This window comes from Nonomuraea gerenzanensis (assembly GCF_020215645.1).
GTDB classification, from domain to species: Bacteria; Actinomycetota; Actinomycetes; order Streptosporangiales; family Streptosporangiaceae; genus Nonomuraea; species Nonomuraea gerenzanensis.
The window spans coordinates 5433845-5661367 of sequence record NZ_CP084058.1; the positions used below are offsets into that span (position 1 = coordinate 5433845).

A 227523-nucleotide genomic window follows, 5' to 3' on the forward strand; every position below is an offset into this window, starting at 1 on the left:
CTGAAGCCCGAGTGGTGGCGCGCCTACGCCGCTTACCTGATCCAGTACACGAGGTTCTACCAGCGCGAAGGCATCCGGATCACCGACCTCGCCTTCGCCAACGAGCCCGACTGGACCGCCCCGCACCCGTCCATGCGCTTCACCCCCAAGGAGGCGGCCGAGTTCGTCAAGGTGCTCGGCCCGCTCGCCTCGGGCATGCGGCTGGTGTGCTGCGAGTCGCTCGGCTGGGACGAGGCCAAGGCGTACATCGCCGCGGTCGCCGCCGAACCCGGCGCCCGCCGCTGGGTGCAGGTCTACAGCGGCCACGGCTACGGCACCCCGGTGGACTTCCCGCTGCCGACCAAGCGGCCCACCTGGATGTCGGAGTGGAACCCGAACGGCGCCGTCTGGAACGAGAGCTGGTACGACGGCAGCGGCTCCGACGGCTACACGATCGCCTCGGCCGTGCACGACGCGCTCGCCCACGCCAACGTCTCCGGCTACCTGTACTGGCTGGGCGCCTCCAGGGGGAACACCCGCGCGCTGCTGCAAGTGGACGAGGAGGCCAAGACGTACCGGGTCTCCAAGCGGCTGTGGGCGCTGGCCGCGTTCAGCAGGTTCATCAGGCCGGGCGCGGTGCGGATCGGTGCTGCGGGCGCGATCCCGTCGCTGAAGGTGTGCGCGTTCCGCAACCCCGACGGCTCCCGCGTGATCGAGGTGCTCAACACCGGCGTGGCCCCCCGGACGTGGGTGGGGGTGAGTGAGACGGCCGAGGTCTACCTGACCGACGCGAACGCCTCGCTCGACCCGGTCCCCGTCCGGGACGGGGCGGTGACGTTCCCGCCGCGCGGCCTGACGACGATCGTCCTGCGCTGAGCTTCCGGCGCCGCCCGGACAAGAGCTAGCCGCCCGGACAAAAAGCTAGCCGCCCGGACAAAGCGATGGGAGCCGACGGCGCGGAAGCGTTAAAGTCGGCTCTCAGCCTGAAAGGCGCACGTCCATGCAGATTCGCCCGTTCGCCCAGCACGATCTCGCCCGGCTCGTCGAGCTGACGATCGAGACGTTCCGGCCGTTCTACGAGGATCACTTCCGCCCCGTGGTCGGCGAGGTGGTCTTCGCCAACCAGCACGGCGCCTGGCGCGACGACTACCGCGAGCAGGTCGCCGGGCTGCACGACCCGGCCGCGCACAAGTACGTCGCGGTCGCCGAGTCGGGCCACGCCATCGCCGGCTACGTCGCCTGGAGCGTCGACCCGGCACGCAGGAACGGCGTCATCTCGCACCTCGCCGTGGTGGTGGACCACCGCCGCCACGGCACCGGCGCGGCGCTGTGCGAGCACGCCTTCGCGGACATGCGAGCCCTCGGGGCCGAAGTCGTCGAGATCGGCACCGGAGGCGACCCCTTCCACGCACCCGCCAGGGCCCTGTACGAGAAGCTCGGCTGCACGGCGGTGCCGGTCACCTACTACTACCGGCAGCTCTGACCCCGGGTGCCGGGCGGCAGGAGAGTGAGCAAGCGCACGCGTGGATTCGGCTGGCGCGGCACAGTCGCCGTGATCGCCTTCTTCGTCGTGGCCGTGCTCGTGCTGTTGGTGTGGCGGTCTTATTCGCCGGAAGAGGCAGTCAACCTCGCGGACTTCGCCGCGGTGGCGTTGGCCGGGGCTACCGCGGTGACTGCGGTCCTGGCCTGGGCGCTGCGCTGGAGTGGTGCGCCCGCTTCCTTACCCGCCGACGCCGGCAAGGCCGCCGATGTGCTCGCCGGGCTGGTGGAGCGTCAATGGCGCGAGGAGGCCCGCAACCGCCTGCTCGATGACCCGGTGCCCATCTCCGTGGGCTGGAAGCTGACCAGTGACCCGACCGTAACGAGCAGTCCTCGTCTGATCGGCGGCGAACAGAAGTCTGACCTCGAGGTGAGCAGCGGCGACATCACCCGCTTGGGCGCTGCCTTCCGCTCTCTCGCTCGCCGGCGGATCGTCATGACGGGCGGCGCGGGAATGGGGAAGACGACGCTCGCCGTCCAGCTGTTGCTGCATCTTCTCGCCACCCGTCCGACGGACCGAACAGCTGCCGGGCAGGGGCAGGTCGTGCCGGTGCCGGTGCTGTTCCCGGTCTCCGGCTGGGACGTCGAAGCCTATCCCCGGCTCCAGAGCTGGCTCGCTGCCCGGCTGGATCTGGACTATCCGGCGCTTCGCGTGCCGGAACTCGGTACGAGCACCGCCGCGCTCGTCCAGGGCGGGCACATCCTGCCTGTCTTGGATGGCCTTGATGAGGTGTCGGCGCCGATGCGAGCCCGGATCTTCGAGGCAGTCAACAGCTCACTCGGTGAGGGCGACGGGATGATTCTCACCAGCCGCCGTGCCGAGTTCACGGCCGCGGTCCGTGAGGCGGGGCGCCCGCTCACCGGTGCCGCGGTCATCGTCGCCAGGCCGCTGTCGCGAGCTGCCGCCGCCGATTACCTGGCGGCCTGCCTGCCTGCTCATCCACCGTCCGCCTGGACTGAAGTGCTTGCCGCGCTGCGCTCGGGCTCCGCGCCCGCCTTGGCTGAGCTGTCCGGCATCCCGATGTGGTTGTGGTTGATCCGTACGGTGTTCATGGCTCCCGGCGCGGATCCCCGGCCGCTGGCCGGCCCTCTGGGGCAGGACGCCACGGCGTTGCGCACCCAGCTGCTCGACCGGCTCATCCCGGCGCTCATCAAGACGCGCCCGCCGGACGCCGCCGGCTCCGACCGGTTTCGGCCCCGCCGCCGGTGGGACCCTGATCGCACTCGCGATCACCTGTCCTATCTCGCCGGCGTGCTGCACGGCCGCAGTACCTACGACCTGGCCTGGTGGCGGTTGTCCTCTGATGCCACGCCTGAGGACGAGCGACGCCGTGTGGCCGGTCGCATCAAGCTCGTCGCCGGGTTCGCGGTCGGCCTCCCGATGGGGCTGGCGTTCGGGCTGCCGGCCGGCCTGGCGGTGGGGCTGGTGGCGGGGCTGGTGGCGGCAATCGCGCTCGCCCGCCGGCTCCCGGCCAGGTTCGCTTCAGGGCGTCGCCGCAAGCTCACTGCCACGATCACGGCAGGGATCACCGTGGGGATCACCTTTCTCCTGCCGGTCGGTCTGCCGGTCGGGCTTGCGCTCGGCCTGGAAGCCGGCCTCCCGGTGGGGCTCATGGGGGGATTGCCCATCGGGCTCACGGTGGGGTTCGCCGGCGCGCTGGCGATCAGGCTCGTCTCGGTGGCATGGGTCAAGATCGCCGCGGCGATCGCCACCTGGCTCGCGTTGTCGTCTGGCGCGATCTTCGCAGGTGACGCTGGGGGCGTTGTGCTGGCCGGGCTCGTGGGCGGGCTCGTGACCTGGGCCGCCCCGCACGTGCAACGATGGTTCGACCAGCCACCCGGGTACGCCGACCTCCGGCTTTCCGGTCGGATGGCCGCCCTCGCCCGGCGGCTGAGCATGGCGCTCGTGTTCATCGTCGCCTTCCCCTTCACGATCGCACTCGCGTTCAAGATCGCTTACGCGCTTACCGGCGGGCGGCTGCTCACGGCCCAGGACGGGATCGTCTTCGCGGCAACGGGCTCGTTCGCGGCGGTGGTGTGGGTGGGTGTGGGGATCGCCCTGCTCGCCAAGGGGGCGATCGAGTGGCTGGAACAGCCGGCGTCTTTTGCGAAGGCCACCTCCCCGTTGGCGCTGTGGAAGTCCGACCGCAGTCTCACCTTGCTGCGGACAACAGCCGCGACGCTCCTGGGCGGGCTGGGGTTCGGGCTCCTGGAGGCCGCTGTCGGAGGGGTCCAGGAGGGCATCACGGAGGGGCTTGCGCCCGGGCTCGTCGTGGGGCTGGTGCTCGGACTCAGGCAGGGCCGGCACCATGCCTGGATGATCTGCAAGATCACCAATTGGCGGCTGGCCTGGGCGGGGCACCTTCCTCGCAACCTGATGGCGTTCCTGGACGACGCCCACCGTCTCGGCCTGTTGCGCACCGCCGGGCCGGTGTACCAGTTTCGGCACGCCGTGCTGCACGACCACCTCGCTGCCGCTGCGGTGAGGTCGTCGCGGTGACTGACCCGCGCCGCCGAACGCCGTCGCCCAGACGGAGAGATCCCTCTTGCTCGTACCGGTTCCTCCAGGCATATCGGATGAGCGGCCGGGCGTAGTGTTGCGCGACAGGAGTGTCAGCGGCCCGCGACGCCACTGTCAGTGGCAGGTCGTCATCAGACGGACGGAGCCAGACTGACAGCGGTAAGCGCGAGGATGCGTCTTTCGTCACGCATGGGGCTCGGGCGCCCGCGCCCGATCGCCGCAGCTACGCCTTCGCATCGATCATCTAGAGCCTGCGCGGACCCGGGCCGGTCTCGGCGAGCACGTCGCCCGGGTTCAGCAACGAGCACGCCTTCATCGACAGGCAGCCGCAGCCGATGCAGCCGTTGATCTCGTGGATCAGCCGGTCCAGGGCCCGGCGGCGCTCCTCCAGGAGCTCCTTCCAGACGCGCGAGGCCCGCTTCCAGTCCTCGGCGGTCGGCGCGCCGTCGGACGGCAGCGCGGCCAGCGCCGTCCTGACGTCCGACAGAGGCAGCCCGAAACGCTTGGCCGCGCTGATGAGGGAGACCCGCCGCAGCACGTGGCGGGGGTAGCGGCGCTGGTTGCCCGCGGTGCGGATCGAGGTGAGCAGCCCCTGGTCCTCGTAGAAGCGCAACGCCGACACGGCGACCCCGCTGCGCCGGCCGACCTCGCCGATCGTCAGCAGCTCCTCTCCGCCCGGTGCCGGTGGCGTCGCTCCCACGTCCTGCTCCTCTCAAGCGAACTCGAAGTATAGGTCGCCGCAGCTCTGGCGATGGGCCTGGGCGGCCAGACGTTCGTGGTGTGTCAAAGGTCACGCCCGCAGGGCTGGACCTCAAGTGCACTTGAGGGCATACGGTCGAGTTCGTCGAAGGGAGCATCATGACCTACGCCGTCGCCCCGTGGTGTGCGGAGGTGCGGAACCGCGCGGACGCGCGGCTCCTCAGCGCCATCGGCTTCCTGGGCGGCGTAGGGTGACCAGCTCTTTCGCCGAGCGTTTCAAGGCGGGGTTCCGGCGGCACGCCGCCGGGGTCGCGATCGTCGCCGCCTCGACGGAGAGCGGGCCCGTCGGGGCGACCGTCTCCAGCGTGACGTCGGTCAGCGCGAGCCCGCCGATGTTGTCCTTCTCGATGTCCCGCTCGGGCAGGTCGGGCCCGAGGCTGGTCGAGAGCTCGCAGCTGGTGGTCCACGTGCTGGCGGCGTCGCAGGCGAAGGTGGCGGCGGCCTTCGCCGACCGGTCGGCGCCGCGCTTCACCGCCGAGCAGGGCTGGACCCTGCGGAAGGGCCGGCCGCCGGTGCTCGACGGCGCCGTGGCCGCCTTCTACGGGCGGGCCGTGCGGGTGCTGCCGGCCGGGGAGGCGTGGCTGGTGCTGGTCGAGGTCGACGACGTCAGCCTCGGCGAGGGCGCCGCACCTCTCCTGCACCACGACCGCCGTTTCTGGTCGCTCGGCGAGGCGCTGGGCCCCTCCGCCGCCACCGCCCCTTCGACTCACCGCGTGTAACCATCATCGAAAGGAATGTTCGTCATGCGCCTCTTCGCGCCCACCTTGACGGTCTCCGCGCACTGTGACCTGCCCTGCGGCGTCTACGACCCCGCGCAGGCGCGCATCGAGGCCGAGTCGGTCAAGGCCATCATCGCCAAGGCCGAGGCCAGCGACGATCCCGACTTCCGCACCCGCGCCATCGTGATCAAGGAGCAGCGCTCCGAGCTGGTCAAGCATCACCTGTGGGTGTTGTGGACCGACTACTTCAAGCAGCCGCACTTCGAGAAGTACCCGCAGCTGCACACCCTGTTCAACGAGGCGACCAAGCTCGCCGGCGCCGCCGGGACCAAGGGCACGCTCGACGCCGAGGTCGCCGACCGGTTGCTGGCCAAGATCGACGAGATCTCGAAGATCTTCTGGGAGACCAAGAACGCCTGACCGGCGGGGAGGCCCGCCACCTGTGAACGCGGCGCAGGACCTCGGCTGGTCCTGCGCCGCGTCGCCGTCAGATCAGCGGGCAGCTGTTGCGGTACCGCGCGATGCCGCTCTGCTCCGTCAGGGGACACAGGAACCGGCTGTGCCGGGTGTCGTTCCGCACCAAGGTGTACGGCGTCCCGGCGACGTGTCCGCAGATGGCGACCGGCGTCGGCCTGTCCGGCATCCCGGCGGCGATCCGGCCAAGAAGTTCCTGGCAGGCCGGTGACCCGGCCGACGCGTCCTGCGGTGGTCCTTGGGCCCTCGCCATCGGGACCTCCGGCCCTGCGCACCGGCTCCCCGAATGCGGTCCGATGGTGTGCCGACCTAGGAGGACGCCATGATCGTCGCAGGAGTCGACGGGTCCATCCCCTCGCGGGCCGCGGTCGATTGGGCCGCCGCCGACGCTCTTCGCATGCACGAGCCGCTGCTGCTCGTCCACGCGCTGGATCGGTCCCCGTACCAGATCTCGAAATTTCCGGACGCCGGCCATTCTGACAGCGTGCTGCGCGCAGGCCAGCGGGCCCTCAACGAGGCGGTGGCGCTCGTCCACGAGCGCCAGCCGAGCGTCGAGGTGACGACCCAGGTGGTGGAGGGGACACCCGCGCCGGTCCTGTGCGATCAGGGGCGCACCGCCGCCGAGCTGGTCATCGGCAGCCGGGGGCACGGGGCGCTCACGGGCGTCCTGCTCGGCTCGGTCAGCACGCACGTCGCCGGGCAGGCTGCCTGCCCCGTCGTCGTGGTCCGCGGTGACCGGCGGCCCAGGCACGGGCAGGTCGTGGTGGGCGTGGACGACTCGCCCGCCTCCCGGCCCGCGCTCGCCTACGCCTTCGCGCAGGCGTCCCTGCGGGGGAGCGGCCTGCTGGCCGTGCACGACCGGCAGCGTGGCGTCATCGAGCTGCTGGAGACGTGCAAGAAGGAGTACCCGCAGGTCACGGTCATCGAGCAGCTGGGCGGTGCCCACCCGGCGGAGACGCTCGCCGAGATGTCGGAGCGGGCCGACCTGCTGGTGGTGGGCTCGCACGGGCGCGGCGCGGTGGGCTCCGCGCTCGCCGGGTCGGTCAGCCGGGATGTCCTGCACCGGGCGCGCTGCGCGGTGGCCGTCGTGCGCGGGACCTGAGCACCCCGCGGTTCGGCGTCGGGCGTGGGACCCAAGACCCTGCGGTTCGGGACGTTGGCCGCTGCCGGGCGCGGGCCCCCGGCACCGAGCATGAGGGTGCGGAGGAGGTGCGCATGGACGTGGCTTGGCGCATCGAGGTGTACGGCACCGTGCAGGAGCGAGATCTCCGAGCCGCAGCACTCCGGGCGCGGATAGCCTCGCGCGGGTGGGCGGCGGGCGCCGTCTCGACGGCGCCCGCCCCGGGTCGCGCCTGCCGCCACCGCGGCGGGGCCGGGCGCTGGAGGCGCATCGCGACGTGGAGACGGCGGTGCGGATGCTCCTCGGGGTGCACGCGTTCTCCGGCCCCTGAGAGCCGGCGTCGGAGGCAGGTAGGGGCGGAAGCCCCGACGGTCAGGGCGTGGGGCCGGAGCAGGCGGCGTTCACCGGCTCAGCGGGGGAAGCTCGGCCAGGGACTGGCACAGCACGAGCCGCCCGCCCCGGGCCAGCACCGGCAGACACAGGCGGGCGGCCTCGGCTTTCGGGCTGACGACGGCGAACGCGTGACGGCATGCGCGCGCCCGGCGCTCAGCCTCCAGAAGGACGGCCATCCAGCGGGTGCCCGTCAACCGGCCGCCGCTCAGATCGACGGCGACGGCCCGATGCGCGGCGACGGCCTCGTTGAGCCAGGTGCGCAGTGCGGTGACACGGCTGTCGTCCAGGACCCCGGTGATGGCCACGATGGTCCACAGACCCCGCGTCTGAATCCGGGCGAGCGCATTCATGATCTACCTCACCGTTGAGGATGATCGGTGACGGCCGCGCCTCCGGACCTCCCGGCGGTAAGAGTACCTCGGGGGCCCGTCCGCATCACGGGCCCGGACGCGGATGCGGCCGGTGCCCCCGCTCGTCGGCCCTCGGCCAGCCGGCGGCCTCGGCGCTTCCGACGCCCACGCTCTCGACGCCTCCGACGCCTCTGACACTGGTGAGGCGCCGCCCCGCGCCGCCGCCGTCGCGATGGCGATGAGCCGCCTGCGCGCCGCCGCCGGCTACCGGCGCCACTTCTGACGGCGGTGGCTCCGACCGGCAACGCAGCGGCCAGGCGACGCCGACGCGCCGGCAACGCAGACGGACCGTGCCCCAACGGTCACGGTCCGTCTGGCGGCGTGCGCACCGGCAGGCGCGGGGGCCGCGTTCAGGCCGCAGGGACCTTGTCCTCGTCGTTGTCCTCGTCGTTGTCCTCGTCGTTCTGAACCGCGGTGATGTCCACGGAGTCCTCCACCTCGGTCACGTCCTCGACCTTCCGCTCGATCCGGATGGTCCGCTCCGTGGCGACGGCGGCCAGCGTGGCGGCCGCGGTGAGGAACGGGGCGGCGACGAGCGCCACCGCCCCCACCGTCACCGGGACCTCCATCACGGTACGCCCGTGCGAGTCCTTGACGATGATCCGGCGGACGTTGCCCTCGTGCAGGAGCCGCCTGACCTTGCCGGCGAGCTCGGTGCCACGGACCTTGACGTCTCTCTTGGCGACGGTCATGGTGACGCCCCCTTCATGCTGTCCTGCCTCCAGGCTCCTCCCCGTGCGCCGCTCGCAGGAGGGCCGAAGGTCCCGCTGAGCTGGGAATTGGTACCTGACGCGACGGACGTGCGGTCGGCGATCCCGGCGGTGAGACACTCGGCGGCCACCCGCACGTCAAGCCCGAGCTCATGCGCCACCAGGTGGAGACGGTCACCGGCGTGTGCCCGGGCCTGGAGCAGCTGAGGCAGGAGCCGACCCGGCACAGGCGGATCACCGCCGAGCTGGCCGGCTGCCACGCTCGGCCGGCGCGACATCCCGCTTCCCGTGCACATAAAGGCATAAAACGCCTACGAACGGTTACCAACAAGGCGTCGGACCCGAAGCGCACGCAGGAAGAGAGCCCAGGATGCCCACCTCGATCGTCGTCGGGTTCGACGGCTCCCGGACGGCCTGGTCGGCGCTCGACTGGGCGGCCGCGGACGCCGGCCGCAGAAGGCTGCCGCTGCGGATCGTGCACGTCCGCGAGCCCTGGTGCGCGGAGCATCCCCTGGACGCCACCACACAGGACGACACCTTGACCGCGCGCTGCGAGCGGCTGCTCGCCGAGGCGGCGCAGCGGGCCCGCGACTCGGCGCCGGAGGCGTCGGTCTCGACGGCCCTGGTGACGGGGGCGGTGACCGAACGGCTGCGCACCGAGTCGGAGACGGCGGACACCGTGGTGGTGGGCAGCAGAGGGCTGGGCGGGTTCGCCGGGCTGGTGCTGGGCTCGGTCGGGCTGGGCTTGGCAGGGTGCGCCGGGTGCCCGGTGGTCGTGGTCAGGCGCCTGCCCCGCGCGCCCAGCGGCGAGATCGTGGTGGGCTACGACGGCTCACCCGCGGCTGACCAGGCACTGGAGTACGCGGCGGAGCAGGCCGCCGCCCGCCGGGGCCGCCTGCACGTCCTGCACGGCCTGCGCCGCCCGCCCGCCGCGCCGCATCCCGCCGGCTTCGGGCCGGTGCCCATGGATGACGGCGACGGCATCGAGCAGCGGCTGGCCGAGTGGCACGCAAGGAGTCCCGGTGCCGAGCTGACCGTGACGATGAGCTTCGATCACCCCATCGCGGCGCTGGCGGCGGCCTCCCGCACCGCCGACCTCGTCGTCGTGGGCGCGGTGGGGCTCAGCGGCGTGTCGTGCACGCGGCTGGGCTCGGTCGGTCACAGCGTCCTGCACCGGGCACACTGCCCGGTCGCCGTGGTCAGCGCGCCGACGACACCGGCCTAGGAGGGGGCGCCGCCACCGCCGGGCCGTCCGGGCGGCGGTGCGCGGGACAGAGCCGGACGGCCCGGCGGCCAGGGCCGCAGAGCCGGACGGCCCGGCGGCCAGGGCCGGAAGTCCCTGTCGGCGGGTCCGCCGGAGAGCGAGCCTGGAGACAGGAGGCGACGTCATGACCCACATCGTGCTCGGCTACGACGGCTCGGACTTCTCCATGCAGGCCCTGGACTGGGCGCTGGACGAGGCGGAGCTGAGGAAGCTGCCCCTGCTCGTCGCGCACGCCTGGCAGTGGCCCTACGGCGAGGCGGACGAGGAGGCCAAGTCCCACCTGCGCAAGGCCGCCGAGCACGTGATGTGGCACGGGGCCGACTGCGCCCGGCAGAGCAGCGCGGGCGTGCGCGTCGAGACGGATCTGTACGAGGGCCCCGCGGCCGGACGCCTGGTCGAGCTCTCCCACGGGGCCGCGCTGATCGTGGTCGGCTCCCGGGGGCTCAGCGCGCTGCCGAGAGCGGTCGTCGGCTCGGTGGCCGGGTACGTCGCCGCCCACGCCGCCTGCCCCGTCATCGTCGTCCGCGGGGCGGGACCGCTGCCCGCCACCGCGAAGCCCGGCCCGGTCGTCGTGCCGGAGAGGGAGCCGGAGGCCCCCGTCCTGCGGTTCGCGTTCCAGGAGGCGGCCATGCGCCGGCTCGCCCTCGCCGCGCACGCGGACCTCACCGCCTGGGCGGCCGGCCATCCGGGGGTACGGATCCAGCCGATAGCCGGCCACCCCGCCGCCGGCCTCATGGTCGTCGGCCGTGAGAGCGCCGCCCGGGGCGGTGCGGCCGGTCAGCTGCTGCAGCACGCTCCCTGCCCGGTGGCGGTGGTGGGCACCGTCAGCTGATCTCGGGGACCAGCTCGATGGCCCCCGCCGGGCACTCCGCCACGCACAGCCCGCAGCCCTTGCAGAAGTCCAGGTCGATCTCGTACCGCAGCCCGGGCCCGAGCTTGAGCACGGCGTTGTCGGGGCAGACGCCGTAGCAGTTGTCGCACTCGAAGCAGTTGCCGCACGACAGGCAGCGGCGCGCCTCGAACAGCGCCGTCGACTCCTCCAGGCCCTGCTCCACCTCGTCGAAGGTGCTCATGTCGAAGGTGCTCATACGGCGTGCCAGGCCATGTAGAGCAGGCCCTGGCCGGCGGTCGCTGTGTAGGTGCGCGCGCCGGCCGCGGACGCGCCGATGCACGCCGGCAGCGCGGCGGACTCGGACTCGACGTTGACGTACTCGCACGAGCCCAGCCGCCCGGCCCGCGTGATCCTGCTGAGCGCCTCGACGATGTGCGTCTGCGGCGAGATCGGATAGGCGCAGATCACCTCGGGCCTGCACAGCGCGACCGTCTCGGCGACGGCCGCGGAGCCTACAATCTGCCTGAGCACGGACGGCCTCCTTCACCTGGGCGTAGGTCTCCGCCGCCGCGGCCGCGTCGGCCTCGGCCACCGGGCCGTGGACACATGAGGTGGATCGCCTCCCGCAGCGAGGGCAGCGACACCGCGCCGGTCAGCGCGCAGAACGCGCCGAGCAGCGCCACGTTGGGCACCGGCCTGCCGAGGTGCCGCAGCGCGATCTCCGAGGCGGGCACGGCGTGGCCGGCGAGGCCCAGGGACTCCGCCGGCCGGCTGGAGTTGATCAGTACGAGGCCGCGCGGGCGCAGCCCGGCCAGCACGCCGGCCTGCCGGAGCAGGGCGACGTCCTGGATGATGACGGCGTCCGGAGCGCTGATCGGCTCGCGACGCGGATCGGCCTGTCGGAGATCCGGCAGAACGCGACCACGGGCGCGCCCGTCCGTTCCGACCCGAAGGTCGGGAACGCCTGCGCCCACGCGCCCTCCTGGAACGCGGCCATCGACAGCAGCTCGGCCGCGGTGACGACGCCTTGGCTGCCCCGGCCGTGCATGCGCGTCTGGTACTCCATGCTCCGGAGGTAACCCGGCCACGGTGGCCGGCTGGAGGGCCGAACGTCCCGGCCGCGGGGACTTTCGGCCCTCATCGCGCCGCACTCCCCGGCAGGACGCTCGAAGGCAGGCAACCACGAGAGAGGGGCGGCTCATGCTCAGCATCGGGATCGTCAAGGAGAGCGCCTCGGGAGAACGCAGGGTCGCGATCACGCCGGAGCTGGTGCCGCGCCTGCTCGCCGCGGGTCTCACCGTGTCGGTGGAGGCCGGGGCGGGAGCCGCCGCCCGATTCCCCGACGGCGCCTACGGCGACGCGGGCGCCCGGATCGTCAGCGCCGGCGAGCTGTACGACACGGCGGACATCATCGCCTGCGTGCACCGCCCGCCCGTCTCCCGGCTGCGCAGGGGACAGCTCGTCGTCGGGCTGCTGCACCCGACCCCGCCTACACCGGGGAGCTGGCGGCACGGGGCCCCAACCGGCTGCTGCTGCACCGGTTCGTCGAGCGGGTCACCGGTCCGCCGGTCATTCTCATGGGCAACTCGATGGGCGGCATGATCTCGTTGCTGGAGGCGGCGGCACATCCCGAGGCGGTGGCGGGCCTGGTGCTGCTCGACGCGGCGGCCCCCTTCGTGCCCGCGCTGCCCGATCCGGCGGTCGCCGCCCTGTTCACGGCCTACGCCCTGCCCTGGGCCGGCCGGATCGCGCGGGCCCGCCGCAGTGCGATGCCGGCCGAGACCCTGGTCGGGCTCATGCTGAGACTGTGCTGCGTGGATCCGGCGCGGGTGCCGCCCGAGGTCGTCGCCGAGCACGTCCGCATGGCCCGGCACCGGGGCGAGAGGGACGCCGCCGGTGAAGACCTGGTGCGGGCCGCACGGTCCGTCCTGCGGACCGCGGCCGGACCGGCGTACCGGGCGGCGGTCGGCGCCGTCCGCGCGCCCGCGCTGCTCGTGCACGGGCAGCGCGACCGGCTGGTGCCCGTCGCGGCCTCCGGCGCGCTGGCCCGGCGGCACCCCACTTGGCCCCTTGAGGTGCTGCTCGGCGTGGGGCACCTCCCTCAGCTGGAGGCGCCGCACGAGACGGCCGAGGCCGTCCTGCGCTGGCTCCGCGCGACCCGCCACGCCACGTCGGCCGCCGCGCACCCGCTCGCCGACCACGCGTGACGGGCCCGTGCCAGGGGTGAGGGACGAACGTCCCACGCCTTACGGACCTGTGGCACTGCCACGGCCGGAACAGCGGCCGGAGGCTGGAAACGGGATGAGACCGTCCCGCTCGCGACACGGACGAGGAGCCCGTCATGAAGGCGACCATCGGCGATCGGCTGGTCTTGGAGTGCGCGGACAGTGCCGCCGGGCGAAGGGAGGGCCTCGTCGTGCGCGTGGAGCACGCCGACGGCTCGCCGCCGTACCTGGTGCGCTGGCTGGACACCGGGCGGGAGTCCCTCGTCTTCCCCGGGCGCGACGCCCGCGTCGTGGCGGGCGTGCGATGAACGGCTCCCGCCACCCGCGCGTGGACCGCGCCAGCCCTTCGGACCTGGCCCTGCTGGCCATGGGCACGAACACCTCGCTGCCGCAGCGGGCGGGCGCCGTCCTGGTGCTGGATCCGGGACCGGCGTTCGACGTGGCGGCGGCCACGGCGCTGCTGGCGGACTGGGCCCGGTCCGTGCCGCGGCTGAGGCAGCGGCTGACGCGCGTGCCCTTCGGCTGCGGCCGTCCTGTGTGGGTGGACGATCCGCGCTTCGACCTCCACCTGCACGTACGGGAGCGCCGGTGCCCCGCCCCCGGTGACGAACGGGCGCTGCTGGACGTGGCCGCCGCCGTGCTGACCGGCCCGTTACCGCCCTCCCGGTGGACCGCGGTGTTCGTCACGGGGCTGAGCGACGGAGCCGTGGCCCTGATCGTCGCCCTCGACCACGTGCTCGCCGACGGGATCGGCGGGCTGGCCCTGCTCGCCGGGCTCGCCGGCCGGCCGTCCCATGCCCCTCGAAGGTTCCCGCAGCCCCCGCCGTCCCTGAGCCGCCTGGCCGCCGAGGCCCTCGCCGGACGGGTCCATGCGCTCGGCCGCACGCGCGCCTGCTGGCGGGACGCCAGGAAGGCGATGGCCGCGGCCGGCGGGATGCGGCCCGAGCCCGTCGCTCCCTGCTCGCTGCTGCGGCCGACCGGCCCCCGCCGCACGTTCGCCGTCGTGCGGACGGAGCTGGCCGCCGTGCGCGCCGCCGCCCACCGTCACGGCTGCACCGTCAACGACGCCCTGCTGGCGGCGGTCACCGGCGCCCTGCGCAGGACGCTGGAACGGCGCGGCGAGAAGGTGGCGGAGCTGTCGGTCTCGGTGCCGGTCTCGGCCCGCCGCAGCACCACCGCCGGTGACCTCGGCAACCGCTTCGGCGTGCTGATCGCCGCCCTGCCCGTCACCGGCCCTGCCGGGCGGCGGATGCGGATCATCGGCTCCTTGCTGGCGGAGCGCAAGGCAGCCGCCGCGCAGGCCTCCGCGGCGGGCCTGTTCGGCCCGCTGTTCCGGGTGCTGGCCGCAGTCCGGCTCTACGGCCGGTACCTGCGCCGCCAGCGCCGCATCCACACCCTGGTCAGCAACGTACGCGGCCCCGACCATCTGCTGGCCTTCGCGGGGGCCGCCATCCGCCGGGTGATCCCCGTGGCGGTCGCCGAGAACGGCAACGTGACGGTGAGCTTCGAGATCCTCTCCTACGCGGGCACGCTCACCATCACCCTCATCGCCGACCCTGAAGGCGTTCCCGACCTGGACGACCTGGTGGCCGACCTGCGCGAGGAGCTCGCCATGGTCACGGCAGGGGAGCCGGCGCGCGGCACCGCCACCAGCCACGGGCGAACGGCGGCGGACCCGAGGACCAAAGGCACTGCCCGCGCCGGTCCCCGGTGAGGACGCTCGAGGGGAAAGGAGATGGCACGATGAGACTGACTTGGAAAGACGCCCTCGCGACAGCGGTCGCCGGCGCGAACGTCGCCATCTACGCCGCCTTCACCACGGGCACGGACCTGGCGATCATCGACAGCGTGCGCGGCGCCAGCGGCGCCATCCTGCTGCTGGGGCTGGCGGGCGGCTGCGCGCTGAGCGCGCCCCCTGAGGAGTACCGGCACCTGAGCTGGTACGCGGGCGTCATGAGCACGCTCGGCGGCCTCGCGCTCCTCGCGGGCGCGCTCGGGCTCATCATGGCGAGCGAACTCGCCCTCACGGTGTTGTTCTCCAGCACCATCGCGCTGTGGCTCATCGCCACCCTGCGCCACGCCCTGGCTCCGGCGAAGACGGAGGTGCTCAGGTGAAGGACGGCCTCCGGGCCGTCCAGGCGCGCACGAAGCGAACACCCGCCGAGGCGCGAGAGCAGCCTCACCCCGCTCCGGCGGCTACGCGGTGGCCGTGACCGGCAGTCACGAAAGGCGAGGGCGGCCACCATGGCGAGCCCCGCCGGCCGGGAAGAGGCCACTCACTCGGCGGGTGTTCCACACGGCTGTATCTCCGGTGCCTGACAGGGCCTCCCGGGACGAGAACCAACGGGCCCGCCGTTCGGGACATTCGGCGCTGCCGCCGTCGTTCGCGGACGTCGTGCGGCCGCGACGACCGCACCGCCGTCCCGCCGCGGTGACGTGCCCCGGCGCCCCAGACCCTAGGGTCTTCACCTAGACGTTCCCCGAGGCGGGTACCGGTCCACCGGGCAACAATCGGTGGCGCAGCGGGGGACCCGTGAGAACTCCGGCACGCCGCTGCGTTCCACAGCGTCTTCAGGAGGGGAACCACGCCATGGAACGTCACCAGCGCACCGAGTACTACATCGTGAACGAGGGGGTGTATTACTACGACCAGGGCAAGCCCATCTGCGAGATTCCGTCCACCCGGGACGAGATGAGGCGCTTCCGCTTCTCCCGCCTGTTTCCGCGCAACCTCTCGGCGACCGATCGCAGCGTGCCCGAGGTGTCACCGGAGCTCGCGGCGAAACTCGCGGACGCGATGACCCTGCCGCCCGCCGAACAGAGCATCCCCGACCAGCCCGACAGCGATATCCCTGCCGGTTACACCTACGTGGGCCAGTTCGTGGACCACGACCTGACCGCCGACCGTACCCGGGTGTCACTGGGCACGCAGATCAACATCGAGGATCTCCTGCAGGGCCGTTCCCCGGCGCTCGATCTGGACTGCCTCTACGGGCTCGGCCCCGACCACCCCGACAGCGCCATGTTCTACCAGCGGGACCGGGCACGGTTGCTCATGGGCAGGACGTCGGCCGTGCCGGGCCTGGACGCGCAGGACGGCTTCGACCTGCCTCGCCTGCCGTTCCTGACCGCACTGCCGGGCACCGCGCTCATCCCGGACCACCGCAACGACGAGAACCTCGCGGTCGCGCAGGTGCACCTGGCCTTCATCCGCTTCCACAACAAGGTCATCGCCGATCTCGGCGAGGTGGGCACGCCCAGCGTCACGCTCTTCGAGAAGGCGCGCGAACTGGTGGTGAAGCACTACCAGTGGATGTTGCGCCACGACTTCCTGCCGAGGATCGTCAAGCGCTCGATCGTCGACGACGTCTTCACCAACGGCCGCCGGTTCTTCGAGGCGCCCGGCTACATCAAGCCCGGCGACACGCCCACCATGCCCGTGGAGTTCTCGGTGGCGGCCTTCCGCCTGGGGCACAGCATGATCAGAGGCGGGTACGAGTGGAACGCGTTCTTCAACTTCAGGGGTGCCCGCCCGCCCGAGGGCAAGCGCATAGGGCCGGGAAGCCTGGAGCTCCTGTTCGACTTCTCCGGTACCAGCGGCTCCCGCATCGGGCCGCTCACCTCGACCAACCCGCTTCCGTCCAACTGGATCGCCGACTTCCGCCGGCTGTTCAGGCTCACTGACGTGCCCGGCGGCGACCCCGGACTGGCAGCGCCCGCCGACGGGTTCAACGTCGCCAAGCGCATCGACACCCGGCTCGTCGAGCCGCTCAGGGAGCTGCCGGAAGGCGCCATCGGCGCGCCTCCGGGCGAGAGCGTCGAGCCCATCGCCCGCAACCTGGCCTTCCGCAACTTCATGCGGGCCGGCATGGTCAGCCTGGCGAGCGGCCAGCAGGCGGCGAAGTTCCTGCAGGTGCCCCAGCTGGCGGACAAGGACATCCTGGACGGGAACGGCGCCGGCGCGAACTTCCGCACGCTCTCGGCCGAGGAGCAGGACGTCCTGGTCAAGAACACCCCGCTGTGGCTCTACGTCCTGCGTGAGGCGGAGCTCCATGGAGGCATCCTGGACGAGGTCGGCGGCCGGATCGTGGCCGAGGTGTTCCACCGCGCCATGGAGGGCAGCCGCTACTCCATCGTCACGGACCCGTCCTTCAGACCCACCCTGGGCCCCGAGCCCGGCTCCTTCGGCATGCCGCACCTCCTGCTGTACGCCTTCGAGGGCAGAGCAGACCGGCTGGCACCGGCGCAGTAGGCGCCGGCCCGGCCACCGGGGTCCGTACCGGCCGGCGGCAGGACGTGCTCCCCGGCTCTCCGCCGTCAGCCGGCGCTGCGCTTCGCCGTCCAGGTGAGGCGCAGCGTGCTCGTCCCCGGGCCCGCACGGCGCTTCACCGCGAAGCTGACCGATGTTCACCAGGTCAGTAGAGCGTTACTTTTCTGGCGCGTGATGCGGGAAGAGGCTGGGGTCGCACGCATCGACGCCGGTGAGAATCCCGCAGGAGGATGGCGTGGCGACACCCGCAGCCCCGAACGTCCCGTTCCTCGACGTCCTGGACCCCGCGTTCGACTTCGAGGCCCCGGAGGTCTACGCAGCGCAGGCGGAGAGCTGGTACGCCGACAGCCCCTTCGGCCTGCTCGTGCTCCGCTACGAAGAGGCCAGCGACCTGCTGCGCGACCGCAGGCTGAACCACGACGGCCGGCGCTACATGGAGACGCACGGCATCACCGAAGGCCCGATCTACGACTGGTTCGTGCCGATGATCGTCAACCACGAGGGCGAGGAGCACCGCCGGTTGCGCGGCCTGATGAACAAGGCGTTCACCGCCCGCCGGATGGCCCGGCTGCGGCCGTTCATCAGGGAGCAGGCCGAGCAGCTCACCGACGGCCTGGACGACGGCGGCACGCACGACTTCGTCGCCGACTTCGGCATCCGGCTGCCGCTGGCGGTCATGTGCCGGCTGCTCGGCGTGCGGCCCGAGGACTACGGCCACTTCGGCACCTGGACGGCCGACCTTGGCCTGGTCTTCGGCCTGTCGGGCGGCGAGGACATCGTGGCCCGGCTGGAGAACGCGGTCGTCGGCCTGAACGACTACGCCGACTACCTGATCGACGACAAGATCGCCCGGCCGTCCGACGACCTCAGCTCCGACCTGGTCGCGGCCTACCAGTCCGGCGACGGCCAGGTCAGCCGGGACGAGCTGCGCAACCTCCTGGTCACCCTCGTGTTCGCCGCCCACGACACGACCCGCCACCAGCTCGCCAACGCCATGGTGGTCTTCTCGCAGCACCCCGGGCAGTGGACGCTCCTCAGCCGGCAGCCGGACCTGGCGACCCGGGCCGTGGAGGAGGTGATGCGCTGGCAGCCCTCGACGGGCACCATCTACCGCTTCGCCGCCGAGGACTTCGACTACAAGGGGCTCGCGATCGAGCGGGGGAGGTACCTCACCATGTGCGTGAAGGCCGCGCAGCGCGATCCCCGGGCGTACAAGAACGCCGATCGGTTCGACATCACCGCGGTCCGGGACGTGTCGCCGCTGCAGTTCGGCGCGGGGCCGCACCACTGCCTGGGGGCCGCCCTGGCGCGCGTCGAGGTCAGCGAGGCGCTGTCCGTGCTCGCGACGCGGCTGGGCCCGCCGTCCGTGGTGGAGCCGGTGACCTGGCCGGGGCCGCTCGGGATCCAGGGCCCGGAGGTGCTGCTGCTGCGCTTCGGCTGACCTGCGGGGACGTATCGGCGCATCTGACGCGGGTGGCTAGGATGCCTGCATGAGCGCACGATATCGGGCCGTACTCGGCGAGGATCAACCCATCGTGCGCGAGGGTGTCACCGCCATGCTCTCCCGGGCCGGCGTCGAGGTCGTCGCGTCCGTGGGCGACGCCGTCGAGCTGGTGCAGGTGGCCGCCGCCGAGCAGCCGGACGTGGTGATCACCGACATCCGGATGCCGCCGCAGCTCACCGACGACGGCCTGCGGGCGGCACTCAAGATCAGGGCCGATCGGCCGCAGACGGCGGTGATCGTGCTCTCGCAGTTCCTCGACCCGTCCTACGCCCTCGACCTCGTGGGAGACGACCCGGTCGGCGTCGGTTACCTGCTGAAGGAGAAGGTGGCCGGCGCGCAGGTGCTCACCGACGCGATCGAACGCGTGGTGAGCGGCGGCTCCGCGCTCGATCCCGACGTCATCTCCAGCCTGGTGACGCGCAGGCGCAAGGCCGATCCGCTGGACGAGCTCACCCCACGGGAGAAGGAGGTCCTCGCCCTGATGGCCGAGGGCCACTCGAACGGGGGGATCGCGGCGAAGCTCTTCGTCACCGTCCCCGCCGTGGAGCGGCACGTCACCGGCATCTTCATGAAGCTCGGGCTCCAGCAGACGGACTCCACGCAGCACCGCCGGGTCCTGGCGGTGCTGCGGTACCTGCAGCGCTGAGGGCCGCCCCGTACGCGGAGGTGTCGGGCGCCGACGGCGGTACGTCGAGGCGCACCCGGTAGGGGCGCCGGCCGGCGGGAAGCGCGACGATACGCGCGATCTCGCCGCAGAGGCGGCCGGAACGGCCGGCGGGCGAGCCGGGAGCCACGATCGAGGTCTCCACTCCCCAGCGGGCGAGCTCGGCGGAGTAGCTCACGGCCAGGTAGTCCATCGCGGCCTCCACCGCGAAGTACGGCGCCGAAGCAGGCTCGGGGCCGAAGACCCAGATCACCAGGCCCCTGCCGCCCGCCCGCAGGTACGGCAGCGCGGCCCGGTTGATCCGCTGGGCCGACAGCACGTTCACCTCGTTCAGCTCGGCGAGCTGCTCGGGCGTCAGCGCCCCGGCCGGGCCGGTGCCCAGGTGACCGGCATGGTGGATCAGGACGTCGATGCGGCCGTGCGCGGCGACGAGCCGGTGGATCGCGGCGTTGACGGATTCCGGTAAGTTGACGTCCAGCTCGATCACGCGCAGGTCCACGCCCCGCTGGGCGGCGTAGCCGGCGGCGGCCTCGGCCTGGGCCGCGTCGCGGCCGGCGGTCTGCCGCATGCCGGCGTAGACGGTGTCGCCGGCGTCGGCCAGAGCGCGGGCGGTGCGGGCGCCGGAGCGGCTGGAGGCCCCGGTGATCAGGACGATGTTACGCAAGACATTCCTCTTCGTACGGATGACCGGGCGCCCTGCCCGCCGCCCGCCGCCGTGCCGGTCGTGCCCCACGCGACGACCGGACCGGAGGCGAGCGGCGGTGAGACGCGCCGGAGGGGACGGGATCCCGCCTGAACAGCGGCTCGCCGTTCAGCCGGCCAGCGCCTGGCGCAGCGCGGCGACCGCCTGGCCGATCGCCGCCTCGGCCGCGTGGGTGCCGCGCAGCGCGTTCAGCATGACGAAGTCGTGGATGATCCCCTGGTAGCGGACGGCGGTCACGGGCACGCCCGCCTGGCGCAGCTTGTTCGCGTACGCCTCGCCCTCGTCGCGCAGGACGTCCGCCTCACCGGTGATGACGAGCGCCGGCGGCAGCCCGGCGAGCTGGTCGGCGGTGGCGCGCAGCGGCGACGCCGTGATCTGGGCGCGCTCCTTCTCGTCGGTCGTGTACTGGTCCCAGAACCACCGCATCCCCTCGCGGGTCAGGAAGTACCCCTCGGCGAACTGGCGGTAGGAGCCGGTGTCGAAGCTCGCGTCCGTGACCGGGTAGAACAGCACCTGGAACACCAGCGGCACGTCCCCGCGCTCCTTGGCCATCAACGTCAGCGCGGCCGTCATGTTCCCGCCGACCGAGTCGCCCGCCACGGCCAGGCGGGAGGCGTCCAGGCCCTGGCCGGCGCCCTCGGTGACGATCCAGCGGGCCACCGCGTAGTTCTGCTCGATGGCGACCGGGTAACGCGCCTCGGGCGACAGGTCGTACTCGGGGAAGACCACGGCGGCGCCGGCGCCCACGGCGAGCTCGCGGACGAGCCGGTCGTGGGTGCGGGCGTTGCCGAACACCCAGCCGGCGCCGTGGATGTAGAGCACGACCGGCAGTGTGCCGGTCGTGCCTGCGGGCCGGACGACGCGGGCGCGCACGCTGCCCGTCGGCCCGCCCTGTACGGTGATCCACTCCTCGTCCACGGCGGGCTCGGCGATCTCGCCCGACTGCACCTCCTCGACCGTCCTGCGGCCTTCGGCAGGGGGAAGCTGGTACAGGAACGGCGGCTGCGACGTGGCCTCGGCGAACGCCGCCGCGGCCGGCTCCAGCACGGGCGTGACCGGGGTGAACGTCTCGGACATGATGCTCCTCCAGGAGGGGGCGGACGGGGGACTCTGTTCGGACCCCCTCGGACGTTCTCCAGTCTGGTCACAGGTGGCCCTGGCGGCTGTAGAGCCGCCCGCAGCCCCCGGGTCGGCCGTCCCGAGGCCGCATGTCGGGAAAACCCCACACCGCGCCGCGGGGTCACCTCAACCCTCGGGCGAGAACAGGGCCTTCAGATCGGTGTCGAACAGCCGGTCCTTGGCCACGAAGCGCAGGATCCCGGCGTCGGCGAGCTCCTCCTGCGACCACGCCCAGGGATCGGTGGAGGTCAGCACGACGCGCGGCGGGTGTCCCTCCCTGGCCAGCGCCCGGGCGACGGCGAGGCCGTCCTCGCCGGGCAGGTGCAGATCGAGCAGCACGCCGTCGGGGCGGTGCTCCCGGACCGCCGCGATCGCCGCCGCCCCGTCCGGCGACTCGGCGACGACGTGCAGCCCGCGTACGGTCAGCAGGGTCCTCGCGATGCGACGGAATCCGGGATCGTCATCGACGACCACCACGTTGACTGACACGGAACCAGCCTCTCCGACGGAACAACGCCCAGGCCATGGGGCCAACCCCACGTTACGGGACCGGGATCCGGGCCAGGATCGTCGTGCCGCCGCCCGGGGGCGACTCGATGGTCAGCGTGCCGTCGAAGGCCGCCACGCGGTCGGCCAGCCCGGTGAGGCCACTGCCCGCCGCGCCGGCGCCCACCCCGCCGACCCCGTCGTCGGCGACCCGGATCCGCAGGGCCTCCCCGAGTTCGAGCGAGATGTCGATCTGGGACGCCTGGGCGTGCTTGACCGCGTTCGTCACCGCCTCGGCCACGACGAAGTAGGCGTTGGACTCGACGGCCCCGCCGATCCTGCGGTCGAGGTCGCTGTCCACCACGGTCGGCACCGGGCAGCGGGACGCCAGCTCCCGCACCGCCGCCTCCAGGCCCTTGACCGTCAGCACCAGCGGGTAGATGCCCCTGGCCAGCTCCCTCAGCTCGTCGATGGCCTCCTGCGCGTGGGCGATCGACTGGTCCATCAGCTCGGTGGCGGCCGGCTCGGTCTCGGGGACCAGCTCGCGCGCCAGCCTGAGCCCGATCATCAGGCTGACCAGCCGTTGCTGCGCCCCGTCGTGCAGGTCGCGGGCCGTACGCCGGTGCACCGCCTCGACGCTCTCCATGATGCGCCTGCGGCTGTCCTGCAACGAGGCGGCCATGGTGTTGAAGGAGGTGCCCAGCGCGCCGATCTCCGCCACCTTGCTGGGGGCGATCCGCACGCCGAGGTCACCGCCGGCCAGCCGTCCCGCCGCGGCGGCCACCCCGCGCACCGGCCGCACGACGGCGCGGTGCTGGAGCACCGTGAACCCCGCCACCAGCGCGGTCGTCGCCGCCAGCCCCGCGCCCGCCGCGATCACCGCCCGCCGTGCGTTGCTCCCCGCGGCGTCCTCGCGCGCGGCCAGCTCGGCACGCTCGTCCGCCGTGTACTGGTCGAACCGGGCGCGCAGGGCGTCCACGCGCCGCTTGCCCTCGGCCGTCGCCGCCAGGCCGGACGCGGTGGCGTCACGCCGCCGCACGGCCTCCACCAGCGGCACCGAGTAGTCGTTCACCAGCGAGTCGACGCCCTGCCTGATCTGCTCGGCGATGCGCCGCTGACTGGGGGAGGTGGCCGTCTCGGTGAACCTGCGCTCCTGCTCGGGGAACTCCCTGCGCGCCCGCTGCCACGGCTCCAGGAACTCCTCCCGCTTGGTGATCACGAAGCCGCGCTGCCCCGTCTCCAGATCGAGGACGAGTTGTTCCAGGTTGCCGGCCTCGACCAGGGCGGACCGGGAGGCCCGCCTGGCCGAGGTGGAGCTGTTGGCGTCGGCGATCGCCCACATCAGGACGGCGAACGCGACCCCGATCAGCAGCGCGAGCAGGCCGCTCGCCGCGATCGTGAGACGGGTGAGGCCCAGCCGCGGGACGGGTCCGGAGTCAGGGGCTCTCGGGGAGAGACGGATCATGGGTGTCGGCCGCCTGTTCACCGCGCTGGGACCGGATGCTTACCGCATCATTCTGCCTTGTTCCGGACAGGCCTGATACCGCCTTCGCGGCGTCCCATAACCACGGCGGGGAGCAGCGGTGGACCGCCGCGCGGCATCAGGCGGGCGCGGGGCGCCTCGGGGAAGAGGTCCTCTCCCTCACGTAGCGGAAGGTCCAGTTGGTGTCGCGTGACAGGTCGTACCAGTCGCTGCGGGACAGCCGCGGCATGTGCCCTCCTCCCCGCACCGCCGTGATGGCGGCGTCTCGACCTCGATGACGCGCGCCGACGGGGACATCCGCCGGCGTCATCTCGCGGCCGAGCCGGTGATCACTAGGTGGCGCGCCCGCCATGGCCGGTCCGGGACCGCCCGCTGACAGGAGCGCCAAGCATCATCCCTGGTCAAATGGGGTAAGCCAGCCCCGACGGGGGGAGAGGGATGCATGCGGTTCCGGATGGGCGGCCGGCGTGACGCGCCTCGCCGCCGGCCTCCGCGGCCCGCTGAACGCGCCACGGGAGATCACCGCCGGAGTCACGCTGGCCGCGCTGGCCATCCCGCTCAACATCGGCTACGCCCAGATCGCCGGGCTGCCACCGGTGGCCGGCCTGTACGCGGCCATCGCGCCGATGCTGGTGTTCGCGCTGTTCTGCTCCTCGCGCCAGCTCGTCGCCAGCCCGGACGCGCCGATCGCCGCGCTCATCGCCTCCCTGCTCGTCGCGATCGCCGCTCGCCCCGGCAGCCCGCAGTACGTCGAGCTGGCCTACGCGCAGGCGCTGGTCTGCGCGGTGGTGTTCCTGCTCTTCTACGCCTTCAAGCTGGGTTTCCTGGCGAACTTCCTGTCCGAGCCCGTCCTGGTCGGCTTCATCGCCGGGCTGGCCGTCGAGATCCTCACCAGCCAGGTCAAGAAGATCCTCGGCATCGGCACCACCGCCGAGCGGTTCTTCCCCGAGCTGTGGGAGATCGTCACCAAGCTCCCGCAGGCCCACCCGTGGAGCGTCGTCGTCGGCGTCGCCACCATGGCCGTGATCATCGCTTTGCGCCGGTACGCCCCGGCGCTGCCGGGCCCGCTGATCGCGCTGGTGGCCGCCACGGCGGTGGTGGCCTGGGCGGGGCTCGACCGGCACGGCGTGTCGGTGCTCGGCCACGTCCCGTCCGGGCTGCCGGTGCCGCACTGGCCGTCGATCACGCTGGGCCAGTGGGCGGCGCTGATCCCCGGCGCCCTCGCCATCTGCGCCGTCACCCTGGCCGACGGGCTGCTCACCGCCCGCCGCTACGCCGAGCAGCACGGCTACCGGCTCGACGCCGACACCGAGTTGCGCGCCTTCGGCCTGGCCAACGTGGCCGGCGGGCTCACCCAGTCGATGACCGTCGGCTCCAGCGCCTCGCGCACCGCGGCCATGGACGCCACCGGCTCCCGCTCCCAGCTGCCCAGCGTCGTCTGCGCGCTCGTGGTCGCCGTGCTGGTCGCGTTCTGCTCCGGCGTGCTCGCCTACCTGCCCAACACCGCGCTGGCGGGCATCGTGGCGGTCGCCGTCGTCCGGCTCATCGACGCCGGCAAGCTGGCCGAGCTGTGGCGGCTGCGCCGATCGGAGTTCTGGATCGCGGTGGTGTGCCTGCTCGGCGTGCCCGTGCTCGGCTCGCTCACCGCCGTCGTCATCGCCTTCCTGCTGTCGGCCGTGGACGTCGTGCGCCGCGCCTCCCGGCCCGGCACCGCCACCCTGCGCCCGGGCGAGCACGGCCGCTACGTCCGCGGGCCCGTCCAGGGCCCGCTCGTGGTGTACCGCTTCGAGAGCCGGCTCTTCTTCGCCAACGCCGGCACGTTCAAGAGCGAGATCACCCGCCTCGCCGAGGCGGGCGCCCGGTGGATCGTCCTGGACGCCGAGGCCATCACCGACGTCGACACCACCGGCGCGGCGGCCCTGCGCGAGACCATCGCCGCGCTGCGGGAGCGCGGCGTCACCCTCGTCGTCGCCCGCGCCACCTCCGGCCTGCGCCGCCTGCTGGACCACTACGGCCTGACCGGGCTCACCTACTACGACTCCAACGAGGCCGCGGCCGCCGCCCACCGGGAGAGTGATCATGGGTAAGGCGTTCGCCGACATGCTGCCCTACACGCTGGGGCTGATCGTCTCGCCGTTCCCCGTCGTGGCCGTCATCGCCCTGCTGATCAGCGCCAACGGCCGCGCCAAGGCCCTGCTGTTCGAGGTCACCTGGCTGGTCATGAGCTGGGTCGTGCTGCTCGCCCTGATCACGTTCCTGGGCGCCACCGGGCACGCCAAGCCCGCCTGGGTCTCCTGGGTCGCCCTGGCCGCCGGGATCCTCCTGCTGCTCATGGCGCTCTCCGGGATCCGCCGGGCCGCCCGGCGCAGGCAGCGCGCGGCCCCCGAGGTGCCGCGCTGGATCGCCGCCATGGACACCCTGACCCCGCCCAGGATCGTCGGCGTGGCGGCGCTGCTCATCATCGCCAACCCGGTCAACCTCGCCTCCCTGGCCGGCGGCGCCATCGCCGCCGCCCGCGAGCCTCTGCCCCTCGGCCGGCAGCTCGTGCTCGCCGCCGTCTTCGTCGTCATCGGCAGCCTCGGCGTGCTCGCCCCCTACGCCACCGCGCTCACCGGAGGCGGCGAACGGCGGCTCCAGTGGATGCGCGGCTGGCTGATCCGGCACAACGGCGCCCTCAGCCTGCTGCTGCTCCTGGTCTTCGCCCTGCTGTTCCTGTCGAGAGGTCTGCGCGGCCTGGCCGGCTGACGCCGGTGACCGCCTCCAGGCGCTCGAACGGGCCAGGGCCGTCGTGCGGCTTCGGCGGGGCGCCGAGGTGGCGGACGCGCAGCTCGTCCATCAGCTCTTCGAGGAACGCCGGGCCCGCGTCGCGCAGGAACCGCTGCCGGCCCCGCAGCTCGTCGCCGCCCTCGCGCCAGTCGAGACCCCAGTCGCCGAGGGCCTGGATGATCGGCAGGGTCCGGATGCCGGCTTCGGTGAGGCTGTAGCGGGCGCGCTGGCCCCGCGCGGCGGTGCCGCGGGTGAGCAGCCCCGCCTCGACGAGCCGGACGAGCCGGTCGGCGAGGATGTTCGACGCGATGCCCTCAGCCGATCCGGTGAGCAGCGCCCGGAAGTAGCGGCGGTCGCCGAAGATGACGTCGCGCAGCACGAGCAGCGACCAGCGATCGCCGAGCACCTCGACGGCGGCGTTGACCGGACACCCGGACCGTGGTTCCACGATGCCTCCTTGACAGCTGTTTCGTCCTCCCCAATAGTACTTGCAGAATGCAATCACTTGGGAGAGGAGGAGCTTGATGGGCCGCTTCGTCTATGCGATGCAGGTCTCCCTCGACCTGCGGATCGAGCAGGTTCCCGGGGACAACGGCGCCGGTGAGTGGCTGCGCCTCGACGAGGAGCTGCACCGCGCGGCCAACGCGCTGACGCGAGAGCTCGCTCTCATGGTCCACGGCCGGGTCTACTACGAGGTCATGGAGGAGTTCTGGCCACGGTCGGGCCAGGACACGACGCTGCCCGACTTCATGCGGGAGTACGGCGAGATCTGGACGGCCAAGCCCAAGGTGCTCGTCTCCCGCACCCGCCGCAGCGCCGATCACAACACCCGCATCATCGGCGGCGACGACGCGATCGAGCAGCTCGCCGCCCTGCGGGCCGGGACCGACGGCGCCATCAGCGTGGGCGGCGCGGCGCTCGCCACGCAGCTGCTCAAGGTGGGGCTGCTCGACGAGCTGCTGCTCTTCACCCATCCCGCGATCCTCGGCTTCGGCAGGCCGCTGTTCGACGACTACGACCTCCCGATCGATCTCGACCTGCTCGAACAACGATCGTTCCGGCAGGGCGTCACGATGCACCGCTACGCCGTCCTGGACGCCAAGGAGGCGGGCTCGTGCTGAGGCAGGTCGCGGAGGGGGTGCTGGTCCACGAGAGCGCGTTCGTGCGGAGCAACGCCGTCGTGGTGCGGGGCCGGGACGGGGTGCTGCTCATCGACCCCGGGGTGACCGGCGCCGAGCTCGGCTGCCTCGCCGACGACCTGCGCGCGCTGGGGCAGCCGGTGGTGGCGGGCTTCTCCACGCATCCGGACTGGGATCACCTGCTCTGGCATCCCCGGCTCGGCGAGGCGCCCCGCTACGGCACGGCGCGCTGCGCGGCCACCGTCCGCGACCAGCTCGCGGACGCCGACGCGAAGCAGCGCATCGCCGACCACCTGCTCGAGACCGAGATCGCCGGGCAGGTGCCGCTGGACCTGCTCGGCCTCGTCACCGGCCTGCCCGCCGGCACCGGACAGGTCCCGTGGGACGGCCCGCGAGTGCGGATCATCGAGCACCAGGCGCACGCCCCGGGCCACGCGGCGCTGCTGATCGAGGAACGCGGCGTGCTCGTCGCCGGCGACCTGCTCTCCGACGTCCTGGTCCCGATGCTCGACCTGGACGGCACGGACCCGATCGAGGACTACCTCGCCGCGCTGCGGCTGCTGGAGGGCGTGGCGGGCGAGGTCGAGGTCGTCGTCCCCGGCCACGGCTCCGTCGGCGGCTCCGGCCAGGCGCGGGAGCGGATCGCGCGGGACCGGGCGTACGTGCTGGCGCTGCGTGACGGCCGGGACCCCGACGACCCGCGGATCGGCCCCTCGGCCGAGCCCGGCTGGGAGTGGGTGAGCGACGTGCACGAAGGGCAGCTCCACCGCCTCACCCGGTGAAGCGGGGCCCTGTCACGACGGCCGGGGCTGACGCTCCGGCACGGCTCGGTGGGCCCGGATGAGCGCGATCACCGTGCCGGTGGTGCGGTCGAGGTGGCTGCGGCCGTCGGGCAGCAGCGCCTCGGGGTTGATGTAGCTGCGCTGCCCGACGTGGGTGGCCGGGTCGAGCCGGTGCACGACGACCTTTCCCGCGCGTACGGCCCGGTTCCAGCCGCTGCCCCGCAACAGCGGCCAGCGTTGCGGGAAGATCCAGGTGGAGAGCCGTTCGATCCGGTCATGAGGGCTGGTGAGCCGGTGCAGGCGGCAGGCGTGGGTGAGGTCGTTGGCGCCGTTGTGGAAGCCGCCGATGGTGATCAGCAGCAGCGGCGCGCGCAGCCGGGCGTGCAGCTCGGTGACCGCGCCGGTGGCGACCTGGGCGCCCCCGCTGTAGCTGAGCAGCACGACCGGGATGCCGCTGCCGGCCCGGTAGCCGGCCCGGTGCAGCTGCTCGGCGATCTGGGCGCCGACGGCGCGGTTGTAGAGCGGACGGTAGCGGTGGTCGGCGGCGACGAAGATCTGCATGACGTTGTGCAGGAACAGCATGATGCCGAGGTGGTGGCGCAGCCACTCCCACACGGGCCGGTCGGTCAGCGGGTCGGCCAGCGGCGAGTAGGGCTGCACCTGGCCGAGCACGCGTAGCTCCGGTGCCGCCGCGATCAGGGCGCTGACGAGCTGGCCGCCGTCGCGGGTGTCGCGGAAGCGGCGCTTGCCGATCCCGTCCAGATAGACGAGGTACGCGGCCGGCGGGCGGCCGGGGTCCGCGCCACGGGCGTAGGGCATGCCCTGCGGCAGCTCGGTCGTGGGCCGCCGCCAGCCGGCGGTGTACACGAGCACCTCGTAGCGGGCCAGCAGGGCCTCGGCGAGCAGCACGGGGCCGAGCACCAGGGCCAGGAGCGGAAAGTCGATCATGCGGGCAGCCCCCTCCACCGGATGGCGCTGATCGTGACGACCAGGCGGCGCACGGCCTCGACGGCGAGCCCCAGCCCGATCCCGGCGATGCTCACACAGGCCGCCGCGGGCCACCAGTCCAGCCCCGTCGCCGCGGCGAGCGGGCTGACCAGACCGGCCCCGACCCCCGCCAGGAGCAGCAGGTGCAGCAGCGGCCCGAGCAGCGGGAAGGCCAGGACGGCGGCGAGCAGCAGCGGGGCCGCCAGGCCGGGGGTCCAGGTCAGCGCGGCGACGCCGGTCACCGGAGCGGACAGGGCCAGCTCGGCGAGCGTCCACGCGGCCGGCGGCCACAACGCGAACACCGAGCCCTCGACCACGGCACCGGTCAGCAGCAGCCGGATCGCGTGGGACCGCGACACGCCGGGCCGGCGGGCGATCAGGGGCAGCAGCCGCCCGGCGGACTCGGACAGCCCCGCCAGCAGCAGGACGACGGCGACGAAGGGCGACATCGCTCAGCACCCCTGCGGCACTGCCGCCCGCCCGGCCCGGCGCAGGTAGCTCTCCAGCTCGTCGGCGGCGCGCAGGTAGCCGCCCGCGTCGCGCTGGGCCCGCCGCACGGCGGCCGCCGCGCTCCGGAAGCGGGGCTCGCCGAGCAGACGCCCGGCCAGGGCCCGCACCGCTTCTGCGGTGACGTCCTGGGGAGGCAGGGCCAGGCCGGCGCCGAGCTCGACGACCCGCCCGGCCACCATCGGCTGGTCGGCGCCCTGCGGCAGCACCAGCATCGGCACCCCGGCGTACAGGGCCTCGTTCACGCTGTTCATCCCCCCGTGCGTGACGAACAGCGCCGCACGCGCCAGCACCTCCGGCTGCGGTACGCGGCGCCGCGCCAGGACGTCGGCCGGCAACGGCTCCAGCGCGGCGGGGTCGGTGCGCCCGGTGGAGACGACCACGGTGCCGCCCAGCGGGGCGAGCGCGGCGGCCAGGGTGCGCAGCAGCTCAGGACCGGCGTCGAAGACGGTGCCCAGCGAGGCGTACACCACCGGATCGCGCAGGCGATCAGCCGGGAACGACGGGTCGGGCGGGCGCGCGCCCAGGCTCGGGCCGACGAACCGGTAGGACCCGTCGAAGGCGCCGGCCCCCGGCTGGAACATCCGCGAGGTGAAGACCAGGTTGAGCGGCTCGCGCACGTTCGCCAGGTCGATCAGCGGCAACCCGCGGGTGTCGTAGCGGCGCGAGAGCCCCCACCGCGCCCGCAGGTAGCCCCGGACGGTGCGGGGCCGGGCCGCCGCCGCGCCCAGCAGCTCCCACGAGGCGCGGGTGGGGCTCGGCGCGTGCCGGTCGAACGCGAACGTGGTGTACGCCGCAGCAGCCGGCACCCCCAGCTCGCGGGCGGCGACCGCGCCCCACGGGCAGGCGGAGCCGTGCACGATCAGGTCGGGCCGGATCCGCCGCAGGTCCGCCAGCACGGCGGGCAGCAGGTCCGCGGCGGTGCGCGCGAGCCCGTCCAGCATCGTCACCGGCAGCGGCGGGTCGGGCAGCGGCCGGTCGCCGCCGGGATGGCGGTGCACGATCGCGCCGGCGGCCTCGATCTCCCGGGCGAAGGCGGGCGAGGTGTGATAGGTGACGGTGTGGCCACGGCGGACCAGCTCGGCCACGACCGGCAGCGTCGGGTTGACGTGCCCGTGCAGGGCGAGGTTGAGGAAGGCGACGGTGCTCATCGGGCGGCCTCCTCCACGACGGCGCGGGCCTCGTCCGGGGCGGCCGGTGGGCTCTGGGCCCGGTACAGGCCCGGCCCGCTGACGCGCAGCCCGTCGAGGAAGCGGCCCGCCGTGTGGCAGGCGGTGCGGATCAGCCGCCGGGAATGGCGGAAGTCCCACGGGGCGGGCCAGCTGTCCACGCCGGTGGGCAGCACGACGGTCGGGATCCGCCCGGACACCTCGTCCAGGTCCCGCTCGATCTGGTGCCGCAACAGCAGCAGCCCGGCCCGGGCGGCGACCCCGCCGGCCCACCTGGGCGGGCCCGCCGGGCGCGGCGCCGAGCTGGTCTGCCCGGTCGAGAGCACGACCACGCTGGCCGCGCCCGCCTGCAGCGCCGCCCGTACCGGGACGAAGGCGATCACGCCGCCGTCGACGAGTGTCCGGCCCTCCCGACGTACCGGAGGCAGGATGCCGGGGATGGCCGCGCTGGCCAGCAGCGCCGACGCGAGGTCCCCGCGGTCGAGCAGCACCTGGGCGCCGGTCGTCAGGTCCATGGCCACGGCGGTGAAGGGCACCGCCAGCTCCTCGACCCGCGACGGCAGCGCGGCCCCGTCGATCAGCCGGCGCAGGCCCCGGTCGGCGCAGACGCCGCCCCGGGAGGGCAGGCAGCCGAACGGGAACACCTCGCGGCGCCGCGCGCGCGTCCAGACGAGATCCAGCCAGGGCGCGGCGCTGCCGGGGTGGGCGGCCGCGATCGCGCCGTTGAGCGCGCCCACCGACGTCCCGACGATCAGGTCCGGGACGAATCCCCGCTGCTCCAGTGCGTACCCGACGCCGACCTGCGCGGCCCCGAGCACTCCGCCGCCCCCCGCCACCACCGCCACGGGACGGGGCAGGGAGCACAAGCCCGCCGGCAGGCGGCTCGACGGTGCGGAGTGCGCCCGCTCGCGGCCGTCGACGGCCGGGCAGGCCGATCTGCGATGGTTGGTAACCCTCATGGTGTCCGTCCTCTCACTACGGCGCCTCATGTGGATCGGTTGCTCAGGAGCGGCGGGGGACTTGCTCGTGCGGTCAGGCGAGGTCGGCGAGGTCCTCCTCGGTGAGCACGACCGACCGGGTGGCCAGGTTCTCCTCCAGGTGGGCCACCGAACCGGTGCCAGGGATGGCCAGCACCACCGGCGACAGGGCCAGCAGCCAGGCCAGGGCGATCTGGCGGGCGGTGGCGCCGTGCCGTCCGGCGACCTTGGCCAGGCCGGGGTCGTCCAGGGCGGCCCGGCCGCCGCCGAGCGGGAAGAAGGGCACGAAGGCGATGCCGGCCCGCGTGCAGGCGTCCAGGACGGCCGTCTCGGCGCGGCCGGCCAGGTGAAAGTGGTTCTGCACGGCCGCGACGGGGGCGATCGCCCGGGCTTCGGCCAGGTGGGCGGCATCGACGTTGCTGATGCCCAGATGCCGGATCAGGCCCTCCTCGCGCAGCGCGGCGAGCGCCTCGAAGCGCTCGGCGAGCGACTGGCCGTGCGGCGGCTCCGACTTGCCGATGCGCAGATAGACCAGGTCCAGGCGGTCGAGGCCGAGGCTCTCCAGGTTGGCTTCGACCTGGGGCCGCAGCTCGGCGGCGGTGGCCTGGCGCGGGCCGCCCGGCCCGAAGACCGGGCCGACCTTGGTGGCGATCACCAGGCCGCCGGGGTACGGGGACAGGGCTTCGCGGATCACCGCGTTGGCGCTGACCGAGCCGTCCTGGTCGCGGTAGAAGTGGGCGGTGTCGAGGTGGTCGACCCCGAGCTCGACGGCGCGGCGCAGGACGGCGCCCGCGGGCGCGGGGCCGCGCCCGGGGCCGCCCTGGAGCAGGCGCATGGCGCCGAAGCCGAGCCGGTCGATCGTCAGGTCGCCGCCGAGGCGGAACTGGCTGGTCATGTCTCTCCCCGTGAGGTGGTGTGCTGTCGCAGGCGCCTGCCGTCCGCGTGGATCCACCGCACCGGCGCGCGGGAGCCGCGCGGCGCGCGGCGGCAGCCGCTCCGGGGCGGCGCCGCGGTGTCCCCGACGAACGTGACCGTCTCATGGAGCGGCGCGCGGCCCGTGCGGACGTACGTGACCGAGACGTCCTCGAACCCGATCGACAGCCCGCAGAAGAGGATCAGCTCCTCCGGCGGACGCAGCACCTCCGCGACCGTCCTGCGGAACACCGACCAGGACATCTGCGGGCAGCTGTGCAGCCCCTCGGCGCGCAGCAGCAGCATGACGGTCTGCAGGTACATGCCGAGGTCGGCCCACTGGGGCGGCCCCATGTCGCGGTCGATGTAGCAGAACAGGGCGGCCGGCGCGCCGAAGCAGTCCCAGTTGCCGGCCGCGGCCCGCTGGCGCGCCTCCCAGTCCTCGCGCGCGATCCCCAGCGCCCCGTAGCGCTCCCGCCCGAAGGCGGAGCGGCGCTCACGGTACGGGGACTTCAGCGCGGCGGGGTACATCTCGTACTCGCGCTCGTCCCAGGGGTCGTTCGCGGCCAGGCGCTCGCCGGCGCGCCTCTTGATCTCGGCCAGCGGCTCGCCGGTCACCGCGTAGACGTGCCACGGCTGGAGGTTCGACCCGGACGGCGCCCAGGCCGCGGCCGACAGCACGCGCTCCAGCACCTCCCTCGGGACGGGCCGGCCGGTGAACCCGCGCACCGCGCGGCGGCTCGTGACGGCCTCGTAGACCTCCATGATCATGACCTCCTCGCCTGCTCGGCGGGTCTTTTCGTTTCACTCATTATCGTATCAGACGATATAGTATCATTCAATACGATTTCGAGACCTGGGTATCCCAAGACAGAGGGGAGGATGAGGCCTTACGCCTCGCCGGCCGGGGGATAGGCGATCCGGGTCAGCAGCTCCTTCAGCCGCTCGGCCTCCTCCGGCTCCAGGCCGGCGACCAGGTGCCTGGCCGGCGACTCCGCCGCCACGTGGGCCGCGTCGAACAGCTCCACGCCCGCGGGCGTGATCTCCACCATCCGCACCCGGCGGTCACCCGGGACGGTCCTGCGTACGGCCAGCCCCTTGCGCTCCAGGTCGTCCACGGCCCGCATGACCCCGGCCTTGTCCGAGCCCGTCGTCGCCGCCAGGTCCCGCTGCACCGTGGGCCCCCGGTCCATCAGCACGATCAGCACGGCGAAGTGCCGCAGCTCGATGCCGAGCGGCCGCAGCGCCTCCGTCATCACCGCCGCCGCGCGCCAGTGCGCCTGGCGCAGCAGCAGGCCGAGGGCGAAGGGCGAGGTGTCCCCGGGGCGGTCGGTCGCGCGCGAAGAAGGAACGTCTGCGGTCATGGTGACATGTTACCGAATGTCATTTCATCCGCGACGGTATCACGTGAGATGAAATGTCGGCGGGTGGACCCGGCGTGCCGGGTCCACCCGGGTGGATCAGGTGAGCTGGATGTAGTCCAGCTCGGCGTAGCCGGTGCCCCCCGCGAAGTACGGCGAGCCCTTGGCCAGGCGGATCACGTTGTACCCGGCACGCAGGTTCACGGTGGTGCTGACGGTGGCGCCGAACTGGCCCCACCCGGCGGTCGGCGGGTAGCTGACCGTGCTCCAGGCGCCGCCGTTGTAGGCCAGGCCCTGCGTGGCCGTGGCACCGGTGCCGTTGGCGTAGCCGATCGTCATGGTGTACGCGCGGGCGGCGGGCACGTTGACGACGAAGTCGACGTAGCTGTCGGTGCGCGGGGTGCCGGAGTTGTCGATGCGGCCGACGTAACCGCCGCCGGACGCGCTCGCGGACGTCAGCCGCTGGGCGCGGAAGACCGAGGCGTTCTCGGCCTCGTAGCGCTGCTGATAGGCGGGCACGCCGGTGGCCGGCTCGACGACGAGCTGGTAGGCGCTGGTGGCGACCATGTTCGGCACGGAGACGCTGAGCTGGCCGCCCGAGATGGTGCGGGTGGTGGTGGAGACGGTGGTGGGGGCGGCCACGGCGGTGAAGCGCCCGCTGGAGGGGGTGGACAGGAGGGTGACGCGGACGCTGGAGCCCAGCGCGCCGAGGCCGGTCAGGTTGACCGTGTTGGTGCCCGCCTCGTCACCGAACACGACGTTGACGATCCTGCGGGTGGGGTCGTAGGCGGCGAAGCCGTCCAGGCCGCTCTGGCCGCCCGGCGTCGTGGTGACCATGTTGCCGGCCATGTCGCCGTACCACTTGTACAGCCACCACGTGCCGGTCGGCTGGTTGCCGTTGACGACCAGGCCGTTCATGGTGCCGTACTCGTACCAGAAGGCGCGGTGCGCGGACTCGACGCCGCCGCGCTCGAGCTTGGCGACGTAGCTGGCTACCCGGCCGGGCACGTCCACCTCGGTGGGGGCGGCGTACTCGTTGATGGAGACGCGGCGCGGGCTGATGCCCAGCGACGCCTCCAGGTTGCGGTAGTCGGCGAGGTCGGCGGCGATCCTGGCGGGGTTCTGCAGCTCGTGCCAGCAGATGATGTCGGGCAGCGTGCCGGTGTCCCTGGCGCGGGTCAGGAACGCCTGCATCCAGGAGCGGTTGTAGACGGCGGTGCTGGGGCCGACGATCGGCGTCTGCGGGTCCAGGGCCCGCACGGCCCGGTACGTACGCACCCAGCCGTCGTTGAAGTTGCCCGCGGCGGCGGTGTTCCAGGTGTAGTCGGGCTCGTTCCAGAGCTCCCAGCCGATGACGTTGGTGACGGTGGTGGCGTTGAGCCGGGCCCTGACCATGGTGTCGACCTTGGCCAGCCAGTCGTCCCAGCTCACCCACCGGTAGGGGAAGTCGGGATAGATGTCCGGCATCCGGATGAACTGGCCGGCCCCCACGCGGGTGGCCTGCGGGGCGATGAGCAGCGAGTCGCCGCCGGGAGGCTGGCCGTTGGGCCGCTGCCCGACGCCGGGGGCGGGCTGCGTCAGCGAGTTCACCTTGATCGGCAGCAGGGTGGAGTCGGCCGGGCGGGAGTTCTCGGCCAGGCCGTACAGGCCGCCGGAGGCGGCGTGGGTGACGGGGCGGAACGGCTGGGCGACGTTGACGGTGAGCGTGGCGCCGGCCGCGGCGGCGGGGGAGGCGGCGACCGTCATGGAGGCGGCGGCGGTTGTGAGCGCTAACAGCAGTGCTCTGACGCGTGGACGCATGTCACTCTCCTTCGGGGTGGGGGGTGGAGACGGGCAGCCAGACGCGCATGCCCGCAGGGCCCCGCTGGGCCCAGGTGCGGTAGGGCCGCAGCGGGAGGTCGATCCACCGGGCGTCACCCGTGAGGGCCGCCTGGTGGGTGAGATAGGGCCAGCCCCCGCCGGGGTGGGCGGGCAGCAGGGCGCGGGCCAGCGCCGCGCCGTCGCCTGCCTTGAGCCCGGCGCCCGTGTCGATCACGAGGGCGTCGAGGGCGTCCGGGCCGGGCAGGTCGCGGGACTCGGCGCAGAGCACCTCGGGGCCGCGCTCGACGGCCACGCAGCCGCGCACCGCGTCGATGCGCGGATCGGGCCAGGTGAAGCGGGGCTCCACCGGCAGGTCGAGCGTGATGACGTCGCTCGCGCGGAAGGCCCGCCGCAGCTGGGCCACGCCGGGGGCGACCTCGCGGGTGCGGCCAGCGTCGGTCAGCGTCGCTCCGGCCGCCCAGGCGGGCACGCGCAGGGCGAGCGTCCACGGCGCGGCGGCGTCGGCGGTGATCCGCACCCGGACGGTCCCCGTGCGCGGGTAGCCGGTCTCGACCTCCACGGCCGCCCGCCGGCCGTCCGGCAGCTCGGCGCTGATCGAGCAGGGGGCGTACTGGTGCAGCTGCAGGCCGTCGTCGTCGCTGGTGGCGAGATAGCCGTGCAGGCTGGCCAGGGTGCGGGCGACGTTGGTGGGGCAGCAGGAGACGTCGAACCAGGCGGCCCTGGTGCCGCCCTCGGCGCGCGGGCTCACCTCGTCCGGGTCGGCGGACCTGCCGGGCGTGCGCTGGTGGAGGGGGTTGGCGTAGAAGAAGGCCCGGCCGTCGGGGCTCGGCGAGGCGGCTACGACGTTGTACAGCGTGCGCTCGATCAGGTCGGCGTAGCGCGCGTCGCCGGTGGCCAGCAGGAGCCGCCACGACACCATGACCGAGGCGACGCCCGCGCAGGTCTCGCAGTAGGCGCGGTCCGGCGGCAGCTCCCAGTCCTCGCCGAAGCCCTCGTCCTGGTGGCGCGAGCCCATGCCGCCGGTGATGTACGTGCGGCGCGCCACCGAGCGCTCCCACTGCCGCTCCACCGCCTGCAGCAGCTCGTCGTCGCGGCGCTCGACCGCCACGTCCACGGCCGCCGCGGTGAGATAGAGGGCCCGGACGGCGTGGCCGCGCCAGACGCCGGCCTCCCGGATGGGCAGGTCGTCCTGGAAGTAGGCGCGGCCGAGCGGGATGTCGCGCAGCGTGCCGTGGCCGCGCCGGTCGAGGAACAGGCGGGCCTGCTCGACGTAGCGGTCCTCGCCGGTGGCGCGGCCGAACTCGGCCAGGCCGACCTCGATCTCCGGGTGCCCGCAGATCCCGGCCAGGCCGAACGTGCGGCACACGTGGTCGGCGGCCCGGCGCGCGAGGCGTACCAGGTCGTCCTCGCCGTGCGTGCGCAGCCGCGCGACGGCGGCCTGCAGCAGGTGGCCGGTGTTGTACAGCTCGTGGCCGCCTTCGAGGTCGCTGTAGCGGGGCGGCTGGTCCCCGTGGCCGAAGCAGGTGTTGAGGTAGCCGTCGGGGTCCTGGGCGCGGGCGATCCGGGCGGTGAGCCGTTCGATCGCGGCCTCGGCCTCCGGGGCGCCCGTCCGCGCGGCCTCCCAGGCCAGGGCCTCCAGCAGCTTGTAGACCTCGGAGTCGGAGAACGGCCAGCCGGGCCGGTCGGGGCCGGTCGTCCCGTCCGCCACCCGGTCGAAGTTGGCCAGCCAGCCGAGGCGCTCCATCCACGCCTCGCAGTGGGCGAGCGTGGCCGAGGCGTTCACGGCCTGCCGCTCGTGCCAGAAGCCGCCGGTGAGGCGGACCTGGGCGAGCCCGAGCGGGCGCACCCGGCCGTGGGAGGGCAGCACGGGGCTGCTCATAGGGCGCATACCTTTCTTGTCAGTCCTTCACGGCGCCCGCGGTGACCCCGGCGGCGATGTAGCGCTGCGCGAGGATCAGCAGGAAGGCCGCGGGGATGGACGCGATCACGGCGGTCGCCATGATCGAGTTCCACTGCGTGGTGTTGTTGCCGATGTAGCGGAAGATGCCGAGCGTGATGGGGATGACGTCGCTGTTGCGGTTGAGCGTGGAGGCGAAGATGAAGTCCGACCACGCCCACAGGAACGTGAACAGCGACACGGTGATCACCGAGTTGCGGCTCAGCGGCAGGATGATCGAGCGGAACGTCCGCCAGGTGCTCGCCCCGTCGATCTGCGCCGCCGACAGCAGCTCGCCGGGGATGCCCGCCATGAACGCCCGGAACAGCAGCACCCCGAACGGCACGGCGAGCGTCGAGTCGGCCACGATCAGCCCCGGGACGGTGTTGAGCAGGCCGAGCCTGATGTAGATCGCGTAGAAGCCCATGGCCATGACGACCGCGGGGATCATCTGGGCGACCAGCAGCAGGAAGTCGATCGCCCGGCCGCCGCGCGGGCGCAGCTTGGCCAGCGCGTAGCCGGCCGGCAGCGACACCGCGAGCGTGAGCACGACCGTGCCCAGGCCGATGAACAGGCTGGTGGCCAGGGCCGGCAGCTGCTGCCCGAAGGCCGCGGCGTACCCCTCGAACGTGGGGTTCCACGGGAACCAGTGCGGCGGGTCGGCCCGCATGTCGCTCGTCTTCGTGAGCGAGACGTTGACCATCCAGTAGACCGGGAAGAGCATCACCGCCACCAGGACGACGCCCACGGCCGTCTTCCACGCTCTCATGGGGCCTCCCTCTGCAGCCGCACGTGCACCAGCCCGGCGGCGAAGGCGATGAGGATGAGCAGGTTGCCGACCGCCGCCGCGGGGGAGAAGTCGGGCTGCCCGGTGCCGAACGCCTCCCGGTAGGACCAGATGGCCAGCGTCGTCGAGGCGTCCGCCGGCCCGCCCCTGGTCATGATCCAGATGATGTCGACGACCTTGAGCGTGTAGATCAGGCCGAGCAGCAGCGTGATCGCCGACACCGGGCGCAGCAGCGGGAACGTGATGCGCCGGAACTGCTGCCACCCGTTCGCGCCGTCGAGCCCGGCGGCCTCGTACAGGGTGGCCGGGATGTTCTGCAGCCCCGCGTACAGGATGACCAGGTTGAACGGGACGCCGAGCCAGATGTTGGCGATCGTGACCGCCAGCAGCGAGGTGTCGGGCGAGGTCAGCCAGTTGATCTGGCCGATCCCGAACGCCTGCAGGGCCGCGTTGACGATCCCGTTCTCGCTGTTGAGCATCCACGACCACGTCGAGGCGGACACGATCAGCGGCAGCAGCCACGGCACCAGGAACATCGCGCGCAGCACCGCCGACAGCCGGAAGCCGCGGTGGAAGAAGACCGCCAGGGCCAGGCCGAGCGCGTACTGCGCGGCGATGGAGCCCAGGGTGAACAGCGCCGTGTTGCCCAGCGCGCGCAGGAACGCCTCGTCGGACAGGATCGTGACGTAGTTCGCCAGGCCGGTGAACTCCGGGTTGCCCTGGATGAAGGCGCGGGGCGTGTAGTCGTGCAGGCTGAGCTCGATGTTGCGGTAGAGCGGGTAGGCGTAGAACAGCAGCAGGTAGACGATCAGCGGCGCGAGGAAGGCCAGGGTCGTCCACCGCAGGGGCCGCCGCGCCGCCCGGTGCGCGGGGCGGGCGAGCGCCCCGGCGGTGCGGGTCGATGCCATGGGGTCTCCGATCAGTCGCCGGTGGCCTGCTGGGCCTGCGCCTGGGCGTCCTTGAGCGCGTCAGCCGGGCTCGCCGCGCCGCTCAGCGCCTTCTGCACGCCGGTCCACAGGGCCTCGGAGATCTTGGGGTACTTGGTGCCGAGGTTGTCGCTGGTGCGGCCCTTGGCCGACTGGACGGCCGCCACCCACGGCTTCAGGCCCGGCTCCTCGGCGAGGATGGCCTGCTGGCCGTCGGCGGTGGAGGGGATGTAGTACGCGAAGGTGGTGCCGGTCTCGACCAGGCCCTCCGGCGTGGTCATGCATTCGAGGATCTTCTTGGTGACGTCGTAGCGCTTGGTGTCCTTCTGCACCGGGACCGTGATGAACTCGCCGCCCGTGGGCGTGGCGGCGGTTCCGCCGTCCTTGCCGGGGATCTGCACGATGCCGGTCGGGAAGCCCGCCTCGGCGGCGCTGTTGATCTGCCAGGTGCCGTTCTCGGCGAAGGCGAACTCGCCGGTCAGGAACTCCTCCCAGGTGGTGTTCTGGGAGTTGCTGATCACCGAGTTGGGGGCCAGGCCGTCCTTGAGCCAGGAGCTCCACAGCTGCAGGGCCTCGACGGCCTGCGGCGAGTCGAGCTGCGTGAGCTGGGCGCCGGCGCCCCAGAACCAGGGCAGGAACTGGAAGGAGCCCTCCTCGGTGCCGATGGCGGCGAACGTGATCGGCTTCTTGCCCGCGGCCTTGACCTTCTTCAGCGCCGCGTTCAGCGACGCCCAGTCCTTGATCGTCGCGGGGTCCACCCCGGCGTCGTCGAGGATCTTCTTGTTGTAGTAGAGGGCGAGCGTGTTGGCGCCGATGGGGATGCCGTACGTCTTGCCGTTCAGCTCGCCGGCCGCGATGAGGTTCTTGTCGAACCGGTTCACCTCCAGGCCGAAATCAGACATCGCGGTCAGCATGCCGGCGTCCGCCAGGGTCGAGACGGCCGGGTTGTCCAGCAGGATGACGTCGGGCGCGTTGCCCTCCTGGCCTGCGAGCAGGGCCTGGTTGGTCAGGGCGGTGGTGTCGTAGGCGGTGCGCTCGATGGTGACGCCGGCCTGCTGCCCGCAGGCGCCGACCCGCTTGGCCCACGCGGAGCCCGCGTCGTGCTGGGGGTAGGGGTCCCACCAGGTGTACGCGCCGCCCTCTGTCTCGGCGGCGGTCGTGGTGCCGCCCTGCGGCGGCGTGGAGGCACAGGCGGCCAGGGTCAGAACGGCGGCGCCGATCACGGCGGCCTTCGCGGACGTTCGGTTCATCCGGATTCTCCAGTGTTAGCGCTCACATTGAGCGCCGTAGAACGGGTAGGGCTGTGTTCCCGTGGTCAGCGGGGAAGCGGGGGTGCGGTGCTGCCGAGCGAGACCAGCTCGGGGGAGATGAAGCGCACGACGAACGGCTCCGCGCGCGCCGCCTCGGACTCCACGCGGCGCACGAGCTGGCGCACCGCCATGGCGCCCAGGCGGTCGGGTGCGCTCTCGATGTGGGAGTAGGGCAGGGAGAAGGTCGCGGCGAACTCGGCGGAGTAGCGCCCGATGACCGACAGGTCCTCGGGCACCCGCAGCCCCCGCGCGTGGGTGACGGAGGGCAGCGCCGCCGCGGCCGCCTCGTTGTTGATCAGCAGGCCGGTGGCTTCGGGGTGGGCGTCGAGCAGCTGGTTGAGCAGGCGCCCCACGGCCGGTTGCCGGGACTCGCCGTACACGGCGTGCAGGGTGACGCCGCGCTGGCGGGCGCGTTCGAGTGCGGCGTCGCGCAGGCGCCACACGTACGCGCCGCCCCGCTCCACCACGTGCTCGGGCTGCGAGACGAGGATGAGCTCGCGGTGGCCGAGCCGGTGCAGGTGATCGACCATCACCCGGCCCGCCTCCTCGAAGTCGAGGTCGAAGACGTCCAGCCCCGAGCAGTCACCCGGCAGGCCCACCAGCGCGCCCGGCTGCGGGGCGGCCCGCAGGATGGGCAGGCGGGCGTCGTCCTGCGCGATGTTCAGGAGCACCACGCCGTCCACCATCCGCGAGTCGGTGACGCGCCGCAGCGCCCGCACGCCGTCGGCCTCGGTGACCATCAGCGTGTCGTAGCCGAGGTCGCGGGCGGTGTTCGTGACGCCCAGGATGTACTGCATCATCGCGGGCGCGAACTCGTCCTCGTGGAACTGGGCGAGCAGGCCGAGGACCTTGGTCTGGGCGGTGGCCAGCGCGCGGGCGCCCGCGTTCGGCGTGTACGCCAGCGCCTCGGCCGCCGCCAGCACCCGCTGCCGGACCTCGTCCGAGATGCGGCGCTTGCCTGACAGCGCGTACGACGCCGTGCTGCGGCTCACGCCGGCCTCCCGGGCCACGTCCCCGATGGTCGCCACTCTTACCTCCATGTCTTCGAACCGGTTCGACGCCGAGTCGCGGAAGATTGCTGAGTTGTGGAAGGGAGGGCATGCTCAGCAGGGGTTCGCCCTGTCACGCGTCGGTGCCCGTCACGGACGGGTGTCGCGTTGGCCGCGAACCGGTTCAACGATGTTCTAGACGATCGCTCCTCCGGAAGGAGGTCGTCAAGCCCGGCGCTCGGCGGCGATATCGAATCGTAACCTGCCGGAAACGTCAGCCGGGACCATCGCCTCCCCTCGGTGACCTTCGGCCCCTACCGGACACGCGGCCGGCGCCGGACGCTGAGGGTGCCGGGGCACGCGCGCCGGGCCGGTGCGCGGGCCGGCGTTCTCGCTCGGAAGGGGGCGGTCGTGGTGCGGGATCAGGTGGCTGCCGGCGGGCCGGTCATCGAGGTGTCCGGGCTGGTCAAGCGCTTCGGCGAGCTGGTGGCGGTGGACGGGCTGTCGTTCGGGGTCGGGGAGGGGGAGGTGTTCGGCTTCGTGGGGCCGAACGGCGCGGGCAAGACCACCACGGTCGAATGCGTGGCCGGGCTGCGCGTGCCCGACGCGGGGACGGTGCGCGTGCACGGCCTGGACCCGGTGGCCGATCGTGGCCGGCTCAGGCAACTGCTCGGGATGCAGTTGCAGAGCTCGACGCTGCCGGACCGGCTCAAGGTGTGGGAGGCCGTACGGCTGTACGCCTCCTTCTATCCCCACCCCGCCGACGAGGACGCCCTCCTGGCAGAGGTCGGCCTGGACGGCAGGCGGGAGCGCCGCTTCGGCAAGCTGTCGGGCGGGGAGAAGCAGCGTCTGTCGCTCGCGCTGGCCCTGGTCGGCAACCCGCGGATCGCCATCCTGGACGAGCTGACCACCGGCCTGGACCCGCAGGCCCGCCGCGACACCTGGGCCCTGATCGAACGCATCAGGGACCGGGGCACCACGATCGTCCTGGTCACCCACTACATGGAGGAGGCCGAGCGGTTGTGCGACCGGGTGGCGGTCGTCGCCGCCGGCCGCCTGATCGCCCTGGACGACCCGGCGGGCCTGGTCGGGCAGGCCGGCGACACCGAGCGGGTCACCTTCCGGCCCTCGGCCGACGTGGACCGGAGCCTGCTGGCCGTGCTGCCCGGCGTGACCGGTGTCGTGCGCGAGGGCCGGCGGCTGGTCGGCCGCCACCGTGGAGGCCGACATCGTCAAGCAGAAGCAGCCCGAGTCGAACGGCGGCTTCCGGGCGCTGAACTTCGGCAAGACCTCCGACAAGGTCTACAGCGCGCTGGCCGCCGAGCTGACCCGCTGGCAGGTGGCCAACTGCTACCTGGGACGCGTCGGGCTGATCAACTCCGGCGGGGCCTCCGGCGGGCAGGGCGACCTGGCGCAGGCGGTGCGGACCGCGGTGATCAACAAGCGGCCCGGGGGGATGGGGCTGATCGTGGGCCGCAAGTCCTTCCAGCGGCCGATGGCCGATGGGATCGCGCTGCTGCACGCCGTACAGGACGTCTACCTCGACCCGGACGTCACGCTCGCCTGACAAGTGACGGCGGCGCCGTGCGGGCCCTTCGCCCGCGCGGTGAGGACCAAGGACCCTACGCCCGTCAGGTGGGCGTCACGAGTATGGAGGAAGACACCCGCCGAGGCGAGAGACCCCATCCCCGGCGGCCGTCCGTCCGGCGACAGTGGCAGTCACGATGCTCTGGCCGCGATTCGCGGCAGGTCCGGCCGGGCGGCACGCTCCCATCGTCCGGCGGGTGTCTTCATGTGCCGCGTGCTTGCGGACGGCTGTCCAGCCCTCTGGAGCGTCGACCGGCTCGAAGGTGCAGCCGCCGAAGACGTGCAGGTCGTGCTCGCGGGGCTGGGCCCCACAGGGCGCGGCCGACCCAGGGGATGCCTCGAAGCGGTCGCCAGTTCGCCGGCCGCGCCGCGCGCACCATCGCCACCGTGGCGGCCGGCCTGGCGGACTTCTGCAACCCCGGCACGCTCGTGCTCGGCGGCGGCGTCCTGCGGACCGGCGGCCACCTCCTCATGGAGGGCGTCACGGGCACGGCGCTGCTCGCCATCGAGCATGTCTTCAGCCCCGCGACGCCGCCGCGATGGGTCGAGGACGGCTCGCCGCTCGGCCACGCCGCCGACCTGCAGCGGCTGTCGAGCTCCTTCGCCTGAGCGACGCGGCGGCCGAAGGACACCCGCGGCAGGGACCAAGGTCCCCCCTGGCCGGGCCACACGACCCTGTGGGACGCGACGGCCGTTGTAGGAGCCTGACCGGCATGGACGTCCTGGATCTCTCCCGCTGGCAGTTCGGTGTCACCACCGTCTACCACTTCCTGTTCGTGCCCCTCACCATCGGCCTGTCGATCATCGTGGCCGGCCTGCAGACCGCCTGGTACCGGACGAAGAAGCCGGAGTACCTCCGCCTGACCCGCTTCTGGGGCCGGCTCTTCCTGATCAACTTCGCGATGGGCGTGGTGACCGGCATCGTCCAGGAGTTCCAGTTCGGGATGAACTGGAGCGCCTACTCCCGCTTCGTCGGAGACGTGTTCGGGGCGCCGCTGGCCATGGAGGGACTGATGGCGTTCTTCCTGGAGTCCACCTTCCTCGGCCTGTGGATCTTCGGCTGGGACAAGCTGCCGCCCCGGCTGCACCTGGCCACGATCTGGCTGGCCGCCATCGGCACCAACCTCTCGGCCTACTTCATCCTCGCGGCCAACTCCTGGATGCAGCACCCGGTCGGCTACCGGATCAACAACGGCCGCGCCGAGCTGACCGACATCTGGGCGGTGCTCACCAACTCCACCACCCTGGTCACCTTCCCCCACGTCCTCTTCGGCGCCTTCCTGACCGCCGCGGCCTTCGTGCTCGGCGTCAGCGCCTGGTTCCTGCTCAAGAAGCGGGACACGCCGCTGTTCCGCACCTCCGCGCGGCTGGCCCTGGTCGTCGCACTCGTCTCGGCCGTGGGCGTGTCGTTCTCCGGGCACTGGCAGGCGCAGATCATGACCGAGCAGCAGCCGATGAAGATGGCCGCCGCCGAGGCCCTGTGGGAGGACGAGAGCTCCGCAGGCTTCTCCCTGTTCGCCGTCGGCGACGTCGAGAACGGCCGCAACCACCTCAACCTGCAGATCCCGTACGGCCTGAGCCTGCTGTCCACCAACACCCTGGACGGCAAGGTCGAGGGCATCAACGACATCCAGGCCCGCTACGAGGCCCAGTACGGCCCGGGCGACTACCGGCCCGTCGTCGGCCTGGCGTACTGGTCGTTCCGCCTGATGATCGGCTTCGGCGCGCTGTCGGCGCTGCTCGCCGCCGCCGGGCTCTGGCTGACCAGGCGCGGCAGGCTCCCCGCCGGCCGCTGGGCCTACCGGCTGGCCATCGCCGGGATCGGCCTGCCCTTCCTGGCCAACAGCCTGGGCTGGATCTTCACCGAGCTGGGCCGCCAGCCGTGGACCGTCTTCGGCATCATGCGCACCGCCGCCGCCGTCTCGCCCACCGCGGACGTCACCTCCGTGGCCATCACGCTCACCGGCTTCACCCTCGTCTACGCCGTGCTGGCGGTCATCGAGGTGCGCCTGCTGCTGAAGTTCATCCGCGTCGGGCCGCACGAGCAGGCCGAGCCGGAAGCCCCCGTCCCCGCCCTGAGCTACTAGAAGGACATCCGCGTCATGGAACTGACCACCGTCTGGTTCGTGCTGATCGCCGTGCTGTGGACCGGATACTTCCTGCTGGAGGGCTTCGACTTCGGCGTCGGCATCCTGCTGCCGTTCCTCGGCCGGAACGAGGCCGACCGGCGCGTCATCGTGCGCTCGATCGGCCCCGTGTGGGACGGCAACGAGGTGTGGCTGCTGGTGGCCGGCGGGGCGACGTTCGCCGCCTTCCCCGAGTGGTACGCCACCTTGTTCAGCGGCTTCTACCTGCCGCTGTTCCTCATCCTGCTGGCGCTGATCGCCCGGGGCGTGGCCCTGGAGTACCGCAACAAGTCCGACAGCACCCGCGGCTGGGACCGGGCCTTCTTCTGGGGGTCCCTCGGCCCCGCCTTCCTGTGGGGCGTGGCGTTCGCCAACATCGTGCGCGGCGTGCCGCTGGACGCCGGCCACGAGTACACCGGCACCCTGCTCACCCTGCTCAACCCGTTCGCGCTGCTCGGCGGCATGGCCACGCTGCTGCTGTTCACCCTGCACGGCGCGGTCTTCCTCGCCGTGCGCACCACGGGCGACCTGCGCCAGGCCGCCACCCGGACGGCCAGGCGCCTGGCCCCGGTCACGATCCTGGTGGTGCCGGCGTTCCTGCTGGCCTCAGGCGGCTCGCGGCCGGCCTGGTGGGCGGCGGTGGCGCTGGTCGCGCTCGGCCTGCTCGGCGCCCTCGCCGCGACCCTGCGCGAGCGCGACGGCTGGGCCTTCACCGCGAGCGCGGTGGCGGTGGTGGCGCTGGTGGCGGCCCTGTTCATCGGGCTGTTCCCGAACGTGCTGCCCGCGCTCGACCCGGCCAACAGCCTGACCGTGACCAACGCCGCGTCCACGCCGTACACGCTGACGGTGATGACCTGGGTGGCGGGCATCTTCACGCCGGTGGTGCTGGCCTACCAGGCCTGGACGTACTGGGTCTTCCGCCGCCGGCTCACCGGGGCGCCCGCCGCTCCGCGCACCCCCCGGCCCTCGTCCCCGGTCGTCGACGGGTGAGCCGCCGGACACCGGAGAAGGGGCCGAAGGTCCCTCGCACGCGTGACCGTGGCCTCTGACCGGTGAGCCGGGGGCGCCGGACGATGAGGTCATGAGAATCGGCATCAACGGATTCGGCAGGATCGGCAGGGCCGTCCTGCGCCGCGCGCTGCGCACCGACCTGGAGATCGTCGCCGTCAACGACATCACCGACGAGGCCACCCTGGCCCATCTGCTCAAGCACGACTCCACCTACGGGCCGCTCGACGTGCCCGTCACCGCCGCCCCCGGCCTGCTGGAGGTCGACGGCCGCACGATCGCCGTAGCTTCGGCCTGGTGCGCAGCTTCATGACCACCATCCACGCCTACACCGGCGACCAGGTCCTGCTGGACGCCCCGCCCAAGGACCCGCGCCGGGCCCGCTCGGCCGCCGTGAACATCGTGCCGACCACCACCGGCGCGGCCCGCATGGTCGGCCAGGTGCCGCCCGAGCTGAACGGCCGCCTGGACGGCATCGCCATCCGGGTGCCGGTCGAGGACGGCTCCATCACCGACCTGTCCGCCCAGCTGGCCCGCCCGGTCACCGTTCAGGAGGTCGGCGACGCCGCCTCCTGCGTGTTCGACTCCGCTCTCACCCAAGCCAGCGGCGACCTGGTCAAGGTGTTCGGCTGGTACGACAACGAGTGGGGCTACGCCAACCGGCTCGTCGAGATGGCCCAGCGGATGGCGCACTGACCGTACGCGCGCCCCCGGGCGCCGTTACAGCTTCCCGTCAGGGGGTGTCCCGATGGATGGAACGCGAGTTTCCCCCACCCCGCCGCACACCCGTCCCGGCCCGCGCCTGCGGTCAGCCTGGTGGCTGAGCGGCCTCGTCGCGGCCCTCACCGTCGTGGCCGCCACTGCCGGGCTGCTCGACGACGGGCTGTACTCCGGCCCCGCGGCACTCGTCGCCAGAATCCGCGGCAACGACCTGGCCACCCTGGTCGCGGGCGTGCCCCTCCTGGTGGTGGCGCTCGTCGCAGCGGTGCGGGGCTCCAGCAGGGGGAGCCTGGTCTGGGTGGGCATGCTGGCGTACTCGATCTACAACTACGCCTACTACGTCTACGATCCCGCCTTCAACGACCTGTTCCTGGTGCATGTCGTCATCGTCGTCCTGTCGGCGGCGGCGCTCGGGCTGGCGCTCACCGACCTGGACGTCGCCGTCCGGGCACGGGTGGCGATGCGCTGGGTCGGCGGCCTGCTGCTCCTGCTCGCCGCCACGCTGGCCGGCATGTACGGTGCCTCGCTCGTCCGCCAGGCCGTCAGCGGCGTGCCGCCGGCCGACGTGCTGCCGCTGCCCCAGGCGCAGGTCCACCTGGGCATGGCCCTCGACCTGACCATGGTCGTGCCGACGTCGGTGCTGGCGGGCGTGCTGCTGTGGCGGCGCTCCGCCTGGGGGCACGCGCTGGGCGTCGCGACGTGTGTCTACGTCGGGATGTACCAGCTCAACTACCTGGTGGCGCGGTACTTCGTCGCGCAGGCTGGAGTCCAGGGAGTGGCGTACGCCGAACCGCTCGACCTGCTGATCCCGGCCCTGCTGCTCGCCGCGGTGCTCGCTCTCGTCGTCCCCCGCCGCGAAGGCCGGCCGCGTGCCGTCCGGCTTCCTCAAGTGCCCCGGCGAGTCCGGCCGGCGGCCCATGAGGGCCGGACGGCCCGCACGCCGGGGCCGAAGGTCCCTGACCGGAGGCGGACCGGGCGCCCAGAGTGAAGTCATGACCACTGTGTCGCAGCTCGGGCGAGGACTCACGGCCGCCGAGGCGGCGTCGCGGCTCACCCGGGACGGGCCGAACCTCCTGCCGCCCGCCCGCCGCACACCCGCGGTCGTGTTGTTGCTGCACCAGCTGGTGCACTTCTTCGCGCTGCTGCTGTGGGGCGCTTCAGTGCTCGCGCTGCTGGCCGGGATGCCGCAGCTCGCCGTGGCGATCGTCATCGTCGTGCTGCTGAACGGCGCCTTCGCCTTCGCCCAGGAGTACCGGGCCGGCCGGGCCTCCCAGCGGCTGCGCGAGCTCATCCCGGCCAACGTGGTCGTGCGCCGCGACGGCAGGCGGCTGTCGATCGAGGCCGCCGGGCTGGTCGCCGGCGACGTGGTCCTCCTGGAGGCCGGCGACCGGATCTCGGCCGACCTCGAGCTCGCGCAGGTGCACGCGCTCGGGATCGACGCCTCGATGCTCACCGGGGAGAGCCGCCTGGTGCACCCGGCCGCGGGTGAGCGGGCCTTCGCGGGCACGTTCGTGGTGGAGGGGCAGGCCGAGGCCGTGGTGGTCGCCACCGGCGGGCGCACCCGGCTGGCCGGCATCGCCAGGCTCACCCAGGAGGCGACCCGGCCGCCCAGCCCGCTGTCGGTGCAGATCGGCAAGGTCGTCAGGATCGTCGCCGGCATCGCGCTGGCGGTCGGGGCCGTGTTCTTCGGGCTGGCCCAGCTGCTCGGCATGCAGCCGGGGGAGAGCTTCCTGTTCGCGCTCGGCGTCACCGTGGCGCTGGTCCCCGAAGGGCTGCTGCCGACGGTCACGCTGTCGCTGGCGCGGGCCGCCCAACGGATGACCGCCCGCAACGCCCTGGTACGCCACCTGGAGGCGGTCGAGACGCTCGGCTCGGCCACGTTCATCTGCACCGACAAGACCGGCACGCTCACCCGCAACGAGATGACGGTGGCCGGCCTGTGGTCACCCGCCGCCTCGCCCGCCGAGGTGCTGCGCTCGGCCGTCCTCAGCTCGACCGGGCGGATGAGCGGTGGCAAGGCGGTCGGCGACCCCATGGAGGCGGCCCTGCACGTCGAAGCGCTGCGCCTGCACGCCGCCGTGGACGACGACGAGGTCACCGCACGCTTCCCCTTCGACCCGGTACGGCGCCGCGCCTCCGTCGTGGCCGGCGGCCGGCTGCATCTCAAGGGCGCCCCGGACGCCGTGCTGCCGCTCTGCCGGCCCGTGCCCGGGGTGGAGCAGGCGCTGGCCAGGATGAGCGACCGGGGCCTGCGCGTGCTGGCGGTCGCCCGCGGCGACACGGCCGAGGAGCGGGACCTGGAGTTCCTCGGCCTCATCGGCCTGCACGACCCGCCCCGTGACGACGTCGCCGAGGCGATCTGGAAGTGCCGGATCGCCGGGATCAAGCTGGCCATGGTCACCGGTGACCATCCGCGCACGGCTCGCGCCATCGCCGCCGAGGTCGGCCTGCTCGGCGCGCAGGAGCTCGTGGTGACAGGCGCCGACCTGCCGGTCGACGACGCGGCCCTGGGCGAGCTGCTGGACCGGGACGGCGTCGTGGTCGCCCGCGTGACCCCCGAGGACAAGCTGCGCATCGCCCGCGCGCTGCGCTCACGCGGCCACGTGGTCGCCATGACGGGCGACGGGGTCAACGACGGGCCCGCCCTGCGCGAGGCCGACATCGGCATCGCCATGGGCGCCTCCGGCACCGACGTCGCCCGCGAGGCCGCCGACCTCGTCCTGCTCGACGACCACTTCGCCACCATCGTCGCCGCGATCGAGCTGGGCCGCGCCACCCATGCCAACGTGCGCCGCTTCCTCACCTACCACCTGACCGACAACGTCGCCGAGCTGACCCCGTTCGCCGTGTGGGCGCTGTCCGGCGGCACGATCCCGCCGGCGCTGAGTGTGCTGCAGGTGCTGGCCCTGGACATCGGCACCGACCTGCTGCCCGCCCTCGCGCTGGGCGCGGAACCGGCCAACCCGCGCACCATGCACGGCCCGGCCCGCACCGGCAACCTCATCGACCGGCGCCTGCTCGTCCGCGTGTTCGGGGTGCTCGGCCCGGCGCAGGCGCTGGCGGAGATGGGCGCGTTCCTCGGCGTGCTGCTGCTCGGCGGCTGGGAGTTCGGCACCGCACCCAGCCTCGGTCTGCTCGCCGCCGCCTCGGGCGCCGCGTTCGCCGCGGTCGTGCTCGGCCAGTTCGCCAACGCCTTCGCCTGCCGCAGCGAGTCCCGCTGGATCGGCAGGATCCGCTGGCGCACCAACCGCCTGCTGCTGGGCGCGATCGCCGTCGAAGCGGTCCTGCTCCTCGTCTTCCTCGGTGTGCCCGCCGTGGCCGCGCTGCTCGGCGGGACCTTCCCGCCCGTGGTGGGATGGCTGCTGGCGGCGCTGGCCATCCCCGTCATGATCGCGGCCGACGCCGGGCACAAGGCTTGGCGGGCCAGGCGGCGGCGGGCTGCGCACGGTGATGCGTAGAAGCGGCTCGGAGAGGAGGCTTCCTGGTCAAGGCGCGGCGGAAGAGGCCCGCCCCCGGGCCGGAGCCGATGCGAGCGGCTCGCGCTGACGCCGCCCTTCCTGAGGAGACCCGGCCACGGCCTCCCGAGCCGGCGGGCCGCCCCTGAGGTGCTCACCTCGTCCGCGCCGCCTCAGTGGCGCCGACGCCGGACGCGCCGGTTCCCGGCTGAGGGCGCTCAGCTTGCCGGCCAGGTCGGCGAGCGCACGTGAGGCGGCCAGCTCGTCGCCGACCTCGGGAACGGAGGGGTCGGCCGGATGACGGCGCGCCCGCCCCAGCCCGTCCACCCGGCCTCCGCCTCGGGTGATCAGCACCGCCAGCGCCGTGGTGTCGTCACCATCCTCGGTGAGGTGAATCCGCACGGTCCACTGCTTGGCTTCCATCATCGGTCCTTCCCTCGCGATGGGTTCAGGTGCCTCCATCGCACTCCCCGGCTCGGTCGCGGGGCAGAGGCGAACGTCCCGACTCCGCCGCGAAAGGGAGTGACGCAGGAGCAGCGTGGGCTCGGCATCCTCTGCGCGGAGAACGCCGAACACTGCCGGCCGCTGATCAGGCAGGGACGTTGTGCCCTGCCGGCGAGGGACCAGCGTCCCTGCCGCAACGGTCGCGCCGGGAGCACGCTGGTGTCACGCGAAGGCGATGCGGACGAGAGACGAGTGACGGCGCCTGCCGTACCGGCGCCACCTGCCGTTCACGGCGGACCGGCGTCATCGTGCTCGACGACAAGGAGGAAGCCGATGACGGTGAGACGGACGACGGCCGCGCTCGTCGCGGGCGCGGCGGCCTACCTGCTGCTCATCCGCCCCTGGCAGCTGCGCTGGGGCGCCACCCGGGAGGAGGCGCGGGCCCCGATGCCCGGTGACGAGATCGCGCCGCGCGCCCACCTCCAGGCCACCCGGGCCATCACCATCGACGCGCCGCCCAAGGAGGTCTGGCCGTGGCTGGTGCAGATGGGCGGCTACACGCGAGCCGGCTGGTACAGCTACGACCGCATCGACAACGCCGGGCGGCCCAGCGCCGGCCGCATCGTCCCGGAGCTGCAGGACTTGCAGGTCGGTGACGTCATGCCGACCGCGCCGGACGGTTCCGGCTTCACGGTGGAGCGGATCGACCCGCCGTCCACGCTGGTGCTGTCCATCCACGCCTACGAGGGCACGGTGAGCTGCTGCGTCACGCTGCGCGAGAGCGGCGACGGCAGCCGGCTGGTCCTCCGGCTGCGGGTGCGCGCCCGGCCCACGCTGCGCGGGCTGGCCTTCCTGGCGCTCATGGAGACCGGCGACTTCGTGATGATGCGCAAGCAGCTGCTCACCATCAGGGCGCGGGCCGAGGGGGCGGCGTCATGACGGCCACGTCCGGCCGCCTCGACGGCGAGCGGGTCCTGCTGTGCGGGCGGTGAGTCATGTCGGCCGTCGCCGGCGGTGAGGCCCGGCAGGAGCAGTACGCGTGCGTCAGCGACTACCTCGCCCGCATCGCCCGGACACCGCTGCTCACCGCCGGACAGGAGGTGGAGCTGGCCCGTCGGATCGAGGCGGGCGTGTACGCCGCGCACCTGATCGGCCAGGGCAGCCGCAGGGGCGGGCTGGAGGAGGTGGCCGCCGACGGCCGGGCCGCCAGGGAGCAGCTCATCGTGGCGAACCTGCGGCTGGTGGTGTCGATCGCCAAGCGTTACGCCCATCACGGCGTGCCGCTGGCAGATCTCATCCAGGACGGCAACCTGGGGCTGATCGAGGCCGTCGAGCGCTTCGACCACGCCCGGGGCAACCGGTTCTCCACCTGCGCCACGTGGTGGATCCGTAAGGCGATCCTGTGCGGGCTGGAGCACGCGCAGCCGGTCCGGCTGCCACCGCGCGTACGCGACCGGCTGCGTGACCTCGCGCGCGCCGAGGCGGCGGCGACGCACCGGCTCGGCCGTCCGCCCACCGAGCGGGAGCTGGCGGCGGAGGCGGGTGCGAGATCCGCGCGGTACGTGCCGCTCAGGAGGTTCCTCCAGCAGTTCACCAGTCTCGACGCCCCGATCGGGCAAGGACGGCAGCAGAGCATGCCCGGTGAGCTGGTGCGGGACGAGCAGAGCCGCTCCACCGAGACGCTGGTGGAGCAGCGGGCGCTGCGGAACGTGGTCACCACGCTGGTCGGCGGCCTGACCCGACGTCACGCGAGGGTGCTGCGGCTGCGGTACGGCCTGGACGGGGGCGGCGTGCGCCGGCCCCGGGAGGTCGCCGACCAGGTCGGGCTCCCCCCGCGCCAGGTAAGCGTCCTGGAACAGCAGGCACTGACCCGGCTGCGCCAGGACGGCGTCCGGCACGGGCTGCGTGCCTGGACCCGCTGACGTGCCGGCCCCGAGGCGAGGTCCCGACCGGCGGGCCAGGGCCGCCTGCGCCGGCCCGTCCCCGGCCCGAGGGCGCGGGCCCTCCGGCGGCCCGCTTCGGGGCGAACGGCCCTGTGGCTCTGGTGCGAGGCAATGATGCGGTGGACCCACCGGCACGTGCCGAGGACCTGCTCGTCGAGCTGCGGGAGGTGCGTCGTGAACGGTGCAGGCCTGCCCCGGATCATCCAGGGCGGTATGGGGGTGGCTGTCTCAGACTGGCGACTGGCGCGGGCCGTGTCCCGGCGGGGTCAGCTCGGTGGGGTCTCCGGTACGGCCATCGATCTGGTGTGCGCGCGCCGGTTGCAGCTCGGTGACCCGGGTGGCCACCTGCGGCGCGCGCTGGCGCACTTCCCCATCCCGGAGATGGCGCAGCAGGTGCTGCGCACCTTCCACGTCCCCGGGGGCAAGGCGCCCGGGACGCCGTTCCGGCCGGTGCCGCGTCATTCGCTGCGGCCTGGCCGCGCCCTGGTGGCGCTGACGATCGTGGCCAACTTCGCCGAGGTGTACCTGGCCAAGGAGGGGCACGAGGGGCGGGTCGGCGTCAACTACCTGCGCAAGATCGAGTTGCCCATCCCGTTCGCCTGCTACGGCGCCCTGCTGGCCGGGGCCGACCACATCCTGATGGGCGCGGGCAACCCGGCCGAGCTGCCCGCGTTGCTCGACCGGCTCGCCGCCCACCGGCCGGTGACGCTGCCCGTACGCGTGCAGGGGGCGACCTCCGCCGACGGCGACACCCGCGTCGCGTTCGACCCGGCGAGCCTGTGGCCGACGCCGCCGCCGGCGCTGCGCCGGCCCCGGTTCGAGGCGATCGTGACCGGCGGCACCGACCTGGCCGCCGTCCGCCACCTGACCGCCGCCCACCCCGCCGGCTACACCGCCGGCTACACCGCCGCCGACATCCTGGCCTACCTCCTGGCCTACCTCCTGCGATGAACAGGCCCGCGGCGCCGTCTGACGAGCGGCGGCCGATCGGCCTGGCGTCAGGAGCGGAGCGGCCTGCGCGCATGGCCGGTGTGGCGAAGGTGGCGCACCAGGCGATGTTCCACCCCGCCCGCTCTCAGGCCGTGCGACGGTGGCCTGGGGCGGACAGAAAATCTATCGTCACCACAGTAGATATTCGCGCCAGGAGGAGCTAGTATCTCTCACATCGAAAGAGATGGATCCACGAGGGCAGCGCAGTACGAGCACCACGACGAACTGCCCGGACGGACGTGGACAGCAACACGAAAACGCAGGAAGGCAAGAAGAAGGCAGCAAGTCGGACTGTCGTGGCCGCCGCAGAGCAACAAGGGTCGCGACGGTGGACACGCTGCCGTTGCACGACGTCGACGCGTTTCGTCGACGTAGGGGAAAAACCGGAAAGGAGTGTTGAACGCCATCAGGATCGCCCGTCGCCGGCTGGATGTCATCGCCGCACGGGTGCCGCAGCTCCACGAACAGGACGGTGGTCTACGGTCACGCTTACGCGATCCCCGCACTCCGCCCCAGCAGGCGGGCAGATGCGGAACAAGTGAACCGGCCAGCAGGCCGGTCGATGGTGTTAACCTCATTCGGGCCCCGGCGCATCCACGCGCCGGGGCCCCTGTTTGCCTTGGGAAAGGTTGAATGGATCAAACAGACCAGGTGTCGCGCTCCAGGCGAGACCCGCACCGCCGCACTCATCACCAGCCGGACGACACGGCGACCGGCGAGACCGCAGCCTCCAGCAGCGCCGAGCAACGGCTCGACGACGAGGACTACCCGGCCTACAGCATGGGACGGGCCGCCGAGATCCTCGGCGTCAGCCCGGCCTTCCTGCGCAGCCTCGGCGCTGCCAAGCTGATCGAGCCGCTGCGCTCCGAGGGCGGCCACCGCCGTTTCTCCCGCTACCAGCTCCGCCTGGCCGCCCGCGCCCGCGAACTCGTCGACGCCGGCAACCCGCTCGAGGCGGCCTGCCGCATCATCATCCTGGAGGATCAGCTCGCCGAGGCGCTGCGCATCAACGAAGAACTGCGCCGCCAGCACGACTGATCCACGGTCTCAGGCGCGAAGACTTCCTGATCGTCGGCGCCCACGGCGCACACTCCCGGCACTCGACGCCTGCCTGCCATCCTGCGGATGTGCGCGGAGATGGGGTGGAGTCCTTCGCTCCTGCCGTTCCGGCCTTCCCGTACATGACCGGCCGAGGGGCCCCGCCAGGGTGTTGTGGGGCCGGGAGGAGCTCAAAACGGAAGACGACGTCCGGATGGGGTGCGCAGGTCCAGCTCCGGGCGAGGCCGAGCCGGTCGCGGGCGCAGGCTCATCTGGGTGGTGCGCATCTCGATCAGCTCCTCCTGCAGCGGTGCCTGTCCTTGCTCGTCACTCTCTCCCGCGGCCAGGGAGGCGAGCAGGTGCGGAGGTCACCGCCGGACGGCCCCGAAGGACCCGGGCCGCGGGTGCCCTTGGCACCTCCCGGGCCAGGACCTTGGGACCGAACCGGACGCCCGCGTTCGCGGCCGGGCGGTCAACGGAGGCGACGGCCCCGACGGGTGCGTCCGTCATCACGGCACGCTGCTCAGGCCGCCGGCGTCCTGCTCCCGTCGTCCGCAACGACCCCGGCAGCCACGGGAACATCGGCGTCCGCCACGTCCTGGACCGGCCGCTCGATGGTGATGGTCCAGTCCGCGGCGACGGCGGCCAGCCCGGCGACCACGGTCAGGAACGGCGCGGCGACGAACGCCACGGCTCCCGCCGTCAGCGGGACGTTCATCACGGTGCGGCCGTGCGCGGTCTTGACGATGACGCGGCGCACGTGGCCCTCGTGCAGGACATACCTCACTTTGTCGGCGAACTCGGTGCCGCCGGCCTCGACACTTTCCCTGGTGGCGGTCATGGTGACGCTCCTTCCTCCGCTGTACTGACTTCAGCCTCACGCGGCGGGCAGTCACCGGGCAGGGCCGAAAGGCACGATCTTCCGGGACGTTCGCGATCTCGCGTAAGAAGCATGCGGGGACGGGCCCGCACCCCCGGCCACACGACACGTCATCGCCGTCAGCACCGTCGAACGCTTCGAGACCCGGGACTTTCGGCCCAGGAAGAAGCTCGGCGACGTTGTCAAGCTGGTGATGGAGGGTGCTGGGAAGGAGCGGGCTGATGCGATGGGAAGAGCTGTCCAAGCGGCAGCAGGGCTTACTGCTGGCCCTGGTGTCGGTCGAGATGGCGCTCACGGCGGCGGCGGCCGTGGACCTGGCGTTCAGTCCCGGGGACACGGTGCGGGGGCGCAGGGGCTTGTGGTGGCTGGGCCTGTTCGTGCAGCCGGTCGGCCCGACCGCCTACCTGCTGTGGGGACGGCGACGGCCCTGGTCACGGCCTGGACCCTGTGCGGCGCGGTCACCGTAGGAGCGGCAGGCTGGTACGTCCTGCGGCGCAGCGTCACCCGCCGGGGTGCGACCGACCCGATACCGGAGCCGTCCAACCCCGCGGGCTGACCCGCACTTCCGTCCGGCGCCGGCCCGGGCAAGGTAGACCAGCACCGGGACGGGCTCAACCGCCCGTTCTGGAGCCGCGCAGCCGGGTGAGCGCGGCTTCGACGTCCACGCCGCCGGCGCGGTTGTAGGGCAGCCTGGCCAGCAGCAGGCCCATGGCGCAGGTGTCGGTGAGCGCCGCGAACGTCAGGCCCGCGCCGACGAGCCCGGCCACGGCCAGCGCGACGGGGATCCAGAGGCTCGCCACGACCGCGGCCAGCACGAGCCCGCCGGCGACGAGCCGGACCTGGCGCTCCAGCGGCCAGCGCGCCCGGCCGCGGTTGACCGGGGCTCCGGACGCGATCCAGGCGTTCATGCCGCCGTCCAGGACCGCGACGTCGGAGAGGCCGGCGTCGCTGAGCGCCGCCCTGGCGCGTTCGGCGCGGTTGCCGGACTGGCAGATGAGCAGCAGGAGGCCGCCCGCGTCGGTGACGATCCGCCGCAGGTGGGCGTCGACCTGGTCGAGGGGCAGGTTGACGGCGCCGTCGATGTGCGCCGTGCCGAACTCGGCCGGGGTGCGCACGTCCACGACGAGGACGTCCGGGTTCGCGGCGATCAGCGAGCGGGCGGAGGCGGCGTCGATGGAGGACAAGGGGGTGGGCTCCTTCAGTTGCGCTGGTCGAGGGCGGCGGCGACGTCGGGGACGCCTGCTCCGGTGAGCACGATCGGCCGGTAGCCCTCGCGGGCGAGCAGGCCGGCGGCGATGGCGGCGCGGCGGCCGGAGGCGCACGCGACGAGCACCGGCCGCTCCGGGTCGAGCTCGGCGGGGACGCCCTGGGTGAACAGGTCGGGCAGGAACCGCTCGACGGCGCCCGCCAGCCGGAGCTGCTCCCGTTCGCCGGGCATCCGCACGTCCAGGAGCTGCGCGCCGGTCCGGAAGAGCTCGACGAAGGCGGGGAGGTCCGTGAGCCGGTAGGTCTGCGTGGCGGCCTCGCCGAGGTCGCGGACGACGCCCTGGACGGTGTCGACGCCGATCTGGGCGAGCTGGGTCACGGCCTCGGTGACGTCCTGACCCGGTTCGGCGACCAGGGTGATCGGCTCGCCGCGGGGGACCAGCCAGCCGGTCCAGCTGCCGAAGTCGTCGTCCAGCTCGATGCCGTACGAACCGGGCAGCATGCCGCGCGCCTGCACGTGCCGGGGTCGCAGGTCCACCGCCTGACCGATGGGCTCGTCGAGGTCGGGCACGACGACGGGCGGCATGGGCGGCACGCCGAGGGTGTTGGCCGGGCCCAGGTGCCGGTAGAAGGCGGGGATGGGCATCGCGGCGGCCAGTAGTGTGTCGGCGAACTGCTCCGGGTCGTCGACGGCCAGCAGCGGGTTGTCCCGCAGCTCCGTGCCGATGGTGGAGGTCAGGCGGCCCGCGCCGGTGGCGGTGCAGAACGAGCCCTCGCCATGGGTGGGGTAGAGGGCGAGGCCGGGCGGCAGCGCGGCCAGCCGGCGCAGCGACCGGTGCTGCAGGCGGGCCAGGGACCGGGCGCGTTCGGGCCCGAGCAGGTCGGGACGGCCGGCCGAGGCGACGAGCAGGCTGCCGCCGGAGAACAGGGCGACCGGCTCGCCGTCGATGAGCACCAGGTAGCTGGTGTGCTCGGGGGTGTGGCCTGGCGTGTGGACGGGCCGCAGGGTCAGGCCGCCGCCGCCGTCGAGGTCCTCCAGATGGAAGGCGGGCGTGTGCCGGTAGGCGGGTGCCGCGGCGGCGGGCAGCACCAGCTCGGCGCCGGTGCGCAGGGCAGCCTGCTCGGCGCCGGAGACGTAGTCGTTGTGCAGGTGTGTCTCCAGCACGAACCGCAGCTCGACGTCCCGCTCGGCGGCGGCGTCCAGGAAGCGGCCGATGTCGCGCTGGGGATCGACGAGCACTCCGCGGCCGTCGTGGGTCAGCAGGTACGTCTGGTCGCCCAGGCCGGGCGTCCGGAAGGAGATGACATCCATATATTTATACCCCCCGGGGTATATGTGGGTCAAAAATATGCGGCCACGGACGTCCCGCGGCCGCCGGGGTGTCAGGCGAGCGCCAGGAACAGCTTCTCCAGCTCCGAGACGCTCATGGGTGGCTCGTCGCCGCGCCTGTCGGCGTCCTGGCAGTGCCGCAGGCCGGTGGCGACGATCTTGAAGCCGGCCCGGTCGAGCGCCTTGGAGACGGCTGCGAGCTGGGTGAGGACCTTGGTGCAGTCTTCGCCTGCCTCGATCATCGCGATGACTCCGGCCAGCTGGCCGTGGGCCCGCTTGAGCCGGGTCAAGGCGTCGCCCACCATGCTCTCGTTCAGTTCCATGCCTGCACTATACCCCTAGGGGTATGGTCGGGCTGCACGCGGCGTCCAGCTCAGCGTGCGCGGCGCCGTCCGCGGGCCCTGACCACCGCGATCACGGCCAGGACCGCGAGCGCGACCACGACCCACACCACGCCCAGGGAGTCCAGCCATCGCGCCACGGCGCCCTGCACCTCGGTCGCGACGTCGATGATCGCGTCGCTGGGGGAGGCGCCCGCGTAGACGCGCAGCTCGTACCAGCCGTAGTAGGCGACGTACAGGCCGGCCAGGACCAGCAGCGCACCGCTGACGCGCGACACGTAGGGGAGAACCGCCCGGGTACGGGCGACGACCGCCGAGCGGGCCAGCGCCACCGTGAGCGACAGCGCGGCCACGACCAGGCCCATGCCGACGCCGTAGGCGACGAAGACGAACAGGCCGCCCGTGAAGCCGCCGGCGGCCAGCGCGGCGGAGGTCACCGCCAGGAACGGGCCGACGGTGCACGACAGCGAGGCCACGGCGTAGCTCAGGCCGTAGCCGTACAGCGAGGCGAACGAAGCGGCGGGCCTGCCGGTGCCCAGCCGGGGCGCGCGGATCAGCAGCTCACGGCCGGTCAGCAGCCACACCCCCAGCCCGGTCAGAGCCAGCCCGATCAGGATCGTCGCCCACGGCAGGTACCGGCCGGCCGAGATCGCCAGCGGCGTCACCACCAGCCCGAACACGCCGAAGACCGTGACGAACCCCGCCGTCATGGCCACCGCGAGCAGCAGCGCCCGCCGCACCGGGCCGCCGCCCGCCGCCTGGCCGTCGGTGACCAGCATCGTCAGGTACGCCGGGAGCAGCGCGAACCCGCAGGGGTTGAACGCGGCCACCAGGCCCGCGCTCAGGGCCAGCGCCAGCGGCAGCTCACCGATCACGGGACGGCCGGGGTGCGACTGCGACGTGGCGCGCAGGGTTCCGACAGGGCGTGATGCGGTGCGCGAGGCTCCGACAGGGCGTGATGCGGTGCGCGAGGCTCCGACAGGGCGTTACGCGGTGCGCGGGGTTCCGTCATGGCGTTACGCGGTGCACGGGGTTCCGTCATGGCGTCATGCGGCGCGCAGGTCGGCGACATGGCGCTCCAAGTCCTCGGAGCCGAGCGGCCCCGAGGCCTTCGTGGTGGACCCGTCCGGCTTCATGAACACGAACGTGGACTGCTGACTGACCTCGAGCCGCGTCCACACCGCGCCCTTCTCGTCCGACAACTGCACGAAGCCGCCGGTCCCGGTACGCCGCACGAAGTCCTTCATCGCCGCCGGGCTGTCCAGCCCGGCGACGCCCACGAAGGCGACATCCGCGTGCTTCTTGGCGGCCGCCTTGACGGCCGGGGCCTCCGACTGGCACTTGGGGCACCACGGCGCCCAGAACCAGAACACGACCGGCTTGCCCGCCAGGCTCGCACCGTCGAACTTCTGCCCGTCCAGCGTGGTGGCGCTGAACCGTAGGACGTCTGGGACGTTTGCCTCGCTCGGCGCCGCCGCTTCGGAAGCGGGGGAGGGGGTGGTCGGCGCCACGGACGCCTGTGACGGCGCACCGCCGCCATCCGCCTCACCGGAGGTGCCGCACGCAGCCAATGACAGGGCCGCCGCGACAGCGGCCATCACTCGAATCGCTACCACGTCGTGAGAATAGGCCGACGCGGCCGGGCCAAACCTTACGAGCCGATGACACGCCTCCGGCGCCTGAGCCCCAGGTGGCCGCGCACGTGCGCGTGCCCGGCCAGGAGGAGCGCCACCACTTCCCGCGCTCACACGCGCGAGGCATGCCGGCCAGAGTGCCGGCGCGCTGCTCCACCGCGGCCACCGCCTGCGGCGATCGGCCGGACGGCGGAGACGGCGAGCAGGCGCGTCGCCTTTCCCCAGGTGAAGCCGGCTCCTCGGTGCGCAAGGCAGGTTCGTCGGCCATGGCCGATAAGCCATCACGCACGGCTCGCCCGTTATGTCGCTCTTATGTGTTCTGATACGTTTTTGATGGGTGTGCCGGGAAGTCTGGTCGGCGAGTAGCTGACCCGACCCCTGACCCAGGAGCAGACACTTCATGCCCGGCACCACCGGCGAGCGCGCCTTCCGCCTGTTCAACCGCAGTACCTGGCCCGAAGCACGCCGAATCGCCGACATCCTGCGCAAGGAGACCATCGGCGGGGTGTTGCTGCTGGTAGCCGCCGTCGCCGCGCTGATCTGGGCCAACTCGCCCTGGGCGACGGCCTACCAGGACCTGCGCGCGATCGAGGTCGGACCCGCCGCACTCCACCTGAACCTGGACCTGGCCACCTGGGCCGCCGACGGGCTGCTGGCGATCTTCTTCTTCGTGGCCGGCCTGGAGCTCAAGCGGGAGTTCGTCGCCGGTGACCTGCGTGACGTGCGCCGGGCCGTGGTGCCGGTGGCCGCGGCCGTCGGTGGCGTGGTGGCGCCGGCGCTGGTGTACCTGGCGATCGCCGGTCCGGCGGCGGCCGAAGGGTGGGCGATCCCCACGGCCACCGACATCGCCTTCGCGCTGGCGGTGCTCGCCGTGATCGGCCGTTCCCTGCCGGACGCGCTGCGGACGTTCCTGCTGACCCTGGCCGTGGTGGACGACCTGATCGCCATTCTCATCATCGCCACCTTCTACACCTCGCAGCTGGCCCTGCTGCCGCTCGTCGGGGCACTGGTGCCGCTGGTGGTGTTCGCCGTTCTGGTGCGGCGCGGGGTGCGGGCGTGGTGGTCGCTGCTGCCGCTCGCGTTCGCCTGCTGGGCGCTGGTGCACGCCTCGGGAGTGCACGCCACCGTGGCCGGGGTGATGCTGGCGCTGACCGTCCCCGTCCTGTCCAGGAGCACGTCGGACGGCCCCGGGCCGGCCGAGCACTTCGAGCACCGGTTCAGGCCGCTCTCCGCCGGGGTGGCGGTGCCCGTCTTCGCGTTCTTCTCCGCCGGTGTCGGCCTCGGTGGTCTGGCGGGGCTGGCGGACTCGCTGAGCGACCCCGTGGCCATGGGGGTCGTGGCGGGGCTGCTGGTGGGCAAGCCGGTCGGGATCCTGGCGGCGACCTGGCTGGTGGCCCGCTTCACCCGGGCCGACCTGGACGAAGGGCTGGCCTGGATCGACATGGTCGGGCTGGCCATCCTGGCCGGCATCGGGTTCACCGTCTCGCTGCTCATCGGGGAGCTGGCGTTCGGCGCGGGGGAGGGCGACGCGCGCGTCAAGATCGCGGTGCTGGCCGGTTCCCTGTCCGCGGCCCTGGTGGCCACGGTCATCCTCCGGCTGCGTGCGCGCGTCTACCGGCGCATCCACCTGTCCGAGACGGCGGACTCGGACCACGACGGCATCCCGGACCTCTACCAGCGTCCCTGATCCCGCCCGCTCACCAGGGTGCGGCGAACGTGGGTGCCCGCCGTCACCTCCTGCGCCGCCGTGCGGTTGGACCTCGGCTCATCCCGCCGCACTGCGGCGCATCAGGCACACCTCGTCGCTCAACGACCTTTGCGCACGAGAGACGTGAGCTCCGCACCCTCGGCGAGGCTGATCGGATCGCTGCATGACGGAACTCTCGCGATCCCCGAGATCAGCAGGCTCCGGCTCGACCGCCCCGAGCACGCCTACCTGTCCGCCTGCTCCACGGCGCACCGCGGCAGGCGGCTCGCCGACGAGGTGATCCAGCTCGCCTCCGCCTTCCAGCTCGCGCCCGCCACCCCGACCGGGCCGATCTATGGGCTCCGCTGATCCACAGCGGGCCGTGAGGGACCTGGCCGTTCTCGCGCTCACCACCGGGTCGATGCTGAGACGCGCCTGTACGGAGTTGTACGGGTAGTCCGCGACCACCGTGCCGGACGCCGGATGCGAGGTTCAATTTCGCCATGAAGACAGGGACGAGGCTGCTGTCCGGCGAATGACGGCGCTACCAGGCGACGCCCTTTCCTGCTTTTCCGGAGATTTCCGTAAAAGCGGTTATTTGCCGCTTGCAATAAGTGGGGTGGCGATGGATGCGGAGTTGCTGACCCTCGCCGGGGCGACGGCGGAGGCGCTCGTGCAGGCGATGGTCTCGGACGGCTGGACGAGCGCGCGGGCCCGGATCGCCCGGGTCCTCGGCGGCGGCGATCCGGGGCGCGTACCGGTGGAGGAGGCCGCTCTGGAACGGTCCGGCCTGGCCCTCCGCCGCAACGAGGTCCCCGCCTTCGTCATGACGGGCCACTGGCAGGGACGGATCGTCGAGCTGCTCACAAGGCGGCCGGAGGACACGGAGGAGATCGCCGGACTGCTCCGCGAACTACGCGACCGCGCCACGGGCGGGACGAACGTGCGCGTCGGCGGTGACAACAACGGCAACCTGATCGTCGGCGATCACAATGTCGCCCGCGTTCGGCGATCGGAGCCGCGATGACGTCGTCCGGCCGCCGCCAGTAAATCGCAGAGAAAATGGGAGGGGAAATGTCAGATTCTGACGCCATCCACGTGAACGTCGGCGGCGACAACAACGGAACCGTGCTCGTGGGGGACAACAACATCGTCCATTACACCGATGAACGGACGATCGTCAGCGAGCGGGAGGGCGGTCCGGTGCCGGTGCGCAAGCGGGAGCATCCCGACCCGCGCTTCCTGCCGGCGAGCGCCGGCGAGCTGGTCGGCCGCGACCGGGAGCTGGCGCGGATCCGCGGCTGGCTCGCCGAGCGCGGCGCTCCCGTGCTGGTCCACGGGCCGCCGGGCATCGGCAAGTCGGCCGTGCTGCGCCGGATCGCCTGCGACGCCGCGGACGCCGGTGAGGACGTCGTGTTCCTGTCGGCTGCCGGGCTGGAGACCGAGGACATCGTCCAGGAGCTGTTCGAGGCCTGCTACGACAGCCCTGATCACCTGCCGGGGCCCAAGCGGTTGCGCCGGCTCATGGGCAAGGTGCGGGCGCTCGTCGTGATCGACGGTTACGAGGGGTCGGCCGAGTCGCTGGAGCAACTGCTCGACGCCACTCCCGGTGCCGCGTTGCTCATCGCCTCGACGCGGCGGCTGCTGGGGGCGGAGGGCCACGTCCTGCCGCTCGGGGGGCTGGCGGAGGCCGACGCCGTGGCCCTGACCACGGCCGAGGCGACCGCGGACCCGGCCGGTGCCCTGAGCGGGGAGGAGGCCGCCGCCATCCGCGGGTTGTGCCGGGCCGCGGACGGTCATCCGCGGACGCTGCTCCAGGCCGCCGCCTTGATGCGCACGTCCGGTGTGCTGCCTGTGGCGGGCGATCCCGATCTCGCAGCCCGCGCCGCGGTCGCGTCCCTGGACGGCGACAGCTCCGCGGCGGTGCGCGCGCTGGCCGCGCTGCCCGGCGTGCCGGTTTCCGCGCCGGCGCTGGCCGCGCTGGCCTGCCTGCCCTCCCCGCAGGACGCGGACGCCGCGCTCGCCGAGCTGCGGCGGCTGCGCCTGGCCGAGCCCGCCGGTCCCGGCCACGTCCTGCCCGACGGCACCCCGGTCCCGGACGGCAGGCGGGACGCCGCCGGTTACGCCACCCGGCTCGCCGCCTGGGTGCGGGCCGCGGGTCGGGCCGAGGTGGCGGCGAGCGCCGCCGTCATCGTCGCCGTGCTGCGGGCGGCGCTGCGTGAGGAGGCGCACGATCCCGCGCGGGCCCTGGCCAGGGCCGCCGCGCCGCTGCTCGGCCGCTCCCTGCGCTGGGGCGCCTGGGGCCAGGTCCTGTCACTCGGCCTCACGGCAGCGACGAACGCCGTCGGCAGCCTCGGTGCGGGTGACGGCGCGATCGGCGGCGCGATCGGTGGCGCGATCGGCGGTGCGGCCAGCGGTGCGGCCGGTAGCGCGGCCGACGACGTGGCCTACTTCGAGCGCGAGGAGAAGACCCGCGAACGCGCCCTCGGCCTGCTCCTGGGCCTGGGCGGAGGCGGGCTCGGCGCCGCAGGCGCGATCGCGTTCCTCGGCAAGGGCGGATCCCTCTTCAGCGCGCCGACGATGGCGATCGCGGCCACCACCACGGTGCTGGTGACGGCCGCCGCCGTCATCGGTGTCCGCCTGGCCACCCCAAGCGCGGCGGAACCACCGGTGGCGGCCGCCACCCCGGCCGCCGCCGGACCCCAGCTCCCCGCCACCGTCCGCCCAACGGTCAGCACCGTCCTCCCACCGGCCGGCACCGATCTACCGCCGGTCGACAGCGTCCGCTCGCCGGTCGGCACCGTCCGCAGGAACCAGCCCGACCCGGGCACGGGCACCACGCCGGACGGGGGCCGCGACCCCATCACCCCGCGTCCGGGAACCCCCCGGCTGGCCCTCTCGGACGACGACATCGAGAGCGGCGGCTCGATCGACGTGCGTGCCACGGGGTTCGAGCCCGGCGAGCGCATCACGTTCTCCTGGACGGGACCGAACGGAAGCGGCGAACTCGGCGCCCGCACCGCCGACCGCCAGGGCGCAGCGCTGCTGTCCGACGCCGCCATCCCCGCAGCCGGCGCGTACTCGATCACGGCCCAGGGCAGGAGCCAGGACCGGCGTGCCGGCGCCGCCCTCAACGTCCGCGAGCGTCCAGCACCGCAGATCAGGCTCGCCAGAGTGCCGTCCTCGGTCCAGGCCGAGGCGACGTTCGAGGTGGTGGCCACGGGCTTCGACGCGAACGAGCCCGTACGCCTCACCCTCGGCGACACTCTCGTCGCCACGGCCCAGGCCGCCCGGAACGGCCAGGTGACGCTGCGCGGCGACGCGCCCGCCGGCCCGGCCACGTACCGCCTGACCGTCACGGGCCGCTCCGGCGACCGCTCCGCCACCACCCAGCTGACCGTCACCCCGAAGCCGCCCCCCGACCTGTCCGGCCGCTGGGCCGGGTACCTGGACTTCCGGGACCTGGGGGGCGGTTACTACGAGGGCAGCCGGTACGGGTCCGACTGGGTGGAGCCGAACAGCGGATGCACCTACCCCGCGGGCAGCGCCGAGGTGCACCTGTCCGGCCAGGGGCCGGTCTACGAGGGTGAGATCCGCTGGATCTACGGCGCCAACGGGCAGAACTGCGAGTTCCAGTGGGGTGCGGCCACCTTCACGCTGGGTCCGGACGGCGACAGCCTGCAGGTGCGCGCGACGGACCCGCGCGATCCGGGCAACACCATGACCCGGACGCTGCGGAAAAGCTGACCGCTTTCTTGATCTACAACGTAAAGGCGTTCAGCCGGTCGGGTGGAACGGCAGCCCGATGTTCTCCCCCTGCATCAGCCTGTCGATCGACTGCTGCATCACCTTGCTGTCGTTCAGGTGCGGGAACGGCTCCCCGGCGGGCACGTCCACGCCCAGGAACCGGCAGAGCGGCTCCCATCCCTCCCGCACGTCGAACACCAGCAACCGCTCGGCCGGCAGGCTCTCCCGCACGGTGGCCGTGTGCCGCTCGAACGCCGCGATGCTGTCCTTCTCGTCAGGCACCTCGCCGAAGGGCCGGTCGCTGCCGAGCCCCTCCCGGATCATGCGCTCCAGCAGCGGGCGGGTGATCGTCATGTTGTCCACCAGCCCGGTCATCTCGGGGGCGAGCCTGTCGGCCTGTAAGCGGGCCGGGCCGTTGGCGATGAGCGTCCGCATGCTGGCGAACCAGGCGTCCGGGTCGCGTACGGTGAGGACCACCTTGGCCTCCGGGTACGCGGCCGCCAGCTCCCGCCAGAAGAACGAGGCGGGCCAGTCCACAGCGGAGCGGAACCCCTCGAACACGTGGTCCCACTGCGGCGTCGTGCCGCTGTGGGCCAGGGGCGCCCATCGCCTGGCGCGGTCGGGGTCGGACCCGACGTCGAACATGTGGTGGCAGGGCCCGAAGCCGAGCCGTTCCAGTGCGGCCTTCATCGAGCTCGTACCGGTGCGCGGGAAACCCGCGCCGATCACAGTCAGCATGTCGTTCCTCCATGCGGTGTCGGCTAGCCCCTGATCATGGTGGCGCGATCATGGTCCTGGCAATGCCCGGCGGCCGATGGGGGCTCGTTCAGCGCGGCGTCCGTTCGCGGGGCCGCGAAGGCCGCGGCTCGTCGGAAACCTCCCGCGGCGCGACCGGCGATCGTTAGGCTGCGACGATGGAGAACGAGACCGGCACACCCGAGCGTCCCGTCGACGTGCAGCGTCCTGACTGGATCGCGACCGCGACCGAGCCCCTCGACCCGGCGACTCCGGTCAACGACTACGACAGCTTCGCCGAGGAGTACTCGGCGGAGAACGAGAGCAGTCTTCTCAACGCCTACATCGAGCGGCCGGCGATGGTGGCCCTCGCCGGGGACGTGGCCGGCCGCCGCATCCTCGACGCCGGCTGCGGCTCGGGGGCCCTGGCCGCCGAGTTGCGCGGGCGCGGTGCCGTCGTCACCGGCATCGACTTCAGTGCCGGGATGCTGGCGGTGGCCAGGCGGCGGCTCGGTGACGACGCGGACCTGCGGGTGGCCGACCTGCGGGAGCCGCTGCCGTTCGACGACGGCACGTTCGACGACGTGATGGCGTCGCTGGTGCTGCACTACCTGAAGGACTGGGGGCCGACCCTGGCCGAGATGCGGCGCGTGCTCAGGCCCGGCGGGCGGCTGATCGCGTCGGTGAACCACCCGTTCGTGGACTGGCTGGCCGAGGATCCCCGGCCCGTCTACCGCGAGACCACCAGCTGCACCGACCTGTGGACGTTCGGCGGGAAGTCCTATCCGCTGGTGTTCTGGCGGCGGCCGTTGCACGCGATGACCGAGGCCTTCACCGGCGCGGGCTTCCGCCTCTGCGCGATCAGCGAGCCGAAGACCGCGCCGGACGCTCCTGAGCCGTTCTCCGGGATCAGCTTCATGTGCTTCGTCGTCGAGGTGCCGCCCGCCGGCTGACCACCACATCGATGATCACGTGGTGGTGGTTCGACGGTCCGCGGGAGCCAGCGGCGTCACGCCGGAGGTTCGATCGAGCCGCCGGCCGGGTGCGGCCGGATGGACTGAGCCGCGCCCGCGCGCCCTCCGGCGCGGGCCGGGCTGGACGGATTTCCGCCCGTTGACAGAACGCCCTCACCATATGTCCAGCCGCATGCTGATATTTCGGAAATGTTAGGGACCATGGGGGCGTGAATCTCAACGGTCGTACCTTCGTGATGGTCAGCTCGACGGCGAGCGCGGTGAACCCCGACAGTCCCACCCGGTTCCAGTACTGGGAGGCCGACGAGGTCGTGTGGGGCGAGTACACCGGCGACACGGTGACCCACGGGCGCTTCGTCGGCACCCGCGACGGCGACCAGGTGTCGATCGCGTACGCGCACGCGCTGAAGGCCGGCGGCAAGGCGGGCGGGCAGAGCAGCAGCCGCATCGAGACCGGCGACGACGGGCTGCTGCGCCTGGTGGAGGAGTTCAGCTTCGACGGGGACGACACGCTGCACGTGAGCGTGTGCACCGAGGTCGCCTGACCGGCGCCTAGTCGTCCTTGCGCAGGGCGGCCCGGCCCTCGGCGGCGCCGACGAAGCGCATCTTGCCGAGCGGCACGTCGCCCTGCGCCTCCTGCACGGGCCGCCGCTGCTGCCGGGGCCGGTCACGGGCCGGGTCGCGGTCGCTGGGCAGCACGTACGGCCGCCTGAGCACCTCGTCCAGGATGAACACGGTTTCGGTCGCCTTGACCGCCGGGATGTTGGCCAGCCGGTCGGTCACCATGGTGTGCACGGCGGCCACGTCGGAGACCCGTACCTGGATCATCGCGTCGTGCTGGCCGGTGGTGATCGCGCAGTACTCCACCTCCGGCATCCGCGCCAGTTCGGCCCTGAACTGCTTCCACATCTGCTGGCGCACGGTCACGAAGATCAGCGCCGTGATGCCGAGCCCCGTCCTGACGTGGTCGATCTCCGCCGTGAACCGTTTGATCGCGCCGTCGGCACGCAACGCCTCGAAGCGGGTGTAGGCGTTGGCCCGGGAGATGCCCACCCGCTCGGCCAGCGCCGCGACGGAGATCCTGCCGTTCTCGCGCAGGACCTCAAGGATCTTCAAGTGGATGTCGTCCAGCTCGAGACCGATGCCGATCCGTCCAGGCTGACCGCCACCGCTGACACCATTTCTGGAAATTTCACTCATCATTACCTCACTGACCTTTATATACGTCTTGCCGACCGCACAGTCCCTGGACGATCTGCCGGACAATCCTCGACATCCTTCTGCTGAACGTCCAATTTTGGAGGACTCTCATGGCGACCCGCTCGCAGACGGCGGCCGTGCTGCTCGCCGGTGCACTCGCCCTGGCCGCCTGCGGCGGCGGCGGCAACTCACAGGCCCCCGCGGCCTCCGGCGGCGGTGGTAAGACCCTCGTCATCGACACGTCCTTCGACCTCAAGACCGCCGACCCCGGCCGCACGTACGAGCCCACGGGCCTCATCGTCGGCAAGGCCGTCTACGAGACGCTGCTCACCTTCGACGGCGCCGACGTGACCAAGCCGGTGCCGGCGCTGGCCGAGTCGTACGAGCTGTCGGAGGACGGCAAGACGCTGACCCTCAAGCTCAAGCAGGGCGCCACCTTCGCCGACGGCACTCCGGTGACGGCCGACGACGTGGTGTTCTCGCTGACCCGCGTGCGCGACATGAAGGGCACGCCGTCGTTCCTGCTGGACGGCGTCGAGGTGGCCAAGACCGACGACACCACGATCACGCTGACGTCGAAGACGGCCAACCCGGCGCTGCCGTTCATCCTGCCGAACCCGGCACTCGGCATCCTCAACAGCAAGCTCGCCAAGCAGAACGGCGCGACCACCGACGCCCAGGACAAGGCTGAGCAGTACCTGAACGCCAACTCCGCCGGCTCGGGCCCGTACACCATCGAGTCCTTCAACGTGAGCAGCCAGGTCACGCTCAAGGCGAACCCGAAGTACTACGGCACCAAGCCCGCCTACGACAAGGTCGTCCTCCGCAACGTCGAGGCCGCCACGCAGAAGCTGAACGTCCAGCGCGGCGACAGCCAGGTGGCCCTGAACCTGTCGGGCGACCAGGTCACCGGCATGCCCGCGACCCTCCAGGTCAAGAAGACCGCCTCGGCGAACGTCATCTTCCTGCTGGCCAACCAGGACTCCGCGATCAGCAAGACCACGCCGAACGCCAAGTTCGTCGAGGCCGTGCGCAAGGGCGTGGACTACGCGGGCCTGCTGGAGCTGGCCGGCGAGGGCTCGACCCAGGCGCCGGGCGTGATCCCGTCCCAGATCCTCGGCGCGCTGCCCGCCGACCAGGGCGCCAAGCGCGACGTCGAGGGCGCCAAGGCGGCGCTGGCCGCCAGCGGGCTGACGAACCCGACCGTGAAGCTGGAGTACCCGAGCGAGCTGACCGTCAACGGGCTGTCGTTCCAGCCGCTGGCCGAGCGCATCCAGGCCAACCTCAAGGAGGTCGGCATCACGGTGGACCTGCAGCCCGCGCCGGTCACCACGGCGCTGGACAACTACCGCAACGGCAAGGAGGAGATGGGCCTGTGGTACTGGGGCCCCGACTATCCGGACCCCAGCGACTACCTCGCCTTCCTGCCCGGTAAGACCGTCGGCCTGCGGGCCGGCTGGAAGCCGGGCGCGGCCAAGGAGATCGAGGAGGCGGGCGCCAAGGCCGCCGAGACGATCGGCGACGACGCGCGCAAGACCGCCTACGCCGACGTCCAGACCAAGCTCAACGCCGCCGGGCCGTTCATCCCGCTGATCCAGCCGAGCCAGAACATCGTTTCGGCCGCCTCGGTGACCGGCCTGGAGTACCACCCGGTGTGGACCGTGGACGTCGCCGACCTCGGCGCGAAGTAGGGGCGGTCCGAGGTGCCTCCGCTCGCGCGGTTCCTCGTCCGCCGCGTCCTGCTGGCCGTGCTGATGGCCTGGGGCATCACGCTGGTGACGTTCGTCCTGACGAACCTCGTCCCCGGCGACCCCGTGGCGGCCAACCTCGGCCAGCGGGCGCTGGGCGACCCGGCCATCGTCGCCCAGTGGCGGGCCGAGCACGGCCTGGACAAGCCGCTCTGGCAGCAGTACCTGATCCACCTGCAGGGCCTGGTCCAGGGCGACCTGGGCATGAGCCAGCAGAGCCACCGGCCCGTCAGCCAGGACCTGGCCGAGTTCGTGCCGGCGACGCTGGAGCTGGCGGGCGCGGCGATCCTGGTCTCGCTGGTGCTGGGCGTGGCGTTCGGCGTGGTGGCCGCGCTGCGCCGCGACCGGCTCTCCGACCACGTGCTGCGGGTGCTGAGCCTGATCGGCATCTCGGTGCCGACGTTCTGGCTGGCGCTGCTCGCGTTCTACGTGTTCTTCTACCGCCTGCAGATCACCCCGGGCAGCGGCCGGGTGGACGCCGCCCTCGGCGGCGCCCCCGCCGTCACCGGGCTGCAGACGGTGGACGCCGTGCTGGCCGGCCGCTGGGACATCTTCTCCTCAGCCGTCGGCCACCTCATCACGCCCGCGCTGGTGCTGGCCCTCTACACGATCGGCCTGCTGACCCGCTTCACCCGCTCGGCGGTGCTGGAGGTGCTCGGGCAGGACTACGTGCGCGCCGCCCGCGCCAAGGGCCTGCCCGGCAGGACCATCCTGTTCCGGTACGTGCTGCGCTCGGCGCTGGTGCCCATCATCACCGTGGCGGGCCTGGCCTTCGGCAGCCTGCTGTCGGGCACCGTCCTGGTCGAGGCGATCTTCGCCTGGCCCGGCATCGGCCAGTACGCCTACAAGAGCGCCACCACCCTCGACCTGCCCGCCGTCATGGGCGTCGGCCTGGTCGTGGGCATCGTCTATCTCGTCATCAACCTGGTCGTGGACGTCCTGTACGGCGTCATCGACCCCCGAGTGAGGCTGCAATGACCCGCGTGAGTCTCCTGGGGCGGCTGCCCGAGGCGTGGCGGCAGCCGCTGGCCGTCGCCGGCGCCGTGCTCGCGCTGCTGTGGGTGGTCGTGGCGCTGGCCGCGCCCTGGCTCGCCCCGCACGACCCGCTGGCCCAGGAGCTGCCCCGGCTCGCGCCGCCAGGCCCCGGCCACTGGTTCGGCACCGACCAGCTCGGCCGCGACATCCTGAGCCGCGTCATGTACGGGGCCCGGGTGTCGATCCCGCTGACGCTGCTGCTGGTGGCCCTGTCGGTGCTGATCGGCGGCCTGCTCGGCGCGTGCGCCGGGTACTTCGGCCGCTGGCTGGACGAGACGATCATGCGGGTGGCGGACCTGGTGTTCGCGTTCCCGACCGTGATCCTGGCCATGGTGGTGGCCGCCGCGCTGGGCGCCAGCCTCACCAACGCGGTGCTGGCCGTGCTGGTGGTGGCCTGGCCCGCCTACGCCCGCGTCACGCGCGGGCTGGTGCTCGGGGTGCGCGAGCGGGAGTTCGTGCTGAGCGGCCGGCTGCTGGGCTTCTCCGTGTGGCGCTCGCTGCGCGTGGACGTGCTGCCGAACATCACCGGCCCGGTCCTCGTGCTGGCCACGCTCGACATCGGCACCGCGCTGCTGCTGCTGTCCGGGCTGTCGTTCCTGGGGCTGGGGGCCAAGCCGCCGTCCCCCGAGTGGGGGGCGATGGTGGCCTCCGGCGTGGAGGTGTTCGACAGCTGGTGGGTGGCGACGTTCCCGGGGCTGGCCATCCTGACCGTCGTGCTGGCGTTCAACTTCCTGGGCGACACGCTGCGCGACGCCCTCGACCCCCGCACGGCCCGCGCGATCAAGGAGCGTGCCCTGTGACGCTGGACATCACCGATTTGCGCGTCTCGATCGGCGGCAAGGAGATCCTGCGCGGTGTGGACCTGCGGCTGCAGGCCGGGCGCGTGCACGGCCTGGCCGGGGAGAGCGGGTCGGGCAAGACGATGACCGGCCTGGCCGCGCTCGGCCTGCTGCCGCACGGCGGCCGGGCGACCGGCTCCATCCGGCTCGGCGAGCGCGAGCTGCTGACGCTGCCGCCCAAGGAGCTGAACCGGGTGCGCGGCGGCCAGATCGCCATGGTCTTCCAGGACCCCGCCACCAGCCTGCACCCGATGCTGACCATCGGCAGGCAGCTCACCGAGCACATGCGCCACCACCTCGGGCTGGGCAAGGCCGAGGCGAAGGCGCGGGCCGTGGAGCTGCTGGCCAAGGTCCGCATCCCGGGGCCGGAGGAGGCGTACGGGCGCTACCCGCACCAGTTCTCCGGCGGCATGCGGCAGCGGATCGCCATCGCCATCGCGCTGGCCTGCTCGCCGCAGGTGCTCATCGCCGACGAGCCCACGACCGCGCTGGACGTGACCGTGCAGGCCGGCGTGCTGCGGCTGCTGCGCGGCCTCTGCGACGAGCTGGGGCTCGCGGTGCTGCTGGTCACCCACGACCTGGGCGTCATGTCGGCGGTGGCCGACGAGGTGAGCGTGATGAAGGACGGCCTGGTGGTCGAGTCCGGGCCGCGCGGCCGGGTGCTGCGCGAGCCTGAGCACGCCTACACGCGTGCCCTGCTGGACTCCCTGCCCGATGCGGAGCTGCGATGAACGACCTGCTCACCATCGACGACCTGGTCGTCGAGCACCGCTCCCCGGGGCGCCCCGTCGTGCGGGCCGTGGCCGGGGCCAGTCTTACCGTACGGCCCGGCGAGGTCGTCGGGCTCGTGGGCGAGTCCGGCTGCGGCAAGTCGACGCTGGCCCGCGCGGTCTGCGGGCTGAACCCGATCACCGCCGGCTCGATCGGCTTCGACGGGCAGCCCGTCACGCCGCTGGGGCTGCGCCGCCGCAGGCTGACCGGGATCCAGATGGTGTTCCAGGACCCCTACGCGTCGCTGAACCCGCGTCGGCGCGTGGGCGACCAGATCGCCGACGGCCTGCGCGCCGGCGGCGACAGCGCCGCGTCCCCCGCCGACCTGCTGGAACGTGTCGGCCTGCCGCGCGACTTCGCCGGGCGGCACCCGCACGAGTTCTCCGGCGGGCAGCGGCAGCGCATCGCCATCGCGCGGGCGCTGGCGGCGCGGCCCCGGCTGCTGATCGGCGACGAGCCGATCTCCGCGCTGGACGCCTCCGCACAGGCGCAGGTGGCCCGGCTGATGCGGGACCTGGCGGTCGAGTCGGGGGCCGGGCTGCTGTTCATCAGCCACGACCTGTCGGTGGTGCGGCTGATCGCGGACCGGATCGCGGTCATGTACCTCGGCAAGATCGTCGAGGTCGGCGACACGGCGGAGGTGTGGGCGAACCCCCGGCACCCGTACACCAGGGCGCTGCTGGCGGCCATCCCGCAGCCGGACGGGCTCGGCGTGCTGCCGGCGGAGCTGCCCGGCGACGTGCCGGACCCGGCCAGCCCGCCGTCCGGATGCCGGTTCAGCCCGCGGTGCCCGCTGGTGATGGACGTGTGCCGCGACAAGGAGCCGGACTTCGGGCCGGTCGCCTGCTGGCTGCACGAGCCGAAGTGAACCCCCGGCCGGACGCCGCCCCCGACCCGGCGGCCACACCCCCGGCGGTCGCACCGGACGCGGCGGCCACGCTCCCGGCGGCGGTGGCCGTGCCCGAGGCAGTGGTCGCGGCGCGGGTCGCCGGGGCGCGGCGGGCCATGGCGGGGGCCGGGATCGACGCGCTCGTGCTGCGGCCGTCCCCCGACTTCCGCTTCCTCGGCGGCGGCCCGGGCCCGTTCCTCGTCCTCACCCAGGACGACCTGGCCGAGACCGGCGACCCGGCCGCGCTGGTGCCCCAGGGGGCGCGGCGGGTCGGGGTCGATCCTGAGATGCGGGTGCGCGAGCTGTTCGGGCTGGCGATCGAGGCCGAGCTGGTCCACGCCGGCCCGGTGCTCGCGCCGCTGCGCCTGCGCAAGGAGCCGTACGAGATCGACGCGTTGCGGCGCGCGGTGGCGGCGGCGGAAGGCGTGCTGGAGCGGGTGCGGGAGCTGGCCTGGTTCGGCGAGACCGAGTGGGCGATGGCCGCGCGGCTGCGCACGCTGCTGCTGGAGTCCGGGTGCGAGGAGCCGCTGTCGCTGCGGGTGTCCGCCGGCGAGCACACGGCGCGGCCCGCGCACCGGCCCTCGCGACGGGTGATCAACCCGGGGGACGTGCTGGGAGTGTCGGTGTGCGGCCGGTGGGACGGCTACTGCGCGGAGTCGGCCCGGGTCTTCGTGGTGGCCGAGCCGCCGGAGGACTTCGAGGCGATGTACTCGGTGGTGCTCGCCGCCCACCGCGCGGGCCTGGCGGCCCTGCGGCCCGGCGTCCCGGCCGGCGAGATCGCCCGGGCGGTGACCGAGATGATCGACGGCAGCGGGTACGGGCGCTTCGCCTCGCCGCACGCCGGCCGGGGCATCGGCCTCAGCCTCTTCGAGGGACCGGGTGAGGACACGGTCCTGGAGGCCGGGATGACGTTCTGCCTGGAGCCTGCCATCCAGGTGCCGGACCTGTTCGGGGCCAGGGTGGCGGACGTGGTGCTCTGCTCGGAGGTCGGCGCGGTCCCGCTCGGCACGCTCCCGCACACGCTGCACGCCCTCGACCGTTAGCGTTCCGCCCGGTGTGCCGGCTCGATCCGGGCCGTGACCCGCCCAGAACACGATCCGGCAGCACGGTGGGCAGGGCTCGGGCCGGCACGGCCGGAAGGGCACCGAGCCGTCCATCGAACACATCTGACGCGCGTCCCCCGCCCGCCGTCGCGGCGCGCGGGGGACACGCTGGGCGGCGGTCAGCTCCGGCCGAGCAGCTCCGCGGTCAGGACGTTCCCACCCAGACCCCAGCCCCCGTCCGGAACCTCCTCCAGCAGAACCAGGGTGGTGGCACGGGCGCGTTCCCCGTAGACGGCGGCGTAGGCGTCGGTGACGGCGTCGATGAGCTTCTTCTTGGACTCGGGGGTCAGGGTGTCGGCGGGCACCTTGAGGTTGGCGAACGGCATATCGGTTGGCCCTTCCATCTGTGCGGGATCGCTCACGAAACTCCATAACGCCGATACGCATCGCTCGTATCAACGTTACGCCACGACGGTAGCACAGCTCCGTATCACCGCTAGCCACAGCCGATATCATCGATCGCATGACAGAGACGGACCCGCTCCGCACGGCGATGATCGAAGCCGCGGAGCGGCAACTGGCCACCTCCACCGACCACGAGATCGCCACCCGCGCGGTCTGCGAGGCGGTCGGCGTCAGCCAGCCCGTCCTCTACCGCCTCTTCGGCGACAAACGCGGCCTCCTCGACGCCGTCGCCGACCACGGCTACGAGCGCTACGCCGCACTCAAAGCCGCTCAGGAACAGACCGACGACCCGATCGCCGACCTCCACGCCGGCTGGGACGGCCACCTGGCCTTCGCCCACGCGAACCCGGCCCTGTACCAGCTCATGTTCACCCCACGCCCGTGGTCCCGCTCCACGGCGCGAGAGCGCGTGATGGACCTCCTGGTGGCGGCGCTCACCCGCTGCGCGGCGGCAGGCGCCTTGAAACTCGAACCCCGGACCGCCGCCCAGCTCATCCTCGCGGCCAACGTCGGCACCGCCCTCGACCACATCGCCAGACCGGCCCTGTTCGACGACCCAGCCCTGTCCCACCGCATGCGCGACGCCGTGTTCTCGTACGTACTCACCGACCCGGCCACCCGCGACGACGCCGACCCCCTGCACGCCACCGCGCTACGCCTGCACGCGCAACTCGACCTCGCGGGAACCGACGCCCTCGAACCAGCCGAGATCGCGCTTCTGCGGCGATGGCTCGAACGCATCACCCACCCTGGCCGAGGCTGATCAGCACATGAGCCCCCAGGATCCTCCACCCCGGGTTCGGGCGTTGCCTTGCCGGTGACGCGTTCGTCACCATGGGTGCCACCGCGGGTGGACGCCCCGGAGCAGGCCGGGGTGTCGCAGACAGGGCGGTGACCAGTCGAGGGAGGCCGGTCCAGCGATGGACGCACCAGACGAGGTGGCTCCGGATGTGCCGGCTGACCGAGAAGGTGTCCACCTGCACGCGCAGGCCAGTGGGCAGGGACGGGTGTTCCAGGCCGGGAGAGATCAACATTTCCACTACCGGGAGGGCACCCGCGCCCGCACGCACACGGAGCCCGGAGAGGTCCTGGATGAGTGCCCCTACCCGGGACTGGCCGCCTTCGATCAGGCACACGCTCGCTGGTTCTTCGGCCGGGACCGCCTCACCGCCGACTTGATCGACCGCCTCGATCGACGACTGCGATCGGGCGGGCCGCAGCTGGTGGTGGCCTCCTCGGGCGCGGGGAAATCGTCGCTGCTGCGGGCGGGCCTGCTGCCGAAGCTGGCCGACGGCGCGTTACCCGGCTCGGCCCGCTGGACGAAGCTGCTCTTCACCCCCACCGCCAGCCCCATGCACGCGCTGGCCACGCAGCTCTCCGCGATCGCGGCGGAGCCTTCGCCCGCGCCATCGCCGGAACTCCTGGCCGAAGCGCCGGCGGCGGAGGAACTGGCCGCCGACCCCCAGGCGTGCCGCGCCCTTCTGGAGGGCCTCTCGGCCGGTCGTGACGGTCTGCTCCTGGTGGTGGATCAGTTCGAAGAGGTCTTCACGCTCTGCGGCGACGTCGAGCAGCGGCGCACGTTCATCGACCTGCTCGGTGGCTTCGCCGCCCACCGCGACGGCGGATCGGCGCTGCTGGTGATCGGCGTGCGCGCCGACTTCTACGCCGCGTGCGCCGACTTCCCCGCCCTCAAGGCGGCGCTGCAGGACGCCCCCGTGGTGGTGGGGGCGATGTCGGACGAGGAGCTGAGGGAGGCCATCACCTTTCCCGCCCAGGACGTCGGCCTCGACATCGAGCCGGGCCTGCTGCACGTGCTGCTGCGCGACCTGGGCACGGACGGCGACGGGCGCACCGGATACCAGGCGGGCAAGCTCCCTCTCCTGGCCCACGCGCTGCGTGCCTGTTGGCAGCAGCGCAGCGGCGGCACCCTCACGGTCGAGGGATACGAGAGCGCGGGCGGCATCCAGCACGCCATTTCCACCACGGCTGACCAGGCCTACGACAGCCTCGACGCCGCAGGCAGACGGATGGCACGCTCCTTGTTCCTGCGGCTGATCAGAATCGGCGACGGAACCGGCGAGTCGAGGCGGCGGCTGTCCCGCGCGGACCTGATCGACGCGAGCGCCGACCCCGTGTTGGCCGCGACCGTCGTCAACGTGTTCACCGAGGTCCGCCTGCTCACGCAGCACCTTGAGACTGTCGAGATCACGCACGAGGCGCTGCTGCGAAGCTGGCCGCAGTTGCGGCGCTGGATCGACGACGACCGTGCGGGCCGACTCGTCCAGCAGGAGCTGGACGAGTCCGCGACCGCCTGGGACCGCGAGTCGCGCGACCCCTCGCTGCTCTACCGGGGCAGCCGCTTGGGTGTCGCCACCGATTGGGCGGCGAAGGCGTCCGCCGACGATCTGTCCCCCGTCGTCAAGGCGTTCCTGGAGTCCTCGGTGACGCGGCAGAGGCGAGCCGCCAGGCGGCGTACCGCCACCATCGTCTTCCTCACGGTGCTCGCGCTGCTGGCCAGCACCGCCGCCGTCGTGGCGGCCGACCAGTGGAACACGGCGGTGGCCCGTGATCGGATCAATCTGGCCCGGCAGCTGGCCGCCAAGGCCGAGGCGTTGCTGGCGACGCGCCTGGACACGGCCCAGCTCCTCGCGGTGGCCGCCTACGAACTGGACCAGAACCCGCAGACCCGGGACGCGATCTTTCAGGCCACGACCGTCAGCCCGCATCTCGCCAAGTTCCTCTACGCCTCCTCGCGGGTGACGGCACTCGGCTCCTCGGCCGACGGCCGTTTCCTGGTGACCGGCGCCCACGACGGTGACGTACGGCTCTGGGATCTCAGCACGTTCGCCGGCCAGTCGCTCTCCAGGCTGCGCGGGCCGATCATCGACGTCGCCGTGGACGCCGGCGGCGAGGCGATCGCCTACACCGACGGAGAGAGCGTGCAGGTGTGGCGGAGGGAGACGGGTGCCAGGACCGTCACCGGACCGTCCGGGCTCGTCCCCGACGCGGTCGGCCTCAGCCCGACGCATCGGTATGTCGTCGTTTCGTACTCCGGCGATCCCACCTCCACCCACCGGTCCCTGATAGCCGTGCACGAGGAGACGACCGGCCGGACGCGGACGGCCAGATCCGCACTGAACCTGTCGAAGTCGGGCGAGATCGTCTTCACGGGGGAGAACGAGGCAATCATCTACAACCGGTTCAATGCGTGGGAGCGCTGGTCGGTACCGGAGCTGACCGGACGGCCGCCGGCTGCGGCGTTCGTGCCCGTCGACCTGCCGGCCGTGGCGGCGATCTCGCCCAAGGGCCGGTTCTTCGCGGCGGCGTGGGGCGAGACCAGGGTGCCGATCTGGCGGACGGACTCCGTGCCGCGAACCTCGCCGACGAGGGGCCTGACCGGAGCCGCGTCGGGTTACAACCCCACTGCCATCGCCGTCAGCGCCGACGGCGACCGGTTGGCCGTGGCGGACACCGGAAGGATCCAGGTCTCGACCACGGCCAAGAACGAGCCCACCGACTCGAAGGTCCTGACGGGAAACAACGCGATCAACCCCCATGGTCTGGCCTTCCTCGGGGACAGCGCGGATCGGCTGGTCTCCGCTTCAGGGCACATCCTGGCGATCTGGGACCTCAACCAGGTGACCCGCCTGGGCCGGCGCATGTCCATCCCCCTGAAGTGGTCCTGCATGGCTTGCAGCGGGCCTGCTCTGGCCGTGCGCCCCGGCCATGACGACGTGCTGGTGACGAGCGACTCCGGCCCGCCCCAGGCGATCCTCGCCGGACTGGGCGGCGACACCTTCTGGAGCAGGCGACTCAAGGGAGCGTACGCCTACGCGGCATGGAGCCCCGACGGGCAGAGGCTCCTGCTGGTCGAGAACGAAGGCAGGACGGAGATCCGCGGTCCCGCGCCGGACTGGCCGGTCATCACCAGTTGGGAGACGGGCGAGGACTACCTCCTGGGAGCGGCATGGACCCCCGACGGGCGCGGCATCATCACCGTCCGCGACCCGGGTGACATCGTCCTCCTCGACGCCGGCAGCGGCCGGGTCATCCACACGCTTCCGCACTCCGCCGACCGCCGGAGACACCTGAGCCAGAATTACGGGACCGCTGGGACCGCCGACATAGATCCTTCCACGATGACAGTGGTGTTCAAGGAGTTCTCGGCGAGGCTGGACGCCGAAGTGTTGCGCGTCGTCGACATGGCCTCCGGCCGGGAACGGCTCATCGAGGGCGACTCGGTCGTCGGTATCGCCTTCACCCAGGGACGTCTGCTCATCCAACGGCGGACCGGCGATCTGGAGGTCAGGGACGCGCACACGACCAGGCTGCTGCGCCGGTTACCCGAGAACGGACACTATGTGGGAGGGATCTGGGCCGACCAGAACGGAACAGTCGGCCGGCTGCGTGCCGACGGGGCAATCGTCCTGACGGATCTGGCCTCCGAAACGGACATCGCAGAGATCGGGCTTCCTCCGGAGCCACCGTATGTCAAAACCGCCATCGCTTTCCTGCCCGGGGGCAAAAGGCTTGTCGCGGTGACGGAACCGCATCATGAGCGGAGGGCGAGACTGGTGCTCTGGGAGTACAGCGAGGACAAGATGCTCCAGGCCGCCTGCGCCGCGGTCGGCCGTACCTTGTCCGCTGAGGAGCGCAAGCTCTACCTCGGCTCCAATGCGCTGGACGACGATCCTTGCCCAGAGCGGTCCTGAGCCGTGCAGCACGTCATCTCCGTATGGTGAAGGCATGTTCTTCGAACCCCCACCAGCGCAGGAAGAACCGACCCGCCCACCCAAGCCCGCACTCCCGGCCTGGTCCGCCCCGCCGGCGGACGAGATGGGCGCCGTGCTGATCAGCGGGCTGACCCTGGCCCGCACCCCGAACGTCGCCATCACCCTGCCGACGATCCAGGCCTTCACCACCGGCTGCCTGATCAACGTGGACATCGTCACCAGGCGGGGAACGCTTTCCCGCGACGACTTCCAGACCCTCCAGTTCTCGGTGTTCCCTCACATGATCACCGGCGTCAAGGCCGATCAGCCACTACCGGACCAGCTCCTGCGGTTCGGTGTTCGCTTCGCCGGCGGCGCCAAGGCCACCACCGTCGGGCAACGCCTGGACAGGACACAACTGCCGCAGGACCCGCCACCAGGTCCGCAGCTCTCCATGCTGCTGCCCGGCATGTCCTTGCGCAGCGGTGACGAGGACGCGGGTGTCATGACCATGGGGCTGTGGCTGTGGCCCTCACCGCCCCGCGAGAGTTTCGAATTCGCCGTGGAATGGCCCATCGCCGGGGTCGAGCTGAGCATCGTCGAACTCGACGGCACCGCCATCGCGGACGCCGCGCAGCGAGCGGTCCCGTACTGGCCGGAGCCCTAGCTTCCACCGGAAACGGTGAGGAAACGGCGACAGGGCTAGACAAGGAAGCGCCGCAGGCGGCGGTGGGCGCGAGGCCGGCGAATGGCGTGGCGTCACCGCCCACCACCCCCGCCATCGACCCGCCATCGACCTCATGGCGCCCGAGGCCGCAGCCGCCGCCGGCGACATCCCATCACCACCGGAGGGAGCGACCATGAGGACCTCGACGAGGATCGGCCTGGCGGGCCTGGGCTGCGCGATGCTGACGCTGAGCGTCATGCCCCCCGCCACCGCGAGCCGCCCCCACCTCGGAAACGTGCAGCGGGCGCTCACCGAGCTGGCGGGAAACGCGGAGGTGGTCGGCGCGATCGGCGCCGTCTACGTCCACGGCAGGCAGGTCGACCTGGGCTCCGCCGGCACGAGGCTGCTGAACGGCGGCGGCGGCAGGATCCCGCCGGGTGCCCGCTTCCGGATCGGCTCGCAGACCAAGTCCATGACCCAGGTCGTCATCATGAAGCTGGTCACCGAGCGGAAGCTCAGCCTGGACGACAGGCTCAGCGACCTGCTGCCCGAGGTCGCCCAGCAGGGGCTGGTGCGTTTCGCCGACCAGATCACCGTCGAGCAGCTCATCCACCACACCTCCGGCATCCCCAACTGGTACACCCCGGAGCTGGTCGACTACTTCGACTTCGACACCTACCACGCGCCGATCGAGCTGATCGCGAAGACCAAGGACCTCGAGCGGCCCTTCCCACCCGGTGAGGGGTACTCCTACTCCAACACCAACTACTTCCTGCTCGGGCTGATCATCGAGAGGCTCTCGGAGCACCACTCCGTGGCGGCCGAGTTCCAGGAGCGCATCTTCGACCGGCTGCACCTGCGTGACACCTACCTGCCAGTCACCTTCCCCGGCGGGATCAGGGGCCCGCACGGTCACGGCTACTTCCCGGACGAGAACGGCACGCTACGCGACGTCGACCGGCTCAACATGAGCTACGGCTACGCCGCCGGAGGCGTGATCTCCACCACGGACGATCTGAGCGCCTTCCACGAGGCGCTGGCGACCGACCTGCTGACGAAGGAGGAGCAGGACGCGCTGAACGCCGGCCGCCCCGCCCCCGGGCAGCCGTCGGAGCCGCGGCCCGATCCGCGCGTGTGCGGCGAGTACGCGCCGGTGAAGGGCGGCTCGCCGGGCTTCTCCGCCCTGACCTACCAGAACCGGGACGGCAGCCTGCAGTTCATCGTCTCCGTCACGCTGGGCACGAGGAACACCGACCCCGCCGTCGAGCCGCTGGTGAAGAAGGCGGCCGAGGCGGTGCTCTGCCCCGAGGGCTGACGCCGGGCGATTGAGTACCCCCGTACTCATGGCCGCCCCCGATCCGGCCGCCTATCGTGAACGGCAGCCGAGAACGGAGGAGCGACCCGTGATGGAAGCCGTCGCCGAACTGGTGATGACCGGTGCCGCGACCGTGGTCGCCGCCATGGCGACCGACGCGTGGCAGAGCGCCAGGACGAGGGCGGCAGCCCTGTTCGGCCGAGGCGACGAGGAACGGCGCGACCTGGCAGCGGCCCGGCTCGACCGCGCCGCCGCCGAGGTGGAGGCGGCGGACCCGGCCGAGCGGGACGAGGTCCGGCAGCGGGTCGCCGCCGCCTGGCAGGTGCGGCTGGTGGACCTGCTGGACGACCATCCGGAGGCGGAGGCGGAGCTGCGCCGGGTGATCGAGGAGCTGAGCGGACGGTTGCCGGCCGCGCAGCAGAGCTGGGTGCAGCACATCACCGCGCGGGGACAGGGATCGGTCGCCCAAGGGGTGATGTTCGGCACCATCATCAACCACCGGAAAGAGCCGGAGTGAGCAACCAGTCCGTCACCGTGACGGCGGGGGTCGGCTACGGCGTCATCGGCGCCGACCTGCATGTGTTCGGTGACGGCAGCCCGCTGTACCTGCTGGAGAACTGGCGTCCACCGGCCCCGGCGGACTCGGGCGCGCTGCGTGAGCAGCCGAGCCGGATGCTGAACGCGCGCCACGCCGTCGTGGAGTTCACCGGCCGCGAGGAGGAGCGGCGGGAGCTGCTCGGGTGGCGCGACGGCACGAAGAAGCTGGGTGTCAGGTGGCTGCACGGTCCGGGAGGGCAGGGCAAGTCACGGCTGGCCGCCAGGCTGGCGGAGGAGTCGCTGGCGCAGGGGTGGAAGGTCGTCGCCGCGCTGCACGGGCCCGGCACCGTCCTGCCGGCGGACCGGCAGGAGGACCTGAGCCTCACCGGCGCCACCGGCCTGCTGCTCGTCGTCGACTACGCCGACCAGTGGCCGCTGACCCACCTGACCTGGCTCTTCAGCAACGCGCTGCTGCACAGGCCGGGAGTGCGGACCAGGGTGCTGCTGGTGGCGCGGACGCTGGACGCCTGGCCCGCGGTACGCGCGACGCTGGCCACGCACCTGGCCGCCACCTCGGCGCAGGCGCTGCCCGCCCTGGACACCGGGGGCGAGCGCGAGGAGATGTTCCGCGTCGCCCGTGACAGCTTCGCCAGGCACTACACCGTGGCCGAGCCGGAGGCCGTCCGGGTGCCCTGGCTGGGCGCGCCCGACATGGGCCTGACCCTGGGCGTGCACATGGCGGCACTGGTGGCGGTCGACGCCTTCGCGACAGGGGCACGGCAGCCGCGGCCGACCGACCTGGCGGCGCTCGCCGCGTACCTGCTCGACCGGGAGCACCTGCACTGGGCCCGGCTGCACAGCGAGGAGACGCACCGGCTCTCACCTGCGGGCCGCACGTTCACCACGACGCCGCAGGCGATGCACTACACCGTCTTCCTCGCCGCCCTCACCGGCTCCGTCGACCGCGCGACCGGGCGGGCGCTGCTCCAGGACCCGCCGGTGGAGCTGGAGGCGGAGCGGGCGCTGGCCGACCACGCGCACTGCTACCCGCCCGAGCGGCCGGGATCGGTGCTCGAGCCGCTCTATCCCGACCGGCTGGCCGAGGACTTCCTGGCGCTCACCGTCTCGGGCCACCCCGTCGACTATCCCGCACAGCCGTGGGCCGCCCCGGCCACCGCCACGCTCGTGCGCCGGCCGGGGGAGTGGACCGACGACCGGCGGCTGCTGCCGCCGCAGGAGCAGGCGCCCCCCTGGACGCCACGGGCGGTCACTTTCCTGGCCGCCGCGGCGGCCCGCTGGCCGCACGTGGGGCCGAACTGCCTGTTCCCGCTGCTGCGCGAGGATCCCTTCCTGGCACTGGACGCGGGCAACGCCGCGCTGGTCGCCCTCGCCGAGTCGGCCGACTTCGGCCTGCTGGAGTCGCTGGCCAAGCGCCTGCCTGCGGAGCAGAACGCCGACGTGGACGTGGGGGCCGCCGCGGTGGTCAAGCGGGTGACGGACGAGCGGCTGGCCGTGGTGGACGACCCGGGCCTGCGGGCGGAGTTCCTGACCTACCTGGCGCAGCGGTTGTCGTTCGCCGGGCGTACCGAAGAAGCCCTGGAACCCATCGGGGAGGCGCTGGAGATCCACCGGCGGCTGGCGGAGCCGTCCAAGCTGGCCGGGACGCTGGATCTGCTGGGGGTCGCGCTGGAGGCGCTGGGCGAGCAGGAGCAGGCGCTGGCCCGCACCGCCGAGGCGGTGGAGATCTACCGTCAGGTGGCCGAGCCTGCGCAGCCCGGGCACCTGGCCGCGTTCGCCGTCGCCCTGCACAACGCCGCCAGGCTGTACCTGGCGGTGGGCGACCCGCGCCGGGCCTTCGAGCACGCGGAGGAAGCGCTCGGCCTGGACATCCGGCTGGCCGGTGCCCATCCGGGCGAGCACGTGGCGAGCGTCGCCGCGTCGTTGTCGATGGTGGCCACGACGTTGTCGGCGATGGGACGCCACGAGGAGGCGCTGCGGTTCGTGGAGCAGGCGGCGCAGATCCTCACCGCCCTGGCCGAGGTGGACCCGGCCACGCACCTGCCCGAGCTGGCCGACGTACAGAACAACAGGGGCGTCATCCTCTCCCACCTGGGCCGCAGGACCGACGCGGTGACCCCCGTGATGGAGGCGGTCGCGGCGGAGCGGCGGCTGGCGGAGGCCAACCCCGACGTCCACCTGCCCGGCCTGGCCCTCGCGCTCAACAACCTGGGCACCCGCCATACGGAGCTGGGCGAGTTCGCCGAGGCGCTCGCGGCGGCGGAGGAGTCGGTACGCATCCACACCCGGCTGGCCGCCGCCAACCCCGCGGCGCACCGCCCGGGGCTGGCCATGTCGCTGCACAACCTCAGCAGCACGCAGCTGCTCATGGGGATGGCGCGGCAGGACGAGGAACGCATGCGCCTGGGCATCGAGAACGAGCGGCGGGCCCTGGAGATCCAGCGTGAGCTGGCGGCCGCCCAACCGGCCAGGTACAACCTGGACCTGGCCGGGCAGCTGATGGCCTTCGGCCTCAAGCTCTCCCAGGTCGGGCGGCCCGCCGACGGGCTGGAGCCGACGCAGGAGGCGTTGCTGATCCTGCGTGACCTGGCGGTGGCGGACCCCGACGCCCACGGGGGGAGCCTGGCGCTCGCGCTGCACACCTTCGCCCTGGTACGTGCCGGTGCCGCCGTGGACCTGGAGCGGGCGCGGGCCGCCTTCGAAGCGGCCTTCGGCCTCTGGCGTGCCCTGGAGGAGCAGGAGCCGGGGACGCACCTGGCCCAGCTCGCGAGCGGGCTGATCGGCTACGCGGCGACCCGCGCCACCAGCGGGATCACCACCGAGCAGGCGCTGGCGGCGGCCGAGGAGGCCATCCAGCTCTACGACCGGATCCTGGAGGCGGCGCCGGACGACCGGATGCAGGCGGTCGCCCGCTGGGGCGCCTGCCACCTGCTGGCCGAGCTGCTGGCGGAGGCGGGCCTCGGCGCGGAGGCGGCGGAGCTGCGCGCCCGGCTGACCGAGGAGGAGGCGCGTGCGGCCGAGCCGTTCGTGCAGCCATGACGGCGCCTCCTCCCGGGTGCCGCCGGGCTGCGTGCCGCCGGCTGTGGGGTTTGTCACCGGTAGGCGGTCGCCTGAAGGGTGTACAGGTCGCTGTACAGGCCGCCACCGGCGATCAGCGTCTCGTGTGTCCCCTGCTCACTGATCCTCCCGTGGTCGAGCACGTAGATGCGGTCGGCGTAACGGACGCTCGCCAGGCGGTGGGTGATCAGCACGACGGTGCGGCCGTCGGCATGGGCGCGCAGCCCCTCGAAGGCGGCGTGCTCGGCGCGGGCGTCGAGGGCGGCGGTGGGCTCGTCGCAGATCAGCAGGTCGGCGTCGCGGTGGAAGCCGCGGGCCACGGCGATGCGCTGCCACTGGCCGCCGGACAGCTCGCAGCCGTCCTTGAAGCGGCGATCCAGCAGGGTGCGGTAGCCGTGCGGCAGGCCGGCGATGACCTCGTCGGCGCCGGCGATGGCGGCGGCGGCGTGCAGGGCGGGCTCGCCCTTGTCGGTGCCCATGGTGATGTTGTAGCGGGCGGTCAGCGGCCAGCGGGTGTGGTCCTGGGCGATGACGGCGGTGCGCAGGCGGACCGCGTCGGGGGAGACGTCCCTCAGGTCGAGGTCGTCCCAGTGGACGGTGCCGGTGTCGGGCTCGTACAGGCCGGCCAGGATCTTGGCCAGGGTGGTCTTGCCTGAGCCGTTCTCGCCGACGAACGCGATCACCTCACCGCGTTTGATCTCCAGGGACACCCCGCGCAGCGCCGGGGTGTCGGAGCCGGGGTAGGAGAACGTGAGGTCCTCGGCGGTGATCCGGCGGAAACCGGTCAGGGCGGCGGTGGCGGGGCGGTCGCCGGCCGGGCGGTGCCGGGCGGCGCACAGGTCGAGGAAGCCGGTGAAGTCGGTGAAGTACAGGCCCTCCTCGTACAGGCGGTTGGTGGCGTACATGAGGTTGGCCAGCGAGGTCTGGGCGGACTTGATGGCCAGGACGGCGGTGCCGGCGACGGCCAGCGGGATCGCGGCCACCATCAGCAGCAGCCCGAGAGCGACGTAGACCAGGCCCGAGCCGAGGCCGCCGACGGCGTCGCCGGCGAGCCGCGTGATCGTCTGCCTGCGGGCCAGGCCGAGGCGGACGTCCTGCTCGGCGACGGCGACCGCGTCGTACATCTGCAGCAGGAAACCCCGCATGGTGAACGCGCGCACCTCGGCGGCGGAGTCGCGCTCGGCGAGCAGCCTGCCGATGATCCATTTGCGGCGGCGGACCGGGATGAGGGCGTACTCGGTGGTGTAGCGCATGCGCGCGGCGCGGACGGCGGCCCACGCGTCGGGCAGCACGGCCAGCAGCAGCAGCGGCAGCAGGACAGGATGCAGCACGCCCAGCACCCCGGCCACGGCCACCAGCCCGATGGCGGCGGTCAGGACGTCGATCGCGGAGGTGACCACGGTGGAGGCGATGTACAGGCCGCGCGAGGTGGCGCGTTCCAACGCGTCGTGGAAGTCGGGATCGTCGAAGGCGGCGAGCGGGACCGCGCTGGTCTGCTCGTAGAGCTCCTCCTCGGTGACGCGCGAGATCTGCGGCGTGAGCCGGGACTGCGCCCACCCCGCGCCCGCCTGCACCGCGGCGCGCAGCGTGGCCGCCGCGGCGACCAGGGCGAGGCTCGGCAGCGCGGCCTGGACCCGGTCGAGGGTGGGGCCGGTGGTGAACAGCGCGGTGAGCACCCCGGTGGTGGCCAGCAGGCCGAAGGCGGTGAAGACGCCGCCGAGCAGGTTGAGCACGACCGCGCCCAGGGTGTCGCGGGGGCTGGCCCGCCAGGCCACGTCCATGGCCTGGCGGATGAGGGCGGGCAGGCGTCTGGCGATCGTGAGGAAGCGCACTTCGGCCATCTTGTCGGCGTGGCCGTACCAGTCGGAGATCGTGATCTCGCCCATGTCCAGGGCATCAGCTGCCATGACGCAGAGTATGAACGAGGTGACCGACAGTTTCCTGCGCTCGTTTCCCGCGAGAGGCGTCCGTTTCCCGCGAGAAATGTCCGAGGCATGATCAAGAATGGCCTGCCATGGGATGGATCACGATCGCCACGGGGCACGAGCTCACCGTCGGGCAAACGCGGCGGCCGGTGCTCGCCTGCCGCACCGCCGCAGGTCACACGCTGGCCAAGGTGCCCGCCGGCGTCAAGAAGGACCCTGCGGCGGTACGCCTCATCGCCCTGTGCGACCGGCTCGCCGAGCACGCGCGGGCGGTGCACGACCGGGTCGAGTCCTGGATGGTGCGATCGCTGCCCGTCCCGGCCGAGGTGTTCGCGGCGGTGTGGGATGACCCGGTGTGGCGCGAGACGCTCACCGGCCTGGTCGTCGCCCCGATCACCGGCGGCAGGCCCGACCTCGGCCGCTGCACGCTCCTGCGCGAGGGCACGTGGACGGGCGCGGACGCCTTCGCGATCCCGCACCCGCTGCTGCTCGGCGAGCACGAGCTGGCCCTCTGGCGGGCCCGGCACCTCACGCAGGCCGTCGAGCAGGTGCACCGCGAGGTGTGGACGCGTCCCGCGAGCATGGACCGCACGCACGGCGTGATCGACACCCTGCACGCGCAGTACGAGAGCGGCGCCGCGTTCGAGCGCCGCGTGCACGAGCTGGGCGGCCGCATCAGGGGCGACAGGGCGCGGTTCACCGTGCACGCGCCCGAGCCGCTCGGCATCGAGCTCGACCTCGACTGGAGCGGCCCGATGAGCCCGGCCTACCTGATGTCGCTGACCTTCACCGCAGGCGGCCGGGAGATCGGCGACATCGCCTGGTCGGAGGGTGTGCGCATCCTCGCGGCCCTGTACGCGGCCCGCACCCTGGACGAAGCCGAGCCCGAGCCCGAGCCCGAGACCGGGACCGTGGCGGCGGCGGAGGTGTACGCGCGCTACTGCGCCGCCCACGAGGGCGAGCCCGGCACCGTGGCGCGCTCCGGCCGCACCGAGCCGACGCGGGAGGTGCTGCTGCGCGCCGGGGCGGTGCTATCGGGCCAGCCCGCCGCCGCCGGCGAGGACCCGTGCGTGGCCGTCCGCTACGCGCACCCCGTCCTGGACATGCCGGTCGTCGAGCTGGTCCGGCGCGCGGCCGTGGACGGCGACAAGGCCGAGAAGTCGCTGTACGACCTGGCCCCGGTGGCCGAGACCGACGTCGGCGCCGTGCACGCGGGCCCGCTCGGCTTCCTCGCGATCGCCCTGCACGCGTACCCGGCGCACCGCGCCCGCATCCTGGCCGTGCACACCGACCTGCGAGCCGCCCGCGACCTGGCCGCCCGCAAGCCCGGCCTCGCGCGCACCGCGCTCACCCGCACCGGCGACGACCTGAAGACGCACGCGCCGGAGCTGCTGCCGCCCTTCTACGAGGAGTGCGCGCGGATCCTGGCCGCCGCGGGCAGCGCCCGCTTCGCCGCCGCCTGCTTCGAGCAGGCCCGCGCCGCCGAGGACGCGCACACGCTGCCGGTGGACGAGGCCGCGCTCGTCGCGGCGCACCTGGCCGCCGGGCCCGACGCCGCCGGCCCGGCCACGCTCAAGAAGCACGGCAAACGGCTCGCCGCCCGCCATCCCGCCCCCGACGCCTACCGCTGGCAGCGCGCCCTGCTCACCGCGTGGTGCGAGCACGTCCAGGACGGCGCGGACGGCGCGCTGGCCCTGGCCGACGGCTGGGCGGCGCTGGCCAGGGCCGCCAGGCGCGCGCTCGGCGGCCCCGAGGACGAACGCGCCGTGCGGGCCTTGCTGGCGAGCGGCTGCATGGAGTCGGCGCCGCAAGCCCTCTGGACGTTCGTCCTCACCCTGCTCGGCCCGATGGCGCGGGCGGACGCGGGCATCGGCCGCGCGCTCCTCGGCGTCCTGCCGCTGCCCGCCAAGGACACCCCCCAAGCGAAGAGCGCGGCGGTGTCACTGCTCCTGCGCAACCTCGCGGGCGCGGGCCTGACCGCCCCGTTCACCACCATCCCCGGGCCGGCGGTGCAGGACTGGCTCGGCCGCTTCCTGAAGCTGTACGCGGGGCTCGCGCTCCCCGTCGCCGGGCTCGGCGACCTCCTGCACGACGCCGGCACGCGGCTGCGCGCGGAGGGCCTGACCTGCGACGACCACGAGGCGGTGCTGGGCCTGGATGAGGACGAGGTCAACCGCTGGGAGGAGACCGCCGCGGACCTCCCGCTCCTCGACCTCCTCGTGGACCGCGGCGTCCCGCTCGCCCGGCCCCGGCTGCTGCACACGTTCAAGCTGTACGACCGGCTCGCCTCAGGGCCGGGCACCGACCTGGCCGCCGTCGCCGCTGACCCGGACTGGGCGCCGCTGCTGCGCGACGCGATCGTGGGCAACGTGACCAACCAGCTCAACGTCACCGAGCCCGCCGTCCCGAAGCAGACCGCTCCCGAGACCGTACGGGCCCTGACCACGACCCACGGAACGGCGCGGATCGTCGCCGCCATCCTGGCCGAGCACGCGGCACGCGTCCCGGACCAGGGGCTGCCGGACGCGCACGCCGCCCTGTGCGACGCCGGACGGTTCACCGTCGCCGGAGTGCCCGGCCCCCTCCTGGACAGCGTCCGGGCGATCGCGACCGGCACGGACCCGGCCCGCGCCCTGGCCGCCACGCTGAGCGGCGGCGTCCTCGACGAGCTGGAGCTGCCCGCCTTGCTGCCCGGCCACGTCAACACCATCACCGACTACCTGGAGGAGAGCGGCGCCGACCTGCTCCTGATCCAGTCGGGCCGGCTCTGGGAGCACCAGTTCCGCGCCTGCGTCGTCACCCCGGACGGAGCCGGCCCGTCCCACGGCTTCGGCACCTACGAGGACATCTCCAGCCGGTCCCACGAACGCACCGAGGCGCGCGACCTCTACGACCGCTGCCTGATCGCCGTGGACGGCCGGGTGACCGTGCTCGACCACGGCGGCCCGCACTGCCCGCACGGCAGCACGCATCCCGCCGCCCGCCGCGTCGTCCCGGCCGACGGCGAACGCGTCACCTTCCCCGGCGGCGCCGAGGCCACCGTGTGGCGCGGCCGGGGCCGGATCATCGAGCTGCGGGACCCGTACGGGCGCACCATCGGCCGCTACGTCCGCGGCTGGGGCAGGGTGCCCGAGCACGACGGCGCCGAGAACATCGGCACGGTCGAGCACCACCGCTACGCGGCCGGTACCCGCCTGGTCGTGCCGCCCGGCTGGTGGTCGGCGATGCGGCCGCGCGACCCCGAAGGGTCCAGGGCGCTGCGCGCCGTGGACGAGAAGCAGGCGCAGGCCCTGATCGACGTCGCCGACGCCGCGCTCGCCGCCGACCTCCTGCGGGTGCTGGACCCCGAGACCGGGTACGCGGAGCAGGGAGCCGCCGGCGACGAGCTGGCCGGACGGCTGCGCCCGCTCCTGCCGGAGATCACCGACGAGTCGCTCCTGAGGGGCGTCACGTTCCTGGTGTGGACGGCCGTCGAATGCCGCGAGCGCGCGTTCGCCCTGCTGGAACGCCTGGCGCTGACCCCGCCGCCGCACCTGCGCCCGGCACCCGCCGCCTCGGCGCCCGCCGTGCGGTCCGAGGAGTCCCGCGAGCCGTACGATCCGGGGCCCGAGTCCGCGTACGAGCGGATCGTGCACTTCACCCGGGCCGCCGCCGAGCTGCCGTACGAGATGAAGGTCGCGGCCTTCGACGCCACCGCCGTCAAGGGGATCGAGAACACGCTGGGCCGCCTCGGCGCCGCCGTCCTGGAGGCCGCGTGGGACGGCGGCGGGCACCCGCGACCGCCGCACCTGGGCGCCGTCGCGGAGGCCGGGTGGGACGGCGGCGGGCACGCGCGACTGCGGGAGCTGGCCGCCGTCCCCGAGCTCCTCCGCACCGACGGCACCTGGCACGTCGCCCGGCTGCGCCCGGGGTACGACCTCGGGCAGATCCACTCGGGCCGCGGCCCCATCGCCGCAGCCTCCGTGGCCGACCACGAGGAGGTGGGGTACGGGGACGCGGTCACGGCGCTCCTGCACACCCCGGGCGGTCCCGACCCGCTGCTGTTCACCCGCAACCGCGTCGTCGAGCTGCGGACCTGCCGGGGCTGGGGCGACCCCGACCGGCTCCGGCGGGCGCTCGACCTGATCGCCGAGAACGGCCCCCCGCCCGTGGACCGGGAGGCGACCGTACAGGCGTTCGCCGAGGCCACCGGCCTGTCACCCGCCCAGTGCCTGATCCTGCTGTCCACCTCGGCCCGCACGCTCTCCTGGCCGGACGGCTGGGCACGCGGCCGCGTCGCCGCCCTCCACCCGGGCGACGCCGCCCGCGCCGCCGGCCTGACCGAGCTCGACCTGCACCTCGCCGCGCTCTGTCTGGAGGCGCTCACCACCGCCGACGAGGCCGTCGAGGTCGTCGAGCTGCTCATGCCCGACGACCCCGCCGACCTCTGGCGTACGGGCCCCGACGTGGACCGGGCGGTCGCGTACTGGACGCAACGCCACCCGAGGCTCACCCCGCTCACCACCCGGCAGTGGGTCACCCTCGCCGCCGGCGCCGAGGAGGCCCTGGCGGCGCTGATCGCCCTGCTCGGCGAGCGCCCGTCCGTACCGCCGCTGGGTCACCTCGCCCAGGCCGCGCGGCTCCTGTCCGACCGCCTGCCCAAGGACCACCCCGCCCGGACGACCGTCGCCGCCCGCCTGCGTGACCTGCGCGAACACGTCGCCGCCCCGGACACGACGGTGCCTGTGGCGGCCGGGGTCACCTCGGTCACCGCCCTGGAGCGGGCCGCCGGCGCGACCGCGGCCCACCTGCCGGGCAGCAGGCTGGCCATCGGCGACGCCCTCGTCCTGGAGCCCGCCGGGGACGGCTACCGCGTCCACCTGCGCCCGGCCGGCTGGCCCGACCTGGACGCGCTGGCCCCGGCCCTGCGCCGCAGCGGCGCCACGGACGTCGCCCTGGTCACGGAGGACCTGCGCTTCCTCCTTTCGCCCGAGGCGTTCGCTTGATCGGGGGAGGCGAGGTCACGTCAGCAGGTCACTACCTTGTCGAACACGGCGGCGTACGAGACTCGTACCTTCTCGTCGCATCCGGGGAGAGCGCCTTGCACGTGCTGTCAGGGGAGAACCTCCACACGACCTTGACGTCGTACGTCCAGGTGCAGTCGTTCCTGATCTTCACCCACACGTTGCCCGTCAGCTCACGGCCACCGTCGACCTTCTTGATGCAGTCCACCGCCTGCACGCTCCGCGCACTCACGCTGCTCGCCCCGGCAGCCAGCACGAGCGCGGCACCGGAGGCCACCGCCAGCGCCCTGAGAACTGTCCGCATCGTTCAACCCCTTCACGATGATTGTTTCGGTCAGAGGACGACGCAGGGACGGCCGCCATACGGACAGTACAGATTTGCCACAAAGGATCCGGGCAGGTCAGTGCCAGCCTCGTCGGGCCGGGAACCCGGCGATCCCGTCGGCCGCCAGGTGGACGCCGGCCGGCACGGAGCCGGCCCCTGCGGCGCGGGTGGCCAGCGCCATCACCACGCCGCTCAGCGCGTAGGAGTCCACCGCCGTGAGCAGCACTCTCGTGGGGCCGGGCGGGCTGCCCGGGCGGGGGCGCGCGGTGCAGAGCATGACGTGGAAGGCGCCGAGGTCGGCGTCGTCCCGCAGCGCGGCGCGCACCACGGCCTCGGCGTGCGGGGCCAGGGTCTCGGGACGGAGGTCCGGCACTTCGGCCCAGGTCGCGGCGCTCCAGCGGGTGCTCCCGGTTGCCCATGGTGACCGGCCGCACCTCCTGCGGGCCGGTGGGGCGGGCGGCCGGACGCGCGGCTTCCGTGCCCGCGTCCTTCGCGGCCCGGTGCGCGTCCAGCGGGGTGACGCGCCGCAGCTCGGTCCGCCGCGCGCCGTTGACGAACTCCCACGCGGCCTCGATGGCCGCGCGCGGACGAGGATCATCGGGAACGGCGTCCTCGAACACCGGAGGGACTTCCCGGGCGGTCAGAAGGTGGCGATCGGGTTGACCGGGCTGCCGGACGTGCCGGCGAAGCGGACCGGCGCGACCGCGAGCTGGAAGTCCCACTGTCCGAGCTCGGCGGCCGTCGAGGCGCACGCCTCCAGGTCGCAGTTGTCGAGCATCCACAGCCCCATCGCGACGAGGCTCACCGCGTGCACCGGCATCAGCACGTCGGCGTAGCCCGACGGCTGAACGTCCTGCGGGGTGTCGGCGCCGATCAGCGCGACCTCCCGCTCGTGCAGCCACGGCAGGCAGGACGCGTGCCAGCCGGCCTGCGTGAAACCGCCGGCCGGACCGCTCTCGTGCCGGGCGCGGCCGTAGCCGGTGCGCAGGAGCACCGCGTCGCCGGGCCGCACGCGCACACCCTGGCGACGCTCGGCCTCCTCCAGGTCGTCGGGGAAGACGCCCTGCCCCGGCTCCAGCCACGGCACGTCGCGGACCTTCGCGACGTCCAGCAGGACGCCGCGCGTGACGATCCCGTTCGCCGCCGCCGTGACGGCGCCCCACGCCGATCCCGTCGCCGGGTCCACCAGCGAGTGCGGCCGCCCGTTGTACATCGTGCCGTCCCAGAAGATGTGGCACGGCGAGTCGATGTGGGTGAGCGTGTTGCCGTGGAAGGTGAGGCCGAGCCGCTCGGAGGAGAAGCCCCAGCGCCGGTCGGCGTGGAACGCGGCGACCGGCATGTTCTCGGCGCCCGGCATGTCGGCGGCGCACGGGCACGTCGTCGTCGACCGCTCCATGTCGGCCGGCACGGCGACCTCCCACGCGCACGACACGCTCCTGCCGTGGCGCACGGCCCGCGCCGCCGCCAGCCGGACGTCGTCGGTGATGTGGTTCAGCGTGCCGAGCTCGTCGTCCTCGCCCCACCGCCCCCAGTTCGACAGCGTGTCGAAGTATCCGAGCACGTCGTCCTGGGTGGGCATCGGTCGCTCCGCCGTCATCGCAGCCTCGGCTCCTCGGGTCACGCGGCCCGGGGCGCCGGAGGCGGGGTGCCCGCCCTCTCCGTCGGCATGCCAAGGCCCGTTGAGCCGGCATGATACAAGATCGGAGGGCTGTGGAGGTGGCGCATCCCGCGACGGCTCGCCCGGCTCAGGCGTAGCCCCAGGCGGTGGCGTACTTGGCGAGCGCGGGCGGCAGGCCGGCCAGGCCGTCGAAGGTGCGGGCGGCCTGGACCCGGCCGGACTTGATGTTGTCGCTGCGGTCGCCCAGGTTCGGCACGAACTGGCCCTGGTAGGTGCGGCCGTAGTCGAGCATCGCCGGCTCCCACTCGACGTCCAGGAACGCGCAGAGCTCGCGGGTGACCTTCTCCGGCTCGGCGGTCAGGTCCTCGTACCGCAGGGTCAGGCCGTCGAGGGTGCGGCGGGCCTGCTCCAGGGGCTTGAAGTACTTCAGCGCGGTCGCCTCCAGAGCGTCCCGGGTGGTCGTGTTGTCCTTGCGGTTCTGCAGCGAGGAGATCACCCCTTCCGGGTGGCGCAGCAGGAAGACGAACCTGGCGTGCGGCCAGACGTAGTGCAGCCGCTTCCAGATGAAGACGTTGCCCGGCGTCTTGTCGACGATGATGTCCTTGCCGCTGCGCAGCAGCTCCAGGTGCAGGATGCGGTCCCACACCACGTGCTCCAGCTCCACCCGGTCCAGCCCGAGCTCCTCCATGGACGTCTCGGAGAAGCCGGGCGCCAGCTCCACCCCGATGGTGCGCAGGTGCAGCTCGTGCGGGGCTCGAATGCGGGAATGGCTGTTGAGCAGCATGCGCAGCAGCGTCGAGCCGGAGCGTACCGGGGCGATCACGAAGACGGGCGAGCGCACCAGCCGCGGCGCGGCGGGGAAGGAGTAGTCGATGATCTGCGTACGCTTCGGCGGTCGCCGGGCCTTCAGCCCGTCGGCGAGCCCGAGGTCGCCTGTCTCCGGGGAGAGGAACCGCTGCGGTGGGCGAAGCGCCTCGCGCAGAAGTCGTGCCCTTCGTTTGAACCCTTTGTCGACGACTCCCATGCGCGAATTTCTTGCCCTTTCACCCCCGTGTCCCCGTTCTCTCCGATGTGAGTGGCAGGAGCCACGGCGACATGGTGGCACATCAAGGCGTATGCGCCCAATAAGAGAAAACTGGGAGTTTGCTGGCAGGAGTGGGTGCGCGGGGTGCGGCGAGGCCCGCTGGCCGAGCCGCAGCACTCGGTCAGCGGGCACCCCACATGAGCCGGCGGCGATCACTCGCCGACGGCCGGTGCGGCGTGAAAGATCCTCCCACAGTGGCATCACCACTTCGTTGGGTAGTCATGACCGCCACCAGTGGAGTGTCGTGCCGAGGCAAAGCTTGAGGCGAGAAAGACCCAGGTCGCGTGCTGGGGGAAGCCTCGTTGTACCGGCCTTGTTGACGTGAGTATTGGCCATGCAGAAGAGGCCGAAAGGAACGGTACAGAACTCGGGAGGAACACCATGCAGACGAAGCAGTACCTGGGGCTACTAGGGCTGAGGGCCCCGTACCCGGATCCGCGCACGCCCAGCGGGGGCGGCACGGACAACAGCCGTAGTTCGCGTCGCCGGCGTCGTCGTCGCTGACGTGGGTGATGGCCTTCGCCCCAGGGCAGAGGCCGTCCATCGTTGTCTGCCTACGGCGAGTCGGCACCAGGCCGGCCCGTCCCGTAGGTGGGCCCGCGAAGAGGTGCCGGGCTCAGAAAACGCAGGCTCGGCCGGCCGGTGTCGGAGCGGGTGACCTGCGCGCGTACGCCGTAGACGCGCTCGACCGTCTCCTCGGTGAGGACCTGTCCCGGAGACCCGGCGGCGACGAGCCGCCCCTCGCGCAGCAGCAGAAGATGATCGCAGTACTGGGCGGCGAGGTTGAGGTCGTGCAGGGCGGTGACGACGGTGGCAGGGGTGGCGGCGAGCAGGTCCAGCAGGGCGAGCTGGTGGGCGATGTCGAGATGGTTGGTGGGCTCGTCGAGCAGCAGCTCGGTGGGTTCCTGCGCGAGGGCGCGGGCGATGTTCACCCGCTGGCGTTCGCCGCCGGAGAGCGTGGACCAGCGGCGCTGTTCCAGGTCGGCGACCCCGCAGCGGCGCAGGGCGCGGCGGGCGTGTTCGAGGTCGGCGGCACCTGCCGAGGCCGCCAGGCGGCGGCGGTGGGGGATGCGGCCGAGCAGCACCACGTCCAGGACGGGCAGCTCCACCTCGGCGCTCACCTCCTGGGCGACCACCGCCAGGCGGCGGGCGGCGTCGCGACGCGGCAGGTGGCGCAGGTCGTGGCCGCCGAGCAGCACGGCGCCGGACGCCGGGCGCAGCAGCCCGGCGAGCAGCCGCAGGAAGGTGGACTTGCCCGAGCCGTTCGGGCCGAGCAGCCCCGTCAGGCCGCCGGGCGGAATCTCGACGGTGATCCCGTCGACGATCGGCCGGCCCTGAGCCGTCCACGTGACCTCATGGGCGTGCAGGCTCACGCCGGTGTCTCCTTTCTGCGGCGCAGGACGAGCGCGAAGGCGGGGACGCCGATCAGCGCCGTCAGTACGCCGACGGGGATCTCCCTGGGGGCGAAGGCGGTGCGCGCGACGGTGTCGGCCGCCAGCAGGAACACGCCGCCGTACAGGGCGCAGGCCGGCAGCAGCACGTGGTGCCGGCCGCCGGTGAGCGCGCGCACGGCATGCGGCACGATCAGGCCGACGAAACCGATCGCGCCGCTCGCCGCCACCAGCACCGCCGTGGTCAGCGCCGTCACCGAGAACAGCACCAGCTCGGTCCTGGCCGGGGCGATGCCCAGCGACGCGGCGGCCTCGCGGCCGAACGCGAACGCGTCCAGCGCCGAGGAGGCCAGCAAGCAGGCGATCAGGCCCGCCCCCGCCACCGCGGCGCACAGGGCCACGCTCGCCCAGCTCGCCGGGGCCAGCGAGCCCAGCAGCCAGAAGGTGACCCCGCGGGTGCTCTGCGCGTCCGCCGCCCAGATCACGACCAGGCTGGTCAGCGCACTGAACAGCTGCGAGACCACCACCCCCGCCAGCACGACCCGGACCGTGCTGCCGAGCTGCCGCCCGATCATCACCAGCACGCAGCAGAAGGCCAGCACGCTACCGCCGAAGGCCCCCGCCGACAGCGCCGCCGCGCCGGCGCCCAGGCCCAGGACCAGCACCGCCACCGCCCCCGCCGAGGCGCCGGAGGAGATGCCCAGCAGGTACGGATCCGCCAGCGGGTTGCGCGTCAGCGCCTGCAGCACGGCCCCGCACACCGACAGGCCCGCTCCCACCAGCACGGCCAGCAGCACCCGGGGCAGACGCAGCTCCCAGATGATGCCGTCGTCCAGCGGCGCCGGCGCTTGCACCGGCAGGCCGGCGTGGGCCGCGACCGTCCGCAGCACGTCGGCGGGCGACAGCCCGGCCGCCCCCACCACGGAGGCGGTCGCGATCGACAGCGCCAGGAGCAGCAGGCCGCCGCCGATCACCCCTGCCGTTCTCATCGCCTGGCGAAGACGACGTAGTCGTCGAGGTACTGCCAGACGGTGCCCACCTCGGTGAAGCCGGCCGTCCGCAGCGCGGCGAGGTGGAGGGCCAGCGGGGCGAGCGGCTGGGGCGGGCGGCCGGCGAAGCGCCGCTCACGCTCGGGGATCCGCTCGGCGAGCGCGGGCAGCCGCCCGGCCAGGGCCCACCATTCGTCCCAGGTGGGGGTGCCTGCGGTGAAGGCGGCCTGTTGCACCTGCTCGTCGTGGCGGGCCGACACCTCGGCCAGGGCGGGATGCTCGGGCCCGAACCGCAGATGGTCGGCGTTGAGCAGGACCGCGCCGGGCGGCAGGATCGCGGCCAGCTCGGTGTAGACGCCCAGGAGCTGCTGAGGTGCCAGCCAGTGCAGCGCGGTCGAGGTCAGGACGGCGTCGAAGCGCCACTCGGTGAATCGCCGGCTCCAGCCGGGCTCGGCCAGATCGGCGTCGACCACCGTGGCCCGGTCACCGAGCACCATGCCGGCGAGGCGGGCGAGCACGGGGTCGTAGTCGGTGGCCACCACGCGGGAGCCCGGGACGCGCGCCAGCACCCGGTCCGCGATCGAGCCGGGTCCGCAGGCCAGGTCCAGCACCGTGGGCTCGGCGGGGCAGTGCAGGCGCAGGACGTCCAGCATGACCTCGAAGCGGTTCTCGCGGTGGGCGACGTAGGCGCTCTGCTGCTCCTCCCAGCGGGCCAGCAGGTCGCGAGGGGTCAGGGACGTGGTGGGGGCGGTCACGAGCTCTCCTTCTGGCTGTACAGGCGGGTCAGGCCCTGGCCGACCTGCTCGACGGCGGTGACGGCGCGGATGGACGGGTCCACGGAGGAGCCGGGGACGACGATGAAGCGGTCCTCGCGCACCGCGGTGAGCTTGGAGGCGACGGGGTCCTCGCGCAGGAAGCGTTTCTTGGCCTCGGCGCTGTCGCCGTCGCCGCCGCGAGTGAGGTCGGCCAGCACGATCACGTCGGGGTCGCGGGCGGCGATCTCCTCCCAGTTGCCCTCCGGCCACTGCTGCTCGACGTCGGCGAAGGCGTTGCGCGCGCCCAGCAGCCTGGTGATCGTGCCGGGCAGCCCGGTGTCGCCGGCGATGGCGGGGGCCTTGGTGCCGGAGTAGTACCACATGACGTCGGCGTCGAGCTGCGCCGGCGCCGCTCGCCTGGCCGCTTCCAGCCGTCGGCGCAGATCGGCGACCACGGCCTGGCCGCGTTCGCGCACTCCGAAGACGGTGGCGAGGTCGTCGATCTCCTTGAAGATCGCCTCGAACTCGGCGGTGGCGGGGATGAGCGCCCGGTCCTCGCAGTCGTTGGCGGACAGGTAGGCGGGCACGCCCAGCTTGGCGAGGTCCTGCCGGGACCCGGCGGCCTCGGGGGCGTAGGCGGAGGCGCGCATCGAGTAGACGAAGTCCGGCTTGGCGGCCAGCAGCGCCTCGCGGCCCGGATACTGCGCGGCCAGCACGGGCACTTTCGCGTAGGACCGGGCCAGCTCGGGCAGCACCGGGTCGGTCCGGTAGGCGGTTCCGGCCATGCGGTCGGCCAGGCCGAGGGTCAGCATGATCTCTGCCGCGTTCTGCTCCATGGCGACCGCTCGGCGGGGCGGGGCCTGGATCTCCAGCGGAAGCCCGCAACTCGTGACCCGGACCGCTGGGGGAGCGGTGGCGGTGGTCGCGGCCGTGCCGCTTGCGCACGCTGTGGCCAGGGTCAGCACAGTGGCCACCACTCCCCAACGAATGGGAATGATTTTCATATTCGCAGACCCTAGCAGCACCGGCACGTGGCATCGCCGTGCGGGCGGCGCAGGTCGGCGCCGTGCAGCTCGACGGCCAGGGCGGCGAGTGCGACCGTGATGACGGGCCACACATCCGTTGCCCCTGCGGCAGGCGCCGGCTGATTTCGACCACCGCGATCAGCGGCGCCATCCCGGCCAGCGCGCTGACCGCGGTCAGGACGGCGCAACCGATCAGGGTGGCGTAACCCATCACCCAGCCGGGTGCCGCCCCTATTCGTACGGCTCCGCCGGCCGCTCGACGGCGGTCACAGCGGTCGCGGCCACGGCCGGGACCACGTAGTCGTCCGGCACCCCGCCCCGCCACGGAACCCAGGTCCCCGTGACCGCCACCCACGCGTTCTCCGCAGGGGAGGCCGCCCCCTGGACGGCGACCTCGAGCGCGAGCGCGTCGGCGGCGCAGCAGCGGATCTGCATCCGGGTCAGGTACCAGCTCCTGCCGTCCTCGGCCGGGACGGCGAAGCCGACCAGCCGGACCTTCCTGCCGGCGAGCGACGGCCCCGACCGCGCGTAGGCACGCCCGATGAACTCACCCAGCGTCAGCTCCGTCACCTCACCTCCCGTCAGCGGGAGGTGTCCCTCGGTCCGTACGAGCACCGGCGGGCCGTCACTGTGCCTGGCCGCGAAGGCGCCGAGCGCGGGCGGCGCGACCAGCACGACAGCGAACACCGGCACGGTCAGCAGCCACGCCACCCGCGGCCCACGCTGACGGGCGCCGGGCCGGTCCAGCACCCCGGCGGCGACGGACAGCAGGCCGAGCGCCGCCAGCACCGCACCGGCCGCCACGAGCAGCGGCCGGAACCCCGGCTGGACGTAGTTGACGTACGTCGTGGAGAACGCGGAGATGCTCAGCACCGTGGCGCCGAGGATCAGCAGGACGGCGCCCTGCGCCTGGCGGCTCACAACAGCGCCCGGCCGGCGACGAAGCTGACCCCGACGGCCAGCACCAGCGTGAGCGGCGCGAACCGCCAGGCGAAGGACCGGCCGAAGGTGCCGACCTGCAAAGCGATGAGCTTCAGGTCCACCATCGGCCCGACCACCAGGAACGCCAGCTTGGCCGTGGGGGAGAACGCCGTGAACGAGGCCGCCACGAAGGCGTCGGCCTCCGAGCAGATCGACAGCAGCACCGCCAGGAACGCCAGCACCAGCACGGACACCACCGGCACCCCCGCCAGCGCGGTCAGCCAGTCGCGCGGGATCACCACGTTCAGGGTCGCCGCGGCCAGGGCGCCGACGACCAGGAACCCGCCGGCGTGCAGCAGGTCGTGATGCATCGCGTCCACGAAGCGGCTCATCCGGCCCCCGCCCGCCTCGGCGGCACGGCGGGGCTTCGGCAGCCACGCGGCGCGCCCGAACCGGGCCCAGATCCAGCCGGCCAGCACGGCCACCGCCAGCGACGCGGCGAACCTGGCCGCCACCATCGCCGGGTCGTCGGGGAAGGCCACCGCGGTGGCCACCAGCACCACCGGGTTGATCGCCGGGGAGGCCAGCAGGAACGCCAGCGCCGCCGGCGGCGCCACCCCGCGGGCCATCAGCCCGGAGGCCACCGGCACCGACGCGCACTCACAACCGGGCAGCACCGCCCCGGCCAGCCCCGCCACCGGCACCGCCGCGTACGTACGCCGGGGCAGCGCCCGCGTCCAGAACGAGGCGGGCACGAACGCGGTGATGGCCGCCGACAGCGCCACACCCAGCACCAGGAACGGCAGCGCCTGCACGCACACCGCCACGAACACGGTCGCCCAGGTCTGCAACGCCGGCTGCGTCAGGTAGGGCGCCAGCAGGAACCGTCCCGCCGCGAGCAGCGCCACCAGGACGAGGAACGCCCAGGGCAGCCGGAACCCGCCCGAGCCCCTCGGTGACCCGCACCCGTCACTGCCCGGGACCGGCGGATCCGCCGTGCTCTGCCGCGCCATCGCCCTCCCACCCCGCACGCAGGTACGCGGAGCAGACTAGCCCGTGCCGGCCCGGCTCACGGGCTGTCAATGACCGGCGCTCCGGTAGTGGCCGAGCTGCCGCCGCCACACCCGGTACGCCAGCACGATCAGCGGCACCCCCACCAGCGGGGCGGCCGGCGCCCACGGGCTGTCGAGCCTGCCCAGGACGACGCTCGCGGGCACGTACGCCACGAAGGCGACCGGCAGCACGAACGTCAGCAGCCACTCCACGGCGCCCCCGAAGATCTGCATCGGGTACGAGCCGAACTTGGACGAGCCGGTAGAGCAGCGAGACGGCCGCGATCTCCATCGTCCAGAAGGCGATCAGGCTGATCAGCAGCGCCAGCTGCACGGCGATGACGTAGCCGAGCAGCAGCGTGAGCACGTAGCCGGCGGCGTCGGCGGGGGCGGTGATCGAGCCGGCCAGCAGCACCACCGGGACGACCGGGGCGAGCAGCAGCAGCCCGCCCAGGGTGTTGCCGGCCTGGAAGGCGGCCATCTGCCGCAGGTAGCCGACCGGCCTGGCCAGGTCGAAGAAGACCGTGCCGGTGCGGACGCGGTGCTGGACGGTGCGGGTGACGAGCGTGTGGGTCGCGAAACCCTGGAGGTTGGCCAGGGTGAGGCAGGCGAGCAGCGCGTCCAGCGTGAGGCCGGCGGCGGCGGGGCGCGCGCCGTACACCGCGGTCCAGATCATCCGCACCAGGAACACCTGGGTGACCAGCGCCACGCAGGTCATGAGGATGTTGCTGCGGTAGGCCAGGGCGAGGCGGAAGCCGATGCGCGTCCTCGGGCGTAGATCCCCTTGATCACGCCCTCCAGGTCCGGCTCCTCGATCGACAGGTCGCGGATGGTGTGCTCGGCGGCGATCGAGGCGATCATGCCGGGCAGGTCGCCGTGGATGTCGAAGACGTAGCGGCCCTCGACCTGGATCATGCAGGAATACTCGCCAGGGGGACGCGCGTGCCGCAACTCATTTCATGGTCACCGGAGCAGGCGATGATCGCCGGTGGCGGTGGACGTGCTGGCCGGACATTGACCGCCGGGCTTTCCCCATGTGATGATCTTGGATGTTGAGGCGGTGACGAGCGGGGCTCATGTTCCGTCCGGTGTCCTGCACCGGTCGTCCTCGGAGCCGCCGGGTTCGAGATCGAGAGCGAGGAGATGTCCATGAAGAAGAAGAAGCTCGAGGTCAAGATCAGGAAGCTTGAGAAGATCGAAACCACCATCAACCGCGGCGGAGCCAGCGGCTGATCAACGATCACGCGGAACCGGTCCGGCCGTCGCCGGGCCGGTCCCGCCTCCACCGCGTGCAGAAGCACCACCGCGTGAAGGAGAGGGTGGCCGAGTGCGTCTGCCCAGGGTGAAACGGGTGCACCAGCCGTTCGTGCTGCCCGGGAACCGCATCGTCATCGGGCTGTCCCAGTTCGGCGTGGCCTCCGAGATCGCCGACGACGAGGACGGCAGCATCGCCGCGATCCTGTCCTTGATGGACGGCACCAGGACCGTCGATGACATCTGCGCCGACTTCGGGAAGACCCATCCCGGGGTGGACGACGACAGCGTGCGCGCCGTCATCGAGGACCTGGTCGGCAGCGGCTTCGTCGAGGACGCCGGCGCGCCCGTACCGGCGAACCTCAGCGAACGGGAGATCGCCAGGTACGAGTCGGCCCGCCACTTCTTCAGCTGGATCGACACCACACCGCGCACGTCGCCGCACGACGTCCAGTCCAGGATCAAGCAAGCCAGGGTGAGCCTGCTCGGCGTGGGCGGCACCGGGTCGGCCGTCGCGGCGGGGCTGGTGTCGAGCGGCATCGGGGCGCTGCGGCTGGCCGACTTCGACAGCGTCGAGGAGTCGAACCTGACCCGCCAGCTCCTGTACGCCGAGACGGACGTGGGCAGGTCCAAGGTCGGCCAGGCGGCCGCGCGGCTGCGGGCCATGAACGGCGCGGTCCTCGTGACCGGGAGCGAGACCAAGGTGACCGGCCCCGGCGACGTGGTGGAGCTGATGACCGGTTGCGACCTGTTCGTCCTGTGCGCGGACGAGCCGCACCCGGAGATCGTCCAGTGGACCAACGAGGCGGCCCTGCGCACCGGCACCCCGTGGTTCATGAGCCTCTACACCGGGCCGATGGTCGTCGTGGGCTCGTTCGTACCGGGCGAGACGGGCTGCTGGGCGTGCCTCGACCGGCAGGAGGAGGCGCGCAAGGAGAAGGAGCTCGGGCGGCTGCTGCCCGAGTCTCGGCCGAACGCGGTGGTCGCGGCCAGCGCGAACATCAGCGGCCACCTGTGCGCGCTGGAGGTGCTGTACCAGCTCGGCGGCCTGCCGGCGCAGACCCGCGGCAGGGTCTTCCACTGGAACCTGGCCGTCTGGGACCACCAGTACTTCATCGACGTCCCGCGTGACGAGGGATGCCCGGTCTGCGGGCCGAAAGCACGGTGAGCACGTGACCACCCAGGCGGCCGAGGTCGGCGCGGGCAGCGTCGTACGGCTCCACCCGCTCGTCGTCCGTCCCGACGACGACGACCCGGAAGCGATCATCGTCGGCCGCCCCGACCTCGGCGAGTTCGCCGAGCTGCCCGCGGTGTGCGGGGAGGTGATCCGGCTGCTCGGCGAGGGACGGCCGGTCGCGGAGGTCGAGGCCGCGGTCGCCGCCGAGCACGACGTCGAGCTGGACGTGGCCGACTTCGTGGAGTCGCTGGCCGACCTGGACTTCGTGGCCGAGATCGATGGGCTCCCGCTGCCCGGACCGGCGTCCGCGCCGGTGGCCGGCCACTTCGAGGGCATCACCGAGCGGCACGTGCGATGGGTCTTCGCCCGGCCGATGAAGCTGCTCTGGCTCGCCGTCGTCGTGGCCGCGGCGCTGACCGTGCTGGTCAGGCCCGGCCTGTTCCCCCGCCACCAGGACTTCTTCTGGAGCGGGTACACCGGGCTGTCCGTGCTGGTCAACACGGCGTTCTTCTCCGTCGTCGCGAGCGTGCACGAGATGATGCACCTGATCGCGGCGCGTTCGCTCGGCGCGCCGGCGCGGATCGGGTTCGGCACCCGGCTGCACTACCTCGTCGTGCAGACCGACGTGAGCGCCATCTGGGGAGTCCCCCGGCGGCACCGCTACCGCGTGTACCTGGCCGGGATGGCCTCCGACGTGCTGCTCATCGCGACGATGCTGCTGGCCGTCGCGTACCTGCCGCTGCCCGATCCGGCCGAGGCGCTGCTGCGGGCCTTCATCCTGACCACGCTGCTGTGCCTGCCCCTGCAGGCGCAGATCTACATGCGGACCGACCTCTACTTCGTGCTCCGCGACCTGCTGCGGTGCAAGGACCTGTTCGGGGACGGTCTGCGCTACGTCCGCTACCTGCTCGCCAGGGCGGTCGCCCCGCTCAGGAGGCCGGGCTCGCCGGTGACCGACCCCACCGGTGACCTCGCAACGCACGAGCGCCGTGCCGTCCGGATCTACGCCGTCGCCCTCGCGCTGGGCAGCACCGTCACGCTGACCGTCTTCGCCCTGTACGGCGCTCCGATCATCGTCAGCGGCCTGACCAGCGCGCTGACGGCCCTGTGGGCCGGCTTCCACGGCGGCCCCGCCCTCGCCGCGGTCGATGCGGCGCTGCTCATCCTGGTCGAGGGCGGCATCCAGGTGATGTTCCTGGTGACGTTCTTCCGGACCCGCCGCCACTGGTTCCGCCGCTCTGAGTGAACGGGCGCTACAGGAGGCGCTCGCGCTGGGCGGCGGCTGCCTGCCGGACCTCCGCGCAGAACGACGCGGTGTGGCGCCGCTGCCGTTCCTCGTCGTCGAGGCCGGTTCCGTCGAAGTCGGTCCCGTCGAGGTCGGTCCCGTCGAGCTCGGTCGCGTATTCGGCGTACAGCAGCCAGCAGCCGCGGATCCCGCCGAGCAGGTCCTCCAGCAGGTCGAGGGCCGGGCGGGCGGGATCCAGGGGCGTGAGGCGCAGGACGAAGACGTCCGGGTGCGGCTCGGGCTGGTCCTCGCGCCGCGCGTCGAGCAGTCGCTCGGCGGCGGCGATACGCCGATGGAGTGCCGGGAGGTCGGGGATCTCGCCCTCGGCGATCCGCAGGGCGTCGCGGATCAGGGGCATCACCGCCTGGCGGGGGGAGGCGCCGTCGGCCATCAGCTCCAGGACGAGGGTCGGGGTCGCGTGGGGGAGTGCCTCGATGGTGTCGGCTTCGGCCACGATCTGGGTGGCGGGGAGCCCGGCGTACCCGGCGGTGACGGTGGCGGCGGCGTGCAGCCAGTGCGCGGCGGCGATGGCGGCCGCGGCCGGATCGATCTCGGTGAAGATCGCCTCGGGGCCGAAGGGGTGGTCGTGCAGCAGGCTGCTGGCCTGGGCGACCTGGACGGGGGAGGCGTCCTCGCGGGTGAGGGTGACGGCCTGGCGGGCGCGTCCGGTCAGGTTGCCCAGCTCGGCCTGTTCGATGGCGGCCAGCTCGGCGCCGACGTCGAGGGTGACGCGGGTGGCCGGCTCGGCGGCGCCGAGGGCGTGCAGGGCCCGGCCGGCCTGGTGGGCGGCTTCCTCGACCCGGACGGCGGACTGGATCAGGTAGCCGTCGGGGGGCAGGTCCGGGTTCGTGAGTGCCGTGAGGACGCCGGCGAAGGCGTCGCGTTCCTCCTGACGGCGCTCGCCTTCGGAGCCGGGCTCGTGGCTGTCGGCGGCGCTGGCCGGATGGGTGTAGCAGCGCCAGCAGACTTCGGAGAGCTGGGTGAGCGTCCTGGCCAGGTTCAGCGCGTCGTGACGGGGGAGCCCGGCGGGAAGATCGGTGACGTCCGTCGCGATGTCTCCCGACCCGGTGCTCCAGGACGAGATGAGGACGTTGCGGTGGTGATCGACGGCGTACCGGGTCAAGAACACTCCTCGCGGATGAGCAGGAACGATGCTGGGACACGCCTAGCATGGAGCATCGGCGGTCGTTCGTGCCGCAGCTCGGCCGCCTTGGCCGGCGCTCAGATCCAGCCCTGCTGCTTGGCGAGCAGGGCGCCCTGGAAGCGGTTGGCGGCGCCGAGCCGCTCCAGCAGCTCGGCCACGTAGCGCCGGTAGGTGCGCAGGCTCACGCCCATCTCCCTGGCCGCCACCTCGTCCTTGCGGGTGCCGGCCAGCAGGTACAGCACCCGCCGCTCGCGCGTGGTCAGGCTGGGCGCGTGGCAGGGCTCCAGGTCCTGAGCGTGCGCCCAGACGCGCTCGAACAGGTCCGCCATCGTCGCGACGACCCCGGCCTGGGAGATCATCAGGGCGCTCCGGCCGGCGCCCTCCGGCTCGCTGGGGACGAAGACCACCGAGCGGTCCACGATCACCATCTGCTGCCCGTCGTCGTCGACCACCCGGTGGTGATCACCGGCGCGGTGCAGTTCGAGGCAGTGCTCCATGAGCGCCGGGTCGAGCAGGCTCTGCCGGGAGACGATGGTGCGCCGGCGGGCGCCGTCCTCGAGCCGCTGCAGGTGGGCGGGCAGGTACGACCGGTGCCGCTCGGGCTGCATGGCCAGCACCTCGCGCGCGTCGAGCGTCAGCGACCGGATGCGCTCGTCGATCCGGTCGGCGCCGTGGATCTGCTCGATGGTGACCGTGCGGTCGGGCCCGCGCTGCTGCGCGCTCAGCAGGTGCACCGCCTCCCACGCCGCCGAGATGCGGCGCTGCTCCGCGTTGGTCTCCAGCAGCCGTCGCCGGATCAGGCGGCTGATCCCGACCTCCGGCTCGACGGCGATGGGCCGGCCCGCCGGGTCGAAGCGGATGAGGCCGAGCGCCGAGAGCCGCTCCAGCGTGGCCCGCAAGCCGTCCGGATCGCCCGTCGCCGTGTCGCGGCCGCGCAGGAGGTCGCGGTAAACGTTCTCCTCGAAGTCGGTCAGTCCGAGACTGCTGAGGCTCATGTGGCTCCCGAGGTGACGAATGGGCCTCCCGCTGCTGGTGGTGCGGGAGTGACAGCAAGCTGCACGGCACTGCAGCTTGCTGTCGGACCCAGCGGCTTACTTCAGTTGATCATCCGTGGTTATTGTCCTGATGTCGGCGGCGTTGATCACCCAAATCGCGCATGTCGGCTTCTGCCGGCATCCCCCACCGCCGGCTCGCACCAAGAGGAGGATCCCTGTGTTCCGTGCACTCCATGAGATGAGCGACCGGCTTCTCGGCAGGCTGCTGCCCACCACCACGGCCGAGGCCGAGCCCTGCTGGTGGACCTCGACCGGCATCCGCTGCTGCATCTACGCCGGCAAGACGTACTGCCGCTAGCGCCTCGGGCCGAACGGATCAGCGGCATGGAGTACGTCGCGCTGGCCGCCCGCTGCACCCTGGGAATCGTCTTCCTGGCGGCGGTGGCCGGCAAGGTGCGCGGGCGGGAGGCCTTCGCGGCGTTCCGGCGATCGATGCCGGCGCTCGTCCCGCTGTGGCGGGGCCGGGTGCCGGCCGCGCTGCCCGTCGCGGTGGTCGCCGTCGAGTCGGCCACCGTGGTGCTGCTGACGGCGGAGTCCACGGCACCGGCCGGGCTGGTCCTGGCCGGTGCCGTGCTGCTGGCCTTCTCCCTCGGCATCCGGCACGCGCTGCGCTCGGGCAGCCGGGTCTCCTGCAACTGTTTCAGCACCTCGTCGGCGCCGCTCGGCCGCAGGCACCTCGTCCGCAACGCCGGCCTGATCGCGGTGGCCGTCACCGGCCTGGCGGCCTCGGGCGCGGGCACGCACGCGCATCCCGCCGGAGCAGTCCTGGCGCTCGCCGCCGGTGGCCTGATAGCGCTGCTCGCCGTCTTCACCGACGACCTCACCGACCTGTTCGCGGCGCGCTGAACCGAGCTGTTCAAGCCGTGCCCGCTCGACCGTAAGGGACGCCGATGTCCTTCCTCGTGGCCGCCGTCGTCTTCGTCGGCGTGCTGAGCGCCGTCAACCTGTTCCTGCTCCTGGCCGTGATCCGCCGCCTGCGCGAGCACGCGAACGTCCTGCGGCACGTCACCGCCCCACCCGCCTTCACCCCGCCGGGCACCCGGCTGCCGGGCTTCACCGCGACGGACACCACCGGCGCCGCCGTCAGCCGCGCCACGCTCGGCGCCGGCGGCGGCACGACCGTCGTCGGCATGTTCTCCACCGACTGCTCCGCCTGCGACGAGCACCTGCCCGCCTTCGCCGAGCGGGTGCGCCACCTGGGCCGGGACCGCGTCCTGGCGCTGGTGGTGGGCGGCGGGCCGAAGGAGGCGACGTTCACCGCCGCCCTCGCGGACCTCGCGGCCGTGGTCACCGAGGAGCGCGACGGCCAGATGTACACGGCCTTCGGGCGCCCGCCGTTCCCCGGCTTCTACCTCGTGGACGGCGAGGGCGTCGTGACGGCGTCGGCGCACTCCACATCCGAGCTCCCGATCCCCGCGCACGCCTGACCGGCATGGCGAACCCCACGCTCGGGCGGATCCGCGTCGCCGCCGCCCTCGCCTGGACGGCCCATCCGGCGGCGGCCGTCGGCGCGGCCCTCCTCGGTGTGCTGGCCGGGGTGGCGCCGGTCGCGACCGCCTGGCTGACGAAGCTGGTCCTCGACGCCATCATCAGGGGCGACGGGTTCGCCGCGCTGGCACCGGCGGCCGGCGGGCTCGCCGTCGCCGGGCTGGCGGTCATCGTGCTGCCGCACGTGTCCGACTACGCCACGGCGCAGTTGCGCAGGTCGCTGCGCCTGCTCATCTACGACCGGCTGTTCCGGGCGGTCAACCGCCATCCCGGGCTGAGCCGGTTCGAGACCCCGGGCTTCCACGACACGCTGCGGCTGGCGTACGAGTCGAGCCACAACGCGCCGGACCGCCTGGTCGTCGGCGCGCTGGCGATCGGCCAGGCGCTCATCACCCTCGCGGGCTTCGCCATCAGCCTGGCCGCCGTCAACCCGGTCATGGTCGCCGTCATCGTCGTCGCCGCCCTGCCTGCCGCGCGCATCGAGCTGATGCTCAGCCGCAAGCGCGCCGAGGTGATGTGGGACATCACCCCCGCCATGCGCCGCCAGGTGTTCTTCGGCGACCTGCTCACCCGGCCGGAGGCGGCCAAGGAGGTGCGGCTGTTCGGCCTGGGCGACTACCTGCGTACCCGGATGCTGGACGAGGTCAGCGGCATCAACCGCGCCGAGCGCGACGTGGACCTGCGCGCTCTGCGCAGCCAGGGCGTGATGGCGCTGCTCGGGAGCGTCGTGGCCGCCGGCGGGCTGCTGTGGGCCATCCTCAGCGCCGCCTCGGGAGGCATCAGCGTGGGCGAGGTGACGGTCTTCGTCGCGGCCGTCGCGGGCGTCCAGACGGCGCTGACCGCGATCGTCAGCCAGTGGGCGGACGCGCACAACGCGCTGCTGATGTTCGGCCACTACACGGAGGTGGTGGCGGCCGAGCCCGACCTGCCGGTGCCGCGCGAGCCCGCCGCGCTGCCCGCGCTGCGCGACGGGATCGAGCTGCGCGACGTGTGGTTCCGCTACAGCGACGAGCACCCCTGGATCCTGCGCGGGGTGGACCTGTTCGTCCCCGCAGGCCGGACGGTGGCCCTCGTCGGGGTGAACGGCGCGGGCAAGAGCACGCTGGTCAAGCTGCTGTGCCGGATGTACGACCCGACCAAGGGACAGATCACCTGGGACGGGGTGGACCTGCGCGACGCGAGCCCGGCAGACCTGCGCGGGCGGATCGGCGCGGTGTTCCAGGACTACATGGACTACGACCTCACCGCCGCCGAGAACATCATGCTGGGCGACCTGACGGCCGACCGCGACCGGGTCCACGACTCGGCCCGCCGGGCGGGCGTGCATGAGACGGTCACCGCGCTGCCGCGCGGCTACGACACCATGCTCAGCCGCCTGTTCGGCGACCGCGACGAGCAGGCCGGGGTCTCCCTGTCGGGCGGGCAGTGGCAGCGGCTGGCGCTGGCCCGCGCGTTCATGCGGCAGCGCCAGGACCTGCTCATCCTGGACGAGCCCAGCTCGGGCCTCGACGCCCAGGCCGAGCACGAGGTCCACACCAGCCTGCGGGCCTACCGGGGCGACCGCACGAGCGTGCTGATCTCGCACCGGCTGGGCACCGTGCGCGCCGCCGACCTCATCGTGGTGCTGAGCGAGGGGCGGATCGCCGAACGCGGCACGCACGACGAGCTGATGGCCCTGGGCGGTGAGTACGCCCGGCTGTTCACCCTGCAGGCCGACGGCTACGGGACTCCTTCGGAGGCACCGGAGGACAACTTCCGTACGACCACACCCAGTACGCGATCGGCCGGCACGTAGCCGTACACCCGTGAGTCGGCGCTCGACGTGCCGTCGCCCACGACCACCAGCGCGCCCTCGGGCACCCTCGCACCGGGCCCCGCCGCCACCGCCTCCACCACGTCGGCCGGCACGGGGTCGCCGGGCAGCGCGGTCACCCGCTTGATCGCCCAGGGCGGCGCCGGAGGGCCCGTGCCCCACCCCGAAGGCCGCGTCGACTCGAACACCACCACCCGGCCCCGCCGCACCGCACCGGTCCGGCGGACCAGCACCCGGTCACCCGGACGGTAGGCCGGCGCCATGCTCACGCCGCTCACCTGGACGACGACGAGACCGCGCCGGGCGACGACCGCGAGGACGACGAGCACGGCGAGGGCGATGAGCGCGTACCACACGGCTCCACTCTAGACCCGGCAAGATCATTCGACGATCCGCCGGCCGTGGTCACGGCGGTCTCCCCGCCGCGGGGAGACCGCCGCACCCACGGTCAGCCCTCCGGCAGGATCCGGACGGTCGCCGTGGCGGGAGCGCTGACGCGATACCCCCCGCCGGGCAGCAACCTGACGGTGACCGTGCGCCCGGCGGGCGCGTGCCCGCGCCGGTCGAGCACCCGGACCGGCTCGGTGGCCGTGGTCCGCCCGGCCGCGAACGTGACGCGCCCGTCGAGCCGCGCGTAGTCCCGCCCGGCCCGCGTGTCGCGATCGTCGTGGACGACGTAACGCACGGTCAGCTCCTCGTCCGCGGAGTGCGCCGGCCGGACGAACGTGAGGACCCCGTCGGTGCCGGGCTCGCGGGCGTGCGACGTGGCCTCCACGGAGACGCGCGGCAGCGGGTCGACGGCGTTGCGCCGGGTGGCCAGGCGCGGCACCCCGGCGGCGCCGATGCTGTGGTGGTAGAACTCGGCCATCGCCTCCGGGGTGTTGTGGTTCCAGGTGCGCACGCCCCACGGCATGGCCAGCGTCCAGTCCGGCTGGGCCGCCTGCTCGGCCTGCGAGGGGAAGACGAACGTCTCACCGATGATCATCGGCTTGCCGTCGCGTTTCGCGATCGACCTCGCCTGCTCGTAGTGGCGGGCCGCGTAGCCCTCGGGGTCGTAGAAGTCCACCGACAACACGTCGTAGTAGTCCCTGCCGGGGCTGAAGGAGGACCAGTCGTTCGCGTCGTACTCGGCCAGGCCGCCGTCGAGCCCCTCGTAGCGGTCGAACTTCGGGTCGCCGTCGGCCCAGCCGTAGTCGTCCGGCAGGTCCTGGACGTTCCACACCCAGACGATGTTGGACAGCCCCTTCTCGACCTCCATGTAGTCGTGGAACATCCGGTACAGCCCCGCGCCGCCGGTCAGGCCGGGCCGGCCGCCCCACCAGAACACGTGCTGGTTCATCTCGTGGAAGGGCCGCAGCAGCACGGTCACCCCGGCGTCCTCGAGCTGCTGGAGGTAGCGGGCGTACTCGTCCATGCGCAGCTTCCAGTTGCGGTTGAGCGGCGTGCCGTCGGTCATCAGCTCCTTCCACTGATCGGCGTAGAGGTAGCTGAAGATCCGGTTCGGGCCGGGCAGCGTCTCGTGCGCCTGGTCACCGCCCCAGCCGCCCTCGCGCTCCTGCGCGACGGTGTACTGCGGGGGCGAGACGTGGAACATGATCTGCACGAGGCCGCCGCCGGCCCACTGCCGCCTCACCTCGTCGATCATGTTCTGCCGGTACGGCACGGTGCCGCCGGTCAGGAAGTCCGCGCTGTACAGGGCCGGGTAGACGCCGAACTGGTTGGCCACCCGCTGGTGCAGCACGTCGGCGTTGCGCGGGTCGGCGTACGACTGGTCGTGGTGCATGGCCGAGAGCATGCCCTTGCCGGTCAGGCCCTTGAGGTAGGCGGTCACGTCCACGCGCGGCGGCAGGTCGCGCACCCGCACCCGCAGGCTCACGTCCTGGTCCACCGTGAAGGTGATGCCGTTCTGGTGCAGCTTGAGCTGCTGGAGCCGGACGAGCGTGCTGCCGTTGCCGGCGAAGTCGCCCTTGGGCGCGAACCGGTCGCCGGAGGAGGGCAGGACGGCCGCGTTCTGCGAGGTGTAGCGCGCCTGCACGATCCGCGCGCCGGCCGGCAGCACGGCGGCGTCGTTCAGGGCGGTGACGAGGTTGCCCACCCGGTCGGCCGTCAGCGCGCCGCCGGGGAAGGAGACCTCCGGCACGTACGGCTTCTCATCGAAGACGAGCTCGATCTCGTCCACCGTGACGCGTCCCTCCGAGACCTCGCCGACCTGGTTGACATAGAGGGCGAACGACGTGATCCCCGCCGTGTTGATCGTCCCCGTGCCTGTCTTGGGGGTGAACGACCCGATCGGGATCGTCAGGTGCTGCGGCTGCGCCGAGGCCGGGTCGAAGCCGGGCACCGCGTTCAGGTGCGCCTCGTAGGAGGCCCCGTCGGACAGCTGCAGCAGCACGTCCTGGCCGGGCGTGGCGTTGGCGACCCACAGCTCGACGGCTCGCAGGCCCGGCCAGTAGCCGTTCACCGGCCGGGAGCGGCCCGAGTAGCCGCCGGTCAGCGTGTAGGCCAGCTCCATGGCGTTACCGAGCCCGGCGCCGAACGGTGAGGGCACGAGCGTGGCGGTGTTCGTCCCGCCGTTGGGGTTGGGTGCGTACGCGGCCGACAGGCGGGCGCTGTCGGCGTAGGCCGAGAAGTCGTCCAGCTTCTCCCGGTAGGCGTCCGCGGCCTGCGCGGCCGGGACGGCCACGCAGAGCGCGAGAAGGGCCAGCAGGACGGTGAGCACTCTGCTCATGCAGGCAAGGTCCACTTCTGGTTAGCGTTGGTGGTGCAGCTCCAGATCTGCAGCGCGGTGCCGTCGGCCGGGCTCTGCCCGGTCGCGTCCAGGCACTTGCCGGTGGCGGCGCTGGTCAGGCGCTGGGTGGCGGAGTCGTAGGTCCACCGCTGGTTGGCGTTGCCGCTCGTGCAGTCCCAGATCTGCACCCTGGTCCCGTCGGCGCCGACCCCGCCGGCCACGTCCAGGCACTTGCCGAGCGCGCGGATGGTCCCGTCGGAGCCGACCGTCCACGCCTGCGCGCTGCCGTTGGCGTCACAGGTGTAGAGCTGCACCTTGGTGCCGTTGGCCGGGTTGGCGGCGGCGACGTCGACGCACTTGCCGCCGAGCCCCCTGATCTTCCCCGTACGGGTGGCGCCGCCTCCTGCCGTGATCGTGAACTCGCCGCGGTTGTACACCCGCGGCCCGAAGTAGCTCGCCTGCACGCCGGCGTTGGTGTTGTACGCCGGGTCGGTCAGCCACTCCGCCCACACCATGAACCAGGTCCACCGCGGCTGGGCGTTGAGCAGCGCCGGGCTCGGGGTGCGGCCCACCTCGGCCAGGGAGATCGGCTTGCCGCCCGCGACGTCGAGCATCGCCTGGTAGTCGGAGGCGGAGGGCTCCAGCTTGGCCCACACGTCGAGGGAGGCCACGTCGGCGTACGACGAGCCCGGCCAGTATTCGCCGATGGAGCCCATGGAGACGTCCTTGACGTTCCAGACCCACACGAGGTTCGTCAGGCCCTGCGAGGTGTAGTAGTCGTAGGTGATCTGGTACAGCTTGCGGCTGCCGTTGGCGCCGGGCCGGCCGCCCCACCAGGACCAGCCGTCGTTCATCTCGTGAACGGGCCGCCACAGCACGGGCACGCCGGCGTTCTGGAGCTGGCGCAGGTAGGGCAGCGCCTCGGCGAGCCGGCTCTTGTAGGCGTTGTTGAGGCTCGTGCCGTTGGTGACGAGCTGGCTCCACTGGCTGTCGGACAGGTGGCTGAGCACGCCGCCGGAGTCCCAGCCGCAGGTGGGGCCGGTGGTGGGCGGGCACATGTGCCAGGTCAGGGCCACCACCGAGCCGCCCTGCCACTGGCGGATGGCCTCGTTGACCATCGTCTGGCGGCTGGAGACGTCGGCGGCGGCGAACAGGAAGTCGCCGCCCCACAGGCCGGGGGTCTGGCCGGTGATGCTCTGGGCGACGCGGGTGTACTTGGTGGGGTCGCTGTTGGGCTCGCGGTTGTGCTGGCCCGACAGGGTGTACTGGCCGGAGATCCGGTTCAGGAAGCCGATCAGGTCGGCGCGGGTGGCGGCGGGGAAGGCCAGTGCGGGCGTGGCCAGGCTCGCGACGGTGGCCAGGGCCACCGCCAGGGTCAGTAACAGGCTGCGGGGGGTGCGCATGGGGGTTCCCTCCTACGGGGCGGGATAGGCGGTGACCTGGTCGACGGTGAGCGTGCCGGTGCCCGGCGCGCCGCCGACGTAGAACGAGAGCTGCTCGAAGCGGGTCAGGTCGAGCGGGCCCGCGCCGGCCCAGCTCGGGTGGTCGAACGCGGTGAACGGGATGCGGGCCACGCCGTCAGGCACGGCGTCGAGGGTGTGCTCGAAGTAGACGCCGCCGGTGACGAACTGCACGGTGATCTTCGCGGGCGCGCCCGTCTGGGCGAGCCGCAGTTCCAGGCCGTGCTGCCCCCACACGTCCAGGGCGGGGGAGAAGGTACGGGTGACGCCCGCGTAGCCGGCGCCGCCGAGCGTGTAGTCCAGCCGCAGGTCCTGGCCTGGTGCCAGCGACGGGGTGATCTGGTCGCCGCCCGGGTTGCGCACGTAGGCGGCGGCGAGCTGGGCAGAGTCGGCGTAGCCGGTGAAGTCGTCCACGACGGCGGGGGCGGTGGGCAGCGGGCGGGTGGCGAAGGAGGACACCGCGCCGTGGGTGCGGCCGGCCGCGTTGACCGCCGTGACCCGCCAGTGGTAGGTGAGGCCGGGTTCGAGCTCCCCGGCCGGCCGGTGCTCCGCCCCGGTGATCGCGGTGGCCGACAGCACGGGGTCGCTCAGGTCGGCGTGCTCGGAGACGGTGAGCGTGTAGTAGCCCGCGCCCTCGGCCGGGCTCCAGGTGAACGCCGGGGTGCCCAGCACGTCACGGGCGTCAGGAGCCGGGGTGAGCGGCGCGGGGATGGCCGGGGGCGCGGAGACGGGGGCCGGGTCGGCCGACCAGAGGGTGGCGCGGGTCAGCCCCTCGCCGCCGCTCCACAGCACGCGGACGTGACCCGCGCCGCCGGCGTCCGCCGTCACCTGTCCGTCGCCGCTCTCGTGCCGCACGGTACGCCAGGCGGCGCCGTCGCCGGAGACCTGCACCCGCACGCGGGGCCGGCCCGCCACGTCGAAACGCACCCGCTGCAGCCCGGGGCGGCTCCACGACATCCAGGCCTCGCCCCGCGCGACGGCCGCAGCCGGGGTGAGGGTGACGTTCCCGTGGCCGTCGGCCAGGTCCGTCGTCTGCAGCGGATCGACGAGCACGACCTGCGAGCGGGTGACCCGCACCGGCTCCGAGGCCGTGCCGCGCCGGCCGTCGCGGTCGACCGGGACGACCCGGTAGGTGACCTCGCCCGCCGCGCCCGCGTCCAGCCACGGCGCCTGGTTGTCGGTGAGCAACCCCTGGTGGGCGGCGCTCCACCGGCCGTGCTGCGAGCGCTCGACGACGTAGCCGGCGGCGCCGGCCGTGCCGCGCCAGCGCAGCTCGTTCAGCCCGCCGCGCTTGTCCACCTGGACGAGGAGCGGCGGCCCGACGCGGGCGGGACGGCCACCCGATGGGGAGACCTGCCCGGCGAAGGCGACCTGCGCCTCGACGGAGGCCCGCATGCGCTCGTCGTCGCCGGGATAGTGCAGGGTGAAGCCGTCGTCGTGCTGTACGAAGCCGCCCCGGTCGTGGTGACCGAACAGCGACCACGACAGCATGCCGGTGACGTTGCGGTCCGCGGCGAGCGGGGTGAGCAGCTCCTCGGTGGCCGCGGTGGAGGCGTACTCGCCGGCGAGGTAGACCTTGCCCGCGCCGGTCACCCTGGCCGCGTCGGCGCCGACCCGCTCGGTGGTCGGCGGGTAGTAGTGCACGTCCACGATGTCCACGCCGGGCGCGGCGAGCGTGTCAGGGTCGATCTCGAAGCGGCGCCCCGCCGCGATGAGCTGGCGCGGCGCCCACTTCCTGAACGCGGCGGCGTTGCGGTTGATCCAGTCGAGCGTCATGCCCTCCAGCTCGTTGCCGAACTCCCAGGCCATGATCGTCGGGTCGGCGTTGTAGGCCCTGCCCGTCAGCGGGTTGACCCGGCTCATCACATGCTCGGCGTAGGCCTGGTAGTCGGCGATCACGCGCTCGTCGGTGTAGAACGCCTCCGACGGCAGGCCGTAGGGGTCGGTGAAGTCGCGGTGACCGCCGTGGTAGTAGGACCACTCGTCGGTCAGCGGCAGGATCAGGCGCAGGCCGATCGAGCCGGCGTAGGCGATCGCGTAGTCCACCGTCGCGAACGCCGCCTCGTTGAAGCCCGCCTGCTTCGAGGGCAGGATCGACAGCGGGTTGCCGGTGGAGGCCAGCATGTGCGAGCGCACCACGGTCATGCCCATGGCCTTGGCCGTGTCGAGGGCGTCCCTGATGCGGAAGAACGTCGGGTAGGCGACGCCGCCGACGTTCTCGTCCAGGCCGAGCCAGTAGATGTTGGTGCCGGCGAAGCGGAACGGCTTGCCATCGAGGCTGAGGCGGGAGTCCGCGCGGGTCACGAACCGGGTGTTCAGCGAGCTCAGGTCCGCCGGGGTGGGGGCAGCGTGCGCGGGCGGGGCCAGGGAGAGGGCCAGGACGACCGCGGCGAGGCTCGCCCATCGGAGGGAACGCATGGGGCTGGGCCTTTCTCGGATTCGGCTGAACGATTGCTTTACCGAATAAGTGCCCTGAAGATAGAACCGGCGCGACAACGATGTCAACGATCCGAAACCCACAAGACACGGTGGCTTAACGTCAGCCTGACCCGGTTCAGCGGCTGCCCGCTCCCGGGACGTCCGTGCGGGCTCCGAGCCGCCTCCGCGACCTGCTGGTTTAGCAAGTAACTAAAACGGTCTAGACACGTTCAGGTGGGAATCGCTACCTTGTCGGACGTCTGGGGGCGTTTGTCCCATTGTCATGACCAAGGAGCAGACGGTTGACGAAGCAGAGTAGGTCGCTGGACTCGGGATGGACGCTCCGGCTGGCGGGCGGCGCGGCCCCCGCCGAGCTCGCCGGGCTCCGCGACGAGGCCGTGCCCGCCCAGGTGCCCGGCTGCGTGCACGCGGACCTCCTGGCGGCCGGGCTGATCCCCGACCCGTACCGTGATCTCAACGAGCTGGAGGTGGCGTGGGCGGGCCGGGCCGACTGGCGTTATGACACCGTGCTGGCCGCCGCCCCGCCCGGCTTCGAGCGTACGGACCTGGTCTTCGACGGGCTCGACACCGTCGCCCGGGTGCTGCTCGACGGGCAGGAGCTGGGCCGCACCCGCAACATGCACCGCTCCTACCGGTTCGACGTCACCGGCCGGGTGCGCGCGGGCTCGGCGCTGTCGGTGGAGTTCGCCTCGGCCTACACCGAGGCCGAGGCGCTGCGCGAGCGGCTCGGCGCGCGGCCGAACGAGTACCCCGAGCCGTTCAACTACATCAGGAAGATGGCCGCCTCCTTCGGCTGGGACTGGGGGCCCACCCTCGTCACCGCCGGCATCTGGCGTCCCGTGCGGCTGGAGAGCTGGAGCACCGCCCGGCTGGCCTCCGTCAGGCCGCTCGTCACCGTCACCGGCCGCGGCACCGGCACCGGCACCAGCGGCAGCGGCAGGATCGAGGCGCACGTCGAGCTGGAGCGCACCGCCTCCGGCGCGGGCCGCGAGCTGACGCTCACCGTCGAGGCCGCCGGGCACACCGCCGTCCAGGCCGTCACCTCCGGCAGCGCGGTGGTCGTGCTGGAGGTGCCAGGGCCCGAGCTGTGGTGGCCGCGCGGGTACGGCGACCAGCCCCTGTACGACTGTGTCGTCACCCTGTCCGACGCCGGGCACGTCCTGGACCGGTGGGAGCGGCGCGTCGGGTTCCGCACGGTGGAGCTGGACCGCGCGCCCGACGAGCACGGCACCGCCTTCACCCTGCGCGTCAACGGCCGGCCGATCTTCGCCCGCGGCGTCAACTGGATCCCCGACGACGCCCTGCCCGCCCGCATCACCCCCGAGCGCTACCGCCGCCGGCTGGTCCAGGCCGCCGAGGCCGGCGTGGACCTGGTCCGCGTCTGGGGCGGCGGCATCTACGAGGACCGCGCCTTCTACGACGCCTGCGACGAGCTCGGCCTCATGGTCTGGCAGGACTTCCTGTTCGCCTGCGCCGCCTACCCCGAGGAGCAGCCGCTGCGCGGCGAGATCGAGGCCGAGGCCCGCGAGAACGTCACCCGGCTCAGCCCGCACGCCAGCCTCGTGCTCTGGAACGGCAACAACGAGAACCTGTGGGGTTTTCGCGACTGGGGCTGGGAGCCCGAGCTGGACGGCGAGAGCTGGGGCGAGGGCTACTACCTCGGGCTGCTGCCGCGCGTGGTGGCCGAGCTGGACCCGACCCGCCCGTACCAGGCGGGCAGCCCCTGGTCGGGCTCCTGGGACCACCATCCCAACGACCCCGCGCACGGGCCCTCCCACTTCTGGGAGGCCTGGAACCGCCGCGACTACAGCGACTACCTCGACCACGTGCCGCGCTTCGCCGCCGAGTTCGGCTGGCAGGCGCCGCCCGCGCACGCCACCCTGCGCGAATGGCTCGGCGACGACCCGCTCAGCTCCACCTCGCCCGGCATGCTGCACCACCAGAAGGCCGAGGACGGCAACGGCAAGCTCGACCGGGGCCTGGCCCACCACTTCACCGCCCCCGCCGACTTCGACCAGTGGCACTACCTCACGCAGGTCAACCAGGCCCGCGCCATCGCGACCGGCGTCGCCCACTGGCGCTCCCACTGGCCGGTCTGCGGCGGGACCGTCGTCTGGCAGCTCAACGACTGCTGGCCGGTGACCTCGTGGGCGGCGATCGACGGGGCCGAGCGGCTCAAGCCGCTCTACCACGAGCTGCGCCGCCTGTACGCCGACCGGTTGCTCACCTTCCAGAGCAGGGACGGCGCCCGCGTGCTGGCCGCCGACAACCAGTCGCCCGAGCCCTGGCAGGGCACCGCCGTCGTGCGCAGGCTGCGTGCCGACGGGACGGGCCTGGCCGAGGAGCACGTGCCGTTCACCGTGCCGCCGCGCTCGGTCGCGCTGCTGCCGCTGACGGCCGAGGTCGCCGAGATCAAGGACGCCGCGGCCGAGCTGCTCGTGGCCGACGCAGGTGACCTGCGCGACGTCGCGCTCGGCGGGCCCGACAAGGAGTTCGCCTACCCGCCCGCCGAACTCGACCTGCGGCTGGACGTCTCCGGCGGTACGCTCATGGTTGTGATCACCGCCCGCGCCTTCGTCCGCGACCTGCTGCTGCAGGCCGACCGGCTCGGCCCCGCGGCGAGCGCCGACCGCGGGCTGGTCACGCTGCTCCCCGGCGAGAGCGTCACGATCACGGTGCGCGGCCTGCCCGACGCCGCCCAGGTGGACGCCGCCGCCGTGCGGCCGGCCCTGTTCTGTGTCAACGCGGCGGAAGGGGTCCCGCGGCCATGAGAGCTGCCGCCCGCCCGGGCGGGAAGGTGACGATCGCCGAGGTCGCCGCGCGCGCCGGAGTGTCCAAGGGCTCGGTGTCGCTGGCGATGAACGACAAGCCGGGCGTGTCCGCGGCCACGCGGGAGAAGGTGTTCAAGGCAGCCCGTGAGCTGGGCTGGCTGCCCAACCAGGCCGCCCGTTCCCTGTCGTCGGCCTCGACGCAGGTCAGCAACGTGGGGCTGGTCATCGCCAGGCCGGCCCGCATGCTCGGGCTTGAGCCGTTCTACATGGAGTTCGTCTCCGGCATCGAGAGCGTGCTGGTCGAGCGGTCGTATTCACTGCTGCTGCGGCTGGTGCACGACGTCGGCGAGGAGATCGGCGTCCTGGACGGCTGGGGCCGCAGCAAGCAGATCAGCGGCTCCATCATGGTCGACTTCACCCTCGACGACCCCCGCGTCGCGCCGATCGCGGCGCTGGGCCTGCCCGTGATCGCCGTCGGGCATCCCGACCTGACCGGCGGGCTGCCGTCGGTCTGGACCGACGACGGCGCGGCGGTCACCGAGGCGGTGCGTTACCTGGCGGCGCTCGGCCACCGGCGGCTCGCGCGGGTGGGCGGCCCCGCCACGCTCGGGCACAGCATGATCAGGAGCGAGGCGTTCGCCAAGGCGGTCGCCGACCTCAACCTGGAGCCCGGCCGCATCCTGCCCACCGACTTCTCCGGCGAGCAGGGCGCCCGCGCCACGCGGGCGCTGCTCGCCTCCGCCCAGCGGCCCACGGCCATCCTGTACGACAACGACATCATGGCCGTGGCCGGCCTGTCCGTGGCCACGGAGATGGGCGTGTCCGTGCCCGCCGAGCTGTCACTGCTGGCCTGGGACGACTCGCAGCTCTGCCGGCTCACCCATCCGCCGCTGTCGGCCATGAGCCACGACGTCTTCGCCTTCGGTGCCGAGGTCACGCGCCGGCTCATGGACCTCATCGACACCGGCCACGCCGAGGTGGGCGCGGTGCCGACGCCCGTGCTCGTCCCGCGCGGCACCACCGCCAGGGCCCGCTGACCCAGCCGCTCCTCGGACGCCGCCCTCGCACGCCCTCAGGCAGCTAAACCGCTCTAGTCATTGTTTTTCCAGCTCAGCCCACATCTCGATCGACGTCTGCACTGAACTCCTTGTAACGGTTATGTATCTTCAGTGCTTCGTCCCTTTTACGCCTAAACGCGACATGCCACTGTTCACCGCAACCACGGTGCTTCCCTTAGGAGATGGTGTGAGATGCGCAGACTTGCGCTGACCGGTCTGGCCCTCGCGGTGACCGCGGCACTGGCCGCCGCCTGCGGCGGCAGCGGAAGGAGTACGGCGCCCGCCACGGCGGCGAGCGACCCGTCGAAGGTCTCCGGCGAGATCACCGTGCTGACCAACCGCACCGACCTGGTGAACGACGGCACGATGAAGAAGTACGCCGGCGAGTTCGCGAAGGTCTACCCCGGCGTCCAGGTCAAGTTCGAGGCGATCACCGACTACGAGGGCGAAGTCAAGATCCGCATGAACACCGAGAACTACGGTGACGTGCTGCTGATCCCGAACAACATCGCCAAGGGCGACTACCCCAAGTTCTTCGCCCCCCTCGGCTCGGCCGCCGACCTGTCCCAGAAGTACAAGTTCATCCAGTCCGGCACGGTGAACGACCAGGTCTACGGCATCGTCTCCTTCGCCTCGGCCAACGGCTTCGTCTACAACAAGGACCTGTGGGCCAAGGCCGGCGTCACCGACTGGCCCAAGACGCCGGAGGAGTTCCTCGCCGGGCTGAAGGCCGTCAAGGACAAGACCGGCGCGACCCCGCTCTACACCAACTACAAGGACGGCTGGCCGCTCAGCAACTGGACCAACGGCAACGGCTCGGTCACCTGCGACGTCAAGGCCGAGTCGGCGATGGCCACCGAGGACCCGTGGGCCCCCGGCAAGGACCTCAACGTCGTCGACTCCCTGCTGTTCAACGCCGTTCAGCAGCAGCTCACCGAGAAGGACCCGACCACCACCAACTGGGAGGACTCCAAGAAGTTCATCGCCACCGGCAAGATCGGCGCGATGTGGCTCGGCTCCTGGGCGATCCCGCAGATGCAGGCCGCCGCCACCACGGCCGGCCAGAGCCCCGACTCCATCGCCTTCATGCCCTTCCCCTCCCAGGCCGGCGGCTCCTTCTGCTCGGTGCTCAACCCCGACTACCAGTACGCCGTCAACAGCCACTCCCCGAACAAGGCGGCGGCTCGGGCCTGGCTCGACTGGTTCGTCGACAAGTCCGGCTTCTCCGCCACCAACCAGGGCGTCTCGCCCGTCAAGTCCGACCCGCTGCCCTCGGCGCTGAAGCCGTACAGCGACGCGGGCGTCAAGCTCATCGAGCTGGAGACCGACCAGCGCATCCTGGTCGACAACATCGACAAGGAGTCCGAGGTCGGCATCAAGTCGCCCGACTACCGGCAGAAGCTCATCGACGTCGCCCGCGGCGCCGCCAAGGGCGACCTGAACAGCGTGCTCGCCGACCTGTCCGCCCGCTGGAAGGCCGGCCAGCAGGCCGCCGCCTGACGTCCCTGTCCGACGGCCGGCCAGCAGGCCGCCGCCTGATACCGCCGCCTGACACCCCCGCCCGCGGTGCCGGCCCGACCCGGCGCGCCGGCACCGCTCGCTGACCGAAGAAAGGCAGAGATGACACCCGTCTCGTCATCCCTGAGGCGCGGCCCCGCGGGAGGCCCGCGACCGCAGGACGGGGCGCGCCACTCCAGGCAGCGGCCGCGCCGCCGCTGGAGGCAGCGCCTGACCCCGTGGCTGTTCCTGCTGGTGCCGCTGGCCCTGCTCATCACCTTCTCGTACGTGCCGATCATCAACATGATCGTGTACAGCTTCACCGACTGGGACGGCGTCAGCCCCGACTACACGTTCACCGGCCTGGAGAACTACGTCGAGATCTTCACCCGTCCCGAGCTGTTCAGGGTCTTCGTCGCCAGCGCCTACTATCTCGGCGCCGCCGTCCTGCAGATCGTGCTCGCGCTGTACTTCGCCACCGTCCTCAGCTTCAACACCCGCTTCCGCAACCTGTTCAAGGGCATCCTGTTCTTCCCCTACCTGATCAACGGGGTGGCCATCGGCTTCGTCTTCCTCTACTTCTTCCAGGAGGGCGGCACGTTCGACACCGTGCTGCGGCTCTTCGGGATCGGCGGCGAGCACCTCTGGCTCGGCGACCCCGACCTGGTCAACTACTCGCTGGCCGGGGTCTCGGTGTGGCGCTACATGGGGCTCAACTTCGTGCTCTTCCTCGGCGCGATCCAGTCGATCGCGCCGGAGCTGTACGAGGCCGCCGAGCTCGACGGGGCCAACCGGTGGCAGCAGTTCCGCTTCATCATCGTGCCCAGCCTGCGCCCCCTCATCGGGCTGACCGCGATCCTGGCGATCTCCGGCTGCCTGTCGGTCTTCGAGATCCCGTACATCATGACCGGCGGCGCAGGCGCGAGCGAGACCTTCGTCATCCAGACCATCAAGCTCGCCTTCCGCTTCAACAAGACCGGCCTGGCCTCGGCCGCCGCCGTGGTGCTCCTCGTCATCATCCTGCTGGTGGCGTGGGTGCAGCGGCGGATCGTCCCGGAAGAAAGGGTGACCTCGTGACGACCGCTGTCCGCGCCAGGGTGGCGAGCACCCTGAAGTACCTGTCCCTGATCGTGGCCGGCCTGGTCGTGCTGCTGCCGCTCGGGGTGGTGCTGCTCACCTCGCTGAAGACGTCCGACGAGCTCGCGGCCGGCAGCGGCCCGCTGACGCCCCCCGGCGACTGGCTCAACCTGGCCAACTACGTCACGGCCTTCGAGAAGGGACGGATGGCGGAGGCGGCGCTCAACACCTTCGTCATCCTGGTGGTCTCGATCACCGGCACGGTCTTCATCGGCTCGGCCGCCGCCTACGCGATCGACCGGTTCGACTTCCGCCTGAAGAAGCTCATCGTCGCCCTGTTCCTGTTCGCCACGCTCGTCCCCAGCATCACCACCCAGGTCACGACATTTCAGGTCATCGACCAGCTCGGCCTCTTCAACACCCGCCTGGCCCCGATCATGCTGTACCTCGGCACGGACATCGTGGCGATCTACATCTTCCTGCAGTTCATCCGGAGCATCCCGATCTCGGTGGACGAGGCCGCCCGCCTGGACGGCGCCTCCTCGTTCACGATCTACCGGAAGATCATCCTCCCGCTGCTCAAACCGGCGATCGCGACCGTCGTCATCGTCAAGGGCATCGCCGTCTACAACGACTTCTACATTCCCTTCCTCTACATGCCGGACCAGGGGCTGGGCACGATCTCGACGTCGCTGTTCCGCTTCAAGGGGCCGTTCGGGGCGCACTGGGAGAACATCTCGGCGGGGGCGATCCTGGTGATCGTGCCGACGCTGGCCGTGTTCCTGCTGCTCCAGCGCTTCATCTACAACGGGCTGACCCGGGGCGCGGCCAAGTGAGCGAACACGTGGAGTACCCGTAGGCGTCAATGGCTCATCGGCCACGCCCCCTCAACTGCCGGACCCCGACGAGAACGAGGACCAGCGCCACCACCATGACGATCGGGCCGATGATCGCCCAGGTGGTGACGCCGCTCATCACGCTGCCGCCGACGATCCCCAGACCCTGCAGCGTCCACACGAGCCCGGTCAGGGCCAGCAGGACACCGAGTACGAGGAAGATCCAAGCCTTGACCATGAAAGCTCCCGGTCGTGCTGGTCACATGTGCCATCGCCCTAGATCGTCGCGCACAGTCCGCCCGCTTGCCCACCCCGAGCCAGGGGCCTGGTGACCCGATCACGGTCACGATTCACGCGCGACCGCTGCCGGAGTGCCCGTCACCGGTGACGATGAGGAGGTGAACAGACGCAAGCCCGGGTGGCGGTTCGCCGTCGCCGTGCCGGCTGTCCTGGCGGTGGCCGTGGCGGTGGTCGCGGTCTGGCGGGCGTGGACCCCGGGTGCGGAGGTCAACCTCGCCGACGTCGTCGCTGTGTCACTGGCCGGGGCCATGCTGGCGGGCGCGGTGGTGGCCTGGGCGAGGCGTTCCGCCCTCCCGGCCGGCCCAGCCGGCGTGACCGGCGCGGGTGTCGGCCCAGCCGATGTGACCGGCGCGGGTGCCGGCGCCGCCGCGCAGGTGCTGGCCGGGCTGGTGGAGCGGCAATGGCGCGCCGAAGCCCGTAACCGGCTGCTGGACGACCCGGGACCGATCCCGGTGCACTGGCAGCTCATCGCCGATGCGACGGTGATGAGCCAGCCGCGCCTGATCACGTTCCCTACCGAGCCGACCGACGCCGCGAGCCTCGCCGATGCGAAGGACCGGTTCGGGCCTGCCCTGACCGGCCGTAGCGACGCCATCGCGGCCTTCGCGGACGCCTTCCGCGGCCTGAGGCAGCGGCGGCTGGTCATCACCGGCGGCGCGGGCATGGGCAAGACCACCTTGGCCATTCAGCTGCTCCTGCGTTTGCTGGCCATGCGCGCGGCCGACCGGGCCGGCGCCGGCGAGGGGCAGCCGGTGCCGGTGCTGCTGCCGGTCTCGGGCTGGGACACGGACGCTCATCCCCGGCTGCAGGACTGGCTCGCCGTCCGCCTGGCCGCCGACTACCCGGCGCTGGCCGCTCCTGAGCTTGGCGCGGGTGCCGCCGCCGCGCTGGCCGAAGGCGGTCACGTCCTGCCCGTCCTGGACGGCCTGGACGAGATCCCGCCGCCTGCGCGCACCAAGGTGCTCGCAGCGCTCAACGCCTCGCTGACCGCCCGCGACCAGCTCATCCTCACCAGCCGCCGTAAGGAGTTCACCACCGCCGTCCGCGAGACCGGCAGGCCACTGACCGCCGCCGCGGTCATCGTCCCCAAGCCCATCACCCCCGAGGCCGCCGCTGACTACCTGGCCGCCTGCCTCCCCGCCGTCCTGTCCGGGGACTGGACCCGGACCCTGGACGCGCTGCGCTCCCGAGCCCTTCCCGGCCTGACCCGGCTGGCCGCCACCCCGCTGGGCCTGTGGCTGATCCGCACCGTTTACCTGACCCCCGAAGGCGACCCCGTACCGCTGACCGGACCTCTTGGCGACGATGCCGACGCGCTGCGCGCCCACCTCCTCGACCAGCTCATCCCCGCGCTGATCAAGGCGCGCCCGCCCAGCACCGATCCCGCCCACCACTTCCGGCCGCGACGGGTGCGCGACCCCGACGTCACCCGCCGCCACCTGACCAGCCTGGCCCGCGCCTTTCCCCCGGGCGCCACCCGCGACATCACCTGGTGGCACATCGCCCGCACCACACCCCACATCCGATCGGCAGTCGGGCTCACGACCGGGATCGCCTTCGGGCTCGTGGCCGCGCTCGCGTTCACGCTCACGCTCGGGATCGCGTTCGGGATGATCGCGCTCGATCCCTCCAGCGGGGTCGAGTTCGGGATCGACTTCACGACCGGGATCGGGATGGGTATCAGCTTCGGGCTCGCGAGCGGTCTCGTGCGCGCCCGGTCCTGGGTCGACGAGCGGCCTGGCCGCGCGGACCTGCGCCTGCGCGGGCGAACCGCCCTGCTCCTCCGCTCCATCATGGGCGCCCTCGCGGTCGGGTTGAAGATCGGGTGCTGGGTCGGGCTCACGATCGCCGCCATGCCGATGGTTACGGTCGAATTCGACTCCGGGGTGGTCGTGCGCCTTGATCTCGCCGACTTCGATGCCGCCGGTGGGCTCCAGGTCGGAGCCGCCGCCTGGCTCGGGATCACTCTGGCGTCGGGGCTGATCACCTGGGCGGAACAGCCCACGCTCGAATCGACCAGCACTCCCCGCTCCAGCTTGCGGGCCGACAGAGCGCTGTCCCTGCTGCGCATGGTCGTGACAGGGCTCTTGACCGGGGTTTTGTTCGGGCTCGTAGCCGGGCTCGTGACCGGGCCAGGGGGCGCACTCATCATCGGGGTGGCGGTCGGGATCGGATCTGGGCTCACGTTCGGGCTCGCGGCCGGGTTCGTGATGGGCAACCATCACGCGTGGCTGGTCCTCACCATCGCGGTGGCCCGGCTGGCCCTCGAACACCGGCTTCCCTGGCGGATCATGGATTTCCTCGATGACGCTCACCGTCTGGGGCTCCTGCGCGCTGTCGGACCCGTCTATCAGTTCCGCCACGCGGCCCTGCACGACCACCTCGCCGCCGGACGCGACCATGAGCGGTAGTCCTCGCTGCCGGTGGTGCGCTGGTGCACCTTGCCCAGAAGCCGGTGATCACACGTCCGGCGCGCGAGGTCAAGGCAGGTCGCGGGCGGCCTTCAGCGCGCTGATGAGGTCGGTGGCGAACGTCCGATCGATCTTCTTACCCGCCAGCGCGCCGACCTCGGCGACCAGCCCCGTCAACAGCCCGCGCCTGGCCCGGGGCCGGTCCCACACCGTGGCCAGCGTGCGGAGCTGCGCCAGCAGCCCCGCCCGTACGCCGGGCCCGCTGATCCTGCCGGTCTCGGCGGCCTGCGTCACGGCGGCGGTCAGGGTCGCCGGGCTGAGTGCGGCCCAGGCGGGCCGGCGGACGGTGACCGTCACGGGGCCCGGCACCTGCTGGTCGCGCGGGTGGAAGGACGTGGTCGCCCCGGACGTCCCGACCTCGAAGGGCACCCAGTCGTGCACGACCGCGCTGCCGCGGCTGACCTGCTCGACGCGCAGCCCCCAGCCGCGCCCGTCGCCCAGCCTCGTGGTGGCCCACAGGCCCTCGGCCCAGGCGGGCAGCGTGCCGTCCAGGGTCAGGGCGTCGGGGGCGGAGGCGAGCGGGGTGGCCGGGGCGCCGGTCCAGGCGCTGGAGGTGGCGGTGACGGTGAGCGTGCGCTCCTCGCCGGTGAGGCGGAAGGCGCCGCCGTGCAGGTGGCCGCGGCCGTTGACGTAGCCGGAGACGACGGCGCCGGTGGCCTTGTCGAGGCGGGCCAGGACGAAGCGGCCGGCCATCGCGAGGCCGTCCACGACACGCTCCTCGGTGGAGTCGCTCACGTAGATGATGTCGCGATATCTCGGGGTTTCGATGCGGGTGACGGAGGTCATCGGGTCGCCGCCGTAGGACTCCTCGAAGGTGACCGCCGACAGGTTGCCCGGCCGGCCCGCACGCATGGTCTCGTACACCGCCGCGTACGTCGTGGTGTCGGCGGGGGTGACCAGCCTGCGGCGCTGGAAGTGCCAGTTCGGGTAGGCGTCCTTCTTGGCGGCGTCGTTCGCGGTGCGCCGGAGCGTCGGCACCTTGGAGAAGATCACCTCGTCGCCGGGGGAGCCGTTCACGAACGCGCGCACCGCCGTTCCCGTCCGGGCGCCCGTCCAGGTGAAGGAGAGGTCCTCGGTGCCGGGGCCGACGCGCGGGTCGCGCATCAGGTCACGGTCCTCGGCCAGACCCTCCGTCCGGCCGGTCGAGTCGTGGTAGGACTTCACCGTGCCGCCCTTGTCCTGCAGCGGCAGCGCGGTGTCGAGCGTGACGTCCTCGTCCTCCGAGGCGCGCAGGAACCACTGGTGGGCGTCGCCGCCCTTGAGCCGCGAGACGTCCACGGCGTACCGGCCGTCCGGTGACTGGATCACCGCGAGCAGGCGCCGCTTGACCTCGGCGCCGTCCTGCGCGGGCCCCGGCTCGGACGCCTCGATGAGCTGCACGCCCTTGCCCGAGGCGGCGCCGTCGTCGTAGGCGAGCACCGCCGCGCCGGTGCCGAGGGCGTCCTGGCAGGTGTAGCCGCCGGCGTTGTCCTTGGACCAGATCCACGGCGTGTTGTGCGCGGGGGTGTCCATGTGCCAGTAGCGGTTGTTCGGCACCTGGGTCGGGTAGCCCTGGTCGGGCAGCACCTCCATGCCCGAGCCCCACAGGATCAGCCCCAGGTGGTCGCCGTGGCCGTGGCCCGCCTTGTACGGCAGGCCCTCCGAGGTGGGCGGCAGCGTGAGGTGCGCCTGCAGCGCGTCGCGGGTGTCACCGGCGGTCAGCGCGTAGTGGCCGTAGCCGTACAGCTCGATGTTGCCCAGGTCGGTGATCGGGTCCGTGGCCACCATGTCGTCGGCCTTCGGGAAGTGGGTGTCGTTGATCGTCACCGGTACGCCGTCCGGGAAGCGCAGCTCCTGACCCATGGTCGCCGCCTTGGCGAAGATCGGATAGCGGGCCGGCACCAGGTCGGTGTGGTCCAGCGTCAGCTCGCCGGCGTATCCGGCGGGGTCGGCGTAGTTCTCCGCGAGCAGGGTGAACGCGCCGCGGGCGAAGAACATCACCTGGTCGTGGTAGGACGTGGTCGCCTCCTCCCAGGTGCCGTCGGCGAAGAACTGCCGGCCGGAGAACATCCGGTCGGTCATCGGCAGCACGTACCTGACCAGGTCGGGGTCGCCCAGAATGGCGGCGACGGCGAAGGCGTAGCGGAAACCGTACACCTCGATGTTGTGCAGGCCCGTCGGCTTGTCCGCCAGGTTGACGAAACTGACGACCGTGCGCCGCAGCCAGCTCTCGACCAGCGCACGGGTCTGCGGCGTCCAGTCCGGCGCGTCGTGGACCAGGTCGTAGGCGCGCACGGCCTGGAACGGGATCGTGTTCTTCGACCAGGAGGGATGGGTGTAGGGCACGTCGTCGTAGCCGCGGGCGAGCTCGACCAGGCCGAGCACGGCCCGCCGCTTCTCGTCCAGCTCGGCGAACCTGCGCAGGTGCGTCTCGAACTCCGGGTGCACGTCCAGCCCCGTACGGCTCGCGCTGGCGGCCCTCGCCGCGGCGAGGAAGTCGGGCTCCGGCATCGTCGCCAGCATGCCCAGCTTGTCGCGTTTGACCTGGTCCGACTCGCCGGCGACGGCGTTCCAGTCGGAGCCGCCCATCATGTTCTGCGGGTTCTTCAGCGGATGGCTCACCCGCGAGCTGGGGTACTCGCCCCCGACGTCGGCGGGCAGCGCGGCGGGCGCGGCCGTCTCGACCCAGGCGGTGCCGGGGCCGGTGAACGTCACCTCGACGCGCAGCGCGTCCGCGCCGGTGGGCATCGGGACGTTGTGCGCGACGGGCACGAAGCCGCGCTGCTGGTCGAGGTCGGTGTAGGCGGTGCGGGCACCGGGGATCGGCGAGCCGCCCTGCATCGGGGTGTAGGCGATCTCCAGCTTGCTCGACTGGCAGGCGATCTCGTCGAGCCTGACCCGCAGCCGCGAGGCGTAGACCGTGCGGCCGTCGGCGGGGAAGGTCCGGCGGTACTGGCCGCTCGCGCCCGCCGCGCCGCCGATGGTGAGCGTGCCGTCCTTCTCCGCGGACGTCGGCGTGCCCGACATGGGGACGAACTGCCAGCCGTCCCCCGAGGGCACCGGGCCCGCCCACTCCAGGGTCAGCGCGTCGACGGCGAACGTGCCCACCCCGCTGTCGATCATCGGCTGCAGGCTGACGGCGGCGGTGCCCGCCGGGACCTCCAGGTAGGCGTCGGCCTCGTGCCAGGCGGTGGTGCCCGTGGTCTGGGCGAAGTACTGCAGCCCGAGGGACACGCCGGACGCGTCGAACGACTGCACCCTGATGCTGGTGCGGCCACCGGTCAGCCCGGTGGAGCGGACCTTGGCCCGCAGGCGCACGAGGCCGCCGCCGCTGTCGGGCAGCGCGACCTTCTGGGTGATCGCCACCCGGTCGTCGGAGGTGTCCGTGCTCAGCTCGGCCGCGCTCGTGCCCTCGGCCGCGTCGGCGGAGGCGGTGATCCTGCCGTCACCCTTGGGTCTCCATGCCGGCCATGAGGTGGGCAGGCCCGCCGTCCACGTCTCGAAGCCGCCGTTGACCAGCGGCAGCGGATCCGCGGCAGCGGCGGCGGGGGTCAGCAGGGCGAGGGCCAGAGCGGCATGGAGCGAGCGCATGGGGGGTGCCTCTCAGAAGGGGGTGGACTACTTGCCGCTGCCGAGGGTCATGCCCTCGATGATCCGGCGGCCGAGCCAGAGGTAGACCAGCAGGAGCGGCAGGATGACGATGGCGATGGCGGCGAACAGGCCGCCCCAGTCGGCGCCGCTGTACTGCACGCGGGTCATGAAGTTGAGCAGCGCCAGGGGCAGCGTCTGCTGGGCCGGGTCCTGGAGGAAGATGAGGGAGAGCAGGCCCTCGCTCCAGTGCCCGATCACGTTCAGGATCACCAGGGTGACCAGGCCGGAGCGGGCCAGCGGCAGCATGATCTGCCAGAACGTGCGCAGCGGGCCGGCCCCGTCGAGCGCCGCCGCCTCCTCCAGGTCGCCCGGCAGGCTGCGGAAGAAGGCCGTCAGGAAGAACACCGCGAACGGGATGGACGTCGCGACGTAGACGATGATCAGCCCGCCGAGGCTGTTGACCAGCCCGAGCTGCGACATGGCCACGAACAGCGGCAACATGATCGCCTGGATCGGCACGCCCAGCCCCATGGCGAAGAACGTGGTCAGCGGGCCGGACGTCCTGGTCGTCAGGCGGCTCAGCGCGTAGGCGGCCGGGGCGGCGACGACCACGGTGCCGAGCGCGGTGGCCGCCACCACGACGACCGTGCGCAGGATCGCCGGGCCGAACTCGCTGACCTCCCAGGCGCGGGCCCAGTTGTCGAGCCGCCAGTCGGCGGGCAGGCCGAACGGGCCGGCGAAGATCTCTCCGGCACTCTTGAACGACGACAGGACGAGCCAGAGCAGCACCAGGAGGTCGAAGGCGACGACGAGCCAGACCAGCAGCCTGCCGGGGCGCAGCCGTACGGGGACTGTGGCCATCACTCAGTACTCCAAGCTCTCGCGCCGGGTGACCCGGCGGGTCAGCAACGTCAGCACGACGATCAGGACGAGCGTCACCATCGTGGCCGCGGCCGAGGCCCCGTACCGGGCCTCGCCCGTGGGCTGGAAGGCCTCGGCGTAGGCGTACAGCGACAACGTCCACGCCTTGGTCGTCGGCACCGAGCCCGCCGCGCCGGCGAAGACGTAGATGAACTCGAAGATCTTGATGGCGCTGATCGCCCAGAGGGTGGCGCTGACGGCGACGGCGTCCCACATCAGCGGCAGCGTGACGTTGCGGAACTTCTGCCAGGACGAGGCACCTTCGAGATCGGCCGCCTCGTACAGGTAGGCCGGGATGCGATCCACGGCGGCCATCAGGATCGTGGTGTAGAAGCCGGTGTTGACCCACACCAGGCCCAGGCAGATGACGTAGAACAGGTTGTCGTCGGCCAGCCATCGCGGCACGGTGTCCACGCCGGCCAGCCGCAGCAGCGCGTTGACCAGGCCGTCGGCCTGGAACAGGAAGCCCCACAGGATCGAGATGGCCAGCGCGGAGACGGCGTTGGGGAAGAAGATCACCGCGCGGGCGAACTTGCGCCCGGCCATCTCGCGCAACACCATCGTCAGCCCGAAGCTGAACAGGAAGGTCAGGAAGCCTACGCCGACCAGGATCAGCAGCGTGTTGACCAGCGAGGAGTGGAAGACCTCGTCGTACCAGAGCCGCCGGTAGTTGGCCAGGCCCACCCACTCGATCGGCCCGGCGCCCGCCCACTTCGCGAAGCTGAGCACCACCGTGAACAGGCTCGGCACGATGAAGACCAGCAGGTAGACCGCCAGGGCGGGCAGCACGAAGGGCAGGTAGAGGCGGCGCCGGGCCCTGGTCAGCGGGCTGCCCGGCTGCGCGGCGGGCCTGACGGCGGCCGGCGCCTCCACGGTGGCCGTGGCCATCAGCCGTTGACCTTCCACCAGTTGACGGTGTCCGCCTTGAGCTCGGTGACGAAGGCGGCGGCGGTGATCTCACCGGCGAACAGCTCCTTGGCCATCGGCAGGAAGATCTTGACGTTCCAGTCGTCCATGCCCCGCACGCCGTCCATCGGCAGGTGGACGGGCACGCCCGAGTCGAGGGTCGCCTTGGCGTCGGCCACCTCGGCGGGGATGCTGGTGTCGGTGCGGATCGACATGACCTTCTCGTCGGCGGGGATGCGTTCCAGCCACTTCTTGTTCATGAAGTACTCGATGAACTGCTCCGCGTTCGCCGCGTGCCTGGCCTTGGCCGGTACGGCGAAGCCGAACAGGGAGACCTCCTCGGAGGCGAACCCGGCCTCGGTCTTCGGGAAGGGGAAGGAGCGGAAGGTGAATCCGGGGCCGGCGACCTCGGCCGTCTCGCTCGGCCCGTAGGTGCCGATGAACAGGAAGTCGGCCTGGCCCTGCGCCCACTTCTGCTGGATGGCGGGGAACTTGCCGGCGTCCCAGCCGTCGATCAGGTACCGGCCCTTGGCCAGCCTCTCGATGGAGGTGGCCGCCTTGAGGAACCGGGGGTCGTCGAACCCGGCGCCGCTGCGGTCGGTGAGCACCTTGGCCAGGTTGCCCGGGCCGAACTCGCGCATCAGCGCCTGGGAGAGCCACTTGCCGACGTACCCCTGGATGTCGCCGTCGGCGGCCAGCGCCGCCCGGCCCGCGGCCTTGCTCCGGTCGAACAGCGCGAGCAGCTCCTCGAAGGTCTTCGGCGGATCGGCCGCGACGTCGGGGAGCTTGGCCGCGTTGTAGTAGATCTGCCAGGTGTGCACCGACGTGGGGATCATGTACGTCTTGCCCGCGTCGGCGATGACCTGCTGGTAGGTGTCGGGGATGACGTCGCCGACGGTCTTGTCCTCGCCCGGGATCCGGCTCTTGAGCAGGCCGGACAGGTCCTTGGCGTTGCCGGTGACCTGGAGGAGGTTGAGCAGGTTCGCCTGCGAGCCGTCCACCAGGTCGGCCGCGACGTTGCCGCCGACCAGGGTGGGCTGCAGCTTCTTCAGGTTCTCCCTGCCCTGGAAGACCAGGTTGACCTTGATCCCGGTGTCCTCGGTGAACGCGGCCGCCAGCTCGCCGAGCATCTTGGCGCGGGGCTCGTCCTGCTTGTGCATCGACCAGAACGTGAACTCCTTGGCGTCCGAGGCACCGCCGCCGCCGCACGCGGACCCGCCCAGCGCGAGGACGGCGGCGGCGAGGGCTGCCGCACCCTTCCGAGGGAGATTCATGAGCACCGCCGTTGAGTCAGGGAACGATGGGGAGGATTCTGCGGCCATTCATGCGCTATCGTCAACGGATTCTTAGGAATGAATTTTCGCGCTACTTGATCGAGATGCCCACCACGGCAGCGGATGCGCCAAGATTCTCGGGGAGGTCCCGTGAGTGAACCCAAGCGCGGCGAGAAGTTCCGTCAGCTCGCCGACGAGTTGCGGCGAGGCATCGCCGAAGTGCGCTGGCCGGAGGGCAGGCTGCCCACCGAGCAGCAGCTGGCCAAGGATCAGGGGGTCAGCCTCAACACCGTGCGGCGGGCGGTGGACCTGCTGGTCAACGAGGGGCTCGTCTACCGGCGCCAGGGCTCGGGCACGTACGTGCAGACGGAGCAGCCGCGCACCGGCCCGGTGATCGGCGCGATCGTGCCGTCGATGACCTACTACTACCCGCGGATCATCGCCGGCATCGAGAGCGAGCTGTCCAGGAACGGCGCGCAGCTCCTGCTGCGCAGCACCGGTTACGACCTCGCCCAGGAGACGCAGGCGGTGGAGAGCATGCTCGCCGCGGGCGCCCAGGGCCTGCTCATCGTGCCCGAGCTGAGCGCACGGGCGGGCGCCCACGCCTACCTGGACGGGCTCGGCCTCCCTCTGGTCCTGGTCGAGCGGCGGTTCAGGTCGGGTGGCGACGTCCACGAGTTCGTCTGCTCCAACCACGCGGCCGGCGGCTACCTCGCCGCCCGCCACCTGCTCACGCTCGGCCACCGCACGGTCGCGTTCCTGGCGCGCAGCAGCCCGCACGCCGCCGAGGTCGCGCAGGGCTTCCGCGAGGCGCTGGCCCACCGCGGGCTCGAACCGGGCCTGGAGCACACCACCGGCAGATGGACGGCGGCCGACGCGGAAAGCTGCCTGGACCGGCTGCTGGCCGAGGGCTGCACGGCCGCGCTGTGCTTCGCCGACAGGGAGGCGACGCTGCTGGTGGCGGCGGCGGCCAAGCGGGGGCTGGCGGTGCCGGGCGACCTGTCGGTGATCGGCTACGACGACGAGATCGCCGACCTGTCCGCCGTGCCGCTCACCGCGATCTCCCCGGCCAAGCAGGCCGTCGGCCGGCTCGCCGTCCAGGCCCTCCTGCGCCGCCTCGCCGAGCCGGACGCGCCCCTCCAGCAGCATCTGGTCGTCCCGGCGCTGGCAGTCCGCGAGTCCACCGGAATTCATTCCCCTTAGAGGGGTTGAATTCGAGAAGGTCTTGGGTCAAGGTGGGTCCGTCATCCCCGACGTAAAGGACATCTCCATGGCAGTGGTACGGCTCGGCCTGGTCGGTGCGGGCGGCGTCGCCCGGCTCTACGCGCAAGCCGCGCTGGGACTGCCGGACGAGGTCCGGGTGACGGCGGTGTCGGACATCGACCCGGGCCGCGCGGCGGAGCTGGCCGCGTTCAGCTCCGCCACCGCGCACGACGACCACCTGAGCATGCTCGGCGGGGCGGTGGACGCGCTGGTCGTGTGCACCCCGCACGCCCTGCACGTGGCCCCCGCCGTGGACGCGGCGGCGGCCGGGGTGCACGTGCTGATGGAGAAGCCGATGGCCACCTCGCTCGCCGGCTGCGACACCATGGCCGCCGCCTGCTCGGCCGCCGGGGTGGTGCTCTTCGTCGGCCACATCCAGCACTACCTGCCGATCACCGCGACCGCCCGGCGCGCGATCGCCGACGGCCTGATCGGCACGCCGGTCGCGATCGTGGACCGCCGCTCCACCGACTACCGGCCCGGCCACCGTCCCGGCTGGTTCTTCGACCCCGAGCTGGCCGGCGGCGGCGCGATCATGAACATCGGCGCGCACGGCATCGACCGGGCCGCCTGGCTCGCGGGCGGGCGGCCCACCCGGGTGCACGCCACCGTGGTGCGGCGGGCGGCCGTGGAGACCGAGGGCCTGCTGCAGCTGGAGCTCGACAACGGCGTGCTGGCCACGGTGGCCGTCCTCGACAGCGCGCTGGGCGGGATCGACGAGATCGAGGTCCTGGGCACGGCGGGCACCCTGCGCGCGTCCCGTCCGCACGGGGTGCAGGTCGCCACCGGCCAGGGGGTGCGCACCCTGCTGCGGGCCCCCGCCGACATGGACGAGCACGTGCGGACGGCCTTCACCGCCCAGCTCACCGACTTCGCCGCCGCCGTGCGCGGCGAGCGGCCCGCCGCCATCGGCGCCCAGGTGGGCCGCGACGTCGTGGCCACCGTGCTGGCCGCCTACGACTCCGCCCGCAGCGGGAAGAGCGTGGAGGTGGAGCTCTTTGGCCAGTCGTGACCCCGCGCGGCCCAACGTCGTGTTCATCCTCAGCGACGACCAGGGGCCGTGGGCGCTCGGCTGCGCGGGCAACCCCGAGATCCACACCCCGCACCTCGACGGGCTGGCCGCCTCGGGGGTGCGGCTGTCGCGGTTCTTCTGCGTCTCGCCGGTCTGCTCCCCGGCCAGGGCGTCGCTGTTCACCGGGCGGATCCCGTCCGCGCACGGGGTGCACGACTGGCTGAGCGGGCCGTCGCCGGACGACCACCTGGCCGGGCAGCGGCTGTTCACCGACGACCTGGCCGACGCGGGCTACCGGCTGGGGCTGGTGGGCAAGTGGCACCTGGGCGCCAACGACGTCCCGAGGCCCGGGTTCGTGCACTGGTACGCGCACCCTTCGGGCGGCGGGCCGTACTACGGGGCCACGATGATGGGCCGGCAGGTGGACGGCTACCTCACCGACGCGCTCACCGCGCAGGCGGTCGCCTTCATCGACCAGGAGGCGGGCCGCGACGAGCCGTTCTACCTCTCGCTGCACTACACCGCCCCGCACAAGCCGTGGAAGGGGCAGCACCCGCCGGAGTTCGAGGCCCTGTACGCGTCGTGCCCGTTCGCCTCCTGCCCGCAGGAGGCCGCCCACCCCTGGCAGCCGGTCGGCGCGGACGGCGTGCCCGTGGGCGGCGAGGCCGACGTCAGAGCCGCGCTGATCGGCTACTTCGCCGCCGTCAGCGCCATGGACGCGGGGATCGGCCAGGTGCTGGCGACGCTGGCGGCCCGCGGGCTGACGGGCTCGACCCTGGTGGTCTTCACCAGCGACAACGGCTTCAACTGCGGCCATCACGGCATCTGGGGCAAGGGCAACGGCACCTTCCCGCAGAACATGTACGACTCCTCCGTCATGGTCCCCGCGATCTTCAGCCAGCCCGGCCGGCTCCCCGAAGGCGTCGTGTACGACTCGCTCGTGTCGGGCTACGACCTGCGCCCCACCCTCCTGGACCACCTCGGCCTGCCCGACACCGGCGACGGGCCCGGCCGGTCCTTCGCGGCCTTCGGCGACCGGTCGGGCGCGGAGGTCGTGGTCTTCGACGAGTACGGGCCGGTGCGCATGATCCGTACGGAGAGCTGGAAGTACGTGCACCGCCACCCGCACGGCCCGCACGAGCTGTACCACCTCGAACAGGACCCGGACGAGCGGCACGACCTCGCCCACGCGGGCCGGCCCGAGCTCGCCGAGCTGCGCGACAGGATGGACGCCTGGTTCAGCCGCCACGCCGACCCCCGGCTGGACGGCGCCCGGTTGCCGGTCAACGGCTCGGGCCAGCACGCGCCCGCCGGGCTCGGCGCCTTCGAACCCGCCCCCTACAGAACGGAACCCCGGTGAAGAGCTGGTATCCCGAGGCCCGATTCGGCATGTTCGTCCACTGGGGCCTGTACTCCATGGTCGGGCGCGGTGAGTGGGACAGAGCCGTGTCGCAGGTGCCGCGCGAGGACTACGCGGGCCTGATGAAGGTGTTCGATCCCGCCGCCTTCGACGCCCGTTCGATCGTCCGGACCGCCGCCGACGCGGGCCAGAAGTGGATCACCATCACCAGCAGGCACCACGACGGCTTCTCCATGTACGACACCGGCCTGTCCGACTTCAAGATCACCAACTCGCCGTTCGGCCGCGACCCGATCGCCGAGCTGGCCGAGGCGTGCCGCGAGTGCGGGATCAGGCTCGGCTTCTACGTCTCGCTCGTGGACTGGCACCACCCCGGCTACCTCGACCCCGCCGGCTGGCAGGACTACCTCGGCTTCCTGCACGGCCAGGTCGAGGAGCTGTGCACCCAGTACGGCGAGGTCGGCCAGATCTGGCTCGACGGCGACTGGCCGCACTCCAAGGCCCCCGAGCGTCACCCCGGCTGGTTCACCACCGACCAGCCGTGGGACTACGAGCGCCTCTACGCCATGATCCACGACCTGCAGCCGCACGCCGTCGTGCTGAACAACCGCAAGTCCGGCCTCCAGCCCGGCGAGGACGTCCAGGGCTTCGAGAACGACCTGCCCGGCGAGAACTCCACCGGACTCAACCCGGCCCCGATCGTCCCTGGAGTCCCCCTGGAGACCTGCCTCACCATGAACCGGTCCTGGGGCTACGTACCGCACGACGACGCCTGGCGCGACGTCGGCGAGCTGCTCGCCACCCTGCTGCGCTGCGTGGCCGCCGACTCCAACCTGCTGCTGAACGTCGGCCCCACGCAGTCCGGCACCATCCCGCGACCGGCGATCGAGCGGCTGCTCGCGATGGGCCGCTGGCTGGCCGGGCACGGCGAGGCGGTCTACGGCGCCGGGCCGTCCGGCGAGCCCGGCGCGGTCAGGACGGCGGCGGGGCAGGTGCTGCCCATCCAGCGGCTGCTCGGCACCGCCTGACCGCCGGTCCATCGGCCGGGGAGCCATGCCGGCCGACCGGCCGGGGAGCCATGCCGGCCGACCGGCCGGGGCGCTCAGCCTTCGGCGATCAGCTTGCGATAGGCGTCGTAGGCGGGCTTCGGCTCATAGCCGCTGGTGGTCAGCCCGAGCTGGGCGGTCGGCTCGGCGCGGGCGGAGTCGGCGTCCCGCAGCCCGAACAGCTCGTAGTGGGTGACGTGGTGGCGCGTGGCGGCGGCGGCCACCGTACGGATCATGATGTCGAGCCGGGCGGCCTGGTCGTCCGGCGTGCGGTCCGGCCCGGTGGGGCTGCCGTTCTCGGCGACGTGGATGGGCACGTCCGGGCCGAGGTGGGCGCGGGGCATGCAGTGCTCGCGCAGGTGGCGCAGGGCGTGCTCGGTGAGGTCGGGCAGGGCGGACGCGGGCACGGGGGAGAAGGCGTCCGGATACAGGCCCAGGCCCACGTAGTCGACGTGGGCCGCGAAGTCCGCGGGCGCGAGCCGCTCCAGGTGCGCCCAGAACTCCTCGTCGCCGCCGAGGAACTCGGGCGGTTCGGCGACGGAGAACCCGATCCGCACGTCACCGTGACCGGCCTCGTCGAGCAGGCGCCGGGCGTGGCGTGTCCCGGTGGTGAGTGCGTCGAGGACGCCGGGGGAGCTGCCGTCGATCCAGGGCAGCTTGAAGTTCGGCTCCAGGGTGATCTGCAGGAAGCGCGCGACGGCCCCGTACCGGAGGATCACTCGCTCGATGAAGGCCAGCCAGCCGTCGAGGTCGCGCTCCGTGGGCAGGTAGCACAGCACCAGATCGAGCCGGCGGTTCCCTGTGCGGTACCACCGGTCGGGCATGGTCAGCTCGCGCAACCGCCGCTCGGGCGACAGCACCTGCGCCTTCTCGGGGTCCGCGGGCGTCCCGAGGAAGTGCAGGTACTCGCGGACGACGAAGGGCCGCCCGCCGCTCAGGCCGCCGACCAGGGCGTCGACGGCCGCGGGGTCGTCCGGCGGGCCCGCCGTGGCGGCCACCCGGCCGGCCGCGTAGATGCCGTACGTCAGTCCGCTCATGCCTGTCCCTCCGCCGGCCACGCCAGCTCGCCGCCGTCGATGCGCGCGATGAGCGCGCGGATCCAGTCGGCCTCGGCGCGCAGCTGGTGCAGGACGAAGTCGACCTCGATCATGGTGATCTCCGGCAGGCCGGGGTCGCTCGCCCGGTCCAGCTCCGCGATCCGCTTCTCCAGCGAGTCCTGACGCTCGCGCAGGACGTGCGGGGCCTCGGCCCGGTCGAGCGCGCCGAGATAGGCCAGCGCGTCCACGAACGCCGAGGTGGTCACCTTGGCCTCGCGGATCTGCCGGCGCACCCGCTCCCTGAAGATGTCCCAGCCCTGACCGGTCAGGGCGTAGACGGTGCGGGCCGGGCGGTTGCCGTGCTGCTCGACCCCGGTCTGGGCCACCCAGCCGGCGGCCTCCAGCGAGCGGACGAGCGTGTAGACGGAGCCGCTCTTGGCGTTCAGGAACGGGTAGCGCTCGTTGAGCGCCACCGCCAGGGCGTAGGGGTGCATCGGCCGCTCCACCAGGAGGCCGAGCAGGCGCAGGGTCAGTGGGTTGTCCACTGCGGTCAGGGGCATACCCGAACACTATCATTCGTATACGGGTAACTGGGCGCGGGTCGCGCCCGCGCGGTCAGGACTCGACGTCGAACTCCAGCTCGTCGTAGCGGCGCTCCGCGATCTGCTCCCTGGTGCCCGAGACGAGGGTGATGCAGCCGTCCCCGAAGAGCTCGCTCTCCGGGATGGAGAGGAACAGCACCTTGCCGCGCTCTTCCACCGGGTTGTGCCAGGCGCGGGAGTGGCCGCCGAGCTGGATGTCGTATCTCCACCGGACGCCGGGGATCTCCCTGACCTCATCGATCAGCTTGGTCACGCGGCCGGCCAGTCCGGCGTCGCCGCCCTCGACGACCTGGGACCAGTGGAGATCGTCGGGCGCGGTGGTGCCCGGGACCGCGTAGAGCGGGAAGGAGTCGTGGGACTTGCGCTGCGAGTGTCGTTGGACGGTCTGGGTGCCCGCCGGCAGGTATATGACGTCGCCTTCGTCGTAGTCCGAGACCTCGGCGAGGACGACCAGGTGGCCGTCGGCGGGAAAGCCGATGTCGAGGACGCCGGCGGGGATGGCGGCGCAGTCGATGGTCACCACGTGCGGTCGGTACGAAGGCACCTCCACGTCCTCGGGCAGGTGGGGAAGCCCCAGGGCCCGGGCGGCCGGACGGGCGCCCTGCGGCACCTCGTCGCAGGGGCAGAGATAGACGCAGGGGCGCAGGCGGCGGATGAGCGCCTCGGTCACCGCCTCGGGCACCGCAAGGGCTCTTCCGGCCTGGAGGACGGCTTGACGCACGCTCGTGTTCATGGAGGTCAGCCTGCCATGCGTCACCGACGTCCCGTGATCGGCGTCGTCGGGCGGCCTGGTCTCAGAGGCCCTTGATCGCGATGTCCAGCAGCCGGTTCGCCTGCGCGTCGTCGTCGTGCTGCTCGGTGGCCAGCGAGATGGCGTTGACGAGCGCGAGCAGGTCCTCGGCACGGATCTCGGGGCGTACGGCGCCCGCCTGCTGCGCTCGCCGCAAAAGCCGGCCGGCCGCATCGGTGATCATCGCCTGGCAGCCCTCGTTCTGCTCCAGCAGGTCGGCGTCCTGGCCGTCGTGCAGCAGGGAGGCGGCCAGGCCGCGGCTGGTGCGCGCGTAGGCGTTGAGATCGCCCAGCCAGGCCAGGAGCGCGGGGCCCGGCCCGCTCTCCTCCGCGCGTCGCGCCGCCAGGGCGCACAGCTCCTCGACGCGGTCGTGGAAGACGGCTTCGAGCAGGGCGCGGCGGGAGGGGAAGAGGCGGTGCAGGGTCGCCGACCCCGTGCCGGCCTGACGGGCGATCTCCTTCAGGGCGGCGCCGGCGCCGTCGCGCGCGAAGACGTCCCGGGCCGCGCTGACGATGCGGTCGTGGTTGCGCTGGGCGTCCGCACGCAGGGGCCGTCGCCGGGTGGTGTGGGGCATGGCCTCCTCCAGGGTTTTGACAAGTGGGCTGGCGCTCCGGTTAGAGTAGCCGAACCGTAAGTGGGCCGCTAGCCCACTTATCTCGAAACGACTGGGAGAGCTCATGCGCGCCGTCCAATACACCCGTTTCGGCCCTCCCGAGGTGCTACGCGTCAACGACGTGCCCACCCCGCAGCCGGGGCCGGGAGAGGTGCTCGTCGAGGTCCGCGCCGCGAGCGTGGACGCCGGAGAACTCGCCTTCCGCACAGGCAGGCTGCGCGGACTCACCCGCGCCCGATTCCCCCGCGGCCTGGGCGGCGACTTCACCGGCCGCATCGCGGCCCTCGGCGCCGGGGTGCACGGCTGGAGCGCGGGAGAGGAGGTCTGGGGGCTGATGCCGCACTTGGCCTTCGGTGCCATCGCCGACTACGTCACCGTCCCCGAGCAGCGGCTCGCCCGCGCTCCCAGGAATCTGAGCCTCCTGGACGCCGCCGCCCTGCCCTCGTCGGGCACCACCGCCCTGACCGCCCTGACCGACAAGGCCGCCCTCACCGGCGGCGAACGGCTCCTGGTCCGCGGCGCCACAGGCGGCGTCGGCAGCCTCGCCGTGCAACTGGGCAAGGCGCTCGGCGCCCACGTCACCGCCCTCGCCGGCGCCCGCAACCTCGGCTGGGTCACCGAACTCGGCGCCGACACGGCCCTGGACTACCGCACCACCCGCCCGCAGGACCTCGGCCGCTACGACGTGATCCTCGACGTCGTCGGCACCGACCTCGGGGCCTACCAGGCCCGCCTCACCCGGGGCGGACGCCTGGTCGCGCTCGCCTTCGACCAGGACCGCATCCTGGCCTCCATGGTCACCATGGGACTGCGAGCCGCCCTCTCGCCCCGGCGCGTGAAACTCTTCAGCAACAACCCGTCCTCGGCGCGGATCGCCGAGCTCACCGCCTCCGCCGAGGCGGGCAGCATCCGCCCGGTGATCGACACCGTCTACCCGATCGGCGACGTCGCGCAGGCGCACCGGCGGCTCGAAGCCGGCGGGGTCCGCGGCAAGCTCATCATCGACATGCGGTGATCGTCGGCTGCGGCGCTGCCCCTGCCGGAAGCTCCCCGTGCCCGCTGCCTGCTTCTGCCGTGAAGCGAGGGTAGTGGGGGCCGTGGAGGTGCAGGACCATGGCTGAACGCAAAGATCGAGCCCGTAACGGGGACGTCCCGGGCAACCAGACCCCCAACACGCCCGACGTCGACGAGAGCAAGCTCGCCAAGCTCAAGGTGGACGAGCTGCGCGACCGCGCCCAGGACCTCGGCGTCTCGGGGGCGTCCCAGATGCGCAAGGAAGAGCTGATCGAGGCGGTGGCGCAGGCGGCGAGCCGCGACGGGCAGAGGCGGCGGGACGGGTCGGGCGGCGACGGCGGAGGGGGAGTGCGGCGCGGCCCGGACAGCTCCAAGAGCCTGAAGTACTCCCAGGAGATCCGCTCGCCGGAGGAGGAGCCCGAGCGGGCCGGCCGGAGCCTGGTCACGACGAACCACGAGGTGATCAAGCGCTGGGCCGAGGAGCGCGAGGCGGTGCCGGCGACGGTCGAGGGCACCGAGCACGGCGATCACCTGGGCGTGCTGCGGCTGGACTTCCCCGGCTACGGCGGCGACAAGCTGCGGCAGGTCAGCTGGGACGAGTGGTTCGGCACGTTCGACGAGCGCGGTCTGAACTTTATCTATCAGGAACGCAGGAGCGACGGCAGCCCCAGCAACTTCTTCCGGCTGGAGAACCCGGACCGCGAGGACGCCTGACCCGCGCCCCGCCCGCCTTCATGCACGGACTCGGCCCCCGAGACGCCGACGTGTCCGGCACCGTCACACAGGCCCCAGCTGGTGCTTCTCGTCCGGTCGCCACTCGGCCAGCAGGACGGTGGCGTCGTCCTGGAGCTGGTCGTCATGGTAGGCCAGCACGCTGCGGACGAGCCGGCGCAGCGTCTCCGGCACCGGCAGGCCGTCGGCGTTGTGGCGGATGACGAAGTCGACGAAGCGGTGCAACCCGAACTCGCGGCCACGGGTGTTGCGCGCTTCGGTGATGCCGTCGGTGTAGAGCAGGACCCGATCACCAGGCTCCAGCTGCTCGCGGCACAGGATCGGCTCCAGACCCAGATCCAGCCCCAGCGGATGGGCGGGCGGGCATTCCAGGGTGGTGCTCCAGCGTCCGCCGCGGATCACCACGGGCGGGTGGTGGCCGCGGTTGACCCAGCTGAGCACGCCGGTGGTCAGGTCGAGGTCGGCCAGGATGGCGGTGACGAAGCGGGTGGCCCGGCCGAATTCCTCGATCAGCACCCGTTCGATCATCATGCTGTTGGTGACCAGGTCGGCGCCCTGCCGGCGGTGGTTGCGGCAGGCGGCCATCGCCAGGTTGGCCGTCAGCCCCGCCGAGACGTCGTGGCCCATGGCGTCGAAGACGGCCAGGTGCGCGACGCCGTCGGCGATGGAGTAGTCGAAGGCGTCACCGCCGATCTCGTAGGCCGGTTCCAGCACCGCGCCGATCACCAGCTCCGGTGTGGCGCAGGTGAGCGGCGGCATCAGGTTCCACTGCATCTCCGCGGCCACGTTCATCGGCCGGGTGCGCACCAGGCGGGGATAGGAGTCGCTGTAGGCGCGCGTGCTGACCACCATCAGCGCCACCATCGAAGCCAGGTGGCGCACGGCGTCGCCGAGGTCCCGCTCGTCGCCCGGGGCGCCGACCCGCAGCACGCCGATGCGTTCGGTGCCGTCCAGCACGGGCACCCACCAGTGCTCGGCGGGCTCCGCGTCGTCCCCGTTGTCCTGGCCGTTCTTCTTGCCCAGGATGCGGCATTCCTGGAACGCCCGTCCTGCCAGCGTGCCGTCGATGCGCAGCTCCTTGTCGGCGTCGCTGCCGTCCTGACCGGCGTCCAGGCCGTGGCCGGTCAGCCGGCGCAGGACCGTCTGCTGCAGATCGGCCAGGTAGATCAGTACGCCGTCGAGCCCGGCCAGCGCGGCGTGCTCGGCCACCAAGGCCGGAACCTGCTCGAAGGTGGCCAGATGGGTGGCCTCCAGCAGCCCGGTCAGCATGCTCTCCAGACCCGACGGTCCCCCGCCCTCGCGCATCACGGTGTTGTGCTCCGGCATGGGTTCGCCAGCCTTCTCCCGCCTCGTCTGCGGCCCAGGCAGCATCAGGTGGGAGACACTGGTGGAGTCCCGGATCCACGCGATCGGGGAGCTGCACCACAGCTTGCCATGCTTGAGCACCATTGCGCACTGCTGGCGGCGTGTACGCGGCACATCGAGGGCGGTGACGCGCTGGTGGATCGCTCGAGTGTCCGCACGTGGACGTCATCGGGCAAGGAGTGCGTAAGCGCCCAGCCGGTCACGATGTCCCCGTCGTTGCTGGACAGGCGGCCCCGCACGCGTACGTGGCGCGGATTCGCCGCGTCGCCGAAGCGCCACAGCGCCGAGTCCCCGTCGTTCTCGCGCAGGACGATGGCGACGGCATCGGACGTGAGGTCGTCCCGGAAGGGCTGCGGTGCCTGCGGGCCGCCGCGCGGGCCCACGGGTTCGAGCTGGAGAGCGTCGAGTTCGAGTTCGCCTGTGCCGACTACTGGGTGCGGCACGGCGAGATGTTGCCGCCGGACTGGAAGGAGGTGCTCGGCGGCTTCGACGCGATCTTCTTCGGTGCGGTCGGCTGGCCCGAGGTCGTGCCCGACCACGTGTCGTTGTGGGGCAGCCTGCTGAAGTTCCGCCGGGAGTTCGACCAGTACGTCAACCTGCGGCCGGTCCGGCTGCTGCGCGGGGTGCGCAGCCCGCTGCGTGACCGCGGGCCCGGCGACATCGACTTCCTGGTCGTCCGCGAGAACACCGAGGGCGAGTACTCGAGCATCGGGGGCCGGATCTTCGAGGGCACCGACCGGGAGACGGTCGTGCAGGAGACCGTGATGACCCGGACCGGGGTGGACCGGGTGCTGCGTTACGCCTTCGACCTGGCAGGCTCCCGGCCGCGCAGGCGGCTGACGTGGGCGACCAAGAGCAACGGCATCTCCATCACGATGCCGTACTGGGACGAGCGCGCCGCCGCGATGGCGGAGCGGTACCCCGGCGTGGCCGCGGACAAGGACCACATCGACATCCTGGCGGCCAAGTTCGTCCTGCGCCCCGAGCAGTACGACGTGGTCGTCGCCAGCAACCTGTTCGGGGACATCCTCTCCGACCTCGGGCCGGCGTGCGCGGGGACGATCGGGATCGCCCCGAGCGCCAACATCAACCCCGACCGCACCTGGCCGAGCCTGTTCGAGCCGGTGCACGGCTCGGCTTCCGACATCGCCGGACGCGGGATCGCCAATCCGGTCGGTCAGATCTGGAGCGGTGCCATGATGCTCGACCACCTGGGAGAGACCGCTGCGGCGGCGCGGATCGTGGCCGCGATCGAGAGGGTGCTGGACGGGCAGCCCGAGGTGCTCACCCCCGATCTCGGCGGCTCCGGGACGACCGCGGGTCTCGGTACGGCGATCGCGGCCGAGGTCGCCGGGCGGCGCGGTTCGCCGCCGCTGGACACCACGGCGTCATGACACCCGCCCTTGTGCCGTATCAGGGCGGACCATGACGAGCGCCGCCGCTCAGGGCCGGGTGGCGGGCGCGGTCGTCTGGGTCGTCGGTGCGGCGAGCAGGTCCCCGAGCCCGCCGCGGGCGTCCTCGATCACCAGCGCCTCGGCCGCCGCCGAGTCACCCACCCGCAACGCCCGGACGAGCGCGCGATGGCTCGTGTACCGGTGCAGCCCGAACTCGGGGTCGTGGCCGATCCGTTCGAGCAGCCTGGCCCGGCGCGCCGGCCACGAGAACACCCGGGTCTGGTCGAGCAGCCGCACCAGGACCGGATTGCCGGCGCAGGACTCGACGATCTCGTTGAAGCGCTGCATGGCGTCGAGCAGCCGCCCGAGGTAGCGCGACGGCTCCTGCCCGGCCCGATGGCGCTGCTTGATGAGGATCAGCAGGTCGTCGGCCTCGTCGAGGACGGCGTCGAGCCGGTCCAGCTGCTCGGGGGTGGCGCGCCGGGCGGCGAAGCGGGCCACCATGCCGCGCAGGGCCACCTCGACCTCGGCCAGGTCCTGGATCGCGACGTCGCTGAAGGCGGCCACCTGCACCGTCCTCGGCCCCGTCCGCTCCAGCAGGCCGTCCTGCTCCAGCCGCCGGATGGCCTCGCGCACCGGCGTCGGGCTGACCGACAACCGCTCGGCGAGCCCCCGTTCGGTGACCTTCTGGCCGGCCCCCAGCTCGCCCGTCGTGATCGCGTCGCGGAGGGCGCGGTACGCGCCGTCGGCAAGCGTGCTGGTCGTGGGTCCCCTCGACGTCTCATCCGCCATGCGCGCAGTCTATCTGCCATGGCAAAGCTGATTTGCAACGCTTGACGGTGTTGCTATAGCAAATCTAGCGTGGTGCGCGTCACATCGATCCGGGGGTGAAGGGAAGGGCGCCCGATGGCGACCACCAGCGTGCGGCGCACGCGTACGGGACGGATCACCTTCTTCATCTCCCTGGCGGTCTTCGCCCAGGAGTCGACGTGGAACCTCTACGACTCCCAGGTGCCGCCGCTGCTCCGCGAGCACCTCACCAGCGCCGCGCTCGTCGGCCTGCTCATGGGCATGGACAACCTGCTCGGCATCTTCATCCAGCCGTGGATGGGCAATCGGTCGGACAACACCCGTACCCGGTGGGGGAGACGGCTGCCGTACCTGGTGGTCGGGATGCCGCTGGCGGCGCTGCTGTTCCTCGCCATCCCGCACGCGGCGGCCACGCTGCCGCTGCTGGTCCTGGTCATGTTCGCCTACGCGCTGGTCGCGAACTCCTTCAAGCCCATCGCCGAGTCCCTGCTCCCGGACTTCATCCCGCCCCAGCGCCGCAGCCGCGCCAACGCGGCGGTCAAGATCGCGTCCAGCCTCACGGTGATGGTCGCGGCGCTGATCAGCATCTTCCTGATCGACGACTTCCCGAGGGCGTCGTTCGCGATCCCCGCGACCCTGATGCTGGCCTCCGTGGTCGTGCTCGCGGTGAAGCTGCGCGACAGCCGCTCCCCGGCCTACCAGGCGGTGGTCGAGGAGGATCGCGAGCGGCAGGACACCGCGCGGGTGCGGGTACGGCACGTCGTGCTCGACATCGTGCGCGACCCGGACCGCAGCAGATCGTGGCTCATCGTGTCCATCCTCCTCTTCGGCGGTGCGTGGGCCGCCTCACGGGCGCTCGTCACGCCGTACGGCATGGAGTCGCTGGGCCTGTCCCGTGGCGACGCGGGCGGGCTGACCCTGCCCAGCGGGGTGGCCTTCATCGTGGCGGCCTACCCGGTGGCGATGCTCGCCGAGCGTTTCGGCCGGCTGCGCGTGATGATGGCCGGGATGGCGGTGTTCGCCGCCGGACTGGTGCTCGCCACCGTGGTGCACACGCCCGCCGGGGTCGTGATCGGCCTGTGCGTCGCGTCGGCGGGCGCGTCCGCGTTCCTGGTCAACGCCGTCGTCGTGCTGTGGAACCTGGCCCCGTCCGACGGTGTGGCCGGGACCTACACCGGTCTCTACACCGTCGGCTGGGTGGGCGGCGGCTTCCTCGGGCCTGCGGTGGTCGGCGGCATGGTCGACCTGACGAGCTGGTCCCTGATGCTCGTGCACGCCTCGGTCATCGCGGTCGTCGCCGTGCTGGCGGTCGCGCGGGTCAGCGCCCTGCAGCGGCGCGCCGAACCCGGACGTGCGCTGTGACGGCGGCGCGCGTGCTGATCACCACGGACTATCTGCGCCCCGGCGACGAGGTGGACGGCTTCCTGAGGCGTTCCGGGCTGGAGACCGCGCACCTGCCCATGCTCGGCCGGCGCGACCCCGAGCAGCTCGTCGCGGCGCTCGCCGGGATCGACGCCGCGCTGGTGGCCAACGAACCGCTGACGGCCGGCGTCCTGGCCCGCGCGCCGAGGCTGCGCGTCATCGTGCGGACAGGCGTGGGCTTCGACTCGATCGACGTCGCCGCCGCGACCCGCCTGGGGATCAGCGTGAGCAACCTGCCCGGCATCAACGCCAACGCCGTCGCCGAGTACACCATGGGCCTGCTGCTCGCGGGCGCCCGCCGTCTCGTACAGACCGCACATGGGGTGGCCCAGGGCGCCTGGCCGGGTGCGGACGGGCACGAGCTGCGCGGATCCGTCCTCGGGCTCATCGGGTACGGGGCGTCGGCGCGCGCGGTGGTGCCGCTGGCCCGCGCCTTCGGGATGAGCGTGCTCTGCACGACGAGCGTGCCGGCGCGGCTGCGCGGCGACTCCTCGGTCAAATTCGTCGAGCAGGCGTTCAAGCTGATGAAGCCGGCCACGCTGCTGGTCAACACCGCGCGCGGCGCCGTCGTCGACGAGGCCGCGCTCGTCGCGGCCGTGCGCGCGGGCGAGATCGCGGGCGCCGCCCTCGACGTCGTACGGGAGGAGCCGCTCCCGCCGGACAGCCCCTTGCGCGGCGTGGACGGCATCGTCGTCTACTCCCACCTGGCCGGGCAGACCGCCGAAGCACGAGCCGCCGCGGGGCGCGAAGGGGCCGAGGAACTCGTGGCGGCGCTCGAAGGCCGGCCCCGCTTCCCGGTGAGCTGACACAGAGAGACTGACACAGAGACTGACACAGAGAGAAAGTGGGACATGGGCAGCGAACCCATCAAGGCGGTCCGGGTCCTGGTGCCGAGCGGCATGCTCGGCGCCGGCTGGGACCACGCCACGATCGAGCGCGGCATCGCGCTCGGCGCCGACGTCATCAGCATCGACGCCGGCTCGACCGACTCCGGCCCCTACTACCTCGGCTCCGCGACCGCCAAGACGACGGCCAAGGCGGTGGCACGCGACCTGCGCAGCCTGCTGAGGGCCGCGTCCGGCGCGGGCATCCCCGTGGTCGTGGGCTCCTGCGGTACGAGCGGTACCGACAGCGGCGTCGACTGGGTCGCCGGGATCGCGGCCGAGGTGATGGCGCAGGAGGGCCTGGACCTGAAGGTCGCGCGGATCTACAGCGAGCAGAACGCGGCCGCGCTGAAGGAGCACCTTGACGCGGGCCGCATCCACCCGCTGCCACCGCTGGGACCGTTGCGGGCCGAGACCCTCGAGAGCTGCGCCCACATCGTCGGCGCGATGGGCCACGAACCGATCGTCGCGGCACTGCGGGCCGGCGCCCAGGTCGTGCTCGCCGGCCGGGCCACCGACACGGCGGTGGCCGCCGCCTACCCGCTCATGCACGGCATGCCAGCCGGGCCGACGTGGCACGCCGCCAAGATCGTCGAGTGCGGAGGACAGTGCACCGACAACCCGCGTGCGGGCGGGGTCCTCGCCACCATCGACGCGGGCGGCTTCACCATCGAGCCGCTCGACCCCGCGGTGTCGTGCACGCCGATCTCGGTGGCCGCCCACCTGCTCTACGAGAACGCCAACCCGTTCGAGATGCGGGAACCCGGCGGCACCCTGGACGTCCGGGACGCCCGGTACACCGCGGTCGACGGCCGGACCGTCCGCGTCGAGGGGTCGCGCTTCCACGTCGCCGACCAGTACACGATCAAGCTGGAAGGCGCCCGGATCACCGGCTACGAGACCATGTCGTTCACCGCGATCCGGGACCCCCTCATCCTCGCCGAGATCGACACCTGGGCGGACCTCATGCGCACGATGATCAGGCAGCGGGTGGGCCAGACCCTGGGGCTGGCCGACGACGAGTACGCCTTCGACCTGCGCCTCTACGGCCACAACGCGGTGCTGGACGACCTGGAGCCCGAGGCCGGGCCGCCCCGGGAGGTGGGCGCGATGCTGCTGGTCAACGCGCCCGACCAGCCGACGGCCACGGCGATCGCCAAGGTGGCCAACCCGCTGATGCTGCACCTGCCCACGCCGTCGATGGACTACCTGCCGAGCCTGGCCTTCCCGTTCTCGCCTGCCGAGGTCGAGCGCGGCGCGGCGTACGAGTTCACGCTGAACCACGTCGTCGACTGCGCCGACCCCATGAGCCTGTTCCGCATCGAGATGGGAGAGAACGCGGATGTCTGAGATCACCCTGGCCGACCTCGCCCACGAGGTCCGGTCCAAGAACGCGGGCCCGTTCTGGGTCACCCTGGAGCTCTTCCTGCGCGACGCCGACGGCTACCGGATCGCCGCGGACGAGTCGTTCCTGAACGAGCGGGTGATCGCCGAGCTCTACCGGGTGGAGGAGAGCACGGTCCAGGTGTTCCGGATCCCCTCGCTGAACGTGGTGAAGATCTCCTTTCCCCGTCCCGTCAGCCAGGGCTCGATCCGGGACCGCGACATGCACGCGGGGCAGCATCACGTGCCGCTCGCGCGCCTGCCGGTCAAGCGGCCGAACGGCTGACGTCCTCGGCCCTTCGGGAGGTCGCGGTGCGGCCGGGCGCGTTCTGTGGCCCCGGCCACAGGTTCAGCACGGCGACTCCCACCGTTCACCGGTCGGCAGGTAGGTCACGAGCAGGCCCGGGTGCTGGCCGGCCGTACCGCGTCCGAGGCGGTGCCCCCGGTGCGGAACAACCACGAGAGCGGGTCGTGCCCATGGGCGTCGTGCACGGGATCAGCACCCGCGCGCCGAGCACGGACGATCCGGCGACCGCCTGCGCCGGACCCATCACCACGCTGGCACAACGCTTCGGACTGCCCGCGCACGTGCTGCGGCACTGGGGGAGCTGCGCACGCTGGTGTCCACCCCCAGCCCCATGGACCACCGCGACCTGCTGCGCCGTCACGTCGGAGGGCTCGAGCGGCGGATCTCACAGGCACGAGCGGCCAAGGAACTGATCGAACACGCGCTCGCCTGCCCGGACAGCTTCGCCGAATGCCGGCACGCCCGCGACCGGATCGCGGCCCGGATCCCGCCCGCACCCCAGGGCCACGGCACCGGCCGGAGCCGCTCCAGCGCCCACGCCGTGGCCCGGTCCTCCGCTCCGGACAGCGACGCCACCTCCTCCGGCCCGCCCGCGAGCTGATCATCGCCGCAGACGGCCGGCGCATCGCGCAAGGGGTGCCAGAACGGGCGTCTGGGAAGGATGGTGGAGCAGATGCAGTGAAGGAGACTTAGCGCCATGAACCTTGCAGGCAGCACGGACGACGCGCCTGCCTCGAAGGCCCCGGACGAGTCCAGCGGAGCAGAAGTGCTGCCGGAGCTCCTGGACGCGGCCGCGTATGTGGTGGACGACGAGGGACGCATCGCCGGCGTCAACCACCGGGCCGCGCGCTCGCTGGGCCGCGCCGCCGCCGACATGGTGGGCCGGGACGCCCACGACCTGCTGCACCGGGGAAGCGCCGGCGAGCCCCTGCCGCGGGTCCGCTGCCTGATGAGGCAAGCCTTGCTCACCGGCCGCACGCTGCACGACGACCACGGCTGGTTCGAGCGCGGGGACGGCTCCCTCCTGCCCATCTCGTGGGTCATCACGCCCTGCCGGATCCAGGGAGGCAGGGCCGGAGCGCTCGTACTGTTCCACGAGGTCGCCACGCCCGCGGAGACGGTGGAGCCGGCGGCGGCCGGCGCCTCGATGTCGGAGCTGGATCGGCTCGCCCTGCTCGCGGAGACCACCACGACGCTCACCTCGAGCCTCCACGCCGAGGACATCCTGCGTCAGCTGGTGCGGCTGGTGGTGCCGCTGCTGGGCGACTGGGCCGTGGTCGACCTGCTCACCGACCAGCGGGGCGTCGAGCGGGTGGTGGCGGTGCACGACGAGGACGGCGTCCTGGTGCACCGCGAGGATCTGGAGGGGCCGATGCCACCGGTGCCCGAGGACTCCTCGATGCCCCTGTCCCGGGCGCTGCGCGGAGTCACCAGTACGCTGGTGACCCCCGCCACCTACGAGGGACGGCCGGATTCCGGCATCGCGGTCGCCCAGCAGGAGTTGTTCCGGGCGACCGGCATGCATTCGGCGAGCATCGCGCCGATCCGCGGCGTGCGGGAGGTGGTCGGCGCGCTGACCATCGGCCGGGCCGCGCGCCCTGGCGCGTTCACCGCTGCCGACCTGCTGCTGGTCGAGGACATCGCCCGCCGCGCAGGGCTGGCCCTGGACAACGCCCGCCTGTACGAACGGCAACGCCGGGTCGCCGAGACGATGCAACGTCACCTGCTGCCGCAGATGCCGTCGGTGCCCGGGGTGCAGATGGCCGCCTGCTACTGGCCCGCGCCGCACGCGTCCCAGGTCGGGGGCGACTGGTACGACGCCTTCGTCCTGCCGGGCGGCACGATCGCGCTGGTGATCGGCGACGTGGTCGGCCACGACCTGGACGCCGCGGCGGGGATGGCCCAGGTGTGCAACATGCTGCGGGCCTACGCCGGGGCCGAGGAGGAGCCGCCCAGCGTGATCGTGGACCGGCTCGATCGGGCGGTGTCCCGCATGACACAGACCGTCATGGCCACCGTGGTCTTCGCCCGGCTGGAACGCACCGATGCCGGCGGGTGGCTCCTGCGCTGGACCAACGCCGGTCATCTGCCGCCGCTCCTGGTCGAACGGGACGGACAGGCCCGGTTCCTGGAGGAGGGACAAGGTGTCCTCCTGGGGACGGGCCTGCGGCCCGACCGCGCCGACGCCGTCACCACGCTGCCCCCGGGCTCGACCTTGGTGTTCTACACCGATGGACTGGTCGAGTCGCATCACCATACTCTCGACCATGGGCTGGCCGGGTTGCGGCGATATGCCGCTTCGTTGGCCCATCGTCCTCTGGACTCCTACTGCGGGGTACTGTTCGAGCGCACGCGTCCGATCGACAACGACGACGATGTGGCCATGCTGGTGTTGCGGGTGCCCGAGTAGCCCGGACAGTCGCAGGAATATAACCGGCCCGTGGAGTGTCTCTATCACCGCGTCCAGGAGCGTTTCACCTGGTTCCCCAGCTTCGTGCCGAAAGGCCGGGAAGGGAAAGTTGTGCCCCGGCAGACCCAGTACCACAAGAACCCGGAAGCCGTTTCTCGGCTCGACCCGGAGCAGTATCGCGTGACCCAGCAGGACGGCACCGAGCGCCCATTCGCCAACGCCTACTGGGACAACCACGAGCCCGGCATCTACGTCGACGTCGTGTCCGGCGAGCCGCTGTTCGCGTCGGTCGACAAGTACGACAGCCACTCCGGCTGGCCGAGCTTCACCAAGCCGATCGAGCAGACGAACGTCGTCGAACGCAAGGACTTCAGCCACGGGATGATCCGGGCGGAGGTCCGCTCGCTGCACGGGGACAGCCACCTCGGCCACGTCTTCGACGACGGTCCTGCCGACAGGGGCGGACTGCGCTACTGCATCAACTCCGCGTCATTGCGGTTCATCCACCTCGATGACCTGGAGCAGGAGGGGTATGGCGAATACCGGACCCTGTTCACGAGTGACACCGACAAGTAAGGAGACGACGTGACCACCGAGAAGGCGATCCTCGCCGGCGGCTGCTTCTGGGGTATGGAGGAGTTGTTCCGCCACCAGCCCGGCGTCGTGTCCACGCGCGTCGGCTACAGCGGCGGCGACGTCCCGAACGCCACCTACCGCAACCACGGCACCCACGCGGAGTCCATCGAGGTCGTCTACGACACCGACAAGACCGACTTCCGCGCGCTGCTCGAGTTCTTCTTCCAGGTGCACGACCCCTCGACGAAGAACCGCCAGGGCAACGACATCGGCACCAGCTACCGTTCGGCGATCTTCTACACCAGCGACGAGCAGAAGCGGATCGCCGAGGACACCATCGCCGACGTCGACGCCTCGGGCCTGTGGCCCGGCAAGGTCGTCACCGAGGTCACCCCGGCGGGCGACTTCTGGGAGGCCGAGCCCGAGCACCAGGACTACCTGCAGAAGTATCCCAACGGCTACACCTGCCACTTCCCCCGTCCCGGGTGGAAGCTTCCGAAGCGGGACAAGGCCTGACATCACCGGCGCGCGGGCCTGAGTCCGCGCGCCGGCGCGTGAGCGACGGGCACCAGGGCACGGGACCCATCCGCCGGCTCCCGATAGCGAACTCGCGGCGTACTCCGAGCCCGGCCGTGAAGAGGAAGATCGCCATCAGCGCGTTGTTCATCCACGCCTGTGACCAGGCCGAAATCATCTGGAAGAGAGCACAGGGTGACAACCTGGCGTGGCTTCCTCGGCCATCACGATCCGCGTGCCGCCGATCTGCCACCCGGTCAGCCTGGAAGGGGTGTCTTCAATCCTCGACCGTCGCGAATCGCAGAAGGCGCGAACTCGCGGCGGTCTGATTCACGGTCGCCGCACACCCACAGCAACAGCCTGTCGGGAAGCCTTTGAACCCGACACTCACGCTCACTCCCCGATGGCCGGAGTCCCTGGATCGGACTGCGAAGATCAGCCGAGCGTGAACGTCCTGGCGCGAATACGGCGCCGGCTGGGAGGGTGGACCTCATGATGGAGGACTTGCGGGACGCCGAGCGCCGGCTCCAGGCCGCGCAGCTCGCTGGAGATGTCGAGGCGCTGGATCGGCTGCTGGATGATCGGCTGATCTTCACCTTCGGCGCGAACGTTGCGACCAAGGCGGACGACCTTGAGCTGCACCGCACTCGGACCCAGGTGTTGACGAAGGTGGCCGAGGAGGAGTTGACCGTGCTCGCCGATGGGCGCACCGGGGTGACGTGGTTTCTCGGCACCGTCGAAGGCACCGTCTCCGGTGCGCCGTTCGCGGCCAGGATGCGCTACACCCGTACTTGGCTTCACGACGAGACGCACGGCTGGCGAATCATCGCCGTGCACGCCGGCACGACCGATTGACGCGGATCAGGGGTGGTGCCGCTGGTCACCCTGCTGCGCGCCCGGAAGCGGGCGGAGGGTTCGGCACCGACGATGCTCATGTATGCGCTTCGTGGCCTTCGCCACCTCATGTACGGGCCTGAGCCGGAGGACATGTCGGCCGATCTCTCCGCGCCGGGGTCCGCAGCTCGTGGTCGTTTCTCCCCACTCCAGGTCCCGCCTGACCGCGACCGCGGTCTGTGACAGCGCCCGAGCGCTGTACGCCGGGACGGCCGGTGATCAGGCGCATAAGACCTGCCGAGGAACGTGCGCAGGCTCTGAAGTCGCTGGCGGCCGGGGTGGTCAGGCGGCCGATCCGGCGCGGTCGCCATCGAGGCGGGCTAGGCCGGGGCTCCTATGACAGCACGTTCGTCGCAGGAGCCCCCGCACAGGCGCGCTCAGGCTGCCCGTGGCAACGAGAACGTGACGTCGTCGAAGTCGAGGTGCGTGAACCCCTCGGTGTAGAAACCCACCTTCCCCGACGGATTGTGCCCCGGGTTCTCCCCCGAGAGCACGTTCTCACCGCCGACGCTGACGCTCACCGACGCCCCCCGCACCGTCATCCGCACGTCGTAGACGCTGTCGGGACGCAGGCCGCGCTCGGCCGGCAGGACGGCCTGGCTCAGGGTCCGCCACTGCGCGTCGTAGAGCGTCCAGGTCGGCCCGGCCGCCGCGTGCCGGTAGCGGACGTAGCCGCCGCCGGTGCCGCCCTGGCGGTCGTACATGATGAGGACGGCCCCCTCGGGCACCTGCGCGGGCGTCCGCAGCCGGTACGACAGCGCGTAGTCGGTGAAGGCGCGGTCGAGCAGGCCGTTGGCGCCCTTGAGGATCCGGTACCAGTGGTTGCCGGTGGCGTCGGCGACGATGGGGCGGTTGGGGTCGACGGGCCAGCCGTTGGCGCCGGACTCGAAGTCGGTGGCGTGCATGACGCCGTCGCCCTCGCTGACGGTGACGGTGGCCGTGTCGGTGATCTCCGGGTGGGTCTTGGAGGCGACGGTGACGGTGGTGGTGCCGGGCATGAGCGCGGTGACCGCGCCGGCGGCGCTCACCGTGGCCACCGCCGGGTCGCTGCTCGTGTACGTGACCGCCTGGTCGGTGGCGTTCCACGGCACCGGCTCCGCCCGGACGGAGAGCGTCTTGCCGAGCGGGACGGTGAGCTCGTCGCCGGGCAGGTGCAGGGCGGTCAGCTCGATCCGGTCGGGCCCGCCCGGCAGCCCGACCTTGCCGTGGGTGCCGATCTCGGCGAACGGGACGGCCTTGAAGCCGGGGATGCGCTGGAAGACCTCGGCGTCCGCCTTCAGGGAGAAGTCGCCGGCCCGCCAGTCGGTGAAGCCGGGGTCGCGGTCGGCGACCCAGTTGCCGGCGTAGTTGAGCAGGTTCTTGACGTCCCGCGCGCCGTGCTGGTTGACGCTGGGGGCCCGGGTCAGCTCGGGGTTCCAGACGAGGTTGTTCTCGAAGTGGTTCTTCGCCGGGTAGTAGTGGTTCTCGTCGAAGAAGGTGAGCAGTTCGGGGTACTTCGCGGCGTACGGGGTGCCGGCGAAGCCGCCGTTCTCCTCGAACAGCTTGCGCCAGGCGGGCAGGTAGTTCTTGTCCACCGTGTTGCCCGGCTGGTCGCCCATCCACATCTCGTAGTTGTCGTAGGGGACGTGGGTGTCGACGAAGATGTTGTTCCTGGCCTTGATGTGGTCGCCGGAGCCGCTCTTGATGGCGTCGTTGCCCATCCGGTAGAAGACGTTCTCGTCGATCGTCAGGCCCATCGTGAGGTTGTCGGGGTAGACGCCCTCGACGCCGCCGCGCCCCTCGCCGATGTGGTGGAAGTAGTTGCGCCGGATCACGGTGCCGCGCTCGTGCGGGGTCATGCCGGCGTTCATGTAGATCGCGCCGAGGTCCTGGAAGTCCTGGCAGATGTCGTAGATGTCGTTGTACTCGATGAGGTGGTCGTTGCCGTGGACGATGATGCCGGGATGCGGCGCGTCGTGGATCTCGTTGCCGCGGGCGGTGTTGCCCACGCCGTCGAACATCACGCCCGGGTTGTACGCCTTGTGGTAGTAGGCGAAGTCGTGGATGTGGGAGTTCTCCACCCGGTTGCGGCCCGGCTCCAGGGTCTGGTCGTCGCCGCCGTTGAGGACCACGCCCACGCCGCCGACGTGCCGGATCGTGGAGGACACCACGGCGTGGTCGCGGCCCTTGTTCCTGTCCGGGATGCCGTCGTAGACGTAACGGCCGGCCGAGTTGATGTAGACGCCGCCGTCGGCGAAGTTCTGGATGTCGCTGCGCTCGATCGTGACGTGGCTGCCGCCGAGGATCACCGCGGGCAGGCTGCGCCCGTACTCCAGCGCCAGCTCCTGGAAGGAGACGTGCGAGGCGCCGGCCGTCTTGATCATTGGCTCCTTGAGCATGGTGACGGTGATGTCGCCCTGCTCGGCGCGGAAGGCCGCGTTGGGCATCAGATACAGCACGCCCGTGGCCCGGTCGATGTAGTACTCGCCGGGGGCGTCCAGCTCCTCCAGGAGGTTCTGGGCGAAATGGAAGTCCGGGTACCACGATTTCATCAGGCCGGACATCTCGCCGTAGCGCAGGGTGATCGTCTTCGCCTCGGGGTCGATCGCGGCGATCTTGTTGTACGACCACTCCCAGCTGTAGCCGAAGATGCCGTCCAGCCAGACGTCCTCCGCCTGCGTCCAGTGGCGCGGCCGGTCGTAGCCGTAGCTGAACGTGCCGCCGCGGTTCTGCAGGTCGGCGTCCTTCACGGTGGGCCCGGCGTCGATGATCTGGTTCATCTGGACGGTGCCGTCGTTGGGCCAGCGGGCCAGCGTCATGCCCTGGCCCGCCACGTACAGCTCCATCGGCGGGACGGCGCTGACGTCGTTGGCCTTCCAGTAGCCGTGCCGGCTGAGCTGCCCGTAGTCGGTGATGCCGAGGGCCTTGAGGTCGGCCCGCAGCACCTTGCCGCGGGCCTGCTCGTCCACGATGCGCCCGAGCACGGCCTCGTCGGTCACCGGCGTGAAGCTGTCGTGGTCGAGCTGCCGGCCGCCGGTGAGCCGGGCGGTCTCGCCGGGGTAGGAGCGGTAGACGACCGGCGCCTTCGCCGTGCCGGAGTCGCGCTGGTCGAGCGCGAACGACGCGCTGCGCTGGTAGGTGCCTTCGCGCAGGTAGACGGTCACCCCGCCGCGGGGCAGGCCGTGGCGGGCCTTGAGCTTCCTGATCGCGTCCCTGGCCCCTTCGAGGGTACGGAAGGGGCGGCCTTTCGTCCCGCTGCCGGCGTCGTCACCGCCGGGTGCGACGTAGAGGATCTTCCCTGGTGCGGTCTCCGCGTGTGCCACTGCGGGCGTTGCCAGAGGTAACAGGAGGCAGGCCGCCAACGTGGCGCACAACCGTCGTCTGATGGACACTGTTCCGCCTTTCCGAGATGGGGTGGGGCCCGCTCAGCCCTTGAGCGCGCCGACCGTCAGGCCGCTGATGATGTGCCGCTGCATGTAGACGAAGAAGATGATCACCGGGGCCACGGCGAGGAGGAGGTTGGGGAAGACCTTGGTCAGGTCGGTGGAGTACTGGCTGATGCCTGCGTAGATGGCGGTGGTGACCGTGTACGTGCCGGAGCCGGGGCTGAGCAGGATCTGCGGGCTGATGAAGTCGTTCCAGATCCCGATCGAGTTGAGGATCAGCACCGTGATCACGGCCGGCCGCGTCAGCGGGAAGATGACCTGCCAGTACGTGCGCAGCCGCCCGGCTCCGTCGATCGCGGCCGCGTGGTCGATGTCCCGGGGGACGGTACGGATGAAGCCGACGAACAGGAAGATGCTCACCGGCAGCGTCATGGCGACGTCGTGCAGGATCAGCCCGGTCACCGTGTTGCCCAGCCCGATCGCGCGCAGCACGTAGATCAGCGGCACGATGAGGGCCGAGGCGGGGATGAACGTGCCGGCCAGGAAGAACAGCAGCAGGAACTGGGTGCGCCGCTTGAGGCTACGAGCGATCACGTACGCGGCCGGCCCGGCGAACAGGATGCACAGCACATCGACGGCCACCACCAGCAGCAGCGTGAAGCCGTAGCTCTGCAGCACGTTGTACTGGGGGCTCTGCACCGCCGCCGCCAGGTGGTCCAGCGAGATCCTGGCGAACGGCAGCGAGAACGGGCTGTTCTGGATGTCCTGCTGCGACTTGAAGCTGTTGACCAGCAGGAGGTAGACCGGCACGGTCATGACGGCGAACAGCAGGGTCAGCAGCGCGACGCGGACGGGCGAGGGCCGCCGCCGCGCGCCGGCGCGGAGGTTGGGGGTCATGGGGGCTCCTGAGAGGTACCTAGCTCGCCGCGGCCCGGTCCTGCCGGTTGCGCAGGGCGGTGACGACGACCGACAGCGCCGCGGAGGCCACCATGAGCCCCACGGCCTGGGCGGTGGCGAAGCCGACGTCCGTGCCGGCGAACGACCTGGTGAGGATGACGTAGGCGATGGTCTCGGTGGCCCCGGCCGGGCCGCCGTCGGTGAGGCTGACGACGATGTCGTACACCTTGATCAGCCCCACCAGGTTGAGCACCATGGCGACGGTGACCACCGGCGCGATCATCGGGATGACGATCCTGCGGTTGATCTGCCGGCGCGACGCGCCGTCGATCTGCGCCGCCTCGACCAGCTCGCGCGGCACCGTCTGCAGGCCGGCCACGAACAGCACCACGTTGAAGCCGAAGCCCGCCCACACGATGACGCCCACCAGGGTGATCACCGCGAGGTTCTCGTCGAACAGGAAGCCGACGGGGCCGAGGCCGAGGTCGGCGAGGGTGTTGTTGATCGCGCCGTTGGTGCCGAGGATCGCGCTCCACAGGAAGCCCAGGATGAGCGAGCTGATCACGTGCGGGTAGTAGGCGAGGGTGCGGAAGAAGGAGTTGGCCCAGTTCCGCTCCTTGAGCTGCAGCGCGTAGACCAGGCCCAGCCCGAGCATGCCCACCGACCCGAAGAGGGCCACGATCACGGTGACCACCGCGGCCCGGGTGGTGTCCGGGTCGTCGAACAGGCGGGCGTAGTTGGCCAGGCCGACGAAGTCCGCCGAGGAGAAGCCGTTCCAGTCGGTGAGGCTCAGGTACAGCGCCACGACGACTGGGACGACCGTCATGACCGTGTACACCACGACGGCGGGGGCGAGCATGCCCGCGCTCAGCGCCGCCTCGCGCAGGCGGCGGCGCCGGCGGCCCGGCGTGCCGCGATCCGGCTCGGGACTCCGCGCGGCCACCCGCACGGAGTCCGCGCTCAGCCCTGCGAGTCCCACCACTGGTCCAGCTTCGTGGCGACGTCGGCGGCCGAGGCGCCGGTGAACAGGGACTGGATCTGCTTGTTCAGCTCGTCGGCGTAGCCCTGGACCGGCTGCCGGTCGCCCTGCTTGACCAGGACGGTCGGCGCCTCGTCGAGGACCTTCTGCACGCCGTCGCCGAGGCTGGAGACGTCGTAGGCGAACCCCTTGCGCAGGTTGCCGTCGGCGGCGAGCTGGACCTTGATGGCCTCCTCGTCGGTCACCAGCCACTCGACCAGGTCGATCGCCGCCTCGCGGTGCCTGGACTGCGCGACCACCGTGTACGGCTGCGCCATGTTGCCGAACTGGCCGGGCGGGTAGGCGCCGTCGGACGGCACGGGGAAGACCCCGATGTCGTCGCTCTTGCCCGCCTCGTCGGCCGCGGGCACGAAGTAGGAGCCCATGATGTACATCGCCGAGTCGCCCTTGAGGAAGGCGGCCTGACCGTCGGGGTACTGCAGCCCGAGCGCGCTCTTGTCGAGGAAGCCTTGGTCGAGCCAGGACCGGTAGAGCTCGTAGTAGCGCTTGTAGCCGCCGGCCGCGAAGGACGTCTCGCCCTTCTTGCGCTTGACCGTCCAGTCGGGGTCGGCGGTGAGCACGCCCGCGTCGGCCAGCATGCTGAACTGCGCCCCGGTCACCCACTGGCCGGCCGTCTGCAGCGGCACCAGCCCGGCCTGCTTGAGCTTGCCCATCGCCTCCTCGAACTGGGCGATGGTCCGGATCTTCGTGGCGTCGAGGCCCGCGTCGGTGAACGCCTTCTTGTTGTAGAAGACCAGCGACTGGATCTGCTCGCCGACGCCGACCACGTAGTGCTTGCCGCCGATCGCGTAGTCGTCGAACAGCGGGGTCTTCGCGGCCCACGGCTCGCCCGACAGGTCCACGAAGAGCTCGGCGGTCTCCGGCGTGGGCACCACGTGCTGCGCGATGTCGGGCGGGTCGCCGGCGGCGAGGTCCTGGCGCAGCTTGGCCTCGGCCTCGATGGTGCCGGTGAGCTCCAGTTGCACGGTCACGTCCGGGTGCTTGGCCTCGTAGCGGTCGAACAGCCCGTTCCAGAACTGCTCGGTGAGGTTGGGCGTGATGTTGACGATCATCCGCAGCGTGGTCTTGCCCGCTCCGCCGCCCGTTTCCCCGCCGCCCCCGCCGCACGCCGACGTCGCCGTTAACGCGAGGGCCGTCGCCGCGGCCGCCAGCAATCGCCTGTTCATGTGCCTTCTTCCATCATTAATCGTCTATCGATAGGTGATGTTATTTCGGCTGCCTCACTTGTTCAAGAGCCAGTTCGTGCGGCGTCAGGACAGCCCTTCGTCGCGCAGCACCAGCTCGACGACCGGCAGCAGCACGTCCGGCCGGACCACCGGCAGGGTGAGGGTGAGCGTGCCAGGCTCCCGGCCCGGGGGAGCGAGGTTGTTGTGCTCGTGCTCGCCGCCGTCCAGCTCCTGTATGCGCACCTCCGAGCCGTCGTGCAGCAGTTGCGCGTACCGGACGCGGCCGGCCAGGCCCGGCAGGTGGACGTGCTTGAGCGGCCAGGCGAGCAGATGCAGGTAGAGCCGGTCGCCGCGCTGGGTGTAGAGCGCGTTCGGGGGCGGCTCGTACGCGCTGGGCCCCGCGCCGTGCACCGCCCGCGCGTGCAGGGACGTCCACGCGCCGATCGCGCGCAGCGTGCCGGCGGCCCGCGGGTCCAGCGCGCCCCGCCCGGTGGGGCCGACGTTGAGCAGCAGGTTGCCGCCGCAGGCGACCGACTGCACGAGCATGCGCACCAGCAGGTCCGGGCTCTTGTAGTCGTGGTTGTCGCGGTCGTAGCCCCACGAGCCGTTCAGCGTGTGGCACGCCTCCCACATCACCTCGGCGCCGTCGCGGGTCAGCGGCGCGTCGGGCTGGTACTGCTCGGGCGTGACGTAGTCGCCCGGGATGCCGAGCCGGTCGTTGACCACGATGCCCGGGCGCAGCTCGCGGACCATCGCCATCAGCTCCGCCGCACCCCACTCGGCGGGCCCCTTCGCCGGATAGGTGAAGTCGAAGAACAGCAGGTCGGGGTCGTAGGCGGTGAGCAGCTCGCGCACCTGCCCGTGCAGATACCGCCGGTAGCGTGCCATGTCGCGCCCCTTCGCCTCCTCGGGCGGCACGCTGTCGCGCAGCGGGTGGTACCGGTCGATGGTGAAGTCGGGATGGCGCCAGTCCAGCAGCGAGTAGTAGAGCCCCACCCGCAGCCCCTCCGCCCGCATCGCCTCCGCGAACTCGGCGACCAGGTCGCGGCCCGCCGCCTGGACGGAGGTGTAGCCGGTCAGCGCCGAGTCGAACAGGCAGAAGCCGTCGTGGTGCTTGGCGGTCAGCACCGCGTACCGCATCCCGGCCTCGCGCGCCGCCCTGGCCAGGGCGGCGGCGTCGAACAGGTCGGGGTCGAACCGCTCCAGGTAGCGGTCGTAGTCGGCGTCCGACATGGCCTCGCGGCTGCGCACCCACTCGTGCCGCGCGGCGAGGCTGTACAAGCCGAAGTGAACGAACAATCCGAACCGCGCCGCCCGGAACCACTCTGCCGATCCGCCTGACACCGGCGTCTCCTCCCACGGTTGACAGCCCTCGCTGATCGGCAGTTACATCTACCATCGATAGGCGATAATTGTCGACGGTTGGGTGAGAGCAACGCGTGAACACGAACATGCAGGAGACCTACGAGACGATGCTGGGGCCGGCGCAGTCCTCGCCCTTCGTCCGGCCGACCGAGCGGATGGTGGCGGCACTCGGCGGCGTGAGCGCGGCCACCGCCTGCGCCAAGCTGCACCAGCTGGGCATCACCCGCACCTTCATCGACGGGCCCGTGCCGCTGCACCGCGAGCCGGACGTCCGCGTCACCGGGGGAGCGGTCACGCTGCAGTTCCTCCCGCAGCGGGAGGACGTCTTCTCCGGCGGCGAGCAGGAGGACGCCGAGCGCAGGACCGCGCTGTGGGCGGTGCTGGAGACCATCAGGCCCGGTGACGTGCTCGTCGTGTCGGCGCAGGCCAGCCACTTCACCGGCTGCCTCGGCGACATGCTGGTCCGCTACTTCAAGCTGCGCGGCGGCGCGGGCATCGTGGTGGACGGGCGGGTGCGCGACGCCGCCCGCGTGCGCGCCCTGGGCGTGCCGATCTGGTGCACGGGGGTGACGCCGCACTACGCGTCGCAGACCGAGCTGTTCCCGTCGGCGTTCAACGTGCCGGTGGGCGTGGGCGGCGCGCTGGTGACGCCCGGCGACCTCATCGTCGCCGACGAGGACGGCGCGGTCGTCGTGCCGCAGCGCAGCGCCGTCGCGCTGGCCGAGGACTCCCTGCTGCACCAGGACCGCGAGGAGTTCGCCCGGCGGCGGCTGGACGAGGGCGGGCGGCTGTCCGACTACTACCCGCTGACCGGGGCCGGGCTGGAGGAGTACCTGGCCTCCCGGGACGCGGGCTGACCCCCTGGGAGCTGCCGGGCCCGGCAGCTCCCAGGGCCGATCACCCCTCCAGCAGCTCGGACGGGACGAAGCCCTCCGCGGCGAGGCGGTGCCACAGCTCCGGCGGGATCTCGGCCCGGGCCGCCGCCGCGTTGGCGCGTACCTCCTCCGCCGACCGGCACCCCACCACCACCGACCCCACGGCCGGATGCAGGTACGGGAACCGCAGCGCCGCCGCGGCGAGCGGCACCCCGAACTCCGCGCAGATCGCCCGGCACCGCCGCGCCCGCGCCAGCACCTCCGGCGGTGTCTCGCGGTAGTGGAACATCGCGCCCGGCCGGGGGTCGGCCAGCAGCCCGGTGTTGAACACCCCGCCCACCACGACCGTGGTCCCGGTCTTCGCGCACAGCGGCAGCAGGGTCGTCAGCGCATCGTGGTCGAGCAGCGAGAACCGGCCGGCGATGAGGACCACGTCCGGCTCGAACTCGGCCACGTACGCCGCCAGCGGCTCGCAGTGGTTCATCCCGAAGCCGATCGCCCCCGCCAGCCCCTCCTCACGGATCCTGCGCGCCGCCGGGTAACCGGTGCGCCGGATCTCCTCGCGGAAGTCGTCCGGGTCGTGCAGGAACAGCACGTCCACCGCCGGGCGGCGCAGCCGGCGCAGGCTCGACTCCAGCGACTCGCGCAGGCCGCGCTCGCTCCAGTCGGTGATCACCCGCTGCCCGGGCCGCAGCAACCAGCCGGCCTTCGTCGAGATCACCACGCCGGGCGCTGCGCGGGGCGCTGCGCGGGGCGCTGTGCCGGGCGCTGTGCCGGGCGCTGTGCCGGGGGTCGCGCCGTCCGCCGCGCCGTCCATCGCGCCGTCCATCACGCCGTCCGCGAGGGCCCGGCCGAGCCGGTCCTCGGCCACCCCGTGGCCGTAGCGGGGGGCGGTGTCGAAGTACGTCATGCCCTCGGCCGCGGCGGCGGCCACCGTGGCGGCGGCGTCCCGCTCGCTCACCTGCGTGAAGAGGTTGCCGATGGGCGCGGTGCCGAGGCCCAGCCTGGGCAGCGCGACGCTCATCCCGCCACCTCCCACGGCGGCGTCGCGCCGGTGGGGCGGGCGGCGTGCAGCGTCATGGCCAGCGTCAGCCGCACCTGCGTCCTGGCCGGCAGCCGGACGCCGACGTGCGGCCCCCCGACGGGCCGGGGCGGCTCGTCGTCGGCGCCGGCCGTGTCGATGCGGTGCTCGGCGAACGCGCCGCCCTGCACCACCAGCGAGCACGCCTCGCCGCCCAGGTTGACCAGCTCGATCACCGTGCGGCCCGGGTCGATGGCGGACACCAGCGCCGCCACGTCCGGCGGCAGCCCGGAGCGGCGGCGCCCGGCGTCGAAGTAACGCACGTGCATCTGGGCCAGGCCGCCGTTGTAGAGCACCTGCGGCGAGCCGGTGGTGAGCTGCAGCAGCGCCTCCGTGACGACCGGGTTGCGGTCCTGCCAGTCGTGGATGCCGAACGCGTCGGGGCCGACGGCCGGGTCCACCGGGTCGTTCTCGATCGCGGCCACCCGCTCGGCGCAGGTGTCGGCGGCGCTGCGCAGCATCCGCTCGGGGTAGCCGGGGTTGCGGCCGGCGAGGTACTCGTACCAGGGCTCCTCGTGGCCCGACTCCTCCTTGGTGCGCTGGGTGTGCACCGCCGTCCAGTCCCAGCTCGACGCCTCCCGCAGCCGGTCGATCCGCTCGCGGTCGGCGGTGTCCCTGCTGAAGTGCCACAGGGCCACCGGGAGCTGGGTCGGCATGACGTTGTGGTCGAACCAGCCCGAGTCGTCGCGGCGCATCGGGGCCAGCAGCGTCGGCTCGTCCGCCAGCCCGCGCAGGTGGGGCCGCCAGCGCTTGGTGATCGTGCTCACCTCGGCCGGCCGCCGGGGCGCCGCCTCGCGCAGCACCGCGTCCAGGGGGTTGCGGGCCAGCTCCAGATAGGAGCGGTCGCCGGTGAGCAGCGCCGCGTTGGTCGCGCCGATGATCGCGGCGCTGCCGACCGGTGGCAGGCCGTGCGGCCAGGACCAGCCGTAGTGGCCGCCGTACCAGCGGCCGTCCAGTTGCTCGCCGACGATGCCGTGCGTGCCGGCGTTGTCGGGGACGATCTCGCGGCCGTCCAGCCGCTCCCGCCAGGCGTCCACGTACTCGCGCACCCAGGCGGCGTGGCGGTCCTCGCCGCCGAGGAGGTGGGCGTTGGCGACGAGGCTGGTCGCGGCCAGGTTGACGATCGTGTCGCCGCGCCCCATGCGCTCCCACATCACCTTGCCGTACGCGCGGGCGCGCGCCGGGTCGGCGGCCAGGTCGTCGAACGGGGCGGCCTCGGCGATCCAGTCGAGCGGCAGGCCGTAGGGGCGCAGCGCCAGGCTCCACGGGAAGTAGACGTCGTGGTCGCTGAAGCCCCAGCGCGGCCCCGCGGCGCCGTTGTGCGGGGCGCGGATCACCCGGTGCTCGGGGTCGTAGTTGGGGCCGCCGGGCAGGTAGAGGTCGGCGAAGCGGGCGGCCAGCTCCCTCAGCTCGCCGTCCTCGGGCTCGGCCAGGCACAGGCCGTAGAACAGCAGCAGGCCCTCGCCCTGGTGGAACCAGTCGTAGCCGCGCTCGAAGCCGTCCACCAGCATGCCCATCCCGGCGAGCTGCGCGGTGACGCCCCGCCAGTGCCTGCGGGCCGCGGCCAGCACGTCGTCGCTGCCGCCGAGCAGGTAGAGGGTCGGCCAGTTGAAGAACGCCTCGTAGAAGTCGTCCACGCCGTCGCGGCCGTCGAGCCCCTGGCCGAGCCGGTCGCGGAAGACCAGCCGGCCGTCGCCCTCGGTGTAGCGGTCGGCGAAGATCCGCCAGGCCTTGTCCTGCGCGGCGAACAGCTCGCGCTGCAGCCCGGCCCACGCGGGCGGGTCGGTCACGGGACGGCTCGCCAGCAGGGCCGGCGGGATTGGGATACGCATGGAGAACACCAATCGTTCATCGATAGCCGATGATATGAATCTTCTTGAGCCCGATTCCGCCTGTCAACACGGAGCCGACGTGATCGACTGCCATGTCCACCTCTGGGACCTCGACCAGGGCCATCCCTGGATCCGGCCGGGGTCGCCGCACCACCGGACCTTCACCGCCGACGACCTGGCCGCGTCGGGCGCGGATGTCGTGGGGCTGACCGGCGCGATCCTGGTCGAGGCGTCCCGGGGCGACCGCGCGGAGAACGTCCTGCTGCGCGACCTGCGCCTGCGCCACCCGGGCCTGCTCCTCGGCCACGTCGGCAACCTCAACACCTGCGCCGGGCTCGGCCCGGAGCGCTTCGCCGACTTGCTGGCGCGCACCCGGCCGAACGGCATGCGGCTCGGCGGCGCCTCCTGGGACGCCACGCCGCCGGGCGCGCGGGCGCTGCTCCCCGTCCTGGCCCGGTACGGCGTCGCGCTCGAAGTCAACCTGCACCACGAGGCCGTCCCGGCGGCGGCCGAGGCCGCGGCCCGCCACCCGGGGCTGACCGTGATCGTCGACCATCTCGGCAATCCGGCGAACCTCGCCGCCGCCGACCCGGGGGAGTGGCGGGAGCAGGTGCGGCGGGCGGCCCGGATGCCCGGCGTGTTCATGAAGATCTCCGGACTGCTCACCCAGCAGCACGGCGTGCCGGAGGAGCGGGTGGCCGACCTGGTCGCGCACGCCGTCGGGGAGTTCGGCCCCGGCCGGTGCATGATCGGCTCCGACTGGCCGATCTGCCTGGCGCGCGGCTCCCGGGCCGCCTCGCTGCGGCTGGCCCGGCGCGGGCTGACCGGGCTGGACGACGCCGGTCGCGGGCTCGTGCTGAGCGGCACCGCCGGGCGCGCGTACGGCCTGACGCCTCAGGTTGACAACGATCGGGGGCCCTGCTTCGATGCACCGGTTGCGATCGATAAGCGATGATTGGTGGACGATGGCACAGTTCGATCTGCCGCTTGACCAGCTTGAGCAGTACCGGCCGGCCCTGCCGGAGCCGCCCGACCTGGATGCGTTCTGGGCGAAGACGCTCGCCGAGAGCGACGCCTTCGACCTGGCGATGACGGCCGAGCCGGTGGCGAACGGCCTGGCGACGATCGACACCTTCGACGTCACCTTCGCCGGCTACGGCGGCCATCCCGTCCGTGGCTGGCTGCACCTGCCGGTCACCCGGACGGGGCCGCTGCCCGTCGTGGTCGAGTACCTGGGCTACGGCAGCGGGCGCGGCGTGCCGCACGAGAAGCGGCTCTGGGCGTGCGCCGGCTACGCCCATCTCGTCATGGACAGCCGCGGCCAGGGAGCCGACACCCCCGACCCCGACGTCGCGACCGGCGACGTCGCGGCGCCCGGGTTCCTCACCCGCGGCGTGCTCGACCCGCAGCGCTACTACTACCGCCGCCTCTACACCGACGCGGTGCGCGCCGTGGCGGCCGTGCGCACCCACCCGGCGGTGGACCCGGCCAGGGTCGCGGTGACCGGCACCAGCCAGGGCGGCGGCATCGCCCTCGCCGCCGCCGGCCTCGCGCCCGGCCTGCGGGCGGTCCTGCCCGACGTGCCGTTCCTGTGCTGCTTCCCGCGCGCCGCCACCTTCACCGACCAGCCCCCTTACGTGGAGATCACCCGGTACGTGAAGCTCCACCGCGCGCACGCGCAGACCGTGATGCGCACGCTGTCCTACTTCGACGCCGCCGTCCTCGCCCGCCGGGCCACGGCCCCCGCGCTGTTCTCCGTCGGCCTCATGGACCGCATCTGCCCGCCGTCCACCGTCTACGCGGCCTTCAACCACTACGGGGAACGCGCGGCGCTGCCGTCCGGCGACAAGCAGATCAGCGTCTACCCGTTCAACGACCACGAGGGCGGCGGCCCCGACCACGAGGTCGTCAAGCTCGCCTGGCTGGCCGACCGGCTGTCACCATCGATACCTGCTAAGCGATGATCACTCTTATGATGAACAGGGGGACGCGACAGCGCATGATGGGGAACACATGGCATCGACACCGCAAGTGAGCGGCTTCGCCTCGCGGCTGGCCACGAGCAAGGACTCCGTTCGCCCCACTCTGATCTCCGATCGAGTGTACGAGCTGCTCCGGCAGGCCATCGTCGAAGGAGACCTCGCGCCGAACGACCGCGTGGTGGAGTCGGAGATCGCCCGCCGGCTCGGGGTGAGTCAAGCGCCGGTCCGCGAGGCCGTCAAGCAGCTCGCCCGCGAGGGCCTGCTCGTGCACGTGCCGCGGCGCGGCAACTTCGTCGTCGAGATCTCCACCCAGGACGCCGAGTACGCCCGCCAGGTGCGCGAGCCACTCGAACGGCTGGCCGCCACCATGGCCGCCGAGCGCATCACCGCCGAGCAGCTCGGTGAGCTGGGCGAGCTGGTCGCCGAGATGCGCGGGGCCGTGGAGGTCAACGACGTCGGCCGGTTCCGCGACGTCGACATCGCCTTCCACACCCGGGTCGTGCAGATCGCCGGCAATCCGTTCCTGACCCGGATGTGGGAGGTGCTCGAACCCAACCTGCGTGCGCTGCGGGCCATCGCCGATCCACTGTTCGAGGGGGATTGGCGGGCGATGGCCGATGAGCACGGGCGGCTGGTCGCGCTGCTGGGCGATGGCGATGCCGCTACGGCTGCCGACGCGTTCGCCGATCACGCCGCCGGTCGTTCGCCGGTGCCTGATCGGCGTACGCGCAGGAAGTCGGCGGGCAGCGTCACGTGACCCACCGCCCCCGGTGGGGGACGCACTGACGCCGGCCCCTTGGGGGTAGGACGCGCCCGACGTGCGTGGGAGTCGCCCGTCGGCCGCACGCGCGCGACGCCGCAGTGGGCGCTTCATCGGCGTGGTGGTGTCGTCTACCGGCCAGCCGCACCCTCCTCTGCCAGGGCATGGCGGAGCAGGGCGCGGGCGGCGTCCGGGTCCGGGAGCCCGGACGTGTCGCCGGGCGTGGCGACGACGCGCCCGGCCAGCTCGGTGCCGAGGCGGGTGGCCGCGCCAGGCCCGGCTCCCGACAGCCTGGCCGCCAGGTAGCCGCCGAGGAACGCGTCGCCCGCACCGACGGGATCACGCACCTCGCGGGCAGCGCTCGGCACGTGCACGGGCCCCGATGCCCCCGCATACCAGGCGCCCTCGGGACCACCCTTGAGCACCACCTCCCCCACCCCGGCGGCCCTGGCCGCGGCGAACACCCGCGCCGGATCGCTCTCACCGAACAGCACCCGCGACTCGTCCTGCCCGAGCACCAGCAGCCCGGCCCTGGGCAGGAGCGGCGCGAGCGCGGGCACCGGCAGGGCGGGGCGCAGGTTCGGGTCGAGGACGACCAGGGCGTCTCCCGCCCGCTCACACAGGGCGGCGACCAGCCGGGCCGGTCCGGGCCCGAGCGCGGCTGTCAGGCCGGAGACCACCATCGCGCGGGGACGCCGGGCCAGGATCGGCCCGGCGTCGGGGACGTCCATGGCGGAGGCGGCCGAGCCCGCGCGGTAGTAGTGGACGCGCCGCCCGCCGTCCGGCCTGATCTCCTTGAAGAACACGCCGGTGGGACGGCCTGGGTCGGTGATCATCAGGCCGGTGTCCACGCCCCTGTCCGCCGCATCGCGCAGCACGCGCGTCCCGAACGGGTCCGTCCCGACGCGCGAGGCGAACGCCGCCCGCAGGCCGAGCCGGGCGACCGCCGTGCACACGTTCAGCTCGGCGCCCGCGACGGAGGCGTCGAAGCGCGCCGCCCCCGCGAGGTCGTCCGCCTCCAGCAGCACCATGGCCTCACCGACACCCACCACGTCGAGCCGCCCGGCATCGTCCTGCGCCCTGGCATCGGCCCGCGATGCGGCACCGGCTTCCGGCTCGGCTGCGTGGCCGGTCATGGGAGGAACCGGGCCCGGAGGTCCGGGCGGAGATAGGCGGCGGGCGAGGCGATCGACAGCCCGCCGTCCACCGGCAGGACCGCCCCGGTGATGAACGCGGCGCTGGGCGAGGCGAGGAAGGCCACCGCCTCGGCCACGTCCCGCGGCGTGCCGGTGCGCCCGAGCGGATAGCCTTCCGCGGCGTTCCGCAAGCCCTCCCCGCCGATCAGGCCGGGAGCCACCGAGTTGACGCGGATCCCGGCGGGGCCGTACTCCAGGGCGAGCTGTCGGACGAACGCATCCAGCCCGCCCTTGGCGGCGGCGTACGCGGGCACGCCCGGCGCGGCCAGGAACGCGTTGACCGAGCTGACCGCGACGACGGCGGAGCCAGGCGGCAGGTGGGGCAGCGCGGCCCTGCACAGGTGGAAGGCGGCGTCCAGGGTGGCCCCGATCGCGGACCTCCACTGCTCGTCGGTGGTGCGCACCACGGACGCGACCGGCATCACGGCCGTGGCCAGCACCAGGACGTCCAGCCGGCCGAGGGCGCCCAGGGCCTCGGCGACGGCGGCGTTCGCCTCGGCCGGGACGGCGCAGTCGCGCACGAGGAAGCCGTCGTAGACGGGGTCGGCGCACGGCTGCAGGCCGATCCCGGCCACCCGGTCGCCCCGCTCGGCGAACGCGGCGGCGATGGCCAGCCCGATGCCCGAGTTCCCGCCCGCCACCAGCACCCCCCGCGCTCCGGGCGCCGACGCTTCCTGCGCCCCGCCCGCGACCAAGCCGGGCGTGCGCGTCGAGCCGCCGCCCACCGTCACCACAACCCGGCCATGAGCGCCTCGAGGAGGGCACGACTGTGACGGTCCAGCGGCCGGGCAGGAGAGCGTACGGCGGCCGAGTCGATGAGCCCCCGCCGGACCAGCACCTCCTTGTGCACCGCCCAGGCCAGGCCAGGCTGCATGCCGAAGCGGATCAACGGCAACAGCCCGGCATGCCCCGCGCGCGCCCGCTCGGCGCGCCCGGCCGCCCAGTCGGCGAGCACCGGCGCGAGCAGGTCGGTGAACTCGCAGGCGGGCATCGTGCCCACGGCCCCCAGCGCGTACTCCTCCAGGCAGAACAGCGCGTTCTGCCCGCCGAAGACGGCGAAGCCGTCGGGGACGCCCGCGGCCACCGCCCCCACCTTGGGCGCGGTCGGCGGCGCCTCCACCTTCACCGAGGTGACGCCGTCCAGCTTGCTCAGCTCCACGATCAGCGACTCCGGCATGCTGACGCCGGTGGCGCCCGGCGCGTCCTGCACCATCACGTCGATCCCCGCCCGCTCGGCCACGACGCCGTAGAAGTCGACGAGCTGCGCCCCGGACGGCTTGACCAGGTACGGCGGCAGCACCATGAGGGCGTCGGCACCCCCGTCCCTGGCGGCGAACGCCTGTTCGAGGGCGGTGGCGGTGCTGGTCGCGCCGACGCCCGCGACGACCGGGGCGTCGCCGGCGGCGGCCCGTACCTCGGCGAGCACGCGCACGCGGTCGCCGGCGGTCAGGGCGAAGCCCTCGCTGGCCATCCCGAACACGGCCACTCCGTCGGCTCCGGAGGCGAGCTGCCACTCGGTCAGCCTGCGCAGGCTCGGCAGATCGAGCTCGCCGTCATCGGCGAAGGGGGTGGCGAGGATGGGGATCAGTCCAGACAGAACCAACGGATACTCCCTTTCAGACAAAAGGTGGTGGGTCACAGGGCGCCGGGGTCGACGTCCACGCCGAGGCCGGGCCCGGACGGCACGGGGAAGCCGGTCGCGTCACCGGGCAGCGGCGCGGTGAGGATCGAGCCGGCCACCTCGCAGGTGGTGGGCTGGTACTCGAAGAACGCCAGGTTCCCGAGGGCGGCGCTGACGTGGACGCCGGCGGCCAGCGCCACCCCGAGCCCGGTGGAGTGGTGCGGCGCGACCCGGACGTGGTGCGCGGCGGCGAGCTCGGCGATGGACATCAGCTCGGTGATGCCGGTGCGCCCCACGTCGGGCTGGGCCAGGCCGACGGCGCGGCGGCCCAGCCAGTGGGCGAACTCGTACCGGTTACGCAGGCTCTCGCCGACGGCGACGGGCAGGTCGGCGCGGCGGACGAGCTCCCTGTGCCCCTCGACGTCCTCGGGGGCGAGCGGCGCCTCCAGGAACAGCGCGCCGCGCTCGGCCAGCCCGCGGGCCAGGCGGACGGCCTGCGGCACGTCGTAGACCCAGTGCGCGTCGACGGCGACCCGCAGCCCCGACGCGGCGACGGCGTCGTAGGTGGCGAGGTCCTCCTCGACGCCGTGCCCGAGGTGCAGCTTGACCATGGTGGCACCCTTGAGGGCCCATTCCCCGGCCAGCTCGGCGCGTTCGGCGTCGGTGGGGCGGGGCAGGCCGCTCACGTACACGGGGACGTTCGAGCGGAAGGCGCCGCCGAGCAGGGAGGCGACGGACCGGCCGGTGAGGCGGCCGGTGAGGTCCCACAGTGCGATGTCCACGGCGGCCAGCGCGTCGGCCTGGTGGCCGGAGAGGTGGCCGCGCTCGCGCATGAGGCCGGTCAGTTTGTCCCAGAGCGGGCGGATCCGCGTGGGGTCCTCGCCGATCAGCACGGGGGCGAGCAGCTTCTCCACGATCGCGGCGGGCACCTCGGGCGCGACGGGCGCGAGCGCCTCGCCCCACCCGGTGGTGCCGTCGTCGGCGGTGATCGAGACGAGCAGTGTCTCGAAGCGGGCCGAGTAGAGGCTGCGCCACGGCGGGCGGACGAAGTAGCCCTCCTCCTGCGCGGGTGCGCCGAGGTAGGCGTCACGGTGCCGGAGCTTCACCGGGAAACATTGCACTTGACGGATTTGCGCCATGTGCGTGACCATCCCACATAGTGCAAGCCGATTGCAATGGAGACAGGGTGGCTTCCGATCAGAGCAACAACCAGAGCGTCGAGCGGGCCATCTCGGTCCTGCGCGCGTTCCTGACGGGCCGGCCGGAGCTGCGGGTGTCGGACGTCGCCAAGGCCACCGGGCTCGGCGTCTCGACCGCCTCGCGCCTGCTGGCCACGCTGGAGACGCTGGAGTTCGTCGAGCGGGACGAGGTCAGCGGCCTCTACCGGCTGGGCACCGCGCCGATCACGCTCGGCGGCGTCGCGCTCAACCAGAACCCGGTGCACCGGGAGGCCCGCCAGGTCGCCCAGGACCTCGCCGCCGCGCTCGGCCTCGGCGTCAACGTGGCCGTGCGGCGCGGCGAGTCGATGTTCTACCTGCTGAACTTCGAGGGCAGGCTGGCGCCCCGGTCGTTCGTGCTGACCGGCCAGCGCAAGCCGCTGTACGCGACGGGCATCGGCAAGTGCCTGCTGCTCGCGCTCACCCCGCAGGAGCGGCGGGAGCTGATCCCCGAGGCGTCGATGCAGCAGTTCACCTCGCGCACGATCGTCACGCACGAGCGGCTCGACCAGGAGCTGGCCGGGGTGGTCGGGCGCGGGTACGCCACCGAGGTGGAGGAGCTGGCGTTCGGCCGGGCCTGCGTCGCGGCACCCATCCGCGACATGTCGGGCGCGGTGGTGGCGGCGATCTCCATCTCGGGCCCGCTGTCGGCGATCGCCCTGGAGGCGCGCGAGGCCGAGCTGGCCCGCACGGTCATCGAGACCGCCGACTCGATCAGCATCGGCCTCGGCTACGTCGGCCCGGTCCACGCTGTCGCGGCGGGCACGCAGTGAACCGCCGGCTGACCGACGGCCAGTTCGCCTGGCTGCTCATGGTGCCGGGCCTGGCGCTGTTCGGCGCCATCATCGCCTACCCGCTGGTGTCGGCGCTGGTCACGGGCTTCTTCGAGCAGAGCCTGGTGCGCCCGGGGCGCGCGTTCGTCGGCCTGGACAACTTCGCCGACCTGCTCGGCGGCGACTTCTGGCCGGTGCTGCGCAACACGCTGGTCTTCACGCTCGGCGCGACGATCGCGCCGTTCGTCATCGGATACGCGCTCGCCCTGGCGCTCAACGCCGGGTTGCCCGGCTGGCTGCGCGGCGTGTTCCTGTTCCCCTGGGTGATCCCCGGCGTGGTCGTCTCGTTCCTGTGGCTGTGGATCTTCAACGCCAACTACGGCGTGCTGAACGGCCTGCTCGGCACGCACGTGAGCTGGCTCGGCGCGCCCGCCACCGCCATGATCGCGGTGATCGTGACGAAGACCTGGGCGAGCTTCCCCTGGATGATGGTCATGCTGCTCGCGGGCCTGCAGACGATGCCGAAGGAACTGCACGAGGCCGCCGCCGTCGACGGCGCGGGCGCGATCCGCCGCTTCAGGTCGGTGACGGTGCCGCACATGCGCGCGATCGCCGGCATCGCCTTCCTGCTGGAGTTCATCTGGAACTTCCAGCACTTCGACACCATCTACGTCCTGACCGGGGGCGGCCCCGCCGGGGCGACGAAGACGTTCGCCGTGGCCGTCTACGACACCGCGTTCAAGGGCTTCGACCTGGGCCACGCCACCGCGCTGGGCGGCCTGTGGATGTTGCTGCTGCTCGTCCTCATGGCCTTCTACCTGAGGAAGGAGAACGCATGACGGCCACGCTGTCGCGCTCCGTCCCGATCACCCGCGCGCCGAGGCGGAGGAGGCCGCGCTCGCGCGCCGCCGCCTGGGCGGCCGTCGTGGTCATCGGGTTCTTCGGGCTCGCCCCGATCTACTGGCTGGTCGTCACCGCGTTCACGCCGGACGAGCGGGCCTTCACCTTCCCGCCCTCCCTGGTGCCGACCGAGATCACCTTCGACCACTTCACCAAGCTGGCCGGGAACGAGCAGCTGTTCGGCTACCTCGTCAACAGCGTCGTCGTGTCGGTCCTGACGGCCTTCCTGAGCGTCGTGGTCTCGGCGTACATGGCGTACGCGTTCTCCAAGTTCCGCTACCGCGGGCGCAAGTCGCTCATGCACCTCGTGCTGGCCTCCCAGCTGTTCCCCCAGGCGCTGCTGCTCGTCACCCTGTACGCCGTCTTCAGCGCGTCGGGGCTGCTCGGCAGCTACACCGCGCTCATCCTGTCGTTCACCACCTTCACGCTGCCGCTGTGCGTGTGGATGCTGAAGGGCATCTTCGACACGGTGCCGTCCACGCTGATGGAGGCGGCCGCGATCGACGGCGCCTCCCGCTGGCGGACGCTGCACAGGATCGCGCTGCCGCTGGCCGCGCCCGGCCTGGTCGCGGCTGGGCTGTTCGCGTTCGTCCGGGCCTGGAACGACTTCATCTTCGCGCTCACCCTCACCGACCCGGACCGGCAGACCCTGCCCCCCGGCCTGGTGCACACCTATCTCGGGGAGTTCCAAACCGCCTGGCCGGACCTCATGGCCGCGTCCTTCGTCGTCTCGCTCCCGGTCATCGCCGCGTTCATGTTCCTGCAGCGGTACCTGGTCGGCGGGCTCACGGCGGGCGCGGTCAAGGGCTGACCCCCACCCCCACCCCGTAGGAGAAACATGGAAACGCTCAACCGCCGCGCCGCCTTCCGCCTGGCCGGCCTGTCCGCGCTCGGCGCCGCCCTGACCGCCTGCGCGCCCGACGCCGCCGGAGGAGGCGCGCCCCAGGGCGACGCCGCGGCCAAGACGTTCGGCTTCACCTCCTGGTCGCTGAACGAGGAGGCGCAGAAGGCCGCCGTGCAGGCGACCGTGGACGCGTACGCGGCCAGGAACGGCGTCAAGATCGACACCGCGTCGTTCCCGTACAACGAGTACCTCAACCAGGTGACGCTGAAGCTGCGCGGCGGCCAGCTCACCGGCGCCGTCCAGCTCGACATCTCCTGGCTGGCCGCCCTGGCCGCGATGGGCAAGCTGAAGGACCTCGGCGCGCAGGCCGCCAAGGGCGGCTACACCGACGTCGCCCTGTCCAGCGGCCGCTTCCAGGACAAGCAGCTCGGCCTGCCCTGGACGACCGGCTCGATCGGCCTGGTCGCCAACACCGAGATCCTGAAGAAGGCGGGCGTCGAGGGCATGCCCGCGACCGTCGAGGAGTTCGAGGCCGCCCTGCGCAAGGTGGCCGCGCTCGGCGGCGGCATCACGCCGTACGCGGCGGCGACCAAGGCGGCGCAGCTCAAGGACATCCTGCCGTGGATGCGCACGTTCGGCAGCCCGCTGCTGGAGGGAGAGACGATCACGGTCGGCGACGACGCGTCCGTGGCCGCCGTCGAGTGGTACAAGAAGCTGTACGACGCCGAGCTCATCGCCCCCGACGTCGACCGCTTCGACGCCCGCGCGCTGTTCGCCCAGGGCAAGGCCGCCTTCTACGACGACGCGGTCATCACCCGGGGCGTCGTGGCCGCGCAGTCGCCCGACAAGTCGCTGACGGAGAAGATGGCGCCGCTCGCCAGGCCCGTGCTCAAAGCGGGCGACACGCCGCAGGCGCTGCTGTGGGGGCACGTCATCGTGGTGGTGGACGGCGAGGGCTCCGACGCCGCCGCCGACTTCGCCTCGTACGCGACCTCCGACACGGCCACCGTGGCCGCGTTCTTCGAGAAGGTGAAGCTGCCGCCCACCACGACGGCGGGCCTGGCCGACCCGAAGGTCGCGGGCGACACGTTCACCACCGCATGGACCGAGAAGATCACCAAGACCGCGACGCCGAACCCGTTCTGGCGCTACGCCGGCTACGCCCAGATCGAGACCGCCATCGCCGAGCAGGTGCAGGCCGTGCTCGTCGGCCAGTCGTCGGCCAAGGACGCGCTGGCCAAGGCCGCCGAGACGGCCAAGCCCCTGCAGAAGTAGGACAGCCGCCCGGCAGGGGGCGCATGGCGGGGAACAGTGACCCCGCCCCGGCACGGCGCGGAGCTGCAACTCCTCGCCCGCCGGAGCCGCCGGGAGCGGCAACTCCCGGACGGCGGCCCCTGCCCACCGGGCGGCCTCCGACGACACCGCATGCCCTCTTCGACACAGGTGGTCCCCGTCATGCTCGCACGAACGCGCGCCGGGCGCTCCTCATCCGCCCCCCGCCCGCCCCGGTGGCGGTGGGGGAGCGGCGGCGCGCCCCGCCCGGCCTCGGCGCGGACCGCCGTCCACCCCCCTCCCACGAAACGAGGAACGGTGCTCCGCCCAGTCATCCTCACCGCCGCCGCCCTGCTCGCGGCCTGCCTCACCCCCTTGCCCGCCGCCGCCGCACCTTCCCTGGAACAGGTGCCCGTCACCGTGGATTCCTCCAACCAGTCCGGCTGGTGGCGCCCGCTCGACTCGTTCCGCGGCACCGACTACTTCGCCTACAACGCCCCCGCCTCCACCGCCGGCCGCCACGAGGTGCACCTCGCCTCCCGCGCCGCGGACGGCACCTGGCGCGACGGCTGCCTGCCCGACGCCTCCGGCGCCTGCGTCACGTACGTGGACGACGTCGGGCACAACCAGCCGTCGATCGTCCTGGACGGCGAGGGCGTCATCCACGCCTTCGTCTCCATGCACGGCGACGGCTGGCGCTACTACCGCGCCACCAGGCCCGGCGACGTCACCTCCCTGGCCGAGGCGTCCGCCACCCTGCCCGACGCGGGGCTCGGCTTCACCTACCCGGTCACCGCGCGCGGCAAGGACGGCTCCGCGTACGTGCTGGTCCGGGCGCACCGGGACGCGGCGGCCGTCCGCGACGGGCGGCTGTACCGCTTCGACACCGCCACCCGCGCCTGGAGCCGCGTCGCCGTCGTCGCCTCCGGCACCAACCACTCCTTCTACCCCGACGACCTGCAGGTGGACGCCGCCGGCCGGGTCCACGTGCTCTGGGAGTGGGGCCCGTGGCCGGCGACGACGCACCGGCATCTCGGCTCGTACGCCGTGTTCGACCCCGCGGACGGCTCCTGGCGCGACGTCACCGGCGCCGCGCTGACCGTGCCGCTCGCGCCGGGCGCCGGGAACACCGTCGTCTACCAGCCGTACGAGGCGGGTGAGACGATCACCTCGACCAGCCGGGCCGTCCAGACCGCCAAACTCGCCGTGTCCGGCGATCGGCTCGCCGGCATCGCCTACCGGTACCTGACGGCGCCCTCCGGCAGCACGTTCACCGGCTTCGACGTGCGCTACGCGAGCTGGGACGGCGCCGCGTGGCAGCGGGAGACCGTCCTCGCGCGGGCCGGCCAGAGCGTGGACAACTCGGCCACGATCGGCGTCACCCGCGCCGGGGCCGTCACCCGGATCTACTTCGTCGCCGAGGCGGGCGGCTGCGGCGGCGTCCGCAGCCAGGTCGTGCGCGCGCAGCGGTCCGGCACCGGGCCGTGGGCGTTCAGCCCGCTCGGCGACGTGCGCCAGGGGCTCCAGCGGCTGCGCGCCCAGCGCGCCGCCGACGGCACCGACCTGCTGTACGTCACCGCGCCCGCCATCGGCGCCCTGTGGCGGGCCACCGTGCCGCGCACCGGCGAGCCGGGAGCGGGCGGGCCGTTCTCGCAGATCGCCGACCGGCTGCTGGCCTCCGGCGCCGGCGGCCTGAACGTCGCGCTGAACGGCTCCGTGACCGTGTCGTCGGTGCTGCGCGCCGGGGCCGAGGGCGGCAAGGCGGTGGACGGCCTGTGCTCGGACGACAGCCGGTGGATCTCCGCCGAGGGGGACACCGCGCCGTCGATCACCGTGGGGCTCGACCGCGCGTACCCGATCAGCGAGGTCCGGGTGCACTCCGGCTACACCAAGGCGCCCGTCCCGGCCACGGACGTGCTGCGCGACTTCGCCGTCGAGGCGCACACCGCGTCCGGGTGGCAGCGGGTCGCCGCGGTCACGGGGAACACGGCGGGCACCGTCCGGGTCCCGGCCTCGGTGACGGCCGACCAGGTGCGCCTGTCGATCTCCGACCCGTCGGGCAACGCGCTCGACGTGGCCCGCGTGTACGAGATCGAGGTCGTGTCCCATGGCTGAGCACCGTTGGGCGCCGATCGGGGTGGTGCCCGTGGCTGAGCACCGTTGGGCGCCGATCGGGGTGGTGCCGCGTGGCTGAGCACCGCTGGGCGCTGACCGCCCGCCTCGTGGAGCGGCGGGTGATCGGCATCGTCCGCGCGCCGTCGCCGGCCGCCGCCGTCGAGGCGGGTACCCGCCTCACGGCGGCGGGCGTGACGGCCGTCGAGATCTCGCTGGCCACCCCGGACGCCCTGTCCGCCGTCACCGCCCTGCGCACCGCCGCGCCACCAGAGGCGCTCGTGGGGGCGGGGACTGTGCTCGACGCCGCCCAGGCGATGCTCGCGATCCAGGCGGGGGCCCGCTTCCTGGTGTGCCCGTCGCTGAGCCGCGAGGTGATCAGGACCGCGCACCGCCACGGCGTCCCCGTCGCGGCGGGGGCGGCCACCCCCACGGAGATCGTGACCGCCCTGGAAGAGGGCGCCGACCTGGTCAAGCTCTTCCCCGCCTCGCAGACCTCGCCCCAAGTGCTGCGGGACGTCCTCCAGGCCCTGCCCCACGCGCCCCTCGTCCCGACGGGCGGCGTCACCATCCGTACGGCGCCCGACTGGGTCGCGGCGGGAGCGGTCGCGGTCGGCATGGGCGGCGAACTCACCCGAGCCGCCCCCGCCGACGTCCGCACCTTCTTGTCGGCCCTGACCTCCTGACCCTCCGGAACGACATCGGCCGCCTGGAAGAAGTACGGGCTTTCCAGGCGGCCCCGGAAGCAGGCGGTCATCGCAGCAGGGGTGCGGAAGCCGTTCGCTACAGTGAAACCCCTCCGTCGTGCGGATTCGAAGAGCAGGTACGGTTCCATGCACCCGACAGGACGAGAAGTCGCCCGCATCGAGGATGTGAGCAACGTGCCGGTCGCGCCCTCGGCCTTACGGCGAGATGACGACCTGATCCGCGATTTCTGCGGGTCCGTGATCAGCCTGGACGACTTTCTCTCCGGCTCGCCCGACGTGCGCCGGAAAACCGTGTACCTGTGCGGCGACATCTCCCGGATCAGCGGCCACAAGCTCGATGCGGCCGCACGGGTGTTCGTCGTCCGGGAGCTCTCACACGGTTACGACGAGCAGGCCCACCAGCCCTGGCAGCTGGTGGGCCTCGGCCGCGTCCCCATCCGCGTACACGGCGTCGGCGTCTACTACCGGCGCTTCTTCGGCTCCGACCACTTCGGCCGGATCCGTGCGGAGCACGCATTCCAGTCCCTCACGGAATCCACCAAGCCCGGAACGGCCCACCGCACCGGCATCTATCTGACCCCCGTCACGCGGGACGGTGACGAGCTGCACTTCCGCCTGCTCCGGTGCTCCACGAACCTTTCGGGGCCGACCGACAACTTCTCGGCGACGGACTCGCAGATCGTCGCGGCCCTGAACCGCGAGGCCGCCGCCATCTTCAGCGGCCACGCTCCGCTGAACCACGTCCTCGCGCAGATCTACCACAACACCCGGGCCGACGCCGAGCGCAAGCAGTCCAAGGCCAGGATCTCGGCCCACGCCGACAAGACCAAGGACATGCCCGTCAACGGCATCATGGCCTTCTGCACCTTCTACGACCGGCTCGACAGGCTGGGCCCCTTGCCCGGCGACCCCTTCGACCACGGGCTGAACGGTGTCAGCGGGCTGACCAGGCTCCACTTCCGCCTCAAGGCGCCGGCCGAAAGCCCCGCGCTTCCCCAGCGGTTCACCCTCACCCTGTATCCCGACTCCGTCTTCTTCATGCCGCTGTCCACCAACCGGCTGTACACGCACGAGATCCGGCCCTCGACACTGGACGCCGAATCACTCCCGATCCGCTTGGGTTACGTGGTCCGCTGTTCGAGTGCCGAAGCCGTGCACAAGAACGGTCATACCTTCCTGAAGCGAGACGGCAAGCTGACGAAGCTGGAACCGCCCACTCCCGAGGGCATGAACGAACTGAGCATAGGATCCGCTCGTACACCTTGCCGACCGATCGCGACTTCTTCGCGGAGCTGTGCGCATCGACGCGGTTCGAGGACGTGGGGAAGGGGCGGTCGGGGGCTGTCCTGGTCAGGGTCGGCGAGACGGGTGACGTGCCTCTCGTACGCACCACCACCCGATACGGCGCCCCGGCACAACGTTTCCGGGCGGTGCACGAGCGGCTGGCCCGGCAGATTCAGGAATGTGCGGGGCTGGCTGCCGGCTTCAACAACGCACTCATCGAGATTTACACGAACGCCTACACGACCATGGGCAGCCATTCCGACCAGGCCGTCGATCTGGCGGACGAGTCATTCATCGCTGTTTTCTCCTGCTACGAGCATCCCGCGGTCAACGCGCCGAGGAAGCTGGTCGTCGCATCGAAGGAACCCGGCGCTGAGGAATTCGAGATTCCGCTGACTCATAAAAGTGCCGTCGTGTTCTCCGTGGACATGAATAGGCGACACAAGCACAAGATCGTGTTGGACGGGCGCCTACAGTCTGCCGGGAACCGATGGCTGGGGGTGACCTTCCGGACGTCCAAGACTTCGGTGCGGTTTCGCGACGGGCAGGCATTTCTTCCGGACGGCGCACCCCTCACCTCGGCGGACGACGAGCAGCGGCGCGAGTTCTACCGGCTGCGGCGCCGCGAGAATCAGGAGACGGACTTCACCTACCCCATGCTCACCTACACCGTCAGCGAGAGCGACCTGATGCCGCCCGTCTGACGAACCCCGCCACGTTCTCAGGGCTTGACCGCCAGACCGCCGTACGCCCAAGCGTGGCCACCGGGAATCTGCTCCTGGTATTCGATCGGATCCGGCCGCCAGGTCACCACCTCGACCAGCCCCGGGTCCACGAGGTCCCAGCCGTCGAAGAAGCGCAACGTCTCCTCGTGGGTGCGCGGCACCATGGGGGCGGAGCTGTTGTCGTAGGGCTTGGTGAACTCCTCGCGGCGCACCTGGTCGGTGAAGTCGAGCGTGATGTGTGACAGCAGCAGGTGACTGCCGCCGGGCACCGCCGCCTTGAGCTGCTCGACCAGCTCGTACGGCTGCTCCTCGTCGGTGATGAAGTGCATGACGCCGGCCAGGATGACGGCGACGGGACGGGTGAAGTCGATCACCCGCCGGACCGCGGGATCGGCCAGGATCTTCTCCGGCTGCCGCAGGTCCGCCTCGATCATCTCCGTCATGCCCGCGGGGTCACCGGTCAGCAGCGCACGACCATGCACCAGAACGATCGGATCATTGTCGACATAGGCCACACGGGCCTCGGGCACGGACGCCTGGGCGATCGTGTGGGTGTTGTCCTGGGTGGGGATCCCGGTGCCGATGTCCAGGAACTGGGTGATGCCGGCCTCGGCCGCCAGATACCGCACCGCCCGGCCCAGGAAGGCGCGGTGTGCGCGGACGCCCTCGCGCGTGCCCGGTGACACCTCGATGAGCGCCTCGGCGGCCTTGCGGTCGGAGGCGAAGTGGTCCTTGCCGCCCAGCAGGTAGTCGTAGATCCGGGCCGGATGAGGGATGTGCGGGTTGATCCTCGTGTTCGGAGCCTCGGTGGATGCGGGGGCCGGCGGATCGGTCACTCCGTCGCTGTGCGTCATCTGCTCTCCCCTGCCGCTCGGCGGAGTGATCACTTCGGGCACTTAGTGTGGGCATTCCTCCGATAGTTGTCAAGAAAGGACTGGAAACTTTCGGCGCTGTTCCGTAGGTCCTGTGCCGGTAATGCTGGTAAAACGTGCGAATGGCGGTCTTGGGAAGTTTCGGCCTAGTTCCTCCCGCGCGGCACTTGATGAAAGTTTCACGGCAGCATTTCCAGGTCGACGGGGTTCTCGTCCCGGAAAACTGGAGAGGAAGCTGTTCCCTTGGGGCGCCGCAAGCTACGGTGCTCCTGGCAGTACCTTTCCACTCCAAAATGTTAACGCTAACAAGCGTGGCATCAGCGATGACAGACATGACCACAGGGAGGTCCTGGTGTCCGTAGCACAGAGGTCGTGGAGGGAACGGTGGGCCGCCGTGCTCACGGTGGCGGCGTTGCTCCTGGCCGGCACCGTGATGGGAACGGGGACCGCCGGGGCCGAGTCCAACGGCGGCGTACGGGTCATGCCGCTCGGCGACTCGATCACCGAGGGCACGCAGGTGCCGGGCGGTTACCGGATCGGCTTATGGCAGCGCCTCGTCGGCGGACGCTACACGGTCGACTTCGTCGGCTCGCAGTTCAACGGGCCGGGCACCCTCGGCGACCACGATCACGAAGGCCATCCGGGCTGGCGGATCGACCAGGTCGACGCCAACGTCACCGGCTGGCTGCGTACGTACACACCGCGCACGGTCCTGCTCCACCTGGGCACCAACGACATCCTGCAGAACTACAACGTGGCCGGCGCCCCGCAACGGCTGTCCACGCTGATCGACCGCATCACCACGGCCGTGCCCGACGCGAACGTCCTCGTCGCGACCATCATCCCGCTGTCCAACCCCGGCCAGGCGGCCGCCGCCCGCACGTTCAACGCGGCCCTGCCCGGCATCGTGCAGAGCAAGGCGAGCAGCGGCAAGCACGTGTACCTGGTCGACATGCACAGCAGGCTGACCACCTCCGACCTGATCGACGGCGTCCACCCGACCTCCGGCGGCTACGACAAGATGGCCGCCGCCTGGTACGCGGCGCTGCAGTCGGTTCCCGGCAGCATCGGCCAGCCGGGCGACGGCACCTCCGGCGCGGTCGCGATCAGAGGTGCGGGCTCGGGCCGGTGCCTGGACGTCTCCGGTGCGTCCCAGGTGAACGGCGCGCAGGCGCAGATCTGGGACTGCAGCGGGCAGCCCAACCAGCAGTGGACGCCCACCGCGAGCGGTGAGCTGCGGGTCTACGGCGGCAAGTGCCTGGACGTGGCCAACCGGAGCACCGCCGACGGCGCCGGCGTCAACATCTGGGACTGCAACGGCCAGAGCAACCAGCAGTGGCGCTTCAACGCCGACGGCACGATCACCGCCGTGGGCGCGAACAAGTGCCTCGACGTGCCCAGCCACTCCACGGCCAACGGCGTCAAGCTCCAGATCTACACCTGCCACGGCGGCACCAACCAGCGCTGGACCCGCACCGGCGCATGACCTCGCTCCGCCCGTGCCCCGGCTCAGGCGGAGGCGCGGGCGACCCGGGCCGTGCTCTCGCGGACGACGAGTTCGGTGGCCAGCTCGACGCGGTTCTGCGGCAGGGGCTCGCCTTGCGCGAGCGTCAGCAGCATCGAGGTGGCCGCGGCGGCCATCTCGGTGAGGGGCTGGTGGATGGTGGTCAGGGGCGGGAGTGTCCACCGTACCGAAGGCAGGTCGTCGAAGCCGATGACGCTGAGGTCCTCGGGGATGCGCAGGCCGAGCTGGTGGGCGGCGTGGTACACGCCGATGGCCTGCCCGTCGTTGGTGGCGAAGACGGCGGTGGGGCGGTCGGGCAGGCGCAGCAGGCGGTGCGCCGCGGCCAGGCCGCCCTCGATGAGGAAGTCGCCCCGGCCGATCAGGCCGGGGTCGATGGGCAGGCCGGCCAGGTCGAGGGCGGTGCGGTAGCCGTCGAGGCGGGCGCGGCTGGACAGGGCGGCGTCGGGGCCGGTGATGATGGCGATGCGGCGGTGGCCGAGTCCGAGCAGGTGGCGGGTGGCGGTCAGGCCGCCGTTCCAGTTGCCGGCGCCGACGGAGGGGAGGTTGCGGGCGGGGACGTCGGCCGGGTCGAGCAGGACGAGTGGGATCTCGCTGCGGGCGAGCTGTTCGTGCTGGGCCTCGGTCAGGCCGGAGAACACCGCGATCACGCCGCTCGGGCGGCGCCGCAGCACGCCGTCCAGCCACTCGTCGGCGGTGGCGGGATCGCGGCGCAGGTCGGAGATCCCGACCGTGAGGTCGTGCTGCCGCGCCACCTGCGCCACCCCTTTGGTGATCTCCACGGGGTAGTCGCCCTCCAGCGCGTGGAAGACCAGCTCGACCAGGGCCGTCGGGGTGGAGCGGCGGCGCTGGCGGCGGTAGCCGTGCCGGCGGATGAGCTCCTCCACGGCGGCACGGGTCTCGGCCGACACCTCGGAGCGGCCGTTCACGACCTTGGAGACCGTCGCGGTGGAGACACCGGCCAGCTCGGCGAGCTGGGCGATGGTGAGCGGGGACGACTCCGTGGTCATGGCGGAAGTCTAGCCACGCAGCGCGAGCCCGGCGCCTCGAGCGCCGGCCGCGTGCCGGCGTCCGCGCACCGATGACGATCAGTGCCGGCGGGTGGACAGGACCTGACCGACCTGCGGAGCGGTTCTCGCCCTGTCGGTGCTGTCCCGCGCGATGAGCTGGGGAGGCACGATCAGGTGCTCGTGCCCGAACGCCTCGGCCCGGTCGAGCTGCTTGAGCAGCAGGCCGATGCTGAGGCGGCCCACCTCGCCGAAGTCCTGCCTGACCGTGGTCAGCGCGGGGGTGAAGTACGCCGCCTCCGGGATGTCGTCGAAGCCCACCACGCTCACCTGCTCGGGCACCCGGACGCCGGCCTCGGAGAACGCGCGCAGCAGGCCGAGCGCCATCTGGTCGTTGGCCACCAGCACCGCGGTGACGTCGGCGACGCGGCGGGCCAGCATCTTGCCGGCGCGGTATCCGGATCTGGGGGTCCAGTCGCCCGGCAGCGGGTCGGGAACCGCGCGCCCGGCAGCCGACAGCGCGGCCCGCCAGCCCGCGCGCCGCCCCTCCGCCTCCAGCCAGTCGTCCGGCCCGCTGACGTGCCAGACGGTCTCGTGACCGAGGCCGAGCAGGTAGGCGGTCGCCTGCCGGGCCCCCTCGTACTGGTCCACGCAGACCACGGACACCTCGCCGTGGTGCCGGCCCTCGACCGCCACCGCAGGCAGGCCCGCGGGCAGGTCGGCGAGGGCCTCGGCGGCGGCGTGTTGCGGCGCGACCACGACCACCCCGTCCACGCCCTGCTCGGCCAGGTGGCCGATGGCCTCGTTGACCCCGGCCCTGTCGATGGTGCGCAGGCTCATGATGGTGACGAAGTAGCCGGCTTGCCTGGCCGCTTGTTCGATGCCGTAGACCGTGCTGGCCGGGCCGTACAGGATGGTGTCGAAGCTGACCACGCCGAGCCTGTGCGAGCGGCGGGTGACCAGCGCCCGCGCGGTCAGGTTGCGGCGGTAGCCGAGCACGTCGACGGCGTGCAGGACCCGCGCCCGCGTCTCCGCCCGCACCCTGGGATGCCCGTTGAGCACCCGCGAGACCGTCATGTGGGACACACCGGCGAGTCTGGCCACATCGGCCATGACCGGCAGGTGGCGCTCGGCGAACGGACCCAATTCATTCCCCTCCGGCGGGCTGTGCGTGTCGGGAGCAGGGCATGCGTGGTCGGATCTTCGGCGTCGCACGGTTGATAGCGTTAACATCACGGCGGTCCGCAGTCGTGGTGCGCGCCACGCTAGGCCGCGCGGTTGACGGCTGTCAAGGATAGTTTCGGGGAAAGTCTATTAACTTTCGCTAGCTCGCGTGGTGCTCTCCCTGATGACCAGCTCCGTGCCGAGCTCCACGCGATGCTGCGCCAGGAGCTCGCCCCGCGCCAGCTTGAGCAGCATCTCGGTGGCGGTGGCGGCCATCTCGGTGAGCGGCTGACGGATCGTGGTCAGGGGCGGGTTCATCCAGCGGGCCGCGGGCAGGTCGTCGAAGCCGACCACGCTCACGTCGTGGGGGATGCGCAGGCCGAGCAGGTGGGCGGCCCGGTAGACGCCGGTGGCCTGGCCGTCGTTGCAGGTGAAGATCGCCGTGGGCGGGCCGGGCAGCCGCAGCAGGCGCTCGGCCTCGGCCAGGCCGCCCTCGGCGAGGAAGTCACCCCGGCCGATCAGCTCCGGATCGAGGGGGATGCCGGCCATGTCGAGCGCGGTGCGGAAGCCGTCCAGGCGGGCCCGGCTGGGAAGGGCGAAGGCGGGCCCGGCGATGGCGGCGATGCGCCGGTGCCCGAGGCCGAGCAGGTGACGGGTCGCCAGCAGCCCGCCGTTCCAGTTGCTCGCGCCCACCGAGGGAACCCCGGCGGTGGGGTCGCCCCTCGGATCGAGCAGGACGAGGGGGATGCCGCGGGTGGCGAGCTGCTCGCGCTGGCCCGCGGTCAAGCCGGAGAACACCGAGATCACGCCCATGGGACGGCGGCTCAGCACGCCCTCGATCCAGCCCCTGCCCGGAGTGTCGCGATGGTGCAGCTGCGACAGCACCATGGCCAGCCGGTGCCGGCGCGTCACCTGCTCGACGCCCTTGGCGATCTCGGTGGGATATTCGCCCTCCAGCGCGTGGAAGACCAGCTCAACCAGGGGCGCGAAGGCCGTGCGGCGGCGTTGCGGCCGGTAGCCGTGCTCGCGGATGAGCCCCTCGACGAGGGCCCGGGTCTCGGGCCCGACCTCGGCCCGGCCGTTGACGACCTTCGACACGGTGGCGGTGGAGACCCTGGCCAGCTCGGCGAGCTGCGCGATGGTCAGCGGCTGGGGCTTGGTGGCGTCGTCGTCGGACGAGCCGGCGGCCGTGCTCATGCGGGGAGTCTAACGAGCAGTTTCGGGGCTTTCGCTCTCACGTTTCGGTGTTCTTGCGGGCAGGTTCTTGACGAGTTTCCAAGCCCGCACGTATGGTCCCGCATTAACTATCGCGCCATGTTCCGAAAGTTTCAGAGCTGCGCAGGTCTCCGGAGGAGCGCAGCATGAACCCCGTCCATGGGCTCGCACGACCCAGGGAGAGATGACCTGTGAAGCTTCGTACCGCCACCCCGATCGTGCTCGCCGCAGCGCTCGTCCTGACCACCGCCGCCTGCGGAGGAGGCGGGCCGGCGCAGCCCTCGGGCGACGGCAAGTCGTTCGAGTTCTGGTCCTTCAGCGGCATCAACCAGAAGCGGACCGTCGAGGACTACAAGAAGATCAACCCGAGCGTGGAGGTGAAGCTCACCGAGGTGGGCAGCTCCACCGAGACCGCGCAGTCGCTGACCACGGCGCTGGCCGGCGGCAAGGTGCCCGACCTGGTGCTCATCCAGGGCGACAACCTGCCGCAGTTCGTCCAGCAGCCGCAGAACTTCCAGGATCTGCGGCAGTACGGCGCCGACAAGATCAAGGGCGACTACCTGGACTGGGTGATCAGCCAGTCCACGGCCAAGAGCGGCGAGATCATCGGCATTCCCACCGACGTCGGCGGCATGGCGGTGGCCTACCGGACCGACCTGTTCAAGGAGGCCGGGCTGCCCACCGACCGCGACGAGGTGAGCAAGCTCTGGCCGACCTGGGACGCCTTCATCGAGACCGGCAAGAAGTACACCGCCGCCACCGGCAAGGCGTTCGTCGACAACGCCGGCACCAGCGTCTTCTACCAGGCCGTCAACCAGGGCCCGCAGAAGTACCACGACCCTTCCGGCAACGTCGTCTACGCCACGAGCCCCCAGGTCAAGACCGCGTTCGAGCTGGCGATCAAGTCGATCCAGGCGGGCATCACCGCCAAGCAGAGCTCCTTCGAGGAGAACTGGATCGCGGGCATGAGCAAGGGCGACTACGCTGTCGTCTCCGCGCCGTCATGGCTGCTCGGCCAGATCCGCGACTACGCCCCCGACACCAAGGGCAAGTGGGACATCGCCACGATCCCGGGCGGCGCCGGCAACTGGGGCGGCAGCTACCTGGCCATTCCCAAGGGCGCGGCCAACCCGAAGGCGGCCTGGGAGTACATCTCCACGATGCAGTCGCCGCAGAACCAGCTCGCTCACTTCCTCGACGTCGGCTCGCTGCCCACCACGCCGTCCGTGTACCAGGACCCGAAGCTCCTCGCCGAGAAGGACCCCTTCTTCTCCGACGCGCCCATCGGGAAGATCTACACCGACTCGCTGCTCGGTCTCAAGCCGTTCCTCATCGGGCCGGACAGCGCGGCCATCGGCCAGGAGTTCCTGAACGCGATCACCAACGTCGAACAGGGCAAGGGCGACCCGGCCACGGCCTGGGACACGGCGCTGGCCAACATCAAGACCGCGATCGGCAAGTGACATGACCACCACGCTCAGCCCGCCCCGGGTCGTGCCCGAGGCGACGACGCGGGTGCGGCAGAGCCTGGCGGAGCGGGTGGCGCCGTACGCCTACATCGCGCCGTTCTTCGTGCTCTTCGCGATCTTCGGGCTCGTGCCGCTGCTGTTCACCTTCTACGTCGCGTTGTTCGACTGGAACCCTATCGGCGAGCACGTCTTCATCGGCTTCGACAACTTCACCCGGCTGTTCGGCGACGCCCGCTTCTGGAACGCGGCCTGGAACACGATCAGCATCTGGCTGCTGTCCACGGTGCCGCAGCTCCTGGTCGCGCTGGTGCTGGCGCACCTGCTCAACCACGCCCGGCTGCGGCTGGCGGTGTTCTTCCGCATGTCGATGCTGGTGCCGTACATCACCTCTGTGGCGGCCACCACGATCGTCTTCGCCCAGCTGTTCGACCGCGACTACGGCCTGCTCAACTGGCTGCTCGGCTTCGTGGGCGTGGGGCCGATCGACTTCCTGCAGTCGGTATGGGGGAGTCACACCATGATCGCCGTGATGGTGACCTGGCGCTGGTTCGGCTACACCACCCTGCTCTACCTGGCCTCGCTGCAGGCCGTGCCCCGGACCATCTACGAGGCGGCGGCGGTGGACGGCGCCGGTGCCTGGAAGCAGTTCCGGCACATCTCCGTCCCGTCGCTGCGCCCGGTCATCGTCTTCACCATCGTCACCTCCACCATCGGCGGCCTGCAGATCTTCACCGAGCCGCTGCTGGTCTCGAACGCCGCGCCGCTGACCTGCGGGCCGGTGCGGCAGTGCCAGACGCTCACGCTCTTCCTGTACGAGCAGGGCTTCGGCCAGTTCCAGTTCGGCTACGGCGCCGCCATCGGCGTGGCCCTGTTCGTGCTGATCATCGCCGTCGCGACGCTCAACTACGTCCTGTCCACCCGTATCCGCCCGGAGCGAGGATGAAGAAGGCCGACCGGGTCCGCTGGTGGACCTACCTGCTGCTCGGGGCGGCCACGCTGGCCTGCGTGTTCCCGCTCTACTGGATGTTCGTGGTCGCGACGACGGACACGGCGACCGCGACCGAGCTGCCGCCGGAGATCCTGCCCGGCGGGAACTTCTTCCACCTGGCCGGGCTCGTCTTCTCGACCGTGCCGTTCGTCCGCTCCATCGTCAACAGCCTCGTCGTGGCCGGCAGCATCGGCCTAGGGCACGCCCTGCTGTGCTCGCTGGCCGGGTTCGCCTTCGCCAAGCTGCGCTTCCCCGGACGCAACGCGCTGTTCCTCGTCGTGGTGCTGACCATGACCGTGCCGACCCAGCTCGCCGTCATCCCGCAATACATGATCATCTCTTCGCTGGGATGGGTGGACACCCTCCAGGCGCTCATCGTGCCGGGGCTGGCCAGCGCGTTCGGCATCTTCTGGATGCGCCAGCACCTGGCCACCACCATCAGCGACGAGATCCTGCAGGCCGCTCGCATCGACGGGGCCGGCACCTGGCAGATCTTCTGGCGGATCGCGTTCCCGCTGGTGCGGCCGGCCGCGTTCGTGCTCGGGCTGCTCGGGTTCGTCACCGCCTGGAACGACTTCCTGTGGCCGTTCATCGTGCTGAAGTCACCCGAGATGTACACCGCGCAGATCGCCATCAAGGCGCTGCAGAACAGCTACACGATCGACCTCGGCCTGGCCATGTCCGGCTCGTTCCTGGCCACCCTGCCGCTGATCGTGCTCTTCGTCTTCGTCGGCAGGCGCATGGTCGCCGGGATCATGGACGGCGCGTTCAAGGGCTGACCGCTCGGGTGAAAGTTTCACCCGAGCGGCCCTCTCACGGAACAGTAACGTGCGGGCCGTGTGATGGTTAAGTTGCCACCTCGGAGTCGTCGCCCCCTGCCCGCGAGGGGGTGACCGGGAGGATTGCCGGGCTTCCCGTGGCTGGTCGCACGGGTAGCCCGCAGGGTGCTCGATGTTGTTAAGTTTCTGTGCCGACCGCGGACGGAACGAGAGTCGAGATGGCTGACTTATCCCGAAGGCAAGTGTTCAGGTTCGGCGCGGCCGGAGCCGGCGCCGCGATGTTACCGCTGGGCTGGACGGCCGCCGCCCGGGCCGCCTCGATGCCCCCTCCGGAGGTGAGCGCCGCGAACGATCTGGCCCTGTGGTACGACGAGAGCGCCGGCACCGACTGGCTGCGCGCGCTCCCGATCGGCAACGGCCGCCTGGGCGCCATGGTGTTCGGCAACCCCGACACCGAGCGGTTGCAGCTCAACGAGGACACCGTGTGGGCCGGCGGGCCGTACGACCAGAGCAATCCCCGAGGGGCGGCGGCGCTGGGGCAGATCCGGCAACTGGTCTTCCAGAACCAGTGGAGCCAGGCCCAGACCCTGATCGACCAGAACATGCGGGGGAACCCGGTGGGCCAGCTGGCCTACCAGACCGTCGGCGACCTGCGGCTCGGTTTCGGCAGTGCCGCCGGGGTCGCGGAGTACAACCGGTATCTGGACCTGACCACGGCCACCACCGCCGTCTCCTACCTGCACAACGGCGTCCGGTACCGGCGCGAGGTGCTCGCGAGCGCGCCCGACCAGGTGATCGCCATCCGCCTGACCGCCGACAGACCCGGCTCGATCACGTTCTCCGCGACGTTCGACAGCCCGCAGCGGACGACCCGCTCCAGCCCGGACGGGACCACGATCGCGCTCGACGGCATCTCGGGCGACATGGAAGGCGTGGCCGGCTCCGTCCGGTTCCTCGCGCTGGCCAGAGCCGTCACCGCCGGCGGCAGCGTCACCAGCTCGGGCGGCACCCTGCAGGTCAGGTCCGCCGACAGCGTGACGGTGCTGATCTCCATCGGCTCCAGCTACCGTAACTACCGCGACACCGCCGGCGACCACCAGGGCATCGCGCGCCGCCACCTCGACGCGGCCACCGGCAGGACCTACGACGACCTGCGCGGCCGGCACGTCGCCGACTACCAGCGCCTGTTCGGGCGCACGACGCTCGATCTGGGCCGGACCGCGGCGGCCGACCAGCCGACCGATGTGCGGATCGCGCAGCACGCGAGCACCGACGACCCGCAGTTCTCGGCGCTGCTGTTCCAGTACGGCCGCTACCTGCTGATCAGTTCCTCCCGCCCGGGCACCCAGCCGGCCAACCTGCAGGGCATCTGGAACGACTCGCTGACGCCGGCCTGGGACTCGAAGTACACGATCAACGCGAACCTGCCGATGAACTACTGGCCGGCCGACACGACGAACCTGTCCGAGTGTTACGAGCCGGTGTTCGCGATGCTCGAGGAGCTCGCGGTCAGCGGCGCCCGGACGGCCCGCGTCCAGTACAACGCCGGCGGCTGGGTGACCCACCACAACACCGACGCGTGGCGGGGGACGTCGGTCGTGGACGGCGCGTTCTGGGGCATGTGGCAGACCGGCGGCGCCTGGCTGGCCACCCTCGTCTGGGACCACTACAGCTTCACCGGCGACCTGGACTTCCTCCGGACCCACTACCCGGCGATGAAGGGCGCCGCGCAGTTCTTCCTCGACACCCTCGTGCAGGAACCGAGCCTCGGCTACCTGGTCACCAACCCGTCGAACTCCCCGGAGCTCGCCCACCACGCGGGCGTCAGCGTGTGCGCCGGCCCCACGATGGACAACCAGATCCTGCGGGACCTGTTCAACGGCTGCGCCCAGGCGGCTCAGACGCTCGGCACCGACGCCGACTTCCGCACGCGGGTCCTGGCCGCCCGGGACCGGCTCCCGCCGATGAGGATCGGCTCGCGCGGCAACATCCAGGAGTGGCTGTCCGACTGGATCGAGACCGAGCCCGCCCACCGGCACATCTCCCACCTCTACGGCCTGCACCCCGGTAACCAGATCACCAGACGCGGCACCCCCGCACTGTACACCGCCGCGCGGCGCACCCTCGAGCTGCGCGGTGACGACGGGACGGGCTGGTCACTCGCCTGGAAGATCAACTATTGGGCTCGGATGGAGGAGGGCGGCCGGGCGCACACGCTGCTCCGCCTCCTGGTCACGACGGCCCGGCTGGCGCCCAACATGTTCGACCTGCACCCGCCGTTCCAGATCGACGGCAACTTCGGCGCCACGTCCGGCATCGCCGAGATGCTGCTGCAGAGCCACAACGGCGAGCTGCACGTGTTGCCGGCGCTGCCGCCGGCCTGGCCCAACGGTCAGGTCCGCGGCCTTCGGGGGCGCGGCGGCCACACCGTGGACGTGACGTGGAGCTCCGGCGGGGCCACCGAGATCCTCATCAGGTGCGACCGTGACACGGTGGTCAACGTACGCAGCCGGATGTTCGCCGGAACCTTCGAGGTGGTCGACACCACCACCGGCGCCACCGTCACCGTCACCAGACCCGAGAGCGACGTCATCAGGCTCACCGGCCAGACCGGCCGTACCTACCGCATGACCGGTTCAGGCCCCGCGCCGGCGAGCTACGTGCGGATCGCCAACGCGACCACCGGCCTGGTGCTGGACAGCGGCGGGAACGTCGCCTCCGGGTCGAACCTCAAGCAGTGGAACTGGGACGGCAGCACCAACCTGCAATGGCAGCTCGTGGACCTGGGAGGCGGCTGGTACCGCATCGTCAACCGCACCAACGGCATGGTCGTCGACAGCTGGGGCAACGCCGCCAACGGCGCCGCCGCCCGGCAGGCGGCCTGGACCGGTGGCGCGGGCCAGCAGTGGCGGCTCAACAGCACGGGCAACGGCCGGTACCAGATCATCAACCGGGGCACCGGCACCGCGCTGGACGGCATGGGCAACGGCACCGCCGGCTCCACCGTGGCGATGTGGGCGCCGAACAGCAGCACCAACAACCAGTGGACGATCACGAACGTGTGACGCCGCCCCTGCTCCGAGGTCCGCGGCGACGGTCACGGTGCGCCTCCCGACGCGGCGCGGGCCTTCGCCGGCCTGCGCTCCCGCGCGGCGATCGCCAGGCGCAGGACCAGCGAGCGGAGGGCTTCGGCGGGACGGTTCGACGGCACGAACAACTGCTGCTTCACCCGGGCCAGGCGCTGGTGCCTGGTGACGGACGGGCGCAGCCGCGACTCCCAGGCGGTCAGCGCGGCGTCGAGATCGCCGGGGCTCTCCCGCAGCGCCCGGCCGAGCTCGGCGCCACCGTGGAGGGCGAAGGTGGCGCCCATGCCCGAGTAGAGATTCAGGCACCACGCCGCGTCGCCCACGAGCACCACCCTTCCCCTGCTCCACCGGGGCAGCTTCACCTGGTGCACCGAGTCGAACAGGAACTCCGGCGTGCGTTCCAGGGAGTCGAGGGCGTGCCGCACCACGGGGTCGTCCATGTCGGCGAACGCGGTGCGCAGCCGCTCGATCCTGGATCCGGTGAGCTGTCCTTCGACGTCCGCCGTGCGGTAGGTGAGCAGGGCGGTCGGCGGCAGGTCGGCGAACCCGAACACCCACGCCCCACGGCCGTCGCGGGCGCTGATGACGCTGTCCGCCGCCGCGAAGGTCGGCACCTGCTCCTGGAGCTGGAACGCGCAGATCATCGCGTCCCACGTGGTCATGAAGTCCTCGTGCGGGCCGAAGACCATGCGGCGCACACTCGACCGCAGCCCGTCGGCGCCGACCACCAGGTCGAAGCTCTCCCGGCACCACGTGCCGGTGGCGGTGTCCTCCAGCAGCACGCGCACCTCGGTGCCGGTGTCGTCGATCTCGACGGGTCTGGTGGCGAACCGCACGGCGACGGGCTCGCTCGTCCCGTCCCCGCGCAGGCCCTGCCAGAGCGCGGCTTCGATGTCCCCGCGGACCACCGCCGCGGGCGCGCCCGGCTGGTGCAGGAAGCCCAGGCCGGGCTCGCGGGTGCCGCGCCGGGTCAGTGAGTACGCCTTCCCGCCGCCGGGCGGGTTGCGGGTGTGCAGGTGGCCGGAGATACCGAGGTCGGCGGCGGCCTGCCTGCCCTGCGGCATGAGGCCGACGAAGTAGCCGCCCGTGCGCCGTCCGGCGGCCCGCTCGACGATGACCGGCTGCCATCCGGCCTGCCGCAGCCCGATCGCCGCGGCCATGCCGGCGATCCCGAGCCCGGCGACCAGCGCGCGTTTCCGCATGATGCCGTTTCCCTTTCGCTTGGTTGAAGCCAGATCAGTCAGGGACGATGACGGCGCGGGTGCGCCCCTGGTGCGCCCACGCCTCGCCGACGCGGCTGAGCGGGAACGTGGTGTACGGCACGTCGAAGGTGCCATCGCCGAACCGGGCGATGATGTCGGGGAACGCGGCGATCATCTCGGCCTTGGAGACCGAGCCCGCCCCGCTGCCGCTGATCCGGATCCGCCGGCTGCGCAGCAGCGCCGCGGGCAGCGCCGCCTCGGCCCCGGCCAGCGAGCCGATCTGCACGTAGTCGATCGGCTCGCTGTCGTCCGTGCCGGTCCTGCCCAGCGCGGCGAACGCGGCCTCGGCGACGGAGCCCCACACGAAGTCGAGCACGAGCGCGGGCTGCGCCTCGGCGACGGCGGCGGCCAGGGCGGTCGTCCTGGCATCGGGTGTCGCGGGGGCGGTCGTGCCGGCGTCGGGCCCCGCGAGGGCCCTCGCGCCGGCGTCGGGCGCCGCGAGGGCCCTCGTGCCGGCGTCGGGCGCCGCGGCCGGGAGCGGAACGGTGACGGCGCCGAGCCCGCGCAGCCGTTCCAGCGCCTCCTGATCGCGCCCGGCCGCGATGACTTGCTTCGCCCCCAGGGACAGCGCCGCCCGCACGGCCAGGCTCCCCGACATGCCGGTCGCCCCCAGCACCAGCACGGTGCCCAGCTCACCCACCTCCTCGCGGCGGGCGACCAGCGGCATCCAGCCCGCCACGGCAGGGTTCATCCCGGCGGCCACCGCCAGCGGATCGGCCCCGGCGGGCAGCTCCACCTCGAACGGGGTGACCAGCCATTCGGCCATCGTCCCCCACGGCGAGCGGGCGAGACCCGTGTAGACCAGCCGCCCGTCGCCGGTCCGGGCCACGGCGTCGATGCCCGGCACCAGGGGGTAGGCCCGGCTGCTCCCGTAGTGGCGCCCGGCGGCCAGCCCGCGTACGACGTGGTGCAGACCCGCGCCCACGAGTCTCAGCGGTGCCTGCCCGGGGCGCTGCTCGGGGTCGGGGAAGTCCGCGCAGACAGGGGTCGATCCGGGGGTGTTGACGACTGCGGCACGCATGACACGCTCCTGAACTAAGTTCAATTCTGACGTCACCCACCGTGCCTGAACTTTGTTAAGGTGTCAACCGTGGCGAAGGGCATCACGCGGGAGCGGATCGTGGCGGCGGCACTGGAGCTGCTCAATGAGAAGGGCATGGACGCTCTCACCGTCCGCGCGCTCGCGTCCCGGCTCGGCGTGGGCGCCCCCGCGCTGTACTGGCACGTCCGCAACAAGCAGGAGCTGCTCGACGAGATGAGCACCTTCGTCATGCGCCGCGTCATCGCCGCCCTCTCGGAGATCGCTCCCGAGGCCGGCTGGCGTGACGGCCTGGCCGCCTACGCCCGCGTCCTGCGCGCGGAGTACCTGCAGCACCGGGACGGGGCGCGCATCTTCAGCGGCACCCGCTTCTCCGACCCGGAAGTGGTCAGGGCGAAGGATCCCTGGCTCGCGCGCCTGACCGCCGCCGGGTTCTCACTGGCCGAGGCGGACGACGCCGTCGACCTGGTCACCGCCTTCGTGGTCGGCTTCGTGATCGAGGAGCAGGAGCGCAGCCAGTCCGCCGGCGCCGACCCGGCCCGTTACTCCCTGGCCGGGCGCGACGCTTGGCTCGGTGAAGGCGCCGATCTGGTCAAGGTCGCCGGGCACCTGCGCGACGACGGGGACCGGAGGTTCGAGCGGCAGCTCACCGTCGTGCTCGACGGGCTGGCGGCCCGATCCCGCCCCGCCTGACACGTCCTGCGCCATCGGCCCCGCCCGCACGGCGATGGACGATGACGCGGCGATCAGCCTGAGAAATCCGCGACGGACTCGCGGTGCCGGACGGGCATCGGCACCCGGTGCACCTCGCCCGCCTCGTCAGCGGCCGAGCGGTCCCGGTCGATCTCGGTGAACAGCACGTCCACGGCCTTACGGCCCAGCTCGTAGTGCGGCAGCGCCACCGTGGTCAGCTGGGGCCGCATCCATGAGGCGATCGGGTGATCGTCGAAGGAGACGATGGAGACGTCCGCGGGCACCTTGAGCCCGAAGTCGTCGAGCGCCTGGTAGGCGCCCATGGCGATCCGGTCGTTGAAGCAGATCAGCGCACGCGGCTGGACGGTCCGCAGCAGGTCGCGCGTCGCCGCGAGGCCGTACTCCGGCAGCCAGTCGGGGCAGGGGCGAGCGCCGGCCACCTCGACCCCCGCCTCGGCGAGCGCCTCGCGGATGCCGACGAGCCGTTCCACCGCCGCGAGGCTCTCCGAGGGCCTGTCGCGCAGGCGCGGCCCGGCGCCGATCAGGTAGATGCCGTCGCGGTGACCGGCGTCGAGCAGGACGCGGGCGGCGCGGCGGCCGGCCTCCACCTCGTCGGGCAGGATGGCGGGCAGCGGAGCGGGCTGCTTGGGCAGGGCGTTGAGCAGCACCGCGGGCGCGGCCGTGACGGTCTTGGGCACCTTGATGGTGCGGGTGAACATCGAGGCCAGGATCAGCCCGTCGACCTGGCGGTCGTGCATGGCCTGCAGCAGGAGGCGCTCGAGCTCGGCGTCGCCCTCGGTCTCGCCGATGAACAGCATGAAGCCGCGGTCGCGGGCGGCCTCGAGCGCGCCCTTGATCATGTCGCCGGCCAATCGTGAGGTGGCGACGGTGTCGGAGACGAAGCCGATGGTCCGGGTGGTGCCCGTGCGCAGGCCCCTGGAGACGATGTTCGGCCGGTACTGCAACTCCTCGGCGGTTCGCAGCACCCGCTGCTCGACGTCCTGAGAGATGCGCAGCTCGCGGCCACGGCCCGAGAGGACGAGCGAGGCGGTCGTGCGGGAGACGCCCGCGGCCTTGGCCACATCGGCCAGCGTGACCCGTCGTGGGCTCACCGAATCTCCGATCGTCGCGACTACGTTACGGGGGGTTGACATCGTACGGCGCGCGTGGTGAGACTATCGGGCGCTAACCCGATTTAGCAATGGAGTTGGGACAGCTGACCGGTGCCGGTCGTCCCCAGCAGCAGAGGAGATCCACATGGCTCGTCGAGTTCGCCCCGGCAGGTCCGGGACCGCGCTGGTGATCGCCTTGGGGACGCTGGCCGCCGCCTGCGCGGCCCCCGGCAGCAACAGCCCGCAACCTCAGGCCACCGGCACGTCCCCGGCCTCCACGGCACCCGCGTGCGGCTCGGCGCCGGTCACGATGAGCGGCTACTTCGAGACCGGCTTCCCGCTGCCCAAGGCGCTGACCACCGAGTTCACCAAGCAGCACCCGAACGTGACGTGGAACGTCCGCGAGGACCAATTCGCGATCATCACGCAGAACGCCCCGCGGGTGCTGGCGGACAACCCGCCCGACCTGATGCGCCTGCCCCAGGTCTCCGAGCTGGTCAAGGACGACCTGCTGAAGAACCTCGACGGCTACGCGACGGCGTTCGGCTGGGACAAGTGGCCGGCCTCCCAGCTGGAGCAGCTGCGCCTGGGCCCCGGCGGCCGTCCGCGCGGCGAGGGCTCCCTGTACGCCCTGGGCCTCAACATGAGCATGACCGGCCTGTTCTACAACAAGAAGCTCGCCACCCAGATCGGCATGTCGGCGCCGCCCACCACGCTGGCCGAGCTCGACCAGGCGCTCGAGAAGGCCAAGCAGGCGGGCATCACGCCCATCCTGCAGTTCAACGGCGGCGCCACCGGCGGCCTGGCCTTCCCGCTGCAGAACCTCATGGCCTCCTACGGCCCCGCCGCGCCCATCAACGACTGGATCTTCCAGAAGCCCGGCGCCACCATCGACACCCCGGCCAACCTCCAGGCCACCCAGCACCTGGAGAAGTGGATCAAGGCCGGCTACTTCCAGAAGGACGTCAACGCGGTCGACTACGCGACCATGATGAGCCGCTTCATCGACGGCCAGGGGCTGTTCATGTTCAACGGCGACTGGGAGTCGGGCAACCTCGACAAGCAGATGGCGGGCAACGTCGGCTTCACCCTGATGCCGCCCGCCCAGCAAGGCGGCAAGCGCGCCGCCATGTCGGCGCCCCTCACCTTCGGCATCGCCGCGAACGCCAAGAACGCCGACTGCGCCGCCTTCTTCCTCAACTGGGTGGCCACCGACAAGCGGGCCAGGGAGATCGGCGTCGAGATCGGCGGATCGCGCCCGATGGGACCGGCCGACGCGTACATGCCGGAGGTCGGCTCCGACAAGGTCACCGCGAGCACCCTGGCGGCCGGGGCGGACATCGCCAAGGACGACGGCGCGATGGACTTCATCGCCAACGCCACCGGCGCCATCTACGCCAAGAGCTGGACCCCCAACCTGCAGAAACTCGTGGCCGGTCAGCAGACGCCGCAAGGGCTGCTGAAGGCCGTCCAGGCCGACTACGCCGGCCAGCTCGAAGGGAACTGAGCGAAGGTGATGTCCCGGTCCGCGCATCGGCGGCCGGCCACCACCAGGCTGCGCGGCGCGCGCGGCCTGGTCGGCTGGCTGTTCGTGCTTCCGGCGCTCGGCTTCTACGCGGTGTTCGTGCTGCGCCCGATCACCCTGACCTTCCAGTACTCGCTCTACGACTGGAACGGCATCGGCCCCTCCACCTGGGTGGGGCCGGCCAACTACGGCAAGGTCTTCACCGACCCCGACCTGTTCGACTCGCTGGTCAACGCCTTCCAGCTCATCGTCTTCTTCAGCGCCGTGCCGGTCGTGCTCGGCCTGGCCAGTGCCGCGACGATCAGGCGCATCGCCGCCAGCCGGCTCGCCCTCGTGGCGCGCACCGTGCTCTTCCTGCCCCAGGTGATCCCGCTGGTCGCGGCCGGCATCGCGTGGAGCTGGCTGCTGGCCTCCACCGGCGTGGTCAACCAGCTGCTCACGCTCGTCGGCCTCGGCGGCGTGACCCGCGCCTGGCTGGGCGACTTCGCCACCGCCCTGCCGGCGGTCGGCATGATCGGTGCTTGGGTGCTGCTCGGCCTGTGCACGCTGCTGCTCCTGGCGGGCATGAGCAAGATCGATCCGGCGCTGTACGAGGCCGCCCGCCTCGACGGCGCGGGCCCGTGGCGCGAGTTCGTCTCCATCACGGTCCCGAGCCTCCGGCAGGAGATCGCGGTCTGCGTCACCGTCACCGTCATCGCCGCCCTGGCCAGCTTCGACATCATCTACATCGCCACCCAAGGCGGCCCGGGCAACACCACGATGGTGCCCGGCCTGCAGATCTACTACCTGGCCTTCTCCGAGCGCGAGGTGGGCACGGCCTCGGCCCTGGCCATGGTCCTCATGGTCCTCGTGATCGCCTGCGCCCTGCCCATCCAGTGGTTCGCGAAGGACGGCAACAAATGATCACCGCCCGGCGGGAGTCCTGGACCGGCAGGCTGCTGCTCGTCCTCATGATGGCGGTCACGCTCCTGCCGTTCCTCAGCCTGTTCGTCACCGCCCTGCACCCCTCAGGCACCTACCCGGCCGGGCTCGCCTGGCCGGACGACCCGCAGTGGGGCAACTTCCTGCGCGCCTTCGAGGCCGCGAACATGGGCGCGCTGCTGTGGTCGAGCGTCCTCATCGTGCTGGGCGTGGTGCCGATCTCGATCCTGCTCGGCACGATGGCCGGCTTCGCCATCGGCCACCTGCGCGTCATCGGAGGGCGCGTGGTCTTCCTGCTGTTCGTGCTCGGCCTGACCCTGCCCTTCGAGGGCGTCATCACGCCGCTGTACTACCAGCTGCGCGACATGGGGCTGCTGAACACCCGCTGGGCCATCATCCTGCCGCTCATCGGCCTGTTCATGCCGTTCTCCGTCTTCTGGATGCGCGCCCACTTCGTCAACATGCCGGGCGAGCTGTCCGAGAGCGCCCGCATGGACGGGGCCAACGTGTGGCAGCTGTTCCGGCGCATCCACGTGCCCCTGGCCATGCCGGCGATCTCGTCCCTGGGCATCCTGCTGTTCCTGTGGACGTGGAACCAGTTTCTGCTGGCCATCGTCCTGGTCGACGACCCCGCCAAGCGCACGATGTCGGGCGCGCTGGGCGCCTTCCAGGGCCAGTGGGGGACCGACATCCCGCTGCTGTGCGCGGGATCGCTGCTCATCCTGACCCCCACGCTCGTGATCTTCCTCATCTTCCAGCGCCACTTCGTCAAGGCCCTCCTTCAGGGCTCCCTGAAGGGCTGACGGCGCAGGCCCTGACCACAGCCATCTCCACCACATCCCCCAGGCGAAAGCAGAGGTCGTCCATGCCCGTACGAGGACAACCACGGGTCGTGAGCGGTGACCGGCCGGCGCGCTGGACCCACCGGCACCTCGGCCTGCTCGCCGAGAGCGCCGCGACCACGGCACCCCTCATCGACCCCACGGCCCTGCCCCGGATCCTGCCCGGCCACCACCTCTGGGACCTGTGGCCCGTCCAGGACGAGGACGGCTCCACGAGCGTCGCGGGCGGCCGCGAGCTGTGGATGGCCCTGTCGGCTCCCGACCGCGGCCACCCCGAGGAGCGCCACGACCACGCCAGGATCCGCCTGCTCGGCAAGAAGGGCAACGAGTGGACGGACCTGGGCGACGCCTTCCCCGACGGCGCCTCCCCGGGCAGCCGCGAATGGTCCGGCTCGGCGATCCGCCGCCCCGACGGGACCGTGTCGGTGTACTACACGGCCGCCGGGCGGCGCGGCGAGTCGCCTCCGACGTACCGGCAGAGCGTCGTCGAGGCCCGCACCACCGTCATCGCCGACGGGGACCGGGTCACGCTGCGCCCAGACGCCCCGCACCGCGAGATCCTGCGCTCCGACGAGCGGACGTATCTGCCGGCCGACGGGGTGCCGGGCAACCTCAGGGCCTTTCGCGATCCGGGCTGGTTCCGCGATCCGGCCGACGGCGTCGACCGCCTGCTCGTCGCCGCGTCCACGCCCTGGCAGGACACCTTCACCGGCGCCATCGCCCTGGCCGAGCCACGCGACGGCGCCTGGTCCCTGCTCCCGCCCCTGCTCGTCGCCGAAGGAGTCAACCACGAGATCGAACGCCCGCACGTCATCGTCCACGACTCCCGCTACCACCTCTTCTTCTGCACCCACCGCCACTCCTTCGACCCGGCCCACCCCGCGCCCACCGGCCTGTACGGCTTCGCCGCGCCTGCCCTGGCCGGACCGTACGAGCCGCTCAACGGCTCCGGGCTCGTGATCGGCAACCCCGCCGGCCGGCCGGACCAGGCCTACGCCTGGCTGGTGCTGCCGGATCTGCACGTGGTCAGCTTCGCCAACTACCGATCGCCCCAGGGGGTGGATCTGCGGCACGCGCCGGCCGCGCAGGCGCGGGCCGGTTTCGGCGGCACCGTCGCCCCGACGCTCAAGCTGACCCTGGACGGCCTGAGCACCTCCGTCGTTCCGGTGCCGGAAGACCTGCGGGGCACCCCGACCGGTCCTTGACCGGGTGATCGGCCAGTCTGTGCGGCGGCGAAGGAACGGGCTCAGGGCCGCGCGTCCGGATGGAGGGCCCGGGCGCACGACGTGAGCGTCTCCGCGAGTGTCGTACGGTCCGGGTCGTCGATCTCGGCCAGCATGACGGCCTCGATGCCGTCGAGGGAGAGGTCGCACCGCCGCAGGGTGTTCAGGCCCTTCGGGGTGAGGCGGGTGCGCAGCGCGCGGCCGCCACGGGGATGCGGGTCGCGCCGGATCAGGCCGCGTTGTTCGAGGTCGCGGATGACCAGGTTCATCGCCTGCGGGGTGACGAAGGCGATGCGGGCCAGGTCGGCCGAGGACGGGGCGTCGCGCAGGCGCAGCTCGCTGAGCGCCATGTACTCGGTGGTCGTCAGGCCGTGCCGGGCGAGCGCCTCGTCCAGGCAGGCACGGATGCGGCGTTCCAGCCGGAACACCAGGTAGCTCACGCGGGGCGGCGGCGCGTGCGGCGCGGCGGCCGCGGGGACAGCCGGATCGGTCACCAGGAGACAATATCGCGCCCTCTCATGAATGGGTCGCGATGTAAGTTTCATCCCCGTATCAAGGACCTTGATAGCAAGTTACTTGATAACCAGGGGAAACGGCTTTCCACCGGTCACGCGAATCCGGCGTGCATTGACGATGAATCGCAGCCCTTCTATTTTCCAGCGACCGAGGCCAATCCGCGGCGAACCGATCCGCGGCGCCGCGGGAATGAAAAGGAGGAGCGCGCATGAGACGATTGACCACGGTGCTGGCTGGTGCCTGCGCCGCGGCGCTCTTTGCCGTCATGACCGTGGTGCTCGGATCGCCGGCCGCCGCCGCCACGCTGGTGGAGGTGACGAGCTTCGGCAACAACCCGGGCAACATGCGGATGCACGTCTACGTGCCCGACTCGCGCCCGGCCTCGCCGGCGATCGTGGTGGCGATGCATGGCTGTGGCGGCTCCGGCCCCGGCTTCTACCAGGGCAGCGAGTTCGCCTCGCTGGCGGATCGGTACGGCTTCGTCGTCATCTATCCGACCGCCACCCAGTCGGCGGGGTTCGGCAACTGCTTCGACACCTGGTCCGACGCGGCCAAGCGGCGCGGCGGCGGCAGCGATCCGGTCTCCATCGCCTCGATGATCGACTACGTCGAGCGGACCCATCAGGCAGACCCGAACCGGGTCTACGCCACCGGAAGCTCGTCCGGCGGCATGATGACCCAGCATCTGCTCGCCGTCTACCCGGACGTGTTCAAGGCGGGCGCCTCCTTCATGGGGGTGCCCTTCAACTGCTTCGCCGGCGCCTCCGACTTCCCGCCGGGAAGCAGCAGGTGCACCGGCGGCAGCATGGACCGGACACCCCAGCAGTGGGGCGACGCGGTCCGCCAGGCGTACCCGGGCTATTCCGGCCCCCGCCCGCGCGTGCAGCTGTGGCACGGCACCGGTGACACCCTCGTGCCCCACTCGCTGCTGCGGGAGTCGATCGAGCAGTGGACCAATGTGTTCGGGCTGAGCCAGACCCCGACCAGCACCGACACCCCGCAGGCGAACTGGAACCGCAGCCGGTACGCCGACGCCTCCGGCACCGTGCGGGTGGAGGCGTACAGCATCCAGGGCGCCGGGCACGTCCTTCCGCAGAGCGGCATGGCCCTGCGCGCGATCGAGTTCTTCGGCCTGACCACCAGCCAGACCGACACCACGCCGCCGACCGCCCCGGCAGGGCTCACCGCCTCGGGCACCACCGCCACCGGCACCGGCCTGACCTGGACGGCCTCCACCGACGACACCGGCGTGACCGGCTACGAGGTCCTGCGCGCCCCCGGCGCGACGGGCGGCACGTTCACCAGGGCCGGCACCTCGGCCACCACCTCGTTCACCGACACGGGCCTGACCGCGAACACCACCTACCGCTACCAGGTCCGCGCCTACGACGCCGCCGGCAACCTCTCACCGGTCTCCGGCACCGTCCAGATCACCACTCAGGCGGGCGGCACGACCGGTGCCTGCTCGGCCACCCCGACGGTGCAGTCGCAGTGGGGGAGCGGGTACGTGATCCACCCGCTGCGGATCGCCAACACCGGCACCTCGACGATCAACGGCTGGACCGTCACCTTCACCCTGCCGGCCGGGCACACCCTGACCGGCTCGTGGAACGCCACCGTCACCACCAGCGGCCAGAGCGTCACGGTCAGAAGCGTCAGCCACAACGGCACGCTCGCTCCGGGAGCCGCCACCACCAGCGTCGGCTTCCAGGCGAGCAGACCCAACGGCGACACCGCCCTGCCGTCCGGCTACACCTGCGCCTGACCACCTGATCACGGTCCCGGCCCCGACAGCGGGGACGGGACCGTGATCGGCAATGGCGGTCTCCGTCGTGGCCCTGAGGCGTACGGCAAGCAGCGGATTCCCCGGGGGACCGACACAGGCGCGTAGGGTTGGACGGGTGTCTGTCGCGCGCCGTGGTGTCCTGCTGGGGGTGGCCGCGTACGTCCTGTGGGGGCTGTCCGCCCTCTACTGGCCGCTGGTCGAGCCCACCGGCTCGCTGGAGGTCCTGGCGCTGCGCGCGCTCTGGTCGCCGGTGGCGATCGCGCTGCTGGTGCTCGCGCTGGGCCGCCGCGGCCGGCTGGCCGCGCTCCTGCGCCGCCGGCGTGACCTGCTGCTGCTCGCCCTGGCCAGCGCGCTGACCTCGGTCAACTGGGCGCTGTTCATCTGGGCCACGATGAACGGGCACGTCGTGGACGCCTCGCTCGGCTACTTCATCACGCCTCTGGTCAGCGTCGCGCTGGGGGTGGCGGTCTTCGGCGAGCGGCTGAGCGGGCGCCAGTGGACGGCCATCGGCCTGGGGGCCGCCGCCGTGCTGGTCCTCACGGTCGGCTACGGCGGCCCGCCGTGGATCGCGATCGGCCTGGCGCTCACCTTCGGCGGCTACGGCCTGATCAAGAAGCGGGTGTCCGTCGGCGCCATCGAGGGGCTGATGGTGGAGACGGCCGTGGTGTTCCCGCTCGCCCTGGCGTACACCGTGTGGCTGCAGGTCACCGGCCAGGCCACGTTCGGGCACGTGTCGGTGGGCAACACCCTGCTCGGCGTCGGCGCCGGGTTCGTCATGGTGGTGCCGATGCTGCTGTTCAGCGCCGCCGCCACCAAGATCCCGCTCAGCGTGACCGGCATGCTCCAGTACATCGAGCCCATCGTGCAGTTCCTGGTCGGCCTGCTGGTCTTCAGGGAGTCGATGCCCGGCAGCCGGTGGGCGGCGTTCGGGCTGCTCTGGGCCGGGCTGGTCATGCTGGCGGCGGGCGGGCTCAGGCCACGGGGTCGGCCTGGCGCGGCTCGTCGTCCAGCTCCACCGCGCTCCGCTCGATCATCTCGAACTGGCGCATCAGGCGTTCCAGATCCGGAGGCGAGACGGTGAACGTGTCGTGCACCGCCTCGCCGGCGGCCGTGTAGCTCAGCTCGTGCCCGCACGCGCCGTCCCACAGCCCCGTGATGACGCGCATGGGCGGGGGCAGGCGGTCCACCTGCACGCGGCGCACCTTGACCCCGGCGGCGAGCTGCTCGCGGGCCAGCGCGTCGAGGTCGTCGGTCCACTCGTGGTAGATGAACACCCGCCGGATCTGCACGCCGCGCTCCAGCGCCTCCAGCTGCGCCCGCCAGTACTGCCTGCCGACCGGTTCGCGCCACCAGGCGAGGTCCACGGCGGGGACGCTGGTGACGCACATGTGCTCGCGCGCCTGGCTGATGAGCCGCAGGAACACCTCGTTGTCGCCGTAGGGGGCGCGGAAGTGGCCGCGTTCGAGGTCGGCGAGCGTGCGCAGGCACTCCTCGAACGCGGCGCGGCAGGCGTCCTCGGCGGGCGTGCCCTTGTAGTCGCGTTCGACGTGCTTGACCGCGCGCAGCATCGGCTCCATGAGGTCGGGCAGCCACGGGACCTTGTCGATCGTGGACACCATCTGGCCGACCCTGGTCTCGTGGTCGATCCGGCGCTTCTCCTTGATCAGCGACTGGATCTGCAGGGTGATGACGCCGCCGATGAGCCCGGCCACGGTGCCGAGTGCCTGAGCGGTGTCCTCGCGTACGTAGAAGATCACGCCGAGCAGCACGGACAGCCCGGTGCCGACGAGCAGGACGGGGTCGACGGCGAGCGGCGACTTCTTCTGGGGCCTCTTCACCAGGACTCCCGGGGGGCAGGCAGGGGGACCTCCCAATATAGTCGATCTTGTTCGGCATCCGCCCTGCGCGAGCCGGGGCCGGGGCTCAGCCGTCCGTTCGCGGGCGCAGACCGTCGACGAGGAGGTCGAGCAGACGGCCGATCTGCTCCTGGGACGCGCCGGAGGCGATGGCCAGGAACACGCCGACGAACAGCGTGGTCACGTCGTCGGGGTCGATGCCCGTGCGCAGCGTGCCCGTCGCCACGCCCCGTTCGAGGAACGTGGCGATCGTGGTGGTGACGCGCTCGCGTGAGGGAGGCGCGATGCGCCCGGAGGCGATGCCCGCGCGCAGTGTCTCCGTCATCCCGCGCTTGGTGGCGACGAACGTGGCGTACCGGCCCATCCAGGCCCGGAGCGCCACGTCGGCGGGATGCTGATCGAGCAGGACGGGGACGCTCGCGGTGACGGCGTCGAGCTCGGCGGCGTAGACGGCGTCGACGAGGTCCTCGCGCGTGGGGAAGTGGCGGTACAGGGTGCCGATGCCCACTCCGGCCTGGCGGGCGATGGCCTCCAGGGTGACGGGGCCGTCGGCGGCGGTGAAGGCGGCCTGGGCGGCGGCGATGAGCTTGTCACGGTTGCGCCGCGCGTCGCGGCGGACCGGCGGCCCGGCGGGATCGGGCGGAGGTGTCGTGGCAGAAGTCAAAGCGGAGGCACCTCCGGTAGTGCTACAGTGAACGTAACGGAGGCACCTCCGTTTCTCCTTCTCATTTTCTCATGAGAGCAGGTATCCCGTGACCTTCGAAGACACCCCCGCTTCCGCCGGCACCGAGCGCCCCGGCGACACCGGCGCGATGGCGGGCCGCACCGTCGCAAGGGTCGGCTACGGCGCCATGCAGCTGGACCGCCTGCGCGGCGACCGTGACGCCGCCGTCGCCCTGCTGCGCCACGCGTTCGACCGCGGTGTCGACCATGTGGACACCGCCCAGTTCTACGGCGACGGCTTCGTCAACGACGTCATCCGCCAGGCGCTCCGCCCCGGGGACGACGTCCTGGTCGTCAGCAAGGTCGGCGCCACCTCCGATCCCGGCGCCCCGATCCCGCTGCGCCTGGCACAGCGGCCCCACGAGCTGCGGGCCGAGACCGAGGCCAACCTCGCCGCACTCGGCGTGGAGCGGATCGAGGTGATGAACCTGCGCCGCGTGGACGCGGGCATCACCATCCCCGTCCCCGACGACCAGGTGGTCGACCTCGACGACCAGCTCGCCGAGATGATCGCGCTGCGCGACGAGGGCAAGATCGGCGCCATCGGGCTGAGCAGCGTGACCCTGGACGTCCTGCGCCGCGCCCTGCCCGCCGGCGTCGTCTGCGTGCAGAACGTGCACAGCCTCGTGGCCCGCGACGACGAGGACGTGCTGCGCTGCTGTACGGACGAGCAGATCGCCTGGGTGCCCTACTTCCCGCTCGGCGGCGCGCTCCCGGGCCTGGCGAAGGTGACCGACGAACCGGCCGTGCTCGCCGCCGCCCAGCACCTGGGATGCACCCCGGCGCAGGTCGCCCTGGCCTGGCTGCTGCACCGCGCCCCGAACGTGCTGCTCATCCCGGGCACCGCCGACCCGGGCCACCTCGACGCGAACCTGGCCGCCGGCTCGATCGTGCTGGACGAGGAGACCCTCGCCGCCCTCGACGCCATCCCGGCACGCCCGCTCGCCGCCCCGCTCGGCTGACAGGACGCGCTGCGCGCCAGCCGGCGGAAAATCGTTTCCCCACGCGTCACCGTTCTCACTACACTCGCCAACCGACACCGAAGACGTGACTCAGGAAGGGAGCCGGCCATGCGCCACCACAGCGCCGTCGTCGTCTCCCTGTCGCGTCACGAGGTGATCCTGGTGTCTTCCTGGGCCCGGTGCCGGCTGCGCGGCCGCCACTGGTTGCTGCCCTGACCAGACCTCTCTCCGGGACTGTCACAGGCCGTCGAATCGCGCTGTCCTGTCCAGATTCCGTCCCGAAAGGGCCATGAGCCATGCGTGCTCACGTCGCCAACACCCTGCACGACATCCGGAACCTCGGCATCCTCGCCCACGTCGACGCCGGCAAGACCACCGTCACCGAGCGGATGCTCTACCTGACCGGCGCCACCTACAAGCGCGGTGAGGTGCACGACGGCACGACCGTCACCGACTTCGACCCCCAGGAGCGCGACCGCGGCATCACGATCTTCGCCGCCGCGGTGAGCTGCGAGTGGGACGGGCACCGGATCAACCTGATCGACACCCCCGGCCACGTCGACTTCTCCGACGAGGTGGAGCGTTCCTTGAGGGTGCTCGACGGCGCGATCGCGGTGTTCGACGGCGTGGCCGGGGTGGAGCCGCAGAGCGAGTCGGTGTGGCGGCGCGCCGACCGGCACGGGGTGCCGCGCATCGCGTTCGTGAACAAGCTGGACCGCGCGGGCGCCGACCTCGACGCGGCGGTCGAGTCGATCCGCCGCAGGCTGCATCCCGCGCCGCTGGTCGTGCAGTTGCCGATCGGGCGCGAGGACGGCTTCGCCGGGGTGGTCGACCTGCTCGCCATGCGGGCTCTGGTCTGGGACGGCGGCGTGCTGGAGGCCGGCCCGGTGCCCGGGCAGCTGCTGGAGGAGGCGCGGCGGCGGCGCCGGGTGCTGGAGGAGGCCGTGGCCGAGCTGCATCCCGGCGCGCTGGAGGAGTTCTGCGCCGAGCCGTCGGTGTCAGAGGCGACGCTGGTGGCGGCGCTGCGCGAGCTGACCGGCAGCGGCGCGGGTCTGGTGGTGCTGTGCGGCTCGGCGTACCGGGACCGCGGGATCGAGCCGCTGCTGGACGCTGCCGTCCGGTATCTGCCCTCGCCGCTGGACGTGCCCGCCGTACGCGGGCAGGACGGGCAGCGGCGTCCGGCCGATCCCGGGGCACCGCTGGCCGCGCTGGCGTTCAAGGTGAGCGCGACGGCGACCGGGCGGCTGACGTACCTGCGGATCTACTCGGGCACGATGCGGAAGGGGGACACGGTGCTGGACGCGGGCACGGGACGCACCGAGCGGATCGCGCGGATCCTGCGGGTGCAGGCCGACCGGCACGCCGAGACGGACCAGGCGGTGGCCGGCGACATCGTGGCCGTGGTCGGGCCGAAGGCGGCCCGCACGGGCACGACGCTGTGCGCGCCGGACGACCCGCTGCTGCTGGAGCCGCCGGGCGCGACCGAGCCGGTGGTGTCCGTGGCCGTCGAGGCGCGGCGCGGCACCGACGGCGACCGGCTGGCGGCGGCGCTGGCGCGGCTGGCGGAGGAGGACCCGTCGCTGGCCGTGCGCACCGACGCCGAGACCGGTCAGACCGTGCTGTCCGGGATGGGCGAGCTGCATCTGGAGGTGGCGGCGGAGAAGCTGCGGCGCGAGCACCGGCTGGCGGTGAGCGTCGGCCGGCCGCAGGTCGCGCTCAGGGAGACGGTCGGGCGAGGCGTGTCCGGGCTGCTGTACCGGCACGTCAAGCAGGACGGCGGCGCCGGGCAGTTCGCCCACGTGGTGATCGACGTCGAGCCGCAGGACGAGGGCTTCGCCTTCGTCTCGGCGGTGACCGGCGGCCGGGTGCCGCGCGAGTACGTGCGGGCGGTCGAGGCCGGCTGCCGGGAAGCGCTGTCCGACGGGCCGCTCGGCGGTCACCCGGTGACCGGGCTGCGGGTCACGCTGAGCGACGGGGCCACGCACGTCAAGGACTCCTCGGAGCTGGCGTTCCGCGCCGCCGGGCGGCTCGCGCTGCGCGAGGCGCTGCGCCGGTGCGCGATGGTGCTGCTGGAGCCGGTGGTGGAGGTGACGGTGACCGTGCCCGACGAGATGGCCGGCGGCGTGCTGGGCGACCTGTCGGCGCGGCGCGGCCGCATCTCGGGCTCCGAGGCGCGGGCCGGCGCGGTGGTGATCACCGCGGTGGTGCCGCTGTCCGAGGTGTTCGGGTACGCGACCCGGCTGCGTAGCCGTACGCAGGGACGGGGCACCTTCACCACGCGCCCCGCCGGGTACGCCCCCGCGTGAATCGGCGGGTGAACGTCAGGGGAGCGCCGGGCGGGTACGTCACCGCCCGGCGTTCCCCCTCCGGCTCCGGCCGGCCGAGGGGAGAGCGCATGGTCGCCGGTGCTCGGAAGTGGGCCCGGCAGTGTGCGAGTGTCGCCCTCCGCGGCCTCCGGATCCCCGCGCGTCACAGGTAGCGCAGCCACAGGTACGGCGTGCACAGGGCGATCGTCACCACGGTGACGACGAGGCCGTACCGGGTGAACTGCCAGAAGCTGATCGGGGTGCCGTTGCGGGCGGCGATGCCCAGCACGACCACGTTGGCGGCCGCGCCCACCGCTGTGGCGTTGCCGCCGAGGTCGGCGCCGAAGGCCAGGGCCCACCACAGCACCTGGGCGTGCTCGTTGCCGCCGTTGGCCTGGACGAGGTCGGCGACGATGGGGCTCATGGTGGCCACGTACGGGATGTTGTCCACGATCGCCGACAGCCCGCCCGAGGCCCACAGCAGCAGCATCGTGGTCAGGCCGAGCTGACCCTGGGTGGCGTCGGCGGCGAGCCGCGACACCTGGCCGATCACGCCCGTGTGCACCAGCGCGCCGACCATGACGAACAGCCCGGCGAAGAACACCAGCGTCGGCCACTCGACCTCGCGGATGGCCTCCTCGGTGGTGACCCGGGTGGCGGCGACCAGCACGCCCGCACCCAGCACGGCGACCACGGACGGCTCGTAGTGCAGCACCGGATGCAACACGAACGCGGCCATGACCAGCGCCAGCACGGCCAGCGACTGCCACAGCAGCCGGTGGTCGGCGATGGCCTCGCGCTCGTTCAGCGCCATCACCTCGGCCGCGCGCTCGGGGTCGTAGCGGAAGTACCTGCGGAACAGCAGCCGGCACAGCCCGACGTAGACCACCATCAGCACGATGACCATGGGCGCCATGTGGACGAGGAAGTCGTTGAAGCTCAGCCCGCCGCGGCTGGCGATGATGATGTTCGGCGGGTCGCCGACGAGGGTGGCGGCGCCGCCGATGTTGGACGCCATGGCCTCGGCGATCAGGTACGGCGCCGCGGGCAGCGCCAGCCGCTCGCACACCAGGAACGTCACCGGGGCGATGAGCAGCACGGTGGTCACGTTGTCCAGCAGCGCCGACGCCGATGCGGTGATCACCACCAGCAGCACCATCAGCCGGTACGGGCGGCCACGGGCGCGCTTGGCCGCCCAGATGGCCAGGTACTCGAAGACACCGGTCTGCTTGAGCACGCCGACGATGACCATCATGCCGAGCAGCAGGAAGATGACGTTCCAGTCGATGCCGGTCTCTTCGGAGAAGAACGCGGCCCCGGCGTCGGTGGCGTGGATGAGCAGCATGATCCCGGCCCCGCCGAGAGCCGCCGCCACCCGGTGCACCTTCTCGCTGGCGATCAGCCCGTACGCGAGCAGGAAGACCGCCACCGCCACCCAGGCGAGCACCGTCACGCCGAGACCGCCCCATCCGGCAGCGCACACGGCGTGGCCGCGCCGATCAGGGCGGCGCGGGCGGCCGGGGGGCGGGGTGCGGTGAGATCGCGGGCGCGCATGGGTGCCTTTCCTGACCGACGGCAAGGGCATCGCCGACCAGACTTCCCGGCACACCTGTCACCAACGTATCAAGACGCGCAAGGGCCCGGCACGCGCGGGGGGGTGCGCCCGGTCAGGTGACGAGCGGCAGCAGCGCCGCGTACAGCACCAGCAGCAGGAGCGACTCCCTGCGGCTGAGCCGTTTGCCACGGGCGAGCAGGGCCCAGGTCAGGCCGCTGACACCGGCCATCGCGGCGATGACGGCCGGCGCCATGGCAGGCGCCGTGGTGCCGGCGACTGCGATGACGGCGCCGCCGGCCAGGCTGTTGATCAGGTTGCTGCCGAGCAGGTTGCCGACCACGAGGTCGCTGTCGCCGCGCCGCTGGGCCTGCAGGCAGGTGACCAGCTCGGGCAGCGAGGTGCCGAGCGCGACCAGGGTGAACCCGACCAGATCCGGCGACAGGCCCGCCTCGACGGCCAGCGCCGCGACCAGCCCGGTGACGCCGAGGATCAGCGTCAGGTTGACGATGTTCGAGCCGACCAGCCCGGCCAGCGCCAGATCGGTCTGCCCGCGCAGGCTCGCCGTGCCGGTGACCACCAGTTCGGGCGCGCTCGTACCGAATCCGATGACGACCACGCCCACCACGACGGGCTGCAGGCCGAGCCGTTCGGCCAGGCGTCCTGAGCCGAGGACCAGGTGGTCGGCGGCGAGGGCGAGCACGATCAGCCCCAGCGCGCTGAGCGCCAGCAGGAGCAGCATGCTCACTCTCCCCGCAGGTCACGCCGCTGGAAGGCGGCGACACCGGACAGCACGAGGAGCACGGTGACGGCGCAGAGCCCGAGCAGCGGGCTCAGGTCCACCGGCCCGCGCAGGGCCTGCGGCACGTGGGTGAAGGGTGACAGGCTCCGGATACGCTCGTCGAGCTGCAGCAGCTCGCCGAGCTGGGCGAGCAGGGCGAAGGCGAGCAGCGCCGCCCAGGCGAGTGCGGTCAGCCGGGGGAGCAGCCCGAACAGCAGCATCGCGAGCCCGGCCAGGGTCCAGGTGGCGGGCGCCTGCACCAGCGCCGCGCCCAGCAGCCGCAGGGCCTGTCCCGCGGGTTCGCCGATCCTGACGCCGTGGGTGATCCCGGCGGCCAGGCCGCTCGCGGCCAGGATCGCGGTGCTGCCGGCCAGTGCCACGCCGAGGTGGCCGGCCGTCCAGCGCCAGCGGGGGACGGCGGTGGCCAGGACGGGCTCGGCCCGGATCGCCGTCTCCTCGCCCTGCAGCCGCAGGGTGGCCTGGATCGCGTAGCCACCGGCGACCAGGCCGAGCACGCTCAGCTCCGCTGCCAGGAACGTGTCGGTCAGCAGGCTCGCGCCGCCGCCGACGCTGGAGAGCAGCTCGGCCAGTCGCGGGTTGTCGCGCACGATGTCGCCGACGCTGTGCGCCAGCGCTCCGAACAGGGCACCCACGATCGTGAACGCCACCACCCAGCTCAGCAACACGCCGCGTTGCAGCCGCCAGGCCAGCGCGACCGGTGCCCGCAGGGAGTCGGCGGCCTCGCGCGGGCCCGGACGCGGCGGCAGCAGCCCGGCCCCGAGGTCGCGCCGTCTGGCCAGGAGAGCCGCCGCCAGGAGCAGGGCCAGCCCGGTGGCGGCGAACAGGGCGAGCACCCACCACCGCTCACCGGCGAAGGGGCGCACGCGCTGGGCCCAGCCGAGCGGGGACAGCCAGGACAGCGCTTCGATCCGGGCCGCGTCGCCGAGGGCGCGCAGCAGGAAGGCCGCGCCGAGGGCCGCGACCGCGATGGCGTTGGCGGTGCGGGCGTGCGCGGTCACCTGCCCGGCCAGGGCGGCGACGCCGGTGAAGGCCCAGCCGGTGCCGCTCACGGCGGCGCCGAACGCGAGTGCGCCCGCGACCGGCAGCCCCTGCCCGGCCAGGCCGAGCGTGATGAGCCCGCCGATCAGCAGGTTCGCGCCCGCGGCCACGAGCACCCCGGAGGCGGGCAGCGCGTGCCGGCCGACGGGGCAGGCGCCGATCAGCTCGGCCCGGCCGGTCTCCTCCTCGGCACGCGTGTGCCGGGTCACCACCAGAGCGCTCATCAGCGCGGCCAGCGCCGAGGCCATCACAGTCATCCGCCAGGCGGTCAGCCCGCCGACGGAGGCGGCGTCGTAGACGGGCCCGGTCAGCGCCTGCAAGGCGGGCGCGGCGCCGATGGTGACGCCGAGCGCGATGCGCTGGGCCGCCTGCGGGTACAGCCCGGCGATGGCCGAGGCGCCGGCGACGACGAGACCGGCGATGACGACGACCCAGGCGGGCAGCAGCAGGCGGTCGCGGCGCAGCGCGAGCCGCACCAGCGCCTGCGTGCCGGTCATCGCGGGTCGCGGCAGTGCGCGGGCCGTCATGGCGCGACCTGGTAGTGGCGCAGGAACAGCTCCTCCAGGGTGGGCGGCTGACAGGTCAGCGCGCGTACGCCGGAGTCCGTCAGCAGCCGCAGCGCCCGCTGCAGGTGGTCCGCCTCGACCTGGAAGCGGACCTGCGAGCCTTCGACGCTCAGGCCGTGCACCCCCTCCAGCCGGGACAGCTCGCCGGGGACGCGGCCGAGGTCGGCGCTGATCGAGGTGCGGGTGAGGCGGCGCAGCCCCGCCAGCGTGCCGGTCTCGACGGCGCGGCCGTCGCGGATGATGGTCACCTGGTCGCACAGCGCCTCCACCTCGGACAGCAGGTGGCTGGACAGCAGCACCGTGCGGCCCTGCGCGCGCTCCTCGCGGATCGTCTCGCGGAAGGCCGCCTCCATGAGCGGGTCCAGGCCGGAGGTGGGCTCGTCGAGCAGCAGCAGCTCGACGTCCGAGGCGAGCGCGGCGACCAGCGCGACCTTCTGCCGGTTGCCCTTGGAGTAGGTGCGGCCCTTGCGGGTGGGGTCGAGGCCGAAACGCTCGCACAGGGCCGCCTTGCGGCGCCGGTCGAGGCCGCCGCGCAGCCGTCCGAGCAGGTCGATGGCCTCGCCGCCGGACAGGGTGGGCCACAGGACGACGTCGCCCGGCACGTACGCCAGCCGCCGGTGCAGCTCGACCGCGTGCCGCCAGGGGTCGCCGCCGAGCAGCTCGGCGTGCCCGGCGTCGGCGCGCAGCAGGCCGAGCAGGATCCGCAACGTCGTGGTCTTGCCCGAGCCGTTCGGGCCGAGGAAGCCGTGGACCTCGCCGGTGTGCACGGTGAGGTCGAGCCCGTTCAGCGCGCGGACGTCGCCGTAGCGCTTGACCAGGCCATGGATGAGGACGGCAGGACCGCTCGCCATGGGGGCGCCTTTCTGAAGCCGGTCCGATGTGACGTTGCCGACCAGACTTCCCGGCGCTCCACCACCGACGGTAACAGTGCCGGATCCGCCGCGCCAGACGTTCGATCGCGTGGCCGCACGATCCTGTCCACGGCGGCGCTGTGCCCTGCTCTCATCGCTCCGGCCGGGTGAGGCCGGTGGCGCCCCTCTCCTCTCAGCCCGCCAGCTGGAACTTGCGCTCGACCAGCCGGCGCACCGGCCCCCACGACGACAGCCGCAGCGGAAGCTGGGTCAGCTCCAGCACCAGCGGGTTGCGCGGGGCGTAGACCCCTTTCACGCGGCGGCCGAGCTGCTGTTTCTTCTCCGCCTCCGGCCGCAGCCCGGCCTCCCACTCCGCCAGCGCGGCCAGGACGTCCTCGCCGTGCCGCTCCAGCGCGGCGCCGAGCCGGTCGGCGCCGCCGACGGCCAGCGAGGAGCCGTACCCGGCGAACAGCGTCACGCACCATGCGGCGTCGCCGAGCAGCACGACCCTGCCCTTGCTCCACCGGTCCACCACCATCTGGCTGATGGTGTCGAAGTAGACGGAGTCGGCCGTTTTCAGCCCTTCCAGGGCTTGGGGGACGAGCCAGCCCATGTCGCCGTAGACGTCGCGCAGCTCCTCCAGCGGGGTGTCCGCCCGGCCGCCGTCGGTGCGGTAGCCGAAGAAGGCGGCGGTGCGGCCGTCGCCGACGCTCATCAGCGCGAACGTGCGCCCGCCCGCGCTGATCGAGCCGGTCGTCTCCGGGGGCAGGCCCTGCGGCCGCTGCTTGAGCATGTAGACGGCGACCTTGTGCCCGAGGTCGAGGCGGTAGTCCTCTTCCGGGCCGAACACCAGCGCCCGCGTCGCCGAGTGCAGCCCGTCGGCGCCGATGAGCAGGTCGGCGTGCTCGGTGGTGCCGTCGCTGAGGGTGACGCGCACCGCGTCGGCGTCCTGGTCGACGGCGGTGATCGTGGTGGCGAACCGGATCGTGGTGTGGTCGGCGGCGGCCTCGTACAGCACTGCCTCGATGTCGCCGCGCAGGATGTTGAACGCCTTTCTGCCCATGGTGGCCGCGATCGTCTCGCCGCTGAGCGCGAAGCGGCGCTCGCCACCGGGCTTGCGGTAGACCAGCTCGCGCGTCACGAACGCGCGCCGCTTCAGCTCGGCCAGGACACCCATCCGTTCGGCCCCGTCGTAGCCGATGCCGCCGAACGTCACCCCGTAGCCGCCACCGCGCCGCGCCGGTGCCCGCTCGATCACCAAGGTGTCCCAGCCTGCCTGGTGCAGCCGCAGCGCTGCGGCGAGTCCGGCGATGCCCGCTCCGATGATGATGGCCCGCATCTCCGTGTCCCCCTTCGTTGGTGTGTCTATGAAAACATATCGTAGATTTGTTTTCACGGTGGTGGTGCGGCCCTGCTCTGGTGGAGGAGCTCCGGCGGTGCTAACGTCCGAGTCGGAGCGCCGGGAAGCCTGGTCGGCATTGTCGTCGGCTATGGGAAGAAGGCGCGATGGAGCTGATCCGGCTGTCTGACACAGATGGCTCCATGCTCGGCCTCGTGGGCGGCAAGGCCGCCGGGCTGGGCGAGATGATCAAGGCGGGGGAGCGCGTCCCCGACGGCTTCTGCCTGACCGTCGAGTCCTACCGGTCGGGGCACCTGCCCGAGAAGGCGCTGGTCGAGGCGTACGAGCGGCTCGGCGGCGGGCGGGTCGCGGTCCGCTCCAGCGCCACCGCCGAGGATCTGCCGGAGGCCAGCTTCGCCGGCCAGCAGGACACCTACCTCGACGTCGAGGGCGCCGACGAGCTGATCGACGCCGTACGCCGCTGCTGGGGCTCGCTGTTCACCGAGCGAGCCGTCGCCTACCGTGCCGCCGCGGGCGTCGGTGACGCGGCCATGGCCGTGGTGGTGCAGCGCATGATCGATCCGGTCGCGGCGGGGGTGCTGTTCACCGCGAACCCGATCACCGGCTGCCGCACCGAGATGGTCGTCGACGCGGCTCCCGGCCTGGGCACCGCCATCGTCGAGGGCACCGTCGTACCCGACCACTACGTGCTCGACCAGCGGCGGGAAGCCGCACCGAACCCCGGCGGCTGCCTGAGCGCGGAGCAGCTCGGCCGGCTGCGGGCGGCCGGGCTGCGGCTGCAGCAGCACTTCGGCTCGCCGCAGGACATCGAGTGGGCGCTCGACGACGCCGACACGCTGTGGCTGCTGCAGTCCAGGCCGATCACCACGCTCTTCCCGCTGCCGCCCGACACCGGCGACACGCGGCTCTACCTGGAGTTCGGCCACGTTCAGGGCATGCTCCGCCCGTGCACCCCGATGGGCGTGTCACTGCTCAAGACGGGCGGAAGCCGGTGGTTCCAGGAGGCGGGAGCCCGGATCGACCGGCGGGACCCGCTGCCCCGGCTCGTGCCGATCGGCGGCAGGCTCTACTTCGACGTGACCGACTTCCTGCGCAACACCACCATGCGCAGGCGCATCGGCACGTCCCTGGAGATCTACGGGCCGAGAGTGCAGGGCGCCGTGCTGCGCATGCTCGACGATCCGAGGTTCGCGCCGCGCCCCGGCCTGCCCTTCCACCTCGGCAGCGCGCTCAAGGGCGCCGTGCGGATGGTGCCCGCCGGGCTGGTCGGAGTGGTGTCGAGCCTTTCCGACCCGGTTCGCGGGCGAGCCCGCGCCCGCCGCGGCGTCGCGGAGATCAAGCGGATGATCGTCCCGCCGGGCGCGTCCGCCACGGCCGCCGAACGGCTGCGCTGGGTCGTCGAGGACTCCCACCGGGGGGTCATGAGCATCGACATGCGCGGGATCCTGTGGCCGCTGGCGGCAGGCCTGATCGCCGGGACGATCCCGTCCGCGCTGCTCGAGGGCGTCGCCACGGACGAGGAGCTCGACACCGTCCTCGGCGGCATGCCCCACAACGTGACCACGCAGATGGACCTCAAGCTCTGGGACCTGGCGGTGCGGGCACGCGCGCACCGCGACCTCTTCCTCGGCACCCCACCGCAGGACCTCGCCGCGAAGTACTTCGCCGGCGAGCTCCCCGACATCGGGATGGCCGGCTTCCTGGCCGCCTACGGCATGCGCGCGGCGGCCGAGATCGACGTCGGCGTGCCCCGCTGGAGCGAGGACCCGGCGCCGCTGTTCGCCACCATCGCCAACTACCTGCGCGTCGAAGACCCCGGCCAGGCACCGGACGCGCGGTTCGAGGCGGCGGCGGCCAGGGCGGAACGGATGATCGAGACGCTGTCGCGGCGGGCGCGGCTCAGGCGCCCGATCCGCGGCCGGCTGGCGGTGTTCTTCATGCGCCGCTCACGGCAGCTCACCGGGCTGCGGGAGATCGCGAAATTCGCCTGGCTGCCCGCGATCCAGGCGTGCCGCGAGCAGCTCCTCCTGGCCGGCGCGGACCTGGCCGCCCGCGGCCGGCTGGAGCGCGCCGACGACATCATGTTCCTGACGCTGGACGAGGCACGAGCCGCCGCTCACGGCGTGGATCAGCGAGAACTGGCCGTAAGCCGGCGTGCGGAGCACGAGCGGGAGCTGCGCAGGCGCACCGTCCCGGGCGCGCTGCTGTCCGACGGGACCGACGTGGAGGCGCTCGCACCCGCCGAACCGGCCCAGGACGGCGTGCTGACCGGCATGTCCGGGGCCGCCGGGCACGCGACCGGCAGGGCGCGGGTGATCCGGGACCCGGCCGGCGCCCGCATCGAACCAGGGGAGATCCTCGTCGCACCCACCACGGACCCCGGGTGGACGCCGCTGTTCATGACCGCCGCCGGCCTGGTGACCGAGACCGGTTCCCCCGTGGCGCACGGCCCCACCGTGGCCCGCGAGTACGGGATCCCCGCCGTCATCTGCGTCCGAAACGCGACGAACGAGATCAGGACCGGCCAGTTGATCACCATCGACGGCGCGGCGGGCACGGTGCGGATGGAGCCCGAATGACGGGATGACGGCGCACACCCGGCCTCGGTGCGTTCGACGTGCCCGCAGCCTGGAACGACGTCGACCACCGAGCCGGCGGCCCCACCGCCGTGCCTGGGCGGCCACTCGCCCAGATCTAGGGATATCCCTGAGCCACGCCCTGAGACGCCGGCGCCACGCCCGGAGGTAACCTCCGCCGGAAGGGCCTTCACGCACGTGCGCGAGCACGTCCGCGGTTCCACCGGCGCGGAGGGAGTCGATGGTTCAGGCACCGTTCGCTCAGTCACATGCTCAGCAGTTCGGGGGTTACTGGCTCGGCAGGCAGCTGGGTGCCGGTGGCCAAGGCGTCGTCTACGAGGCTTACGACGGGACCGGCCGGCGGGTGGCCGTCAAGCTGCTGCGTCCGGATCGCGACGTGGACGCGCGGACGCGCGCGCGATTCGCCAAGGAGGTCGCGGCCACGCGCAAGGTGGCTCCGTTCTGCACCGCGCGGGTCATCGCCGCCGAGCCGGACGCGCCGCAGCCGTACCTGGTGAGCGAGTACGTCGACGGCCCCAGCCTGCAGCGCGCCGTCACCGAGCTCGGCCCCTTCGGCCCGATCGAGTTGCACAGCCTGGCCACGGGGGTCGCCACCGCGCTGACGGCCATCCACCGGGCCGGAGTCGTGCACCGCGATCTCAAGCCCGCGAACGTCGTCCTGGGACCCGACGGCCCCAGAGTGATCGACTTCGGTATCGCCAAGTTCGAGGGCTCCACCCTCACCGACGCGGGCGTGGTTCCCATCGGCACACCTGCCTACCTGTCGCCCGAACGCGTGCGCGGTGAGCCCGCAGGCCGTCCGGCCGACGTGTGGGCGTGGGGGGCGGTGGTGCTGTTCGCGGCTTCCGGCGCGCCTCCGTTCGCGGCCGAGACCGCCGCCGCCACCTACCAGCTGATCCTCACGCGGCAGCCGGACCTGTTCCCGCTCGACGGCACGCTGCTGCGCCTGGTGGCGGCGGCGATGTCCGCCGATCCCCGCGAACGGCCGCGCGCCCAGGACCTGCTGGAGGTCCTGACAGGCGGCGCGGGCGACCTCCTCGTCGCCGGGAGCCAGGCCGCGCGGGCGGCGCGGCGACCGGCGGACCTGCCCGCCACCCCCGGCGAGCGTACGCTCGGCGACCTGGCCGAAGAGGCGTACCGGAGATACGACCCGCAGGACCAGGCCCTCCTGCCCGGACTGTTCCTGCGCTTGGTGCTGCCGGGAGGCACTCCGGAGACGATGCTGCGCCGGGCCCGCCTGACCGACCTGCTCGACGGCTCCGTCGCGCCGGAGCGTGCGGGTCACGTGCTCGCCGGCCTGGTCCGCGGCGGCCTCGTTCGCAACGAGGGCGGCGACGTGGCGTTGGCCAGTGCCGCGCTCATCCCGGCCTGGCCGAGGCTGCGCGAGTGGATCGACGAGGAGGGCGAGGGGCTGGGGCTGCACGCTCGCCTGAGCGGCGCGGCCCAGCGCTGGCAGGCGAGCGGCCGCGACCCAGCGGAGCTGTACCGGGGCGCGGAGCTGCGGGCCGCGCTGGACCGGCCCTCCGGCAGCAGCGACCGTCTCGTCCTCAACCAGCTGGAACGCGCGTTCCTCGACGCCTCCGCCACCTATCTGCGGGCGCAGGACCGTCGCCGCCGGCAGGTCACGGCCGTGGTCTTCGTGCTCGCCGCCACCGTGCTCGCCACCGCCTCGATCCTGGTGGCGCAGACCAGGAGCGAAGGGGCGAACCAGCTGCGGAGCTCGGCCCGGCGTACCGCGGAAACGGCCCAGCGCCTGCGGGCGAGCGAACCCATCAAGGCGATGCTGCTGAGCGTCGCCGCCTGGCGGCTCGCGCCCGGCGATCCCCGGGTGTACGCGCAGTTGCGCAGCTCGCTGGCGCAGCGTGAGCTGGATGTGTTCCGGCCGCCCACCAAGCCGGGCGACGCCCGGCACGCCCTCGGCGCGAACGGGAAGACGCTGGCCGTGGTCAACGCGGGCACGGCGACTCTCTACGACCTGGCCACGCACCGCGCGCTGCATGTCGTCGGGGGTGTCGGGGACGAGGTGCGGTCCATCGCGCTGCGTCCGGACGGGCGGGTCCTGGCGGTGAGCGGCGACCGGGACATCACCCTGTGGAACCTCGCCTCCGGCCGGCGGATCGGGCGCGCGTTCGGATCGGGCGCCGAGCAACTCGCCTTCGACGCGGGCGGTGACGTCCTCATCGCCCGGACCGCCGGCGACGCGTGGCAGACCTGGTCGCTCACCCGCGCCGGGACGCCCTCCCTGATCCGGCGCGTCACCCAGGCGACCGAGCTCCAGGTGGCTCGTGACGCCCGTACCAGCGTCGAGGTGTCACCCACCCGGCGGTACCTGCTGCGCGACCGGCGCGGATCATCGCCGGCCCCGGGCGGTCTCGACCAGGCCACGGGGCTGACGGCCGCCTTCAGCCCCGACGGCAAGGTCATGGCGGTCGGGGACGGCCTGGACGCGCGGCTGTGGAACGTGGCACGGGCCCGCTGGTCGCGCGTGGTGCTGCACGGCGCCAACCCCTTGACCATGTCCTTCAACGCCGATGGACGTTATCTCGCCACCTGGGACGGCACAGCCGTCAGCGTGTGGTCCCGTACGGGCACCCGGGTGCTGAACCATCCGCTCCCGGCTCTGACCGGTGAGCCCCGCTTCGGGCCCGGGGATCGCACTCTCGTCTGCCTGCTGTCGGACGGCACCGCGGTCGTGCTCGACCTGGCCGGCCTGACCCGTTCCGATGCCACCATGACGCCGGGAGCCGCGGCGGCCGCGTTCGACGGCCGGGCCGAGCGCGTGGCGGTCCAGGGGGCGCGCGCCACCGAACTGTTCCGGACCCGCACACGCGCCGCGGAGCTGCGGCTGAGCCGCGCCGGCGTCCCCGGGGCCGTGCTGGCTTTCAGCTCGGACGGCGTCTACCTGGCCATGACCACGCCCGACCAGCCCGAGGTGGCCATCTGGAACACGGCCCGGCGACGGCTGGAACGGACGCTGACCATCGACGCGCCGCAGGTCGCCGGTCTGGCGTTCCGGCCGGGCGGCACCACTCTGGCGATCGCTCCCCTGGGAGAGTCCTGGGGGGACCTGCAGCTCTGGGACGCCAAGCGGGGAGTCCACCTCGAAACGATCGCGCACCCCGGCGGTGACGGCATGGCATTCGACTCCGCCGGCACCGCGCTGGTCGTCAACGGCGGCGACAACAGCGGAGTGATCGGGCTCTCCCCTCGCCGGCTCCGTCCCCGGCCCTTCGGCCCGGACTCCGACGGGGTGCTGGGGGTGGCGTACAGCCCGGGCAACGCGATGATCGCCACCGGCCGCACCGCGCACGGCGTCGACCTGTGGAACGCCACCGATCTGAGCCTCATCCGGCGGCTCGCCGCCACCGACGCGATCTTCGACCAGTTCCAGGTTCTCGCCTTCAGCCCCGACGGCCGCACGCTGGCGGCAGGCGGCTTCGCGGGCCGGATCTGGCTGTGGAACGTCTCCGACGGCGCACTGCTCGGAGAGCCGGTCCCGCAGCACGCCGGCCACATCCTGGCCCTGGCCTTCACCCCCGATGGGGGCACCCTCTACAGCCTGGGGGAGGACGGCGCCCTGCGCACGCACCCCATCACCGCTTCCGGCCTGGCCACCGAGGTCTGCGCCCGCGCCCGCGCCAGCCTGTCGCCCGGGGAATGGAGCCGCTACATCGAAGATCAGCCCCCGCGGAGGGTCTGCTGACCCACGGCCCACGAGGAGAACCAGATGAAGAAGTCACAGGCGGACATCGAGACCATCACCGTCGACCCGGATCCGGTGGTGCTGGATCGAGACACGGTCGTCACCATCGAGGTGACGACAGCTGGAGCAACGGAGGTGACGGGTTCGCTCGAAGCGCCGGACGGCACCCTCGTTCTTCTCCGCTTCGACGGCTCCCCGGATGAGCAGCTCTGGCGCGCCGAGCACCCGTTCCCGGCGGAATCCCAGTCCGGCTCCTGGCTGCTGACGGTCGAGGTGCCCGGTCTGCTCGAAGAGCGCGATCTGGTGGTCTACGGGAAGCCGCCGCCCGGCGAGATCTCCTTCATGCTCTTCGACGTGCAGCCTCGGGTGGCCGCAGGCAGCGAGCCCGTGGTGGCCGACGGTTTCCTGGAGATCGACGAGTCCGGGTTCGGCGGCCAGCGCGTGTCGATCGCGTTCAAGGGGTTGCAGGACGACGACTGGGCGGAGATCGGTGAAGCGGTCACCGACCAGGAGACCGGGTACTTCAGCGCCGAGATCGTACCCGACACCGGGGAGGTGCGGGCTGAGCTGTGGCTGCGGCCTGATCCCCGCGAGGACGCGGATGTCGTGCTCAGCGAGAGCATTCCGTGCACTCGCGCGACCTTCGCCGGGCGGGGGGCGGCCAGCATCCTGTCCACCACCAATTCGTCGGCGTGGGTGAGCGGGCGGAACACCGTGCGGTGCAAGCTGCATCGGGGCGTCGCGAACTCGGCTGCGGGAGGCAGGCTGGGGAACGCGAGGATACTGATCAACTACATTCCGCCGGGCGGGAGGGCGAGGCCCGCGCGGAAGCCCGGAGGCGGTGGGATGGCGATAGGGAGGACTACGGCGCTGGGAGCTTTCGCGGTGAAGTCGGCTACGGAGGGGAGTGGGGGCTGGGATGCCGTTCTTCTGTGAAGGCGGTGTTGCCACCGGGACGCTGGCTCCTCGGCTGACTGAGATCTTCGATCAGCGTCAGCGTATGGAATCTACATCGTAAAGGCGCCGGGACTGTCGGCCACAAGAACCGCGGGCCAGCCACCACATCAGCGAGGCGGAGGCGATGCGGATGGCGTCGCGTGGGCCTCAAGCGCTTCTGCATTCGGCATGAGTGACGAAGACGTGGGTGAGGTCGTTAGGAATCGTCACATGCTGTGGACGGCTTGGCCGGGGGTCAGGGCTGTGTTCGTGGTGAGTGGGTGGCGTCGTAGTGGCGTCGGTTGCTGTTGATTTCTTGTCGGTGTGTGGTGGCCCATTCGGCGAGCGCGGCGACAGAGTCCAGCAGTGTTGCGCCAAGCGGGGTGAGCGCGTAGTCGACGCGCGGGGGAACGCTGGGGTGCACGGTCCGGGTGAGGAGGCCATCACGCTCAAGTTGCCGCAGGGTCAGGGTGAGCATGCGCTGCGAGATCCCCGTGACCGCGCGGTGCAGTTCGCTGAAGCGCAGGGTTCGGTCGCGGAGCTGCCCGATGACCAGGATGCTCCACTTGTCGCCGATCAGGGCGAGGATCTGCAGCACCTGCCGGCATACCTCATCCTCCGGCTCGCGGCCGTCCGCGCCTTCTGGCGCCAGTGGCGTGACGTCGCGGCGCTGCCCGGCCGGGGTGCTGCTCCTGGGGGGTGTCAAGGGTTACCTCCATGTACGTCACCGACATGAATGTGCCGTCTTGCCACCGTCAGGGCAGTGACAAATCATGCTGTTGCGAACAAAGAGTAACTGCCTGATGGTCGGGCTGCGGCTGTGCGCAGCGTGCCCGCTGTGATCGGAAGGGATGTCGTGGTGGCGAAGACGCTCGTCATCGTCGGTGCCGGCCCGGGGCTGGGGATGGGTGTGGCCCGGGCTTTCGGCAGGCACGGTTTCCAGGTGGGGCTGATCGCCCGCAGCAAGGACGCCCTGGACGCCTTGGTGGGTGATCTGGCCGGTCTGGGCGTCACAGCTGCGGCTTTTCCCGCCGATATCCGAGATCGTAACGCGCTGGCCGATGCCCTCACCAGGGCCGGGGAGGCGCTGGGACCGGTTGATGTCCTGGAGTACAGCCCCAGCCCGACCGGGCCGATCACCCGCGCCGCACAGACCACGGTGACATCCGCCGCCGCCCAGTTCGAGCTGCATGTGCTGGGCGCGGTGACGGCCGTGGGACAGGTGCTACCGCAGATGCTCGCCCGGGGTGAGGGGACACTGCTGCTGACCACCGGTGTGTCCTCCACCATTGCCGCGCCATTCCTGGCCAACGTGGGGCTGGCCATGGCCGGCTTGCGCAACTGGGCGCACGCGCTGCACGCCGAACTCCGCCCCCAGGGGATTCACGCGGCAACGGTGACGATCGCCTCCGGCGTCATCCCGGGCGACGAGGTGGCCGACCCTGATGCCATCGGTGCCCGCTACTACAGCCTGTACCAGCAGCGAGACCGTGCGGAAGAGGTCATCGGTAACCTTGAGGCGTTCCGCGCCCTGGTCGCTGAGCGGGCCGACGGGCACGGCTGACCGGCTCCGTCTGCGGCAGGCTGGGCGGCCTGTTCGTGGGATCGTTCGACGAGCGGGCTCCGCCTTGGGGAACTTGGGGCGGCGTAGAGCCTTCTTCGCGCGCGGCTGCGCAGACTTCGGCATGGCATTGAGGACGTTGGCCGTGTGTGTACCCAGCACCTCTGTCCGCGGGTGGCGGGCCGTGCAGGTAGAGCACCGGCAGCACCTCGCTGATTTTCGGGGACTTGCGGCACCAGGGCGGCACGATTCAGGAGAAGATCCGCTTGCGCTCGCCGGTGGTGTCGTCGACGCGCTCGTCGTTCACCCGCGGCGCCTTCACCTCGACCTCGCCGGCTGCGGTGGTGACCTTCCGCGGCCGGGTGACAGCCGTCGCGCTGGTCGGCCAACTCGGCCATGTAGGCGTTGACCTCGGCCTCCAGTGCGGCGGCCAGCATTCTTCGTGCGCCCTCCCGGACGATCTCGTCGATCAAGGAGAGGAGCTGTCGTCGTTCACTACGCTGAGCACGGACATGTCTCCCCGGCCGGTGCCGCGCACACCGGTCTTGCTCGGTGACCTATCGATCAATCACTCGGGAACGTACGTCCTCCCCGAGCCGATCCACAGGTCCTGAGCATTGCTCTCACTGTGATGGATTGCTCGTATCGGCGGCAGCGGATCACATGGCGGTGTGTTCAGCTGCACGTGGCGGTGTCCTTCACCCGAACGCGCCCTGCGCGCCACCTCGGCCGGGCGAATGTCCGCCGAATCGCCGGACCCTACGACCCCGGTCGCAGACCGGTCGTGAGAGGTCATACCGAGGTCGCGCGCAACTCTCCACATTGAGGCCGTTGTCCGGGCGAGGTCACTCCGCCACGGTGATCACCATGACTGTGACCGTGTTCTTCGGCTTGTCCCTCGTAGAACTCCTGGCCTTGGCGGCAGCCGTCCTGCTCGTGCCGGCCGGCTG

The 227523-nt window shown here is 72.2% G+C and carries 200 protein-coding genes and 6 pseudogenes (1 of these 206 running past the window's edge); 112 read left to right on the top strand and 94 right to left on the bottom strand.

What is annotated here, in order from left to right:
* The 3 genes from LCN96_RS25420 to LCN96_RS25430 all read left to right on the top strand — a co-directional run.
* A protein-coding gene (locus tag LCN96_RS25420) for a glycoside hydrolase family 30 protein (protein WP_225275393.1) crosses the window boundary here: on the top strand, positions 1 to 855 show its 3' portion. The gene continues 432 nt to the left of window position 1, outside the view; the window shows 855 of its 1287 coding nt (coding positions 433-1287); its start codon lies beyond the left edge, outside the window; its stop codon occupies positions 853 to 855.
* A gap of 124 nt (positions 856 to 979) precedes the next feature.
* Positions 980 to 1462: a GNAT family N-acetyltransferase gene (locus tag LCN96_RS25425; RefSeq protein WP_225275394.1), complete on the top strand. Its 483-nt coding sequence runs from the start codon at positions 980 to 982 to the stop codon at positions 1460 to 1462.
* A gap of 24 nt (positions 1463 to 1486) precedes the next feature.
* Positions 1487 to 4018, top strand: coding sequence for a hypothetical protein (locus tag LCN96_RS25430; RefSeq protein ID WP_225275395.1), 2532 nt, complete (start codon positions 1487 to 1489; stop codon positions 4016 to 4018).
* A gap of 265 nt (positions 4019 to 4283) precedes the next feature.
* Here LCN96_RS25430 and soxR read toward each other — a convergent pair whose 3' ends face one another.
* Positions 4284 to 4739, bottom strand: coding sequence for a redox-sensitive transcriptional activator SoxR (gene soxR / locus LCN96_RS25435; protein ID WP_225275396.1), 456 nt, complete (start codon positions 4737 to 4739; stop codon positions 4284 to 4286).
* 250 nt (positions 4740 to 4989) lie between these two features.
* On the opposite strand from soxR, the gene LCN96_RS25440 reads away from it, so the two are divergent.
* A complete protein-coding gene (locus tag LCN96_RS25440) occupies positions 4990 to 5517 on the top strand; it encodes a flavin reductase family protein (RefSeq protein ID WP_225275397.1) in 528 nt (175 codons plus the stop codon).
* 24 nt (positions 5518 to 5541) lie between these two features.
* On the top strand, positions 5542 to 5937 hold the full coding sequence (gene sodN / locus LCN96_RS25445) for a superoxide dismutase, Ni (RefSeq protein ID WP_263657516.1): 396 nt from the start codon (positions 5542 to 5544) through the stop codon (positions 5935 to 5937).
* Between the two features lie 67 nt (positions 5938 to 6004).
* Here the strand turns inward: sodN and LCN96_RS25450 are convergent, their stop codons facing one another.
* Positions 6005 to 6244, bottom strand: a complete 240-nt coding sequence (locus LCN96_RS25450) for a hypothetical protein (RefSeq protein WP_225275399.1) — start codon at positions 6242 to 6244, stop codon at positions 6005 to 6007.
* A 69-nt stretch (positions 6245 to 6313) separates the two neighbouring features.
* Between LCN96_RS25450 and LCN96_RS25455 the strand changes: the two genes are divergently transcribed.
* Positions 6314 to 7093, top strand: coding sequence for a universal stress protein (locus tag LCN96_RS25455; protein WP_225275400.1), 780 nt, complete (start codon positions 6314 to 6316; stop codon positions 7091 to 7093).
* A gap of 205 nt (positions 7094 to 7298) precedes the next feature.
* A complete protein-coding gene (locus LCN96_RS25460; protein ID WP_225275401.1) occupies positions 7299 to 7442 on the top strand; it encodes a hypothetical protein in 144 nt (47 codons plus the stop codon).
* Between the two features lie 70 nt (positions 7443 to 7512).
* Here the strand turns inward: LCN96_RS25460 and LCN96_RS25465 are convergent, their stop codons facing one another.
* Positions 7513 to 7854 (bottom strand): STAS domain-containing protein, encoded by a 342-nt coding sequence (locus tag LCN96_RS25465; RefSeq protein ID WP_225275402.1) that lies wholly within the window; start codon positions 7852 to 7854, stop codon positions 7513 to 7515.
* 112 nt (positions 7855 to 7966) lie between these two features.
* Between LCN96_RS25465 and LCN96_RS25470 the strand changes: the two genes are divergently transcribed.
* Positions 7967 to 8137: a hypothetical protein gene (locus LCN96_RS25470; protein WP_225275403.1), complete on the top strand. Its 171-nt coding sequence runs from the start codon at positions 7967 to 7969 to the stop codon at positions 8135 to 8137.
* A 127-nt stretch (positions 8138 to 8264) separates the two neighbouring features.
* Here the strand turns inward: LCN96_RS25470 and LCN96_RS25475 are convergent, their stop codons facing one another.
* Positions 8265 to 8606, bottom strand: a complete 342-nt coding sequence (locus LCN96_RS25475) for a DUF4342 domain-containing protein (protein ID WP_225275404.1) — start codon at positions 8604 to 8606, stop codon at positions 8265 to 8267.
* A 388-nt stretch (positions 8607 to 8994) separates the two neighbouring features.
* On the opposite strand from LCN96_RS25475, the gene LCN96_RS25480 reads away from it, so the two are divergent.
* Both LCN96_RS25480 and LCN96_RS25485 read left to right on the top strand, forming a co-directional pair.
* Entirely contained in the window at positions 8995 to 9849 is an 855-nt protein-coding gene (locus LCN96_RS25480) for a universal stress protein (RefSeq protein WP_225275405.1), read from the top strand.
* Positions 9850 to 10012: 163 nt separating this feature from the next.
* On the top strand, positions 10013 to 10720 hold the full coding sequence (locus LCN96_RS25485; protein WP_225275406.1) for a universal stress protein: 708 nt from the start codon (positions 10013 to 10015) through the stop codon (positions 10718 to 10720).
* Here LCN96_RS25485 and LCN96_RS25490 read toward each other — a convergent pair.
* The 3 genes and pseudogenes from LCN96_RS25490 to LCN96_RS25500 form a co-directional block, all read right to left on the bottom strand.
* On the bottom strand, positions 10713 to 10976 hold the full coding sequence (locus tag LCN96_RS25490; RefSeq protein WP_225275407.1) for a 4Fe-4S dicluster domain-containing protein: 264 nt from the start codon (positions 10974 to 10976) through the stop codon (positions 10713 to 10715). The genes LCN96_RS25485 and LCN96_RS25490 overlap by 8 nt on opposite strands.
* Positions 10973 to 11251 carry a hypothetical protein gene (locus tag LCN96_RS25495; RefSeq protein WP_225275408.1) on the bottom strand — a complete coding sequence of 93 codons (279 nt, stop codon included), beginning with the start codon at positions 11249 to 11251 and terminating at the stop codon, positions 10973 to 10975. The genes LCN96_RS25490 and LCN96_RS25495 overlap by 4 nt, the downstream gene beginning before the upstream one ends.
* Positions 11233 to 11861: pseudogene (locus LCN96_RS25500) on the bottom strand (2-oxoacid:acceptor oxidoreductase family protein). Before LCN96_RS25500 ends, LCN96_RS25495 begins: the two are co-directional and overlap by 19 nt.
* A 59-nt stretch (positions 11862 to 11920) precedes the next feature.
* On the opposite strand from LCN96_RS25500, the pseudogene LCN96_RS56655 reads away from it, so the two are divergent.
* The 8 genes and pseudogenes from LCN96_RS56655 to LCN96_RS25540 form a co-directional block, all read left to right on the top strand.
* Positions 11921 to 12148, top strand: a pseudogene (locus LCN96_RS56655) (NAD(P) transhydrogenase subunit alpha); the annotation flags it as partial.
* Positions 12136 to 12927 (top strand): alpha/beta fold hydrolase, encoded by a 792-nt coding sequence (locus LCN96_RS25510; protein ID WP_263657543.1) that lies wholly within the window; start codon positions 12136 to 12138, stop codon positions 12925 to 12927. The pseudogene LCN96_RS56655 and the gene LCN96_RS25510, both read left to right, overlap by 13 nt.
* Before the next feature lie 134 nt (positions 12928 to 13061).
* On the top strand, positions 13062 to 13253 hold the full coding sequence (locus LCN96_RS25515) for a DUF1918 domain-containing protein (RefSeq protein WP_225275410.1): 192 nt from the start codon (positions 13062 to 13064) through the stop codon (positions 13251 to 13253).
* Positions 13250 to 14659, top strand: coding sequence for a wax ester/triacylglycerol synthase domain-containing protein (locus tag LCN96_RS25520; protein WP_225275411.1), 1410 nt, complete (start codon positions 13250 to 13252; stop codon positions 14657 to 14659). Before LCN96_RS25515 ends, LCN96_RS25520 begins: the two co-directional genes overlap by 4 nt.
* A gap of 29 nt (positions 14660 to 14688) precedes the next feature.
* Positions 14689 to 15060, top strand: a complete 372-nt coding sequence (locus LCN96_RS25525) for a hypothetical protein (RefSeq protein ID WP_225275412.1) — start codon at positions 14689 to 14691, stop codon at positions 15058 to 15060.
* 475 nt (positions 15061 to 15535) lie between these two features.
* Positions 15536 to 17197 (top strand): peroxidase family protein, encoded by a 1662-nt coding sequence (locus LCN96_RS25530; RefSeq protein WP_225275413.1) that lies wholly within the window; start codon positions 15536 to 15538, stop codon positions 17195 to 17197.
* A gap of 253 nt (positions 17198 to 17450) precedes the next feature.
* Positions 17451 to 18656: a cytochrome P450 gene (locus tag LCN96_RS25535; RefSeq protein WP_225275414.1), complete on the top strand. Its 1206-nt coding sequence runs from the start codon at positions 17451 to 17453 to the stop codon at positions 18654 to 18656.
* 49 nt (positions 18657 to 18705) lie between these two features.
* Complete coding sequence (locus LCN96_RS25540; protein ID WP_225275415.1) at positions 18706 to 19365, top strand: response regulator transcription factor; 660 nt, start codon at positions 18706 to 18708, stop codon at positions 19363 to 19365.
* Here the strand turns inward: LCN96_RS25540 and LCN96_RS25545 are convergent.
* The 4 genes from LCN96_RS25545 to LCN96_RS25560 form a co-directional block, all read right to left on the bottom strand.
* The gene (locus LCN96_RS25545) at positions 19286 to 20047 is read right to left on the bottom strand and encodes an SDR family NAD(P)-dependent oxidoreductase (RefSeq protein ID WP_225275416.1); all 762 of its coding nucleotides are present in this window, start codon (positions 20045 to 20047) and stop codon (positions 19286 to 19288) included. The genes LCN96_RS25540 and LCN96_RS25545 overlap by 80 nt on opposite strands.
* Before the next feature lie 147 nt (positions 20048 to 20194).
* Complete coding sequence (locus tag LCN96_RS25550) at positions 20195 to 21163, bottom strand: alpha/beta hydrolase (protein ID WP_225275417.1); 969 nt, start codon at positions 21161 to 21163, stop codon at positions 20195 to 20197.
* A 168-nt stretch (positions 21164 to 21331) separates the two neighbouring features.
* The gene (locus tag LCN96_RS25555; protein ID WP_225275418.1) at positions 21332 to 21694 is read right to left on the bottom strand and encodes a LytR/AlgR family response regulator transcription factor; all 363 of its coding nucleotides are present in this window, start codon (positions 21692 to 21694) and stop codon (positions 21332 to 21334) included.
* 52 nt (positions 21695 to 21746) lie between these two features.
* Positions 21747 to 23156, bottom strand: a complete 1410-nt coding sequence (locus LCN96_RS25560; protein ID WP_225275419.1) for a CHASE3 domain-containing protein — start codon at positions 23154 to 23156, stop codon at positions 21747 to 21749.
* Positions 23157 to 23641: 485 nt separating this feature from the next.
* On the opposite strand from LCN96_RS25560, the gene LCN96_RS25565 reads away from it, so the two are divergent.
* Both LCN96_RS25565 and LCN96_RS25570 read left to right on the top strand, forming a co-directional pair.
* Positions 23642 to 25261 carry a SulP family inorganic anion transporter gene (locus tag LCN96_RS25565; protein WP_225275420.1) on the top strand — a complete coding sequence of 540 codons (1620 nt, stop codon included), beginning with the start codon at positions 23642 to 23644 and terminating at the stop codon, positions 25259 to 25261.
* Positions 25254 to 25919 carry a GAP family protein gene (locus LCN96_RS25570; protein ID WP_225275421.1) on the top strand — a complete coding sequence of 222 codons (666 nt, stop codon included), beginning with the start codon at positions 25254 to 25256 and terminating at the stop codon, positions 25917 to 25919. The genes LCN96_RS25565 and LCN96_RS25570 overlap by 8 nt, the downstream gene beginning before the upstream one ends.
* On the opposite strand, the gene LCN96_RS25575 is transcribed toward LCN96_RS25570, so the two are convergent.
* Positions 25849 to 26388: a winged helix-turn-helix transcriptional regulator gene (locus tag LCN96_RS25575; RefSeq protein ID WP_225275422.1), complete on the bottom strand. Its 540-nt coding sequence runs from the start codon at positions 26386 to 26388 to the stop codon at positions 25849 to 25851. The two genes, LCN96_RS25570 and LCN96_RS25575, sit on opposite strands and share 71 nt — an antisense overlap.
* A 76-nt stretch (positions 26389 to 26464) precedes the next feature.
* Between LCN96_RS25575 and LCN96_RS25580 the strand changes: the two genes are divergently transcribed.
* Together LCN96_RS25580 and LCN96_RS25585 are read left to right on the top strand one after the other, a co-directional pair.
* A complete protein-coding gene (locus LCN96_RS25580) occupies positions 26465 to 27061 on the top strand; it encodes a dihydrofolate reductase family protein (RefSeq protein WP_225275423.1) in 597 nt (198 codons plus the stop codon).
* Positions 27055 to 27861 carry an MBL fold metallo-hydrolase gene (locus LCN96_RS25585; RefSeq protein ID WP_225275424.1) on the top strand — a complete coding sequence of 269 codons (807 nt, stop codon included), beginning with the start codon at positions 27055 to 27057 and terminating at the stop codon, positions 27859 to 27861. Before LCN96_RS25580 ends, LCN96_RS25585 begins: the two co-directional genes overlap by 7 nt.
* A gap of 12 nt (positions 27862 to 27873) precedes the next feature.
* On the opposite strand, the gene LCN96_RS25590 is transcribed toward LCN96_RS25585, so the two are convergent.
* The 13 genes from LCN96_RS25590 to LCN96_RS25650 all read right to left on the bottom strand — a co-directional run bounded on the left by LCN96_RS25590 (position 27874) and on the right by LCN96_RS25650 (position 41582).
* Entirely contained in the window at positions 27874 to 28809 is a 936-nt protein-coding gene (locus LCN96_RS25590; protein ID WP_225275425.1) for a hypothetical protein, read from the bottom strand.
* Positions 28806 to 29297 (bottom strand): hypothetical protein, encoded by a 492-nt coding sequence (locus LCN96_RS25595; RefSeq protein ID WP_225275426.1) that lies wholly within the window; start codon positions 29295 to 29297, stop codon positions 28806 to 28808. Before LCN96_RS25595 ends, LCN96_RS25590 begins: the two co-directional genes overlap by 4 nt.
* A 3-nt stretch (positions 29298 to 29300) precedes the next feature.
* Positions 29301 to 30506, bottom strand: a complete 1206-nt coding sequence (locus tag LCN96_RS25600; RefSeq protein WP_225275427.1) for a macrolide family glycosyltransferase — start codon at positions 30504 to 30506, stop codon at positions 29301 to 29303.
* Positions 30503 to 31483 carry a patatin-like phospholipase family protein gene (locus LCN96_RS25605; protein WP_225275428.1) on the bottom strand — a complete coding sequence of 327 codons (981 nt, stop codon included), beginning with the start codon at positions 31481 to 31483 and terminating at the stop codon, positions 30503 to 30505. Before LCN96_RS25605 ends, LCN96_RS25600 begins: the two co-directional genes overlap by 4 nt.
* Before the next feature lie 73 nt (positions 31484 to 31556).
* Entirely contained in the window at positions 31557 to 32396 is an 840-nt protein-coding gene (locus LCN96_RS25610) for an aldo/keto reductase (protein WP_225275429.1), read from the bottom strand.
* On the bottom strand, positions 32393 to 33178 hold the full coding sequence (locus LCN96_RS25615) for a nitroreductase (RefSeq protein WP_225275430.1): 786 nt from the start codon (positions 33176 to 33178) through the stop codon (positions 32393 to 32395). Before LCN96_RS25615 ends, LCN96_RS25610 begins: the two co-directional genes overlap by 4 nt.
* A gap of 125 nt (positions 33179 to 33303) precedes the next feature.
* A complete protein-coding gene (locus LCN96_RS25620; protein WP_225275431.1) occupies positions 33304 to 33777 on the bottom strand; it encodes a MarR family winged helix-turn-helix transcriptional regulator in 474 nt (157 codons plus the stop codon).
* A gap of 96 nt (positions 33778 to 33873) precedes the next feature.
* Positions 33874 to 35574, bottom strand: a complete 1701-nt coding sequence (locus LCN96_RS25625; protein WP_225275432.1) for a CBM35 domain-containing protein — start codon at positions 35572 to 35574, stop codon at positions 33874 to 33876.
* A gap of 1 nt (position 35575) precedes the next feature.
* Entirely contained in the window at positions 35576 to 37474 is a 1899-nt protein-coding gene (locus LCN96_RS25630) for a glycoside hydrolase family 127 protein (RefSeq protein WP_225275433.1), read from the bottom strand.
* A 19-nt stretch (positions 37475 to 37493) separates the two neighbouring features.
* On the bottom strand, positions 37494 to 38300 hold the full coding sequence (locus LCN96_RS25635) for a carbohydrate ABC transporter permease (RefSeq protein WP_225275434.1): 807 nt from the start codon (positions 38298 to 38300) through the stop codon (positions 37494 to 37496).
* The gene (locus tag LCN96_RS25640; protein WP_225275435.1) at positions 38297 to 39226 is read right to left on the bottom strand and encodes a carbohydrate ABC transporter permease; all 930 of its coding nucleotides are present in this window, start codon (positions 39224 to 39226) and stop codon (positions 38297 to 38299) included. Before LCN96_RS25640 ends, LCN96_RS25635 begins: the two co-directional genes overlap by 4 nt.
* 11 nt (positions 39227 to 39237) lie before the next feature.
* Positions 39238 to 40494 (bottom strand): sugar ABC transporter substrate-binding protein, encoded by a 1257-nt coding sequence (locus LCN96_RS25645; protein WP_225275436.1) that lies wholly within the window; start codon positions 40492 to 40494, stop codon positions 39238 to 39240.
* A 65-nt stretch (positions 40495 to 40559) separates the two neighbouring features.
* A complete protein-coding gene (locus LCN96_RS25650; RefSeq protein ID WP_225275437.1) occupies positions 40560 to 41582 on the bottom strand; it encodes a LacI family DNA-binding transcriptional regulator in 1023 nt (340 codons plus the stop codon).
* Positions 41583 to 42083: 501 nt separating this feature from the next.
* Here LCN96_RS25650 and LCN96_RS57450 point away from each other — a divergent pair.
* The 9 genes and pseudogenes from LCN96_RS57450 to LCN96_RS25690 all read left to right on the top strand — a co-directional run.
* Positions 42084 to 42392, top strand: a pseudogene (locus LCN96_RS57450) (ATP-binding cassette domain-containing protein); the annotation flags it as partial.
* Positions 42393 to 42759: 367 nt separating this feature from the next.
* On the top strand, positions 42760 to 43110 hold the full coding sequence (locus LCN96_RS25660) for a beta/alpha barrel domain-containing protein (RefSeq protein WP_225275438.1): 351 nt from the start codon (positions 42760 to 42762) through the stop codon (positions 43108 to 43110).
* 353 nt (positions 43111 to 43463) lie between these two features.
* Entirely contained in the window at positions 43464 to 43739 is a 276-nt protein-coding gene (locus LCN96_RS25665) for a hypothetical protein (RefSeq protein WP_225276306.1), read from the top strand.
* Positions 43740 to 43843: 104 nt separating this feature from the next.
* Entirely contained in the window at positions 43844 to 45217 is a 1374-nt protein-coding gene (locus LCN96_RS25670; RefSeq protein ID WP_225275439.1) for a cytochrome ubiquinol oxidase subunit I, read from the top strand.
* Between the two features lie 15 nt (positions 45218 to 45232).
* Entirely contained in the window at positions 45233 to 46246 is a 1014-nt protein-coding gene (cydB, locus tag LCN96_RS25675; protein ID WP_225275440.1) for a cytochrome d ubiquinol oxidase subunit II, read from the top strand.
* 91 nt (positions 46247 to 46337) lie between these two features.
* Positions 46338 to 46577, top strand: a complete 240-nt coding sequence (locus LCN96_RS57655; RefSeq protein ID WP_449867110.1) for a glyceraldehyde 3-phosphate dehydrogenase NAD-binding domain-containing protein — start codon at positions 46338 to 46340, stop codon at positions 46575 to 46577.
* A pseudogene (locus LCN96_RS25680) lies at positions 46550 to 46960 on the top strand (type I glyceraldehyde-3-phosphate dehydrogenase); the annotation flags it as partial. The gene LCN96_RS57655 and the pseudogene LCN96_RS25680, both read left to right, overlap by 28 nt.
* 52 nt (positions 46961 to 47012) lie before the next feature.
* Positions 47013 to 47972, top strand: a complete 960-nt coding sequence (locus LCN96_RS25685; RefSeq protein ID WP_225275441.1) for a hypothetical protein — start codon at positions 47013 to 47015, stop codon at positions 47970 to 47972.
* A 4-nt stretch (positions 47973 to 47976) separates the two neighbouring features.
* Positions 47977 to 50442 (top strand): cation-translocating P-type ATPase, encoded by a 2466-nt coding sequence (locus LCN96_RS25690; RefSeq protein WP_225275442.1) that lies wholly within the window; start codon positions 47977 to 47979, stop codon positions 50440 to 50442.
* Positions 50443 to 50469: 27 nt separating this feature from the next.
* Here LCN96_RS25690 and LCN96_RS57125 read toward each other — a convergent pair whose 3' ends face one another.
* On the bottom strand, positions 50470 to 50865 hold the full coding sequence (locus LCN96_RS57125) for a dsRBD fold-containing protein (RefSeq protein WP_311131908.1): 396 nt from the start codon (positions 50863 to 50865) through the stop codon (positions 50470 to 50472).
* A 351-nt stretch (positions 50866 to 51216) separates the two neighbouring features.
* Between LCN96_RS57125 and LCN96_RS25700 the strand changes: the two genes are divergently transcribed.
* From LCN96_RS25700 to LCN96_RS25715, 4 genes are all read left to right on the top strand, one after another.
* Positions 51217 to 51822 carry a hypothetical protein gene (locus LCN96_RS25700; protein WP_225275443.1) on the top strand — a complete coding sequence of 202 codons (606 nt, stop codon included), beginning with the start codon at positions 51217 to 51219 and terminating at the stop codon, positions 51820 to 51822.
* A gap of 56 nt (positions 51823 to 51878) precedes the next feature.
* Positions 51879 to 52805: a sigma-70 family RNA polymerase sigma factor gene (locus tag LCN96_RS25705; RefSeq protein ID WP_225275444.1), complete on the top strand. Its 927-nt coding sequence runs from the start codon at positions 51879 to 51881 to the stop codon at positions 52803 to 52805.
* A gap of 195 nt (positions 52806 to 53000) precedes the next feature.
* Positions 53001 to 53777, top strand: a complete 777-nt coding sequence (locus tag LCN96_RS25710) for a hypothetical protein (protein ID WP_225275445.1) — start codon at positions 53001 to 53003, stop codon at positions 53775 to 53777.
* A gap of 819 nt (positions 53778 to 54596) precedes the next feature.
* Positions 54597 to 54854 (top strand): helix-turn-helix domain-containing protein, encoded by a 258-nt coding sequence (locus tag LCN96_RS25715; protein ID WP_225276056.1) that lies wholly within the window; start codon positions 54597 to 54599, stop codon positions 54852 to 54854.
* A 523-nt stretch (positions 54855 to 55377) separates the two neighbouring features.
* On the opposite strand, the gene LCN96_RS25720 is transcribed toward LCN96_RS25715, so the two are convergent.
* The gene (locus LCN96_RS25720) at positions 55378 to 55695 is read right to left on the bottom strand and encodes a DUF4342 domain-containing protein (protein ID WP_225275446.1); all 318 of its coding nucleotides are present in this window, start codon (positions 55693 to 55695) and stop codon (positions 55378 to 55380) included.
* Positions 55696 to 55955: 260 nt separating this feature from the next.
* Between LCN96_RS25720 and LCN96_RS25725 the strand changes: the two genes are divergently transcribed.
* The gene (locus LCN96_RS25725) at positions 55956 to 56201 is read left to right on the top strand and encodes a PLDc N-terminal domain-containing protein (protein ID WP_225275447.1); all 246 of its coding nucleotides are present in this window, start codon (positions 55956 to 55958) and stop codon (positions 56199 to 56201) included.
* A 144-nt stretch (positions 56202 to 56345) separates the two neighbouring features.
* Here the strand turns inward: LCN96_RS25725 and LCN96_RS25730 are convergent, their stop codons facing one another.
* From LCN96_RS25730 to LCN96_RS25750, 5 genes are all read right to left on the bottom strand, one after another.
* Complete coding sequence (locus LCN96_RS25730; RefSeq protein ID WP_225275448.1) at positions 56346 to 56918, bottom strand: rhodanese-like domain-containing protein; 573 nt, start codon at positions 56916 to 56918, stop codon at positions 56346 to 56348.
* Between the two features lie 14 nt (positions 56919 to 56932).
* Positions 56933 to 58252: an MBL fold metallo-hydrolase gene (locus LCN96_RS25735; RefSeq protein ID WP_225275449.1), complete on the bottom strand. Its 1320-nt coding sequence runs from the start codon at positions 58250 to 58252 to the stop codon at positions 56933 to 56935.
* Positions 58253 to 58323: 71 nt separating this feature from the next.
* On the bottom strand, positions 58324 to 58593 hold the full coding sequence (locus LCN96_RS25740) for a metal-sensitive transcriptional regulator (protein WP_225275450.1): 270 nt from the start codon (positions 58591 to 58593) through the stop codon (positions 58324 to 58326).
* Positions 58594 to 58643: 50 nt separating this feature from the next.
* The gene (locus tag LCN96_RS25745; RefSeq protein WP_225275451.1) at positions 58644 to 59486 is read right to left on the bottom strand and encodes a cytochrome c biogenesis CcdA family protein; all 843 of its coding nucleotides are present in this window, start codon (positions 59484 to 59486) and stop codon (positions 58644 to 58646) included.
* 171 nt (positions 59487 to 59657) lie between these two features.
* A complete protein-coding gene (locus tag LCN96_RS25750; RefSeq protein ID WP_225275452.1) occupies positions 59658 to 60209 on the bottom strand; it encodes a redoxin domain-containing protein in 552 nt (183 codons plus the stop codon).
* Positions 60210 to 60645: 436 nt separating this feature from the next.
* Between LCN96_RS25750 and nhaA the strand changes: the two genes are divergently transcribed.
* The 4 genes from nhaA (at position 60646) to LCN96_RS25770 (ending at position 65679) form a co-directional block, all read left to right on the top strand.
* Positions 60646 to 61932 (top strand): Na+/H+ antiporter NhaA, encoded by a 1287-nt coding sequence (gene nhaA / locus LCN96_RS25755; RefSeq protein WP_225275453.1) that lies wholly within the window; start codon positions 60646 to 60648, stop codon positions 61930 to 61932.
* Between the two features lie 144 nt (positions 61933 to 62076).
* Entirely contained in the window at positions 62077 to 62301 is a 225-nt protein-coding gene (locus tag LCN96_RS25760) for a CHAT domain-containing protein (RefSeq protein WP_397351721.1), read from the top strand.
* 256 nt (positions 62302 to 62557) lie between these two features.
* Positions 62558 to 62959 carry a hypothetical protein gene (locus tag LCN96_RS25765; protein ID WP_225275454.1) on the top strand — a complete coding sequence of 134 codons (402 nt, stop codon included), beginning with the start codon at positions 62558 to 62560 and terminating at the stop codon, positions 62957 to 62959.
* 47 nt (positions 62960 to 63006) lie between these two features.
* Positions 63007 to 65679, top strand: coding sequence for an AAA family ATPase (locus LCN96_RS25770; protein ID WP_225275455.1), 2673 nt, complete (start codon positions 63007 to 63009; stop codon positions 65677 to 65679).
* Between the two features lie 30 nt (positions 65680 to 65709).
* Here LCN96_RS25770 and LCN96_RS25775 read toward each other — a convergent pair whose 3' ends face one another.
* Complete coding sequence (locus tag LCN96_RS25775; protein ID WP_225275456.1) at positions 65710 to 66417, bottom strand: sulfotransferase family protein; 708 nt, start codon at positions 66415 to 66417, stop codon at positions 65710 to 65712.
* 176 nt (positions 66418 to 66593) lie between these two features.
* Here LCN96_RS25775 and LCN96_RS25780 point away from each other — a divergent pair, with 176 nt between their 5' ends.
* Together LCN96_RS25780 and LCN96_RS25785 are read left to right on the top strand one after the other, a co-directional pair.
* Positions 66594 to 67367, top strand: a complete 774-nt coding sequence (locus LCN96_RS25780; protein ID WP_225275457.1) for a class I SAM-dependent methyltransferase — start codon at positions 66594 to 66596, stop codon at positions 67365 to 67367.
* 230 nt (positions 67368 to 67597) lie between these two features.
* Positions 67598 to 67933, top strand: coding sequence for a hypothetical protein (locus tag LCN96_RS25785; protein WP_225275458.1), 336 nt, complete (start codon positions 67598 to 67600; stop codon positions 67931 to 67933).
* Between the two features lie 7 nt (positions 67934 to 67940).
* On the opposite strand, the gene LCN96_RS25790 is transcribed toward LCN96_RS25785, so the two are convergent.
* Positions 67941 to 68591: an Lrp/AsnC family transcriptional regulator gene (locus LCN96_RS25790; protein ID WP_311131911.1), complete on the bottom strand. Its 651-nt coding sequence runs from the start codon at positions 68589 to 68591 to the stop codon at positions 67941 to 67943.
* Between the two features lie 107 nt (positions 68592 to 68698).
* Between LCN96_RS25790 and LCN96_RS25795 the strand changes: the two genes are divergently transcribed.
* From LCN96_RS25795 to LCN96_RS25820, 6 genes are read left to right on the top strand one after another with little or no spacing between them, the layout of a single operon-like run.
* Complete coding sequence (locus LCN96_RS25795; RefSeq protein ID WP_225275459.1) at positions 68699 to 70279, top strand: ABC transporter substrate-binding protein; 1581 nt, start codon at positions 68699 to 68701, stop codon at positions 70277 to 70279.
* Between the two features lie 12 nt (positions 70280 to 70291).
* Positions 70292 to 71314, top strand: coding sequence for an ABC transporter permease (locus LCN96_RS25800; protein WP_225275460.1), 1023 nt, complete (start codon positions 70292 to 70294; stop codon positions 71312 to 71314).
* On the top strand, positions 71311 to 72171 hold the full coding sequence (locus tag LCN96_RS25805) for an ABC transporter permease (RefSeq protein ID WP_225275461.1): 861 nt from the start codon (positions 71311 to 71313) through the stop codon (positions 72169 to 72171). The genes LCN96_RS25800 and LCN96_RS25805 overlap by 4 nt, the downstream gene beginning before the upstream one ends.
* A complete protein-coding gene (locus LCN96_RS25810) occupies positions 72168 to 72941 on the top strand; it encodes an ABC transporter ATP-binding protein (protein ID WP_225275462.1) in 774 nt (257 codons plus the stop codon). The genes LCN96_RS25805 and LCN96_RS25810 overlap by 4 nt, the downstream gene beginning before the upstream one ends.
* The gene (locus LCN96_RS25815; protein ID WP_225275463.1) at positions 72938 to 73849 is read left to right on the top strand and encodes an ABC transporter ATP-binding protein; all 912 of its coding nucleotides are present in this window, start codon (positions 72938 to 72940) and stop codon (positions 73847 to 73849) included. Before LCN96_RS25810 ends, LCN96_RS25815 begins: the two co-directional genes overlap by 4 nt.
* Entirely contained in the window at positions 73846 to 74913 is a 1068-nt protein-coding gene (locus LCN96_RS25820; protein ID WP_225275464.1) for a M24 family metallopeptidase, read from the top strand. Before LCN96_RS25815 ends, LCN96_RS25820 begins: the two co-directional genes overlap by 4 nt.
* Before the next feature lie 179 nt (positions 74914 to 75092).
* Here LCN96_RS25820 and LCN96_RS25825 read toward each other — a convergent pair whose 3' ends face one another.
* Positions 75093 to 75299, bottom strand: a complete 207-nt coding sequence (locus LCN96_RS25825) for a 4-oxalocrotonate tautomerase family protein (protein ID WP_225275465.1) — start codon at positions 75297 to 75299, stop codon at positions 75093 to 75095.
* 137 nt (positions 75300 to 75436) lie between these two features.
* Between LCN96_RS25825 and LCN96_RS25830 the strand changes: the two genes are divergently transcribed.
* The 6 genes from LCN96_RS25830 to LCN96_RS25855 all read left to right on the top strand — a co-directional run bounded on the left by LCN96_RS25830 (position 75437) and on the right by LCN96_RS25855 (position 85666).
* Positions 75437 to 76141: a TetR/AcrR family transcriptional regulator gene (locus LCN96_RS25830; protein ID WP_225275466.1), complete on the top strand. Its 705-nt coding sequence runs from the start codon at positions 75437 to 75439 to the stop codon at positions 76139 to 76141.
* Positions 76142 to 76328: 187 nt separating this feature from the next.
* On the top strand, positions 76329 to 80090 hold the full coding sequence (locus LCN96_RS25835) for an nSTAND1 domain-containing NTPase (protein WP_225275467.1): 3762 nt from the start codon (positions 76329 to 76331) through the stop codon (positions 80088 to 80090).
* Between the two features lie 34 nt (positions 80091 to 80124).
* Complete coding sequence (locus LCN96_RS25840) at positions 80125 to 80757, top strand: hypothetical protein (RefSeq protein ID WP_225275468.1); 633 nt, start codon at positions 80125 to 80127, stop codon at positions 80755 to 80757.
* A 193-nt stretch (positions 80758 to 80950) separates the two neighbouring features.
* Positions 80951 to 82072 (top strand): serine hydrolase domain-containing protein, encoded by a 1122-nt coding sequence (locus LCN96_RS25845; protein WP_225275469.1) that lies wholly within the window; start codon positions 80951 to 80953, stop codon positions 82070 to 82072.
* Between the two features lie 88 nt (positions 82073 to 82160).
* Positions 82161 to 82589 carry a hypothetical protein gene (locus LCN96_RS25850; RefSeq protein ID WP_225275470.1) on the top strand — a complete coding sequence of 143 codons (429 nt, stop codon included), beginning with the start codon at positions 82161 to 82163 and terminating at the stop codon, positions 82587 to 82589.
* A complete protein-coding gene (locus tag LCN96_RS25855; protein WP_225275471.1) occupies positions 82586 to 85666 on the top strand; it encodes a tetratricopeptide repeat protein in 3081 nt (1026 codons plus the stop codon). Before LCN96_RS25850 ends, LCN96_RS25855 begins: the two co-directional genes overlap by 4 nt.
* A gap of 53 nt (positions 85667 to 85719) precedes the next feature.
* Here LCN96_RS25855 and LCN96_RS25860 read toward each other — a convergent pair whose 3' ends face one another.
* Positions 85720 to 87591, bottom strand: a complete 1872-nt coding sequence (locus tag LCN96_RS25860; protein WP_225275472.1) for an ABC transporter ATP-binding protein — start codon at positions 87589 to 87591, stop codon at positions 85720 to 85722.
* A 107-nt stretch (positions 87592 to 87698) separates the two neighbouring features.
* Here LCN96_RS25860 and LCN96_RS25865 point away from each other — a divergent pair, with 107 nt between their 5' ends.
* A complete protein-coding gene (locus LCN96_RS25865) occupies positions 87699 to 92594 on the top strand; it encodes a DUF4132 domain-containing protein (protein WP_225275473.1) in 4896 nt (1631 codons plus the stop codon).
* Positions 92595 to 92625: 31 nt separating this feature from the next.
* Here LCN96_RS25865 and LCN96_RS25870 read toward each other — a convergent pair whose 3' ends face one another.
* The 13 genes and pseudogenes from LCN96_RS25870 to LCN96_RS25925 form a co-directional block, all read right to left on the bottom strand.
* The gene (locus tag LCN96_RS25870) at positions 92626 to 92916 is read right to left on the bottom strand and encodes a hypothetical protein (RefSeq protein WP_225275474.1); all 291 of its coding nucleotides are present in this window, start codon (positions 92914 to 92916) and stop codon (positions 92626 to 92628) included.
* A 97-nt stretch (positions 92917 to 93013) separates the two neighbouring features.
* Complete coding sequence (locus LCN96_RS25875; protein ID WP_225275475.1) at positions 93014 to 93310, bottom strand: hypothetical protein; 297 nt, start codon at positions 93308 to 93310, stop codon at positions 93014 to 93016.
* 82 nt (positions 93311 to 93392) lie between these two features.
* Positions 93393 to 93689 (bottom strand): annotated as a pseudogene (locus LCN96_RS57455) (putative immunity protein); the annotation flags it as partial.
* Positions 93578 to 94534 (bottom strand): cyclase family protein, encoded by a 957-nt coding sequence (locus LCN96_RS25880; RefSeq protein WP_225275476.1) that lies wholly within the window; start codon positions 94532 to 94534, stop codon positions 93578 to 93580. The gene LCN96_RS25880 and the pseudogene LCN96_RS57455, both read right to left, overlap by 112 nt.
* Positions 94535 to 94682: 148 nt before the next feature.
* Positions 94683 to 95579 (bottom strand): sulfotransferase family protein, encoded by an 897-nt coding sequence (locus LCN96_RS25885; RefSeq protein WP_225275477.1) that lies wholly within the window; start codon positions 95577 to 95579, stop codon positions 94683 to 94685.
* A gap of 614 nt (positions 95580 to 96193) precedes the next feature.
* Positions 96194 to 97012, bottom strand: coding sequence for an ABC transporter ATP-binding protein (locus LCN96_RS25890; protein ID WP_225275478.1), 819 nt, complete (start codon positions 97010 to 97012; stop codon positions 96194 to 96196).
* Positions 97009 to 98019, bottom strand: a complete 1011-nt coding sequence (locus LCN96_RS25895; protein ID WP_225275479.1) for a FecCD family ABC transporter permease — start codon at positions 98017 to 98019, stop codon at positions 97009 to 97011. The genes LCN96_RS25890 and LCN96_RS25895 overlap by 4 nt, the downstream gene beginning before the upstream one ends.
* Positions 98016 to 98774 carry a class I SAM-dependent methyltransferase gene (locus LCN96_RS25900; RefSeq protein ID WP_225275480.1) on the bottom strand — a complete coding sequence of 253 codons (759 nt, stop codon included), beginning with the start codon at positions 98772 to 98774 and terminating at the stop codon, positions 98016 to 98018. Before LCN96_RS25900 ends, LCN96_RS25895 begins: the two co-directional genes overlap by 4 nt.
* On the bottom strand, positions 98771 to 99748 hold the full coding sequence (locus LCN96_RS25905) for an ABC transporter substrate-binding protein (RefSeq protein WP_225275481.1): 978 nt from the start codon (positions 99746 to 99748) through the stop codon (positions 98771 to 98773). Before LCN96_RS25905 ends, LCN96_RS25900 begins: the two co-directional genes overlap by 4 nt.
* A 282-nt stretch (positions 99749 to 100030) precedes the next feature.
* A complete protein-coding gene (locus LCN96_RS25910) occupies positions 100031 to 100720 on the bottom strand; it encodes a TIGR03943 family putative permease subunit (protein WP_225275482.1) in 690 nt (229 codons plus the stop codon).
* Positions 100717 to 101733, bottom strand: a complete 1017-nt coding sequence (locus LCN96_RS25915) for a permease (RefSeq protein WP_225275483.1) — start codon at positions 101731 to 101733, stop codon at positions 100717 to 100719. Before LCN96_RS25915 ends, LCN96_RS25910 begins: the two co-directional genes overlap by 4 nt.
* The gene (locus tag LCN96_RS25920; protein ID WP_263657518.1) at positions 101690 to 102490 is read right to left on the bottom strand and encodes an ABC transporter permease; all 801 of its coding nucleotides are present in this window, start codon (positions 102488 to 102490) and stop codon (positions 101690 to 101692) included. The genes LCN96_RS25915 and LCN96_RS25920 overlap by 44 nt, the downstream gene beginning before the upstream one ends.
* On the bottom strand, positions 102487 to 102687 hold the full coding sequence (locus LCN96_RS25925; RefSeq protein WP_225275484.1) for a hypothetical protein: 201 nt from the start codon (positions 102685 to 102687) through the stop codon (positions 102487 to 102489). Before LCN96_RS25925 ends, LCN96_RS25920 begins: the two co-directional genes overlap by 4 nt.
* A gap of 412 nt (positions 102688 to 103099) precedes the next feature.
* Between LCN96_RS25925 and LCN96_RS25930 the strand changes: the two genes are divergently transcribed.
* The gene (locus LCN96_RS25930; RefSeq protein WP_225275485.1) at positions 103100 to 104194 is read left to right on the top strand and encodes a TOMM precursor leader peptide-binding protein; all 1095 of its coding nucleotides are present in this window, start codon (positions 103100 to 103102) and stop codon (positions 104192 to 104194) included.
* Between the two features lie 4 nt (positions 104195 to 104198).
* On the top strand, positions 104199 to 105449 hold the full coding sequence (locus LCN96_RS25935; protein WP_225275486.1) for a hypothetical protein: 1251 nt from the start codon (positions 104199 to 104201) through the stop codon (positions 105447 to 105449).
* Between the two features lie 7 nt (positions 105450 to 105456).
* Here the strand turns inward: LCN96_RS25935 and LCN96_RS25940 are convergent, their stop codons facing one another.
* Both LCN96_RS25940 and LCN96_RS25945 read right to left on the bottom strand, forming a co-directional pair.
* Positions 105457 to 106611 (bottom strand): hypothetical protein, encoded by a 1155-nt coding sequence (locus LCN96_RS25940; RefSeq protein ID WP_225275487.1) that lies wholly within the window; start codon positions 106609 to 106611, stop codon positions 105457 to 105459.
* Between the two features lie 98 nt (positions 106612 to 106709).
* Positions 106710 to 107627 carry a helix-turn-helix transcriptional regulator gene (locus tag LCN96_RS25945; protein WP_225275488.1) on the bottom strand — a complete coding sequence of 306 codons (918 nt, stop codon included), beginning with the start codon at positions 107625 to 107627 and terminating at the stop codon, positions 106710 to 106712.
* Positions 107628 to 108011: 384 nt separating this feature from the next.
* On the opposite strand from LCN96_RS25945, the gene LCN96_RS25950 reads away from it, so the two are divergent.
* Genes LCN96_RS25950 through LCN96_RS25960 form a run of 3 tightly spaced genes read left to right on the top strand, consistent with a single transcriptional unit; the run spans position 108012 to position 110970 of the window.
* Positions 108012 to 108533 carry a MauE/DoxX family redox-associated membrane protein gene (locus LCN96_RS25950; protein WP_225275489.1) on the top strand — a complete coding sequence of 174 codons (522 nt, stop codon included), beginning with the start codon at positions 108012 to 108014 and terminating at the stop codon, positions 108531 to 108533.
* Positions 108534 to 108577: 44 nt separating this feature from the next.
* Positions 108578 to 109114: a redoxin domain-containing protein gene (locus LCN96_RS25955; RefSeq protein WP_225275490.1), complete on the top strand. Its 537-nt coding sequence runs from the start codon at positions 108578 to 108580 to the stop codon at positions 109112 to 109114.
* Positions 109115 to 109119: 5 nt separating this feature from the next.
* On the top strand, positions 109120 to 110970 hold the full coding sequence (locus LCN96_RS25960) for an ABC transporter ATP-binding protein (protein ID WP_225275491.1): 1851 nt from the start codon (positions 109120 to 109122) through the stop codon (positions 110968 to 110970).
* Here the strand turns inward: LCN96_RS25960 and LCN96_RS25965 are convergent.
* The 4 genes from LCN96_RS25965 to LCN96_RS25980 form a co-directional block, all read right to left on the bottom strand.
* Positions 110895 to 111344 carry a S26 family signal peptidase gene (locus LCN96_RS25965; RefSeq protein ID WP_225275492.1) on the bottom strand — a complete coding sequence of 150 codons (450 nt, stop codon included), beginning with the start codon at positions 111342 to 111344 and terminating at the stop codon, positions 110895 to 110897. The two genes, LCN96_RS25960 and LCN96_RS25965, sit on opposite strands and share 76 nt — an antisense overlap.
* A gap of 92 nt (positions 111345 to 111436) precedes the next feature.
* Positions 111437 to 113716: a glycoside hydrolase family 26 protein gene (locus LCN96_RS25970; RefSeq protein ID WP_225275493.1), complete on the bottom strand. Its 2280-nt coding sequence runs from the start codon at positions 113714 to 113716 to the stop codon at positions 111437 to 111439.
* A complete protein-coding gene (locus tag LCN96_RS25975; RefSeq protein WP_225275494.1) occupies positions 113713 to 115119 on the bottom strand; it encodes a glycosyl hydrolase in 1407 nt (468 codons plus the stop codon). Before LCN96_RS25975 ends, LCN96_RS25970 begins: the two co-directional genes overlap by 4 nt.
* Positions 115120 to 115131: 12 nt before the next feature.
* The gene (locus LCN96_RS25980) at positions 115132 to 117594 is read right to left on the bottom strand and encodes a cellulase family glycosylhydrolase (protein WP_225275495.1); all 2463 of its coding nucleotides are present in this window, start codon (positions 117592 to 117594) and stop codon (positions 115132 to 115134) included.
* Between the two features lie 302 nt (positions 117595 to 117896).
* Here LCN96_RS25980 and LCN96_RS25985 point away from each other — a divergent pair, with 302 nt between their 5' ends.
* The 5 genes from LCN96_RS25985 (at position 117897) to LCN96_RS26005 (ending at position 124854) form a co-directional block, all read left to right on the top strand.
* Entirely contained in the window at positions 117897 to 120386 is a 2490-nt protein-coding gene (locus tag LCN96_RS25985; protein WP_225275496.1) for a glycoside hydrolase family 2 protein, read from the top strand.
* Positions 120383 to 121423: a LacI family DNA-binding transcriptional regulator gene (locus tag LCN96_RS25990; protein WP_225275497.1), complete on the top strand. Its 1041-nt coding sequence runs from the start codon at positions 120383 to 120385 to the stop codon at positions 121421 to 121423. The genes LCN96_RS25985 and LCN96_RS25990 overlap by 4 nt, the downstream gene beginning before the upstream one ends.
* A gap of 213 nt (positions 121424 to 121636) precedes the next feature.
* Positions 121637 to 122944, top strand: coding sequence for an ABC transporter substrate-binding protein (locus LCN96_RS25995; RefSeq protein ID WP_225275498.1), 1308 nt, complete (start codon positions 121637 to 121639; stop codon positions 122942 to 122944).
* A 120-nt stretch (positions 122945 to 123064) separates the two neighbouring features.
* Positions 123065 to 124018, top strand: coding sequence for a carbohydrate ABC transporter permease (locus LCN96_RS26000; RefSeq protein WP_225275499.1), 954 nt, complete (start codon positions 123065 to 123067; stop codon positions 124016 to 124018).
* Positions 124015 to 124854: a carbohydrate ABC transporter permease gene (locus LCN96_RS26005; RefSeq protein ID WP_225275500.1), complete on the top strand. Its 840-nt coding sequence runs from the start codon at positions 124015 to 124017 to the stop codon at positions 124852 to 124854. Before LCN96_RS26000 ends, LCN96_RS26005 begins: the two co-directional genes overlap by 4 nt.
* A 34-nt stretch (positions 124855 to 124888) precedes the next feature.
* Here the strand turns inward: LCN96_RS26005 and LCN96_RS26010 are convergent, their stop codons facing one another.
* Entirely contained in the window at positions 124889 to 125092 is a 204-nt protein-coding gene (locus tag LCN96_RS26010; RefSeq protein ID WP_225275501.1) for a hypothetical protein, read from the bottom strand.
* Between the two features lie 160 nt (positions 125093 to 125252).
* Between LCN96_RS26010 and LCN96_RS26015 the strand changes: the two genes are divergently transcribed.
* Positions 125253 to 127565: an NACHT domain-containing protein gene (locus LCN96_RS26015; RefSeq protein WP_225275502.1), complete on the top strand. Its 2313-nt coding sequence runs from the start codon at positions 125253 to 125255 to the stop codon at positions 127563 to 127565.
* A gap of 69 nt (positions 127566 to 127634) precedes the next feature.
* Here LCN96_RS26015 and LCN96_RS26020 read toward each other — a convergent pair whose 3' ends face one another.
* From LCN96_RS26020 to LCN96_RS26035, 4 genes are read right to left on the bottom strand one after another with little or no spacing between them, the layout of a single operon-like run.
* A complete protein-coding gene (locus LCN96_RS26020; RefSeq protein WP_225275503.1) occupies positions 127635 to 131195 on the bottom strand; it encodes a heparinase II/III domain-containing protein in 3561 nt (1186 codons plus the stop codon).
* A 27-nt stretch (positions 131196 to 131222) separates the two neighbouring features.
* Positions 131223 to 132056 (bottom strand): carbohydrate ABC transporter permease, encoded by an 834-nt coding sequence (locus LCN96_RS26025; protein WP_225275504.1) that lies wholly within the window; start codon positions 132054 to 132056, stop codon positions 131223 to 131225.
* A gap of 3 nt (positions 132057 to 132059) precedes the next feature.
* Positions 132060 to 133022 (bottom strand): carbohydrate ABC transporter permease, encoded by a 963-nt coding sequence (locus tag LCN96_RS26030; RefSeq protein WP_225275505.1) that lies wholly within the window; start codon positions 133020 to 133022, stop codon positions 132060 to 132062.
* Positions 133004 to 134296 carry an ABC transporter substrate-binding protein gene (locus tag LCN96_RS26035; protein ID WP_225275506.1) on the bottom strand — a complete coding sequence of 431 codons (1293 nt, stop codon included), beginning with the start codon at positions 134294 to 134296 and terminating at the stop codon, positions 133004 to 133006. The genes LCN96_RS26030 and LCN96_RS26035 overlap by 19 nt, the downstream gene beginning before the upstream one ends.
* A gap of 150 nt (positions 134297 to 134446) precedes the next feature.
* Between LCN96_RS26035 and LCN96_RS26040 the strand changes: the two genes are divergently transcribed.
* The 4 genes from LCN96_RS26040 (at position 134447) to LCN96_RS26055 (ending at position 138959) form a co-directional block, all read left to right on the top strand.
* Positions 134447 to 135499, top strand: a complete 1053-nt coding sequence (locus LCN96_RS26040; protein ID WP_225275507.1) for a substrate-binding domain-containing protein — start codon at positions 134447 to 134449, stop codon at positions 135497 to 135499.
* 67 nt (positions 135500 to 135566) lie between these two features.
* Positions 135567 to 136571: a Gfo/Idh/MocA family protein gene (locus LCN96_RS26045; RefSeq protein ID WP_225275508.1), complete on the top strand. Its 1005-nt coding sequence runs from the start codon at positions 135567 to 135569 to the stop codon at positions 136569 to 136571.
* Entirely contained in the window at positions 136558 to 137931 is a 1374-nt protein-coding gene (locus tag LCN96_RS26050; RefSeq protein ID WP_225275509.1) for a sulfatase-like hydrolase/transferase, read from the top strand. Before LCN96_RS26045 ends, LCN96_RS26050 begins: the two co-directional genes overlap by 14 nt.
* Positions 137928 to 138959 carry an alpha-L-fucosidase gene (locus tag LCN96_RS26055; protein ID WP_225275510.1) on the top strand — a complete coding sequence of 344 codons (1032 nt, stop codon included), beginning with the start codon at positions 137928 to 137930 and terminating at the stop codon, positions 138957 to 138959. Before LCN96_RS26050 ends, LCN96_RS26055 begins: the two co-directional genes overlap by 4 nt.
* Positions 138960 to 139033: 74 nt before the next feature.
* Here LCN96_RS26055 and LCN96_RS26060 read toward each other — a convergent pair whose 3' ends face one another.
* The 4 genes from LCN96_RS26060 to LCN96_RS26075 all read right to left on the bottom strand — a co-directional run bounded on the left by LCN96_RS26060 (position 139034) and on the right by LCN96_RS26075 (position 141980).
* Positions 139034 to 140014 carry a hypothetical protein gene (locus tag LCN96_RS26060; RefSeq protein WP_225275511.1) on the bottom strand — a complete coding sequence of 327 codons (981 nt, stop codon included), beginning with the start codon at positions 140012 to 140014 and terminating at the stop codon, positions 139034 to 139036.
* Positions 140011 to 140574: a PadR family transcriptional regulator gene (locus LCN96_RS26065; protein ID WP_225275512.1), complete on the bottom strand. Its 564-nt coding sequence runs from the start codon at positions 140572 to 140574 to the stop codon at positions 140011 to 140013. Before LCN96_RS26065 ends, LCN96_RS26060 begins: the two co-directional genes overlap by 4 nt.
* A 55-nt stretch (positions 140575 to 140629) precedes the next feature.
* Positions 140630 to 141349: a hypothetical protein gene (locus LCN96_RS26070; RefSeq protein ID WP_225275513.1), complete on the bottom strand. Its 720-nt coding sequence runs from the start codon at positions 141347 to 141349 to the stop codon at positions 140630 to 140632.
* A 61-nt stretch (positions 141350 to 141410) separates the two neighbouring features.
* A complete protein-coding gene (locus LCN96_RS26075) occupies positions 141411 to 141980 on the bottom strand; it encodes a TetR/AcrR family transcriptional regulator (RefSeq protein ID WP_225275514.1) in 570 nt (189 codons plus the stop codon).
* 103 nt (positions 141981 to 142083) lie between these two features.
* Here LCN96_RS26075 and LCN96_RS26080 point away from each other — a divergent pair, with 103 nt between their 5' ends.
* Positions 142084 to 143034, top strand: a complete 951-nt coding sequence (locus tag LCN96_RS26080; RefSeq protein ID WP_225275515.1) for an NAD(P)-dependent alcohol dehydrogenase — start codon at positions 142084 to 142086, stop codon at positions 143032 to 143034.
* Between the two features lie 98 nt (positions 143035 to 143132).
* Positions 143133 to 143747: a Rho termination factor N-terminal domain-containing protein gene (locus LCN96_RS26085; protein WP_225275516.1), complete on the top strand. Its 615-nt coding sequence runs from the start codon at positions 143133 to 143135 to the stop codon at positions 143745 to 143747.
* A 63-nt stretch (positions 143748 to 143810) separates the two neighbouring features.
* On the opposite strand, the gene LCN96_RS26090 is transcribed toward LCN96_RS26085, so the two are convergent.
* Positions 143811 to 145214 (bottom strand): PP2C family protein-serine/threonine phosphatase, encoded by a 1404-nt coding sequence (locus tag LCN96_RS26090; RefSeq protein WP_449867111.1) that lies wholly within the window; start codon positions 145212 to 145214, stop codon positions 143811 to 143813.
* A 170-nt stretch (positions 145215 to 145384) separates the two neighbouring features.
* On the opposite strand from LCN96_RS26090, the gene LCN96_RS26095 reads away from it, so the two are divergent.
* Entirely contained in the window at positions 145385 to 146524 is a 1140-nt protein-coding gene (locus LCN96_RS26095; RefSeq protein WP_225276060.1) for a tartrate dehydrogenase, read from the top strand.
* A 48-nt stretch (positions 146525 to 146572) separates the two neighbouring features.
* Here LCN96_RS26095 and LCN96_RS26100 read toward each other — a convergent pair whose 3' ends face one another.
* The gene (locus LCN96_RS26100) at positions 146573 to 147316 is read right to left on the bottom strand and encodes a GntR family transcriptional regulator (protein WP_225275517.1); all 744 of its coding nucleotides are present in this window, start codon (positions 147314 to 147316) and stop codon (positions 146573 to 146575) included.
* Positions 147317 to 147430: 114 nt separating this feature from the next.
* Between LCN96_RS26100 and LCN96_RS26105 the strand changes: the two genes are divergently transcribed.
* The 9 genes from LCN96_RS26105 (at position 147431) to LCN96_RS26145 (ending at position 155687) form a co-directional block, all read left to right on the top strand.
* Entirely contained in the window at positions 147431 to 148696 is a 1266-nt protein-coding gene (locus LCN96_RS26105) for an MFS transporter (RefSeq protein ID WP_225275518.1), read from the top strand.
* A gap of 11 nt (positions 148697 to 148707) precedes the next feature.
* Positions 148708 to 149562 (top strand): NAD(P)-dependent oxidoreductase, encoded by an 855-nt coding sequence (locus LCN96_RS26110; RefSeq protein ID WP_225275519.1) that lies wholly within the window; start codon positions 148708 to 148710, stop codon positions 149560 to 149562.
* A 45-nt stretch (positions 149563 to 149607) separates the two neighbouring features.
* Entirely contained in the window at positions 149608 to 150990 is a 1383-nt protein-coding gene (locus LCN96_RS26115) for an acyclic terpene utilization AtuA family protein (protein WP_225275520.1), read from the top strand.
* Positions 150983 to 151309, top strand: a complete 327-nt coding sequence (locus LCN96_RS26120) for a DUF4387 domain-containing protein (RefSeq protein WP_225275521.1) — start codon at positions 150983 to 150985, stop codon at positions 151307 to 151309. The genes LCN96_RS26115 and LCN96_RS26120 overlap by 8 nt, the downstream gene beginning before the upstream one ends.
* Before the next feature lie 334 nt (positions 151310 to 151643).
* Positions 151644 to 151931 (top strand): hypothetical protein, encoded by a 288-nt coding sequence (locus LCN96_RS26125; RefSeq protein WP_225275522.1) that lies wholly within the window; start codon positions 151644 to 151646, stop codon positions 151929 to 151931.
* Between the two features lie 96 nt (positions 151932 to 152027).
* Entirely contained in the window at positions 152028 to 153740 is a 1713-nt protein-coding gene (locus LCN96_RS26130; RefSeq protein ID WP_225275523.1) for a SpoIIE family protein phosphatase, read from the top strand.
* Between the two features lie 30 nt (positions 153741 to 153770).
* Positions 153771 to 154316 carry a peptide-methionine (R)-S-oxide reductase MsrB gene (msrB, locus tag LCN96_RS26135; RefSeq protein WP_225275524.1) on the top strand — a complete coding sequence of 182 codons (546 nt, stop codon included), beginning with the start codon at positions 153771 to 153773 and terminating at the stop codon, positions 154314 to 154316.
* Positions 154317 to 154325: 9 nt separating this feature from the next.
* Positions 154326 to 154832 (top strand): peptide-methionine (S)-S-oxide reductase MsrA, encoded by a 507-nt coding sequence (msrA, locus tag LCN96_RS26140; RefSeq protein WP_225275525.1) that lies wholly within the window; start codon positions 154326 to 154328, stop codon positions 154830 to 154832.
* 492 nt (positions 154833 to 155324) lie between these two features.
* Positions 155325 to 155687, top strand: a complete 363-nt coding sequence (locus LCN96_RS26145; protein ID WP_225275526.1) for a nuclear transport factor 2 family protein — start codon at positions 155325 to 155327, stop codon at positions 155685 to 155687.
* A 416-nt stretch (positions 155688 to 156103) separates the two neighbouring features.
* On the opposite strand, the gene LCN96_RS26150 is transcribed toward LCN96_RS26145, so the two are convergent.
* From LCN96_RS26150 to LCN96_RS26170, 5 genes are all read right to left on the bottom strand, one after another.
* On the bottom strand, positions 156104 to 159028 hold the full coding sequence (locus tag LCN96_RS26150; RefSeq protein WP_225275527.1) for an Ig-like domain-containing protein: 2925 nt from the start codon (positions 159026 to 159028) through the stop codon (positions 156104 to 156106).
* Positions 159029 to 159130: 102 nt separating this feature from the next.
* Entirely contained in the window at positions 159131 to 159988 is an 858-nt protein-coding gene (locus LCN96_RS26155; protein ID WP_225275528.1) for a carbohydrate ABC transporter permease, read from the bottom strand.
* Positions 159989 to 160007: 19 nt separating this feature from the next.
* On the bottom strand, positions 160008 to 160970 hold the full coding sequence (locus tag LCN96_RS26160; RefSeq protein ID WP_225275529.1) for a carbohydrate ABC transporter permease: 963 nt from the start codon (positions 160968 to 160970) through the stop codon (positions 160008 to 160010).
* Complete coding sequence (locus LCN96_RS26165) at positions 160949 to 162193, bottom strand: ABC transporter substrate-binding protein (protein ID WP_225275530.1); 1245 nt, start codon at positions 162191 to 162193, stop codon at positions 160949 to 160951. The genes LCN96_RS26160 and LCN96_RS26165 overlap by 22 nt, the downstream gene beginning before the upstream one ends.
* 84 nt (positions 162194 to 162277) lie before the next feature.
* On the bottom strand, positions 162278 to 163537 hold the full coding sequence (locus LCN96_RS26170) for an alpha-L-fucosidase (protein ID WP_225275531.1): 1260 nt from the start codon (positions 163535 to 163537) through the stop codon (positions 162278 to 162280).
* Positions 163538 to 163632: 95 nt separating this feature from the next.
* On the opposite strand from LCN96_RS26170, the gene LCN96_RS26175 reads away from it, so the two are divergent.
* The gene (locus LCN96_RS26175; protein WP_225275532.1) at positions 163633 to 164415 is read left to right on the top strand and encodes an RraA family protein; all 783 of its coding nucleotides are present in this window, start codon (positions 163633 to 163635) and stop codon (positions 164413 to 164415) included.
* 40 nt (positions 164416 to 164455) lie between these two features.
* On the opposite strand, the gene LCN96_RS26180 is transcribed toward LCN96_RS26175, so the two are convergent.
* Both LCN96_RS26180 and LCN96_RS26185 read right to left on the bottom strand, forming a co-directional pair.
* The gene (locus LCN96_RS26180) at positions 164456 to 165457 is read right to left on the bottom strand and encodes an aldo/keto reductase (RefSeq protein WP_225275533.1); all 1002 of its coding nucleotides are present in this window, start codon (positions 165455 to 165457) and stop codon (positions 164456 to 164458) included.
* Positions 165454 to 167346 carry a hypothetical protein gene (locus LCN96_RS26185; RefSeq protein ID WP_225275534.1) on the bottom strand — a complete coding sequence of 631 codons (1893 nt, stop codon included), beginning with the start codon at positions 167344 to 167346 and terminating at the stop codon, positions 165454 to 165456. The genes LCN96_RS26180 and LCN96_RS26185 overlap by 4 nt, the downstream gene beginning before the upstream one ends.
* Positions 167347 to 167425: 79 nt before the next feature.
* Between LCN96_RS26185 and LCN96_RS26190 the strand changes: the two genes are divergently transcribed.
* From LCN96_RS26190 to LCN96_RS26200, 3 genes are read left to right on the top strand one after another with little or no spacing between them, the layout of a single operon-like run.
* Entirely contained in the window at positions 167426 to 168301 is an 876-nt protein-coding gene (locus LCN96_RS26190; protein ID WP_225275535.1) for an amidohydrolase family protein, read from the top strand.
* A gap of 10 nt (positions 168302 to 168311) precedes the next feature.
* Complete coding sequence (locus tag LCN96_RS26195) at positions 168312 to 169310, top strand: acetylxylan esterase (RefSeq protein ID WP_225275536.1); 999 nt, start codon at positions 168312 to 168314, stop codon at positions 169308 to 169310.
* 49 nt (positions 169311 to 169359) lie between these two features.
* Positions 169360 to 170085, top strand: coding sequence for a GntR family transcriptional regulator (locus LCN96_RS26200; protein ID WP_225275537.1), 726 nt, complete (start codon positions 169360 to 169362; stop codon positions 170083 to 170085).
* A gap of 134 nt (positions 170086 to 170219) precedes the next feature.
* Here the strand turns inward: LCN96_RS26200 and LCN96_RS26205 are convergent, their stop codons facing one another.
* Genes LCN96_RS26205 through LCN96_RS26220 form a run of 4 tightly spaced genes read right to left on the bottom strand, consistent with a single transcriptional unit; the run spans position 170220 to position 174011 of the window.
* Positions 170220 to 171224 carry a sugar kinase gene (locus LCN96_RS26205; protein ID WP_225275538.1) on the bottom strand — a complete coding sequence of 335 codons (1005 nt, stop codon included), beginning with the start codon at positions 171222 to 171224 and terminating at the stop codon, positions 170220 to 170222.
* Entirely contained in the window at positions 171221 to 172018 is a 798-nt protein-coding gene (locus tag LCN96_RS26210) for an SDR family NAD(P)-dependent oxidoreductase (RefSeq protein ID WP_225275539.1), read from the bottom strand. Before LCN96_RS26210 ends, LCN96_RS26205 begins: the two co-directional genes overlap by 4 nt.
* Positions 172012 to 172887 (bottom strand): dihydrodipicolinate synthase family protein, encoded by an 876-nt coding sequence (locus tag LCN96_RS26215; protein ID WP_225275540.1) that lies wholly within the window; start codon positions 172885 to 172887, stop codon positions 172012 to 172014. The genes LCN96_RS26210 and LCN96_RS26215 overlap by 7 nt, the downstream gene beginning before the upstream one ends.
* Positions 172888 to 172919: 32 nt before the next feature.
* The gene (locus tag LCN96_RS26220; protein ID WP_225275541.1) at positions 172920 to 174011 is read right to left on the bottom strand and encodes a mandelate racemase/muconate lactonizing enzyme family protein; all 1092 of its coding nucleotides are present in this window, start codon (positions 174009 to 174011) and stop codon (positions 172920 to 172922) included.
* Between the two features lie 80 nt (positions 174012 to 174091).
* Between LCN96_RS26220 and LCN96_RS26225 the strand changes: the two genes are divergently transcribed.
* From LCN96_RS26225 to LCN96_RS26260, 8 genes are all read left to right on the top strand, one after another.
* A complete protein-coding gene (locus LCN96_RS26225) occupies positions 174092 to 174895 on the top strand; it encodes an IclR family transcriptional regulator (protein WP_225275542.1) in 804 nt (267 codons plus the stop codon).
* Positions 174892 to 175734: a carbohydrate ABC transporter permease gene (locus LCN96_RS26230; protein WP_225275543.1), complete on the top strand. Its 843-nt coding sequence runs from the start codon at positions 174892 to 174894 to the stop codon at positions 175732 to 175734. Before LCN96_RS26225 ends, LCN96_RS26230 begins: the two co-directional genes overlap by 4 nt.
* A complete protein-coding gene (locus LCN96_RS26235) occupies positions 175731 to 176606 on the top strand; it encodes a carbohydrate ABC transporter permease (protein ID WP_225275544.1) in 876 nt (291 codons plus the stop codon). Before LCN96_RS26230 ends, LCN96_RS26235 begins: the two co-directional genes overlap by 4 nt.
* A 27-nt stretch (positions 176607 to 176633) precedes the next feature.
* Entirely contained in the window at positions 176634 to 177914 is a 1281-nt protein-coding gene (locus LCN96_RS26240) for an ABC transporter substrate-binding protein (RefSeq protein WP_225275545.1), read from the top strand.
* A 315-nt stretch (positions 177915 to 178229) separates the two neighbouring features.
* Positions 178230 to 180026, top strand: a complete 1797-nt coding sequence (locus LCN96_RS26245; RefSeq protein ID WP_225275546.1) for a BNR-4 repeat-containing protein — start codon at positions 178230 to 178232, stop codon at positions 180024 to 180026.
* Positions 180027 to 180097: 71 nt separating this feature from the next.
* A complete protein-coding gene (locus LCN96_RS26250) occupies positions 180098 to 180709 on the top strand; it encodes a bifunctional 4-hydroxy-2-oxoglutarate aldolase/2-dehydro-3-deoxy-phosphogluconate aldolase (protein WP_225275547.1) in 612 nt (203 codons plus the stop codon).
* A gap of 147 nt (positions 180710 to 180856) precedes the next feature.
* Positions 180857 to 182410 carry a hypothetical protein gene (locus LCN96_RS26255; RefSeq protein WP_225275548.1) on the top strand — a complete coding sequence of 518 codons (1554 nt, stop codon included), beginning with the start codon at positions 180857 to 180859 and terminating at the stop codon, positions 182408 to 182410.
* A gap of 131 nt (positions 182411 to 182541) precedes the next feature.
* The gene (locus LCN96_RS26260; protein ID WP_225275549.1) at positions 182542 to 182718 is read left to right on the top strand and encodes a hypothetical protein; all 177 of its coding nucleotides are present in this window, start codon (positions 182542 to 182544) and stop codon (positions 182716 to 182718) included.
* A gap of 17 nt (positions 182719 to 182735) precedes the next feature.
* Here the strand turns inward: LCN96_RS26260 and LCN96_RS26265 are convergent, their stop codons facing one another.
* Positions 182736 to 183593, bottom strand: coding sequence for an SAM-dependent methyltransferase (locus LCN96_RS26265; protein WP_225275550.1), 858 nt, complete (start codon positions 183591 to 183593; stop codon positions 182736 to 182738).
* 370 nt (positions 183594 to 183963) lie between these two features.
* On the opposite strand from LCN96_RS26265, the gene LCN96_RS26270 reads away from it, so the two are divergent.
* Positions 183964 to 185097 (top strand): SGNH/GDSL hydrolase family protein, encoded by a 1134-nt coding sequence (locus LCN96_RS26270; RefSeq protein ID WP_225275551.1) that lies wholly within the window; start codon positions 183964 to 183966, stop codon positions 185095 to 185097.
* A 23-nt stretch (positions 185098 to 185120) separates the two neighbouring features.
* Here LCN96_RS26270 and LCN96_RS26275 read toward each other — a convergent pair whose 3' ends face one another.
* From LCN96_RS26275 to LCN96_RS26285, 3 genes are all read right to left on the bottom strand, one after another.
* Positions 185121 to 186143, bottom strand: a complete 1023-nt coding sequence (locus LCN96_RS26275; RefSeq protein WP_225275552.1) for a LacI family DNA-binding transcriptional regulator — start codon at positions 186141 to 186143, stop codon at positions 185121 to 185123.
* Between the two features lie 78 nt (positions 186144 to 186221).
* Complete coding sequence (locus tag LCN96_RS26280) at positions 186222 to 187253, bottom strand: LacI family DNA-binding transcriptional regulator (RefSeq protein WP_225276061.1); 1032 nt, start codon at positions 187251 to 187253, stop codon at positions 186222 to 186224.
* Positions 187254 to 187454: 201 nt separating this feature from the next.
* A complete protein-coding gene (locus LCN96_RS26285) occupies positions 187455 to 188501 on the bottom strand; it encodes a LacI family DNA-binding transcriptional regulator (RefSeq protein WP_225275553.1) in 1047 nt (348 codons plus the stop codon).
* A 209-nt stretch (positions 188502 to 188710) separates the two neighbouring features.
* On the opposite strand from LCN96_RS26285, the gene LCN96_RS26290 reads away from it, so the two are divergent.
* The 4 genes from LCN96_RS26290 to LCN96_RS26305 all read left to right on the top strand — a co-directional run bounded on the left by LCN96_RS26290 (position 188711) and on the right by LCN96_RS26305 (position 194820).
* The gene (locus LCN96_RS26290) at positions 188711 to 189982 is read left to right on the top strand and encodes an ABC transporter substrate-binding protein (RefSeq protein WP_225275554.1); all 1272 of its coding nucleotides are present in this window, start codon (positions 188711 to 188713) and stop codon (positions 189980 to 189982) included.
* Position 189983: 1 nt separating this feature from the next.
* Positions 189984 to 190931, top strand: coding sequence for a carbohydrate ABC transporter permease (locus LCN96_RS26295; RefSeq protein WP_225275555.1), 948 nt, complete (start codon positions 189984 to 189986; stop codon positions 190929 to 190931).
* On the top strand, positions 190928 to 191755 hold the full coding sequence (locus LCN96_RS26300; protein WP_225275556.1) for a carbohydrate ABC transporter permease: 828 nt from the start codon (positions 190928 to 190930) through the stop codon (positions 191753 to 191755). Before LCN96_RS26295 ends, LCN96_RS26300 begins: the two co-directional genes overlap by 4 nt.
* A gap of 242 nt (positions 191756 to 191997) precedes the next feature.
* A complete protein-coding gene (locus tag LCN96_RS26305) occupies positions 191998 to 194820 on the top strand; it encodes a glycosyl hydrolase family 95 catalytic domain-containing protein (RefSeq protein WP_225275557.1) in 2823 nt (940 codons plus the stop codon).
* 32 nt (positions 194821 to 194852) lie between these two features.
* Here LCN96_RS26305 and LCN96_RS26310 read toward each other — a convergent pair whose 3' ends face one another.
* Positions 194853 to 196043 carry an FAD-dependent monooxygenase gene (locus LCN96_RS26310; protein WP_225275558.1) on the bottom strand — a complete coding sequence of 397 codons (1191 nt, stop codon included), beginning with the start codon at positions 196041 to 196043 and terminating at the stop codon, positions 194853 to 194855.
* A gap of 34 nt (positions 196044 to 196077) precedes the next feature.
* The gene (locus LCN96_RS26315; RefSeq protein WP_225275559.1) at positions 196078 to 197124 is read right to left on the bottom strand and encodes a hypothetical protein; all 1047 of its coding nucleotides are present in this window, start codon (positions 197122 to 197124) and stop codon (positions 196078 to 196080) included.
* A gap of 69 nt (positions 197125 to 197193) precedes the next feature.
* Here LCN96_RS26315 and LCN96_RS26320 point away from each other — a divergent pair, with 69 nt between their 5' ends.
* Entirely contained in the window at positions 197194 to 197835 is a 642-nt protein-coding gene (locus LCN96_RS26320; protein WP_225275560.1) for a TetR/AcrR family transcriptional regulator C-terminal domain-containing protein, read from the top strand.
* A 53-nt stretch (positions 197836 to 197888) separates the two neighbouring features.
* Here LCN96_RS26320 and LCN96_RS26325 read toward each other — a convergent pair whose 3' ends face one another.
* The gene (locus LCN96_RS26325; protein WP_225275561.1) at positions 197889 to 198947 is read right to left on the bottom strand and encodes a LacI family DNA-binding transcriptional regulator; all 1059 of its coding nucleotides are present in this window, start codon (positions 198945 to 198947) and stop codon (positions 197889 to 197891) included.
* Between the two features lie 145 nt (positions 198948 to 199092).
* On the opposite strand from LCN96_RS26325, the gene LCN96_RS26330 reads away from it, so the two are divergent.
* From LCN96_RS26330 to LCN96_RS26345, 4 genes are all read left to right on the top strand, one after another.
* Complete coding sequence (locus LCN96_RS26330) at positions 199093 to 200454, top strand: ABC transporter substrate-binding protein (RefSeq protein ID WP_225275562.1); 1362 nt, start codon at positions 199093 to 199095, stop codon at positions 200452 to 200454.
* Between the two features lie 9 nt (positions 200455 to 200463).
* Positions 200464 to 201375 (top strand): carbohydrate ABC transporter permease, encoded by a 912-nt coding sequence (locus LCN96_RS26335; protein WP_225275563.1) that lies wholly within the window; start codon positions 200464 to 200466, stop codon positions 201373 to 201375.
* Entirely contained in the window at positions 201372 to 202196 is an 825-nt protein-coding gene (locus tag LCN96_RS26340; protein WP_225275564.1) for a carbohydrate ABC transporter permease, read from the top strand. Before LCN96_RS26335 ends, LCN96_RS26340 begins: the two co-directional genes overlap by 4 nt.
* 89 nt (positions 202197 to 202285) lie before the next feature.
* Complete coding sequence (locus LCN96_RS26345; protein ID WP_225275565.1) at positions 202286 to 203440, top strand: glycoside hydrolase family 68 protein; 1155 nt, start codon at positions 202286 to 202288, stop codon at positions 203438 to 203440.
* Between the two features lie 41 nt (positions 203441 to 203481).
* On the opposite strand, the gene LCN96_RS26350 is transcribed toward LCN96_RS26345, so the two are convergent.
* Positions 203482 to 203952 (bottom strand): MarR family winged helix-turn-helix transcriptional regulator, encoded by a 471-nt coding sequence (locus tag LCN96_RS26350; RefSeq protein ID WP_225275566.1) that lies wholly within the window; start codon positions 203950 to 203952, stop codon positions 203482 to 203484.
* Between the two features lie 230 nt (positions 203953 to 204182).
* Between LCN96_RS26350 and LCN96_RS26355 the strand changes: the two genes are divergently transcribed.
* On the top strand, positions 204183 to 205739 hold the full coding sequence (locus LCN96_RS26355; RefSeq protein ID WP_225275567.1) for an extracellular catalytic domain type 1 short-chain-length polyhydroxyalkanoate depolymerase: 1557 nt from the start codon (positions 204183 to 204185) through the stop codon (positions 205737 to 205739).
* Positions 205740 to 205875: 136 nt separating this feature from the next.
* The gene (gene rarD, locus LCN96_RS26360) at positions 205876 to 206841 is read left to right on the top strand and encodes an EamA family transporter RarD (RefSeq protein WP_225275568.1); all 966 of its coding nucleotides are present in this window, start codon (positions 205876 to 205878) and stop codon (positions 206839 to 206841) included.
* On the opposite strand, the gene LCN96_RS26365 is transcribed toward rarD, so the two are convergent.
* Positions 206732 to 207598: a hypothetical protein gene (locus tag LCN96_RS26365; RefSeq protein WP_225275569.1), complete on the bottom strand. Its 867-nt coding sequence runs from the start codon at positions 207596 to 207598 to the stop codon at positions 206732 to 206734. The genes rarD and LCN96_RS26365 overlap by 110 nt on opposite strands.
* A gap of 85 nt (positions 207599 to 207683) precedes the next feature.
* On the bottom strand, positions 207684 to 208280 hold the full coding sequence (locus tag LCN96_RS26370) for a TetR/AcrR family transcriptional regulator (protein WP_225275570.1): 597 nt from the start codon (positions 208278 to 208280) through the stop codon (positions 207684 to 207686).
* A gap of 88 nt (positions 208281 to 208368) precedes the next feature.
* On the opposite strand from LCN96_RS26370, the gene LCN96_RS26375 reads away from it, so the two are divergent.
* Complete coding sequence (locus tag LCN96_RS26375; RefSeq protein ID WP_225275571.1) at positions 208369 to 209301, top strand: aldo/keto reductase; 933 nt, start codon at positions 208369 to 208371, stop codon at positions 209299 to 209301.
* Between the two features lie 296 nt (positions 209302 to 209597).
* Complete coding sequence (fusA, locus tag LCN96_RS26380; protein ID WP_225275572.1) at positions 209598 to 211607, top strand: elongation factor G; 2010 nt, start codon at positions 209598 to 209600, stop codon at positions 211605 to 211607.
* 163 nt (positions 211608 to 211770) lie between these two features.
* Here fusA and LCN96_RS26385 read toward each other — a convergent pair whose 3' ends face one another.
* The 5 genes from LCN96_RS26385 to LCN96_RS26405 all read right to left on the bottom strand — a co-directional run bounded on the left by LCN96_RS26385 (position 211771) and on the right by LCN96_RS26405 (position 217755).
* Positions 211771 to 213060, bottom strand: a complete 1290-nt coding sequence (locus tag LCN96_RS26385; protein WP_225275573.1) for an ArsB/NhaD family transporter — start codon at positions 213058 to 213060, stop codon at positions 211771 to 211773.
* 214 nt (positions 213061 to 213274) lie between these two features.
* Positions 213275 to 213901 carry a sodium:calcium antiporter gene (locus LCN96_RS26390; RefSeq protein WP_225275574.1) on the bottom strand — a complete coding sequence of 209 codons (627 nt, stop codon included), beginning with the start codon at positions 213899 to 213901 and terminating at the stop codon, positions 213275 to 213277.
* 2 nt (positions 213902 to 213903) lie between these two features.
* Positions 213904 to 215526 (bottom strand): ABC transporter permease, encoded by a 1623-nt coding sequence (locus LCN96_RS26395; protein WP_225275575.1) that lies wholly within the window; start codon positions 215524 to 215526, stop codon positions 213904 to 213906.
* Positions 215523 to 216416, bottom strand: a complete 894-nt coding sequence (locus LCN96_RS26400) for an ABC transporter ATP-binding protein (RefSeq protein WP_225275576.1) — start codon at positions 216414 to 216416, stop codon at positions 215523 to 215525. The genes LCN96_RS26395 and LCN96_RS26400 overlap by 4 nt, the downstream gene beginning before the upstream one ends.
* Before the next feature lie 193 nt (positions 216417 to 216609).
* Positions 216610 to 217755, bottom strand: a complete 1146-nt coding sequence (locus tag LCN96_RS26405; RefSeq protein WP_225275577.1) for an FAD-dependent oxidoreductase — start codon at positions 217753 to 217755, stop codon at positions 216610 to 216612.
* Between the two features lie 167 nt (positions 217756 to 217922).
* Here LCN96_RS26405 and LCN96_RS26410 point away from each other — a divergent pair, with 167 nt between their 5' ends.
* From LCN96_RS26410 to LCN96_RS26420, 3 genes are all read left to right on the top strand, one after another.
* Positions 217923 to 220355, top strand: a complete 2433-nt coding sequence (locus LCN96_RS26410) for a PEP/pyruvate-binding domain-containing protein (RefSeq protein WP_225275578.1) — start codon at positions 217923 to 217925, stop codon at positions 220353 to 220355.
* 238 nt (positions 220356 to 220593) lie between these two features.
* Positions 220594 to 224076, top strand: coding sequence for a WD40 repeat domain-containing serine/threonine-protein kinase (locus tag LCN96_RS26415; RefSeq protein WP_225275579.1), 3483 nt, complete (start codon positions 220594 to 220596; stop codon positions 224074 to 224076).
* 24 nt (positions 224077 to 224100) lie between these two features.
* Positions 224101 to 225012, top strand: a complete 912-nt coding sequence (locus tag LCN96_RS26420) for a hypothetical protein (RefSeq protein ID WP_225275580.1) — start codon at positions 224101 to 224103, stop codon at positions 225010 to 225012.
* A 256-nt stretch (positions 225013 to 225268) separates the two neighbouring features.
* On the opposite strand, the gene LCN96_RS26425 is transcribed toward LCN96_RS26420, so the two are convergent.
* Positions 225269 to 225718 (bottom strand): winged helix-turn-helix transcriptional regulator, encoded by a 450-nt coding sequence (locus LCN96_RS26425; RefSeq protein ID WP_404823976.1) that lies wholly within the window; start codon positions 225716 to 225718, stop codon positions 225269 to 225271.
* Between the two features lie 153 nt (positions 225719 to 225871).
* Here LCN96_RS26425 and LCN96_RS26430 point away from each other — a divergent pair, with 153 nt between their 5' ends.
* Positions 225872 to 226576 (top strand): SDR family NAD(P)-dependent oxidoreductase, encoded by a 705-nt coding sequence (locus LCN96_RS26430; protein ID WP_225275581.1) that lies wholly within the window; start codon positions 225872 to 225874, stop codon positions 226574 to 226576.
* Positions 226577 to 226733: 157 nt separating this feature from the next.
* Here the strand turns inward: LCN96_RS26430 and LCN96_RS26435 are convergent.
* Positions 226734 to 227046: pseudogene (locus LCN96_RS26435) on the bottom strand (IS256 family transposase); the annotation flags it as partial.
* Positions 227047 to 227523 lie beyond the last annotated feature (477 nt).

What these genes read in the sequence shown, in the direction of transcription:
- LCN96_RS25425 (WP_225275394.1), top strand. Translation starts at nt 980, where the DNA reads ATGCAGATTCGCCCGTTCGCCCAGCACGATCTCGCCCGGCTCGTCGAG.
- sodN (WP_263657516.1), top strand. Translation starts at nt 5,542, where the DNA reads ATGCGCCTCTTCGCGCCCACCTTGACGGTCTCCGCGCACTGTGACCTG.
- LCN96_RS25450 (WP_225275399.1), bottom strand. Translation starts at nt 6,244, where the DNA reads ATGGCGAGGGCCCAAGGACCACCGCAGGACGCGTCGGCCGGGTCACCG.
- LCN96_RS25455 (WP_225275400.1), top strand. Translation starts at nt 6,314, where the DNA reads ATGATCGTCGCAGGAGTCGACGGGTCCATCCCCTCGCGGGCCGCGGTC.
- LCN96_RS25465 (WP_225275402.1), bottom strand. Translation starts at nt 7,854, where the DNA reads ATGAATGCGCTCGCCCGGATTCAGACGCGGGGTCTGTGGACCATCGTG.
- LCN96_RS25475 (WP_225275404.1), bottom strand. Translation starts at nt 8,606, where the DNA reads ATGACCGTCGCCAAGAGAGACGTCAAGGTCCGTGGCACCGAGCTCGCC.
- LCN96_RS25480 (WP_225275405.1), top strand. Translation starts at nt 8,995, where the DNA reads ATGCCCACCTCGATCGTCGTCGGGTTCGACGGCTCCCGGACGGCCTGG.
- LCN96_RS25485 (WP_225275406.1), top strand. Translation starts at nt 10,013, where the DNA reads ATGACCCACATCGTGCTCGGCTACGACGGCTCGGACTTCTCCATGCAG.
- LCN96_RS25490 (WP_225275407.1), bottom strand. Translation starts at nt 10,976, where the DNA reads ATGAGCACCTTCGACATGAGCACCTTCGACGAGGTGGAGCAGGGCCTG.
- LCN96_RS25515 (WP_225275410.1), top strand. Translation starts at nt 13,062, where the DNA reads ATGAAGGCGACCATCGGCGATCGGCTGGTCTTGGAGTGCGCGGACAGT.
- LCN96_RS25520 (WP_225275411.1), top strand. Translation starts at nt 13,250, where the DNA reads ATGAACGGCTCCCGCCACCCGCGCGTGGACCGCGCCAGCCCTTCGGAC.
- LCN96_RS25525 (WP_225275412.1), top strand. Translation starts at nt 14,689, where the DNA reads ATGAGACTGACTTGGAAAGACGCCCTCGCGACAGCGGTCGCCGGCGCG.
- LCN96_RS25530 (WP_225275413.1), top strand. Translation starts at nt 15,536, where the DNA reads ATGGAACGTCACCAGCGCACCGAGTACTACATCGTGAACGAGGGGGTG.
- LCN96_RS25540 (WP_225275415.1), top strand. Translation starts at nt 18,706, where the DNA reads ATGAGCGCACGATATCGGGCCGTACTCGGCGAGGATCAACCCATCGTG.
- LCN96_RS25550 (WP_225275417.1), bottom strand. Translation starts at nt 21,163, where the DNA reads ATGTCCGAGACGTTCACCCCGGTCACGCCCGTGCTGGAGCCGGCCGCG.
- LCN96_RS25560 (WP_225275419.1), bottom strand. Translation starts at nt 23,156, where the DNA reads ATGATCCGTCTCTCCCCGAGAGCCCCTGACTCCGGACCCGTCCCGCGG.
- LCN96_RS25570 (WP_225275421.1), top strand. Translation starts at nt 25,254, where the DNA reads ATGGGTAAGGCGTTCGCCGACATGCTGCCCTACACGCTGGGGCTGATC.
- LCN96_RS25580 (WP_225275423.1), top strand. Translation starts at nt 26,465, where the DNA reads ATGGGCCGCTTCGTCTATGCGATGCAGGTCTCCCTCGACCTGCGGATC.
- LCN96_RS25590 (WP_225275425.1), bottom strand. Translation starts at nt 28,809, where the DNA reads ATGATCGACTTTCCGCTCCTGGCCCTGGTGCTCGGCCCCGTGCTGCTC.
- LCN96_RS25595 (WP_225275426.1), bottom strand. Translation starts at nt 29,297, where the DNA reads ATGTCGCCCTTCGTCGCCGTCGTCCTGCTGCTGGCGGGGCTGTCCGAG.
- LCN96_RS25600 (WP_225275427.1), bottom strand. Translation starts at nt 30,506, where the DNA reads ATGAGCACCGTCGCCTTCCTCAACCTCGCCCTGCACGGGCACGTCAAC.
- LCN96_RS25605 (WP_225275428.1), bottom strand. Translation starts at nt 31,483, where the DNA reads ATGAGGGTTACCAACCATCGCAGATCGGCCTGCCCGGCCGTCGACGGC.
- LCN96_RS25610 (WP_225275429.1), bottom strand. Translation starts at nt 32,396, where the DNA reads ATGACCAGCCAGTTCCGCCTCGGCGGCGACCTGACGATCGACCGGCTC.
- LCN96_RS25615 (WP_225275430.1), bottom strand. Translation starts at nt 33,178, where the DNA reads ATGGAGGTCTACGAGGCCGTCACGAGCCGCCGCGCGGTGCGCGGGTTC.
- LCN96_RS25620 (WP_225275431.1), bottom strand. Translation starts at nt 33,777, where the DNA reads ATGACCGCAGACGTTCCTTCTTCGCGCGCGACCGACCGCCCCGGGGAC.
- LCN96_RS25625 (WP_225275432.1), bottom strand. Translation starts at nt 35,574, where the DNA reads ATGCGTCCACGCGTCAGAGCACTGCTGTTAGCGCTCACAACCGCCGCC.
- LCN96_RS25630 (WP_225275433.1), bottom strand. Translation starts at nt 37,474, where the DNA reads ATGAGCAGCCCCGTGCTGCCCTCCCACGGCCGGGTGCGCCCGCTCGGG.
- LCN96_RS25635 (WP_225275434.1), bottom strand. Translation starts at nt 38,300, where the DNA reads ATGAGAGCGTGGAAGACGGCCGTGGGCGTCGTCCTGGTGGCGGTGATG.
- LCN96_RS25640 (WP_225275435.1), bottom strand. Translation starts at nt 39,226, where the DNA reads ATGGCATCGACCCGCACCGCCGGGGCGCTCGCCCGCCCCGCGCACCGG.
- LCN96_RS25645 (WP_225275436.1), bottom strand. Translation starts at nt 40,494, where the DNA reads ATGAACCGAACGTCCGCGAAGGCCGCCGTGATCGGCGCCGCCGTTCTG.
- LCN96_RS25665 (WP_225276306.1), top strand. Translation starts at nt 43,464, where the DNA reads ATGCCTCGAAGCGGTCGCCAGTTCGCCGGCCGCGCCGCGCGCACCATC.
- LCN96_RS25670 (WP_225275439.1), top strand. Translation starts at nt 43,844, where the DNA reads ATGGACGTCCTGGATCTCTCCCGCTGGCAGTTCGGTGTCACCACCGTC.
- cydB (WP_225275440.1), top strand. Translation starts at nt 45,233, where the DNA reads ATGGAACTGACCACCGTCTGGTTCGTGCTGATCGCCGTGCTGTGGACC.
- LCN96_RS57655 (WP_449867110.1), top strand. Translation starts at nt 46,338, where the DNA reads ATGAGAATCGGCATCAACGGATTCGGCAGGATCGGCAGGGCCGTCCTG.
- LCN96_RS25685 (WP_225275441.1), top strand. Translation starts at nt 47,013, where the DNA reads ATGGATGGAACGCGAGTTTCCCCCACCCCGCCGCACACCCGTCCCGGC.
- LCN96_RS25690 (WP_225275442.1), top strand. Translation starts at nt 47,977, where the DNA reads ATGACCACTGTGTCGCAGCTCGGGCGAGGACTCACGGCCGCCGAGGCG.
- LCN96_RS57125 (WP_311131908.1), bottom strand. Translation starts at nt 50,865, where the DNA reads ATGATGGAAGCCAAGCAGTGGACCGTGCGGATTCACCTCACCGAGGAT.
- LCN96_RS25700 (WP_225275443.1), top strand. Translation starts at nt 51,217, where the DNA reads ATGACGGTGAGACGGACGACGGCCGCGCTCGTCGCGGGCGCGGCGGCC.
- LCN96_RS25705 (WP_225275444.1), top strand. Translation starts at nt 51,879, where the DNA reads ATGTCGGCCGTCGCCGGCGGTGAGGCCCGGCAGGAGCAGTACGCGTGC.
- LCN96_RS25715 (WP_225276056.1), top strand. Translation starts at nt 54,597, where the DNA reads ATGGGACGGGCCGCCGAGATCCTCGGCGTCAGCCCGGCCTTCCTGCGC.
- LCN96_RS25720 (WP_225275446.1), bottom strand. Translation starts at nt 55,695, where the DNA reads ATGACCGCCACCAGGGAAAGTGTCGAGGCCGGCGGCACCGAGTTCGCC.
- LCN96_RS25725 (WP_225275447.1), top strand. Translation starts at nt 55,956, where the DNA reads ATGCGATGGGAAGAGCTGTCCAAGCGGCAGCAGGGCTTACTGCTGGCC.
- LCN96_RS25735 (WP_225275449.1), bottom strand. Translation starts at nt 58,252, where the DNA reads ATGGATGTCATCTCCTTCCGGACGCCCGGCCTGGGCGACCAGACGTAC.
- LCN96_RS25740 (WP_225275450.1), bottom strand. Translation starts at nt 58,593, where the DNA reads ATGGAACTGAACGAGAGCATGGTGGGCGACGCCTTGACCCGGCTCAAG.
- LCN96_RS25750 (WP_225275452.1), bottom strand. Translation starts at nt 60,209, where the DNA reads ATGGCCGCTGTCGCGGCGGCCCTGTCATTGGCTGCGTGCGGCACCTCC.
- nhaA (WP_225275453.1), top strand. Translation starts at nt 60,646, where the DNA reads ATGCCCGGCACCACCGGCGAGCGCGCCTTCCGCCTGTTCAACCGCAGT.
- LCN96_RS25765 (WP_225275454.1), top strand. Translation starts at nt 62,558, where the DNA reads ATGGATGCGGAGTTGCTGACCCTCGCCGGGGCGACGGCGGAGGCGCTC.
- LCN96_RS25770 (WP_225275455.1), top strand. Translation starts at nt 63,007, where the DNA reads ATGTCAGATTCTGACGCCATCCACGTGAACGTCGGCGGCGACAACAAC.
- LCN96_RS25775 (WP_225275456.1), bottom strand. Translation starts at nt 66,417, where the DNA reads ATGCTGACTGTGATCGGCGCGGGTTTCCCGCGCACCGGTACGAGCTCG.
- LCN96_RS25780 (WP_225275457.1), top strand. Translation starts at nt 66,594, where the DNA reads ATGGAGAACGAGACCGGCACACCCGAGCGTCCCGTCGACGTGCAGCGT.
- LCN96_RS25790 (WP_311131911.1), bottom strand. Translation starts at nt 68,591, where the DNA reads ATGATGAGTGAAATTTCCAGAAATGGTGTCAGCGGTGGCGGTCAGCCT.
- LCN96_RS25795 (WP_225275459.1), top strand. Translation starts at nt 68,699, where the DNA reads ATGGCGACCCGCTCGCAGACGGCGGCCGTGCTGCTCGCCGGTGCACTC.
- LCN96_RS25805 (WP_225275461.1), top strand. Translation starts at nt 71,311, where the DNA reads ATGACCCGCGTGAGTCTCCTGGGGCGGCTGCCCGAGGCGTGGCGGCAG.
- LCN96_RS25815 (WP_225275463.1), top strand. Translation starts at nt 72,938, where the DNA reads ATGAACGACCTGCTCACCATCGACGACCTGGTCGTCGAGCACCGCTCC.
- LCN96_RS25825 (WP_225275465.1), bottom strand. Translation starts at nt 75,299, where the DNA reads ATGCCGTTCGCCAACCTCAAGGTGCCCGCCGACACCCTGACCCCCGAG.
- LCN96_RS25830 (WP_225275466.1), top strand. Translation starts at nt 75,437, where the DNA reads ATGACAGAGACGGACCCGCTCCGCACGGCGATGATCGAAGCCGCGGAG.
- LCN96_RS25840 (WP_225275468.1), top strand. Translation starts at nt 80,125, where the DNA reads ATGTTCTTCGAACCCCCACCAGCGCAGGAAGAACCGACCCGCCCACCC.
- LCN96_RS25845 (WP_225275469.1), top strand. Translation starts at nt 80,951, where the DNA reads ATGAGGACCTCGACGAGGATCGGCCTGGCGGGCCTGGGCTGCGCGATG.
- LCN96_RS25860 (WP_225275472.1), bottom strand. Translation starts at nt 87,591, where the DNA reads ATGGCAGCTGATGCCCTGGACATGGGCGAGATCACGATCTCCGACTGG.
- LCN96_RS25865 (WP_225275473.1), top strand. Translation starts at nt 87,699, where the DNA reads ATGGGATGGATCACGATCGCCACGGGGCACGAGCTCACCGTCGGGCAA.
- LCN96_RS25870 (WP_225275474.1), bottom strand. Translation starts at nt 92,916, where the DNA reads ATGCGGACAGTTCTCAGGGCGCTGGCGGTGGCCTCCGGTGCCGCGCTC.
- LCN96_RS25880 (WP_225275476.1), bottom strand. Translation starts at nt 94,534, where the DNA reads ATGACGGCGGAGCGACCGATGCCCACCCAGGACGACGTGCTCGGATAC.
- LCN96_RS25885 (WP_225275477.1), bottom strand. Translation starts at nt 95,579, where the DNA reads ATGGGAGTCGTCGACAAAGGGTTCAAACGAAGGGCACGACTTCTGCGC.
- LCN96_RS25895 (WP_225275479.1), bottom strand. Translation starts at nt 98,019, where the DNA reads ATGAGAACGGCAGGGGTGATCGGCGGCGGCCTGCTGCTCCTGGCGCTG.
- LCN96_RS25915 (WP_225275483.1), bottom strand. Translation starts at nt 101,733, where the DNA reads ATGGCGCGGCAGAGCACGGCGGATCCGCCGGTCCCGGGCAGTGACGGG.
- LCN96_RS25920 (WP_263657518.1), bottom strand. Translation starts at nt 102,490, where the DNA reads ATGACCTGCGTGGCGCTGGTCACCCAGGTGTTCCTGGTGCGGATGATC.
- LCN96_RS25925 (WP_225275484.1), bottom strand. Translation starts at nt 102,687, where the DNA reads ATGATCCAGGTCGAGGGCCGCTACGTCTTCGACATCCACGGCGACCTG.
- LCN96_RS25945 (WP_225275488.1), bottom strand. Translation starts at nt 107,627, where the DNA reads ATGAGCCTCAGCAGTCTCGGACTGACCGACTTCGAGGAGAACGTTTAC.
- LCN96_RS25950 (WP_225275489.1), top strand. Translation starts at nt 108,012, where the DNA reads ATGGAGTACGTCGCGCTGGCCGCCCGCTGCACCCTGGGAATCGTCTTC.
- LCN96_RS25955 (WP_225275490.1), top strand. Translation starts at nt 108,578, where the DNA reads ATGTCCTTCCTCGTGGCCGCCGTCGTCTTCGTCGGCGTGCTGAGCGCC.
- LCN96_RS25960 (WP_225275491.1), top strand. Translation starts at nt 109,120, where the DNA reads ATGGCGAACCCCACGCTCGGGCGGATCCGCGTCGCCGCCGCCCTCGCC.
- LCN96_RS25970 (WP_225275493.1), bottom strand. Translation starts at nt 113,716, where the DNA reads ATGAGCAGAGTGCTCACCGTCCTGCTGGCCCTTCTCGCGCTCTGCGTG.
- LCN96_RS25975 (WP_225275494.1), bottom strand. Translation starts at nt 115,119, where the DNA reads ATGCGCACCCCCCGCAGCCTGTTACTGACCCTGGCGGTGGCCCTGGCC.
- LCN96_RS25980 (WP_225275495.1), bottom strand. Translation starts at nt 117,594, where the DNA reads ATGCGTTCCCTCCGATGGGCGAGCCTCGCCGCGGTCGTCCTGGCCCTC.
- LCN96_RS25990 (WP_225275497.1), top strand. Translation starts at nt 120,383, where the DNA reads ATGAGAGCTGCCGCCCGCCCGGGCGGGAAGGTGACGATCGCCGAGGTC.
- LCN96_RS25995 (WP_225275498.1), top strand. Translation starts at nt 121,637, where the DNA reads ATGCGCAGACTTGCGCTGACCGGTCTGGCCCTCGCGGTGACCGCGGCA.
- LCN96_RS26000 (WP_225275499.1), top strand. Translation starts at nt 123,065, where the DNA reads ATGACACCCGTCTCGTCATCCCTGAGGCGCGGCCCCGCGGGAGGCCCG.
- LCN96_RS26010 (WP_225275501.1), bottom strand. Translation starts at nt 125,092, where the DNA reads ATGGTCAAGGCTTGGATCTTCCTCGTACTCGGTGTCCTGCTGGCCCTG.
- LCN96_RS26020 (WP_225275503.1), bottom strand. Translation starts at nt 131,195, where the DNA reads ATGCGCTCGCTCCATGCCGCTCTGGCCCTCGCCCTGCTGACCCCCGCC.
- LCN96_RS26025 (WP_225275504.1), bottom strand. Translation starts at nt 132,056, where the DNA reads ATGGCCACAGTCCCCGTACGGCTGCGCCCCGGCAGGCTGCTGGTCTGG.
- LCN96_RS26035 (WP_225275506.1), bottom strand. Translation starts at nt 134,296, where the DNA reads ATGAATCTCCCTCGGAAGGGTGCGGCAGCCCTCGCCGCCGCCGTCCTC.
- LCN96_RS26045 (WP_225275508.1), top strand. Translation starts at nt 135,567, where the DNA reads ATGGCAGTGGTACGGCTCGGCCTGGTCGGTGCGGGCGGCGTCGCCCGG.
- LCN96_RS26060 (WP_225275511.1), bottom strand. Translation starts at nt 140,014, where the DNA reads ATGAGCGGACTGACGTACGGCATCTACGCGGCCGGCCGGGTGGCCGCC.
- LCN96_RS26065 (WP_225275512.1), bottom strand. Translation starts at nt 140,574, where the DNA reads ATGCCCCTGACCGCAGTGGACAACCCACTGACCCTGCGCCTGCTCGGC.
- LCN96_RS26070 (WP_225275513.1), bottom strand. Translation starts at nt 141,349, where the DNA reads ATGAACACGAGCGTGCGTCAAGCCGTCCTCCAGGCCGGAAGAGCCCTT.
- LCN96_RS26075 (WP_225275514.1), bottom strand. Translation starts at nt 141,980, where the DNA reads ATGCCCCACACCACCCGGCGACGGCCCCTGCGTGCGGACGCCCAGCGC.
- LCN96_RS26080 (WP_225275515.1), top strand. Translation starts at nt 142,084, where the DNA reads ATGCGCGCCGTCCAATACACCCGTTTCGGCCCTCCCGAGGTGCTACGC.
- LCN96_RS26085 (WP_225275516.1), top strand. Translation starts at nt 143,133, where the DNA reads ATGGCTGAACGCAAAGATCGAGCCCGTAACGGGGACGTCCCGGGCAAC.
- LCN96_RS26090 (WP_449867111.1), bottom strand. Translation starts at nt 145,214, where the DNA reads ATGGTGCTCAAGCATGGCAAGCTGTGGTGCAGCTCCCCGATCGCGTGG.
- LCN96_RS26100 (WP_225275517.1), bottom strand. Translation starts at nt 147,316, where the DNA reads ATGGCGGATGAGACGTCGAGGGGACCCACGACCAGCACGCTTGCCGAC.
- LCN96_RS26105 (WP_225275518.1), top strand. Translation starts at nt 147,431, where the DNA reads ATGGCGACCACCAGCGTGCGGCGCACGCGTACGGGACGGATCACCTTC.
- LCN96_RS26115 (WP_225275520.1), top strand. Translation starts at nt 149,608, where the DNA reads ATGGGCAGCGAACCCATCAAGGCGGTCCGGGTCCTGGTGCCGAGCGGC.
- LCN96_RS26120 (WP_225275521.1), top strand. Translation starts at nt 150,983, where the DNA reads ATGTCTGAGATCACCCTGGCCGACCTCGCCCACGAGGTCCGGTCCAAG.
- LCN96_RS26130 (WP_225275523.1), top strand. Translation starts at nt 152,028, where the DNA reads ATGAACCTTGCAGGCAGCACGGACGACGCGCCTGCCTCGAAGGCCCCG.
- LCN96_RS26145 (WP_225275526.1), top strand. Translation starts at nt 155,325, where the DNA reads ATGATGGAGGACTTGCGGGACGCCGAGCGCCGGCTCCAGGCCGCGCAG.
- LCN96_RS26155 (WP_225275528.1), bottom strand. Translation starts at nt 159,988, where the DNA reads ATGACCCCCAACCTCCGCGCCGGCGCGCGGCGGCGGCCCTCGCCCGTC.
- LCN96_RS26165 (WP_225275530.1), bottom strand. Translation starts at nt 162,193, where the DNA reads ATGAACAGGCGATTGCTGGCGGCCGCGGCGACGGCCCTCGCGTTAACG.
- LCN96_RS26180 (WP_225275533.1), bottom strand. Translation starts at nt 165,457, where the DNA reads ATGAGCGTCGCGCTGCCCAGGCTGGGCCTCGGCACCGCGCCCATCGGC.
- LCN96_RS26185 (WP_225275534.1), bottom strand. Translation starts at nt 167,346, where the DNA reads ATGCGTATCCCAATCCCGCCGGCCCTGCTGGCGAGCCGTCCCGTGACC.
- LCN96_RS26195 (WP_225275536.1), top strand. Translation starts at nt 168,312, where the DNA reads ATGGCACAGTTCGATCTGCCGCTTGACCAGCTTGAGCAGTACCGGCCG.
- LCN96_RS26200 (WP_225275537.1), top strand. Translation starts at nt 169,360, where the DNA reads ATGGCATCGACACCGCAAGTGAGCGGCTTCGCCTCGCGGCTGGCCACG.
- LCN96_RS26205 (WP_225275538.1), bottom strand. Translation starts at nt 171,224, where the DNA reads ATGACCGGCCACGCAGCCGAGCCGGAAGCCGGTGCCGCATCGCGGGCC.
- LCN96_RS26235 (WP_225275544.1), top strand. Translation starts at nt 175,731, where the DNA reads ATGACGGCCACGCTGTCGCGCTCCGTCCCGATCACCCGCGCGCCGAGG.
- LCN96_RS26240 (WP_225275545.1), top strand. Translation starts at nt 176,634, where the DNA reads ATGGAAACGCTCAACCGCCGCGCCGCCTTCCGCCTGGCCGGCCTGTCC.
- LCN96_RS26255 (WP_225275548.1), top strand. Translation starts at nt 180,857, where the DNA reads ATGCACCCGACAGGACGAGAAGTCGCCCGCATCGAGGATGTGAGCAAC.
- LCN96_RS26265 (WP_225275550.1), bottom strand. Translation starts at nt 183,593, where the DNA reads ATGACGCACAGCGACGGAGTGACCGATCCGCCGGCCCCCGCATCCACC.
- LCN96_RS26275 (WP_225275552.1), bottom strand. Translation starts at nt 186,143, where the DNA reads ATGACCACGGAGTCGTCCCCGCTCACCATCGCCCAGCTCGCCGAGCTG.
- LCN96_RS26280 (WP_225276061.1), bottom strand. Translation starts at nt 187,253, where the DNA reads ATGGCCGATGTGGCCAGACTCGCCGGTGTGTCCCACATGACGGTCTCG.
- LCN96_RS26285 (WP_225275553.1), bottom strand. Translation starts at nt 188,501, where the DNA reads ATGAGCACGGCCGCCGGCTCGTCCGACGACGACGCCACCAAGCCCCAG.
- LCN96_RS26295 (WP_225275555.1), top strand. Translation starts at nt 189,984, where the DNA reads ATGACCACCACGCTCAGCCCGCCCCGGGTCGTGCCCGAGGCGACGACG.
- LCN96_RS26300 (WP_225275556.1), top strand. Translation starts at nt 190,928, where the DNA reads ATGAAGAAGGCCGACCGGGTCCGCTGGTGGACCTACCTGCTGCTCGGG.
- LCN96_RS26310 (WP_225275558.1), bottom strand. Translation starts at nt 196,043, where the DNA reads ATGCGGAAACGCGCGCTGGTCGCCGGGCTCGGGATCGCCGGCATGGCC.
- LCN96_RS26315 (WP_225275559.1), bottom strand. Translation starts at nt 197,124, where the DNA reads ATGCGTGCCGCAGTCGTCAACACCCCCGGATCGACCCCTGTCTGCGCG.
- LCN96_RS26330 (WP_225275562.1), top strand. Translation starts at nt 199,093, where the DNA reads ATGGCTCGTCGAGTTCGCCCCGGCAGGTCCGGGACCGCGCTGGTGATC.
- LCN96_RS26335 (WP_225275563.1), top strand. Translation starts at nt 200,464, where the DNA reads ATGTCCCGGTCCGCGCATCGGCGGCCGGCCACCACCAGGCTGCGCGGC.
- LCN96_RS26340 (WP_225275564.1), top strand. Translation starts at nt 201,372, where the DNA reads ATGATCACCGCCCGGCGGGAGTCCTGGACCGGCAGGCTGCTGCTCGTC.
- LCN96_RS26355 (WP_225275567.1), top strand. Translation starts at nt 204,183, where the DNA reads ATGAGACGATTGACCACGGTGCTGGCTGGTGCCTGCGCCGCGGCGCTC.
- fusA (WP_225275572.1), top strand. Translation starts at nt 209,598, where the DNA reads ATGCGTGCTCACGTCGCCAACACCCTGCACGACATCCGGAACCTCGGC.
- LCN96_RS26390 (WP_225275574.1), bottom strand. Translation starts at nt 213,901, where the DNA reads ATGCTGCTCCTGCTGGCGCTCAGCGCGCTGGGGCTGATCGTGCTCGCC.
- LCN96_RS26395 (WP_225275575.1), bottom strand. Translation starts at nt 215,526, where the DNA reads ATGACGGCCCGCGCACTGCCGCGACCCGCGATGACCGGCACGCAGGCG.
- LCN96_RS26400 (WP_225275576.1), bottom strand. Translation starts at nt 216,416, where the DNA reads ATGGCGAGCGGTCCTGCCGTCCTCATCCATGGCCTGGTCAAGCGCTAC.
- LCN96_RS26405 (WP_225275577.1), bottom strand. Translation starts at nt 217,755, where the DNA reads ATGCGGGCCATCATCATCGGAGCGGGCATCGCCGGACTCGCCGCAGCG.
- LCN96_RS26410 (WP_225275578.1), top strand. Translation starts at nt 217,923, where the DNA reads ATGGAGCTGATCCGGCTGTCTGACACAGATGGCTCCATGCTCGGCCTC.
- LCN96_RS26415 (WP_225275579.1), top strand. Translation starts at nt 220,594, where the DNA reads ATGGTTCAGGCACCGTTCGCTCAGTCACATGCTCAGCAGTTCGGGGGT.
- LCN96_RS26420 (WP_225275580.1), top strand. Translation starts at nt 224,101, where the DNA reads ATGAAGAAGTCACAGGCGGACATCGAGACCATCACCGTCGACCCGGAT.